Source organism: Rhodococcoides fascians A25f, assembly GCF_000760935.2.
Lineage (GTDB): Bacteria > Actinomycetota > Actinomycetes > Mycobacteriales > Mycobacteriaceae > Rhodococcoides.
This window is the reverse complement of record NZ_CP049744.1, coordinates 4,712,851-4,943,536: the sequence shown is the minus strand read 5'-3', so window position 1 is coordinate 4,943,536 and position 230,686 is coordinate 4,712,851. Positions and strand designations below refer to the sequence as shown.

Sequence of the window (230,686 nt, the reverse complement as noted above, 5' to 3'; positions counted from 1 at the left end):
CGGCGGCCAGGCCGCAACCGACGCCGAACGCCGCGAATAGTGAGCTGATTCCCAGCAACAATTGGTCGTTCAGGATCGCGTACAGACCGCGATACAGAGAGAGACCTGGCAGCAACGGCGTGATCCCGGCAACGGCGACGATCAACGGCGGAATGAGCGCACGACGGGCAAGCAGACCACCCGCGAACCCGACGACGACAGCGGCGATGGCCGACGCGATGATCGGACCCACATTGAGCGTCTGCGACAGCAGGTAGACGAGGGAGCCTGCGAAGCCGCCCATGAAAGCAGCCGTCAACGCACGTCGCTCGGCGTAGCAGGCAAGTGCATAGAACAACGACGCTGCTGCGCCTGCGAGCACCTTCGTGGGAACCTGCAGGATGTCCGGTGGCGCCAGATTGCTGATCTGAGGCAGATCGCTACCGATCAACGCCGCAATCCGCAGTGACGTCGCGACACCGGCAATGATCCCGCCGGTCATCATCAACACCTCGAAGAACCTCGCCGACGCCGTGATCGGGGCACCGGTGATCGCATCTTGCACCGAGCCGACCAGAGAGAGTCCCGACAGCAACACCACCACACCGGCCGCGATGATCTGCGACGGCGAAATGCTGATGTTCAGCTGATCCTGAAAGTTGTACAGCGTGATCGCCGGTGTCGCGGCCACGAAGCCGCCGACCACTTGCTGAAAGAAGAACGGCAGCCCCGCACGGTTGAGGACTCGTCCGATGCGGTCGATCACCATCGTCGTCAGGAAGCTGACCACGGCCACCAGAGGGCCACCGCCGAGCAGCACACTGATGGCCGCGGCCATACCGGACCAGGCGAGGGTCGCGATCCAGCGGTTGTAGGGGTGCGGGGCCTTGGTGATGTCGTCGAGTCGGTCGAGAGCCACGCTGGGCGGGACCATCTTGACGCGGACCGCGCGAATGAGACGGTCGACCTCGGCCAGCCGCGTGAAGTCCATCGAGCGGTAATGCACGATGCGCATCGTCGACGCCGGAGGACGCGTCGGGCCGCGATGGGCGCTCAGAGTGATCGAGTTGTACGTGACGTCGACATCGCACCGCGCAAGGCCGTACGTCGCCGCAATGAACTGCACTTGCGTCGCAGTGTCCACCGCCGAAGTGCCCGAGGCCAACAACACCTCGCCGACGCGAACCGCGAGGTCCAGAACCTCCGCGACCGACGCATCGTCGGTCAGATCGATCGGGCGTAGGGGTGACGGCGCTGCGGTCGGCGTATCGATGGTGGCCCGACGCTCACCGGTGAGACGGCTCAGCGAAGCCGTCAGGTCTTGCAGGAAAGTCATGACCGTCTTTACACGTTGCTGGGGTGATCCACCGACAAGGTACCTGTTGACACTGAGCGTCCGATGAACGGATATGCTTGCCTCGCTTCACTGCCTCCTTAGCTCAGCGGTAGAGCACTCGCCTTGTAAGCGAGCGGTCAACGGTTCAATCCCGTTAGGAGGCTCCACTGAAAAAGGGTTCTGAACTGGCTTTTTGAGTTACTAGTAATGAGATTCATTGCCGATTAGGCGAGCTCAGTGTCACAGAATGTCACAAGTGCCGCAGAACTCGCCGGAACAGCGCCCGGTGAGACCGCCTGCTCCTATGTGGACGGTTGCGGACAAACGCCGGTCAACGCGCATCGTCGGGTGGCTCGTCGCGACGCCGGACGAGTGACTGCAAAGTGTCGGCTGCGCCCAGTAGCGCATGGTTCTGGGAATGGACGTAGGTGCGCATTGTGAATGCGTTGTCCGAGTGCCCGAGCCATGCCGAGATGACGGCAATCGGCACACCCTGAAGGTGCAGCAGAGTCCCACACGTGTGGCGGGCGTCGTGGAGGCGGATGTCGGACACCTTGCTGTTGGTGCATAGCCTGCGCCAATAGTCGCTGACCGTATCGGGATGAAAAGGTCGCCCAACAGCGTCGGACACGACGTAGGTGCCGGGGCCGACGTAGGTCGAGCTCTTTCGTTCCACACCCTGCAATCGGTGTGCAGTTTCGAGTGCGGATTTTAGGGCTGGTGTGAGGGGAAGCGTGCGCTTGGACTTTTCTGTCTTCGGAGGGCCCTCTACGACACGTCCATTGACCGAGACTCGCGTGTTGTTGATTGTCAGGCTGCCGGCGTGAAGATCGACATCGTTCCATCGAAGCCCGCACAGCTCACCGCGTCGGAGGCCGCTCAGCGCAAGCAGCCAAGCGTGGCCGTTTCGATCGCACGCCGATGCTTCCAGGAGGCGTTGCACTTCGTCCTCCGTGAATGTCTGCATCTCGACGTGCGCACGGGGCGCGCGGTCGACGAGCGCGGCAACGTCTCGTACCAATCGCCCTTCTCGCATCAGCCCGGTGAGGACTGCGCTTACAAGGTTGAGCATCGGATTGATCGAAGTGGCCTTCCACGGACGTCGCAGTTGGCCATCGGGCTTGACCGAGCTGCCGGCCAACAGATCGTTCACCAGAGCGTCCATGTGACCTTTGGTCAACTTCTGCACCGCTAGCGCGCCGTAAGTATCGCGCAGCGGTTGAAGGGCATGGGTGTACGCGGCTTTAGTGGACTCTCGTACGCGTCGTCCGGCAAGCCACTCAGCGCAAGCCTCCTCGACCGTGGTGGTCGAGGAGGGAACGAATGTCCCCTTCGAGACTTCCTCGAGCACCTTGGATAGGGCTGCGCGAGCGTCCTTCTCCGTAAGAAATCGACGACGCAACTGCGTTCGCTTCGACGCCCGGGTGCCGGTGGCGTCGGCACCACCAGCGTCGACGGTCATTTGATACCGCAACTCGGTACTGCCTGTAGACCGATTGGTGACGTAGATCTTCTTGATCTGTGGCGGCAGTTGCTGCCTAGCCATCCTCTTCGTCCTGCGTGTTCATGCCCAGTTCGGTCATCCGTCTAAAGAGCTCTTCCGAACGCCGTCGAGCATCCTCGTACAGATATTGCATCGACTCGATGTGCTCAGCTGATTCATTCTTGGAAAGGCCGTTTCGGAGCTGCACCCGAGCACGCCGCATCGCCTTCAACGCATCAAGCCATTCACGAGTGATCCCAACGCGATCGTTCTTCGGGTCGAAGGTGTCACGTACCCACATTTCGAAAGGAGCGTCGGATTCCTCCTCGGTCCACTCGGAGCTCGGCCGCATCAGCCCAGCCTCCCCGCTGAACCAGCGGAGGGCATCGTGAGACTCCTGCTGGAGCCCTGGGAGTACTTCGACTCTTCCCTTGGGGAGGTCCGGATAGACCAGTTGTGCTGGTGAGACACCCAGTGCCGCAGCCAAAATCAAGAGTTCCGAGACGTCCAAGCTCTTCTTGCGTCCGGTCTCCAAATCCGCGACTACAGATCGCGAGATCCCCCACCCGAAGTCAACCGTCCTGTCGGCAAGCTTTGCTGCGGACAGAGCGGAGTGGTCTTTACCTCGAAGTCGGCGCACTTCCGAGGCGACCCGGGCAACGATCGATTCCGCCCACGACTGCGTCATGGTTACGCAGTCTAGCGGAGAATGCCTCCCCGTTGTGGGATGGCTACGTACTTGTTACTCTGTGGTGGAACCACGTGGACTGACCAGAAATGTCCTGCAGAATGTGGCTCTACTACACAATTCAGTGGAGGTGCTGAAGATGCCCAGACGGTTGTTGTCTGTCCCGGAGGCTATGGCTTGCACGGGACTTGGACGTTCCAACTTCTTCAACAAGATCGCGTCCGGAGAAATCCGGAGCGTGAAGGTCGGCAAGCGCCGGCTGATCCCGGATACGGCCATCGATGAGTACATCGAAGGTCTCGAGGCACAATCCGACGCCAGCTCAGGCGTCGCGTGAGGCCGAGAGCCAACTGTCCCTCAGGAAACTGAAACGCCCCCGGAAAATCTCAGTGTTACCAGCACCGAGGCCGAGGGCGTCGAAACCACAACCCGTGAGGAAGGAGTTCCGCCACCGATCATAGAGCGTCTTGATAAGTCATTCAAGACATTTCGCCGAGCCACCGTTCTCCGCCCTCGATTTACGTCAGGGGCCGAGCGGGCGGTGACGCATGTTTCGACCCGCGACAGCGCGGTCGAGTTCTTTCTGCTCGCGCCGCACAGGCCTTGGCTACGGAACTTCCTAGCAAGGCCTGATGTGCCGCAGCAGCGTCGTTTTCTGGCAGAGCCCGACGTAACACCAGCCTGCAGCCGGCCTGTGCACCCTTTGTAAATCCTCGGAGACCGGCCCCGAGGCACCATCAGCTCGACTGATCATCGAACCGGTGGCGATACCGATTAGCCGCGCGCCCACCGAGGCGCGGGGCTATCCGGGCGTGGAGCGGACAACGTGGGTGCGGAAATTGGCTCAGGGGCCATGGGGGGTCCGGAGGGAACGAACGAAGTCCCTTGTCTTTCATACGTCACCACTATGGAGGTACCAGTTGAGCTCTCGACCCATCTGCAATGCTGACATGACCAAGTTGTCCGGCATGACGAACCGTCATTCAGGCCTCGATCTTTCAGTCCACGCCGCTCGCTTACTCATATCCGTTGTGCACGTCGATTCCATGAAGATCCAAACTAAGCAACATATTTGGCTACTTCAGCTCAAGCGCGGCAGTTCGCCGGTGCAGGCCGCTCCCGCTAGCGGTGCGGCGGCGTTCCGCAAAACTGACGTACCTGAATTACCCGCAAAGAGTGCCTCAGATGACTCGCTGGCGACGGGCGTCATACGTCCTGCGGTGGTTACACCTCCATTGCCCACAAAGGATGCGAGTCGCGCTTGGGATGTGTTCGTAGTAAACGCTTCTCATACACCTGTGGCATGCATTTCGCCTATGGCACGCGACTCGCGTTTCGTGCCCCTTACCTGCAATACATCCAACACTTCTACAGGGTGCGACTCATCCGTCGGTTCCAAGGCGTGCATGACATCCCATACCCGCAATGCCGCCAGTTCGTCCCATTCATCCATGGAAAGTGAGACCCACCATGCCCGCTGACATCTTTGCGTTCTGCAACCAGAAGGGCGGCGTGGGTAAGACCACCACCGTCTTTCACCTCGCCTACGCCGTCGCCCAAGCAGGGAAGCGAGCACTCGTAATCGACGTGGATCCGCAAGGCAACGCCAGCACAGTCCTGACCAAGACCGAGTTAGAGAGCGATGAGGTCGGTGTTGCGGACGTTCTCGCCGAATCATCGAACGCGACCATCGCCGATGCTGTTGTCCCCACCATCTGGCCTGGCGTAGACCTAGTACCCACGTCCCCGGGAAACGAGTCCCTGGCCTATGTCCGCGATCAATTGGTCGTCGCCGGTGCCGGCCGAGAACGGCGGCTTCGCGACGCAATCGACGTCGTACGAGGCGTGTACGACGTGGTCCTCATCGATTGCCCACCTAGCCTCGATCTGCTGACTATCAACGCCCTTGTTGCAGCGCGCGCCGCCGTAGTCGTGACTCAGTCCGCGCTGTTCTCAGCCAATGGACTCGCGCGATTGCTGCGCACCATCGATGCAGTCAAGCGCAGCTACAACCCGGACCTCGCCATGCTCGGTGCGATCGTCAACCTTCACGAGATCGCGACGATCAGCGGTCGAGAACAATTGATCGAGATCGCCGCGAGCATCAACATCCTCGGTGACGCCGTTCCCAAGCGGGTTGTCATCAAAGACTCGATGGAGGCCCAAACCAGCCTGGTCGACTGGGGGACAACACAATCTCGCAGCCTGTCGACGATTTATCGCGACACCCTTGCGCTGCTCACCAAGGGACATCTGTAATGGCCCGGCCCGAACGCATGAAGAGCGCACTCGCCGGATCGAGCCCGGTCGATCCGCCGGAGGACTCGCGGCAGCCCCACGACACTGTTTCGTCGGCCGAGACCGTTGCGCAACCGTCACCGGACAACGCTAAACAGAAGCGTTCGTACTACCTGTACCAGTCCACCGTCGACGATCTGCTCAACGCTGCCGAAGCGTTGTCCGCAACCCCCGGCGCTCCGCGGGGCCCGTCGGATCTCGTCAATGCGGCAATCGAAGACTACTTGGAGTTGTTGCGCAACAGATTCAACGACGGTGCGCCGTTCCCACAACGAACGGGTCCGCTCGCACGAGGACCGAGAATCCGATGAGCCGATCACACTCCGCGGCAACCCCGTTGACAACGAAGCCGTCAGACGTCGTTGCGATCCATCCAGCGATCTTGCAGTGGGCCCTCGCAACGGCCGTTGCGCTGACAGTTGGCATTGCCGGGGCGTCCTTCTGGCTCAGTTTCGCTGTGTTGCGTGATCTCGCGGTGATGGCTGGGATAGGTCCCGGCGAGGCGTGGGTGATTCCAGTCGTGTTAGACGGCGCAATTGTCTCGACAACAGTGACAGCCATTGCGCTGTCGAATCACACGGACAACCGCACGATCAAGGGCCGTCGCTTCGTCGTCACGATCTTGCGTGTCGCCGCATCGGCGTCGATTGCGGGTAACTCGTACCACGCAGTGTTGAGTGCGACCTTGCTTCCAGCCGTAGTCTCGGCGGGTATTGCCACCATTGCACCTATTGCGCTCCTTGCGATGACCGAAGTGCTGGCCGTCATACTTCGTGCGCCCCGCGGAGCCGTCAGAGTGGAATTCGCTCCAAGTGCTGCCACAGAGGAGCCGGACTGGACAGACACCGAGTTCAGCCAAGAAGGCCCCAGCCCGGGCCGGGACGAATCCGAAGGCGAAGACGGCACGCGGGGAGGACACGTCGAGACGGCGAACTCGCCTCGACTGCAAGTCGACGACCTCACACCGGAAGTTGCGGAAACAGCGCGGCTCCGACACGCCCACCGCGAATGGTCGTGGGCACGAATCGGTAGAGAAACGGACGGCTCCGTTGCATCGACCGCGATGCGCCGATATCGGAAGTGGGAAGAAGTCACCGCAGGGATCGTCGATGGCCACCAGGACGGGCAATCCAGGTTTGATGACAAGCCAGCCAGCGAGCGTGACCGCATGTCCGCAGGATAGAAGTGCTACCGCGACATCGAGCCTGGTTGCTTTCCGTCGCTCCCGCGCAATCACCCCAGGCTGTTGATGGCTCTGAGGTGGTCGCGCCCTGATGGCTCAGTCTGCCTTGAGGCGCGCGCTGCCCTGGGACCACCTCCGGCGGTCTCCGGATTGAGCTCCGCTGCGCTCCGCACAGCAGAAAGAACAATTTCCTTCGCACATCTGGCTCCGATCGAGCATGCAACACCCTGACCCGTCTTACCCAACCCTGACTCCGCGTTGCTCCGGCTCGATGGGCTCCGAAAACTTTTCAAAGCGCCTGCGGCTGAAAACTTTCCGGATCAGGGCCAGGACGCCGGTCCAGTGCGCCGCCTTCTCTCCTTCGAGCCAGATGACGGCGAAAGAAATTGGCAGAGCGAAAGGGCCGGGGGAGCCGGTCACGCAACAGAAAGAGAGCCCGACATGCCGCAGAATACTTCCAGCACAGGACGACGGACCACCGCCGCACACAACGCCCGGACCACCGGAATCGTCACCCACACAACCGTCCTGGTCTCCGGACCCCAACAGGCCACTATCACCGCTACCTCCGCAGCCACCGACGAAGCGCAGATGATCGTCGCACTAGGTCACGTCATGATGACCTTCCGAAGCGCCCAAACAGTATCCGCAGTCATCACCGGATTTGCCACCGTCCGGGCCGCACTCGCCGGAGCCGACGGACAAGCCCCCCACCCCGCCCAACCAGGCGCAGAATTCGGGGCCGCCGCGATCTCTGTCCTGTGGCTCGACAGCCCCGAACACACCGCAGTGCCGCACCACCGCTACAGCTCCGAACAACGTCGCACGATCCACTGGGTAGACCTGCACATGGGACCTGTCACCTGGCGTATCACCGACCGCATCGGGTACGACACCCTGATGGCCGAACTCCGACGCGTTCACCGCGCTGCCGTCGGAGTATTTCTCGACGGCAGCCGCTACCGCCGCGACCCCGCCAAACTCCTCGATGTCTTTGACGACGTCTAATACCACACGTTCGGTCCCAACCCCGGGGCCGAACGTCGTTTATCCACAGGCTGACTCGACACGACAGTTGTCCACATCCTCGTTCGATCGGTGTCCGCAGCGAACGCTTTGTTACGGACCTCGTGTGACGCTCGATTAGAAGCAGCTGGCCGGCACGAGCGACAAGGAACCAACGATGATCACATGGACAGTCACCACACACCCTGAGGACAACCCGGAAATTCTGACCGCGACCGGAGCAGAACCCAATCTCCAGGCTGCGAAACGCGCCGCCGCCGATGCCGTCCGTATCGCCCTCCTCGATGCGCGCGAGCACGCATCGTCCGACAACGGCAGCCCGCCGTCCTACCTCGTCACACTCGACGGAACCTGTGCCCTCATCGTCGGACTCGGAAGCTGCAGGCCCGAGAACTACAACGCCGTCCTCGACAGCCTCGAGCAGTTCGACGGCTCTGCGCCACCGAACCTTCTCTACATCTGATCCGGATTTCTACGATGACGATGAACTCTGCAGGACCGAGCAAGGCACCACCGGAATACCGAATCCAGTTCTCCCGCACCTGACCCCGCAAAAAGAAACGAGGCGAACAGATGACCCCGTTGAGAGCAGTCGAACCCGCCGACGACGATCACGCTGATCTGACGGACCATCCGGAGACGGCGCCGGAAGCACTGACGATCTGCGCAATGATGTGGTTGCAGGACACCGACGAGGCCGCCCGCATCGCAGCGACATTGCGGGCTAACGATTTTTATGATCCCGTCTATCGCGAGCTGTACGGCATCGTGCAGGAGCTGATCACCGACAATCTCCCACACGACCCCGCGAGTGTTCTGGGCGTCCTCGTCCGGTCGGGTGCCAGCGGACACCGCGGTGCACGGCTGCGTCGAACACTGACCGACGTCACCGCAGGGAACGCATGCGGAGCATCGGCGACCGACTACGCCGGCATGGTCCTGTCGGAAAGTTACCGACGTAGTTTTTTCGACGCTGGGATCAGAATTCAGCAGCTCGCCGAGGAAGCGCCGGAAGAATTTCTGTTCGACCAGCTCGTCGAAATTGGAAGGGCGCAACGTGAAGCGACGAACCGCCTGAACGCCTTCCGCAGAGGCAGCGCACAGTGACGGCGCGGGGAGAGACAGAGTCGGGCGATGAGGCGCGTCGAGCTGCCCTCGCTTCTGTCCGGTTGGCCGCCGCAGATGTCGCGCATCTCGATAGAGACGAACTCGAGGACCTCGCTGTCGGTTGTGAGATCCATGATGCTCTGTCCGACGGCAACACGCTCAGTGAGGTTGCGCGGTCCATCGGGTACACCGAGGCCGTCGCCTCAGACCTTCTGGGCAAGTTCCGAGAGCGCCGCGAGAGTCTCGCGGCGCGCAACCAAATTCCTCTGTTCTGAGCAAGATTCAACGCACACCTCGCATTGCCGCCGTGACCCGAAAAGGCCGACACCATGAACTTCATCCGCATCGACACCGACCGAGGGACCCTCTACGGGCCATCCTTCGCCGAGACGCTGACACACTTCTTCGGACAGAACCAGCACGTCGAGTGGGAATGCCACCAGCTGACCGCTGGATACTCCGGTGGGCGGTGCACAGTGTCGACTGCAATCCGAGTGAATCACCGTGGACAGTGGATTGTCGCAGCAAGGTCCTTCGGCACCCGCACAGTCGATGCAATCCCGGCGTGCGCAATGCACTTCGGATCGAGTTTCGCTACCGCACCGTTCGATGCACCCAAGATGCCTCGCTGGGTGTACGAGTGGGCGTATGACCTGTTGGTCTGAATTCACGGTATATATCGACCCGGTGCAGATCGAAAGCGAACTTACTCCAGCGCTTCTGCGTTGACGCGGAGCGCTTCCGCGCACTGAACAACGTTCGGCCCAACGCCACAAGCCCGCCGCGGGACGAAACTTCGACGAGATGTCAGAAGGTGCTGCGCAGCGCGCCGCATTCGAACCCACCACACGGAAGGAACTCGGCCCGTGCCAGCACAAGCCTGGATCACCCTCATAGTCGGCGTCTTCGCCGTCGTCGGCGTCGCCGGAACCGTCAACCAACGCACCCGAGCGGACAACCGCTCCCAATCCTGGCAACGAATCACCTGGTGCCTCGAACGCACCGTTAGCGACAACCCCGACGAAGTTGCGCTCGGCTGGACAGTGTTCGGCACCGTCGCCGCAACTCCCTTCATCGCCAAGACCGACCGTCGCACACTCCGAGCAATTGCCGACCGAGATATTTCGCCCAGCAGCGACGACCTGGCGGAAACCGACGACAACAGCGACAATGGACCTACAACACACCGCGAGGAGCGCCCATGACCACCACCGAACCACGCCGGGCCTGGACCCCCGAGCAACGCCGGAAGGTCCGCGCCGCAGCCGCAGGAGCCTCGATCAAGCTCCGCGAGTACGACAACGATCCAGTCCCGCAGTGGCTACGCGACGTCGCCGCAGGCAAAGACATTAAGCCGCCGACTGACTGAACACCCCATCAATCCGACAAGGCCCGCCCCCAACCAAAGGACGGGCCTTCGTCATTTCGCGAACGTCGGGAATCGATGCCGTCGACTACGCAGAACGAGTGGCCGCCATGCGGGCGGCAGGTGAATCGAACTCCACTGCGCTCCCTCGTGCCACAGCCCGGACAGCAGAGAGAACATAAAGCCGCCGCTCGCGTCGCCGCAGGCGGCTCGCCGCCTGTCAGTGTGCGGCGTTGTAGGCCTCTTCGATGTCGGCCGGGATGCGGCCGCGTTCGCTGATCTCGTAGCCCTGGTCGAATGCCCACTGCCGAATCGCCCGCGTCTGCTCCGGATCACGCTTGGTTGATCCGCCGGCCGCTGTAGCGGCAGACGCGGCAGCGGCGGAGGGCTTGCGCTTGCGGCCACCGACCCGTGTCGCGTGCCCGACGTAGTAGTCGAGCTTCTTGTGAAACTCGTTCGCATTTTTCGCTTTCAGATCGATCGAGTACTCGACGCCGTTGATCGCGAATTCGATCGTCTCGCCGGACTCGTCGTCGATGACCGAACCGTCGATATCGTCCACCAATTGGGTTGTCACTCGTTTGGCCACAGCCGAAAAATCTTTCATCGACACATTCGCTATGCGCAACCGCATTCTTATCTATGAGCGTAACCAGCACCGACATCCGCGCTCTTCAGCGACACGGCCGTTCGCTACCGCACCGTTCCACGCACCTGCGTTGCTTCGCTGGGTGTGCGACTGAACGGATGTCCTTCTGAGCTGACACGCACGCCGCAGCTCGACCGTAGAACAACAAAAGCGCATGAGCACAGTCGCGCTACGACGCTGAAATGGCGCGGAGCCGTGAAGACGGGTCGAGCAACAGGCAGACCCCGCCGCAAGCTAGCCACATGATGCAGCTTCGACGACCCTTTGGAAGGTGGTGCGCAACGCGCCGATGGCAACAGCAACGACTACGGCAAACATGATCGAAGCAACAACCACGCCGATGCGAAACACGCCGCCGGCGATGACTCCCGTTGCACGCAGGGGAGCGAACCGCCAACCTGACTCGGACTTTCCAGCTCGCCACAGCGCTCCTACGACGATCAAGCCGACGGCAACAAGTGCGATCACGATCGTGCACCTCCTATCGCAAGCCGGATCCCACACCGAGCCAGCCATATAAATACTTCGCCGTAACCATGTGCAGTGGGCGTGCGTTCTCATTGTGTTCTCGAAATATCGTTGTGTTGCACTGAGTCAGAGCCCTCGATGTGTGCGGTCGTGAAGCCTGCGGCGCTAGCTTCGCTCATATGTCAGGCGATGCTGCGCGCGCCCTCTCCATCCGCGCCTGCGTCTCCTTCTGTCGAAGGCTCTGCAGATGAAGTTGATGCGGAATCCCCAGGGCTCTCCAAATGTTCTTCTGTGCTACTCGTGTCACCCGCGTCATTCTCTGCAGCCGAACCGATATCGGGCCTGGCGGTCGAACGTGCCGACATCGTCGATTTGACCAATCGCGTCGCTTCCGGCACCGAAAGATCCACCAGCGCAGCGATGCTGGCGTATGTTTCACCGCGTTTCTTGAGCTCGGCCAGTGCTCTTGCGCGTCTCTCATACGCCGCGTCGAGTTTGGTTTCCGCGTCCCGCCGCAACCGCTCGATCCTCGTGGTCACATCGTCGTTGATTTTTTGTTCGTCGCGGGTGGCATCGAAATACGAGATCAAATCCTGCTCCTGATTCTTCAAACGCAACTGTGCGTCCGACAATCGCTGCGCATTCGCCCGCCGAGCCCGTTCCCGAGCGCTGATCGGTCCACCGTTTGAGGGAGTCATACGGGACAGGCTACCGCCGACATGCCGGCCGGCGGAAGAGTGCTACGCACCCACGGTCGCCCTGATTGATCTGTCCTGCTTCAACTTTCGTCCCTCACCGTCCATGCACGTTCTAGTTCGTCCGAAATCTAGATACTATCGACTTCAGATTTCCTGTGTCTCTTCGCGAAATGAAAAACCAAACGTCACACACCTCTTGCACTATTAGTGTCCATGGGCGGAATCTGCGTACTATCGCGACTGTGCCGCGCGATTTAGAAGCAGATTTCGAGGGAGATCGACTCGTGAGATCTCGCCGCACACAACCTCGTCGGCGGCGGTGCCCGCGATGATGACCGTCCACGCGCTGCACGCGGGCGACGGCTACACCTACCTCACCCGCGAGGTCGCCAGCGCCGATATCCGCCTCGAACGCGGCCAAGATCTCACCGACTACTACGCCGCCGAAGGCACCGAACCGGGCATCTGGGGAGGACGGGCCTCGGCCGAGCTGGGGGTGTCCGGGTACGTCCGCGAGGACCAGATGAAGGCGCTGTTCGGTGAAGGCCTGCACCCCGAAGCCCAGGCGCTGATCGAGGCCGCAGTCCTCGACGGTACGAAGGCGAACGCGGCGATCGAGAGCGTGCGACTCGGCCGCAAGTTCGCGAGCTTCCGCAACGAGGTGCCGCTGATGAAACGTATCCGCGCCGAGATCGATAACGACCGCGCCGCCGGCGGAAAGCCGCTCACCGCCGAGCAGTGCCAGCAGATCCGCTACCGCGTCGGAGCCGACGAGTTCCACCGCGAAGTCGGCCGGTCACCGGCCAGTGAAGCCGAGCTCGTCCGCTACATCGCCTCGCAGCAGCGCCGCGAACGTCAACCCGTCGCCGGCTACGACTGCGTGCTGACTCCGCAGAAGTCGGTGTCCGTTCTCTGGGGGCTGGGTGACGACGACACCCGTGTCGCGATCGAGCGCGCACACAGCGCCGCGGTGAGCGATGCCATCGGCTGGGTTGAGGACAACGCCTCTTACACTCGCGTCGGGAAAGCCGGTGTGGGACAGATCGAATCGACCGGCCTGATGTACACCCGGTTCGATCACCGCGACAACCGTAACGGTGACCCGAACCTGCACACCCACGTCGCGATCTCCACCAAAGTGCAAGGCATCGACGGCAAATGGCGCAGCCTCGACGGCCGCGTGCTGCACAAGCTCGCCGTCGCCGCATCCGAGCGCTACAACACCCTCATCGAGGAGTACGTCACCCGCGAGCTCGGCACCGTATTCGCCGACCGACCCGGCACCGGAACCAACAAACGCGCCGTCCGCGAAATCGAGGGCATCCCCACCGCACTGCTCAGCGAGTTCTCCCGCCGCGACGCCATCGAGTCACGCCTGGAAAAGCTCGTCTCCGACTACCGCAAGACCCACGGCAAAGACCCCTCGACCGCGATGCAGATGCGCCTCGCCGACCAAGCGACCCTGGAAACCCGCAACGAGAAAGCACCACCGAAATCGCTCGGTGCCCAACGCGCGGAATGGCGCAAACGCGCGCTCGACGTCGTCGGCCGCCGCGCCCTGAACTCAGCACTGAAATCGAGCACCGGGAACACGATCAGCGTCACCGACGCCGCCTCGATCGACCACCGCGAGATCGCCCGCACCGCAGTCGCACGCATCGCACAGCAACGCTCGAGCTGGAACCGCTGGCACATCCAAGCCGAAGTCCAACGACAACTGCGGCCGCTGGTGTTCGCGACCGCGGCCGAGCGTGACGCGGTCGCCGAGAAGGTCACCGAAGCCGCGCTCGGCGCAGAGTCCATCCGGTTGACCCGGCAGGTCGACGCGACACCCAAGGCGCTGCAACGCAGCGACGGGGAGTCGATCCTGACCGTGCACGGCAACGAGACCTACACCAGCGCAGCGATCCTCGCCGCCGAACACCGCCTCGTCGGTGCCGCCCACACCCCGACCGCGGTCATGGCACCTGCCCACGCCTACACCGCAGCCCTCGCCGCGCACACCCAACTCAAAGGCTGGGACCTCGGCGCGGACAAGAAAGCACTCGTCGAACATTTTCTCTTCTCCGGTGCTCTCTTGGCTGCCGGCGTCGGACCGGCCGGAACCGGCAAGACCACCGCCATGCGCGTCGTCGTCGATGCGTGGCGCAGTGCCGGATACGACGTGATCGCCCTCGGACCGTCCGCGAAAGCCGCCGACGTCCTGGGCACCGAACTGGGTGTCACCGGCCGCACCATCGCCGACGTTCTCACCCGCTACGAGAACGAACTCGACACCGGCATCACCCCGGGCGCGATGATCCTCGTCGACGAAGCAGGCATGGCCTCGACACACAATCTGGACCGGCTGACCTACATCGCCGCCGAGCACGGCGCAGTGGTCCGGCTACTCGGTGACCCGCAGCAGCTCGCCGCCGTCGACACGGGCGGTGCACTGCGGCTGGTCGCTCGATCGAGCGCGGCACCGGAACTGGTCGACGTCCACCGCTTCCGCGACAAAGAGGAAGCCGAGATCTCGCTGCGACTGCGCGACGGTGATACCTCCGTCGCGGCCTGGTACGCCGCGAAAGACCGGGTGCAGCACGGCATGGCGGACGACCTCGCCGAAAAGGTCTTCACCGCCTGGGCGGAGACCTCGGAGACCGAGACGACGTCGCTGATGATCGCCAGCAGCAACCACGCCGTCCGCGACCTCAACGACCGGGCCCGCACTGATCGACTCGCCAAGGGACTGGTCAAGAAGGGCGGCAACGATCTGTCCGACGGACTGCGCGCCAGCGCCGGGGACCGCATCGTCACCCGCCGCAACGACACCAGCTTGCGGGTGACCGGCACACGTGGGGAACGGGTCCGCAACGGCGACTTGTGGACGGTCAAGACCGCGCACCGCGACGGATCGCTGACCGTGCGCCACCTCGAACACGGCGGGAGCATCCGCCTGCCGGCCGAGTACGTCACAGAGCACTGCGAGCTCGGTTACGCGGCCACTATCCACCGGTCGCAAGGGATGACCGTCGACCAGGTCCACGTCCTCGTCGACGACACCATGAACCGGCAAGCCCTCTACGTCGCCCTCACTCGTGGCCGTGATGGAAACCAGCTGTACGTGCCCATCGACCGGATCGTCGACCCGCACCTGATCCACGTGCACCCGGACAAGAAGATCGCCGACGAAGTCGTGCGGACCATCATCGGCCGCGACGGCTCGGACGTCTCGGCGACCGAACAGCAACGCGACGCAGCCGTCGCACACCGCAAGCTCGACTACAACGTCGGCGGATACGAGTACGCGGGCGAACTCATCGACGCGCACCGCATCGAAGCGATCGTCCGCGAGAACATGGGGCCGGAACTGGCGAACACGATGATCACCGAAGCCGAATGGGACACCTTCGTCCACCAGTACCGCCGCGCCGAGCAGCTCGGCCTCGACGCAGCCCCCACCCTCGCCGCCGCACGCTCACAGCGCGAACTCGCCAGCGCCGACTCCGTCTCCGCCGTGATGCACTGGCGACTCGAAAAGCACATCGAGAACGGCGCAGACGAGATGCACGCCTGGGCGCAGAGCATCGAACCGACGCTGCGGACCCAGTTCGGTGAGCACGCCGAGAACATCCTCGCCGACGACGGGGCGTGGCCCGACCTCGTCGCCCATCTGCGCAATGCCGAACGCGCCGGCAAAGACCCCCACGCCGCGATCGTGGAACTGCGGCGCGGTGTCACCGACCCCGACTCGAGCGCAGCGGATCTGCTCGACGACGCCGAACGACGCTGGCCCCTCGGCCGAGAATCACGCGACCACAGTGCCCCGAGCTGGGTGCTGCCGCCGATGCAGGACCGCGAAGGAATCGACCCCGAACTCGTCGCCTGGACTCGCCGCCGATACACCGAGATCGCTGAACGCACCCGCGAGCTCGGCCAGCACGCCGTCGACGAACAACCCGCCTGGACCCGCCACCTCGGCGAGGTGCCCGACTCCGGCGGTGCCCGATTGCGCTGGCAGATCACCGCCGGGCAGGTCGGGGCCTACCGGGAACAATTCGGCATCGACACCGACCGCACGCTCATCGGAGACCGACCCGAACACGGCGAAGCGGCCCGCGCGTGGGATCAGGTCAACGCCCGCATCAAGACAGTCACCACACCCGCGTCGGTGCCCGCACACGCAGGCCCCGGACAGCAGACGACGCCGGCTCCGCAACCTGCGACGCCCGATCCGATCGTCGACACGGACCGGGCGCGGCGAGAGGCCGCCGAGCATCGTGCAGCCGAACAACTACGCCTCGCCGAACAACGTAAAGCCGAACGCCGCGAACAACTACGCCAACAGCAAGCCCGGCGCCCTGGACCTAACCGGCGACCCGGACTGTAAGTCATCGACGATGATCAGGACCTCGAGCCTGTTATGTGCACTGGGGGTCGATCGAGTCGACCACAGCTTGTCCTTCATCGATCGTCATCGACCCATCGACACATATGCGATCCGTCGGTCCTTGGCGGAGCACTATAGGCGTGTAGGCGTTTCCAACGTCATGTTCTACGACGGTCTGGGTGTCTGGCCCGTCCTTCTCGTCCGCTCTATAAGTGGTGACGGAGATCGTGTTGCCCGATCCCTGGCCGTCGAGTCGCTCGGCTTTCCCCCACACGGCGTTGCAGGACGGTGAGTACACCGCTACGAGCGTGAACTGGTCACTGGTTGTTGGAAGGTTCGCTCTGACCGCGTCCGCGATGCATCCGGCTTCGATCGGATCATGACCGGTTGTTACCGCCGGACCACTCGCCGTCTCGTGTCCCCGGAACAGTGAATAGTTGATCGCGGTAGTCGCAGCCGCCGTAACGATCACAGTGGTGCAGATGATGACGCAGTCTCGGATCCACCGTGTTCGCCGGATAGGACTGTTCGGTGGAGAAGGTAAGGCTGCTGGGGCTGGCGAGGGGTCTAGTTCGGCCTTGATGTTGTCGCGCCACGCAACGAATTTTTTGACTTGTGTGGCGTCGTCGCCGGTGACCGCAGCCACGTACGACGCAACTGCGGTCGCTGTCGGCAAGGTTAAGCACAGCTGGACATTGCTCATCGTCGAGCGGCTACATGGCTTGTAGCCAAGCGACTTCGCTCGATGTGCGAGCGCGTCGATGCCCCGTCTCGATTCGTTCAGCTCGACCAGGGCTGCTCGGAAGGGGGCGAGAAGCTTCTCCGCGCTATCGACGGTGTCGTTCCCCTCCTCATCCGAACGCGCATCCGGCAATAAACCACTCGCTTTGTTCGCCGTCGATTCGGTCATGGCCCCCCCTTGCATGTGCATCACGCTCCGCAGCGTGAGTCTTGTCGTCCAGTATTCCAATCCAGGCTCTGGACCAGTGTGGATGGACACAGATGCTGGTTCTGTCGATGTAGCCGACTCCCGCTGTCGGTGAGCCCCTGACATGAAACGGAGCCCCAGATGATCTCTTCGCATTCGGTTCTTGACTACGACCGTCCTGCCCCCGTGGCACTACCGAGGCAACCTATTCACGTGCGATGGGTGCGTGCGACGTTCGCTTTTCTTGCGGTGATGGGGGCGACGTTTGCACTCGTGTTCGCCGGACCGGTACCGGCGGAAGCCGCTGATACGGGAGGAGTTGCGAACCCGGCTACTGCCTGTCCGAACGCTCAAAACGTCAAATCCAAGGACATCCTCGATCGACGGGGTGCGGTCATTGGTCGGATTGACCTGAGGTGGGCGTACTCCTGCAGTGGGAACTGGGCAAGGACAACCTCGTACATGGGGAAACTGTCACAGATCGAGTCCCGAGCAGCCCGCGGCGACTGGCTGAGCGGCCCAGGCAGCGCATACTCCGTCGACTACAACGTCAGTCAAAACTGGACGTATTACATCAGCCTCCGCCCCTCCGATCCCGCCTGCGCGAAGGGGAGACTCTTCTACAACGGCTACTGGCAGGAAGCGACGGTCTGCTCGGATCGATAGAGACCGACGATTCGACACTTGTCACCTGGGAAGCACCTGGGTGGCAAGTGTTGCGTTTCTGCGTATGGCCGAAGAGTCGGTGAGAACGGGCTCGCGCGGCCCGACCAGCGGCCGACTATGCAGGATTTATCTCACGCCCACTTATGTCGACCTTTCTCCCTCGCAGCCATGGCGTAACTGGTTCTGTCCGGACAGGAGAAGCTCGGGAGTGGCTTCAGGGGCCCGCGGCGCAGGCTGGGTCGTAAACCCCTACGTCAGGATGGTGGTGGTTGCAGTCTGCGCGACTGCAACCACCGGCTGACCTCCTTCCTGTTGTTGACTTTTCTGAAAGCTCCGGTAAAGTTATCTACTGAGGTAGCACTCAGAGATAACTCAATACATCAGAAGCAGTTCAAAACCAGATGAATGGCTTCACGCAAGATCGTTTGGGCGATCAGGCGGAAAGCGAAATTTCGAACGCGTTTGTTGCGCGTCTGAGTTTCAACGTTCATGAAGTTGTCTCCTTTCTGCAGTACGAGCCCGAAGCGTCAGCCGCTTCGGGCATGACTCGTCTGCACCTACATCATACCACACGGTGGCAAAGGCCGTTGTCGGGGCTGGTCGGCCGTCCAAAACCGCTCCTAGCTCACGTTCCTTTCCTCGCCCAGCGCCTGGTCCCGGTATCGGTTGACCTTTCTCCGCACTGATTCGCCTTGTTTCAGAGGAGCACCGCACTCGGTCGCGGCATCTGCCCACGTACGTGCCCCACTTGCTTTTGCCGCGAGGATGGCCTGCTCCATCGGGTCGAGCTTGCTGAGGATCCACACCAGTGTCGGGTCGCTGAACTCGGCCTCGAACGGATCTCGATCTGCCTGTGCCGGCACCAGATCCTTGAATGTCACGCCGTTCGGGTCTCGGCCTATGGTTGCGTCGAGCCTCACGACCTTGAAGTGATTGAGCTGTGACTCGGTGATGGGGCGTTGGATGCTCCGATGACGCTTCTGCAGACTTCCGATGGTGGAGATCACCTGGTCGGGGGTGACGTCCAGCCAGTCGTCGTCGAGAAGCGCAGCTGCGACGGCATCCTGACCCTCTTTCGTCGGCTTGACGCGCAACCAGGTCTCCATGAAGCGCACCAGCGGCTCCGCTTCACCGTGAAGAACAGCCTCTCGAGCAGCGAGCGCAGCATGGAGCCCAAACCGCGCCGCCCGATGGCCGAAGTCACCCAGAACCTTCCAGACGTCGAGCAGTGACGAGACCCTCGCGCTGAGGGTGTCGGCGATCGGAAAGATCTGGAGCGAGGAGAAGTCGCTCCACTGGCCGAGCACCCCCGCGACGCTCGTGATCGCACTCAACGCACCCAGGTCGATCCTCGGTACAGCCAAGTCGAGACCGAGGTCGAGCTTGGGGATCGAGACGGAGAGATTGGGTAACTCGATGGGCGGAATCAGGTTGATCTTGGGTGCGATGTTGTCGAGGAAGTTGGTCGCGGGGATCGTGGGGATCGAGACGGGGAGATTGGGTAACTCGATGGGCGGAATCAGGTTGATCTTGGGTGCGATGTTGTCGAAGAAATTAATCTTGGGTGCGATGTTGTCGAAGAGGTTGAGCTTGGGTGCGATGTTGTCGAAGAAGTTCATCTTGGGGATTGAGGCGGCGAAGTCAGGCATCTCGATGCGTGGGGCAAGCCCCCCGAGGTCCACGCGGCTGGCTGATTTGTGGGTCCCGGTGGCTGGGACCGGCCGAGTAGAGGCCGGACCAGCGACGGGTGCTCCTGGGCCCGCCTTCGCTGCGTCAGCAGTCTCGGCTGCATCGCGGGCTTGCTTCGCGTAGGTCGGCAAGTTCTTCCGCACGTGCGCGAGCTGCATGGCGGCACCAGGGCCGAATTTGCGCTCGACCTCGTACATGGAGAGCGAACGGGTCGTCTTCTCGGGCTGAGTCGTGTCGTCTGAGTCAGACATAGGTGGGGCCTTCCGTCGTTTCGATTGTGTCCTCACCTACTAGCTGCGCCAACAACCAGAAACGACAAATACTTCGGTGTGAGCTACATCACTCTTCCGCAACTGGCATGAAGCTCTGGAATTGTCCCGGACATCGGCCGGCGTCCGGGCGGGGAACGTCCGGCCGATGCCCAGGTTCGGCGGTCCTGCTCTCTTCGGTGGCCGCGAGGGCCGTATCCGGGCGGGATGTACGGCGTCGCGGCCACTCTCGAGCTTTACAGGCCCGCAGCTCAGGGAGTGGAAATGACGGTCAGGTGGAAGGAACCCAGGCACCCATGCGGGCATCGAAGGTCCATTCCATGCCCTCGAAGCTCACGGGGCTGTCGGGGTCGGCGGGGTCGATCGGCTCGGCGAGACCGGAGTCGATGGCCATGTCCATGTCGTCGGCCGGGATGGTGCGCACTCCCTCGGCCGCGGTGACGTCGACGACCGGCGCAGGCGGTGCCGGTTCGGGGCGGGCGGCGACGTCGGCGTCGACGAACTCCTCGATGCCGGCGAGCGTGGCCGACGGCAACGGCCGGTGTGCGCACCGATCGTGAGTGCAACTGTCGAAGTCCGAGATGTCGCGGATGCGCGCCATGAGCGGCCGGAACCACTGGGTGTGCCAGGCGGTGAGGTCGTCCCGGTACTCGTCACCGCGATAGTAGGCATCGGTCCACGCCGCCATCAGGGCGCTCAGTTCCTCGACGACGGGATCGTGGCGGTACCAGCACGGCGGGATCTTGGTGCCGAGCTCGTAGCGCTCCCGCAGCCAGGTGGTCCAGTCGATCAGTTCAGTCCACAGGGCCCGAGCCTGTTCGGCGTCGAGGTAGCGCCAGGTGAACCGTGACGGCACCAATTCTTCTTGCTCGGCCCCCGGTGCGGTCACGACAGTGTCGTCCCGTCACTGACCTTGTCGAGCACTACCGCGCCGGACCGGAGCCCGGCACGAGGCGCGGTGCCCGTCGCCACGATCTCGTCGAACACCTTCTGCGATTGCAGCACCGCGGCGCGTGATTCCTTCTCGTCCCACACTGTCGGCAGGTGCACCAGGATCGGCGGCGCGGTGCGGTAGATCAGCAGCCCTTGGTCAGGGTCCATCTGGCGGATCTGCGCCGGCGACATCACCGGTACCTCTCGCAGCGTCGGGCCGGACTGGGCGTTGCCGGAGGGCTGCCACTCGTACCGGTCGCCGAGCATCTTCGAGATCGCCTGCAGTTCGTCGCCTTTGAGGCCGGGCAGGATCAGGCGGGCGGGGGAGTTGTCGGCGAACATCTTGCCGGCGACCGCGCCCCAGCGGAGCTTGTTCTGCTCTTCGTTGTGGGCGTAGGCGTGGATGGTGATGCCTCGGCCGCCCGAGTCCGACATCAGATCCGGTAGGCCCGGGATCGGGGCGACGTTGTTGACTTCGTCGAGTTCGAACCGGATCGGGGGATCGAATCGGCCACCGGGCAGGGTCTGCGAGTGGCGATCGGCGAGGTAGTGCACTTCGCTGGCGAGGGCCGCGATGAACGGTGCCGCCGAGTTGTCTTTGCCTTTCGACACCAGATACAGCGTGTCCCCGTCGGATCGAATGAACTCGTCGATGTCGAACGACTCGCGCATCGGCACATCGACCGCCTTGAGCAGTGCGGGGGAGGCGAGCGGGGCGAGGAGTCTGCTGGCCGCTCCGATCATGTCGTCGGAGGAGTCCGATCCGGAGTCGAGGATCTGGCCGAGTTCGGCTTCCCAGCCGGGCATCGTCCGCATGAGGATTTCGCGTGGTTCGCGGCCTTTGCGGGAGTTCACCCACACGCGCAGCGTGGCAAGATCCGCACCACTGATCGCGGCCGCGTGCAGGTAGCAGCGCAGCAGCACTACTGCTTTGTCCTCCCAGTAGCCGCCGTTCTTGGTGTCTCCCATCGGCATTGCCGACACCAAGCTCTGTGCGCGGCGGATCGCCACGTCCGGATCCTGGCATCCGGAGAGGATCGACCAGCGGATCGGGTCGGGCCACCCGGTTTTGTTGTCCGGATCGAAGATCGACACTCGCCCGAGCGCGGCGCGGTGCTCGTACGTCGACGAGATCAGGTCCACTTTCGTCGAGGTCACGAGCAGGGTGCCGGGTGCGTCCATGCAGCGCTGATACGCCACGCGCCAGGTCTTACCCGAGCCGGTGACGCCTTCGACGAGCATGCAGTCGTTCTGCTTGATGTAGACGACCTTGTCGGGGTCGACCATGTTGCGGCCCAATGCGATCGCGACCTCGCTCGCGTCCAGTTTCGATGCCCGCGTGCCCTTCAACGAGGAACGGGTGGCGACGGCGGCTTTGCGGACACTCTTCTCGTCGATACCTGCCCGGACGAGCTCGCGTCGACCGGCGAATCCACGTTGCGCCTGACCGCGGTGGTGCTGCCAGTCGTCGATCTCGGAGCTGATCCACAGTGCGACAGCGGTATACAGCGCACCGAGTACCAGAATGCACACCCAGGTCACCCACGCCGGGCCCGGCTGCGCGGTCGCCGGCCACGCGGCCGCGGGGTCCGACGGGTTCGTGACCAACCCGCGGAAGATCGACAACAGCTCACCGAGGCTGGTGGGCATCGCGATCACCTTGCCCGAGACCAGCGAGGAGACCATGCCGCCGCCGGCGACAGCGAAGACCAGACCCACGATCAGAGCGGCACCGACCCAGACCTCGGATGGAACGAACGGCTCACTGGGTCTACGGGGAGGGGATTGCATCGCACTCATCGAACTGTCCTGTCGTCGGTGGAAGGGACATGGCGGGAATAGCTTTCGAGCACGTGCAGCTCGGCGGCGAGACCGACAGCGCAGTCCGCGTCGGCCACCGGGTCGAGGGCGGCGAGGTTGGCTCGAAGTCGGGTGATCCGGATGTACCGGGCCACCGCGGCGGCGTCGGTATCGGAGATCGGGGCGGGATGGGTGATCTCGAACCGCCCCTGGTCGGGCAGGTACGTCACGGTGGCCGGGGTCCGTCGACCACTGCGCTCGGTGATCGAGCGGGCGAGGTCGTGCGCGAGGCGGTGCGCGAGGTCCGGTGCCCACTGTCCGAGCAGCAGTGTCGAGTTCGGCAGTGGATCGGGCCGAGTCGAGAGCACACGCACGTCGACGCCGGTTGTCACAATCACACGGCTATCGGGGCCGAGGTCGCTCCGCCATTGGATCGGCAGGGCGGCCTCGTCGCCGGCGGCAAAAAGGTAGGCCGGTGCCGGTATCCGCGCTGTGCGGACGCCGGCGCTGTAGGCCGGGACGGCGGCGAGGGCGCAGGCGATCTCGCCGGCGGTGCCGGACACACAGACGTCGTCGTGCCCGTCGACAGTGATGGTGACAGTGACGGGGACGGCGGGGCGACCGGCGTCGAGGGCGGCGGCCTCGCGGGCGGCGGCGTGGCTGACGGCGAATCGTGCTGCGGCGGAGGACGTTGCGAACCGGCCCCTGGTGCTCGAGCGGGTGTCGTCGTACCCGATCGGGGCCGGCGAGCTCACGTGGACGTCGATGGTGCGGGAACGCCGGGCCGCTGACGGTGAGGGCGGTGAGGTGCTCATGCGGGCGTGACTCCTTTGACGGCGGCGTCGGTGTCGGTGAGGGCGATCTCTTGCGGGGAGCGGACGTGTTCCATCAGGATCGGGTCGGCCGAGCCGATCTTGACCAGGCATTCGCCCTGGCCCAGGCCCATGATGATGTCGATGGACCCGGGCGGGAGGTGATACATCTCGGCTGTCTCGCGGGCGTCGTCGAAGCGTTCCTGCGCGAACAGGAACACGATTCCCGCTTCCTGCATGAGCGCCCGGGCGGGGGAATCGTGGGACATGTCGGAGGGGTGATGGAAGGCCGAGACGGTCGACAGGCCCAGTCCGCGGGAGAGTTTCATGTTCGAACGGAACACCGCGCCGGTCGATCCTTCGGCGACGTGCCAGCCTTCCTCGACGATGAGGATGGTCTGCTTGGACACCGACGAGCGTGCCGCGAGCAGGTTCGCCAGCCAGGTGTTGATCACGGTCATCACCACCCGCAGCGCAGGCCCTTCGGTCGGCAGCGCGGAGACGTCGAAGTGCGCGAAGGGGTACTCGAGCGCGGCGCGGACCTCCGGGGAGGTTTCTGCGTCGACGAGACCTTTGAGGTCCCGGTCGACCAGACGCAGCAGGGCCAGGCCCGGTTCGTAGCCCCATTCGAGGGAGCGCTCGGACCAGCGGTCACCGAAGTACGTGCCGTCGGCGGTGGAGGGTTCGACGAGGCGGCGGGCGAGATCCTCGAGCACCGGTGCGCGACCGGTGGCGGCGGCGTCGGCGTTGACCAGCTCCAACGCGCGGCCGACGGCGCTTTTCTCCGGGGTGGTCAGCGGGCGTTCCATCGTGTCGGCGAGGACGGCGAGCACGAGGGCTTCCTGACCGGCTGGGGTGACACCGTCGAGGCCGCCGGCGTGTTCACCGCCGGTGGTGATCGCCGGGTCGAGCAGGTTCAGTCTGGCGCCGCCGCCACCGGTTTTGAACCGGACCGATTCCACCTCGAGGGTGCGGGCGAAGATGGAGTACTCGCCTTCGCTGCCCTGGCGTTTCTTGTCGATGACCACCACCTGTCGGCCGAAGATGATCTGCCGCCACAGAAATGCGGTCTTGATCATCGAGGACTTGCCCTTGCCGATGTCCCCGACGACGCAGACGTTGATGTTGGAGATGTCGGTGCCGTAGAGCTCGAACGGATCGGTGATCACCAGATCCTGGGAGATCCGGTTCAGGCCGGTCACCGCTCCCTGGTGGCGCGCACTGCGGCGGCTGATGGCCAGGTTCAGCGCTTCGGACTGCCTGGTGGTGCTCCACGCGCCTTCGGAGCGGGGTTCGTACCAGCCGTAGCGGTCTAGGAGCGCGAACCGCCGAGGTGGCTTACGGCGGGCAATCCGCTTCGGGACCGCCTGCGCGGCCTCAAGGACGGCGTCGACGTCGCCGAGTCGTTCGCGATCGCCGCCGAGCAACCGCGGGCGTACCGGTTGCTCGGTCGCGGCCGGTCGGGTGGACGGACGACGGGTGGTGTGTTGCGGCATCGAAATCTCCTGGGCTACTTGGTGTAGCGCGTCACGGCGAGACCGCGAGCGAAGGGCAGGGTGGTGAACAGGGCGACGTCGTGCGTGTCGTCCTGCCAGGTGATGGTTTTGATTGCCGATTCGTCGGCGGCTTCCTCCACGCGCATGCAGGCCCGCTCGAGGTCGTCTTCGTCGCGGCCCGTGACCGCGACCGCGAGGGAGTAGATGGTGCCGTGATGGCCCGAGCCCGGCATCAGATCGGTGCGTCGACGCCCGGACGCGGTGGCCATCACTTCGGCCGAGCCGTCGCCGGTGATGCCTTTGCGTGCGGCACTTTCCTGCGAGGCCCGGTCCTGGGTGAAGTCCTGACTGGCCGCTTCCCGGGCGACGGCGTCGGGCACGAAATCGACTCGGACACTGACTGTTCGGATCGTCGGTGAGGGCGGGTTCTCGTCGTCGCCGATGTCGGGGGCGACACCGGTCAGCAGCGGCGCGAGCCACAGCGGGCCCAGCGGAATGGGTTCGATGCTCGCCGGCGGGAGGAACCCGACACGGGTGTGCCAGCGCCGCGACACCACCACCGAGTCCTGGCCACCGACGTAGGAGGGCCAGCAGTTCGACCACCGCGCCCCTTGGTGGCGATCGAGTGGGTTCGACGGGTCGACGAACGCGCGGATCAACGCGCAGGTGCGCTGCTCACCGAGGACCTGGACACGGCCCATGCCGGCGGCGACGAGTTTGCTCACCGCACGCATCGTCTCGTCGCGGATCACCTGGGCGACACCGCCTTCGAATCGGGCACCTTTCCCACCTGCAGCCCGCGCGGCTTCGGCCTCGAACTGGTCGGTCTGGGGGAACTTGAGCACCACGTACGCCCGGTGCTCTTCCGAGTGCGGCCGGATGGTGTCGATGAGGTCGCCGTAGGACTCCACCGGTGCCCGCAGACGCATGTCGCCGAGCTTTTCGACCTCCCGCTCGACCCAGTCCTCGTGCATGGTCAGATCCGCGGGAATGGAGCGGTGGATCAGCTGCACTCCGCGGATGAGCGAGGTCTTGCGGGCCATCGAGGCGCTGAACAGACCGAACTTCTCCGATGTCGTCGCCCAGGCCGCGTCGGTGCGCAGCCCCCCTGCCAGGCCCTGCACGGACAGTACGACCGTGTAATAGGCCCGCTCGCCGGGGTTCGCGGTGCGGACGATGAACATCTCGTCCAGGCCGGTGCCGGCGACGTCGAGCGGGGCGGTCCGCCCGAGCGGCACCGGATACTCCCAGCCGGGGTCGAGATCGGCTACCCCGTAGGCAGGGTCGTCGGTGTTGCGATAGACGTGCTCCCCGCGCCGCATCCGCGACCAGTTCCGCAACCGGTGCATCTGCCGCGCCGCCAGGGAAACGTCTCCGAATTCGTATGTCGAGGCGAACACCCCGACGTAGAACACGGCCACGAGCCCGACGGTCATCGCGCCGCCACCGGCCGCGAAGTAGTACACGACGCCGATGATCAGAGCCGCGGTCCAGGTGATGAGCACCGGTGCCGAGATCCCGGTCATGCCGCGGCGCGCGATCTCACCGCCCAGGATGGAGGTTCTCTGCTCGCTGTCGTGCTCGACGGTCTCGGTCGACATCGCTTACCTGCCTTCGGCTTCGGACGGAGCGGACTCGGCACTGGATTTGGCTTTGTTCATCGCCGCCGCTGCGGACTGCGCGGCGATCGGCACCGCCGCTGCCCCGGCCGAGGCGACCGTCGCGGCCGATCCCGTCGCGAGCTTTCCGCCGAGTCGGCCGGCCATTCCCATGGTCGAGCGCTTCGATGTCGACGTCCCGCCCTTGTCGGTGCCGCCGCTGTGGGCGGTCCCGGTTGTGTGGCCGGGGGTGGAGTTGTTCGTCGGGGTCGAATGCGCGGATCGGGTGGCCTTGTCGACGCCGTCGCCGGAGCGGGTCGAGCGCGGTGTGACGGTCGAGCCGCCTCCGCCACCTCCGCCGCTGCGGCTGCGGAACAGTGCCGAGCTGCCCACGCCTCCGATCACACCACCGGCGACGGAGCCACCACCGCGGCCGAATCCTTCGGAGTCGGCCTTGGTCGGCAGGATCGGTGCCCATGCGAGCATCGCCCACGGTGCCAGGCCGACGACGACCATCGAGGCCCCGACGAGCACCAGAGCCCCGAGCGAGGTCAGGTCTCCCGAGCCGCCGCCGCCCGAGAGCAGAGCGTTGTTGGCCCCGGCGAGCACGATCGCGATGAGCAGGAACAGCATCGGCTTGCTGAGCACGATGCCGACGAACGTGAACAGTGGCCGCAGCGCTTTGGTTCGCCACGTCGGGTGCACCCACATGCCGTAGCCGATTCCGGCGACGCACGCGGTCAGCGGAAGCCCGATCTGGTGCATGAGCAGACCGAGGTAGACCGACATCGCGCCGAGCAGCAGGATGCCGAAGAAGACCAGGCCGACGATCGAGCCGCCGACGACGGTGTCCTTGTTCAGCGTGCCCATCGTGGCGTAGATGTTCTGCACCATCTCGGTGATCGTGAATCCGCTGAAACTGGCGATGCCCTCGGTGAGCACCGTCGCGAACTCGATCACCAGTTGAGCCAGGGCCAGGGAGAACAGCATCATCACCACCCCGGCGGGCATGTAGCCGAAGACGTTGGCCACCAGCTCCGATGGTGAGCCCTTGTGCCGTGATCGCATGATCGCCAGCAGTACCGCCAGCGACATGACCATGATTCCCAGACCTGTCGATCCGGCGTAATAGGTCACGAACCACTGCTGGGTGGGATCGAAGTCGCCGGTCGAGGTGAGCCCACGCAGCACGGCGTCGGTGAGGGAGAGTGCCCCGCTCTTGGTGGCGTTTACCCAGTCGTCGATGACGGTGGTCGGATCGGTGACGAAGTCGACGACGTCGTTCGCTGCCCCCGAGATCCAGGAGAATGCCTGCAGGTAGGCCTTGCCAAGCTTGTACTGCGGGGTGGCCGCGATGACCTTGCCGAGGGTTTCCTCGAGGCGCTCGGTGAACGACGTGTTCTTGTCGATCCAGTTCGCGGTGCCGGCGAACAATCGCCCGATCGACAGATTCCAGTCCTGGCAGCGGCTGGCATCTGCCCGTTCGGCTTTCGAGCAGTCGACGAAGAAGGCGTGCATGCAGTACTGGTCGCCCGAACCCTGTGAGCACGGGTCCGACCAGGCGGCGTCGGGCACCTTGTCGGCACCGGGCAGCGCTTTGATCGCGGTCAGCGAGTCCGCGTCCGGGCTCTGCGCCCAGGCGAAGCCCCACGTGCCCCATTCCTTGGTGCCCCACCGAGCGAGGTCCTCGGCGCAGGTTCCGGTTGGCGGGTGAAAACTGGTGTCCCCGGCCGGGAATACGGTCGGTAGAGCGTCGGCGGGTGGTTCGGTCCCGTCGGCGACGGCCTCACGGGTGATCTCGGCCGTGGCCTGGGCCTGCGGGTCGCCGCCGACCGCGCTCGCACCGTCGAGCATGACGGCTTTGTTCTCGTCCGATGCGGTCCAGTACAGGAGCCGGTTTTCGTTCGTGAGTGCTTGGGAGATATAGGTTCCCAGGTCGCCGCCGTGGTCTCGGCAGTCCCCTGCGAACCAGGGCCCGCTCCGAAATTCCTCGGTACCGCCGATGAATTTCTTGAGATCGTCCGGGAAGTGCGCGGGCAGCCTCGATGCCGGTTGCTGGGCGGTGACCGCACCCGGTGCGGGAGCGGGAACGGCGGAAGGCTGGGCGAGCGCAACAGCGGATGACCCGAACAGAGCCACCAGTGCGGCAGTGACCGCGATGAGAACGAGACGGCGAATCATGTTCTCTCCTAGTCGATGTAGAAGGTGTAGTACCCGGCGGTCAGTTGACCGCCGAGCGTGGAATCAGCGGCCGGGTAAGAGGCGTCTTCCGGCCGCGGGCCCTGGCGGTAGGACCAGTCCTTGGCCTTCCAGTCCCCGTCCTGCCAGACCAACGAGATGTCGGTGGTCGCCCACAGAGTGCTCACAGCGACGGTGCCGGTGTTGTTGATGTCGGACTGGGTGGTGGTCATCGACCACACCGAGATCTGCGCGGCGTCGGCAGCGAACGAGGACACGTGCACCGCGGCCGGCAGGGTGTTCATCACGTCGCTGCTCTCGTCGCGGTTGCTGCCGAGTTCGATCTCGCGGGCCAGTTCGGGGCCGGGGTCGGCGGCGATCATCGTCGAGCGGACATCGTTCATGTCGATGCGGCCCTGGCTGGCCTGATCGAACGCCTGCAGCACGTTCACCGCGGCCGTCGATGCGCCTTGGGTGTCGCGGGTGTAGCCGCTGGGGACACCGTTGTTCACCGTCGTGGGTCCGTGTACTGCGCGGATGGCATCGCTGCCGCCGGTCTCGTCGGAACCGCCCGACAGACCGACGACGATCACCGAGACGACGGCGAGGATCGCCAGGGCGACGGCCCCGAGAATGATCCAGCGTTTGGACCCGGACTTGCTGTCGGAGTGCTGATCACCGGAGACGGTGCCGGTGTTGGGGGAGCTGGGGGGTTCGGAGCCGACATTGCGGTAGTCGATGGCCATGATGAGTGCTCGTTTCTGCGGACGGTGCCGCGTCGGGGCAAAGAAAATGGAGGGTAGAGCCGGGTCGGCTACGCGCCGGGCTGGACGAGAAGCAGGACTGCGCCGACGATCGGCGAGACAGCGGCGACACCGCCCAAGATGATGAGGGAGAGCTTGAGATCCTCGCCCGCTTCGCTCAGATCGCTGGACATGTTGCGCTTGCGGGCCTTCCTGGAGGCGAGGAACGAGGTCAGTACCCAGAGGCCAGCGAGGGCGATGCTGGCTCCCCAGATCGCCGCGAGCAGGCGCTTCCACGTCTGGTTCAGGGCGGGCCCGAACAAGCCGATGTCCGGGTTGACCCCGTCGTACGGGTTGACCGCCTGTGCGGCGGCGACTCCGCCGGCCAGGACGGTCAGCGCGGCAGTGATAGCGAGGACGCCGAGGACGCGGCGTGCTCGGTGCGGTGTACGGGTGGTGGGGGTGGTGACGGATTCTGTGTCCATCGGGGGTTCCTTTCCGAAACGGGTTGTTCTGCAGTGAAAGCACACGAACGAGGTAGTGGCTATTTGTCTTGAATGCGGCTCACCTCCCAGCCGCCGGACCCGCGCCGCAGGATCATCGCGACGACCCTCTCGCTCACCGGTGCCCCGTCGATGCGTTGTGTGACGCGGTAGGACCGGTAGGCCGTCGAATCGATCCGCGGGGGAACGGGTTCGTCGTCGGCGACGAAGTCAGGGGTCAGGACCGCGCCGCCTGCGGCCCAGGCCAGCCACTGCGCGCCGGGGCTCGATTGCGCTGTAGTGGAGGTGATCTCACGCGCGTACTCGGAGGTGAGCAGCGGCGCGGTGCGGGCGGCGGCATCGTTGGGTCCGGCGTCGACGGCGGTGTTCCAGGTGAACCAGACCGTCAACGCCGCGGTGGCCACCGAGTCCGGGTCCTGCCGGTCCACCCCTGCCGCGAGGTCGGGCAGCACAGTCGCAGCCGGCGGCGGGGTGCGGGTGGGATCGCTGCCGCTCGGCGGGGGCGTACCCGGTGTCCACTGCTGCGCCGGAATCGACGGGACCTCGCTGCCGTTGTTGGTGCTTTCACCACCGCAGGCAGTGAGAACCGTTGCAGCGATGAGCAATCCGGTCAGGGCGGTGCGGGTGGTTCTCATCCGAATCTCCGTGCTGTCAGGCCGCTCGCGGGCGGGGTCCAGTCCGATACCTTCACGACGTCGCCGGACTGCGGTGCCTCGACGACCTTGTTTCCGCCGAGCCAGATGAAGATGTGGCCCGAGTGTGGTTGGATGATGTCGCCGGGAGCGAGCTCGCCGGGGGTGGCGATGACGCGGCCGCGGCTGTCGGCGATCTGCGCCGAGTCCTGGTGGGGGAGCACGATCGCGCCGCCGGAGGCTTGTGCGACGGCGTAGAGGACCAGGCCGGAGCAGTCGAAGCCGACCTTGTCGAAGTCGCCGATCATGTCCGCGCGGCCGCCGCCGTCGCTGACCCCGCGGGTGGGTCCGTTGCGGTCGCCTCCGCCCCAGGCGTAGGTGGTGCCGAGCCAGCGCATCGCCGCCGCGACGACGTTCTGACCGAACGGGCCACCGGGGACGATGCCCGGTGTGGCCTGGGGGACGGCGACGGAGAACGCCTCTGCTGCCCGTCGGGGAATCTTCGCGACGTAGTCGAGGGTTTCGGCGTTCTGGCACACCCGGCCCTGCGAGAGGGTCGCACCGGGCCCGCAGTTGTACATCGACAGGTACAGCTCGGTCAGGTCGCCGCTGAGCTTGCCGGCGGCGAGCGAGTCCTTGGCGATGCCCGCCAGCTCGCAGTCGTAGGCGGCTTGGCTCATCACCGCGTCGGCGATGCTGCGGGTGTCCTTGCGGCCGTCTCCGTCTCCGTCGACGCCTTTCGCGGCCCAGGTGGCGGGCATGAACTGCGCCGGTCCGTCCGCGCCCGATCCTGCGTTGTGGGCGTCGACGTCGAAGCCGCCCTCTTGTTCGAGCTGCGCGGCGACGACCGGGGCAGTGACCTCGGGGCACACGGTGCCGGCTTTGACGATCCACGGCTCGAAATCAGCGGGCACCGATCCCGGTCGCAGTCCGGTCGATCCGGCCGGGACTCCGCAGCCGGGTTTGATCGCGGCGGCGAGTTTGACCGACCGGCTCGATACGCCCTGCGCCGCAGCACCGGTGGTCGGGGTCGCGGCGGAGGTGGCGGCGAGGACGTCCGCGGTGGCGGTCGGGGCGGTGGCACCGGCGGCTGCGAGCCAGGCGACGGGATCGACCGGGCTCGATCCGGATGCGAGACGGGTGCCGGGCCAGACCTCGAAGTGCAGGTGCGGCCCGGTGGACTGTCCGGCGTTGCCGACGGCGCCGATCGGGTCACCGGCTTTGACGGTCTGGCCCGCGGTGACCCCGACGCCGTCGTCGTTCATGTGGCCGTAGACCGTCGAGAGCGACTGGCCGTCGACGGTGGTGTCGATGATGATCCAGTTGCCGAACCCGCTGGCGTGTTCGGCCTTGACGACCGTGCCGTCGGTGGCCGCGTAGATCGGGGTTCCGATCGGGGCGGAGTAGTCCTGGCCCTGGTGTCCTTCGGCTTCGCCGGTGACCGGGTTCGTGCGGGCACCGAAACCGCTCGTGGCCTGATAGGTGCCTTCACGCAGCGGCATCACCACTGTTCCCGAGTGCGGAGCCACCACGGCCGCGCCGGCCGGCAGGCACGTGCCTTCGTCGACCGGGGGCGTGCGATCGCCCGAGAGGACACCGAACATGCCGATCGCAGCAATGGCGGCGATCAGCAACAGGCTCAGTGCGCCGGCACTGCCCTTGCTGCCCTGCTGTGATGCTGCCATTGGTGCATGTCCTCACGAATCGACAAGATGATCAGTGCCCGCCCGGACACCTGTGGTGGTACGCGTAATTCGGTTGTGTTGCTGTAGTTTTCGGCTGCTCTGCGTCATGTCCGCCCGGCTGGAGAGCCTGCTCGGTGGCCGCCGGTCAGCCCCCGATCTTCTGGGTGAAGAAGTCGATGAGCCATTGCAGGGCGCTGCGGCCGGTGGAGTCGACCTTGAAGTCGCCGTAGGACTGGTGCGCACCGGAGGCGAAGAACGTCGCGGCGTCGATACCGGCACCGACCAGCTCCGCGGCATCGCCGGCACTCGGCGACGAGGCCAGTGAGACGAGACTGCCTGCCAGACCGGCGAAATCGCCGGTGGAGGCTTGCTGGCCGATCGCTGCGGACTGTCCGGTGACCTGGGTCTGTGATCCGAGTTGGTCGGGGCTGGTCTTGGAGGATCCGGCGAGCACTCCGACCGCGACCGAGGCGAGGTCGAGCCCGATGGGCAGCAGCTCGGCGGTGGCCGCGAGGTTGCCGGTTTCGAGGATCTTCCACGCGACTTCCTGAATCGCGCCGACATCGTTGGCCAGGCGGATCACGTCGACGTTGCCGAGCAAGCTCAACACCAGGGAGGCAATCTGCGCCGAGCCGCTGGGGTCGGGGATCATCGCCACCAACGCCGCCAAGGTATGCAGGTCCACGCCAGCGGCCACCTTCACGATCGGCGCGAACTGGTTGTTGAGATCACCGGCGATCTTGTGCGATCCCGCGACATCGAGAGCAGCGACCTTCTGCGGCAACGCGATCAGGTTGTCGACGATGCCTTGGTAGTCCAGGCTCGTGAAGCCGGTCGCGACGTTGACGACCTGGTTGACCACCGTCTTCGGCTTGAGCAGCGAAAGCACCTGCGTTGCCGAGGTCAGCGCATCCGGGGACACGGACTGCAACGGTGCGACCTGCCCGCTCAGGGTCGACGCGGTGCCGGCAAGGCCCGCGGTGGTGCCGGTGCCGCCCAGCACCGACGACGCGGTGTCGGCGATCGACGTCGCTGTGCTCAGGACTGCGGGAATGTCGATCTGGTCCAGCGCGTCGAGCACCGTCGAGGTCTTCGCCTCCGGTGATCCTTCCGGTGCGGTGTCGAGAGTCGAGCGGATTCCGGGATTCGCGGCGATCACCGACTGCACATCGGCGACCGGTTCGAGGGTATTGAGCAACGATGTCGCCGAGGCCCCGACGCTGGCGACCTGCGACTGAGTGCGGTTGGTTCCCACCGAGTCGGGCAGGGTGGCCACCCGCTCCCCGAGAATGGATGCGGTGTTCGCCGCACCGGCCAGATCGACGCGGGAGAAGTCCGAGACCAGCGACGACGAGAAATCGCTGACCCCTCCGGCCTGTGTCGGCGTCGCGCCCGGCTGCGTCCCGGCACCGGTCACACCGCCCTGCGCGGTCGTCGACGCCACTGCGGAACTCGACGCGGCCGGGGCTGACCCGGTTCCGCCCTGTCCGCCGGTGGCGGCCGGGTCGACGGGCTTGTTCGCCAGGACCTTGCCCAGGCCCGCGAGCAGACCGTCCTTGCCGGCGTTCGTCGAGCAGTACAGGTCCGTGGGATTGCAGAGCTGCTTGACCACCGGGGCCAAGGAACCGAAGCCTTCGGGCCGGACCCCGCCGATGCCCTGACCGTCGACCTTCGGCCCGACGACGGTGCCGCCGGCGGTGCCCTGGTGCGGATCGGCGACCAGACCGACTCCGAGAATCCGGGCCGCGGGAACGACGCCGCGTCCGTTACCGATCTCGGCGGCGACGTCGCCAGCGGCGTCCGCGCCTTGGGAGTAGCCCGAGAGCAGGAACTTCGACGTCGCGCACGCGGAGGTGAGGATGTTGTTGATGGCGCTCTTGCCGGTTTCCTTGCTGTCGGCGTAGGTGCGGCCCTTATCGAACGCCGACGCCGCGTACGCCGGGTAGTAGACCTCGATGTCGTTGCCGTACTTCTGCTTCAGCGCGTTACCGACGGTGGCGAGCATCCCGACCGGGGTGGTGGGATTCGCAGCGACATTGGTCTCCCACGTACCCGGGGCCATGATCGCGACGTACTTCGCGCACGAGGTCGCCGCCGTCGCTGCCGGTGCGGCGTGTGCGGGGACGGTGCCCGCGGCCAGGACCACCGCGGAGACGACGACGGTCAGCGCCGACAGTGTCCGGCGTTGTCGTCGCCGCGGGGTGGTGAGCGTTCTCTGGCCGGTCATGGTGTTCTCCTCGTGTGCTCGAGCGGGGTGGGGGACGGGTCAGGCTCCGCGACGGTCGCGGCTGCGCCGCTCCCACTGCGAGAGCTGTGGGGGTGGTGCGCTGTCGGGCTGGCGGTACACCGGCTGCGGGGAATACGGATCGGTGAACTGATAGGCCGCGCCGGCTCGCGCGGCGGCGACGTTGTCGGCGACCAGGGCGGTGACATTGGTGTAGGCCTCGATCGTGGCGGGCGGGAGGTCCTTGTAGACGATCCGATCGCCGCGGGCGAGCGCTGATTCGTACGGGGCCTGAATGAAATTGCCCTCCTGGACACCGAGATTGCGCAGATCCTCGAAGACCGCCGACGCCAACTGCGGGTTGGAATCGGGCGTCGCACAGGTCACGACGATCGTCGACGCCAACAGGTGCCCGTAGCCGCGGGCGATGATGCCCTCGAGCATTTGATAGACCTGCCGGGCGATGTCGAGGCGTAGCGGGAGCGGAACGACCAGGGCATCGGAATGCTGCACGGCCCACTGCCAGCTCTCGGCCAAGGGATTGGCGGCGGTGTCGATGACGATCAGGTCCCGGTGTCGGCGTAGCACTGCCATCACCGCGGCGCATTCGTCCCACCCCAGGTTGCGCTCACGGTCGGCCGAATTGTCCGCAGCGAGAATGTCTTCCATCGTCGGTTGACGCCGCAGGAACGCGTTGAGCGATCCCGATACCGCCGACGAGGAGGCCAGTTCATGGGCGTGGTCGAGCAGGTCCCACACCGTGAGCTCCGGATCGGTGGTGCGGGCGGCTCGATCGCCGAGACTGCCGAGTGACTCGCTGGCGTCGAAGACAGTCACCCCGTGGCCACGGTGCTTACCGAACGTCGAACCGAGCAGCACCGATGTCGGAGTTTTGCCCGCTCCGCCTTTGGGATTGATGACGGAGACCACCGAGCATCCGGGAAGGGGTTGTTGCACAACGCGAATCGACTGACGCAGTCTGACTTCCGCCGATGTGGGCTTGGGCTTGAGATGAGTTCCCAGAGCGGCGTTGATCCGGCCCCTCAGCCCTGCTTCGGCGGGCTCGGCGGTCGGGTCTTCTTCCTGGCGGTCGAACAGTCGAGCTCGGTAGAACGCTGAGGGGTCGACGTCGGGTGTCTCGACCGCTGCCAATGCGTCCTGCCCGACCCCGTACGGGTCCGGTGCGGTGTCGTCGGCCGACTCTTCTGCAGGCTGTTCGTCCGGTTCGGATTCGGGTCGGCGCAGGCGCTGAGCGCGGAGGTTGACGGTGTCCTCGGCTTCGTACCCCGCGACGGGGTTGTCGACGTCTGGGCGGCGTGGGTGTTGCTCGGCCATCAGCCGACCTCCGCTTGATCGTCGACGAGCAGATCGGAGAGCCGGATGGCCTGCCACGGACGGTGACCGGGATCCTCGCACCACACGGTGGCCGGGTTCTCGTCGTCGATCTCGAGGCGTTCGAGGTGCACTCCGTATCGCGCGGCGAGAGCGGCGAGCCGCGTGCCGTCGAGGTGCGGGTTGGAGATATGCAGAATCAGCCGGATCGCGGGAGCGTCGAGCTCCTCGCGTAGCTTGCCGGCGAGAAAGGCTGCCTTGCCTGCCGCCGAGTCGTCGGCCGAGGTCTGATCGCCCTGCCGAAAGACCGCGTCCTTGGCGTGAAATGTTCCGTACCAGGCTGTTTCGTCACCGTCTCCGACCACTGCGAAGCTGCCGCGCTCATCGCCTGCGGCGTAGAGCTCGACCAGCGGTGCGGCCGACGCAGCGGAGGCGACCGCGTCGGTGACCTGCTCGGCCTCGCTGGCGCGCAATCCGTCGTAGTCCAGGTCGAGCTGCTTGTAGAGCTCTCGTTTGATCTTCTGCCACATCGACCAGTCGGTCAGCCCGGACTTTTCGGCCCATGCGCGGATCTCGCTCGCGGTCGACGCCTCGAGGGTCTCGCGTGCCTGTCGTACTGCGGTGGCGGCCTCGGCCCATTCGCTCGCTGCATCGCTCATGTCCTGGCGTTCCTTTCGTGGTGGCTGTTCGCCGCGGTGCTGCGGCGATCTCGCGCTGTGGCGGCGGTGGGTGATCACGCTTGCTCGATGGCGGCAATGACGTAGCGACCGTCGACCTGGTCGGTGGTGATCCGTTGGCGGTACTGCGTTCCAGGCCCGTTCGGGCCGCTCTCGGTGAGGGTGAGGGTGTAGGAACCGGTGCGCGCCGGGTCGATGTCGAGGCAGTAGGTGGTGCCGACAGGGACGGTGGCGATACCTGCGTCGAGGTTGGCTTCGACGGAGAACGGGGCACTCGCCGGGGCGTTCGGTGACACCAGAGCGTGCGCGGCCGCGCCCGATCGCTGGACGTAGTAGGCGTGCTCGAACGCCGCGATGACCCCAGGGCCGCTGTTCTGATCACCGGCCGGCATCGAGCAATCCGGCCCGGCCGCAACAGTTGTCGGCGCTACGGAGGAAGAGATAACCGTATCGGTGGCTGTCGTGTCCGGCTCGGAGTCACCACCGCTGAACAACACAGCGGCGGCGACGGCCATGAACATGACAGCAGCCCCGGCTGCCGCGACCGCGCGTCGGCGCGATCGCGGCACACGGGGCGAGCTCGACGGCACCCCTGATCGGGCTGGGCCGGTGGCACTGGCAATCGGAGATGTCGTCGAACGGCGGATCATCTGGATGTGTCCTTCCTGGCTGGTTCAACTAGCTGGCTGTAGGGCGAATCAGGCGGGTGCGAACGCCGCCTGCAAGCCGCCGAGAGCGGCAGTGGCCTGATCGACCAGAGGAGCTGCAGCCGACTGCACCGTCTCGACGGTCTGAGCCACCTGCGGCTGTTCGAGGGCCTTCGAGGTGAAGCCCTGCACTGCCGAGGCCGCCGGTGCGGTCCACACCGACGCATCGTCGACGGCTTTGTCGACGATCGGAGCCGCGTTCTGGACTGCGGTGTCGGCCGCCGCGAGAACCTGGCGGCCGTTCGGGTCGGCAGCGAGAGTGTCGCGAACCTGCCCGACAGGGCCGGGGAGATCGACTGTCGCGGCCGGCGGAATCGCCGGGACGCTGTCGGCGGCCGGAGGAACAAACGCCGGGGCGGGGGCCGGCTCTTCGATGATTTGCTGCTCGCCGCCGAGAATGGAGGCACCGAGGATGCCGCCGATGACAGCGCCTGCACCGGTCAGGCCCAGCACGATCGGTGCCGACAGGGCTGCGCCGACGCCTGCTCCCGCGAGTGCTGCCGCTCCGGGGATGAAGACCCAACCCACTGGTCCTCCCCAGATGACAGCACCGGTGCCTGTAGTGGCGGCGACACCGAGGCCGCCGCCGATAGCGGCTGCGGTTCCGGTGATCACCGCCGCCGGCACCACAGATGCCGCGAGACCGACAGCGCCACCGGTTATGACACCGGTCGCGGTGCCTGCGGCGATGCGATCGGCGCGAGGAGCATCGGCGAACCCGTTGTCCACGAGCCAGTTCCCGCCGTCGGCCTGGAGCGCGGCCACGGTGTTGTTGAACTTCTTCACCTGGTTGCGGTCGACCAGGTTCGGGTCGTACGGCACCAGTTCTCCGCCGACTAGGACGTAGCCCTCAGGTGCGTCGATCGGGGCGATGACCTTGCGCTGCACGGTCGGGACCGGCGGAGGCGGAGCTGACTGCAATGCGGGTGGTGCTTGGGCCGGTTCGGCCTGCGGCGGGGGAGCGGGCTCGTAGTAGCTGTTTTGGTACGAGGACTGCTGATTACCCGACTGATAGTCGTCGAAGCTGCGCCACTGAGTTTCCTGCACCCGCTGAGACGGTGGGATGAAGAACTCGCGCTCCTGAGTCGGGGCAGGCGGCGGGGTGGCCGGTACCGTCTGCGGTGTGCTCGTGACCCCCGGTTGTGATCCCTGAGGACTGGTCACTCCCGGCTGCGATGGTGCAGCCTGAGCAGGAGCGGCCTGCATAGTCAGGCCGGCGATCGTCACCGCGGCCACGGCGGGCAGCGATTTGATCACCCGCCCTCGCTTCTTGGATGAGCGGTGGTGTCCGGTGTCCTGTGGTGCTGGCATTGGTGTCGATCCCTTCCTGGTGCGACCCGGTGATCGGGTCGTGCTGGTGAATGCGATTGCGGAGCAACCGTTCTGGCGACAATTGGTTTTAGGTAAGTCGGTCGAGAGAAGTGGATGGGTGCATGCGATCCATAGGTTTTGGGCCAGTCGCACGCACCCATCACGTGCTAGAGGCTCAGCGCCAGCCGAAGACCACCGACCAGAACCACGGCTGCTGGAAAATCCACATCGGGTATCGGAATCCTTTCTGTGCGAACGGGTGTGAGTCCGAGGGGTGATGTCCCGGCGGGGCCGCGCAGCGCTGAACATGATGAAATGCGCTCACTGCGCGACCCTCGCGCCGGTCCACCGGTCGAGCTACAGGGCGCGGGGGAGCTCCTGTAGCTCACGAGTGGGACTATCAGCGAAAGCCCACCCGAGTCGGGTTGCAGTCCGGACTGTCAGGTCTAGGGCTTACGGGTAGGAATTGACCGCTCATTGCACGATGTGGATGGACCCCACTCGGCTAGCAGGGCTCCGTCGTCACCGATGTATTGGTGGCGACCGGAATGCCCTTGCTCGAGCGAGCAGGCAGTCAAGTCGCCGTGTGTCCGATTTACGACGATTGACGCGCAGAACTGTTTCTGCGCGAGGAAATTTGGCATCATCGCGTCCCGTGCGGCACTCACCTTGATTCGCCCCCGTAACCCCGGCGAAAGCGGCGATGTCGGGCGGATACACCTGCCGTCGCACCTCGTCCGTAACGGCCCAACGCTGAACTTCGGCGACGATAAATGCTGATGTCAGCCGTCGACGGCAACTGTGATGCGGCAAGGGCGAAACACGCGAACATGTAGAACTCCCGACAGGAAAGATCGGACGGAACCTGTGAACAGACCGACCTGACGTCCCGCGCTACAAGCAGTGCCGAGATCGACAAGCACCGAGGAATCCCTTTTGGGCGCGCATCAGGACTGTAGAACAGGTTAGGTGCACCGCGCAATCGGTTCTGCTTCGTGAAACTCGAATCGAATGGATGCATAGTCGCAACAGTAACGCGCAACTATAAAACGCACAAGAGTTCGAGGCTGCGGTGGATCGAGCAAGATGGGACTGTCTTGAAGGTTCGACAGGGAGTTGGGGACAGTGCCGCGAAGCGGAGTTCGTGGGTTTCGCGCCGACCGGTTGCGTGAGCTGCGGGTACGTGCGGGGTTCAGCGCTGACGACCTTGCGGCCAAGGTGGGCGCGACCAGGCAAGCAGTATCGACCTGGGAAACGGGGCGCTCAACGCCACCGCCTGCGACGCTTGGCCGAATTGCGAACGCCCTGCACACGTCCGTAGCGGCGCTGGTTCCGATCCCGGAGTCTCAGCTCAAATTGTCCGACCTGAGGGTGCATGCGGCGCTGTCCCAGGGCGACGCTGCGCAGCTGCTCGGGATGTCGACTACCGTTCTCGCCGACATCGAGCGTGGGCGAAAGTCCGAGACCGAGGAGCGCATCGAGTCGTTCGCCGAAACGTATGGTGTGTCGACTCGAACAGTGGCAGCTGCGTGGAGTCGAACTCGCGATGCCCGCACGACACGCGCACAATCCCTGTAAAGGACGCAACTAAAAAACGCACTTGTTGCGTAAGCGCCTCGGCCGCTTGCGGTCCGTAACAGTCTCTGTGAGTCCGTGGGGATCCGCCAGTTTATTTACTCCTCGCACAACTCGGTCAGAGTGACGAGTGCGGCCGTGGTGTGCTGATCGAGTGAAACTAGAACGGCATCGACTGTCATCGGCTTCCAGTCGCCATCAAGAGTTCTGAACCGAAGCACGCCGTTAGTGCGTTCGCGTGCGAGTGCGTTCGACATTTGCTTCGCAATTGTTATGTCGTCCGGATGAATCGCCGGTACAGGTTCGCCAGGAAGGTTTTCCCAGCAGATATTCGGTGCAGGTTCGGAGTTGTACCAGCGAAGTAAGCTCAGATTTCTAAGGTTGACCAGTGCGCGGTACTCGCCCTCCTTTGTGGAAGCCTCCAGAACGCGATGCTCGAGAATCGTGGGTGGGGGAGCGATATTGATTTCACCTGCGGGGCCGATGTCGTGGGTGATACCCCGCAGGATGACTTCGGTGCCCGAAATCCCGTCTTCGGCAATCATTCGGCACGAGAAGTGCGCGGCCCGAAGTTCACCGTCGTCCCGCCTCACTGTCCAGACCGCTTGGTGAGTGGTGCCCGGCGCTGATTGCACGATCTTGGCCATCGCTTCGCTCTCGTCACGGTTGGTGACCAGTCGGGTGAAGGCTCCCGCGAGTGCACGCTGGGTTTCGCGCTCGTCTGGAGGAACGCGGTAAAGGTCGAGGAGATCGCCGCTCCCGCTTGCCGTGCTTTTCGTGAGGTTGAAATGCCACGCCCCGGCGGCGTCTCGCGCAGGCGGAGTCTCTTCGCGCTGGCCGAGCCACACCCACGCACCATGTGTGCGACCCGCGAAGGTTCGCAGTGGTTCGGCCAGTACCCGCCTGAAGCGGTCTTTGCACAGCCGATCCACTCGGGCTCCTGTTGAAAGCGCCTCCGCTACCGCGGCCACTGCCTCGTTGCGGCTGGCGGAGCTGCGGAGAACATTACGAGGTGGGACAAAGGATTTCGGCGAAGACCCAACTCCGATCACGGACGGCTCTGCGTCTCCGAACGTCTCTATCAGGATCCAGCTATTCGACATAGTTGACCGACCCCCGCAGGTCTGGTGAGTGAATTATCTATTGGTGATGGCTAGTCAAAGCCGCCGCAGTGCTTGGAGCGCAGGCAGCAGATGTTGATAATGAGAGCCGAGTAGGCGCGTGGTTACGTCGATGAGGCGGGCGTCATATCCGACTGTCACCTGCGACTTACCCTTCCACGCACCCGCGATGATCTTCTGGGCAGCCACTTCAGGGGCGGTTCGGGCTACGCGGGTGTCGAAAAAATTCGCCGTTCGCGCGCGATCAACGCCGGGTGCCGCCCGTGCCGTCCGTGCGATCGGCGTTTTGAGGCCACCAGGGATCACGCACGTCGCACGCGCGGTTCGTGACGTCAGGCGCAGTTCTTGGCTTAGGGCCTCGGTGAAGCCCCGAACAGCAAATTTAGAGGAGTTGTAAGCCGAGTAGCCGGGTGCGGACATGACACCAAATGCGGACGACACGTTGATGATTCGACCTCGACGTGACTTCAGAATGTCTGGAAGGAAGGCGCGAGAGCTATTCACCACACTCTCGAAGTTGGTTGCCATGACGAGATCGAAGTCAGCTGGGGGAGTTTCGATGACGTCACCGCTGTATAGAACGCCCGCGACGTTGAAGATCGCATCGAGACCGCCAAGAACTCTACGTGATGAAGCGGCCCATGAATTGATTTCGGTCCGGTCGGCGACGTCGACTTGAGTCGCGTGTGCGACTGCGGTCTTAGCGACACATTGGGACTGTGTGTCCAGTAGTGCATCGTAGTTGTTGTCCGCGAGCACAAGTGACCAGTCCTGGCTTGCAAGCTGCAACGCGATTTCGCGGCCGACTCCAGAACCTGCGCCGGTGACCGCTGCTCTCCATTCCCCTGGCATCTAACCGCGCCTCCCACACCTCGCTGCCCTTGGTAACTAGGCACAGTAACGAACAGCTGACAGCCGCGCTAGCAACCAGCTGGTCTGTATTCCGGTTTGTATCTATTGGTGCGTATGTGTTCGTACGGAGGTGCTCGAACATGCGGTGAACCGTCGGTGTGAATATGACTTTTCGGGCTGAAATTCTCGCCACCGCATCCTGCCCGACGGTCGGTGTTGAGCACCGTAGAAAAGTAGATCCGATTTCCCGCGGTAAATTGCATTTTCCGCACCATCTCCGCTGAAACACCAGCTCAGCACAGTTTTGCTCTGCAAAGTTGTCGGCGACCTACGATACGCTGCCAGTATGGACTTTCGACCGTGCCGAACGCCTGCGGTGGCCACCCTTGTCGGCACTGCCGAAGCTGGCAGGCCGGTCGCTGTCGAGCCGGAGATCCCGCCCGCCGTCGCCAAGCGAATCGCAAGCGCTGTGCAGTCCTCCCGGTCCGAGGGGACACGCAAGACGTATGCGGCTGCGTGGAGACGCTTCGCCAGCTGGTGCGCCGCAAATGGTCACGTGACGCTTCCGGCACACCCGATTACCGTCGCCGCCTACCTCGTCGACGCTGCCGACACCCGCACCGAAGCAGGGGAGCGGGCCTACGCTGTCGCCACCTTCGGCACGTGGATTGCCGCGATCAACCACCAGCACCGCACCACGGGCCATCTCTCTCCGTCCGCGCATGAGCTGGTCTCCGCCACGTTGTCGGGGATCCGGCGCGAGTACGCCGCCGCGGGGGACCGACTGCGCCAACCGCGGGATCCGCTGCTGGCCGACGACATCAAGCTTCTTGTCTTGACGGCGCGGGAGCGATGTCGGGGCTGGGCGGACGAAGTCCTCGAACGCCGTGACTCCGCAATCCTGCTGATGGGGTTCGCGGGTGCCTTTCGCCGCGGCGAACTCTCCGAGCTGGTGTGTGGGGACGTTACCGTGCACCGGCACGACGGCCTACATGTGCGGTTGCGGAAATCCAAGACCGACCAAGAGGGCAGGGGAGTAGTTAAAGCCCTGCCATACACAGGCAATCACGAGACCTGCCCACCGTGCGCCTATGTCCGCTGGGTGCAGGTCGTCGCCGCGTTCGATGTCGGCGGCCGCCCCGCCGTCATTCGGCTACTACGGAAACAGGAACTGTTCGACGCGCACGTGTGTCGTGGGGGAGTGCCACGCACCGCAACCCGGGTACCGTTGTTCCGGGCCGTCGCGAAGAACGGAAACCTTGCCTCAACACCGCTGTCCGGGGCAGCGATCCACCAGACCATCCGACGCCGCGCCGAACACGCGGGCTACGACCCCACTGCCCTAGCCAAGCTCGGAGGGCACTCTCTCCGAGCCGGCTTCGTCACCCAAGGAACCCGAAACGGTGCCGACGGATCCGCTATCGCGCGCCAAACGGGCCATGCCAGCCTGGACTCGGTCGAGGTCTACCGGCGTGAGCACGCGCCCCTCGTGGGCAACGCCGTCACGGATATTGGTCTCTGACATCATGAGCGATCGAATTGCACTGAGGTGCACACTAGTTAACGAGAAAACCGTCCTGCAGCCGTCGCAGATTCGGACGAACTTCAGACGTCAATAGTGTGCGCCGGGCCGTAACGCAGTAGGTCGTAGAAACAGATCGCTTTCACCAAGTCAGTGCTGGGTTTCCCGTCTGACCCTAAGCACTGACTCCACGAGTCGTCTAGGAATGACCTCAGTTCTTCCACGTCAATTTTGGCCTGCGGCAGACATAAAAGTAACCGCAGGGTATCTTCTCGATCCAGCGATTCTTTCATTTCCGTGAAAGATACAAATGAACTTGCCCGGCTGTGAAAGAGTTTCTGCGAGCTTGCATTGACACTGTAGCGGCGAGGATCTTGTGCCTTTTCAACAACTTTTGGCGGGAGCTCTTTCGGTTTTCTGATGTTGCCATCAACATCTAAATAACCAGCACCCCTCAAACATTTAAACATCGGAAAATAACCAGGATTTTGCAGCAATTGGATAAAAGTCATGGCAACAACAGATGAGTAGTCCAGATCGCTGCTCACGTTGATGCAGTCCCGACATATTTCCACGCGTGAAACTCCCAGATAGCCGCGCTGCTGGACATTCGCCATCGCGCCAACGCCAACGTAGATGGAGCTGTGGTCGGCCACTCCCATGAGATCGTCCACATGCAACATTTTGGCCTGCGAACTAGGATCTAGAATGATTCTGTATAGCCTCTCCTGCACCTGCCTTATAATGTGCTTCGGCAAACTGCTGGGCACCTTCTTTATTGCGCGGAAAACTGGTGCGAAATCGGAGGTCTGGATAAGCTGTATGGGGATGCCAGTGGACCCGATTACCTGCACCGACGGGCTCATGGCTGCGACACCAGGGGTTTTGTCCCAAGACACAAAGATCAGCTTGTCTCGTAGCGTATCGCGAACACGCTCTTCGGTGAGACAGTTTTGAAGGCTACGCAATATACTTTGAACGTTTCGGTCCCCAAGGCTGTACCCTAAGAAAATGATCGGATGTTCCGCAAAAAGAGTGAGCAGTTTAGCAATTAGATACTCATTCCTCTTGTTAAACTCGTCGTAGTCGGATTTCGTTAGCACAATTGAATTTGGACTGCTGAGGCTGCCGTGTATTTTATAAATCTCCGCAACGCCAGCAGTCTCGGCCGCAATCAATTCGTTCTGGCTTGAATAAACTACGAAATTGGAGAATATTTCCTCAAGAAAAAAATCGTAGTTCGTGGTAATTACCAAATCGATATTGTCAGCGCAATCTTTCAACAGGCGCATCTCGTCGACCATCTTTGGGTCAGTGGTTATCTTGTAGCTGTTCTCTACCAGCTCTCTAGCTCTTATCTTTACTGCGCTCTGGCTATTCACGAGATCGTTTATATTTTTGTCACGCCATGCTTTTAATTCAGGAGTCCATGTTTTGGAATGCAGCTCTGAGGCCAGCATCTCGGCTATGTCTTCTGGATCTGTACCTACGTGCGTTTGATAGTATTGGAGTGGCCACCCCGACTGGGCGCTAAGTTGTTCCAACAAAGTGTTCCAGGTCGGTGTTCCTGCGTACCGCTGAGACACACCGGAGCCGACAAATAGAATTGGGCCAGAAGAGAATTTCTTCAAGTGATCGGATAGCTGGTCTTCAATGGTCACGCGTACCTCACCTTTACTGTCGTTAGTATCCAAGCTTAAACCCAGCTGCTCGGCACCGGAATCTGCCACAAATTATTCGTTCAGCTGAATGACCCCTGCCGGTCTGCGAAGCTACGACAGTTACCTGCTCTGCCCGAGGTTTGACTTGACTCAGTCGTGCACGCGTATGACACCAAAACTGACGCGACTCTAAATCTGGAGCGAACCCAGCAACACAACACCGAAACGTAACAGGTAGGCGCAAGCGTCGAGAGCCTTGAACGGCGCGGTAGTGCAGACTGGACCTACCCGGTGGTCGAGGCCCTCGCACCGGCCGGTTCGCACGCAACAGGCGGGGACCGAACTCGGCGGTGCTCGCCATGGTCTACACGGTCCGCGTTCGTTCACGAGCCGCCCCTACGCATTAGGCTGATTCAGCCTTACATGAGGTGGGTTCTTATTGTTCGGCCTACCGTGTACTTGTGTGATGCAGGAACCGATACTCCGTGCAGGAGGGCTAGGCGCGTGGTCGAAGCGAACCCAGAGTGGATGAACTACCAGCTGGAGGTCTCCCGGTTTTTCGCTGACCTGGGCATGGAGGCGCTGGTCGATCAAACAGTCCAGGGCGTCAGAACTTCGCACGACATCGATGTCCTCGTGCGGGGCAGTTTCGTGGGTTTCGACATCACCTGGGTCGTCGAGTGTAAGGCGTGGCAGTCACGGATTCCTAAAGAAAAGGTCCTCGCTTTAAGGCAGATAGTTGATGACGTGGGCGCTGATCGTGGCTTCGTAATGGCCGAATCCGGCTACCAGTCTGGTGCCTTGGAGGCGGCGCTGGTCTCCAACGTCACCTTGACGTCGATCGCGGATCTCACCGAACGGCTCCACTATGACCTGGCCATGACTAAGCTGATGAAACTGGAGCACCGAGCTGATGAGGCTAGGGAACGGTACTGGGCCCTAAAAAAGTACGTGCGAATTGACGCGGGTCTGCGACCCGAGGTCGGGGAAAGTGGCTACTCCGGGACAAACATCATCGCCAGCGTGGATCAAGCTCTGCGCGACATTCGTCTACGTGGGTTCCCAGTCATAGTCGACCCCGTGATGGCCACCTTGGCTTCACACGGCAGCCGTTACTCGCCGGGTTCCGAAGCGCAGGGCACGACCTTTAGCACTCCGGAGGAACTCTTCAAATTCCTCGACAGCGAGTTGTCTGAGCTCGAAGCAAGACTGGACCGTGCTCATCAGGGCGGTTCGGCTCCTCCAGCATCCTCCCCGGCGTAATTCGACGCGGATCAGCGGATTCCTTGTGGTCGTCAACAAAGGATGACGATGCGGTAACTGTGGTCAGCGTGCCGACCCCCGCCGCGTGAGTTCATGACGGCTGTTGCCCCGGCGTCGCCGACGGCCTCCGGGACTGTTCGGCAAGGCTGGCACGGCGAGGACGCAGCACCCGGCCAGCCAGTACGTACACACCGGCAGTCGAGGTCACCACCGCGCCTTCTCGTATACCGGAAACGGCGGCGACAGTGGCGAACAATGCGAGCACCCCAAGGCCGTCGAGTACCACCGCCGCCACTGGCACGTCGAGCAGGATCGGCTCGGCCCGAGCATCAAAAACTTCACCCGGTTCATGCCGCGGCAATACCGCAGACTGTCCCGGCGCGCCACCGGGTGCAGCTGGTTGGGCTCGGTCACGCTCCCGCGGTGCCGCGCCGCGGAGCTTCGTTGTCGGCCGCGATGTCGCTGTCGGCGGCGAAGACCAGTCGGCCGTCGTCGAGGGCGACTGCCCACCGCCGGGGCAGCGCCCATTCCCTGCCCGCTGCGGCGGAGTCCAGGATGCCGATAGTCGCGTAGTCCTCGACGAGGACACCCGCTGCGTCGGGTGTACGCAGTTGGACTCTGTCACCAACGGCGTGGGCCGCCGGTGTGAGATGTCCCGATTCGCTCATGTCGGTAGTGAAACAGACGCCCAGCACCGACGCCGTGGCGGTACCGGTTCACACGCATCACCGCCGACTGCGGTCGCCCGGCATGGACGACGCGAGAGGACAGTCGGTGGCTGCGGGTAGCGTCGCGGCATGTCGTCGCGACGGAGCGCTCAGCCCACGGCGTATCGCTACGAATGGGCGTTGTTCGCCGACTGGTGCGCCGCCGCCGAGGTAAGCCCGATGCCGGCCAGCCCGGCGGTACTGGCCGAGTTCCTCGGGGACAACCCCGCGGGCGATGCGGTGCAGCTGCGGCGGGTCTCGGCTGTCAATCGAGCCCATCTCGATGCGGGGTATCCGCAACCGGGGCGGGTGACGTCGCTGCGGCTCGCGCTCGACTCGGCACGAGCAGAGCGCATCGGTCGGCGAGCCGTACAGTATTCGGCTCTCGCAGCCGCGTTGCCGAATGTCGGGTCGACGGAGACGTTGTTCGGTCGCCGCGACGCGCTCTTGTTGCTCCTCGCCGGGACGGGCCTGTCCTACAGGGCAATAGCCGGACTCGACCGCTCCGACATCGCGACCGATGGAAGCAGTCTGTGGATCGGCGGTCACCATCGCATCCGGATCGATCCTGGGGAAAGGCGGAGGTGACGCCGACCGAACTGTGGGAACGCTGGCGCTCGATCCTGCGGTTCTCCGACCGCTACCCGTCCACGACGCTGATCGCCGAACACCTGCGAGACAACACCTTTCCCGATATGAACGGGTGGCCGGACCGCCCGGGTCCGGTCGCGGTACCCATCGACCGGTGGGGCCACATGCCGCTGCCCGCCGCCGCGATGACCGCCGCCGAGGTCGGGGCAGTTGTCCACGCCCATCGCACGGGCACCCCGCCGCAACACACCCCGCGCCGCCGGATGCCGCGACCGGACCAGCTCCGCCAGCGCGACCGCCCGACGCCCGCCGAGCAAGAACCGTCGTTCGTCGAGCTCGGCTCCGAGTACTACCGCACCGGAACCGCCGCCCGCCGCCGCGCCCACCAAGCCCTCGCCTGCGTCCCCGACCTCGTCGACGACGTCGAAGACCGCATCGAAGCGCTGCTGCAGCGCACCCTCGACCTACTCGACGAGGGAAGCGATGCATGACGTCCGTCGGCGTTAGCAACAACTGATCGTCAAGATGTCCTGTCGTTTCACCTGACGTAAAACCGGGTTATCGGTTCCTGACGAGATCGAGCCGACGTATACGACGTTATCGGTCCACATCTATGCGGCGGAGCTAGAGCTAGACCTGACATCGTGTCGAATACCGGGAGCACGTCGGTGCGTTCTTCGGCTCACGCTGACCGGGGGTGCGGTGCGCATTGCTCAACTACTTATATCGAGTATTTTCATGCGGTTGTACAAGGTAGATCGGCTGACGCCCAGATTGATCGCTGCCTGCGTGCGATTTCCCTGGGCCGCCGCAATGGCTGTTGCAATCGCCTCTCGTTCCGCTTCGTGACGAGGCGACAGGGGCCGGTATGTGTGGCGGTACGAACAGGGAAGGTCCGATAGCGACACCTCGCCTGTCGAATGTTGTGCCACCACCTCGACCAGTCGACGCAACTCGGCCATATTGCCCGGCCATGGCTGACTTGCAAGCGCGCGAAGCGACGCTGGTGCGAACCTGACATTGTTCCCGTTCGCAGATTCGTGCAGCATTCGCATCGCTATCCGAGGAATTTCATCCCTCCGTTCGCGTAACGGCGTAATCGTTTCCTGGCGACCGATCAGTGGTATGAGAGCGCCTTTGATGTCGTCCCAGCGCCGCCCGGGAACACAGGTCATAACAACACTTCGTCCGGGTCTATCAAGACGACCTGCCAAGCTTGCAATATCGGATTCGTTCAGCAGATGCACGTTTTCGAGAAGTACTGAGATGTGATTGGGTTTGCGGAATGCGGCCTCCATACGTCGTCGAAAGTGGCGGTGTGAATCAGAGTCGACGCCATCGAGCACCAAAAACTCACTGTCGTTCAGCAATTCACGCGCGCGTGCTGTCCTACCCGATCCGTGCTCACCGCTGAGAAGAGCGGGCCACATGTCATCTGTGAGAGTGGTCGCGGACTCGAGTCCGTTCGATTCCATCGGCGCCGTCAAAGCCACGACAACGCCGGACGCGCCTTCTATGACATTCCATTTCAGCTTGACCGATGTGCCATTTCCCAGCGTGAGGGTTTCGGGCATCGTCTTGCCTCGGAGAACATCGTCGGCCTGCGCTCTGAGGGCGATGTGGTCTTCGACGTGCAGCATGTCTAGAGCTGCAGGTGTCGCCATGATCGAGTTGTTGCCCAACGCGATACGAGCAGCTACGCCTTGAAGACGCGGCGACGAGAACGCGGCAGCGAGCGCGCGCTCGTTCCTTGGGCTGGCAACCAACAACTGCTCCGCGATATCACCGACAACTCGTCGAGCCAACGCACGAAAAAGCGGATTGTCGGCTCCCCTGTGGTAACAGATGTCGAGGACACCGACCGTGCGGCGGGTCACCGGATGATGAATCGGCTCGCCGTGGCAACTGAAGTTCTTGAACTGCTCATGGAAGTGCTCATCGCCCAGCACCGACACGCATCGCTGCACCTCCAGCGGGGTACCGATTGCATTCGTGCCGGCGTTGTCCTCGCCGAACCGCGCGCCGCGGACAGCGCCGAGCGCGGCCATCCAGTCCCGGACCGAGTTTTCAGCAGCGCGCACATCGGTAATGCGTGCATCACTGTCCGCGAGCAGCACTCCCGCCCCAACATCGGCGAGATCGCTCGACAACGCCAAGAGCACCGGACCGGCTGCAGCCGCGAGAGAACCCCCTTCGAACCCCTCACTGAAGTCGAGAAGCGGTGGGTTGCTGGGGTTGACACCGTTGAGTCGGGACCGAAGCCACGACGACGCGATCTCGGGGCGCCGCGGATCGGGCTGTGTTGCTCGACCGGTCACCACCCTCACTGCTCAGCCGCCTCGTCGCTGGTCACAGAGTCGAACCTACCACCCGGGGCGCTCAGGTTCCTACCAATGGTCAGACCTAATTGTCCAGAAAGTTGGACGGTCAGTCAGATCGTTTACTTCTTAGAGTTGTGTCATCTGGATCACACCCGAAGACGACCTCGACGGGTGCAACATTGAGGAGGCCCATGCGAATCACAGCGGCTGTAGTACGCGAGCCTGAAACACCGTTTCAGATCGAAGAACTCGACCTGGACGACCCCCGTCCCGGCGAGGTTCGCGTTCGCGTGCATTCTGTCGGTATCTGCCACACGGACATCGGGGTTCAACGACAGTGGTTGCCGGTACCGCTCCCGCTCGTGCTGGGTCACGAAGGGAGCGGTGAGATCGACGCCGTCGGTGACGGCGTCACCAGGTTCGCGGTCGGAGACAAGGTCGTCGTCACATTCGACGCATGCGGTATCTGCATCACTTGTCGTCAGGGCCTACCTGCGTACTGCATCGAGTTCACCATGAGAAACGTCAGTGGAGGTCGCCTCGACGGAACGAGCGCTATCTCCACGGTTTCCGGCGACCGAGTAAACGGAAACTTCTTCGCGCAATCGACATTTGCCTCCTACGCGATCGCGAACGAACGCAACATCGTGAAAGTCCCAGAAGACGTCGATCTCAGCCTGTTGGGTCCCCTCGGCTGTGGGATCCAGACCGGCGCCGGAACAGTGATGAACAAGTTGCGACCGCAAGCAGGGTCCAGCCTGGTCGTATTCGGTGTCGGTGCTGTTGGCCTGTCCGCGGTCATGGCCGCTCGCGTTGTGGGTTGCGAATCGGTGATCGCTGTGGACTTGGTCGATGAACGTCTGGATGTGGCACGCGAGGTCGGGGCCACCCACACTTTGAGGGGCGACGCGGACGATCTCGTCGACGCGATCCGCGAGATCACAGGCATGGGGGCCGACTTCGCTGTCGACACGACGGCATCCACCGCAGTCGTGCGCACCGCGGTCAGCGCGCTCGCCCCCGCCGGAACGTGCGCGGTGTTGGGGTTCGGCAAGGCAGGTACAGAAGTACGCGTCGACATGCTCGAATTGCTGATGGCCGGTAAAACCATCGTAGGAGTGACCGAGGGTAACTCGCGTCCCCACGAATTCATTCCCCGCCTCATCGAGTTGTACCGCCAGGGGCGGTTCCCGATCGATCGGTTGGTGAAAAAGTACTCATTCCAAGAAATCAATCAGGCGGTCGAGGATTTGGAAACCGGCGTCGCGATCAAGCCGGTTCTCGTTTTCTGACAGAGATTCATATTTGCACTGAAAGGGAAAATAGATGACTTCCACGTCGACCATTTCCACAAACGAAGTCGGGAAACCGGTGTCACGAGAAACTCTCGAGCGCCTTGTCCGCGACCAGCGCGCCGCCTTTCGAAAGGAAGGCACTCCGTCGGCCGAGGTACGGATCAATCGGATCGACCGTCTGCTTCTGGCGATTGTTGAGCACATCGATGAGATCGCGGAAAGTCTGAATGCAGAATACGGCTCCCGGCCCACAGCCCTGACGAAGGCGTTGGACACGTTGCCGTTCGTCGGTGCTGCACAAGAGCTTCGCGATGGTATCGCCGAGTGGATGAAGCCTCAGGACGTTTCGGGCGGTTACGTTGTTCCGCAACCCCTCGGCGTCGTCGGTGTGATCGGCGCATGGAACTTCCCCCTCGAATTGACGATCCACCCCGCAATCGACGCGCTCGCTGCTGGAAACCGGGTCATCATCAAGTTCCCCGACTTTCATCCTCGTACCGGTGCGGTTCTTGCAGCTGCCGTGGCGGAGCGTCTGAGTCCCGATGAGGTTGCCGTCGTGGTCGGCGACATATCGACAGCGGAGCATTTCTCGCAATTGCAACTCGACCACATCGTGTTCACCGGATCGCCGGCGATCGGCAAGAAGGTCGCCGAGGCTGCGGCTCGAAACCTCGTTCCCACGACTTTGGAACTCGGGGGGAAAAACCCGGTGGTGGTGTCGGAGTCGGCGGATCTCGACCTCGCCGCCCACCGCATTGCCGGATCAAGGTTGTTGAACTCAGGGCAGGTCTGTCTGTGCCCCGATTACGTGTTCGTCCCGCAGAAAGACGAGGAAGTCTTCGTACAGAAGCTCGGAAGTGAAATTCGTGCGCTCTTTCCGGACCCGAGCAGCACCGCCGGTCTCGTGTCGATCGTAAACCAGCGTAATTATGCTCGTATCGAAGGCCTGGTCGACGACGCTGTGGAGAAGGGCGCCGAACGGGTGGCCATCCCAGGCGAATCGGATCAGCAAGGTGAACCCTCCGGGGACCGCCTGCTGACCCCCACAATCCTCCGTAACGTACCGGCGGACGCAGCGATATCGACCGAAGAGGTGTTCGGGCCGGTCATCTCGATCTACAGCTACGCTCATGTCGACGAAGCGATCGACTACATCAACTCACATCCGTCGCCGCTGGGTGCCTACTGGTACGGCGAACAAGACGCCCAGTTCGACCGGTTCTTGGAGTTCACGCGCAGCGGCGGCATCACTGTCAATGACGGTATTGCACACGCGTTCTTACCTGGGACGCCGTTTGGAGGGGTTGGCAACTCGGGATCTGGTGCGTACCACGGTCGAGCAGGGTTCGACCGTTTGAGTCACATGAGAACCGTTGCGGTCGCTGAAGGCGAGTTGGGTCTGACGGATGGACTTGTCGGTGCCTCGTTGGCTACCGAAGGTTTCGCACAGGCAATCGACGCGAACATCCAGGCCGCGCTCGACGACCTGAAAGCGCGCGTGCGCGAGTAGGACTTTCCTGAGCTGATTGCCACGGGTCCGCGCGTTGTGGACCCGTGGCAATCATCTGTTCCAGCTCGTTGTCCGGCCTAACTCGATCGACTCCATCCGTCAGAGAGGACTGCGCAGCAATGCGTCCTGGGCGACGTTGCGTACTGGGGATTTCAGAGCAAGCAAAGACTTCACCAAAAGCGGCATGTCCATAGCGGAAAGTCTCGAATCAGATGCACAGATTCGCGAGGTTCTCGAACGCCTCGTACTCGGGCAAACATCGCCGACCGTTCCAATTGTGCTGTTGCAGAACGTGAACGACGACGTGGTTCCGACGTACCAAACCCGAGAGCTGCTTACGAAGTGGTGCAGCAAGGGTGCCGAGGCGAGCTACTCGGATGAGATTGACGCCCCGCCGTTGCTGCCGCAGTTGGGCGTGGTCGATCACTTCTTCGGTTTGCTGGCCGCATCACGTCCCTCCATCAGCTGGCTGGAGCAGCGGTTCCTCGACGGTTCGGCGCAGATCGACAGCTCGGGCGATGCTCCGTATCTCGCAGCACCGCACCATACCGTAATTCGCTTTCGGTCAGACCATATGATGTCATGGCTCGTGACGAGAGCAGAGGCGATCCGACGTGAGGGAGTGACGGTGCACGAACTGATAGAAGGCGTCGGGACTGCTCTGCGGACACTTGTTGCCGGCGTAGCGCTCCTGCTCATGTTGTGCGCGCTGGCCGTGGGTTTGACCGTCTCAGTGCTCTGCGGACTGTTCGCGCCCGTCAGAAGCTGAGTACTGACCGGTCGACGAACACGAGGGCCGGGCCTCGGACGACCACACCTATTGGAGGAGACGGTTCACATGAGCGGGATTGTTATCGTTGCCGGGGCACGCACCCCGATCGGTAAGTTGGCGGGTGCGCTCGCTTCGCTGAGTGCGGTCGACCTCGGAGCACACGCCATCTCCAACGCCCTGGCGCGAGCGGATGTGAGTGCGGAATCGGTAGACGCTGTGATCATGGGAAATGTGGTTCAGGCCGGTGTCGGACCCAATCCGGCACGTAAGGCAGCAGTTGCCGCGGGACTGCCACTGACCACGACCGCGATCACGATCAACAACCTGTGCTTGTCCGGGTTGCAGGCAATCATCGAGGCTGGCCGTCTGATCAGCTGCGGAGACGCGGAGATCGTGGTTGCAGGCGGTATGGAATCGATGACCAATGCCCCATATCTCGCCAAGGGTGCACGGACTGGATTTCGGTACGGTGCGGCGAGTCTCGACGATGCGCTCGATTCGGATGCCTTGATTTGCGCTTTCGACAAGGTGTCGATGGGTGAGGCGACCGAGAGCTATGTCCGTGAAGCTGGTGTGGCTCGTCAAGCGCAGGACGAATTCGCCGCGCGGTCACACGCTCTGGCCGCAGCCGCCACTGCGAGCGGCACCTTCGCCGGCGAGATAGCGCCTGTGGAGATCGCTGGGCGTCGAGGATCTTCGACCATGACCGTCGACGAGGGTATTCGTGAAGGCACCACAGCGGACAGCCTCGGCAAGCTCCGCCCGGCTTTCCGACAGGACGGGTCCATCACTGCCGGATCGGCATCGCAGCTGTCCGACGGGGCCGCTGCGGTCGTGCTGATGACCGAGGCCAGAGCCCGCGAACTCGGACTCGACTGGCTGGCGACCCTCGGGGCGTCCGCCTTCGTCGCGGGTCCGGACACTTCGTTGTTGTATCAGCCAGCTGCGGCCATTTCCGCTGCCCTGATGAAGGATGGGGTGACACAGGTCGTTGACCTGGATCTGATCGAAATCAACGAGGCGTTCGCTGGAGTGGCACTTGCGTCGATCGAGCGGCTCGGTTTGGACCCGTCCAGAGTCAACATCAACGGCGGGGCAGTCGCATTGGGGCATCCTGTCGGTATGTCCGGTGCGCGGCTGGCCTTGTCTCTCGCGCACTCGTTGAAGCGTGCCGGTGGCGGTATCGGCGCAGCGGCTCTGTGCGGCGGCGGCGGCCAAGGCAATGCCCTGTTGATCAAGGCTTGAGTGCAGAAAGCCGGAAGCGCTGGCCGGATTTGGTCGTACCATTTACTTTGTAGAGTGCCGGCTCATGATCGGCGTTCCCGAGGACAGGATGATGCATATGGCAGGCTTGTGGTTCGACGAACTGACTGTCGGACAGACCTTCGAACACGCAATCAGACGAACGGTGACCGAAACCGACAACGTCCTCTTCACCGCGATGACCCACAACCCCGCGCAGCTCCATCTCGACGAGGAGTACATGCGTGGCACCGACTACGGCCAGCGTATCGTCAACAGCGCTTTCACCCTGGGGTTGATGGTGGGAATCTCGGTGGGAGATACCACTCTCGGAACGGCCGTCGCCAACCTCGGGTGGGACGAAGTAAGGTTTCCAGCACCCGTGTTTCATGGCGACACTCTCCATGTCACCACCGAGGTCATCGAGCTGCGTGACTCGAAATCTCGGCCCGATCAAGGGATTGTCGTTTTTCTCCACCGTGCTTTCAACCAACGTGACGAGTTGGTGGCGTCGTGCAAACGGGCGGGTCTGCAGCGTAAGAAGCCGGAGTGAGCGCGCCATTACGGTCCTTCCTCTTCGTACCAGGCGACAGCGAGAAAAAGTTGTCCAAAGGCGCAGACAGCAGAGCAGATGCCCTGATCCTGGACCTCGAGGACGCGGTCAGCGAGAATCGCAAACCGGTAGCACGCGAACTGGTGCATCAATTTCTTCGTGACCATCAGGGGCGAGCGCAGGGTCCGCAGCTGTGGGTACGTATGAATCCCGTCGATACCGCCCATGCGTTGTTGGACCTCGCAGCGGTGGTGCACTCGAACCCGGCGGGGATCATGATCCCCAAGATCGACAGTCCAGCCGAGGTACTCAGAGTTCACCACTACCTCGACGCACTCGAAGCAGCGAGCGGCTTACCACAGGGACAGATACAGGTTCTTCCCGTCGTGACGGAGACCCCGACAGCCCCTTTCCGACTCGGCGACTTCGCCGAGGCCGCGCTGCCCCGGCTCTTCGGAATGACATGGGGTGCTGAGGATCTGAGTGCTGCACTCGGTGCCTCCAAGAATACCGGACCGGACGGCGGCTGGGCATTCACCTACCAGATGGTGCGGTCGATGACATTGATGGCCGCACGGGCAGCCGGCGTCGAGGCGGTGGAGACTCTTTTCGTCGATGTCCGCGACTCGGAGGGGCTCGCGGAGTCTTCACGTCACGCCCGCGCAGAAGGATTCAGTGGCAGGATTGCGATACATCCAGCACAGGTCGATGTCATCAACGATGCATTCACACCGTCGGCCGCGGAGGTCGACCACGCGCACCGCGTCATCGAGGCGTTCACCGGAGACGTAGGAACCGTTTCTTTGGATGGAAAGATGCTCGACGCGCCCCATCTCGCGCAGGCGCGACGCGTGCTGGCCCTCGCAGCAGCTGCGGATCCCCGACCTGAAGGGATCTCGTAGCAGTGGCCGAGCGTTCCTGCACACACAGCCGCGTAGCCACCGAATGGCGGCACTGTTCGGTCTTCCCACCCGGACAAGATGGCGGGCATAGACAATTGTCTGCGGCCAACCGGACAGACGGCAGACATACATCTTCATCCCGCGGCGGTCCGAGTGAGCGTCCTGGTGGTCGAGGGCGAGTTGGCCGAGCATCTCGAAGTAGGAGCACTGACCGTGGTTGAAACATCGGACGAACGTCTCGGCGACGAAATGTGCGTATTCGTAGCTCCCAGGCACGGGCAGGATGCTTCGAACGTGCGATATCTCCGGACGTGCCCGACCGATAGAGGAGGGGCAGTGCAGAAGGCACCGGAGCGGGTCGTTGAAGTGGATGAGGTACCGGCGACGGCGACCGGAGCGATTCGAGAGCTTGTACTGCGCAAACTTTGGGCCGAAAAGTTCAGTGCGGGAATCCCTGTGAGCGCGCGTTGACGTCGGAGACATCCGCGGTCGGTCGCGGCTTCGTGACCGGTGACATCGAACGTGCTCTGTACATCCGGCCCGTCAGCCTCTCGCAGGAGCACGCTCAGTTGGAGATGGCGTCGGGATCGTGGTTGACCGATCCCGTAGTCGGTGTGTGTCGGGCTGCGCTCGGTGTCGTCCTGGACGACGTGACGGGATACATCGTCGTGTCCGGGGTTTCTGCTGAGTCGTGGCCTGTGAGTCTCGGTATCCGCATGGACTTCCTTCGTGACCCGCCAGTGGATGGAACACCGATCACGGTGACCGGCGACATCGTCGCCCGTGACGGCACCAGCGGAACGACGCAGGGTTCCGCTCGCGACTCGTGCGGTTCCCTTCTTGCGTTGGTGACCCAACGATCGCACGTGGTGGAGCGGAGATTGGCGGCGCGGGATTCGCCGCTGCGTTCGGACTTGCTCGAAGGGGATCCCTCACTACGCTCCCGTCTCGAGATCACCACTCCCTCCCCCGACCGTCTCGTGATGGGACAAACCCCGTATGCAGCCAACGTGATGGGTATCGTTCACGGTGGAGTTCTTGTGTGCGGATCCGAATTTGCGGCAATGAACGCGCTCGGAGCGCGCGGCGAACTGCGTACTACGAGCGTCGACATCGCGTACGTGCGGCCGGCCGACGCCCTCCGCGCGACGACCTTTAGGTCAGAGGTGGTCCACCGCGGTCGTTCTCAGGCCATTGTTCGGGTCGTCTCCGAGAATGCTGTCGGTAAACCGTGTTCCATTGCAACGGTGACCGTCCAGCCCGCAGTGCGAAACGAGCAGTAAGGAACGTCGCGTATTACACGGGCAGGCTATGGCTGCGGCGTTCGGGTCGCTCTGATGCGCAGCGAATTGGCGTGAGCCCGGCCAAGTGGCTGCGCGAGTACCTGCGTGCACACGGATGCAGCGTTGGCCTTGGCAATACCGCACCGACGCACTCTGCATCGGGCCGCGGTGTACGTCCTTTGTCCGCACACCGCGGGCCGGCAGAATCGTGTCGGGAACGAATTGGGCTGCTGTGGTGTCCAGTGGGCGCTATTGCGATCGAACGTCTAACGCGGCGGTCGAGATTCGCGTGTGCGCCCGACCGGAAGCCACGACTCGGTCACCTACCGCGGCCTGCACAGTCAGCTCCGCTGTGTGGTTGTCGGAATCGACCGCGGAGACCGAGCCGGTAAGCCGGACGAGGTCACCGATCGCCAGCGGCGACGCGAAACGCACCGAATATGCCAGCAAGTGTTCCACGTGGACAGTATCGGCGATCCACGCCGCCAGGAGTCCGGCTTGCAGTTGACCCATCGCAATCACTCCTGGCAACCCTGCGGCCCGCGCGTACTCGTCGTCATGGTGCAGCGGATTGAAATCGCCACCGGCACCGGCGAAGCGCACGATATCGGTCTGCGTTATCGGTCCGATCGTTCGGCCGCCGAGAGTGTCTCCCGCGGACAGACGCTTCGGTTTGCGGTTCAACTCTTTCCCCGTTCGATCAAGACTTCTCTTTGAATGATCACAGCCTGACCGGACGAGTCTGCCCACGTCGTCTCCAGTGTCACCAAGCGCATACTGCCGCCCCGCTTGCCTTCCCGTGTGGTGTCGTCGACGACACGCCGAGTGCCGGTCACTGTGTCGCCGGCCAGCAACGGACGCAGATATTTCCATTCGACGCTGCCGACGACGACGCGTTCGATCGCCAGTCCGAGAGCACGTACGAACTCCTTCTGATCACGCTGATGTCCCGCCACGACCACGTGCGTGGGCGTTGCGGGTAGGCGGTCGAAGCCGGCACGTGACGCCGCAGTGGCGTCCGTGTGGACGGCGTCGGTCGTACGAGTGGCCCGGGCGAACTCGCGGATCTTTCCGGCTTCCACGTCTAGCGTGACGGAGTCGAGAACCCGACCACCACCGAAATCCGGTTCCATCTGTTTGCCCCTGTCTTTTTTGGTCAGACCTATTGTACCTTTAGACCGAGACGACTTTCGGAGGTTCCATGGATCTAACAGACTCCGCCGCCGAGGCAGAGTTTCGGTCGACGGTTCGACGGTGGTTGGCCGACGCGGTGAAGACCGTCCCTCGGCAGGCATCGCAGCGCCTCGAGGACCAGCGCGCCTCGTGGTCGGTGTGGCAGCGCATGTTGTTCGACGCCGGTTTTGCTGGTCTGTCGTGGCCTGTCGAGTACGGCGGCGCCGGAGCGGACGCAAAGATCAAGGCCATTTTCAACGAGGAGACCGATCGGGCCGGCGCGCCGGAGCGACTCAACATCATCGGCGAAGACTTTGCAGGGCCCACCATCTCGGCGTTCGGCAGCGAGGAACAGAAGAAGCGCTACCTGCAACCGATTCTCACCGGCGATGAAGTGTGGTGCCAGCTGTTCTCCGAACCCGAGTCGGGGTCGGACTTGGCATCGCTGCGAACCAAGGCGACGAAGGTCGACGGCGGGTGGCGGATCCAGGGTCAGAAGATCTGGACGTCTCGTGCACAGATCGCAGACAATGCAATTCTGTTGGCTCGCACCGGCGGAGGCGAGAGACATCGCGGAATCACATACTTTCTTCTGCCGATGTCGAGTGAAGGCATCACCGTGCGGCCACTCGCTCACATGCTCGGAGAAGCCGAATTCAACGAGGTATTCCTCGACGATGTCGTCGTCCCCGACTCCGCCGTGGTCGGTGAGGTAGACGGCGGGTGGAAGGTAGCGATGGGAACGCTGGCTTTCGAGAGGGTGGGCATCGCCACCGGCCGAGTGAACACCACGCGCGCCGTCGTCGATCTGATCGAACAGGCGCAACGAACCGTGGGACAGCACGATGAGCCGATGACGTCGAAATCCGAGGTACGTCAGAAAATTGCGGATCTCTATGGGCGAGCTTTGACGCATTACCTCATCGGCCAACGTGTGATCACCGGCGCGGCAACCGGTGAACCCCCAGGACCGGTCGCGTCGATAGGCAAACTGTATTTCTGCCCACTAGTCGAAGACATTGCCGACTTCGGACTCGAACTTTCCGATTTCGGGGGTCAACTGGCCCTGTCGGATACGACCGATCAGGAAAACTCGGACCAGCAGCGTTGGCTCCGCCTCGCCTATCAGGCGCGCGGGACTGCCATCGCCGGGGGATCGACCTTCATTCAACGCAACATTGCCGCCGAGCGTGTGCTCGGCATGCCACGAAGCTGAAAGAGAGCCCCATGAGCGACTACGTGTGGACACCTGACGCGGACCGTATCGACAGCGCGAACGTCACGAGGTTGGCACGTGCGCACGGAATCGAACACATCGACGACCTGAGGTCCCGATCGGTGGCCGATACCGCGTGGTACTGGAACGCAGCCATCGATGATCTCGGCATTCCGTTCGCCACACCGTACGAAACAGTCGTGGACCTGTCCGCCGGCGCCGCGTTTCCGGAATGGTTCACCGGAAGCACGTTCAACGTCGTCGATGCATGCATTCACCGGTGGATCGGCGACGGCGCCGACCGAACTGCTGTGGTGCACGAGGCAGAAGACGGAACGGTACGGACCTTGACCTATGGCGAGCTTGCCGAGCAGGTGGGACGGCTGGCATCCGGGCTACGAGATCTGGGCGTGAGTCCCGGCGAGACGGTGGCTCTCTACATGCCCATGATCCCGGAAGCTGTGGTCGCCTGCTACGCAATCGCGGGTATCGGCGCGGTCCTCGTACCGCTGTTCTCAGGGTTCGCGGCACCTGCGATCGCCGCACGGTTGAACGACGCAGACGTGAAGGTGGTCGTGGTCGCAGACGGCACGATTCGGCGCGGCAAGATCGTCGACATGGCCGCAGAGATGGGCAGAGCTCTGAACGATGTGCCGTCCGTCCATTCGGTGATCACGGTCGACAACGTAGGACGTGGAACAGATTTCAGCGGCGCGGCGGTGACGATCGCAGAGTGGAACACACTGACCGACCCCTCCCGACCCTCCTTCGAATTTCAGCCGTTCCCATCCATGCAGACCCTGATGCTCGGGTACACATCGGGGACCACCGGAAAGCCCAAGGGAGCGGTACACACTCACGCCGGATTCACCGTCAAAGTCGCTTCCGAGGTCGCCTACTCCTTCGACGTCGGAGTCGGGGACGTCTTCTGCTGGATCACCGACATGGGTTGGATCATGGGACCTCTGGCGGCATTCGGCACTCACGCGAACGGGGCAACGCTCGCCTTGTACGAAGGGTCGCCGGACAGTCCGGACGAGTTCAGGTTGTGGGATCTGGTTGCGCGGCACCGTATCTCGATGCTTGGGGTGTCGCCGACACTGATACGGGCCCTCAAAGGCGCCGCAGTGTCGGACATCGTCACACGTGATCTGTCGAGTGTGCGCACGCTCGGTTCGACCGGCGAACCCTGGGATCCCGACTCCTACGACTGGCTGGCCGCCGAAGTCTTCGGTGGCCGTGTCCCGGTCATCAATTTCTCGGGCGGAACCGAGGTGGGCGGGTCGTTCCTTGCCCCCTACCCGGTGGAACCGATCCCCAGCTGCTCACTGGGTGGGCCGTCACTCGGCATGGATGTAGACGTGGTCGACGACGAGGGAGAACCGTTGCGTGGCAGCATCGGCGAACTGGTGTGCCGTCAGCCCTGGCCCGCTATGACGCGCGGGGTGTGGCGGGACCGTGAACGGTACCTCGAAGCGTATTGGTCGACCTTCGACGGCATGTGGTGCCACGGCGACTATGCCCTCGTCGATCACGCCGGCCGTTGGTTCATCCTCGGCCGCTCCGACGACGTCATGAATGTCGCCGGCAAACGACTCGCACCCGCCGAGGTCGAATCGGTACTCACGACGCACCCTGCCGTCGCAGAGGCGGCGGCGGTGGGTGTTCCGGATGCCAAGAAGGGCGAGAGTGTATGGGCCTTCTGGGTGCCCCGCGCCGGGGTGAGCACCGAGGGCGTTTCCGACGAACTGCGCGCCCTCGTCGCCGCCGGTGTCGGTAAACCGTTCGCTCCGTCGAGAGTGTTCGCTGTCGCAGCACTACCGAAGACCCGATCCGCGAAGATCATGCGCCGCGCAGTGCGAGCGGCTGCAATCGGAACCGATCCGGGTGACCTGTCGAGCGCCGAGAACCCCGATGCAGTCGACGCCATTCGCAACGTCGTGCACTCCGCGTCGGTGAAGTGAGGAGATCTGATGCATTGGGAACTGTCGGACGAGCAAGAAATGTTCTCGAAGTCGCTGCGGGAGTGGACTGCAGCCAAGTACGGCACGGCCACCGTTCGTCAGCTGCAGTCGGACGGAGACGCTGCGACCTTCACCGCGAGCCTTGTCGAAGAAGGCTGGTGGGGCGTCGGGTACTCGGAGGAGTCCGGTGGACAGGGTGGCGGCGTCCTCGAGCTGGCGCTGGCGTCGCGCGAGTTCGGCCGATCCGCAGTTCCGAGTTCTGCCTGGCTCGGCGCAGCGATTGCGGCGCCTCTGCTCACCGAGGAGGAGCTCTCGCAACAGCTTTCCGGTGAGGTCACCTTCGCGGTGGCCGTGCGCGCGGACCGGGTGCCGAACTGGACTCCGGCACCGGGTCCGGTGGCGCATGTCCTCGGAGCTGCCGAAGCAGACGTGTTCTTGGTGCCGACGTCCTCCGGCAATGACGGAAGGGTCGGATTCGCACGAATCAACGCGTCCGCCGCGACGCTGCACGCGGACGATCTCCTCGACCGGTCACGATCGACATCAGCGGTGGAATTCTCGACCGATGCGGCGGCCGCCGCATCGGTCGTCGACACAGATCCGTCCGCCGCGCAGAGGGCATCGAACATCGCCGCGGTTCTGGTCGCCGCGGATGCATTGGGGTGCGCGGAGAAAATGTTGGAACTGTCGGTGCAGTACAGCCTTCAACGCAAGCAGTTCGGACAGCTGATCGGCTCGTTCCAGGCCGTCAAACACGCAGCCGCGCAAATGCTCGTCACGGTCGAGGCATCGTATTCGACCGCGCTCTACGCCGGCGCGGCGATCGACACCGGTCTGATCGACGCCTCGGCTGTGGCCGCGGTGGCGAAGGCTCAAGTGACCGGAAGTGTGGCGGACGTTGCAGATACCGCGCTGACAGTGCACGGCGCTATCGGATACACCTGGGAACACGACCTGCAGCTGTTCTACAAGCGCGCGAAACTCGACCGCACTCTGTTCGGGTCGCCTCCGGTCTGGAACGAACTCATTGCGACCTGGCTGCTGGACGGGAGCTAGACGGATGCACCGCAGCCGTTGTGTATTTGGTCAGTCCATTGATATGGTTAGATCAACCGATTTTGGAGGACCGACGTGGATTTCACGCTGACAGACGATCAGAGCACCATCCGTGACGCAGTCAGAGAGCTCGCGGGCAAGTTCGACGACCAGTACTGGTCGGACAAGGATTCGAACCACGAATTCCCGACGGAGTTCTACGATGCGTTCGCCTCCGGCGGTTGGTTGGGCATCACCACTCCAGAGGAGTACGGCGGCCACGGATTCGGCATCACCGAGGCGTCGATCCTCCTCGAAGAGGTCGCGGCATCCGGCGCCGGAATGAACGGGGCCAGCTCGATGCATCTGTCGATTTTCGGCATGCACCCGGTCATCGTGCACGGCAGCGACGAGATGAAGCGGAAGACACTGCCACGCATCGTCAACGGTGACCTGCACGTATGTTTCGGTGTGACCGAGCCCGGTGCAGGCCTGGACACCACCCGAATCACCACCTTCGCCAAGCGCGACGGTGACAAGTACGTCGTGAACGGTCGCAAAGTGTGGATCTCCAAAGCAATGGAGTCCGAGAAGATTCTCCTGCTGACCCGCACCGCCAAGTTCGACGAGTCCGCCCGTAAGACCGACGGAATGACACTGTTCCTGACCGATCTGGACCGCAACAAGGTCGACATCCGCCCGATCAAGAAAATGGGCCGCAACGCGATCACCTCGAACGAGTTGTTCATCGACGGTTTGGAGATTCCCGTCGAAGACCGCATCGGCGAGGAAGGTCAAGGTTTCAAATACATTCTCGACGGACTCAACCCCGAGCGCATGCTCGTCGCGGCTGAGGCACTTGGAATCGGCCGCGCGGCATTACGAGCCGGCGTGAAGTACGGCAACGAACGCGAAGTGTTCGGCCGCCAGATCGGCAAGAACCAAGGTATCCAATTCCCGTTGGCCGATTCGTTGGCTCGACTGGACGCCGCCGAGTTGATCCTCCGCAAAGCCACATGGCTCTACGACAACGGCTTACCGTGCGCCAAGGAGGCCAACATGGCCAAGTATCTGTGTGCCGACGCCGGATTCGACGCGGCCGACCGAGCCCTACAGACGCACGGCGGCATGGGCTACTCCGAGGAATACAACGTCTCGCGTTACTTCCGCGAAGCACGCCTCACACGCATCGCACCCATCAGCCAGGAGATGATCCTGAACTACCTCGGATCGCACGTCCTCGGCCTCCCGAGGAGCTACTGATGGCACTCGCGTCATCCACCGTGCCCGACAGCCTGAGAATCTTCGGGCTCCGTGGTCGCACCGCGTTGATCACCGGCGCGGGAGGGGGAGTCGGTGAAGCAATAGCTCGGGCGTTCGCCGCAGCCGGTGCAGCCGTACTGGTCACCGACATCGACCTCGAAGCGGCCACGCGCGTCAGCGACGGCATCGTCGGGGCCGGCGGGGTCGCGGAGCCGTTCCGACTCGATGTGTGCGACGGCGACAACGCCCGTGACGCGGTGACAGCAGCGACCCGGCTGGGCGACGGCCGACTGCACATCCTCGTCAACAATGCGGGCGTCGTAGCACCCGCAATGTTCCCCAACATGGACGAAGCTAAGTTCCGCAGAGTCCTCGATACCCATGTCATGGGTGCGTACCACTGCACTCACGCAGCGCTACGCTTCCTCCCCGAGGACGGCACCGGCCGCGTCATCAACGTGACATCGGCCGCCGGCCTCACCGGCACCATCGGCCAAGCCAACTACGGAGCGGCAAAAGCGGCCATCGTGGGCTTGACCATGTCCCTCGCACGCGAGCTCGCCAAGCGGTCCATCACGGTCAACGCCGTCGCGCCACTCGCAGCGACGGCGATGACCGAGAACATTCGGAGCAACGAGAAGTTGGCCGCCAAGACTCTGGCTCGAATACCATTGGGACGGTGGGCTTTTCCGGACGAGATTGCTCCTACGTTCGTGTTTCTCGCCTCCGACGCGGCGGCGTACATCACCGGTCAGGTACTCCCGGTCGACGGTGGAACGGTGATCTGACCATGGCATCGAAGATTTCTGGACCCTTCACTTCGGCGGGCCGCGAGGTGGTCATCGCCGAGGCCGTACGCACGCCCATCGGGCGGTCACATCCCGAGAAGGGCTGGTTCCGAGACACCCATCCCAATGCGATGTTGGCAGCCTGTTATCAGGACCTCGTTGCTCGATCGGGGATCGACCCAGCGATGGTCGAGGACCTGATCATCGGGTGCACCGCACCGTTCGGCGAGCAATCGCGCAACATCGGACGTAACGCGTGGCTGCAGGCCGGATTTCCTGCCGAGGTGCCCGCGACGACGCTCGATCGTCGTTGCGGATCCGCGCAGACCGCCGTGAACTTCGCAGCATCTTTGGTTGCGTCCGGAGTGCACGACGTGGTGATCGCCGGTGGAGTCGAGCACATGGGGCACGTCCCCATGAATTCACCGGGCAAGATCTCCGAACTCTACGGCGACCCATGGCCTGCCGAACTGCGCGAGCGGTACGACTTCGTCACCCAGGGCGAGAGCGCCGAGCTGATCGCCGATCGGTGGAACATCTCGCGCACGGAAATGGACGAGTTCGCTGTCCGTTCCCACACCCTTGCCTCGGCTGCGGTCGCCGCCGGTCGGTTCGACGACGAGATGGTCGAGATGGTGCTCGACGGCGAGCGCCGCACGAGCGACCAGACCATCCGGCCGTCCACGACACTCGAGACGCTGTCCGCACTCAATCCGGTCTTCCGACCGGACGGGGGACGCATCACGGCGGGCACGTCCAGCCCTATCTGCGACAGTGCAGCAGCAGTCCTGCTCTGCACACGCGAGGCCGCCGAACGCTACGGCCTCCGCATCCGGGCGCGCGTCGCGGACCAGACCACAGTCGGTGTCGACCCGATCATCATGCTGACGGGTCCCATCCCGGCCACGCACAAGATCTTGAACCGAAATCGTTTGTCGATCCACGACATCGATCTCTTCGAAGTCAACGAGGCATTCTCGTCAGTGGTGTTGGCATGGCAGCGTGAACTCGAGCCCGACGAAGAACGCGTCAATGTGAACGGCGGTGCGCTCGCACTCGGGCATGCCGTCGGAGCGACAGGCGCCCGCTTGGTAGCCACAATTCTTTCCGAGATGGAGCGCCGCGACTCACATCTGGGTCTGGTCACCATGTGTTGCGGCGGCGGTCTCGGAACTGGCACACTCCTCGAACGCGAGAGCTGATGGACGGTTTCAGCGAATGGCTTCGCCCTGGCATGGGGGTGTGGTGGGGCCAGGCAGCGGCGGAGCCGCGACCACTCGTCGACATGCTGCTCGCCCGCGAGCCCGACCTCGGCCCCTTGCGGCTGTTCAGCGGGCTCAGCTGGAACGATCAGATCGCGCAGGCGGTGTCGGTCGCCGATACCGTGGTCTCCTACGGTGGGCTGGGTGCCCTTCGCGCACTCGAGAAGGAGAATCGACTCGAAGTCGTCCCGTGCCACTATTCGGCATTTCCGCGGATGTTCGCCGAAGGCTGGTTCCCGCGCGACATCGGATTGCTTCAAGTAGCGCCGCCAGGTTCCGACGGTCTGTGCTCGCTCGGGATCGGTGTGGACTACATGGCCGACGCACTCGAACACACACCACTGCTGTTCGCTGAAATCAACGAACAAATGCCGGACGTGCCGGGCTCACCGCGTATCCCGTTGTCCAGGTTCGCATCTACAGTGTCCACGGATCGACCGCTACAGGATGAACCGAGCCGCGCACCGAGTGATCTCGAACGTTCCATCGCGCGCCATGTCGCGTCGATAATCGACGACGGTGCCACCGTTCAGGTCGGCGTGGGTACGGCAGGTGCAGCCGTGTTCGACGCACTGTCCGATCACCGGGACCTGGGCGTGCACACAGGGATGGTCACTGACGGCGTCCTCGCCCTCATTGACAAGGGCGTCGTTACCGGCGCACGCAAAGAGATCGATCCCGGACTGGCTGTCGCCGGCACCGCACTCGGATCCTCCGCCCTTTACAGCCGTGCGTCCGAGGTGCCGATGTCGTTTCGGCCGACCAGCTACACGCATTCGCCGCGCGTCCTTTCGCAATTGCCCTCCCTGGTCGCCGTCAACTTCGCGATCGAGGTCGACCTGACCGGACAAGTAGGTGCGGAGCTAAGCCGTGGCTCCTACCTCGGTGCCGTCGGGGGACAGGTCGACTTTGCTCGCGCCGCGTCCTTGACCGGTACCCGTTCCATCGTCGCCCTTCGATCGACGATGCGAGGGCGGTCCTCGATCAAGTTCGAGTTGGACGAGGGCGTGGTCAGCACCGCACGCGCCGACGTCGACTGTGTGGTCACCGAACACGGTGTCGCACACCTGCGCGGCCAGAGCTTGACCGAACGCATGCGTCGGCTGATCGCCGTCGCAGCCCCCGAGTTTCGAGACGACCTCGCTCGCGCCGCAAACGTTGCAGCATGAGCACCGAACCCCGACAGAAGGAAGATCGATGAGTAACCGAGTCGCACTTGTCACCGGCGGAGCCCAAGGAATCGGAGAGGGCATCTCGCGCCGCCTCGCTGCCGACGGGTTCCGCGTGGCGATCGCCGATCTGAACCTCGAGGCCGCCGAACGCACCGCACAGCAAATCGTCGCCGACGGCGGAGAAGCAGTCGCGGTTCCTGTCGACATCACCGACACCGCGTCGGTGCGCGCTGCCATCGAACGGATCGGTCAGGAACTCGGCCCGATCGAAGTCGTGGTCAACAACGCCGGCTGGGACGACTTCATGAAGTTCGTCGACACCAACGAGGATTTCTGGAACAAGATCCTCGACATCAACTTCAAGGGCGCGCTGCGGGTCAATCACGCAGTAGTGCCGGGCATGATCGAACGCGGCTTCGGTCGCGTGATCAATATCGGTTCCGACGCCGGCCGCGTGGGATCCTCACTCGAAGCGGTCTACTCAGGCGCGAAGGGCGGAATCATCGCGTTCACCAAGACACTTGCACGAGAGGTCGCAACCAAGGGTGTCACCGCGAATACCGTCTGCCCCGGGCCTACGGACACGCCGGCACTGCGCAAGTTCGCCGACAGCTCGGGTCAGGATGCGGACAAGGTGATAGGCGGGATGACCCGGTCCGTGCCGATGAAACGGTTGGCCGTCGCCGCTGACATCGCTGCCGCGGTAGCCTTCTTCGCATCGGATGACACCGGGTACATCACCGGCCAGACGTTGTCCGTGAGTGGCGGATTGACGATGGCGTGAAAGCCGACTGGACCGTCCTCGAGCGTTACGACGATGTCGAGTACGCGCGCACACCCGACGGAGTCGCCAAAATCACCATCTGCCGGCCGGAAGTGCACAACGCGTTCCGCCCGCAGACCCTTGTGGAGATCTCCAGCGCATTGACCCTGGCACGTGAGGACCCTTCAATCGGCGTCATCGTGCTCACAGGGCAGGGGGACAACGCCTTCTGCTCCGGCGGCGATCAGCGTGTGCGCGGTGACACCGGCTACCTGACAGATCCCGACCGGCCCGATCAGGTCGGCCGCTTCCACGTCACCGATCTGCAAGTGCAGATCCGCAGACTCCCCAAACCTGTGGTGGCCATGGTCGCCGGGTACGCAATTGGCGGCGGCCATGTCTTGCAGATCGTCTGCGATCTGACTGTGGCGGCCGACAACGCCCGACTCGGGCAGGTGGGCCCACGCGTGGGCTCGTTCGACGGGGGATTCGGCGCTGGTTTGCTCGCCAACATGGTGGGTGCCCGCAAAGCCAAGGAAATCTGGTTTCTGTGTCGGCAATACGACGCACACGAAGCGCTGGAGATGGGCCTTGTCAATACCGTTGTGCCACTGGGTGAATTGGAGTCCGAGACGCTGGCATGGTCTCGCCGGATGCTCGAGCTCTCACCCATGGCGCTGCGAATGATGAAAGCCAGTTTCCACGCGGCCGAAGACGGGCTGGCCGGCATCCAGCAGCTCGCACACGACACGAACCTGCTTTTCTACGCCTCCGAGGAAGCGAAAGAGGGCCGCGAAGCGTTCAAAGAAAAAAGACCACCGGATTTCGGTCGATTCCCACGGCGCGCTTGAGGCGAGGAATACAGACGGTGACTACATTCGGCATCAACGCCACCGGTGTCGGCCGCGGGCCGCAACGGTTCGAGACCATGGTCGAGACGGCCCGCGAAGCAGAAGCGATCGGGTGCACGAACGTGTGGGTCAGCGAGTTGTACAGCCGCTCGGCCACAATCCCCATGGCGGCGCTGGCCGGCGGCACCGACACGATCGGGATCGGTTCCAACATCGCCTACGGCGTCGGCCGCAGTCCGCTGATCTGGGCGGCCGAGGCACGCGATCTCGACGAAATGTCGAACGGCCGTATGACTCTGGGCTTGGGCAACGGGACAAAGAAGATGATGGAGGCGTGGCACGGCGTCGACGGGAGCGCGCCCGCCCTCCGCATGGCCGAACTGCTGACGGTCCTGAAGGCGCTGTGGCACCTGCACGAAGGCCCGGTACATCATGACGGACGCTTCTATCACGTCCACGTCTCACCGACTGCTGGTGTCCCGGAGCCGGTCAGGCCCGAAATCCCGATGTGGATCGCAGGGGTGAACCCGTTGATGGTCAGAACCGCAGGAGAGCACGCCGACGGGTTGGTGGGGCACCCGATGTACACGGCGGACTACGTCCGCGGCCCGGTGGCAGAGGACATCGCTGGCGGTGCCGCCCGCGCAGGCCGCGACCCAGGGAAGGTCACGATCATGGGCATCAAGATGTGCTCGATCGACGAGGATCTGGATGTGGCGAGGCGGCAAGCCGCGTATGCGATCGGGCAGTACGCCGCGTCACGGGTGTACGACCGGCTGTTCGAGTTACACGGGTGGAGCGCCGCCCAGGGCCGCATTCGCGAGGCGGCACGCATCGGTGACGACGAGGCGCTGGTCGACGCGGTGACCGACGACATGATCGAAAAAATTACCATCACGTGCCGGCCGGACGACTTCACACGGCGCTTGGCCGAGCTTCCGAACGACGTCGCCGATCACATCACACTGATCGCACCGCCGTGGGGACTGACGGCCCAACAGACCGCATACACCAATGCAGCCGTGTTACAAGGACTACGGTCCCATCTTGAAGCGGCAGAAGCTCAGGATCCGCGCAGGTCGATTTCGGTACGTTCCTCCACCTGAACCACGGCCTCGGCGTACCCGTGCACGTGCTTGCTCATTCTGCGCACCGCTGCTGCGGAATCACCGGCTCTGATCGCATCTGTGATCGACTTGTGCGCCCGGAATGTAGTCGCACGCACAGCATCGTCGACGAACGCCTTGTTCTCGGTCGAGCTGTAGATCGCTTTGGAGAGCGCACTCATGAATCCGGTCAGCAGTTCGTTGTGACTGGCCGTTGCTACCCCCACGTGCCAATCGACGTTCGCGCGCAAGAACGCCTCGAGCGGCAGGTCGGGATCGCCGACCACCTTGTTCGCCGCGTCGAGGCCGGCTAAGTCCTCGTCGGTCCGGTACTTGGCCGCGAGGCTTGCACACGCGGGTTCGATCGCTTCGCGGGTTTCGAGAAGGGCCGTCAGCCGCAGCTGTTGACCCCGTATCAACAAGCTGACGGAGCTGGCGACCGAGTCTCCACCTGGTTGCTGTACGAACGCTCCACCCGAGCGGCCGGTCTTGATGACGACCAACCCTTGCACCTCGAGGATCCTGAGGGCCTCGCGGACCGTAGTGCGACTCATTCGGGTTTGGGTGACCAGCTCGCGCTCAGGTGGCAGCGCGGTTCCCGACGGGTATTCACCACGGAGAATACGTTCACGCAGATCGTTGGCCAGGACATCCGACGCCTTCGGAACCGTCATCGGCTGCAACTGGACGCGATGGCGTGCAACTGTGTTTGTGGACGGTTGCGCCATGGACACCTGCTTTCCGTTTATGGTCGTACCTAATTTAACAGCAACCGCCCCGGTCGCACGATGTCGCCACGGTCATAGACGTCCGATTTTGGACTGACCATATAATTGGTTGACTATTAATCGTTGTCAACGATATTGTGTGGGGGCAGCGACCCCGCATGCGCTACGCGAGACTGAGTGAGGAATTCATGGCGGATCTCGCCGACGAAGTGGTCACCTGGCACCCGGTGAAACCCGGAATCACCCTGGTCACCCTGCAACGACCTCCGGCAAATGCGTTGGGATTGTCGCTGCTCGAAGGATTGCACCTCGCCATGGACGCCGCCGAGAAGGCGGGTGATGTGAAGATCATGATCATTGCATCGGCCATACCAGGGTTCTTCGCTGCAGGTGCCGACATCAAGCATCTGAAAACGATCGACGCAGCGTCGTTCACCGCGTACGGCGATAAGATGCGGGAGGTGAACGATCGCCTGGCCGCCGCTCCATGGGTATCGATCGCCGCCGTCGACGGTCTCGCCCTCGGCGGTGGGCTGGAGTTGGCGATGGCGTGCACGCTGCGCGTGGCCGGACCGAGCGCCAAGTTCGGCCTACCCGAGGTCAAGATCGGGCTGATTCCTGGTGCCGGTGGGACACAACGGCTCCCGCAGTTGGTGGGCCGCGGCCGAGCGCTCGACATCATGCTGACCGCCCGGCAGCTGCGCACACCGGAGGCGCTATCGATCGGCCTCGTCGAACGCGTGACCGATGGTGACGTCGTCGAGGGCGCTCTGGCGTTCGCCGCGGAATTGCGCGGTGGTTCCCTGCCTGCTCAACTCGCGGTGATCCGCACTGTGAACGCAGCCTTCGACGTCCCCCTGACGGAGGGCGCCAGCTATGAAATCGCGCAGGAACAGTCGTTGTTCGAAGAAGGTGAGGCCGCCGAGGGAATCACGGCGTTCGTCGAGAAACGGCGCCCTGATTTTCGCTGACCCTCGACTCAGCTGCTTTTGATCATGTGCGAGACGTCTCGCACCATCGCCCGGTAGACGTAAGCCGCGTGGAGCGAGATGTCTGTCGGATCGAGCGTGGTCGCCGCTACGTCCGCACTCCGCCTTCTAGGGCTTGTCGCTGCACGGTTGTCAGAGCAGTCCGGTACATGTCCCGCTGTCGGTCGATCCACCATCTTCAAATGTTTTGGACCGACCTGGTCCTGGCGATGCCCGTTTTCCTTGACCGCACCGGGCCTCGGGGGCTCGTCGGACGGTGAAGGTTCCGCGGCAGGCGAGCATCCGACCACCGCCCAGCGCAGTTCCGTGTGCCCGAACGTGTCGGATGAAACGAACGCCGTCGGTTCCCGAGCTCGTAGAGAGCGTCCAGGCGCACCTGCGTAGGCTGTCGGCGAATCGGGTGCCAACTGACGAAACCGCGTTCGTGCCGGTTCCGCGCTTCTCAAAAGACACGCTAGCCGTGTCGAGTAAAAGCGTCGGCGTTGTTCGGCACTTCTGGTCCGTGCCAGCGAGATGTCCTTCGAGTGCACCGCAGCCCTAGCCACCGCGGGATCGGAACACGAACGCCGACGTCGGTCCATGCCCACATGTTCTGACTCGGCGATGGGGCATCACTCGGAAGCCCCGCGTCGTCGACGATTCGGCGATCCCGGACGGGAAGCGGGAGGTGTGACACGGCGCGAGGGTTCGCATCCGTGAGGGGGTCAGAGGCCGATGGTTTTCGCGATGATTTCGCGTTGAATTTCGTTGCTACCGCCGTAGATCGGAGGAGCCAGGGCTCTCCGCACCTGACCTTCCATGCCGTACTCACGCGCATACCCGTACCCGCCCATCATTTGCATGGCCTCCAGGGCGGTGTTCTTGGCGACCTCCGTGCAGCGCATCTTCGCCATTGCGCTCTCTCTGGACAGGTCATCCTCCAAGCCGCTGTCGATGCTGCGCGCGACGTCGTACACGAACACCCTGGCGATATCGATATCGGTGGCGATGTCGGCCATGCGATGACGGAGGGCCTGGAAACTGGCAATCGGGCGACCGAATTGTTCTCGTCCACGGGCGTACACCACTAGGTCGTCGAGGGCCCGCTGAGCGCCGCCGATACTCATCGCTGCAATGATGAGACGCTCGATGCTCAGTCCTCGCATCAACTGTTTCCACGCCCCAAGGGGTGCGCCGACAACGGCCGACGTTGGAACCGACACGTCTGTGAAGAACACATCGTTGCAGGTGTGCGGCTCCATCGTCTCGATGGCTCGGATGGTCAATCCAGGTGCGTCTGTCGGCACCATGAGAAGCGTAAGCCCCTCATGGCTCTTCCCGGATGCGTCCTCACGGGTGAGCACCAGAACATGCTCTGCCACATGGGCGGCCGATATCCAGGTCTTCTGCCCGTTGATCAGGTACCGGTCACCATCACGCCGCGCACTCACCCGAACCCCGGCCAGATCCGACCCCGCGCCCGGCTCGCTGAGCGCAATGGCTTCCAGCCGGCCCGACACCAGGTTGGTCACCACCGTATTCTTCTGTTCGTCCGAGCCCCACCGAAGGTAAGTTTGCGCTGCGGTGAGGCCTGTCGCGTATCCGGTGATCGGCGCCAACCCGCGTGACGCCTCTTCCAGAAAGAGGCATTCATCGACGAATCCTGCTCCACCGCCGCCGAATTCATCGGGCAAAGACACACCGAGCCAGCCATTGTGCGCCATGTCCGACAGAACCTTGACACTGTTGGACAAGGTCCCGCCGTCGGTGACAGCGTCACGCTGCGCCACGCTCGCCAGCTCGCGCCGGCAGTAGGTTCGCACCGCCACCGCGAAGTCTCGCTGCTCGGGCGAGAACTGCATCTATTTTCCTCGGTAGGGACTGAAGTCCGGCTTGCGCTTTTCGTTGAATGCAGTAATGCCCTCGCGGGCTTCCGGGGTTTCGCCGAAGATTTCGAGTGTCGAGTACGCCATGGATCCGATGCTGACGAAATGTTCGGTGTCGGTGTTCATCGACTGTTTGAGGACCTTGAGTGAGGTCGGGGAGAAGTCGAGCATCTGATCGGCCCAGGCACGTACCTCGGACTTCAGATCAGCCGCTGGGACAACCTTGTTCACAAGACCCCAATCGAGCGCTTCGTCTGCGGACAGTCGCCGCAGCATGAACCAGATCTCGCGTGCGCGCTTCTCGCCGACAACGCGAGCGAGATATCCGGAACCGAGACCCGCGTCGAACGATCCGACACGGGGGCCGTTCTGGCCGAACTGCGCGGTGTCGGCCGCGATCGTGAGGTCGCAGAGAACGTGCAGAACGTGGCCACCGCCGATAGCCAGTCCGTTGACCGCGGCGATGACCGGCTTCGGAGCGTCGCGGATCACCCGGTGAAGTGCTTCCACCTCGAACAAACCGCTGGCGGAGGGCCCATAGTCGCCCGTCTCCATACGTTGTTTCTGGTCGCCGCCTGCGCAGAACGCCTTGTCACCGGCGCCCGTCAGCGCGATGACGCCTACCTCGCTGCTCGCCCAGGCCCGCTTGAACGCGAGAACCAGTTCGTCGACGGTTTGCGCACGAAACGCGTTGTACCGCTCGGGGCGGTTGATGGTGATCCAGGCAAGACCGTTGTCGACCTCATAAGTGATGTCGGTGAATTCAGCCATCAGACTCCGATGTCCTTTCGGTTGAGGGGCGGGACCGCCTCCAAGAATTATGGTCTTTGGACTGACCATTTGCGTAACAGTAGCCTGAGACGTCCATTCGCGGCAAGAGCCGACGAGCGTTCGAGATCGAACGGTCGAGCGACTATCAGCACTCCGGACCACAGACCGGCCATCTCATATGCATGGTTGTGGCGTCAGCAATACGACTGTGCCACAGCAGTTATTGGGTACATCGACAGGTGGACCGACACTCCGGCGGTGACACCTGGGCAGCGCTGGGATACGCACTTCCGAGGCATCCATCTCGCGCTGCCCGTCACGAAGGCGACCGAAGTGATGTCGCCACTCTCGGAGTCACGACTGGGCCTGCTGCTCTCAATTTGCGTGGCGCGCCATGGTCGGCCGGAACCAGGAGGCCCTGCTGCGACAGTTCATGGCGGGTCGCGCGCGGCACGAGAAGGGCTGATGCAACGCCGCGGGTAATTCCGTCGTCGCCGCGACCACACCCGCCTGCGGCAGTAGGTCGTGCAATCGTCGATCGTGTGCACGTAGTTCGCTGCTAGTACCCCCTACACAACGGCATCAGCCGTTCGGGGCGTAGCGCTGCGGTGTACGCCCCGAACGTCTGGAATCGACACGGCGGAGGACAACGCCGGATCAGAAGGCCGAAATGCCGCCATTGACACTGATGGATTGACCTGTCAGCCGTGCGGCAGCGGGTCCGCCGAGAAAGACGATCAGTGCCGCTAAGTCCTCGGGTACCGCTACTCCGAGGTGTGCCTGGGCGCTCGCTTTCTGGAACAACGACCTGCTGAAGCCGTCGCTGAGAACGTTTTGTGCCGTTGCAGTGCCCTCGACGAGTGAGGGCGTCACGCAGTTGACTCGCACGCCGTTGCGCTTCGCTTCGACAGCTGTGACTCGCGTGAACATCGCGATCGCGGCCATCGCGGCGCCCAGCACGCTTTCGCCAGGGGTCGGAACCTTCGCAGCGTCGGAGGCAATGTTGACGATACTTCCTCCGTTCTGCGCCTGCATCAGCGGAAGAACCGTTCGGGTGGCGAGCATGGGGGGGAGCGCCTGGCCCACGAGAATGCCCTCGATGCTGCTCGCCTCGGTCCGATGGAGCAGATCGGGCTTGTACGCGGTGGTGGTCGAATTGACCAGAACGTCTATCGAGCCCAGCGTCTTGTGTGCCTGTTCGACTGCGGTCTCGACCGACGACTGGTTGCCTGCGTCGGCGCCGACGAACGTGACCTGTATGTCAGGGTGCTGATCGAGCACGTGTTGCACCGCGTCCGCACCGCGGTCCGCATTCCTGCCGACGAGGCAGATCCGCTGAACACCGGCGGCGGCGAACCCTAGCGCGGAGGCCAGCCCGATGCCGGCGGTCCCACCGACGAGGAGAACACCCGAGTCCGGGTAACTACGTACAAGAGCGGGTTGAGACATTAGAACCTCCGGATACAGGCAACATATGACGTTTACGTCGCTGACGTTGTTCGCACTGTAGATCATTGCGGATGGAACCAATGGCAACCTATGGGGTTCGTACCTCGAAATCCCGGCCAGCACGTCGAGCTGCAGGCTTCAGGACGTGGTGGGTCAACGACCCCCTGCTGCGCCGAAAGCCACCATCCGACATCCGCACGTACTACATTTTAGGATTCTTGCAACCATATTAGTATCAAGAAGTATCGTCCTGACGACGTCGACAGACCTTTCCGATTCAGTATGTATAGCTAGTCACAGCAACGGTATTGGCTTCTACGGGTGTGCCGGGGGTCCAGCGCGTCTCCGCCGTAATTGGTCGTTGCTTATAAATGGTCCAATCATTTATAGTGTGAGGTGAGACATAGCAGGCCGCGGCGATGACGTCGCGGCGATGCTGCCGGGACAAGTAAGTTGGAGTAACGATGTCGCTCAGCACGTCCTTCTGGCCTGCGGTACCGAGCGCAGGCGTCCGGGAGATCACTCTTCCCGGCTTACTGCGAGAAGCCGCGAACGCAGTTCCGGACAGAGTGGCCTTGGTCGACGCAGTGCCGAATCCGGACCACAGGCGAGAGTGGACGTACGCGGAACTGTTGACGTCCACCGAGCAGTTCGCTCGCGCGCTACTGCAAGATTTTCGACCGGGCGACCGTATCGCGATCTTCGCTGCAAACAGTGCGGACTGGGTGGTCCTGCAACAGGCCGTGGCCATGGCCGGAATGATCGTGGTGGCGGCCAATCCGGCGTACCGTCGCGACGAGCTGAAGTACGTCCTGGAGCAGTCCGGAGCCACTGCAGTGTTCTATCAACGTGAATATCGTGGGTCCGACCTCCGTGCCATTGTCGAGGGAGCATGCTCGGACGTCCCCAACGTGCAGGCCACCTACGCAGACGATGAATGGCAGAAGTTCGCGTCTCGGGGTGAGGCATCGACGTCGCTGCCGGAGGTGGCACCGACCGACGCCGTTCAAGTGCAGTACACCTCGGGAACAACAGGATTTCCGAAGGGGGCGCTCCTGCATCACAAGGGCATCGTCAACGAGGCCACGTTCGTCTTCGAACGCGCGGGAATGAAAGACGGCGGCGTATGCATCAACGCGATGCCTATGTATCACATCGGCGGGGGAGCGGTCACCGAGCTGGGCACCATGTCCGCTCACGGAACGTATGTGGTGCTTCCTGGGTTCGACCCAGCGGGGGTGCTCGAGGCCTACGAGACCTACCGAGGAACACACGGCCTCCTCGTTCCGACGATGTTGATCGCGCTACTCGACCACCCCGACAATTCGACGAGGGACCTGTCGAGTATGCAAACGGTGATGTCCGGTGCGGCCACCGTGCCGGAAACGTTGGTGCGACGTGCCACCGCGCAGTGGGACTGCAATTTCTCGATCCTGTTCGGACAAACGGAAATGCACGGAGTCATCAGCCAGACAAGTGTCGACGACACACCCGAGGACCAAGCGACCACAGTCGGTCAACCGCTCCCGGAACTCGAGGTGAAACTGGTCGACCCCGCAAGTAGCGACATCGTTCCCATCGGCACTCCAGGCGAAATCTGCTGCCGCGGTTACCAAACGATGTTGTCCTACTACGACATGCCCAGCGCCACCGAAGCAACCATCGATGCCGACGGCTGGCTGCACATGGGCGACCTCGCTGTCATGGACGAGCGCGGCTTCCTCAAGATCACCGGCCGGCTCAAGGATATGATCATCAGAGGTGGTGTCAACATCTCGCCCCGTGAGGTCGAGGAAATGCTGTTCGAGCATCCAGACATCAACGACGTGATAGTCATCGGCGTACCCGACGACTACTGGGGTGAACAAATCTGCGCGGTCATCAAGACATCGAACCCCGCTGCGCGTCCCGACCCGGCCACGCTCAAAGCCTGGTGCAAAGAACGCATTTCGGCGCACAAGATTCCCTCGCTGTGGCACTTCGCCGACGAATTCCCCATGACACCGACAGGCAAGATCCAGAAGTTCAAAGTGCGTGACCAAGTAGTCGATGGCGAGATTGTTCCGACCTCGGTGAGCACAGCTTCCCCGCTCAGTTCCTGACAGGTTTCCCGATCGTCTCGTGTCGTGAACGGATTCGACACGCAGAACTAGCGAGAGAGGTCCACTGTGCAAGCTTGGCAACTGATCGGAGCTAACGCACCGCTCACTCTCAACGACGTCGAGCCGCCGACGGCCGGAGCGGACCAGGTCGTGGTCGATGTCAAAGCCGCTGGCATCTGCCATTCCGACGTCGGGTACCTCGACGGAACGCTGACACATTATCTTGCTTTCACGCCGATCACCCTGGGCCACGAAATAGCCGGCACCATCTCCAGTGTCGGGGAGGGAGTCGTGGACTTCTCGGTGGGTCAGCGGGTTGCCGCTGCAGCGCGCCCCGGCGGACCCGGAACGCGAACCGATGGAGGTTTCGCACACCAGGTCATGGTTCCGGCGAAGCTGTTGGCGGCGCTGCCCGACGCTGTTTCCTGGGAGCAAGCGGCGCCGGCAGCAGACGCCGGAACAGCCTCGCTACGCGCTCTCAGAGTCGGAGGTGTCGAAGCAGGAACCAAGCTCGGCATCATCGGGGCCGGCGGCCTTGGGCACCTGGCCATACAAATGGCGAGGGTGATAGGCGCCGATGTATATGTAGCCGAAACCAACGAGCAAGTGCGTCACTCTGTAGCCGCACTCGACGGAGTGCGCGTCTCTACTTCAATCCTGGGTTTCGCAGACGCCAAACTCGACGTCGTAGTCGACTTTGCCGGGTTCGGCACCACCACTGCCGAGGCTATCGATACCATCGGTTTCAACGGGACCATCGTCCAAGTCGGACTAGGGCGGAAACATGCAACCATATCCGTGCAAGCCATGGTCGAGAAGAAGCTTCACTTCGTCGGGTCTCCGGGAGGCAAAACGGAAGACTTGGTCGACGTCTTGGCCATGATGGCCGCCGGAACGATAAAATCCAACGTAACGACGATCGGTTTCGGCGAAATCGGTGATGCCATAACGCGATTGCAGCGCGGCGAGCTGTTGGGCAGGGCAGTAGCGCTGCTCGATCAGCCCGCGCATTTCACGAGCTCGCGGACCGCGCCATAAGTAATGAAATTGCGATCCGGTTCTGCCCCAACCCCCACTGCCGAGGTGGGTACCCGGTTGGACCGAAGACATCCTCCCTTCGCTGCGTCTCCCAACCCGCCGACAAGTACCCCACTAGATGAGAACAGCCGAATTCCGCGCTCATCGGTTACCGTCGACCGGCAGTTCGCAATCTGACGCAGCAAGTCGGGGCGGGGCCCTAGTCAAAGCTTGCCTTGACGGGGGCTGAGACAACGAGCACGTAGACCCAGAAGGGACGTCGTCCGTGGCGACAGAACCGTGTACCCCCGCAGCCAAGCGACGCCCCCCGGACCGTAAGCAACGCATTCTGGCCACCGCCACCACCCAGTTCGCGAGACTCGGATTCGCTCAGGTACCCATGGTTGCCGTCGCATCTGAGATCGGCATTACAGCCACCGCACTTTACAGGCACTATCGGGGCAAACAAGACTTGCTCGCAGCTATCTTGAACGGCACGCTCATCGAACTAGAACATGTGGTCGAGAACCCGGACAGCACCCTCGACGACGTCGTCCAGACCATCGCGCAGATCAGCACGGCCAATCGTGATTTCGGGGTCCTGTGGGCGCGCGATCGCCCGGCTCTGCCCAACTTCGAGCGAGAGCAGTTGACTACCAGAATGCGGGTCATATGTGTGCGGCTCCGCGATCGCATCAAGGACGCGTACCCATCTGCCGACCCGATGCTCTCTGCTGAGGCGATACTGGCAATGATCTTTACCCCGCCCGGGCATGCGGCCGAATTCGAGTCGACCAAGCTCACCACAGAAGTGCTCACCGATCTCGCAGCTCTGATACTCACCTCGATCCCAGTCACTGTCGATGTGCAACCGAGCCGTCCACCTCGGGTTGGATCTCGGTATGCACCGCACGTGTCAGTGACCAGACGCGAAGCCATACTCACTGCGGCAACACGGCTTTTCGCTCGACATGGTTACGCAGCAGTCGGCCTGAAAGACATCGGGGCGGCCGCGCACATTACCGGATCGGCAATCTATCGCCACTTCGGTAGCAAGATCGAAATACTCGACACAATCATGTCGCGCGGCACGGAAGCACTGTCGCTGTCTCTAAGCCACGCACTCGACGAAGCCGATGATGCCGACGACGCCCTCCGACGAGTCATCGACAGCTACTCCCACTTCATGCTCGAAAATCCCGCCGCGTTGGCCGTAATGGTGACAGAAGTCGTCCACCTACCCGAGCCACTACGCGAAATCTATACGCGTCACCAGCGCAACTTCATCGATGAGTGGGTGCATCTCGTCCAGCAGATCCATCCGCATATGCCTGTGATCGAAGGTCGCTGCCGAGTACATGCCGCCATCGCCATAATCAACGGACTCACCCGAGACGCGGAGCGCAGTGCACCGCACATGCTGCCCAGCATCTCACAACTGGCTTGCGCACTGCTCATCCTTTCACCCTCACCCGTCGGGGGAACGATCGCGTAGAAGTGGTACTCCTAGTGAGCTCACGGTTCTACGCACATGCTTCAACTCGCGGATCACTGCCGCACAGTAGTATCGATCGTCAGAGGTCAAGCGAAGCATCCGCACGCGGGACTGCCCTCGTTTACCCCGCGTGTACCGATACCGCTGCCACCACCGATTCTGCAGTTCCATCCGGATCTGCAGAATCGTCGATGACCGACACTCTGTGTGCGTCGTTACGCCTCTGGCTTTCAGTAGCTACCAGGTCGATGAACACGCCGGAGGAATACTTCTGCATGGTCTGCAGCACAAGATCACTGACGACTCCGCCGTCGGCTCGAAGACAGTTGACGACTATGTCGGGATCGCCGAGTGATCCGCTGAGCTCTGAGAGCATTCGGCTGGCCTCCGACTCGGAGGAAAGGTCGCCGGCGGCAGAGAGTGACCATATCCCCGACGCCAATTCGAACACCGATTTCGCAGCGGCACTACCGGCATCGGCGTCGCGACTGATCAGCCCGATTCGTTGTGTTCCGGCGCGGACGAGGTGGCGGGCGATGAGCAACCCGATTCCACTGTCCCCACCGATGATGACAACGGTAGAATCGGACACGTCTATAGTGGTCATGACAGGCCTCGCAAGGTCAACGGGACAACGTGGTTGTGATCGCCGGCGGTGCCGTCACATCCTGCGCACTGCGGAACGATACCTGCGGCCCGAGCGGCCAGCTGCTCCTTCGCTGCCGAATCCCGCAGTTCGGCAGTTTCACGAAAGCCTCGGTAGTCGTCGGCCGCCAATAGTGCGGCACCGTACGCCCCTGCGATTTGGGGTTGATCGAGCAACTCGATGGGATGCCGCAGTGCCTTCTCTATGTAATGGCGAGCAGCTGCGTTCTGGGCGACGCCGCCCGTCATGACGGTGGGGGTTGCTTTTCCGACCTGTGCAACAAGGCCGAGGGTCCTGGCGGCGACAGCTTTGTGGACGGACGCAGCAATGTCGGATTTCTCTTGCCCCTGTGCCAGCAGCGATATGACCTCGGTCTCGGCGAAGGTGGCGCACATGCTGCTGACCTCGAGTCCGTCCGCGCCGGACAGCGCTAGTGCGCCGACCTCGCTGACATCGACCTCGAGCGCGCGGGCGAGTACGTCGAAGAAGCGTCCGGTTCCACTGGCGCAACGATCGTTCATCGCGAAGCGGTCGACCAGACCGTCGGAGTCTACGGCGATGGCCTTGCTGTCCTGCCCGCCGATGTCGATCACCAGTCGCACGCCCGGGCTCAGTGCGGCAGCGCCGCGGGCGTGGCACGTGATTTCGGTGAAGGAGCGATCTGCGCCGGGCACGAGTTTGCGTCCATAGCCGGTACTGATAGTGCGTCGAATATCTTCTTGGGAAACACCGGCCGAGTCGAGAGCGAATCCCATAGCTCGAATCACTGCGTCGCGGCTCACGGCCCCCATCTGCACGACGGACGAACCGACGAGAGCGCCGCTGGAGTCGACGACGGCGGCTTTCGCCGTCGTCGAGCCCAGGTCGACGCCCATCACGTACCAATTCATCGAAGTCAGATCTTCATCCGCTGTACGTCGATGGCTTCCAACATTGCTTCGAGGCGACTGTCGAACATCTCGTCGTTGTAGAAAGACGCGTCTGCGACGTCGCCTTCGAAGACGAACGACTTGACACCGCGTTCACGCTCGGCGGCTTTGGCGAGCATGGACTGGGGGTTGGTCATTGCCCGGCAGGTACGGGTGGAGTGGAAGGCGATGCCGTCGATGGCATATTCGTCGATACGACGCAGCAGCAGTTCCTCCAAATTCTTCAAACCGTGGTTCAGCGGGCACAGCAGGTAATGCTGGGCCATGCCGCGTAGCGGATTGTCGACGTCGATGAGTTGTGGTTCCTGCCAGAAGGATTCGTGGGTGTAGCGTCCGGCCACAACGGCAACGTCGTATTCGGCGAACTTGCGGGTGAGGAAGCCGAGCTTGTTCCAGTTCATGATCCCGTCGAAGTACAGGCGGTACTTCTCGTTCGCGACACCGGAGATGCCGTCCACTATGCGCTGCTGGATTTCCGCTTTCACGCCGGCAAAGTAGTCGACGAGTGCTTGGTTGCCGGGCAGAAAGTTGATGGGGGCGATACTTGCGACCCAGTCCCAATACGTTGCGGGGGTCGGTGCCATCGTGCACAGTTGCATTGCCTCGAGCCGAAGCTCCGATGCCTTCTTGATGTAGGACATGCTTTCACTCAATACGTCCCAGTCGAACGGTCGTCCGGTCTGGTGTTCGAGGAAGCCGACCAACTCGCGCAACTGGCCTTCGGCGTACGTGCTGACTTCGTTCCATTCTTCACCACGCATGTAGCCAGCATCAGGCTTGTTTCCCCACAACATCGGCAGCGAGACGTTGAAGATCGGCAGCTTGCGGTCGAAGACGCGATAGGTCATCGCATCCCACTGCTGTCCGGTACTGCAACCCGCGTAACCGTTGACGAAAAAATCCGGTGCCGGCAGCTTGGCGGCCAGTTCCTGCTGATCCACCAATCCGACCACGCCGGTTTGACGTTCGCTGACCGTCTGCTGCGTCAGCACGGCGCAACCGAGGTGGGTCCGGGCGTAGGAACACAGTTCGCCGATGTAGCCGTACTCCGCACCGGCCGCCTGCGCGGGTTCCTCGAGGTGCTGCGCCGCGAGTCGGGCAGCGAAGGCCTCGCCGTGGCACCATTCGAGTCCAGCCGCCTGAAATAATGGATTCATGGCAGCACCGTTGTACCAGACCACATGCTTGCCGCGTTCCTTCGCGGTGAATATATTCTCCCAGTAGTCTGCGGTCATCTTGCCGCCAAGCCTGGTGCTCTTGAGACGATTGGTCTTGTCCTGCTGCGGGATTGCGGTGGTCATTGTGAACTCCTAGTGACGTTTCAGGCCGGAACAGGCGTGGGCTGACGGCGGATTCGCTCGACAAACGTTTCCATCCTGGTGCGCATGGTCTCGACCGGCATGCCTTCGTGCTCGGTCTCGATCAGCAGCAACGGAACTCCGTGGGACTCGAGCGCTTTGCGCAGTTCCGGGTAGTACAGCATGTGCGGTTCGCAGAACTTGGCCATCAACACGATCACACCGACCGAGCGGCTGGCCTCGAGCGAGTTGAGCAGGTAGGTGTCCCAGTCGACCTTGTTGGTCACCCGAGTGGGGCACGGGGCGTTGATGTTTCGTTCCATATACCACGATGACAATGCGATGAGCGGGTCGCCGGTCTCGGGAACGTCTGTGGAGATGTACCGGAATCCGGTGTAAAGGTCGTCGTCGACGACGAGCCCACCGGATTCCTCGATGACGTCGAGGATCTCCGGCTTGGGTGCATGGCAGAAGTGGCCTGAAAGGTGCAGACGGACAACATTTTCCGGCGCTTCGTCGTGTACGACCAATGCGTCGATGAGCCCTAGCAATATCGCGGTGTGCTCTTCGACGTCCATCACCATCGACGACTTGACGAGTAATTGCATCTCGCTCGCGGTGATCCGGACACGACCGGAACGACGCAGGTCGTAGAGATGCCGAAGGAGTTGCCGGTTCTTGTTGAACACCTTGATGCTGTTCGTCAGGTCCTCGGGCGAGAAACTGTTGCCGACGACAGTCTCTATCTCGGCTTTGAGATCTCCGATTCTGCTGTCGACGCGGGGCTTGGACCACGCGTCGTCCATGGAGCTAGTGAACTGTGCGAAGTGCACAGGCTTCTCCGGACGCACGTACCGAATAGCGTCGACCGCTCCCAAGAGCTGTACGCAATGATCGGCGGCGACGAAACCGTCGAAAATATCCAGTTCACCGATCGCAGCTTGATCGGCAACGCTTCGGGTGTAACCGCAATAGAACTCGGCGAGCATGCTCCGGCCCTCAGTGATGGGCGTTTTGCTTTCTTGGATGATGACCGGCAAGGCTCCGGCCGCGTGCACGATCTCCGATGGGAAGTTCATAGGAAACGAACCGATCACCGGCCGCTGCCGTGTTGCTTTCCAACTCTGTGCATACGAGACCGGATCGTCTGCAGCAGTTTGTAGCGTGGCCATGAGGGGTGCGTGAAGTTCGCTCACATCGTGTCCTTCGACTTGCTTATGGAACGCACCGAAACGGCGCTGCCCAAAATATTACATCTGAGTCCACTCAATGTCTACAAATGTATTACGCAAGGCGAGTCGTTACGATGATCAATCGAAGGGAGTGACCGTCAACCAGTGGGCGTGAGCGGCGGGAGTCCACTCCGCCCGTAGGTCCTGCAGTCGTTTGACGGCTCCTAGGCCGGCCCAATCCGGCAACAGAGCGGCCGGCAGATGGGGATCCATGTACGGCGTATGGCGCAGCGCGTCGACCAGCTCGAGGTGCGCCATCAGCGCTTCCTCGCCGGAAAGAATCCCTTTCTCGTCGAACCTGCTCAGAAGCTCGTCGTACGACTGCGCGACTTCGTCGAGATCCCATGATCGCTCCACCAAGTCGTCCTCCGATATGCCGGCGGAGGCGGGGGATCCGATAAACGACATGGTGTTCGGCGACAGTCCGAGCGACTCGATCACCGCGGCGGCCTCGGCCAAACGTTCGACGTGCGGAGTGACCCACACTCCCGGGCTGGGGTTACCGAAACCGGCCCATCGAAATGCCGCGTACAGCTTCTTTCGTACGGCTCGGTGCGATTCCGGAATAGGTGCGATGACGACGAGCCACTTGCCGTCCCAGCGACCGGCCGCCGCGACGTCGGGGAATACACGGCTGACGCCCTCGACGAAGAGTCGGTGTGCCTGCTCGGTGAGAATCCACTTGGTCTCGCGGCCGTCCCGTTCGGCGGTAAGCAAGCCCGATGCGCCGGCCCGCGCGATCGCCTGCCTACTGGCGGGCTCCCCGAAACCGAGGCCCATCAAGGCATAAAGGAGCGCAGCGGTCCGCACGGGCCGCCGATACGGCGCAACGAGCTCACCAAGCACTGAAACGAGCACCGAACGAGCGCTTCCGAGGGTGCCTACCTTCGCTGTCACGTCCGTCATGATACTTCGCGAATCTCAGCTTACTGCTGGGCTGAGTGCAGGTAGGGACGCGACGAGTCCTCTCAGAATATCTGCGGCCTCGGCTGCCATCCGCGGTACGAAGTCGGCGATGTCAATGATGTCGTTGATCGCTGCGGCGACCTGGCCGGTGAGGACAAGGCCGTCGACGACATCGCCGTCCGTTTGTGCGCGCTGCATCGATTCAATCTTCCAGCGTGTCAGCTCGACCGCATCGGCGACCTCGCCCGACGGCGCATCCAAATGCCTCGAAAGTTTCTGCGATGCGGCGTTTTTCAATCCTCGGCACGGGCCGTACACCCCGTCGAACGCTACATCGTCGCCTTCTTTGGCGTCGAGCAAAGCTTGAATATAGGCAGGGTGCCAATCGGAATTTGCGGTGCTAGTGATGAACCGCGTTCCCATCGCCACTCCGTCCGCCCCCATCGCCAGGGCCGCTGCGAGGCCGCGCGCATCGCGGGCACCCCCGGTCAGCAGCACTGGAACATCCACTGCTTCCGTGACGTTGGGGATCAACACGTAGGAGTGGACGGCCGCGCTTGGGGCATGACCTCCCATTTCGAAACCGGCAGCGATAACGACGTCGACGCCGGCCTCGGCTGCTTTGATCGCCTGACGGGTCGAGCCGACTTTGTGCTGATGAATCATCCCAGCGTCCCTGATCATCGAGATGTAGGACCCGGGAAAGCCAGCGGAGGTGGTCATGACCGTCAGCTTCCGGGCGAGCGATGCGTCCGCCTCACGAGCTGCCAAAACCGTACGAATATAGACATCTGTGAAGGGAAGCACAACGCCGTTCCCATCTACACCGACCGGAATGTTGACAGCGAAAGGCCCGCGGGTCAGGGCAGCACATTCCTCGATGTGCTCTCGAAAGGTACGCGCACCAGCATCGAGATCGGTGGGCATGCCCGGCATCGAGACCGTGCCCAGCCCGCCCGCGTTGGACACGGCGGCCGCAAGCTTCGGCGTCCGGAAGGGGCCGAGGCCTTCCTGCACTATCGGATGGTCGATGCCGACGAGCTGGGTGTAGCGGTTCCTGATGGGTTGCATGAGAACTCCATACTTCGCGTATTGATACATTTACAGTAAGTCAGTATCTATGTATGTAAAGAGTACCGCAATGGTGTCTCACGTGGCCCGTGTCGGACACAGCGCTGTTGCAACTGTTTTCGGCGCGGTTCGGCTTGGCCCTCCTCTTCAGTCTGACCATGATGTCGGGTCTCTCATCAACAGGTCACCTGGGCGAAGGCTTCGAGCCGATCCCTCTCGGTGCGCAGTGGGAGGGGCAGCGCCAGCAGCAGCTTTCCGGGAGTGCGTCGGCGTGGGTTGCCGACACCAACCGCTATTCCTATAGTATAGCGTCCAACTATTGGACGACCATGTGAATGATTGGAGCAGCGTTGCGTCTAGGTGCACGATTTCCCGAACGGCCGGTGAACCTCCCTGCGCCGGAGGCCGCATTGTGGGATTGGCAACTTGATGCACGTTGCCGCAATGCCAGTCCCGCCACATTCTTTGGCACCTCGGACTTCGAACCCTTCGAACACGAGGGCGTCGCAGCCGCAAAAACCATCTGCATGGCTTGCCCGGTCCGCAAACAGTGCCTTACGCACGCTCTCACGGCCGGTGAGCCGTTCGGAGTATGGGGCGGAATGACCGAACGTGAACGAAGGCAACGTAAGTGGTTCACATTTGACGTCTAAAAGGTGGACGACAAGCGTCATCGACAGGGACCGCTCTACCGAAACTGCGTCGGTACTGCGACATATGACGTACTACCACTGCTTGCGCACCGTGTACACAAACGACTGCCGGACATCGATCTTGAGCTACGCGGCGAGCTGTTGACACCGCAGCTGTTCGGCGGGCTCTGCGCAGGCGTCTAAGACCTGGTGCTGGTTAGACCTCTTGTGCTCGATCGCGACTCGAATGACAGATTGCGCGAGGGCGTAAAAGAACAAAGAAAATGAAGTGCCTCAGAACGGACAAAACCGAAAGCGATGCGAGTGATGAGTCGGATCTTGGTGTTCATCGATTCGACGAGTCCGTTGGACAAGCCGTGTTCGATTGCGGCATGGATCTGTTCGCGGTGGGTGCCGACACGGTGCGGAAGCGTGACGAAGGATTCGATTCGGCTGCGTCGTGCCCACTGGACCCATCGTTCGAGTGCTTCGACATCCTGGTCGGATGGGAGCTTGAAGACCGTCCATAGGCCTCTTTGACCAGGTAAGCACGGTAGACCCGAGGATCGGTAGATGCGATCCAGCGGAGCTTCACGCGTTGAAGGGTCCGTGAGATCTTCTGGGTTCTTCCACAGCGCGTACCGGGAACGGAGCAACGCTCGGGCGGAACCGATGGAGACGGTGGAGCGCCGGCCATTGATCCACCCGTGTGATCGAGTGTGGCCCACGCGGCGTGCGTCGGTCCATGCCTGGCGGCGTATCGCATCGAGTGCCTCTGTGGCCCAACCGACTACGTGATGGGCGGAGTCTCCGGCGAGGAACACTCGACCATCCTGCCAATGCTCGGCGACCACTTCCCGGAAGTTGTAGACCGGACGGCGCAGGATCTCGACATCGTCGGGGCCCACCCAGGGCTTCAACAGCTCCCATACCCGCTCTTCGGTGAAGTCCTCCGGCTTCTCGCCGGGCAACAGTGTCCACTCCCACCGGTGGTGGTGAGCACCGAGCTGGAACAGACATCCCGGCCGCTCAGGGTCGGCGAACTGACCGTTGTCGAACTCGAAGTTGAGCTTGTGCTTCTCGCGGCAGTCGACGACGAGCTGGTTGTAGTCGCAGTTGCCGACCCAGGTCTTGATCCCTAGGCGCTCGCGGATGGAGCTGTTAGCGCCGTCCGCGGCGATGAGGTACTTCGCCCGCACCTGAGTCTGCTCGCCGCTCTTGCGGTGCTCGAGGGTGATGGTCACCCCGTCGTCGTCCTGCTCGAAGCCCACGGCCTTGGTGCCCATGGTGATGTCGACGTTGCCGGTTTCGGTGACTGCCCGGTGCATCGCGAGCTCGAGGTAGTTCTGGTAGAAGATCCAATGGCCACGGTGACCGTGGGGGCCGACCTGCGACCAGTCCATGCGCAGCAGCAGCTCGCCGTCGAAAGCCTTGGTGCGCATGTCGTACATGTCCCACGGCACCGCGTCGGACTTGAATTCTTCGTCGATGCCGATCTTCTGCAGCGTGCGGACGATCTCGTCGTCCATGTGGCCGGCGCGGGAGAGGCCGTACAGGGTCTCGTAGGCCTCGAACGCGGCAACGGAATGCCCTGCCTGCCCGAGCTGGGCACTGGGCATCTGCCCGACGGGTCCGAAACCGATGACTACAACGTCGTAGTTCTTCATCGCTGGTGGGTCCTTTCGAGTACTTCTGTCTGCCGCCGGTGGGGCGGGGTGCATCTGTGCGGTGTTCCGGTCTGGCCTCGACCGTCGGCGCGGCCGCAGGCTGTTCGCGGCCGGACAACCCGGTGAGCTACTCGATCGGACCCTTGCGCTTTGTTTCAGCAGCTCAAGCCTTTATCGTCCGTCTAGCGGACAGTGGTCCGTTCGTGTAGGTTCAAGAATGCCTTCCAAGATTCGATGTGTCAAGCGTCATACGCGTGTAGGAGCGTTGTGCAGCGCACAGCCGTATCGGCATCCGCGCGACGAACTTCATCGGCGACCGGCTACAACTGAAGGTGCTGCACCAACGACATGAGAGAAGAGGCAGTTCAGTGGCTGAACGCGGACAGGGACCGGACTTCATCGAAGCGCTGGCCCGAGGGCTGCACGTGCTCCGGATCTTCTCGGCCGATAAGCCGGTGATGTCGTTGACCGAGGTCGCCGCTGGTGCCGAGCTGGCACGGCCGACAGCCCGGCGGATACTGCTCACGCTCGAAGAGCTCGGCTACGTCAGATCCGGCCACGCCGGCTACACCCTGACCCCGCGGGTGCTCGAACTCGGAATGGCGTACATCGGTGCCCTCAACCTCTGGGACATGGCCAGACCCCACCTCGAAGAATTGGTGGCCTTCACCGGCGAATCGTCTTCGATGGCTCAGCTCGACGGCTCCGACATCGTGTATGTCGCCCGCGTGGCGGTGCCCAAGCTCATCTCGCTTCGAGTCGACATCGGAACCCGATTTCCCGCGATGGTGACCTCCCAAGGGCGGGCCCTTCTCTCGGCGATGGACCGGGGTTCGGTACACGAGCGCCTGTCCGAGCCAACCCGCTCAGGGCTCGCTGCGAAAGTGTTCACGACCGAGCAGATCGACGAGATACTCGACGAAACAGCGCAGCGCGGTTGGGCGCTGGCCGATCAGGATCTGGCACCGGGCGTCCGCTCGATCGCGGTACCGGTACACGACGGCCGTGGAGTCGCACGCGCAGCCATGAACATCACCGTCCACGCCGCAGAAACCAGCGTCGGCACTCTCGAGGAGACCTACCTACCGAAGCTTCTGTCTGCTGCCGCCCAGACATCAGCCGACTGGAGCGCATGGCAGAACCGCCCGATCGAACCCGCGCCCCGCGGCACGTCGATCGACCCACAATCGCGTCCCTGAGGTTGCATGGCCTCCTTGCGGATTCAGCGAACTTCGGCGAAGTCTGTCGACGCCAGCCTCGATGTCCGGCCCGGATGGATGCCTGGCTTGGAGCTGCGGCGGCTGGTATCGCGGTCTCTGCCTATGGTCGCGATGATGCCGTCGTGATGGGTGTCAGTGCGGCCCGGTTGCACGGGGCGATTCCGCGGGCGTTAGCGACTGCTGTGGTGGCTGTCCCGACGCGCCACGATCCGATTCGGTTGGCGGATCGTGAGGCGGTGATTCGGTTCGTCGTTCGCGACATGGCACGTCTGGATGCGGACGCATCGATACCGAGTTGGGTGCGGTGCTGGTGACTACTGCGAAGCAGACGGTGTTTGATCTGGCGATGTGTCCGGGGCTCGGTGACGCCTAGGGTGAGGCGCGGCCCGCTGTGGAGCAGTTGAATCGGAAGTGCGACCGAGGCGTTTTGGCGGAGATCGCTGGGGCTCAGAAGATGACAACGACTGTATTGCGGCTGCAGGCTCGGTTGGGGCAAAAGTAGTGAATCTCGACGAGCTAGCCTCGGTGGCAACGCAATTCGGTGTCACGCGTGCACAGGTCGACCGGGGTCATCTCATCTCTCACCTGCTTGACTATCTGGGTGCGCACTTCGCGGATCAGGTTGTATTCATCGGCAACTGCTTCCCTATCATCCTGTCAGCGATGATGATGACGATGATGAGTTGTATGGGTGCAGGACTCGAATATCACTTCTAGTCGGCGAGGAAAGTCTCTAGGGCCCTTTGGTGATCTGGTGGTTTCAGTGTAACGCGCGGTAAACGGTTCTGAACTCTTCAAGCTCTGCGACCCGTACAGCAACTTCGACCCAAGTCTCTTCGAGGTCGTTGTCTGTCAGCGTTCGCAGTGTTCGCGCTGCGTCGACGGATTTTGGAGACTCGACACCCCGAGGAGTTGCGGACAAGATGCAAGATGTGATTGTTGCAAGGCTCTTAAATGCCGAGTATTCGGCAAGATCTGCCGCCCACCAATTTAATGGTCGGTCATTTTCTATGGCTTTCCTGAGCTGCTGAAACGCCTGCCGTGTCGCAGCTAAGGCGCTGACCTCATCGGCGGTCAGAGACCGCTCGGCGGACACCTTCACCAGTAATGACTCGATGTTTCCATCAATCTGCGCGGCGCGGTTTTGGCATTGCCAAACAAGATCGTTGTTCTTCTGGCCTCTTAGCGACCCTGAATGCAACGAGTCCCATGACTTCCACGTCGAGAAGAAATCACCGTACAAACGGTGAAACTCGTTAACGGCTTGTAAATCAAACTCGCGTAGCTTCTTGATTCTGTCCCACCTATCTGTGATTCGGGCCGTCACAAACCATCCTGCGATCAAGGTTAGGCAAGCCGTTGCAGGAGCGACGATGAAAGGCGCGATCGCAGTGATGGTCACACCAGCACTGTATAGGTCGCGAAACCCTGGTTGCCGGTGTGGCGGGTCTGTCGCAGGCATCCGGCTGCATCGACAGCGCGACTTGGAACTGGCCTGTTTCGATGTAGGCCGCCCGCTAAGTTCGTGCTGTCGCCATTGGGACTGAATAGGGGAGCCCGGTCCGCAAACTCCGGCGGTTCTAACCGGTCTCCCAGCTCCAGCCCGGCAACGTCTCCAGTTTGGCTGATCGCTCGGCTTTGATGTTCTCCCGCCCACGCCACTGCTCCCGGACCCACGCGCCTAGTTTGACGCCCTTTTCCACGTGGTCATCCGGGGGCTTGATGTGACCTTCACGCGCTACGTATTGCTCGAGCATCTCGAATTTTTGGTTCCAGATGTGATCGCTTTTTGTGCCCCAGAACCAACCGGGTATGGCTTCCAACTGAGCTTGTCTGTCAGAGTCGAGTCTTGTGTGTTCGCGTCGACGGAGCCTGGCCCATTGACCGATCTTCAGACCGTCCTCGACGAAGTCGACAGGAACGCTCGTATGGCCTTCCCTTCGTGCGTAAGACCGCAGCAGCTCGAGGTGTTGCGTCCATGAGTCGTCGAGGGTGTTCCAGCTCCAGCCAGGAACGGCCTCCAAGCGCTGGCGTCGGTCCTCGGTCATCTTGGCCCAATTGCCCCGTTGCTCTCCGACCCAACCGCCCAGATTGACCCCGTCGGCAATGTGGCCGCGCGAGACCCGCGTGTGTCCGTGCTGTTCCGCGTAAGAGACCAGCGCGGCGTACGCACGATCCCAAGCATCCGTGTACGGGTCCCACGACCATCCTGGAACCGCTTCCAGGTGCTCCCGACGTTCCTGAACAATGCTGGCGCGGTTATTCCTTTGTGCTAGAACCCAACCGCCGAGTTGCACGCCGTCTTCCTTGAATCCCTGCGGTACTAGCGCATGGCCCTCCCGCCGTTGATACTGCCTGAGCAGTTCGAGCTTCTGCTGCCACATCGCGGCTCGCGAATCCCACACCCAACCGGGCAGCGATTGTAGGCGATCTAGATCGCTCGCAGACAGATTTCTCTGATTGCCTCGTTGGACGGTGACCCACTTACCGAGCCGAAAGCCGTTCTCCACGTGCGTGTTAGGAACGCGAGCATGGCCTTCTCGCGCGACGAAGGCCGTAAGAAATTTGTAGCCGCGGTCCCACTTCTCGGCCTGTGGTGCCCACGACCATCCCGGCAGTGCCTCGAGGAGTCGGACCCGCTCCGACGATAAGTCGTCGCGGTTGGTGCGCTGCGCGGCCACCCACTGCCCCAGTCTGACACCGTCCTCTACCAGCCGCGGCGACGGCTGAGCGCGGCCCATTCGTGCGGCAAACGCCTTCAGTGCTTGGTAGTTCCGCGCCCAGGTGTCCTCGCGGGTATCCCACACCCAACCAGCGAGCGCTTCGAGTTCCCGTGTCCTTTCCTCTGACAACCGACCACGCTTGTGCAGACCACGCTGAGTCGCGACCCAGCTCCGGAGGTTCGAGTCGCCGACCGCGTAGGGAAATGGAACGTCGGCGTGACCATGTTCGGCTACGAACTGCTCCATGAGTTGGATCCACGTACTCCATTGATCTGCCAGTACGTCCCATGCCCACCCGGGAAGTCGATCCAGCGCGGACCGCCTGTCATCGCTGAGGGTCTTGTTGGTCAGCGCGATCCTTTGGACGCTTGCCCATTGCCCGAGTGCGTATCCGTCGACGACGTAGTCGACGGCCACTCTTGAGGTGCCCTTGTCTGCGGCGTATTGCTCCAGCATCCCGTACCAGAAATGCCAGGGGGCACTAGTCTTCTCGATCAAACGAACATCGAACGCGTCGACGAATGCCTTCCCGACGGTGTGCGCCACGTCCAGGTGGATCTTGTCCGGAATGCGTGCGCGCCCACCTGTGCGGCCGAGTTCACGGCGCATTTCGTCGATCTGCTGCGCCATCTGTTCGTCGTGAGAGCGCAGAGCAATAACGACACGCCAGACAGACTTGAACGATGAATCTTTGAGCGCGGTTTCGGGATCTGCGGCGGTGTCGATGAATACGGGAATGACAATGGTTCCGACGGTTTTGTTCTCGGCCAGCCGAATTGCCCGCCCGACGGCCTGAACGATGTCTACCTCCGAGCCCCTCGGGTCGATAAAGGCGATGCCGTCGAGGGTGGGGACGTCGACACCCTCGCCGAGACACCGCGCGTTCGTCAGCAAGCCGCGCTCGTCGTCATCGAGGTGGCGAAGACGTTGAAGGCGGACGTGTCGCTCACCGGAAGACATTTCACCGGAAGCGAACCCGGTCCACAATGCTCCCGGCGGCCGCTGCTCTTCAGGCATCCATTCGAGGATCTCGGGCATTTCGGCGGCAAATCGCCTGGCGCGGAGCACACGGGAGTGGAAGCTGATCACGCGGCGAAGGTCGTATTTTCGCATCGCTTTCGCAAGTCCGATCTGGCTGGCCAGGGTTCGCGCGTCGGTGCTCTGTTCCTCTCGCCGGACCAGAACGCCGTTGGTCGCCCACTCACGAAATGTCGAGTTGTCGACCCCGACGACAGTGACTTGGTAATCAGTGAGTAGTCCGCGTCGAATGGCTTCTCCGAAACTCAGACGGTGGAACACCTCCCCGAATTTCGTGGCGTCGTCCATCGACGCGACTTCCATCTCCGAGCCACGCGCCGCCGTCAGCACCCGTCCGGTGTAGTAGCGCGGTGTCGCCGTCATGAACAGCCGCCGGCGGGCTGCGATGGCGTTCGAGTCGAGAATCGTTGCGAATACGGTCGATTCGTCGCCCGCGACACGGTGACTCTCGTCCGCGATGGCCAGGTCGAAATGCGGGACTTGTCCGAGGGTGAATGCTTTCGCGATCTGCGGCGAGGACTGATACGTCGAAAACACCACACGTGGTCCACTGCGTTGAAGGAACTCGGCGATCTCGGCGGGGTCGTTCTGGACTGGGAGGCACAGTTCGCTGGTGGACGTCAAGGCTGCGTCGTCCTGGGTGACGGTTTCATCGGAGCAGACTGGTAGCGCCTCGAACGGTTCGGTCGCGTTCGTCCTCCATACCGCCATCGTCTGCTTCAACAGGGACAAGGACGGCAACAGAACCAATGTTCGCTGCGCGTGAAGTTCTTGCTTGATGAACAGAGACGTGAGTGTCTTTCCTGTACCGCACGCCATGACGAGCTGACCACGATCGGCGTTCTGGAAGCCGTCCACGACGTTGTCGACCGCTTCGGTCTGGTGATCGCGCGGTAGGGCCGGCTGCGGTGATGGGATGGGATGTAGGAGGTCCGGGGACTCCGCCCAGTCGATGTCGGCAGTTTGGAGGTACGCAAGGCCGATCAAGCCAACCGGTTTCTCCTGGGCGTCGATAGTTCTCCGCGCGACGTGGTGTATCCGGTCAGTGGTTGCGATGAGGAGGCGATAGTGGAACCGCCTCCTGGACGACTCGGACAGGAACTTGTCGACGTCGTTCTTTGTGACGGCGCGATCTGAGGCATATGCCTTCGCCTGTACCGCCCAGAGTTTTCCTTCGTTGTCTTCGACCACGAGGTCGATACCGGAGTCGCTGCCCCATCTGTGCTCCCAGTCGTCCCAGAGCCAGACATTGCGAACGGTTTGTCGGTAGTACGCGTCGTTCTCGACGTACCACTTGCAGATGCGTTCGAACTGCCTGCCCCGGATGTGGTTGTCCTTGGAGAGGTTGCCGTACAGGGTGGCGAATGTGCCCATCCTGGAGACGTTAACCGTCCTTGCCGACAGGCTCGTTTCCTTCACGGGTTTGACCCGAAGCTAGAGCTCGCGATCAGGCGCGCACCTGCGCCTATACGAACCCACTTTGGCGCACGTGAGCAAGTCCGGTGGGCGTGACAGCTTTGTAGGTGTGTCGCAGGAATCGCAGCGAACAGTGGACGGCCGCAAGTACGAGCGCCCGCGCCATGAAAGCCAATGCCGAAGTAGTATTTTACGACTAAGCCGCGCTCCGCGGCATCGTCTCCGCACGCATGCACGCATGCACGCACGGATCGTGATCGATCGCGACCGGAGTCGTCATTCATGTGTCGGTTGCGTTTTATTCGCGGCCAGGACCACGATTCGCAGGGCGATGTGGATGAGTACCGCGGCGACACCGGAGTCGACGTTTTTCACGTAGCCGTGTGCGAGAAGGTTTCGGGTATTCCAGCCGGCTGGGTGATTGCATATGGCGTTGAACATCCGACGATCGTCTTCGGGGACGTCGTACTCGGTGCAGAAAAGGTTCAACATGACTCCCAGGCCGACGTATTGGCCTGGCGACTGTCCCTGTTGCAGTCGATATATGCCTTGGTCGGCGGCAAGTACTGCAGTGCGGAGCATTGACTCGATCACTGGGGTTGTGGTGTACGCGGCCGCTTCCGGGTCGCCCGACCAGAAGCGAAACAGTGCGCGGCACAACCGAGTCGAGGTGTCGCTGGTCATCGCGGGACCAATGTTGAGCACATGGTGCAGGTTCTCGGCCGGCGGCGTGCCGAAGCGGTGGACGATCTCATGGAGCGCGGCGGCGAAGATTGGTGCCCAATGACCGAGGAGCTGGGTTTCCCACTTCACCATGTCCATGTCGAGACGTTCCGCGTCGGTCGTTGGGGCCCAGAGTGGCAAACCCTCTGGAGTCTGCAGTTGAGTCGAGAATAGGGCGGTCAGAGGAGCGAGGGCGTATTGCTCTCGGACGCGGCGCTCGGTGGTGGCGATGGGTCCAGTGACTGTGGTGAACGATGCGAACGCCGACAGCGCCTCCGACCAGTTTGCTGAGGGTTCGTCGGGCGCATCTCCGGCTTCGGCGGTCGGTCTCGTCGATGTGTCGGTGCCGAGAACTGCGTCGACGCACGAGTCCCACTCTTCCTGGAACTGACGCGACGATGCGGTGAGGTGCATCATTTCCAGGTCGAGCTCTCGGACCTGTTGGAGGCGGACGGTGGCTTCGTTGCGAAGCGCTGGGTCATTTGAGCGCTCTGCCAGTTCGACCGCCTGGTGGAGGCGGGTGGCTTTCATGATGTTGTTGGTTTCGCTGTCCGCCCGGTCGAGGAAGGTGTGGACTCGGCGTCGCCAGATTTCGGCGCGCTCCGAAGGTGACGTGGCGGATTCGAGGGCGAGGTTGAGGATGCGGTCTCGTTGAGTCGGGTCGGGCCACTTCTTCTCGGCTGTGGCCAACAAGCGCGTAGTGGTTCCCGGACTGCCTTCTCCAGTGAGCGTGATCAGCGCGCCGACCACGGACCCGAACGGTGGATCGTCCTGTCCGAGGAGCCGCTCGACGAGGACGCAGACCTGGTCGATGGACGTACTCAATGTTGTGTCGTCGTTGATAGCCCGACTGAGCCGGATAGCAGCCCGGCAATCCGCAACGGCGTCGTAGTTGCGCGCTTCTAGTGCGGACGCGTCGATGTAGGCGGCGATTGCGGCACGCGCGTGGTTGAGTCTGTCCCCGCTGCCGACCTGGAAGAGCAAGTGGTGAAGTCGTGCTCGGGTCGGGGCGTGCTGGACGAGTCCTGCGAGACCTCTCCACGTGGCAACGATGGTTGAGTCCACTGACCTGGTGTCGGGTGGGTTGGTGCTGTCGGGTCCGCGGAACTCGGGGAGCAATCGAACGCGTTCGCTTCCCGACGACCTATCGAAATCAAGTTGGTACCGCAGCGACCGCCATGCAGCGCGGTGCTCCAAGGTGAGGTGGTTGCCGCTGTCGGTGTCATCGCTCTCATCGTCGACCATACGGTGGTCGACGAAGACATCACGAGCAGCGGCGTATCGGCGGTACTCAGAATCGTGTTCCGCCACGCTATCGAGGGCGTCCGCCGCTTGATGAAGCTTCTCGTCGTCGGGTTTGGATGACTCCTCTGATTCAGCATTCAGCTGGTTAACTTTTCGATCCTCGCCAGGATCGGGCGGGTGGGGATCTGTGACCATGACAGACAGTGTGCAGGCGGGGCCCGACAAAATCTTCGACGCAATGCCGTGCTGACGAATCGCCATCGGTAGTTGCGTGCGGGGTGCGGTCGCTGATGCCTTGCTCTTCGGTGTCACGAGCGTGTCACATGTCGGGACTTACGACGGTGGATTCGGGTGGTGCTGGTTGGACGATTGACGCAGGTCAGAGTATCTGTGATGGTTCCATGCGGACGTATCTGGTTGTCTCGCAACATACTTGTAAGCGAGCGGTCAACGGTTCAATCCCGTTAGGAGGCTCCGACCACTCCGATCCCGGTGCCGGGCTCGGAGTTTTTCTTACCTACTTCGCGTCGAATCAGCTCCTCGGTTCCGGATATCCGACGCCGATCGGAGTCAGGTATCCGAAGGTGAGGAGTCGATTGACTCGATCGGTCGAATCGACGCCCGTCGCAGTGATCCCCGCCCTGCCTGCGAGGTGTCGATTTCGGTTAGGGGCGTGAATCTGGGGATCGGTATCGGCTCGTGTTGACTTGGGTCTGCTGCATCGAGTGGCGAAACCTGCCGGATCTCAGTGGACGAGTCATCGAACTCGGCGGGCTGCGTTGCTATTCGACCGCACCCGATCTTGCGCTGGGGATTCTGACGTGTAAACCTGGCTCCCCATGTCGAGTGCGTTGGCCCGGGGACTGCCTCCGGTTCAGCTGAAGCTGAATTGTGAGCGTCGTCGGGTCTGGTTCGAGAGTCCGCTGTCGTAGGGCATCATGAGTTGATGAGCGATCTCGAGTACCTCGCCACTTTGCTTGCTGGACTGGATGCTGAGATTGCACGCGTCTCTGCTGCCGAATCGGGCTCCGACGAGCAGTCGTCTGCCGTCGATGACGCCGTCGATGCCGTCTTGCGGTTGCGCTCGAAGGTCAAGGCCGGTTACCCCGGCAAGAAGGCTTACTACATCGCAGTGTCGACCGATCCGAAAGGAATCAGGGTCGAGGGAATTGCAGCCCTGCAGGGCAAACGCGCCCACGAACTGGTGCGAGACGGCGGTTGGATGCACGCAGATTCCACCACTGTGCTCGACCTTCTCGATGACGATCAGATCAGTCGGTACGGAGCCGTCGCGGGACGCGGCGTGGCGCAGACGTTTCGAGATTCGCGTGAATATCTCTCAGCGGCACTAGGTCTCGCCGAAAAGTAGACAGCGGCGGCAGTGCAGGGGCCCGGATTGTCGGACGCGACTTTCATGTACACGACCTGGGCCTGCGTCAGCCGGTCTTGTCCGTGGGGGTGATCGAGGCCATCTCGGCGGCGAATTCCGTAGCCATGGCGCGGGAGAGTGCCTGCGCCGCCGACAGCGGACGGACCATCACGGTGAAGTCGTCGATCAGGCCGTCGGAATCGAGGTGCAGGATGTCGCAGCCGTGCACGGTGACGTCGTCGATGCGGGCCTCGAAGAACATGACGTGGTCGCGGCCGCCGATGTCGTCGACGGTTCGGACGTAGTGGAAGTCGCGGAACACGCGTGTGACGGCGCGTAGTATCGCCGCGGTCGTCTGCTTGCCGTGGTACGGCTTGAAGGCGACGGGGGAGCTGAAGACGACGTCGTCAGCAAGGGTGGAGGCCATGGCGTCGTGGTCGTTCGCCTCTACGGCTTCTCGGAACAGCTGCACGCGTCATCTCCTTCAGTCAGGCCAGGACCGGGACTGCCCACGATCCGGTTGTTATCCGCGAACCATACACAACTTTGCGACTAGTGACGGGGTTATGTCGCGCTCATCTACGATCAGCGCGGGCGTCGAGTACTTCGAGGACGCGGGCACCCCAGCGGAGCGATTCCTCCTCGAACATTCGTCCTCGCATCAGGGTGAGGTAGGGGCCGATGCGATCAGCGGTCGCCAGAAAGTCGGTCTCGGTGCGTCCGTCGAGCAGGCGGTGCGCCATCCGGTCGTACCTGGCCAGCTTGTCGCGCGAGAGCTGCATTCGTTCGCGGATCGCGGCGGTCATAGGCTCGATGTCGCCGGCCTCCAGTGCGTGGACTGCGACCAGGTGCTCGTCACGAATAGCAGGAAGTTTCGATTGCCTGTGACTGACCTGGCGCAGCGCCGCACGGCCTTTGTCGGTCAGGCTGAACAGTTTCTTGTTGGGCCGACCGTCCTGCTCGACCAGCTTCGCCGAGATCACGTCGTCCCGATCCATTCGATCGAGCTCGCGATAGAGCTGTTGGGGAGTGGCGGTCCAGAAGTTGGCGACAGTGGCATCGAACGCCTTGGACAGGTCGTAGCCCGACAGCTCCCCGTCGACCAGTGCGGCGAGCACGGCATCACGTAGCGACATGATTCGGCACAGTACCCGCGGCCCACTCCACATAGTACTTTCATATACAACTTGTTGTATATTATGCTCGATGGAGGAGCGGTGGACGTGGTGAACGAAAAGGACCAGTTGCGTTACGTGGCCCTCGGCGACAGCCAGACGGAGGGGCTGAACGATGGCGACGAGGAAACGGGCTTTCGTGGCTGGGCCGATCGGCTCGCCGAGCACATGGCCGAGAGCGAAAACGGGGTTGCCTATGCCAACCTCGCGGTGCGTGGTCGCAAAGCCGCGCAGGTCAGGGCCGAGCAGTTGCCCGCTGCATTGGCGTTGAGACCGAGCGTTGCGTCCGTTGCTGCCGGCGTCAACGACATCTTGCGACCGAATTTCGATGCTCGCACCGTGGCAGGTGAACTGGGCGCGATGTTCGGCGCGCTGCGGTCCGCCGACTGCACCGTCATCACCATGACGTTTCCCCGTCTCGCTCACCCGGTCCCCGGTCGGGCGGTCATTGCGAAGCGTATGACCGAGCTGAACTCCGAGATTCGCGGGGCTGCAGAGGAATTCGGAGTCGTATTGATCGACCTCGAGCGGCACGATGTGGCATCGGACCCGCGGCTGTGGAGCTGGGACCGTCTGCATCTCAACGAGACCGGACATGCGCGGCTCGCCGCAGCTGCCGCCTATGCACTGGACCTGCCGGGTGCCACGGACGCGTGGAATCTCCCTCTGGCACCGCTCACACGCCCGCGTCTGGTCTCCCGAGTTCGTGCCGACCTCACCTGGGCCGGCATGTTTCTCGCGCCGTGGTTGACTCGCCGAGTCCGTAGACGTTCCTCGGGCGACAGTCGGACGGCCAAACGACCGGAGCTGACCTCGATGCTCGGGTAGAACTTCGACTGGAGCCTGATCGAAGTTACGGTGACCCGGGCGCTCTGTCGGTCCGATTCGAAGCGGCCGACTGTTTGGCCTTGTACAGAGCGGTGTCGGCCTGGGTCAGCATCTCTTCGAGGGTGCTGGCTCCAGTGTTGTGCGCGACGCCGATGCTGATCGACACGGAGACATGTCCGTCGACGACGTCGATCGGCGGGGACGTCGCAATGACCATCTCGCGCTCGATGTCCGCGGCGGATCGAGTTCGGCCGAGCAGGGTGCCGTCGAAGATGGCCGCGACGAACTCGTCTCCGCCGATTCTTCCGAACACGGTGCCGGAGTCGCAGACCGCAACCAGCCGCGCGGCCGTTGTGCGTAGAACTTCGTCTCCAACCAAGTGGCCGTACGTATCGTTGATGGCCTTGAAGTCATCGAGATCGATGAACATCACTGCCGCTGGAGCAGCTGTCTCCGCAGTTGTTCGCTCGATTCGTTCGAGCAAGGCGGCGCGATTGAGCACGCCGGTGAGATCGTCGACCCGCGACTTGACCAGGAGTTCGCGATACGCCTCGAGCAGACTGCCGGTTGTGGCCGCAAAATCGGTGACGTCTCGGAAGCTGATCGCAACGACACCGTCGATATAGTTTGCAGTCACCTCCAGCGTCCTGTCCGGAATGAAGAGGGCTTGCACCACCCTGGTGACCTCGCCGCGAGTGGCTACCGCGGCACGGTGCAGATCGTCGAAGTAGGACCCTCTCGTCACCGGCAGTGCCTCGTGGATGTGCCGTCCGACCACCTCCGTTCGGCTGACGCCCAGATGGCGCTCGGTCTGATTGTTGATGTACCGCAGCACCATCGCTTCGTCGACGATGGCGAATCCGAGCGAGACACAATCGAGGATCCGACTCCACCGCACGTCCGGCATGAGGTCTACGTGCAGTCCCGTCGGTGGCTCGACAAGCGAGACGACCCCGGTGAGCACCGATGGCGAACCGTCGGGGGCATGTTCGATGGACACACTCCGGGTTAGTATGTGCCGTATGTTGCTGCCGCGGTCGATGATTCGATAGATGCGCTCTGCCCCGATGGACGCGCACGCATCACCGTAGAGGGCTCGGAGCACAGCGGTATCGTCCGGATGTACGCGACTGCGCCAGATGTCGAGGGCGGGCCGATCGTCGTGACCGACGTCGAATATCGCGGCTGCGCGCGTATCCCACTCCAGGTATGAAGTGCCGATATGAAAGCGGGTGATCCCGATGGACGCCGCGTGCGGTGCCATGTCCGAGACGAGTGGTTCCCCGCCGAACGGCGAGTGTGGGGTGTCGACCATACGACTCCGTCCCTCGACCGACCCTGTTCCTATCGAGTGTGTACCAATGGACCGATTCACGTCATGGAATCGGGGGTTCTGTCGGTTTCAGGGTTTTGTCGAGGGATATATGTCAGAACTTCGGCACGATGTTGCCGGTCGCCCACTCGAGACTGAGTGGAGACGGGAATGCAATCGACTGAGCCTCCGTCGGAGAGAGTGGAACGTAGTTCCCGCGCGCGATTGCGGACAGGGATGCGATACCCGGGAGCGTTCGGAAAGCGTCGAGATCGGCTGGTTGTCCCGTCGCGATCACGAGATCGGCGTCGTTGTCTGCCAGGTATTCGTAGGTGATCTGTGCTCGCCCCGGAATGGAGCTGGTCGGCAGCCCGGTCGCGTAGTCGGTGGGCCGCATGCCGAGCGAGTCGAGAAATTGCGCACCGGCGTCGTCGGTCGAATTGACCACGTAGACACTGCCGTTGGCGGGGCCGACGAAGAACGTGAACGTCTTACCGGTCAGCTCGGGGTTGGCCTCTGCCGCAGCGGAGATCGTCGAGTCGGTCTCCGCGATCACCCGCTCACCGTCGTCGCTGCGCCCGAGCGCGGCCGCGATCGACCTGGTGGCGTCCTCCCACGTTTCTGCCGAGGGTGTGCTGTCGTAGTGCACAACAGGCGCTATCGCCGACAGCTGTTCGTAGCGGGTGTCGAGTCCGAATGCCTTCGTCCCGACGATCAGGTCTGGTTCGTAGGCGAGCACGTCTTCGATCGACAGGTCGGCATTGGCTCCTTGGAGGAACGCTGGGGCATCTTGATCGCCCAGCTCGGCCTCGGCCCACGGTTGGAACCCCGACGCGGCGGTTGCTCGGGCGGTGGCCACCGGCGTCACTCCCAGCGACAGCAGAATGTCGGCGTCGGTCCACGACAGCGCGACCACACGGGTGGGCTCCGAGCCGACCACGGACGAACCGAGTGCCCCCTCGATCGTGACCGGGAACTCGGCAGACGTGTTCGCGCCCGTCGGTGGTACGGGGTCGGGTGACTCGCTCGACGAGCAACCGGACAGAGATAGGACGACAACCGCGGCCAGGGCACCGAAAAACCTACGCATAACGGACGATTGTAGGGGCCGAGGTCTTAGAGTAGGGCAGTGGCGATCAGGTCGTGCAGTGTCCAGGACCTCCCCGCGATTTTGTCCACCGCGGTGCCGGAAACAGCAAGGGTGTAGTCGCCGCCGAAGTGCATCACGTCCACGGCGTTTGCCGCGGTCGATCGAAAGCGCGGCAGCATTCTGCTCGAGTTGCGCCGCGGTGGCAAGCTTGGCTGCGGCTATCGATATGCCAGTGCGCGTCGCATCCAGCCGTACACCCTCTGGTCGTTGAGGAGCGTGAAATGGTGTGCGCTGTTGATCGCCAGACCATCGTCCGGCCGAAGTCCTATGTCACGCAGCTTGTTTCGTCCTCCGGCGCTGTCGGTGCGAACGAGGCCGTCGCCCACGAATATCCCGACGGGGTGTCGCGGGTTTCCTGTGATGACGGCGGAGGCGTGATGATGCCGCACCCCGTCCGGAACCGAGATGTCCGCGGCCGCTCCGACGTCGAATCCGTCGGCGTAGCTCGCATGTCCCTCGTCTGCGTTGATCGATCCGTGAATCAGGTCGCGGACTCCAGCGCTTCGACGCGCCAACAGGTTCGCGAACGGACGGGTCTCGGGCGCGAGCGCCAGCGCAGCGGTGGCGACGTGAACGCCGCGCGCAAGCGGCGCACCCAGATGTGGTGTCCCCAGCGTGAATACGTCCGTCAACAGCTCCACCCATCGGCGGCCACTCTCGGCGGCATGGTGAGCGGCGCTGCGTGAGACCAACCCGCCCATGGAGTGTCCGACCAAAGTGATTCGGTGAACCCTGACCGGCCACGCCGTGACGAGCTGTTCCAGCAAGTCCGACAGGTCGGCGCCGTTCTTTGCTATTCGACGTCCGGTGTTGTAGCGCAAGAAGATCGAGGTGGTTCCGGCTTCGGAGTCCAGCCGCTCCCCGTACGTGGGTCGCCCACCGAGCCGCCATGCCGATTCGGTCTCGACGAGTCCGTGCAGGAACATCACGAGGTGCGCTCCCGCGTCGGGAAACGCCGTGGCCAGAGCGCGGTATTTCGGAACTACCGGGCGACCGTCGACACGTATCGACATCGGGTAGGCAAGGACCCGAGAACTGCGCTCCATGTCGTCGCCGATGAGACCGTGCAGGACAGCGATGGTCTGAGCGCCGCGGGTGGTGTGCGAGGGTGACGGCCGCGAATCGTCCTCGGTGACCTCGTCGCCGGTCACGTCGGAACTGCCGGTCAGCGCACCGACTACCTTGGCTGCGCCGGTGCAGGCGGCCACGATGCTCGCGTAGGTGCCGGCGGAAATGGCATCGTGCATCAGCTGTGTCGGCAAGACAGCCGGCCCTGCGCCGAGTTTCACGGCGGCAAATGTGCGTCGTGCAACAGCCGAGTGAACTGCACGCACTCCACCCGCGGCCGACGCCAACTCGCGAAGGGTGAGCTCGGCGAGTTCACCCAACTCCTGTGTGCGCTGAGTTTTCTTCCCCACCGAATCCAGTGTACGTGTGTCCACTGGATCCGTCAGGGCTGCGATGGCTGCGGTTTCCCACGTCACCGTCGCTCGAAATACTCGTGGACCTGGCGTACCGACATCGCTCCTTCACCGACTGCGGATGCGACTCGCTTCACCGAGCCGCTGCGGACGTCGCCCGCGGCGAACAGGCCGGGTCGGCTCGTTTCGAGCGTCCCGCACAGCGCTGCTCCGATCTGCAGGGCACCGTCTCCGCGAGCGAGAGCTGCGTCCGTACCGGTGACGACGAACCCGTGTTCGTCGAGTGCGATGGCGTCGGCAAGCCACCCCGTGTAGGGCATCGCTCCGATGAACACGAACAGGGCGTGCGCCCTGATCGTGGCCTGTTCGCCCGTGCGGTTGTTCTCGACTACGACTTCCTCGAGGTATTTCTTGCCGCGGACCGCGCGAACTTCGGTGTGGCGGTGCACGGTCACGTGCGGGTTGTGCTCGATCTGGTCGACGAGGTAACGGGACATGCTCTTTCCGAGATCGTCATTGCGGATGAGCAAGTGGACGTCCGAAACATGTTCGGCGAGAAACACTGTCGCCTGGCCTGCGGAGTTACCGCCGCCGACGATGGCCACCGGGTCGGTCCCGCACATGCGGGCTTCCTGATGAGTGGCGGCGTAGTACACACTCGTGCCTTCCAGTTCCGCGATACCGGGAACGGTCAACTTGCGGTACCGCGCGCCGGTGGCGAGCACGATGGACCGGCCGCGAACCGTGCCGCCGTCAGAGAGCCGGAGCACGTGGTACCCGGCTTCGGACGTCAATCCGGTCACCTCTGCCGAGACCAGGATGCGGGCACCGAACTTGTCGGCCTGGATCACAGCCCGCTCGGCCAATTCGGATCCGGAGATTCCGGCCGGGAATCCCAGATAGTTCTCGATTCGGGAGGAGGTGCTGGCCTGTCCCCCTGCGGCGATCGTCTCCAGTGTCACCGTGTTCAACCCGTCCGAGGCTCCGTATACGGATGCGGCCAGTCCGGCCGGTCCTGCACCCACGACGACCAGATCGAACACGTCCTGGGCCGCGTTCGGCACGGAAAGTCCGACGATGCGTGCGAGCTCTGTGTTCGTCGGATTGCGCAGTACCTTCTCGCCGTGCCAGATGACGACGGGAACGTCTTCGGGGGCGATGTCCAGGCTGCGCAACAGCTGCTCCGCCCGCTCGTCCCGCTCGAGATCGATCCATCTGTGGGGCAATCGATTTCGCATTGCGAACTCTCGAAGCCGCAACGTGTCCGGTGAATAGCAGGACCCGATGATCCGGAACCCCGAGCCGAGCCCGATCAGCAGGTGCCGACGCAGGAGGTAGGCCCGCAGGATCAGATCGCTCAGCACTGGATCGTGGGCAACCAGTTCGCGTACCCGCTCGGCGGGAGTGACGAGCAGCTCGCCGTCTTCGATCGCTTCGGCGGTGTAGAACGCCACCTGACCTTCGAGCAGTCCGAGCTCGCCCAAGAAGCGGCCGGGTCCGTGCACGCGCAGTATCCGACGTTCACCGTCCCGGTCACCCTCGTCGAGAACGGCGACCTTGCCGGACAGAACGACGAAGAAGTCGTTGCTGGGCGCACCCTCGCGTATCAGCACCTCTCCGGTACGAACCGATCGACGCGTGCCACCGACCTCGAGCACTGCGACCTGATCGTCCGTCAGCCGCGGGAACGCGCCGTGCTCGTCCGTGGTCTCGTCGACGACCGCTGGTCCGGCGTCCTCAGACGAAATTTCGGTCGACATAACACCACCTCCAATCTTCTCCGGGTTCCATCGACCGAACGATCGGATGGCCGAGGACATGTGCGTGCGCGCTCGCGTGTTTTCCCGGCGAGGAGTCGCAACACCCGACGTGTCCGCACGTCAGGCACAGCCTCAGGTGCACCCACGGGGTGCCGAGACGGAGGCATTCTTCGCAGCCCTGCGGGGTTCTGGGCACCACGGACCGGATTGCGTTCACGTGCGGGTCCATTTGCACGAACGTCATGATGTCGCCTCCTTGTCTGCATTCTTCGAGAGCGCTCGATCGAGCCATGCGCGTAGCTGGGGTACCGGGGCTGCACCGGCCTGCCGAGCGAGGACCTCACCTCGATCCATCACCAGCAGGGTCGGCACGGCGCGGACGGTGAATCGTTCGGACGTCAGGGGCGCGGCATCCACGTCGACCTTGACCAGCTTGATCCGCCCTGCTCGTTCTACGGCGAGCTGTTCGAGCGCCGGGCTGACCATGCGGCACGGTCCGCACCAGGTCGCCCAGAGATCGACGAGTACGGGCACCGTCGGTTGTTCGGCGACCTCCGCGAAGTCCTCGTCCCGTGCTGCGGCGATCCACGGCAGCGGCTCGTGGCAGTTCCCGCACCGGGGTGTCCCGTCCGCTGCGGCAGGCACCCTGTTGACCTTGCCGCAGTGCGCGCATTTCACCTTCTCCGATTCCATGGCGACATCTCCTCTCAGGCCGCCGCGACGGCGGGTTCCGCATACGCGACGACGAGTTCTCCGTCGACCACCGTGACGGCGATGGTGCCGCCTGGTTCGATGTCCCCTCGCAGTAGCGCGCGACCGATCCTGGTCTCGACCTCGTGGGCGATGTATCGACGCAGTGGCCGTGCACCGTAGACCGGGTCGAATCCGCGTTCGGCGATGAGCCTGCGCGCGTCCGGGGTGATGTCCAGGTCGATCCTGCGCTCCGACAACCGGTTCCGAAGATCGGCGAGCTGCAACCCGACGATGTGCTCGATCTGGGGCAGGGTGAGTGGGGTGAACAGCACGATGTCGTCGACCCGGTTCAGGAACTCGGGACGGAAATGCCCACGCAGTTCCGCGAAAACCCGCTCGCGGGCGTTCGGCTCGATCTCGCCGTCGGGTGTGACTCCTTCGAGGAGATGCTGGGAGCCGATGTTGGAGGTCATGATGATGACTGTGTTCCTGAAATCGACCTGCCTGCCTTGTGAATCGGTGATCCGGCCGTCGTCGAGCACTTGTAGCAGGGTATTGAAGACATCTGCGTGCGCCTTCTCGATCTCGTCGAAAAGCACTACGGAGTAGGGCTTTCGGCGCACCGCCTCGGTGAGCTGCCCGCCCTCGTCGTAACCGACGTATCCGGGAGGTGCCCCGATGAGCCGGCTCACCGTGTGCCGCTCCTGGTACTCGCTCATGTCCAGGCGCACCATGTTGTCTTCGCTGTCGAAGAGAGCACCGGCCAGTGTTTTTGCGAGCTCGGTCTTTCCCACGCCCGTCGGACCCAGAAAGATGAACGACCCGATCGGCCGGCGTGGATCACGGATGCCGGACCTCGCCCGGATCACCGCGTCCGCGACCAGCTGCACCGCCTCGTCCTGGCCTACGACCCTCTCGTGCAGAATCTCGTCGAGCTGCAACAACTTCTGCCGCTCGCCTTCCTGCAGCCGAGCGACCGGGATCGAAGTCCACGCAGCCACGATTTCCGCGATCTCGTCCTCGGTGACCACTTCGCGCAACAACGGGCTCCGGCCTTGTCTGGTGGCCAGTTGCTCTTCTGCCGACTCGAGCCTGCGTTCGAGCTGGACGATCTCGCCGTAGCGCAACTCGGCGGCCCGATTGAGGTCGTAGGCGCGCTCCGCCTCCTCGGCCTCGTGGCGCAAGCGCTCGAGCTCGCTCCGAAGCTCTTGCACCCGGCGGATCGCCTGTCGCTCCGCCTCCCACTGAGCGTGCCGGGCATCGGCCTCGGCCCGCAGGTCGGCCAGCTCCTTGCGCAGCTCGTCGAGGCGCGCCTTGCTCGCTCCGTCGGTCTCTTTGGACAGCGCGGCATCTTCGATCTCCAGCCGGGTCACCTTCCGGGTGAGTTCGTCGAGTTCGGCCGGCATCGAATCGATTTCGGTGCGCAACCGAGCGCACGCCTCGTCGACCAGATCGATGGCCTTGTCCGGGAGAAAGCGGTCGGTGATGTAGCGGTGCGAGAGGGTGACGGCAGCGACGAGAGCGCCGTCCTGAATCTTCACGCCGTGAAACACCTCGAGGCGTTCGCGGAGTCCGCGCAGGATCGAGATTGCATCCTCGGCGCTCGGCTCGTCGACGAGGACGGTCTGGAACCGTCTCTCCAGTGCCGCATCGGATTCGATGTGCTTGCGATACTCGTCGAGCGTGGTGGCACCGATCATGTGCAGCTCGCCTCGGGCGAGCATCGGCTTGAGCATGTTGCCGGCGTCGAGGGACCCCTCACCGCCTGCTGATCCGGCACCGACCACGGTATGCAACTCGTCGACGAACAACAGAATCCGCCCGTCGGCTGCCTTCACCTCGGCCAGTACCGCCTGCAGACGCTCCTCGAATTCCCCGCGGTACTTCGCACCGGCCACCAGGGAACCCATGTCGAGTGAGAAGATCGTTCTGTCGCGCAGGCCTTCCGGAACGTCGCCGCGGACGATCCGCTGGGCAAGGCCCTCGACGATCGCGGTCTTCCCGACGCCTGGATCGCCGATGAGAACCGGATTGTTCTTGGTCTTGCGGCTCAGGATCTGCGTGACCCTGCGGATCTCGGCGTCTCGTCCGATCACCGGATCGAGTTTGCCGGCCCGCCCCTCGGCGACGAGGTCGCGTCCGTACTTCTCCAGCGCGTCGTACGCACCTTCCGGGCTGGCCGAGGTGACGCGTTGATTGCCGCGCACCTTCGTCAGCGCTGTGAGGAAGGAGTCCCTGGTGATTCCATGACGGGCGAGTACTCGCCCTGCCGCAGTGGCCGAACCCTCTTCGGCTAGGCCCATCAGGAGATGCTCCACCGACACGTAGGAATCCTTGAGCCGCTTCGCCTCTCGCTCGGCGGCGTCGAGGAGCACGGACAAGCGTCGGGTGATCGTCACCTGACCGGTCGCGGCACCGGGGCCGCTGACCTTGGGCCTTCGCGAGAGTTCACCTTCCAGATCGGATTGCAGGGCATCGACCTCGGCACCGGCCTGCTCGAGCAATCGGGGCACCAACCCATCCTGCTGACCGACCAACGCGAGCAGTAGGTGCTCTCCGTCGACCTCGGTGTGACCCATTCTGGTCGCAAGGCTCTGGGCCTCCTGCAGCGCTTCGCGCGACTTCTCGGTCAGGTTGCTGATGTCCATGTGGTTGTCCTCCTTCTGCGGGAAGATGCTTCGAGTGTCTCGATTCGTTCCAGCAGGTCGAGCACGAGCCCGATTGCCGAGTAGTTCAGGCCGAGACCGGTCCGCAGTCGTCGAATGCGGGCAGCATGGGCCACTTCGGTTGGCGCGAAGAACATTTCGCCGTCTACGACGCGGTCGACGTCGAGCAGACCGAGGGCCACGAGCTTCCGTGCGATTTCCGGATGCAGCCCGGTACGTTCGGCGAAGGCGTCGGTCGACAATTCGGTGCGACGAACCAGTACGTACCGGACCACCGGGTTCGGGTCGCTCATGTCTTTGTCCTCGGATCGAAGTTCGATTCTGCGGCCAACTGCTCGAACAGTGTGCGTTCGCGTGTTGTCGGTTTCGACGGCACCATCACCTTGATCTCTGCGTACAGGTTGCCGTTGGTGCCGCGTGGATTCGGCATTCCTTCGCCGCGCAGGCGCAGCTTCCTACCCGTCGACGAGCCCGGAGCCACTTTGACTTTCGCCTCGCCACCCGGGGTGGTGACGGCGACGGTCGCCCCCAGGACCGCCTCCCAAGGCGATACCGGGAGGTCGACGTGAATGTCTCGGCCCTGTACTCGGAACCGGGAATGTGGCTCGATCCGTACCACGAGGTACAGATCCCCTGGCGGCGCGCCGCCGTTGCTCCGTCCGCCTTGCCCGGCCAACCGAATTCGCTGGCCGTCCACGACCCCGGCCGGAATGTCGACGTCGTACTGCCGTCCGTCCAGTCCGAGCGTGCGTGTGCCGCCCCGGTACGCCTCCTCGACCGTCAAGGCCAGTTCCGCTTCCTGATCGGCACCGGGAATCGGCCCGTACCCGCCACCGCCGCCGAACATCTGCCCGAAGAGGTCGTCGAGATCGACGCCACCGTCGCCACCGGAACCGAAGTGCACGCGTCTGCTCCCGCGGTCGTATCCTCCGCCGCTGTTCCCGCCACCGCCGTACCCACTCGAGTTGGTGCGGGTCCGTTCGTCGTAATCCTCGGGGACACGCCGAAAGTCGGCACCGAACCGGTCGTAGCGTTTCCGGGTGTCCGGGTCGGACAACACCTGGTATGCCTCGTTCATCTCCTTGAACGTGTCTTCCGCAGTGGGGTCCTTGCTCACGTCGGGGTGATACTTGCGAGCCAGCTTGCGGTAGGCCTGCTGGATCTCGTCGGTGGTCGCACCCCGCGGGACTCCGAGCGATTCGTAGTGGTCACGCGCCATCGGTGCTCACCCCTCGGGGCGGCTGACGACCACCGACGCCGGCCGCAGTTGCCGTCCGGCCTCTCCGTAACCCGGACGGACGACGTCGATCACGGTCCCGGACGGAAGGTCGGGCCGGACCACCACGCTGACCACTTCGTGCAATTGTGGGGAGAACGGAACTCCGACCTCGTCGTGACGCTCGAAACCGAACCGTGACAGCACCTGCACCGCCTGATCGCGGATCGCCTTGACGCCGTCGACAACGGTCTGCGAATCGCTGTCCGCATGTGCCAACGCAAGTTCCAGATTGTCCAGTACCGGCAGCCACGCCGCGGACACTCTCGTCACCTCCGCGGCCCGTTCTCGCTCCAGGTCCTTGGCATACCGCTTGCGCAAGTTGTCCAGATCGGCAAGGGCTCTGCGCCAGCGGTCGTCGAGTCGAGCCTCCTCGGCGCTCGTGGCGGCGTGATGCGGTACCGTCTCGGTTCGATCTCCTTCCGTGGCGTCGGCCGCTGGTTCGGGTGTCGAATGATCTGCAGCCCTTTCCATCTCGTGCCTCAACTTCGATCGAATTCGGCGTCGATCACGTCGTCGTCATCGGTCGAGGCCGCGTCCGCACCACCGACCTGACGTCCGTCACCGCCGTCCTGTACCGGCACGAGCCCGTAGAGGAGCTGTTGGAGCTCGGAGGCGAGTGGTTGTACATCTGCAGGCGAAGCGCCGTCCTTCACGGCCTTTCTGGCATCGGCGATCAGCATCTCGGCCCGTGCCCTGTCGTGCGGTGGCGCGCTGTCGCCGAGTTCGGCGAGTCGCCGTTCCACCTGATACGCAACGGAATCGAGTTCGTTGCGCGCGTCGACAGCTTTGCGCAGCGCCTCGTCATCGCCCCGATTCCGTTCGGCCTCGGCCAGCATGCGTTCGACCTCGCTCGGGTCCAGATTGCTCTGCTCACTGATCGTGATGCTCTGTTCCTTGCCGGTGTCCTTGTCCCTGGCCGTGACATTGAGGATGCCGTTGGCGTCGATATCGAACGTGACCTCGACCTGGGCGTCGCCGCGCGGTGCGGGCCGGATGTCTTCCAGACGGAAACGTCCGAGCGAACGGTTGTCGGCGGCCCGCTCGCGTTCGCCCTGCAGCACAACGACATCCACGGCGGACTGCTCGTCCTCCGCGGTGGAGAACACTTCGCTGCGGCGGGCCGGGATGGTCGTGTTGCGCTCGATGATCTTGGTCATCACCCCGCCCTGTGTCTCGACGCCGAGAGACAGCGGGGTGACGTCGAGCAGCAGCACGTCGGAGACCTCGCCTTTGAGCACGCCGGCTTGAACCGCCGCGCCGAGAGCCACGACTTCGTCCGGATTGACGCCCATGTGGGGGTCCTTGCCGCCGGTGAGCCGGCGAACCAGGGCTTGCACCGCCGGGATGCGCGTCGAACCACCGACCAGAATCACTTCGTCTATGTCGTTGGCGGTGACCTTGGCATCACTCATTGCCTGTTTAACCGGGTCGAGGCAGCGCTCCACGAGATCCGCCGTCAGATCCTCGAACTTCGATCGCATGACGGTGGTCGTGAGGTGCTTGGGACCGTCCGAATCGGCGGTGACGAACGGCAGGTTGACCTGGGCCTGGGTCACCGAGGACAACTCGACCTTGGCCTTCTCTGCGGCCTCGAAAAGGCGCTGCAACGCCTGTGCGTCCTTGCGCAGATCGATGTTCTCCACCTGCTGGAAGTCGTCGGCGAGGTAGTCCACCAGGCGTCGATCGAAGTCGTCCCCGCCCAGGTGAGAGTCGCCGGCCGTCGACCGAACCTCGACGACACCTTCGCCGACGTCGAGCAAGCTCACATCGAAGGTGCCGCCGCCGAGGTCGAAGACCAGTACGGTTTCGTGGACCTGCTTGTCCATGCCGTACGCCAGCGCCGCAGCGGTCGGCTCGTTGATGATCCGCAGGACTTCGAGGCCCGCGATGCGGCCGGCGTCCTTGGTGGCGTTGCGCTGCGCGTCGTTGAAGTACGCCGGAACTGTGATGACTGCTTCCTTGACCTTCTCGCCGAGAAACTTGCTCGCGTCGTCGACGAGCTTGCGCAGTACGAGGGCACTGATCTCCTCCGGCGCATACTTCTTGCCCCGCACATCGATTCGGGCCTCGCCGTTGTCACCGGCCACGATGTCGAAGCTGACCGCTCTTGCCTCATCGGAGATCTCGTCGTAGTGGCGTCCGATGAAGCGTTTCGCCGAGTAGATCGTGCCCTTCGGATTCAAGATCGCCTGCCGTCGGGCAAGCTGACCCACCAGCCGTTCTCCGCTCTCGGTGAAGGCCACCACCGACGGCGTCGTCCGCGCTCCCTCGATATTGGAGATCACCACCGGCTCGCCGCCTTGCCAGCTGGCGATGACGGAGTTGGTGGTGCCCAGGTCTATACCCACAGCTGTCGCCATGACTCGTTCCTTTCGATCGGTCCGGCCGGTGAGCATGTGGACGGCGTCGTCCGTTACCCCGACATCGGCGAAGACTTGGTAGTGAGGTGGTTGTACTGGCTGGTACGAGTCGAGATCGACTCGCCTGTCGGGCAGCGCAGGTCGAGAAGGTAGCCGGCAGGACGCAGTGCCGAAATGACTTCTTGAGAACGAATCAAGCTGATAGACAGCACTATTCGACGCGGCGACGAGGGTCAGCGCCCTGAACTCCTTGGTCGCGATCGTCGTCGTCGGCGAGTGTCGGTCGTTCGATATTTCTGTATCCGTGCGGAATTCGATCGACCTGTCAGTCGATCGAGTAGATCGTGATCTTCGAGCCGATACGCGGTGTGGGCGGTTCGCAGCAGCACACCGAACTGAACAGTAACCCAAAACGTTGGCACATCAACATGTTTCGCGAGGCAGCCGAAATTCGGCCGGCGCTGCACCTGGCGTGTCTATTCCCTCTACCGGTCGAGTCTCCTCTCTCGGCTGCGAGATTACTAGGGGCAAAACCAAATTCGCTCTTGCTCGGACTGCAGGCCCTTCCCTTTGCCGGTCCGAGGTGTGATGCTTGGCCGTGTCCACCACCTCGAACAGGAGAATCGTCATGGTCACCAAGGCACTACTGGTCCGACTCGAAGCCAAGCCCGGCAAGGAAGATGCAGTCGAGGAGTTTCTCCGGTCGGCCCAACCGCTCGTCGAACAGGAGCCCGGCACCCGACCCTGGTTGGCGGTACGGTTCGGCCCATCGACGTTCGGCATCGTCGATGCTTTCCCGGACGACGCCGCCCGTGAAACGCATCTCAACGGACCGGTCGGCCAGGCTCTCGGCGAACGGGCGGACGAACTCTTCGCCTCGCCGCCCGAAATAAGCTACCTCGATGTACTCGCCGAGAAGCTCTGACCTGGACTGCACACTTCGCTCACCTGCGAGCCCGACTGTCGTCCTGAATTGTTGGCCCGCTTCGGTTGTCCGCCCGGGTGTGCGCCGACAACATGTCCACGCTGAGTGAGATCGGTTGTTCCTGTTGCATTCCGGTGATTCTGGGAGGTGCGTATCGTTCGTCGATCGGTTCGCGGACTCCGGCGCTGTGACGCGCCGATAGGGGTGGGCACGACCGGGTCTCGGCGCGAGTACCGTCGGCTCAGTCTCGGCGGCCGACCACAGGGTTCAGTTCGGAGGCCGCGAGGCCGCCGGGCTCGACACCGGGAAGGAATTCGCGCCACGTTCCGCTGATCAGCGTCGGCGACTCCACGACTCGAGCCCCGTCGGCGAAGTAGGTGGTGGCCAGCGCTCGGCGAGGCTGAGTGGTCAGGTTGGGCCCCGCGGTGTGGAAGCACAGCGCGGAGTGGAACGACACGTCGCCCACTGCGAACGGCTCCGACTGCACCGCGACGTCACGCTCGACGAAGCGCTGCGCGACGGCCTCGTCGTACGACGTGCCGACCTTGTCGAACTCCAAGTCCGCAACCTCGTCCAGCACCTTTCGGCCGCGAGCGAACGACAGCGGACCCATTCGGCCGGGGATCGCCGACATCGGCATCCATGCAGTGACCGCCTGGGTGGTCTGCAGCGGAAAATGCTCCGCGTCGTGGTGCCACGGTGTGCGTCCGCAACCGGGTTCCTTGGACAGCGCGTTGTCGTGATAGAGCCGAACGGCCGGTTCGTCGAGCAAAGCCGCGGCCACACCCCCGATTCGGGGAGACAGCGCCACGGCGCGCATCAGGTCGTCATGGAGCCACATCTGTTCCAACGCGGTGAATCGGCCTGCGACGTCGTCGCCGTGCTCGGCTCGCAGCAGCTCCTCGAGGCGCTCCGCGAGGCGACGTACGACGGCCGGCGAGAACACAGCGGGCAGCCGCACGAAGGCTTCTCGCGCGAAGGACTCGACGGCAGCAGGGTCGAGGTTGTACGGCTCGGCAAGCTCACGTTCGACCTGCGCGTCCGTCGCCGCCTCGACGTCCGGTAGACCGGGACCGTCGACCAGCTCGGTCGGCATCGTGTCGTTGGCGGCCAGCGTGACGTACCAGTCCCACCAGTCCTGATCGTCACCTGCCCAGTCCTGATCGATACCGCCGTCGCGATTCTGTTCTGGGAGAAGCTCATTGGTCATCGGGTTCAGAGCCACAACAGGGCCGCCTCGTGCGAGAAGGTGTAGGAACCGGACGCGTCGCGACAGGAGGCAAGGTAGTCACCCAACACCGGTGCCGCCTCCATCTCCTCCAGTGACACGGAGTCGTCGAAGGCGCAGCGCTGCAGAAAGCCCTCGGCGACAAGGCGATCGGATGTCGAGGTTGTGTAGGTGACGCGTTGGTCGCGCACGTCCGCACCGGCGCGTATCAGCGCGTCGCGCACCTGCTCGGCCGTTGTGTACGGCGTCGCTTCGCGGACGCCTGCGCGGAAGGCGTCGTAGAACGCGATGTAGTGGGACGCTTCGGTGGCTTGCGCGACGAGTCCGAGACCGCCGGGGGCCAGCGCAGCCACGAACCGCTCGGCGGCGGCGTCGAGCTCGGCCGGAGGAAGTGCGTAGAGGGCGTGGGTGGCCCATACGACGTCGTAGCCGGTGTGGTCGGCGGGCAGGTCCTGCAGCGTCATCACCAGGTCGTGTCGAGCCACGAACGGCGCACCGAGCGACCCACGCGCCTCGGCGACAGAGAACGCAGACGGGTCGAGCAGGTCGTAGGCCACCTCGGGTACCGCGGACAGATCGGTGTATCGGCGCAATGCGGTCGGGAACTTGCCGCTGCCGCAGGCTACGTCGAGCAACGACCAGCCGTCGTGCGAGTGGGCGGCGAGCAGTGCGGGCCAGTCGGCGGCCAGGGCCAGCTGGTGGTAGTCCTCGGTGGCCAGGGCATAGAACGCCTCCATGCCCGTGCGACCGGCTTCGCTCCAATGCTCGAGACTGCGTTCGGCTGTGTCTCCGCTGCTCATGCCACTCCTCCTGGAAGCCGACCGCTCAGCACCGGGTGGGTGCGTCATGATGGACTCACTGTGACCTCCAACATAGCTCCGAATCTGCCGACCGACATCGCGGCCGTCCTTCTCGACGGTGTGCGAGCGGCGCGGCGTGGTGCTCCGGCCTTGGCCGGCCTCGAGCCCGAGTCCTACGCACGCGAGCATGCCGACTTCGAGCGCCTCTCCGACCAGCGCGGCCTGATCGCCGAGCACTTCGCCGACCGGCTGGCAGCGATCGGGGACGGACCGGTCTCGGTGCTGTCGGTGGGTTGCGGTGACGGCTCGCTGGACGCCCGGCTCGCCGCGGGGCTGATACAGGGGGTACCCGGCCGACCGGTGCGGTACGTCGGCGTCGACCCCTGGGTCGGAAGCGCGGAGCGCTTCGCCGCCACAATGTCCGCGCTCGAGGCGGACGAGCTCAGCTCCGACTCGTACGTCGCGTCGTTCGGTGACTCCGCGGTGGCCGAAACCTTCGATGTCGTGATGTTCGTGCACTCGATGTATTACGTCCCCGACCTGGGCGCGACGCTGCGTGCCGCGCTCCGCTTGTTGCGACCCGGCGGCGAGCTCTGGGTGGCCATTGCGCCGACGGCTGCACTCAACGCGTTGGTCGGCGTTCTCGCCCCGCCGCTGCAGGGCCACCGACAGTGGTTCAGCGCAGACGTCGAGAGTGCCTTCGTCGACGCCGGGATCTTTCTCGACGACGTGGTCGCTCTGGACGCGCAGATCGACCTCTCTTCCGCGAGCGACGAGGTGCTCGACTTCTCCGTACAGGCCCGGCTGACGCCAGATCTGCGCGGGCCGGTACGGGCCTACCTGGATGCGGTTTCGGTGCCCGGTTCCGATGGCAGGCCCCGGGTGCCACATCCGGTCGACGTGTTCGCCGCGACGCGTCGATGAGAGGGCCCGCCAGATCGACCCGAGCATGCCCGGCAACGCAGCATGGTGGAATCGGCGGTCACGTCCACGGCAGGTGAGAACGGTTGTTCCAGTAGCGCTCTGGATTCTCTGCGCTGTTCAGGCCGGCCGCCACGATCAGCTCGCGGTCGACGGAGAGTGCGGCAACATTCTGCTCGAGTTGGGTAACGGTGGCCGCGCCGGACAGCACCACATCGGCCCACGGTTGCGCGAGTGCGATCGCCAGCGCGAGTGCATCGCGGCCGATGCCGGCCGAATCCGCGACCCGGCCGAGTGCTGAATCTTCGGCCACGAGTCGGCCATTGGCCATTGCTTCTTTGACGACGACGAACCAGCCGGCGTCGTGTGCGCGTGCCAGTGCGGGACCGGCAGACGGCTCGAGTGGGTTCCACGTCGACTGCACCGAGCTGAAGACCCCTGTCTCGAGCGCTGCGTGGACGACGTCGGCTTGGTGTGGCCCGCTCGTGCTGATGCCGATTCGGGTACCGCTGTCTGCCACGGCCCGTAGGTCGTCGAGCAGTGCACCGTCGCTCAGGGCCGGACTGTCCGGGGTGACGCTGTGGATCAAGTAATGGTCGGGCGCACCGCCGAGTTCGTGGAGGGTCTGCGGCCACTGCTCGGCCAAGCGGGCAACCGAGTGTTCCTTCACCTCGTGAATCTCGGCTCCCTGCTGGAAATCGGCGACGTAGGCGTATCCCCACTTGGAGCCGATCACGAGGTCGGCGCGCCGATTCGGCTGTCGAGACAACCAGCTGCCGAGGAACCGTTCGGCCAACCCGTAGGAGCGCGCGACGTCGAAGTGTCGAACTCCGCGGTCCCAAGCCGCGTCCAGTACCGCGTGGCACAGCTGCTCGAGGGCGGCCGGATCGAAACGTCCCTCTATCGAAGCCGAGTGCCCCACCGTCAGGTACTCGGGGCGTCCGAGTGCGGCAAGGCCTAGACCGAGTTGCGTCATGTCGTCAGTACTTTCGTTGTGTCCTAGCGGTGAAGGTGCACAAGATCCACGGATATGGATACCAGCATGCATGTCGACCGAAGTCTCGATGCGGCTCGACACACATCGGACAGCGCCGGAGATATCGAGACCACATGTTGCGAGCCAGAAGTTCTCGGCTGAGACTGGGACGTCGGGCAGCCAGGCGCGTGGTCTCGAGAGGCCGAGCGTGCAGAACGACTACGTAGGAGAGAACTCGTGACCGGTTTCGAAGACAAGCCTTTGATCAAGGAGATTCGACTTGCACGCGCACGTGCCGGATTCAGTTGGGCCGGCTTGGCCGAGGCCATCGACATGCCGGTGGCATGGACGGTGTCGGCACTGTACGGCCAGCATCCGCTGAGCGTCGCTCAGGCCGATATTCTCGCAGAGAAGTTGAACATGCCCGAAGGCTCGTTGTTCGAGCTGACCCTGGCCCCCTATCGCGGGTCGCTCGATATCTCTTCGGACCCCACGGTCTACCGATTCCACGAGGCGCTGGAGGTGTACGGCCCGGCGCTCAAAGAACTGATCGCCGAGGAGTTCGGCGACGGCATCATGAGTGCCATCAACTTCACGATAAACATCGAACGTCGCCCGCACGATGACGGAGATCGCGTCGTGGTGACGTTCGACGGGAAGTTCCTCGACTATCGATGGACCGAGTAAACCTGGCGTACTGCGGAACTCGGCCGTCTGTCGTTCGGCCCGTCTTTTCTGGTTCCTAGCTCGATCCGTTCCCGGTCCCGTCGCTGCGTCGGAGAAGTTCCAACACCAGATCTGCTGCAGCGCGCATACCCTCTGTTGTCGGATGGAACGACCCGGCGAGAAGTCCGTTGGGTCGGAAGCCGTGAACCCAGGGTTGTGCGGCACCGGTACCGTGGCCGGACTCGAAGGACGACGCGGACACGATCTCTGCCCCGGTCTTCGCTCCGGCGGCGAGGTAGATGTCCGACAACGTCGCCGAGACGTTGCGGGCGAACGCAATCTCCTCGGCGGTGAGAGGAACGGTGTCGCTGGGAACAGTGGTGTCGTCAACGATCGGGACGTAGTCGACCATCACAACCCGCGCGTGTGGTGCACGCCGTCGTACCTCGTCGATGATCCTGACGACGGAGTCTGTGGTGTCCGATACGAGACCGTCGGTGATGTCCTTCTTGGACAGCACCTTTCGGAACAACCATCCCGCAGGACGGCCGTACCAGCGGTGCGCTACCCGGTTCGCCGCAGCACACCCGAGCAGTGCGCCGAGATAGCCCAGATCGTTTCCACCGACGGTGATCGTCACGAGATCGGTGGAGGTTCGGACTGCGTCGATCTGTGGGGCGAACCGCGTCGTCGAGACTCGTTGCTTCTTCTCGAGGATCGTGGCCGTGGTGGCCCCCGACACCGTTGCATCCGTGAGCGCGGCACCCAGGTCCTCGGCGACGAGGTGTGCGTAGTTTCTCCCGGACCGCATCGCCTTGTCGTCGACCACCGGTTCGATTCCGGGCCCGGCAGCGAACGAGCTGCCCAAGGCGACCATGTCGGAGTACGTGCGTGTGCGCGGCACGCGAGGGGATGTATCCACCGCTTCACTGTGGCCGATACCACGGCCTGCGTCCAGCCGCCTCGAGCACACCTTCTCGATCACCGAAGCTGATTCGGCAGCGGGGCAACGGATGTCACGCAGTGGGATCGACGAAGATATCGAAAGAGATGGGTTCTTCCTCGATGATCGAGACCTCGCCGCGGCATCCTGAGCCCTCGGTCATCCGCCGATGCGACGTGTGCGCCGGGGAGGTTGCCTCGAGTAGGCGAGGAGGCGTTCACGGAGTGCCGGTTCGAGATGCTCGGTGCTCGGGCTTGTCAGTTGCTCGGCAAGCCGCCGCCGGTATTCGGCCATGTGGAGCCCGAACTCCAATCTTCGGCTACATATTGACACGGAGGCGTTCCTAGTTGATGGTGAACTGAGAACGGTGCCGTTCCTGTTTGGTGCCGATGACGGAATGCGGAGGAAAAGTCATGGCGTCGAGCGCAGCACTGATGTCTCGGAAGTGGGTGACGGGCCGGGCGGTCGGCCGCCGGATCGAGGAACTCGACCCGGTTGTCGGAAACGAGGAAGCCACCCATCTCAGCCTCGAAGTCCGCTACGGGGATGCCATTTTCGCTCATGCCGCATACACGGTCGCCTTCGCCCGACAGGTGGCGATTCCGTCGATCGCGCGAATTCTGTACCGGACCGGTACCGGCGACATGATGCACGACGTGCGCCGACGCAACGACGACACGCTGCTCTTCTTCGGAGAGATGCTCCATCACGGCCACTCGAGCGAATACGGCCGATCGTTCATCGACCGGATGGAGCAGATCCACTCACGATTCGGCATCACCGACGACGACAAGCTGTACACGCTGGGATCGCTGGCTTTCGAGCCGGATCGTATCGTCGAACACCTCGGATTGAATGTCTTCACCGACAACGAGCGCGAGGCGCGCTTTCACTTCTGGCGTCAGGTCGGCGAATACATGGGACTCGACGCTCCGCAGACGCGGGAAGGGTTCTTGCGCTGGACCTTCGACTACGAGGCCCGTTACGAGCACACCGACGGGGCACGCAAGATCGTCGATCAACTGTTCCTCGATTGGCAGGAGCGGTGGTTCCCCGGTCATACGAAGCGTTTCTCCGACGGCATTCTGCTGTCGGTGTTGACCGAGGATCTTCGTGCGGTACATCGATTGCCCGACCCGTCCCGGACCTATCGGCGTGTCGTGCCGCCCGCGATCGGTGCTTACCTCGCTTTCCAGGGTGCGCGGCCGCACCGGCCCCATCGATCCTGGTCCGATCACTTCGGAACGCGTCATCCCAAGCCGCTGGACATTCCGACGCTCGGCCACCGCAAGGCCGTCGCACGCAGCATACGTCCGACAGGAGAAAACCGTTGAGCAGCAATGATATCGGCTTGCCGCTGACGGTGTGCGAGGCGTTTCAGCGGACAAGGAAGATCGATCCCGATGCGGTGGCGTTCCGTACTCCGGGCGACGCTGTTGCGGTGACGTGGGCTCAGTACGACTCGCGGGTACACGCTGTGGCCTCGGGGCTGCATGCTCTCGGTGTGCGCCGGGGTGACGTCGTCGCGCTGATGATGCGCAATCGGCCCGATTTTGCACTCGCGGACACTGCCGCAATGCATGTGGGTGCCACGACGCTGTCGGTCTACAACACCTCCTCGCCTGCGCAGCTGGCATACGTGCTCGGGCATTCCGGTGCCCGAATCATGTTGTGCGATAGCGCGATGGTGTCCACGGTCGTGGCCAGCGGAGCTCAGCTCGATCAGATCGTGTCGATGGACGGCGACGTCGCGGGCGCGGACCTGACCTTCGAGGAGTTGGAAGCGAAGCAGTCCGCTGCGTTCGATTTCGAAAGCAGTTGGAGAGCCTCGAGACCGGATGACACGCTCACGCTCGTCTACACCTCGGGCACCACGGGAGATCCCAAAGCCGTGGAGATCTCGCACGCGAACGTCCTGGCTGCGGCCCACGGTCTGAACGAGGTGGTGCCGATCGTATTCGGCGACCGAATCACCTCGTTCATGCCCGCAGCGCACATCGCAGACCGGGTGTCGAGTCTGTACTGGATGGCGATCCTCGGAATGCAGGTCACGTACGTCGAGGACGCAAAGGCGATTCTGCCTGCGTTGATCGACACGCGGCCCACGGTGTGGTTCGCGGTTCCTCGGGTGTGGGAGAAGTTCCGTGCGGCACTCGAAGCCAAGGTCGATGCGATATCGGACGACAGTGTTCGGGAAACAACGCGTCGTGCAATCGAATTGGGGCGTCTGCGCTCGCGTGCCCAGCTCGGCGGCCCCGAGTTGTCCGCCGAGGACGCCGCCGAGTGGCGTGCGTTGGACGGTCAGGTGTTGTCCCAGCTGCGTGCCGCCATCGGACTGAATCAGGCGCGTGCGTCGATCTGTGGTTCTGCCCCGATATCACCCGCCACCCTCGAGTTCTTCCTGGCCATCGGCATCACCGTCGTCGAGGTGTGGGGAATGACGGAAACCACCGGGATCGGCACGATGAACCCGCCGGGAGCCATTCGGCTGGGCACGGTCGGACGAGTGTTTCCAGGTAACGAGATTTCGGTGGCCGAGGACGGTGAGCTTCTCGTTCGAGGGCCGGTCTGTTTCGGTGGCTACCGGCATGCGCCGGAACTCACTGTGGCGGCCATCGACGGTGACGGATGGGTTCGTACCGGTGACATCGCGACCGTCGACGCCGACGGGTACGTACGCATCGTCGATCGTAAGAAGGAAATTCTGATCAACGCTGCGGGTAAGAACATGTCGCCGGCGAACATCGAGAACGCAGTGAAGGCCGCGTGTCCGCTGATCGCCACGGTCGCCGTCATCGGCGATGCGAGACCGTTCAACGTGGCTCTGGTGACCTTGGATCCCGACGCCGCCGTCGCGCTGGCCAAGCGCCTCGGGATCGACGACGCGTCAGCCGATTCTCTGGCCTGGGACGAACGTATTCGGACGGTGGTGGACGAGGGGATCGCGGCTGCCAATGACACTCTCTCGCGGGTAGAGCAGATCAAACGCCACCGCATACTGGATTCGGTCTGGGAGGCGGGCGGTGACGAGCTCACTCCGACACTGAAGCTGCGGCGCAAGCCGATCTCGGAGAAGTACGCAGTCGAGATCGACGAGCTGTACTCCTCGGGCGCGGTGCACACCCTGGACAGCGCGGGAGAGCGAATGAGATCGACACCGATGTCGGCGAGATAGAAGTCCTGAACTTGTTTCGGTCAACAATCCCGCGAAGGACCTACTCGGTGCAGGAGCCGCCAACGTCCGGCGACTCCGCCGACGTGAGGGACTGCGCCTCGTCGAACAGGACGTTCCTATCGGCTAGTGGACGGAGGGTGTCGCCTTACTCGATAGTGGTCTGATGGACACGTTGAACCCCGATGTACCGGATGACGTCTTCGAGGACGTGTTGAAGCAGATCTCGCAGTTCGTTCGGTCGCGTGTCGTGCCGCGTGAACTCGAGATCATGAACACCGATTCGATTCCCGACGATCTGCGGAAGCAGTCGGCGGAGATGGGCCTGTTCGGCTACGCGCTTCCGCAAGAGTGGGGCGGGCTCGGTCTCAATCTGATTCAGGACGTCGAGTTCGCGATGGAGCTCGGTTACACCTCGTTGTCGTTGCGATCGATGTTCGGTACCAACAACGGGATCGCCGGGCAGGTGCTCGTGGGCTTCGGTACCGAGGAGCAGAAGGCGAAATGGTTGCCCGGCATGGCAACCGGCGACATCGTCGCCTCCTTCGCGCTGACCGAGGACGGGGCCGGATCCAATCCGGCGGGCCTGAAGACGACGGCGAAGGTCGACGGCACTGGGTGGGTCATCAACGGCAGCAAGCGATACATCACCAACGCGCCGATCGCGAACATGTTCGTCGTGTTCGCCAAACTGGACCCGAAACCGGAGCGCGGCAACGGTATTGCGGTATTCCTGGTTCCCGCCGACACCGCGGGAATCGAGGTGGGCGTCAAGGACGCGAAGATGGGCCAGCAGGGCTCCGGCACGGCCGATGTGAACTTCACGGACGTCCGCGTCGAGGCCGACGCGTTGGTCGGCGGCACCGGCGATATCGGCTACAAGGCGGCGATGACGTCTCTGGCGCGGGGGCGGGTGCACATTGCTGCGCTGGCCGTCGGTCAGGCGCAGCGGGCATTGGACGAATCGGTGTCGTATGCCGCGGCGTCCACGCAGGGCGGAGAGCCGATCGGGAACTTCCAGTTGGTGCAAGCCATGATCGCCGATCAGCAGGTCGGAGTCATGGCAGGCCGGGCGATGGTGCGTGAGGCCGCGAGGGCGTGGGTGCAGGAGACCGATCGCCGAATCGCGCCGTCCGCGGTGAAGCTGTTCTGCACCGAGATGGTCGGCAAGGTCGCCGATCTGGCCGTCCAGATCCACGGCGGTGCCGGATACATGCGTGAGGTCCCGGTCGAACGCATCTATCGGGACGTGCGATTGCTCCGGTTGTACGAGGGGACAAGTGAGATCCAGCGGTTGATCGTCGGCGGCGGCCTGATCAGGGCCGAACAGAAACGCAACTCGTGAACGCATCAGGCGAAGGTCTTCCTGGCATGTCCTTCAGGATGCTTCGCTCCGACCACGTCGGATTCTCCGTCGGCTCCCTCGATGACGCCCTTCGGTTCTGGATCGACGGTCTCGGAGCGACCCTCGAACGCACCGGTGAGATGGGTGGAGAGTTTCTCGGAGAGGTCACGGGAGCCCAAGGAGCCGCAGTTCGGATGGCCGTGGTTTCCGTTGCGGGTCAGACGATCGAGCTGTTGCAATACCGCAACGTGGAGGGGGAGCCGGGGACGTCGCGACCCTACGATCCGGGTTTCGCCCATCTTGCTTTCGAGGTCGACAACATCGATGCGGTCCTGACACGTATCGCGGAGTTCGGGTGGAGGGCGCAGGGAAGTCCACAACCGATTGCCGGCGGTACCAAGGTGGGCACCCGAGTCATGTACGCAGTAGGCCCGGACGGCGAGACCATCGAATTCATGGAGCCGCCGCAGTGACGACGAGGCCGGGTTGCGCAGAAGTCATGTACCGCAGAAAGTTCGAAAACCGGCACTGAAGTTCTCGGGCGCAGGCAGGGCGTAGTCCGACCGGTCGTCGCGTCGATCGAACGGCGACGTGACGACGTCGAGCAGGCGCTCGAAAGGTTCGAGATCGCCCTCGGTCGCGGAAGTCAGGGCAGTGTCGACCAGATGGTTGCGGGGAATGTATGCCGGGTTGACGCGATCCATGCCGTCGGCGACAGATGAAAGGCCTTGTCCCCGTGCCGAAACCGCATTGCGCCAACGCTCGAGCCAATTTCCGGACGCATCGGGTGGAACGAGCGACTCGAACGGAGCCGTGTTCCAGCGCAGATTCTCGGCGAGGGCGCGGAACGTCAGGGTCCAGTCGGCACGGTGATCGGTGAGCAACCGGTGCAGGTCGTCGACGAGTGCCGCGTCCACGCCATCGTCTGCCAGGCCGAGCTTGCGGGCCATCGCCGCAGAGTAGTGCTGTCGGTAGCGATCCCCGTACGTGTCGAGGACTGCAGTGAGAGCCGTGATGGCGTCGTCGGGAGTCGTATTCACCAGCGGCAGTAGCGTTTCGCCGAATCGGGCCAGATTCCACCCGAGCACCGCAGGTTGATTGCCGTAGGCGTAGCGTCCGCCGTGGTCGATGGAGCTGAACACCGTCGCCGGATCGTAGGCGTCCAGAAAGGCGCACGGACCGTAGTCGATGGTCTCGCCGGAGATGGTCGTGTTGTCGGTGTTCATGACGCCGTGCACGAATCCGACCGACATCCACTGGGCTACGAGGGACGCCTGAGCGTCCACGACGGCTTCGAAGAAGGCGAGGTAGCGATCCTCGGCCGGAAGATCGACGAAGGCAGGGTAGTGGCGGGCGATCGCGTAGTCCGCGAGCGTCTGCGCGAGCCCCTCGCGCCGGGCGGCGAACTCGAAGGTGCCCACCCGGAGATGGCTCGACGCCACCCGAGCGAGCACTGCGCCGGGTTGCGGTCCTCCTTCTCGCAGTACCTGCTCACCGGTCGTGACGACGGCGAGTGAACGCGTGGTGGGAATGTTCAATGCGCGCATGGCCTCGCTGATCAGGTATTCGCGCAGCATCGCTCCCATTACCGCGCGCCCGTCACCGCCACGCGAGAACGGTGTGGCACCGGACCCTTTGAGATGCAGATCGACTCGATGGCCCCGATCGTCGCGAAGCTCACCGAGTAGCAGCGCTCGACCGTCGCCCAGCAGGGGCTGGAAGTTGCCGAACTGGTGACCCGCATAGGCCATCGCCACGGTGGCGGTCTCGGCAGGCGGAATGGACCCGGACAGCACGCCCGCCCCGTCCGGAGTGCGCAGCGACGCGGGGTCGAGTGCGAGTGACCGGGCCAGGCCGTCGTTGAGGATCAGCACCCGCGGGTCCGGTGCGGGGGTGCCCTGCCACGGCACCGTGACGCCGGGAACCTCGTCGGCCAAGGTGGTCTCGAACCCGAACGGAGGCAGGTTCGTGGTCGCGACTGCGGGGTCGTTCGAGGATCCACTCATGGTTCAAGGTTAGCGACGAACCACCTCGGACCGTGCCGCCGCATCGAATCGGATGTGGACTCGCCCGTCATCGACCGACACCCTCGCTCGCACCTCGTAGACCTCGGCGATCAAGTCCTCGGTCAGCACGTCCGCAGGTGTACCGCCTGCGACCACTTTCCCGTCTTTGAGTACCAGCACCTCGTCGCAGAACATCGCTGCAAGGTTCAGGTCGTGGAGGGCGACGATGCTGGTGATCGGCAGGCGCGCGACAAGCGCCAGCAGCTCGAGCTGGTGATGGATGTCGAGGTGGTTGGTCGGTTCGTCCAGCAACATCTCGCGGGGCTGCTGGGCGAGGGCGCGGGCGATGTGTGCCCGCTGCTGCTCGCCGCCGGACAGTGTGCGCCACAATCGATCTGCCTTGTCGCTGAGCCCGGTCTGCGCCAGCGCATCGTCCACTGCGTCGTCGTCCAGGTCGCTTCCACCGAACGGTCCGCGGTGCGGAATTCGGCCGAGTCGCACGACGTCACGGACCGTCACATCGATGTCCGTGTGGGCATGCTGACCGACGACTGCGACGGCGCGGGCGATGTGTTTGCGTTTGAGCGAACCGAGTTCGGCACCGTCGAGCTCGACGACACCAGAGGTGGGTGTCGCGGCCCCGGACAGCAGATGCAGCAGCGAGGACTTGCCGGAACCGTTGGGGCCCAACAGGCCCACCATGCGGCCGGGCCGTGGATGCACGGTCACGCCGTCGACCACCAGGACTCCGCCGCGCTTCCACGACACGTTCGACGCATGGAGTGTCATCGAATTCCTCTCCTGCGAGCCATGATCGCGATGAAGGCCGGGACGCCGACCAATGCCGTTCCGACTCCTACCGGAAGTGGGGTAGGAGCGAACGCGACTCGGGACACGGCGTCGACCCACACCATGAAGACGGCACCGATGATTGCTGTGGCCGGTACGAGTCGACTGTGGTTGGGTCCCACAAGTAGTCGCGCGGCGTGCGGGAGGATCAGCCCGACGAATCCGATCGCGCCGGCGACGCTGACCAACGTCGCGGTGATCAGGGCGGTACCGACGAGCAGCGCCATGCGCACTTTCGCGACATCGAAGCCGAGCGAGGACGCGACGGAGTCACCGAACGCGAACGCGTCGAGCACATACGCGTAGTAGCAACAGACCACTGCTCCGATGGCGGCCACGGTCACACACAGCACGACGTCGTCCCATCGCACTCCCTCGAACGATCCGAGGAGCCAGAACATCACGCCGCGGGTCTCGTCGGAGTCCGCGAACGCGAAGATCACGAAAGATGTGAGCGCCGAGAACAATTGAGTGGTCGCGACACCGGCGAGGATGACGCGGTCGTTTCCGCTGCCGGACATTCGGGCGAGGAACAACACCAGGCCGAACGCGACGAGTGCGCCGATGAACGCCCCGCCGGACAGGCCGAGGGCGGCTCCTCCGACGCCGAGAACGCCGACCACAACTGCCCCGGTCGAGGCTCCGGAGGACACCCCGAGCACGAACGGATCCGCCAGCGGATTGCGCAGAAGCGACTGCATGATGACGCCGCAGATCCCGAGCCCGACGCCACTGGCCGCAGCGACGAGTGCTCGGGGAAGCCGCTCCTCCCAAATGATCGCGTTCTTCGACACCTTGACCGGCACATCGGTGACGCCGAGATGGTTCAGCACCACATCGCGAACGTTGACCAGCGAAATGTTCGCCGGGCCGAGCGTGATGGCGACGAGAACCGACACCACGCACATCACGATTCCAGCGACCGCCGCCAGAACCCACCGCCACAGATGACGGGAAGCAGGCGAGCGATCGGCTGAAGGGCGGCGGACAGCGGTGGTGATCAGGACGACAATCCCAGGTCGCGCAGTCCGGCCGACACCTTCTCGACTCCGTCGACGGCCCGGATCGACGGGTTCATCTCCGCGCCGTGCAGCGAGATGTAGCGCTTGTCGCGGACGGCGGCCATCGTGCTGGTGACGGGGTCGGATTCGAGGAAAGCGATCTTGTCCGCTAGCAGGTCACCGGGAAAACGATTGCGTGCGAGGTCGCCGAGTACGAGCACCGTCGGATCCCGATCCACCATGGTTTCCCAGCCGACGGCAGGCCAGTCGTCGTCGGTATCGGCGAACACGTTAGACATACCGACCGTGCGTGCGAGCAGATCTGCCGATCCCCGTCCACCTGCGATGTACGGGCTCTTGGTGTCTGCGAACCAGAAGGCCACGGAAACATCGGCATTCGCGGTTCGCGCGGTGGCGTCGGCCATGCGGGTCTTCAGTTCTTCGACAAATTCGGCCCCGCGCTCGTTGACGTCGAAGATCGCCGCGAGTTCGGTGATCTCCTGGTACAGCGAATCCGTGGTCAGCGGCGTCGTTCGGGTGTTGCCGCCGTTGACGCTGCGACCGGCGTCGCAGTCCGTCGGTGAAAGATAGGTTGCTGCACCGGTTTCGCTGAACCGTGAGCGTTCTGCAACGCCGCCCTGCTCGAAATGGCGTCCGAACGATGCGGTGACGAAATCGGGTTCGGTGTCGAGAACGACTTCGTAGGTGGGCGCGTTGTCGGCGAGTCGGGGGACCGAGGCGTTCGCCTCGGCCAAATTCTCCCGCACAGGATCTGTCCAAGAAGCGGTGCCGACCATCCGATCCTGCACGCCGAGCGAGAGAAGGATTTCGGTGGAATTCTGATCGAGTGACACCACCCGCTGTGGGGCGGAGGCGAAGGTCACCGACTCCCCACAGTTCTCGATCGTCAGTGGATAGGACGTCCCACCCGCAGTGGTGTCGGAGATCGCGTCGGGCACCTCTTCGGATGCCCCGCAGGCGACGAGTGATCCGACCATGGCAACCGCGGCGGCGAGGGTCCCGGCGCGGCGACGAACGTTGAGCACGTGAAGATGTCCTTCGGTTTCAGACAGCAACGAGCCGCCGGGGATTGCCCGACGGCGGTACGCGGCGAGGTGCGTATGAGCACAGGCTAACCTTTGGCTTACATCGACGGAAATCGTCGATGGAATCGGGTCCTGAACAGCGTGATGCGCGGCATACTCGTCGTATGGCCGACTTCAACCAGATGATCATCGACGAGTTCCGCAGCAACGGCGGACATGTGTCCACGGCGGGCTTCGGCGATGCGCTCGTCGTTCTGCACTCCATCGGTGCCAAGAGCGGCGAGGTTCGGTTGAACCCCTTGATGGCGATCCCGGAGGACGGAAGCTGGCTGATCGTCGGGTCGGCCGCGGGCTCGCCCAAACACCCTGCCTGGGTGCACAACCTGCGTGCACACCCCGCCATCGACGTCGAGATTCCCGGAGACGGTGCCGTCGAGACCGTCGCCGTGACCGTGTCGGAAATCCCAGACGACGAGTGGGACACGAACTGGCAGAAATTCTTGGACGCGTCCGAGGGCTTCGCGAAGTACGTCGAGACAGCCGAAGGGCGACGGTTTCCGATCTTCCGGCTGACTCCCGCCTGACCGGTCGATGCCTGGCTAGTGTCGGAGCATGACCGCTCCTGACGCATCGAATCTGCACCCCATTCCCGGGCAGCCGCGGGTGGTGCTGTTGAAACCGCTGGTGTCCAGCCCGCTCATCGACATCGGCGAGTACACGTACTACGACGATCCGGAGTTCGCCGAGCAATTCGCGACCCGAAACGTGCTGCATCACTACGGACCCGATCGATTGGTGATCGGGAAGTTCTGCGCTTTGGCCACCGGAGTCACGTTCATCATGAACGGGGCGAACCACCGAATGAGCGGTGTGTCCACGTATCCCTTTCCCATCATGGGTGGTGCCTGGGCCGAGCACTCGGATTTGGTGTCCGATCTGCCGTCGCGGGGAGACACCGTGGTGGGCAACGACGTCTGGATCGGCGGCAACGTCACCGTGATGCCGGGGGTGCGGATCGGGAACGGGGCAGTGATCTCCACCGAAGCCGTTGTCACCAAGGATGTTCCGGACTACGCCGTCGTCGGTGGTAATCCCGCCCGTGTGCTCCGAGAACGGTTCACAGCGGACGAGATTCGAACTCTGCTGGACATCGCCTGGTGGAACTGGCCCATCGACTCGATCACCGAACACATCCGCACGATCTCCGATGGGTCGGTGGCCGACCTCGCTGCGGTGGCAGCGCGATTCGACTGAGTGGGAGTCGACTACCCGACGCGATTTCTACACCACTGCATGTGAATTCGAGCCGACCAGGGCGGGTGTGCGACGGGTGTCGACGCTCGGGCGCTGATCCTGCACGCGCGCGGCCATGGCAATGCCGACCTCGCTGATTTCGACACCGAGCTCCTCGCGAGTTCTGGAATCCGACTCGTACACAAATGTTGTCGATCCGACTGTCGCCCCGCAGTATTCGACGATGCCGCGCTCGATCTGCGTGCGGAACGCGTCGTGCACGCGATGGCGTTCGAAGCTCTCGGCGTCGTCGCCAGCGATAACTACCAGGTGGACGGTGAGTCGGTCCAGCTTCTTGACGAGCTCGACTCCCGGGTTGTACTCGTACGCCCATCCGCTGACGAAGACCCGATCGATCCACCCTTTCAGCAGGGCGGGCATCGACCACCAGTACATCGGGAAGGCGAGAATGAGATGGTCGGCCCGGTCGATTCGTTCCTGTTCGGCGATGACGTCAGCGGGGGTGGTGCCGTTGCCGCGGAACAGGTTCTGATCTGCGATGGCAAAGCGGGGGTCGAAGTTCTCCGCAGCGAGGTCGGCCGTCTCGACAGCTCCGCCAGTGGTGCGGATCGCGTCCGAAATGGATCTGGCGACGGAGTGGGTGAGAGAGTCGGGATCGGAATGGGAGACTACGACAAGAGCGGTCATGGCTGGTCCTTTCGTTGAAGCAACGGCTATGTACCAAGAGTAGGTTACTGTTCGTATATAGCGCAAGGAGGTCCGCGATGGCACGCACGAGACTGTCCCGATCGGACAGGTACGACCAACTCGTCGAGGTCTCGTGGGCTCTCGTCCGGGCAGAGGGGGCCGACGCCCTGACGCTGGGCCGGCTCGCCGAACACGCCGGCGTCGCAAAGCCGGTGGTGTACAGCCATTTCGGCTCACGTGCGGAGCTCTTGGCGGCATTGTTCACGGAATTCGACGACCGACAGGCAGCGATGCTCGAGGCTTCTCTCGACACAGCGCCCGCGACGTTGGACGGACGCGCGAGCGCTATTGCCAATTCGTACGTGGGCTGCACGTTGGCCCAGGGGCGTGAACTGACAGGAGTGCTTGCCGCGCTGGAAGGTTCACCCGAACTCGAACAGGTCAAGCGCGCTGCCGAGAGGGCGTACTCCGATCGTTGCCGGGCTATTCTCGAGCCGTTCGGAAGCGGTGGTATCTCGACGCCCGCGATCACCGCGATCTTCGGTGCTGCGGACGCATTGTCACACGCGGCAGTTTCGGGCTCGCTCACTCCCGAGGAAGCGGTCGGGGAGCTGTCCGAGTTGATCGTCGCAATTGCCGGTAAGGCCTGACGCGGCAGGCTGGATGGGAGTGTGAATCGGGCCGCATCTACTGCGTCGTCGGCGCGTTCATGATGGGGAACCGGTTACGCAACGCATCGAGCTGGCGATGCAACTCGTACAGGGCCCGCCTCTGGGTGTGCGCTTCCTCGCTGTGCCACACCTGACTGCGGGAATCTCCGACCCGGGACGCTTTGCGGGCACAGTGCTCGGACTCCTCCACGCGAGTCGAGGTCGACGCGATCTCGGCAACCAGCATGTCGGCAAACACCCGCGCCTGTGCCTCGTCCGAGCTCTCCACTATGCGTCTCCACTCTGCATCGGCGCTGGAGTACTCAAGAGTTCGAGTACCGAAGATCAGGATAACCAATCGTAAACATACCGATTGCTCGGATGTGAGATTGTGGCCATCGTTCTGCTGGAACGGACTGCACTGTGGCCTCGATCGAGTACCGTCCACACGCCGGGGTTCGAGGCAGGTAAGTGTGCCGCCGAGGTCGGCGGGGGATCTTGATCGAGGGGCGCGAGATGATCGATGAGCAGATGACGTTCGAGGTGGACGGCACCGAGGTGTCCGCCGTGCTGACCTTGCCCGCGGGTGAGAGCGTCGAGCTCTGGCCAGCAGTGTTCACCGCCCCGGGATTTGCCGGAGTCAAAGAAATGCTGATTCCGGACTACAGTCGAGAACTCGCTGCAGGCGGCGTCGCCTCGCTCGCGTTCGACTACCCCGGGTTCGGAGCGAGCGCCGGGCCCGTGCGGCAGCACATCGATCTGCCCCAGCAACTTCGTGCTTTCCACGCTGCGCTCGATGTGCTGATCGCCGACCCACGCATCGATTCCGAAAGAATCGGGGTGTGGGGAACGAGTATGTCCGGAGGGCACGCAATCGCCGTCGCCGCCGCGGACCCACGAGTGAAGGCGGTAGCAGCGATCATCCCCTTCATTTGCCTCACTCCTACGGGCAATCTGGAGCTCGCGCCGGTCATTGTGCGAGACGCACTTCGTCGACTGATCCGTAGGCCGGGTCTGACCATCCCTGCTGCGGGACGGCCGGGTGAGGTCGCCGCGATGAACTCGGACGGAGCGTACGAATGGGCAGAGGGCATGGCGCGCGGCGCGGAGAACTACCGCAACGAGGTGACCGTTGCCTCGCTACCGGCGATGTTGCGGTGGTCGACGCGTAAGGCCGCGGGCCGTCTCGCCGTGCCGGTCCTGGCGGTTCTGGCGGAATCCGACACCATCACTCCGCCCACGAGAGTGCGTAAGGCACTCGCCGACGTCGAGAGCGTCGAATACGTGTCCTATCCAGAATCGCATTTCGAGCTGTTCACCGATCACGCCGACGCAGTTCGTCAGGCGACGGTGCAGTGGTTGATCGAACATCTGGTGACGTGATGCTTCGGTCCACGCAGGTGAAGCTCGGTTGATCGCACAGTGCGATTCGGCCGCGCGTTTGGAGCAACTCACGAGTACTACGCGGTGTAGTCGATAGTAGGATCCCATCCATGTCTGCCACCGATGGATTCGCGCCCTTGCGCGGGGCATCCGTGGGCACTCTGTCCGCGCTGGTCACAGCAGCTGCGCACACGTTCGGTGGCGGGATGTTCCCCTCGGACGCGGCGGTAGTGCTGCTGGTGCTCGTCTGTGCGGCGGTCGGATATGCGACATCGGCGGTACCGAGCACGGTGGCACCCCGGGCCCAGCTGCTGGTCGTTCTGGCTACGGCGCAGGCGATCGGGCACCTGTTGCTCACGGCCGTCGACGGTCACCATCACGGATCGATGCTCACCCAGCAGATGCTTGCCGCGCACGCCGTCGCCGTCCTGGCAGGCGCACTCGCCATTCGCGGAGCCGAGCTCGGAATCCGGCGTGCAGTCACCTCGCTGCGCAGGGCATTGCCTTTGTTGACGGCGCTCGTCGTCGACGACAATCGCATCGCCCCGCCGCTCCCGGTGTATCGGATCCCGGGATCGACGCTACTGCTCGACCTCTCGGGCTGCGGGAACCGCGGACCACCGGCTCGTACTGCCTGAGCACAACCCGAACGTGTCACCCGCCCTGCGCGTCAGGCGTCGGGTGATGGGTTGTTGCCGCATTCGATCCTGTACCTCGCACTGTCGTGGATTCGCGCCGTCTGCGCACGGCTCGATCCGTCGTGCGATGCCACCTCGCGTATATATGCGCGCCCACTCATGCCTTCACGAAACGAGTCCTCGTGTCCACACCGGAAATGGAACGCGTCGCCGATCCTTCCCCGCCCACCCGTCCGACCAGCCCTCGCAGCTGGCGTCCGCTGATCCTGCGGCTGCACTTCTACGCGGGCATCCTCATCGCGCCGTTCATCCTGATCGCCACCATCAGCGGCGGGCTGTACGCCGTCGCGCCGACCATCGAACAACTCATGTATCGGGACTACCTGCACGTCGACGACACCGGCCCGGCCGCGCCGGTGTCGGATCAGATACGAGCAGCGCAAGCCGAACGACCCGACCTCACCGTCGCCGCCGTGCGGCCCGCCGCCGACTCGGGCGACACCACCCGCGTGCTGTTCACCGACCCCACCCTCGGTGAATCGAAGCGCCTGGCCGTCTTCGTCGATCCCGCCACCGCGACGTCCGTGGGCGAACTGACGGTCTACGGCTCCTCCAGCGCCTTACCCGTGCGCACCTGGATCTCCGAACTGCATCGCCATCTGCACCTGGGAGAGCCGGGTCGCCTCTACAGCGAACTCGCGGCGTCGTGGTTGTGGGTGATCGCGCTCGGCGGCCTCTACCTGTGGTTCGAGCGCTATCGACGAAACCGAGACAAGGCAAGATTGCTCACCTTCGATCGTAAGTCGAAGGGCCGCAACCGGTCCTTGAACTGGCATGGCGTAGCCGGTATCTGGATAGCCGTCGGTCTGATCTTCCTGTCCGCCACCGGACTCACGTGGTCCACCTACGCGGGCGAGAACGTCACCGAACTGCGATCGGCACTGAGCTGGACCACACCCGCAGTCACCACGACCATCGGATCTGCCGGCGCGGCGACAATGGGGGATCACTCCGGCCACGGTGGGCACTCGATGGACATGTCGGCCGACGCGTCGATGACCGAAAACAACGTCGGGCGTATCGATTCGGTTCTCGACACTGCGAAGGCCAACGGAATCGACGGAGCGGTGGAGGCATCGATCCCGGCGTCGGAAGACGTGGCGTTCGTCGTCGCCGAAACCCGTCAGCCCTGGGTGATGTCGAACAACTCCATCTCGATCGACGGCAGCACCGGCACGGTGATCGACACCCAGTACTTCTCGGACTGGCCCCTCGCGGCCAAGCTGTCGGCGTGGGGTATTCAGTTGCACATGGGGACGCTGTTCGGCGTGGCCAATCAGCTTGCCCTGCTTGCCCTTGCGATCGCACTGGCATCGGTCATCGTCCGCGGCTACATGATGTGGTGGAAACGCCGCCCCACCAAAGCAACCGGTCTCACCGCTGGACGGCCGCCGTTGCGTGGCGGTATTCGACGCATCTCACCGATGTCCGTCGTCGTACTGTCGGTCGTCGCGGTTGCTGTCGGCTGGTTCGTCCCGCTCCTCGGGCTGAGTCTGGTGGCCTTCCTGGTGGTCGACGTCGTACTCGGCTCGGTACATCGCGCGCGCACCAGAGCCGCCAACTCCGCTGCCTCCCAACATGAAAGTGAACTCGCCTGACGCACCTGAGTGTTCACGATCGTCGCCGATTCGCGGGATTCCGCCGATGGCGTTCGATCCTGAACAACCAGGTGCGGTCCCTCTGCTTCAGAACGCTGTCGCCAAGGCGACGCCGAGTGCGGTCAACGTGTCGACGAACTCGGCTTCGGTGAATGTCAGAGTGCCGCGCAGCCACCGGTCGAGAAGTTCGGTCGTGCCGGCGACCATCAGTACGGTGGCTGCTTCCGCGCGTGGGTCTCCGGGATCTGCGTCGAGTACTTCTCGCATCAGTAGCGGGGTGAACCTGTCGACCATCTGTCGGCGTCGGGCATCGAGTGCGGGGTTGGCCGATGCCGCGGTGTACAGCAGGGAGGCCCGTGGATCGGCGGTGAGAGCGCGTACCAGGGCCGCGGCGGTGTGTGCGACGCGGTCCTCCGCCGATCCATGTTTCTGCTCGAGCTCGTTCAGCGCGGTTCCCACGGTATCGATGACGTCGTCGAGGGCGGAGACGAGGATGGCGTCGCGATCTCCGAAGCTCTCGTAGAAGTAGCGCTTGGAAAGGCCGGCGCGGGTGCAGATGTCGTCGACCGTGACGGTGGAGACACCGGACTCCGCTACGGCGTCGATGCACGCCTCGAGCAGCTTTTCACGCCGTTCACGTCGGCGTTCGTCGGCGGCGACGCCTCGGTACGGACGGACGACGGGCGGCATGACTACATTTTGACACGAAGATGTGCTCAGTTGTGCGCGGTGAGCCGAGAACGGGAGTCCGGCCGCTGCACCGGCGTCAGAGCGTTGTCGACGCTCGACAGCGCCAGGCCCATGCTGGTGGTCATTCCTATGCCGGTGGTGACGGTGACGATGTGCACGCGATCGACGGGTTCTTCGAGCAGAAACTCCGAACCCGGTGCCGAGCAGTACGTGCCCTGCCACCGTTCGGTGACGTCGACGCGGTCGACTCCGAACAGTGACTTCGCTTCCGTGAGCAGCACCTCGAACCCCTCCTCGCTTTGAAACGGGGACGTGGTGATCTCGCGAACATGTGTGTCACCCAACAGAATCGACCCATCGGGCTGCGGGGTGTACATCTGGTGCAGATCGAGTTCGACGTAGTCGGGGTGGTCGGCCTGCAGGCGAGCGGCGACGTCTGCGACAGCGGGAAGGTTCTCGAAGCCCGAGTACCGGAGCAGCGACCAGCCGGTGAACAGCGGAGAGGGGAGTGGTGCGCGCACAGGGAGGGTCGCGCGCATCATGTGCAGACGGCATCGCACCAGTCCGCCGCGTTCCGCATACTCGGGGAACAGTCGATCGATGTCGTGGTTGACGGTGACGAACGTGGTGCCTGCGTGCAGGTCGCCGCGCGAGGTGTGGACGATGCCCGGAGCAAACGACGTTGCAGCGGTGCGCCAGTGGAAGTCCACCCCGCAGTCGGCGAGCCAGCGCGCGATGGCCGGCGCGGCGGTGCGGGGGTCCACCTGCACGTCGATCGGCATGTACAGGCCACCCACCACATCGGTGTCGGCAATCGGGAGCCGGTCCAGCACCTCGCGTCGGTCCAACAACACCGTGTGGTCGGGGCCGCGCAACTCGGCGAACTGCTCGAGTACTGCGAACTCGTCCTCGTGGCGGGCAACGCAGTGTGTTCCCGATTCCGCAGCCCAGAAGCCGGCTGTGCGGGCCAGCTCGAGCCAGTGACTGCGACCGGCCCTGGCGTACTCCAGCGCGTCACCGGATTGCGCTGTGATGCAGGCGTGTCCGAAGTTCTGTACCGACGCGCCCGCGACCCGGTCCGCATGATCGACCACTGCTACGGTCAGGCCACGTCGGTGAGCGTGGTACGCGTGGGCGAGGCCGACGATCCCGGCCCCGACGATCACGACGTCGTATTTCGTGGTCATATCAGGCATCCATGACAGCGGTGAAGGTCATCCGGTCTCCGCGATAGAGCGAACGTCTGTGCTCGATGGGAATACCGTCGGTGTCGTAGGAGACGCGGCCGAGCAGGAACATCGGTGTTCTCGTGTCTACGGTGAGGAGTGCGGCTTCTCGGGCGTCGGGGAGGACGGTTTCGATGGTATCGACGACACGTCCGAAGGTGATTCCTCGCGTACGCAATTCGGCATACAGAGACGTTCGGTGATCGAAGCTGTCCTGCAGCCCTGGAATTCGGTACGCGGGAATGCGAGTTGTTTCCAGGCCCACTCGGACGTCGCCGGTGGTGAAGACGCGCTCGAGTTGCACCACCTCTGCACCGACGTCGATTCCGAGCAGATCCGCGAGAGTGTCATCGGCGCGGAACGTATCCCAGCCCACCAGGATTCGGGTTGCGCTCATGCCTTTCTCGCGCGCTGCCTCGGTGTACGAGCCGATGGCGAGCGGCAGTACGACCTTGGGCTCGGCCACCACCGTCGCGCGCCCACGACGCTCGATTCGACCGGCTACCAACAGTTCTCGGATTGCCTGGCGCAGCGTCTCGCGGGAGACGTCGTATCGATCGGCGAGATCACGTTCCGAAGGAAAAGCGTCGCCTGCGGACATGCCGTCGAGCATCGCATCGAGACTTCCGCGCACGATCTGGTGCTTGAGCACCCGGGGTTCGGTGGTCACAACCATGATCCGACCATAGCATCAATTGGTCTAGACCTAATTGTTGCGCGACGTTCATGACTCGTTCACCCGAGTTCCACGCAATGGTCTATACCAAACGGCAGTCTCTTCCCCATGCCGAACTCCACCACCTCGAACACCAGCATCGACATCGAACTCGTCGTCCTCGACATGGCAGGAACGACCGTCACCGACGACGGCCTCGTACTCGATGCATTCGACGCCGCGGCGACGGCCGTCGGACTGGCGACAGACGGACCCGAACGTGACGACGCCCGACGCTACGTACTCGACACCATGGGGCAGTCGAAGATCGAGGTGTTCCGGGCATTGTTCGGATCCGAGGATCGCGCCCAGGCCGCCAACCGGGAATTCGAGTCTGCCTACGACGCCCGCATCGACGACGGCATCGCGCCCGTTCCGGGTGCAGCCCAGGCCATCACGAAGCTTCGTGAATCCGGCATCAGTGTCGTGCTGACAACAGGGTTCTCGGCACCGACACAGAAGCGCATCATCGACACACTCGGCTGGCAGGATTTGCCCGACGCCTTCCTCGCGCCCGGTGATGCCGGTCGTGGCCGGCCGCACCCCGATCTCGTCCTGTCTGCTGCGTTGCGCGCCGAGGTCAGTGACATCGCTGCCGTCGCCGTCGTCGGCGACACCTCGAGCGACATCTTGTCCGGTCGCCGCGCCGGCGCATCCGTTCTCGTCGGTGTGCTCAGCGGAGCTCACTCCGAGGACCTTCTGCGCGAGGCGGGCGCGACCCACGTGCTCGAGAGCGTCGCCGATCTTCCCCCCATCGTTCTGCCGTGAACACTCACTCGACCCAACCTCACCGAACGGAAATCATTGCCATGAACACCACCTCTCGCCGTCGTGCCGTGACCGCCGCGGCCGTACTGTCTGCTGCGGCTCTCGTCGCTGCCGGGTGCTCCAGTTCGTCCGAGGGGGCCACCACCGAGCAAGGGTTTCCCGAAACCATCACGCTCGCTGCGATTCCCGCCGAGAACTCGACCGATCTGAAGGCCAGCTACGACCCGGTGATCACACGATTGGAGAAGGAGACCGGTGCGAAGGTCGAGTTCATCCAGGCCTCCGACTATGCCGGCGTGGTCGAGGGCCTCATCGCAGGCAACGTCGACATCGCATTCTTCGGCCCGTTCGCCTACGTCGTAGCCGGCATCAACGGGGCCGAGATGACGCCGCTGGGAGCCGTCGTCCAGGACGAGGGTGGCAAGCCCGGCTATCAGTCCTACGGGATCGCCCGGTCCGACAATGCATCGGTGAACGGTCTTGCCGATTACGCAGGCAAGAATGTCTGCTTCGTCGACCCTAGTTCGACATCCGGATTCCTCTATCCGACAGCAGGATTGATCGAGGACAACGTGATCGCCTCGGGTTCGGAGACCGACATCTCGGCCGCCATGACCCCGATCTATGCCGGCGGGCACGATGCATCGGTGCTTGCTGTGAAGGCGGGCGATTGCGACGCCGGATTTGCGTTCGACACCATGGTCGACCGGACGATGATCGACAACGGCGAGATTGCACCCGGCGAGCTGAAGACCGTCTGGAAGTCCGATACGATCGCCGGTTCGCTCTTCGCCGCCAACGACGATCTGGGTGCCGACGCCATCGCGAAGCTTCAGGACGTGTTCAGCGAAGGTATGAACTCGGATGCCTTCGTCGCCGACGGCATCTGCGCCGAAGAATGCCGCATCACCGACGAGGATGCCTGGGGCGTCGTACCCGCACAGGACAGCGACTACGACGGTGTGCGCAACGTCTGCGAGATCACCGGCTCCGAGAAGTGCAAGGGCTGACGATGTCCACTTCCTTGGACAGGGCCGACGTGGTCGTCAGCGTCCGCAATGTCACCAAGACGTTCGGGTCGACCACCGCGCTTGCGGACGTCAACCTCGATGTGCACCGCAGTGAAATGCTGGTGCTGCTCGGGCTTTCGGGCTCCGGCAAGTCGACGCTACTGCGATGCATCAACGGTCTGCATCCCATCACCTCGGGCAGTGTCACCGCACTCGACATTCGCGTCGATCTGGCCAACCGCCGCCGGGTGCGCGAGCTACGCCGAGATGTCGGCTTCATCTTTCAACACTTCAATCTCGTCGGTCGGTTGAGTTGCCTCGAGAACGTACTCGTGGGAGGCATCGGCCGCCTGTCGATTCCGCGCTACGGAGCACTCACCTACCCGAAGGTGATGCGAGAAGAGGCTCGGGCCTGTCTCGACCGAGTCGGATTGGCGGACTTCGCCGAACGCCGCGCCGACACTCTTTCGGGCGGGCAGCAGCAACGGGTGGCGATCGCACGCACCCTGATGCAGCGACCGCGGATCGTGCTCGCGGACGAACCCGTTGCCTCCCTCGACCCCGAGAACGCGGGCGTGGTCATGGAACTGTTGCAGCGGGTGTGCAGCGAGGAGAAGCTGACGGTGGTGTGCACACTGCATCAGGTCGATCTCGCGCTCGGTTGGGCGCACCGACTCGTGGGTCTCCGAGACGGTCGGGTGGTGCTCGATCGCCCGGCAGCAGGGCTCGAGCGCGAGGACATCATGCCGATCTATCAGCGGATAGCCCCCGACGCCGGGAACATCTCTGCGGTGGCACCGACGTGACCGTCACCTTCGAACCGAAGCCCACGAACGCTGCAGTACAGAACGATCCGCGGCGACGTCGATGGCTGTTCCCGGCGCTGGGCGTCGTCGCGCTCGTTGTCACGGTGCTCTCGGCGGGGTACATCGACTTTGCGCCGACCACGTTGCTCGACGGTCTCGACGACGTCGGCAACCTTGTCGAGCGGATGCTGCCGCCTCGCGTCGACGACACCGGCCGGATCGTCTCACTTGCGGTCGAGACGTTGCTCATGGCGGTGCTCGGTACCGTGCTTGCGGCGATCGTCTCGGTTCCGTTGGCCTTTCTCGCCGCGCGGAACACCTCACCACATCCGATGCTGCACAGTGTCGCTCGTGCGATCATCACCTTCTGCCGGGCGATGCCGGACTTGCTGTTCGCGGTGCTGTTCGTCAGGGCGCTGGGAATCGGGGTGCTGCCCGGCATCCTCGCCCTCGCGCTGCACTCGATCGGCATGCTCGGCAAACTGTTCGCCGATGCCATCGAGGAGACCGACGTGGGACCGCGCGAGGCACTGCGCGCCGCCGGGGCGGGCTACTTTCGAGAGATGATCAATGCGGTTGTACCGCAGGTCGTTCCGGCATGGATCGGAGCGTTCGTCTACCGGATCGACATCAACCTACGCATGTCGGTGGTCCTCGGCTTCGTCGGGGCAGGCGGTATCGGCTTCGCACTGCAGGACGCCCTGCGTGGTTTGATCTACCCGCGTGCTCTCGGAATTGTGCTGGTGATCCTGGTGATCATCGCGGCAATGGAGTTGGCGGCCATGGCTCTTCGCCGCATGCTGCTGGTTCCGTCCGCGGCCGGTCCGCAGCGCGATCGACTGATGCGGATCGGAGCGTCGGCGGTGCTCGTCGTCGCGGTGGTGTCGTCGTTCGTGGTGCTCGAATTGGATCCGCGGTCGCTGCTGACGTGGATCGGGCCGTCGGTCGAAGTGTTCGGAAGAATGATCCCACCGGACTTCTCGTCCCTGGGATCGGACCTGCTCGACGCCGCCGTCCAGACCATCGCCATCGGTGTTGTGGCCACCGCAATCGGGATCGTGTTGTCGATACCCATCGGAGTCCTGGCCGCGCGCAACGCAACTCCGCATCCCGTGGTGTATTGGTGCGCGAGGTCCTGGATTCTGTTGGTGCGGGCTGTTCCCGAGCTGATTCTCGCGGTGGTGTTCGTCGCGGCGCTCGGACTCGGCCCGGTGGCGGGAACCTGCGCACTGGCCATCGGATCTGTCGGGTTCCTCGGCAAGCTCGTCGCCGACGCGATCGAGGAGATCGATCCCGGCCCCCTCGAGGCCGTCGCGTCGGTCGGTGGCGGGTGGTGGAATCGGACGTTGAGTGCTGTTGTTCCACAGGCTATTCCGGCGATGGTCGGGTCGAGTCTGTATCTGCTCGACGTGAACATCCGTACCTCCACCATCCTGGGGATCGTCGGTGCCGGCGGTATCGGCTTCCTGCTCTTCGAGTCGATTCGTACTCTGAACTTCGACGTCGCCGGTGCGATCGTTCTCGTCATCTTCGTCGTCGTGTACATCGTGGAAAGGATCTCCGGATGGATCAGGTCACTGTTGGTCTGACACAGGCCGCCGTATGGACGGGGAGTGGGATCGATCTGTGGGACATCGAGATTCCCACACTCGAATCGGGTGACCTGCTGGTCCGCATCGATTTTGCGACTGTGTGCGGGAGCGATCTGCACACGGTGTCGGGACGCAGGACCGGTGCGTGCCCGTCGGTACTCGGGCACGAGGCCGTCGGCCACGTGGTAATCGTCGGCGATGTGACATCCCCTGCGGAGGTGGGTGATCGAATCGTGTGGTCGGTCACCGTGCCGTGCGGCCGGTGCAGCCGATGCGACAAAGGTTTCACGGCCAAATGCTCGGCCGTGCGCAAGGTAGGGCACGAATCTGCCGAAGGGGCATGGGTTCTCAGTGGCTCCTACGCCCAGCACATCGTGCTTCCTCGCGGCACTGCAGTGGCTCGTGTGCCCGAGACCATGCCCGACGCCGTCGCCGCACCGGCTGCGTGTGCGACGGCCACGGTCATGGCGGCTCTCGACGCGGCGGGTGCTCTTGACGGACGACGGGTGCTGATCGTCGGCGCCGGAATGCTGGGCATCACTGCTGCGGCAGCGGCCACCGAGCGAGGTGCGACGGTCCGCGTGCTCGATCGAGACCCCGAACGGCAGGACAGAGCCCGTGAATTCGGAGCCTGCGAGGACGATGGTGCACCGACAGATGTGGCCATCGACTTCTCCGGTTCTTCGCCCGCTGTACAGGCTGCGCTGGGCAGACTCGATGTCGGCGGCCGCCTGGTGCTCGCCGGTTCCGTTGCGCCGGGTCCACCGATCACCGTGGATCCCGAAACAGTGGTCCGAAACTGGCTGACGGTCACCGGCGTCCACAACTACGAACCGCGGCATCTCGATCAGGCCGTTGCGTTCCTGCACGACACCGGCGCGAAGTATCCGTGGGAAGCCCTCGTCGAGGCTCCGGTTCCGTTGACGGAACTCGCATCGGTGTTGCGGCCGACGCCGTCGGGCATCCTTCGATCCTCGGTTACGCCGTAGCGGAGCGCAGGATTGCATATCCGGAAGTAGGGATACACCACAGGCATGCCCGAAGGTGACACCGTGTTCGCGCTGGCCGCGAGGCTGCGTCGAGCCTTGGACGGCACCACCTTACGGGCCGGCAGATTGAACGTGCCGGCACATGCGGTGGAGAATCTGGCCGGGCGAACCGTCGTCGCGCATCGAACCCATGGGAAGCATCTGTTCACCGATTTCGATGACGGCACAACGCTGCATACACACCTGCGGATGAGCGGTTCGTGGACGGTGGTGCGGGCCGGTCGATCGATTCCTCAGCGTGTGCGTCCGGACGTTCGCGTGCAGTTGGCCGTGGCCGACGGGCCCACTGCCTACGGAATTCTGTTGCCGGTGGTGGACTACGGCTTCACACCCGACATGAATGCCCTGGTTGCGCATCTGGGTCCGGACCCTCTGCAGCCGACGTTCGATACCGACACGGCGGTAGCCAACGTGGTTGCTGAGGCGGATCGGCCGATCATCGCGACTCTGCTCGATCAGAAGGTGATAGCAGGGCCCGGCAATCTATGGGCGAACGAACTGTGTTTCCTACGCGGAGTGTGGCCGTGGACTCGATCGAGTGACGTGGATGCCGAGAAATTGGTCGCGCTGCTCGAGCGGGCGATGCGTCACTCCGCGACCGTTCCGGGAGCGATGCAGGTCACGACCGGCGACACACGACGAGGACGCTCGCACTGGGTCGCTGGACGAGCAGGCAAGCCGTGTCTGCGATGTGGGACGCTCGTTCGCGTGGTCGCTGAGGTCCCTGGTGACCCCGATCGGCGTCGAACATGGTGGTGTCCGAGGTGCCAACCGGAGCATTAGCGACGAGCGGTCGATCGCTGTTGGCTCAACGACATAACCGCCCGCGGGTACCGCGTGTTGTGAGCCGGTACCACCCACAGGCTTCCTCGTACGCGGAAATCGAAACCTGGGGCCGGTCAGAAGGTCGAGTTGGGCGGGTGATCGGTCTCGACGAGATCGCGAGCCACCCTGTGCAACGGCAGGTTCTGTTGTTGCGACAGCTTCGCCAGCAGCTCGAAGGCCTGCACCGCGTCGAGATCGTAGCGTTCCATGATCATCCCTTTGGCCTGGCCGATGATGTCGCGGCTGGCCAAGCCGGCACGGAACTGTTCGTTGTCGCGGGCACCGAGCATCGCGATCGCGGCGTGGGCGGCGAGCGCCTCACCGATCTCGACGGCATCGGCGTCGAAAGCCCCGGGTTCGTCGCTGTAGAAGACCAACGCGCCGAGGTCATCGGCATTGCTGTAGAGCTGAAATGCGGCCAGTGACTTGAAACCTTCGCCGACGGCAAGGACGGCGAATTCCGGCCATCGCGGTTCGGACGTGAGGTCGTCGGACACGACGACGTCGAAATGACGGACCTCGGTGGGAATCGGGCCCTCGTCGAGCTCGTACTGGAGTCGGCACAGCTCCTCGGCAACAGGATCGGTGGATGCCACGACGGTTCGCTCACCCTTGCTCACCGTCGTGACGCAACCGACGGTCGCTCCTGGGATGAGCCGAATCGCAGTACGCAGAATTTCGCTGATCGTCTCGGGCATCGAACGACGGGTATCGCGTAGGGACCGCGCGAACTCGGCGAGCGACGATGTATGGGACGTACTGGCAGGGTGTCTATCGGTCGACTGTTGCGACATTCACACTGTCCTCTCGCATGGGACCTCTGCCGTCGTTCACCGGACAGATTCATGAACATGCGCCGTCTGCTGGACGCCCTGCCGGCTGCTACAGCCGGTCCTGTGCATTTTATACGGGTGCACAGCAGAGGGGACCGCCGATCGTGCGATCGACGGTCCCCTCTGCGGAACGACTTACTTGAAGGTGTCCTTGATGTTCTCGCCGACCTTCTTCACGCCTGCCGAACCCTGATCCTTCTTGCCCTCTGCCTCGAGGTCCTTGTTGTTCGTGGCGTCGCCCACAACTTCCTTGGCCTTGCCGATGGCGTCTTCTGCTGCGTTCTTGGCCTTGTCGATGAAGCTCATGTGAGTTCCTTTCCTCGTCCTGGGTTGGTACTGGTTACTTAGTCGAGGGCGGCCGTCCGAAGCGCACGTGTGCGTGAAGAGATCTAGGTCACACGTGCCGTCGACGTTTCCGCGACGTCGGCTGTGGATACATTCGACCGATGATGGTCGCGAAAGTGGACAGTTATCAGCGCAAACACCCGTCGGCGGGTTTTCCGCTGGCAGTGCTGTACAAATTTCTCGACGACCGAGGCGGCTATCTCGCGGCTCTGATCGCGTACTACTCGTTCCTCTCGCTGTTTCCACTACTGCTGCTGTTCACCACGGTGTTGGGGATCGTGCTGGCCGGCGATCCGGAACTGCAGACCCGAATCATCGATTCGGCGATGAGCCAAATCCCCGTGATCGGTGATCAACTCGGTCAACCCGATCGCCTGAGCGGCGGAACCACCGCCATCGTCATCGGCGTCGTCGGGTCGTTGTACGGCGGACTCGGAGTCTCCTTGGCTGCCCAGTACGCGATGAACACCGCGTGGTCGGTGCCCCGAAACGAGCAACCCGATCCGATCAAGGGACGTCTGCGCGGGCTGTTGCTTCTGAGCACCGTCGGCACGGCAATCATCGGGTTGACCGTCCTCAACGGAGTCGCGTCCTCGGGTGTGTTCGGGTTCGCGGGCGGTGCGTTGGCACTGATCGGTGCGGTGATCGTCAACGTCATGGTCTTCACAGCAGCGTTTCGCATCGGAACCGCACGTGCACTGACTGTTCGCGAGGTGCTGCCCGGTGCGACGATCGCCGCCGTGATCTGGCAGGCGCTGCAATCCTTCGGTGGAATCTACATTCGCTACGTCGTCGGCAATGCCAGCGCCGCCAACGGAATCTTCGCGATCGTCCTCGGTCTGCTGGGCTTTCTGTACGTCGCATCGGTGCTGATCGTGCTGTGCATCGAAATCAATGCCGTGCGAGTCGATCACCTGCACCCCCGAGCGCTGCTTACGCCCTTCACCGACAACGTCGAACTCACCGAAGGGGACAAGAACTCCTATACCGGTCAGGCAGAAGCGCAGCGTAACAAGGGATTCCAGGACATCACGGTCACCTACGACGAGCCGAATTCGGTTGTGGGCGAGGACTCGTCGGAGACGCGGGCCGACTGATCTGCGTGGGCTGATCTGCGTGGGCTGGTCGGCGGGGGCTGATCGACTGCGCAAACGCGCGCGCATTCGTCAGATGCGAGCGGAATAGCGAGGCGATCGGGCACTATTTCGCGCGCAGATGGCAAAGGCGCGCGCGTTTGCGAGATCTGGGGGGCGAGGGCTGATCGGCGAGGACCAAACGCCGACTCGAGTGACCCCCGTCACGAACCGGTCAGCCGGTCGGTCAGAAAAGACTCCGAGTTTGTTTCGCGAAAGCGCATGCGCAAGCGCTTGTATGCGCCTTAGGCTCCTGCAATCGAGCGACGCGACCGCGTGGCTAGGGGACAAGGGAGTCCACATGTTCAATCACCGTCGGAAGTCTGCGCTGACGATCGGGACCGTGCTCATGGCCGGTTCACTCGTCTTCGGCCTGACCGCATGCAGCAGCTCGGACTCGGACAGCGTCAAGGTCGGGCTCATCACCAAGACGGATTCCAATCCGTACTTCGTGAAGCTGCGCGAGGCCGCTCAGGCGCAGGCAGATTCCAGTGGTGCCGAGTTGGTGGCTCTGGCCGGTGCATTCGACGGTGACAACGAAGGACAGGTCGCAGCCATCGAGAACCTGGTGGGACAGGGCGTGAAGGGAATTCTGATCACTCCGAACTCCTCGACCGGAGTGCTGGACGCGATCAAGAAGGCTCGTGACGCCGGCGTCGTCGTCATCGCCCTCGACACTGCCACCGACCCCGAGGACGCGGTGGACGCCACGTTCGCGACCGACAACAAGGCGGCAGGCGTCAGCCAGGGCGAATGGGTCAAGGGCACGCTCGGAACCACTGCACCCCAGGTCATCATGCTCGACGGCACCGCAGGCGGCACTGTCGATACGTTCCGTCACGACGGCTTCCTCGAAGGAATGGGCCTGACCGACGGCTCGTCGGAGATCGTCGGCCAGGAGAACACCAACGGCGACCAGACCAAGGCGCAGACCGCCATGGAGAACCTGCTGCAGCGTGCGCCCGGCGTCAACGCGCTCTACACGATCAACGAGCCCGCCGCGGCTGGTGCGTACCAGGCAATTCAGTCCGCCGGCCGCGCCGATCAGATCACCATCGGCTCCATCGACGGTAGTTGCACCGGCATCGCGAACGTCAAGTCCGGCATCATCGGCGCAACGGTGCTGCAGTTCCCGGCGAAGATGGCCGAGCAGGGCGTCGACGCGGTCGTGAAGTTCGCTCAGGACGGCACCAAGCCCAGTGGATTCAACGACACCGGTTCGCAGCTCGTCACCGACAAGCCGGTAGCCGGCATCGAATCCCAGGACACCGCGTGGGGCGAAGCGAATTGCTGGGGCTGATCGCGACGTACCGGCGAACACAGGGATCTGATTCGTGAGTACCGATACCGCTGCGCCTCCCAAGGCACCGAGCCGGTTCAACGTGGGCACGATCCTGCGTGAACCGCTGCTCGGGCCACTGGCCGCACTCGTCATTGCCATCATCGTGTTCAGCTCGATTTCGAGCTCGTTCCTCAACCCGCAGAACGTCTCTCTGATTCTGCAGCAGTCTGTGGTCGTCGGCATTCTCGCCGTCGGCCAGACCCTGATCATCCTCACGTCCGGTATCGATCTGTCGATCGGTGCGGTCGCGGTGATGGGAACCATCGTGATGGCACAGTCGGCCGGGGCGAACGGACCGGTCGTCGCGTTGGGTTCGACGCTCGCCGTGTGCGTTGCGTTCGGCGCGATCAACGGCGGATTGGTGACGGTACTGAGACTGCCACCGTTCATCGTCACGCTCGGCACGTTCACGGCGATCCAAGCGGCCACCAGACTGCTGGCCGGATCCGAGACCTATCAGGTGCCGAGCGGACCGCTGACATTTCTCGGCACCTCGTTCAAGATCGGTACCTTCTCGACCACCTACGGCGTGGTGGTGATGCTGCTGGTGTACGCCGTGATGTGGTACGCCCTGTCCCAAACATCCTGGGGTAGGCATATTTACGCTGTCGGCGGGAGTCCGCAGGCCTCGGATCGATCCGGCATCAAGTCCGGTCGCGTGCTGTTCTCGGTGTACATCGTCACGGGTGTCATTGCGGCGATCGCGGCATGGGCAGCACTCGGTCGGATCCCCAACGCCGACCCGAATGCGTATCAGAACGCCAACCTCGAAACGATCACCGCGGTCGTCATCGGTGGAACCAGCCTGTTCGGTGGCCGCGGCACCGTCATCGGGACTCTCGTCGGAACTCTGATCGTCGGTGTGCTGCGCAACGGGCTCACCCAGGCCGGCGTCGACAGCCTGTATCAGAACATCGCGACCGGCATTCTCGTCATCGTCGCGGTGGCCGTCGATCAATTCGCACGTAGGAGGTCACAGTGAATGCCCCCCTCGCTCTGGAAGCGCGTGGTCTGGTCAAGACCTACGGCAGCGTGACGGCCATCAACGGTGCAGATTTCGAGTTGCGGGCCGGCGAGGTGTTGGCGGTGATCGGCGACAACGGTGCCGGAAAGTCCAGTCTCATCAAAGCTCTGGCCGGAGCTGTCATTCCGGATTCAGGTGAGATTCTGATGAACGGATCGCCGGTGTCGTTCAAGAACACGCGTGACGCGCGAGCGGCCGGCATCGAGACGGTCTATCAGGACCTGGCCGTCATTCCGGCGCTCGACATCGCCTCGAACGTCTATCTGGGACGCGAGATCAAGCGTAAGGGCATCAGCGGCAGCCTCTTTCGGCGTCTGGACATGCCGAGGATGCGGGAGGAGTCGTCGAAGCATCTGCAGGATCTGAAGATCGGTATCAAGTCGGTCAATCAGGCAGTCGAGACCCTCTCCGGTGGTCAGCGTCAGGGCGTGGCAGTTGCCCGGGCAGCGGCGTTCGGACGCGGAGTGATCATCATGGACGAGCCGACGGCCGCGCTCGGCGTGCGGGAATCGGGCATGGTGATCGATCTGATCCGAACCATTCGTGACCGCGGCATACCGGTGGTGCTCATCAGCCACGACATGCCGCACGTGTTCGAGGTTGCCGATCGGATTCACATTCACCGCCTCGGCAAGCGCGCCGGCGTCGTCGATCCGAAGAATCGCACCATGTCCGAGGTCGTTGCGCTGATGACCGGTGCGGAGGAGCCGACCGACGATGAACGCGCAGGCGTCTGAAAGGGACGCTCCGGTAGGAGTTTTCGTCGGACTGGCCACACTCGACGTCATCCATCGAGTGTCGGCCGCTCCGGCACCGAACGAGAAGATCACGTCCAGTGCGCAGTTCGTCGCGGCGGGAGGGCCGGCCGCCAACGCGGCCGTCACCTTCGCCGCGCTCGGCGGCACGGCCGTGCTCGTCACCGCACTCGGCGACGACCCGGTGGCCGAGCTGGTCAAAGCCGATATGGCTGCGTTCGGCGTCCGAGTGCTCGACGCGGCCCTGGGCACCAGCAGGTCGGTGCCCGTCTCGGCCGTGACGGTGATCGAGTCGACCGGTGAGCGGTCGGTCGTCTCGGCGGACGCCGTGCATTCCGAAGTTTCACCGCCCGAGGATCTCGAGACGGTAGTGGCCGGTGCCGATGTCGTCCTCGTCGACGGGCATCACCCCTTGATCGCCCGCGCCGCCGCGGAACATGCGGCGGCGCGGGTTACCACCCTGGTCGTAGACGCCGGTCGGTGGAAGCCGGTGATGAGCGAGCTGATCCCGCATGCCACGGACATGGTGTGCTCGGCGGACTTTCGCGCCCCCGGCACTTCCGACACGGCTACCACTGCAGCGGCACTCGTCGGAGCGGGCGTGCATACCGTCGTCACCACCCACGGCAGCGAGCCCGTCGAATGGTGGACCGAGGGGTCGTCCGGCTCGGTCGATGTGGAGCCGGTGACAGCGGTCGACACAGTGGGTGCCGGAGATGCTTTCCACGGCGCATATGCCTACTACTCGACGCAGTCGGGCTCTCTGGCCGAGCGCATCGACAGGTCGGCTCGCGTTGCGGCACTGCGCTGTTCGGTGGTCGGACCCCGAGCATGGCTACACGAACTTCCGCTGACACACTTCACTACCGACGGACTCGAAAGCGACAACGGTGAGCACTGATCAGGACGTACAGAGAGCGACCCTCGGCGAGCTCGTGGAGCTGGCCGGGCGACTCGCCGTCGCCGGAGAACGGCGCATACTCGGCCTGACCGGCGCGCCCGGTGCCGGAAAGTCCACGGTGGCGCAGCAACTCGTCGATGCGCTCGGGCCGGAGCGCGCAGTGCTGGTTCCGATGGACGGGTTCCACCTGGCCAACGAGGTGTTGATCGACCTGGGCCGGCTCGACCGCAAAGGTGCACACGACACGTTCGACGACGGTGGATACGCGCGACTGATCGCGGCGATTCACGACCAGCGACCCGGTGACCCCATCGTGTACGCACCGAGGTTCAGGCGCGAGATCGAGGAGTCGATCGGGTCGGCCGTTCCGGTTCCGTCGACTGTTCCGTTGGTGGTCACCGAAGGCAACTATCTGCTGATGGAGTCCGACGCGTGGCCTGCTGCGCGGTCGATGATCGACGAGGTCTGGTTTCTGGCTCCGCACACACGGGTTCGGCACGAGCGCCTGGTAGCTCGGCACGAGGCATACGGAAAGTCGCACGAGGATGCGGAGTTCTGGGCACTGGGCTCGGACGAACGCAATGCGGAACTGATCGGGTCGACCGCAGGCCGCGCCGATCGAATCCTGCGTCTGACATGACGGTTTCGCGGACCAGACAGCGCTGGGCCGATTGACGTGCCCACGATGGACGATGTCGCCCGCATCGCCGGAGTGTCGGTGTCGACTGTCTCGCATGTTCTCAACGGCACCCGTAACGTCAACCCGACCACCCGCCAACGCGTCGACGCGGCAATTGTCGAGATCGGCTACCGACGCAACGTTGTTGCCCGCTCACTCGCCGCGGGTCGGACCAATACTGTAGGGCTCTCGATCGCCGCCTTGACCAATCCCTATTTCGGCAGCCTCGTACACGCCGTCGAGCAACGACTGTCCGAGGCCGGATACGTGTTGATTCTCGGTGATTCCCACGACGAGCCGTTGTCCGAGCGGCGAGTGACCGATTCCCTGCTGGACCGTCAGGTCGACGGGATGATCCTCGCTCCCGCAGCAGGATCGGAGTCGAAGACCATTCCGGAGATCGTGCGTAGTGGTACCCCTCTGGTGTTGATCGACCGGATGCTCGATCTTCCCTGCGATCAGGTGGGACCGGAGAACGAGGCCTCGGCCTACGAGCTCACCGCCCACCTCCTCGATGCAGGCCATCGTCGCATCGCGATCGTCCGCGGAATCGAAGGAATCTCCTCCACGAACGAACGGTTCGACGGTTATGCCCGCGCGCTCGCCGATCGGGGAGTCGACCTCGATCCAGGACTGATTCTCGATGGTAGGTCCAACGTCGAGGTGGCCGAGATGCATGTACGCGCACTGATGTCGAGCTCGAACCGGCCTTCGGCACTGGTGTCGATGAACAACTCGATGACTATCGGTTCACTCAAAGCCGTTCGTGCCCTTGGCTTGTCGATTCCGCACGATCTTGCGTTCGTATGCTACGACGATTTCGAATGGTCCGATCTGTTCGAGCCTCGCCTGACAGCCGCAGCTCAGGACGTACAGACGATAGGAAGAACCGCAGCCGACCTGTTGCTGAATCGAATCGAGGGGCGGGACGAGAAGCCTCGGTCGATCCGAGTGCCGACCACGTTCAACCATCGCAATTCCTGCGGCTGCGCCGCGACCTCGGCCGGAATACCGGCCGCACCCGAAAGATAGGACAGCTCATGCCCATTGCCAGTCCGGATCAGTACGCGGCCATGCTCGACCGTGCGAAGGAGGGCGGGTTCGCCTACCCGTCGATCAATGTCACCGGCTCGCAGACGCTCAATGCAGCGCTGCAGGGCTTCGCCGAGGCAGAGAGCGATGGCATCATCCAGGTGTCGGTCGGCACCGCGCTGTACCTCTCCGGCAACGCCGTGCAGAACCGTTTCGCCGGTTCCAAGGCGCTCGCCCAGTACGCCCACGAAGTGGCGCAACACTATTCGATCTCGGTTGCGCTGCACACCGATCACTGCCCCGCCGAGAATCTGGACGACTGGGTTCGGCCACTGCTGGCCGACGCCATCGACCGACGCGGACGCGGACTCGACCCGCTGTACCAATCGCACATGTGGGACGGTTCGGCGGTGCCGCTCGACGAGAACCTGCGTGTCGCTCGAGAATTGCTCGATCTGTCGGTGGAGGCGAACACGATCCTCGAAATCGAAGTGGGCGTCATCGGCGGCGAGGAGGACGGCGTCTCACACGAGATCAACGAACAGTTGTACTCGACTGTCGACGATGCTCGGGCCACGATCGCCGCGCTCGGTGCAGGGGAGCGCGGTCGATACATGACTGCTCTGACCTTCGGCAACGTGCACGGCGTCTACAACCCTGACTCGGTGCATCTCCGCCCAGAAATTCTCGCCGAGATCCAGGCCGTCGTCGGAGCCGAGACCGGTAAGGACAACCCGTTCGATCTGGTGTTCCACGGTGGATCGGGATCCAGTGCAGAAGACATCGCCTCCGCGGTGGCGAGCGGGGTGATCAAGATGAACATCGACACCGACACCCAATACGCCTTCACCCGGTCCATCGCAGGGCACATGTTGAGCAAGTACGACCAGGTCCTCAAGGTCGACGGCGAGTACGGCAACAAGAAGGCCTACGACCCCCGATCGTGGGGCAAGCCGGCCGAGACGGCGATGGCGGCGAGAGTGGTGGAGGCTACGCAGATGCTCGGCTCGGCAGGCCGCACGATGCGCTGAGAAAATTTTCTTCTCGAACGTGTCGAATTCTGCGGACCGGTTACGTCCCAGGGTCGAATGCAGAAAGAATGGCTGCATCCGACGCTAGGAGACATCATGGCCAAGTACCTCATGCTCAAGCATTACCGCGGAGCCCCCGAGCCTGCCGACTGGATCCCGATGGACCGGTGGACCCCGGCCGAAGTGCACGACCACATTCAGTTCATGCGAGATTTCGCCGCCGAGCTCGAGAAGACCGGCGAGTTCGTCGACGCGCAGGCTCTGGCCCCCGAGGGAACGTGGGTGCGCTCGGACGGCGAAGGGAAACCTCCGGTCACCGACGGTCCGTTCGCGGAGACCAAGGACCTCATCGCAGGCTGGATGGTGATCGACGTCGACTCCTACGATCGCGCGCTCGAGCTGGCCGGGCAGCTGTCGGCAGCGCCCGGTGCCGGTGGGAAGCCGATCGACGAGTGGCTCGAGCTACGTCCGTTCATGGAGGCTCCTCCCACGATCGCCGACTGACGATCATCATGGATCCTGGAGTGCTGCGGGCACTGACGCCCGCGGTGATCGGCGTCCTCGTCCACCGCGGAGCGGACTTCGCGTCGGCCGAGGACGCCGTGCAGGAGGCGTTGGTGCAGGCGACCTCGACCTGGGCACTCTCGACCGGGGCAGGTGACGCGCCGACCGACCCGAAGGGCTGGCTCGTCACCGTCGCCTGGCGAAAATTTCTCGATGGACAGCGCTCGGAGAAGGCGCGTCGAGATCGGGAAGACCGACTGGCGGCACAGCCGGAACCGGAGAGCGTGGGGGGCGTCGACGACACGCTGCAGTTGTTCTTCCTGTGTGCGCATCCTGCGCTGACTCCGGCGGCAGCGGTGGCACTGACCCTGCGCGCCGTCGGCGGACTGACGACACGGCAGATCGCGCAGGCGTATCTGGTGCCGGAGAAGACCATGGCGCAGCGGATCAGCCGAGCAAAACGTGCGGTGCGTGATGTGCGATTCGATGCGCCGGGCGACCTGAGCACGGTACGACGGGTGTTGTATCTCGTGTTCAACGAGGGGTACACCGGAGATGTCGACCTCGCGGCGGAGGCCATCCGGTTGACTCGGCAGCTGTCGACGCTGTCCGACGACGAGGAAACGGCGGGTCTACTGGCGCTGATGGTGCTGCACCACGCGCGCCGTTCGGCGCGAACCGGATCCGACGGTCAACTCGTACCTTTGGCTGAACAGGACCGATCCCGTTGGGACACAGCACTGATCGCCGAGGGCGTGCAGATTCTGCAGACGGCGCTGGCCCGAGATCGGTTGGGTGAGTTCCAGGCCCAGGCGGCGATCGCTGCCCTGCACGCCGACGCGATGCGGGTGGAGGAGACCGACTGGGTGCAGATCGTCGAGTGGTACGACGAGTTGCTCGCCCTCACCGACAGCCCCGTCGTGCAGCTCAACCGCGCGGTGGCCGTCGGGGAAGCCGATGGACCCGCCGCCGGGCTCGCGGCGCTGGCCGAGGTCGATTCCACGGTCCCGAGGCACACAGCGGCGGCCGCGCATCTGCACGAGAAGGCGGGAGACCTCACGCAGGCCGCGCAGTTGTACGCCCGCGCAGCGCAGTCGGCTCCCTCGCTGGCCGAGCGTGACCACCTGACTCTGCAGGCCGCACGGATTCGTGCTGTGACTCCGTGACGGCGTCGAGCAAGCGTACGAACCGATCGGTTTCGTAATCTGATCGTTAGCGGTAGAAAGCGGAATCCGTGCGACCCTCGTATGGTGCTGATGTTGCCAGTGGGACTGAAGAGAAAGAAGCGAACTCGATCCGCCGCGGTGGTGACGGTCGCCGTGCTGGGATCGATGCTGCTGGCCGGAACGTCGGCCCAGGCCCTGCCGGGCAACTCGGGATCGGCCGACGCAGCGGCGGGAGCCGTCGGGATCCATCAGGTGTCGGCCACCCGTGCAGTGCTGAACGTGTTCTCCCCGTCCATGAATCGCGTCGTCTCCAACGAGATTCTGCATTCGCCGGAGGGCGGACCTGCCCCGAGCCTGATCCTGCTCAACGGTGCACTCGGCAACGAAGACGGTGTGGGTTGGCTCAACAACTCCGGCGTCGAACAGTTCTTTCTCGACAAGAACGTCACGGTCGTCGCGCCCATCGGAGGTCGCTTCAGCTTCTATACCGATTGGCAGACACCCGATCCGGTACTGGGCAGCAACATGTGGCAGACCTACCTGACTCGCGAACTGCCCGCAGCCGTCGACGCCGCCTATGGGTCCAACGGTCGACGCGGTGTGGCAGGACTGTCGATGAGCGGTGGGCCCGCACTGGATCTGGCGATCCAGGCCCCGGATGTGTTCGACGCCGCCGCGTCGTTCAGTGGATGCCCGGCACCATCGAATCCGCTTGCCACCGCGGGTATCTCGGCGATGATAGCCGGCGGTCTCAACAACCCGTTCAACATGTGGGGGCTGCCGGGAAGCCAGGGCTGGCGCGACCACGATCCGTCGCTCAACGTCGAACGACTGCGCGGAACGGCGGTGTACGTCAGCTCGTCTCGCGGACTTCCCGGACCGGTGGACCGGATCCCCGAGGGTGCGATTCCACCGTTCGGTGGAATGGCGGTCGAGGCGATGGTGAACTACTGCACGTCCATCTTCGTCGACGCACTGCGCCGGGCCGATGTTCCGGCCACGGTCTCCATGCGCGACGAGGGTGCACACACATGGCCGCTGTTCGAGGATCAGCTACGCGAAGCCTGGTTCACCACGCTGGCACCGGCTCTGGGAACCAGGTGATTGCGCAGAGACTCTCGCGGGTACCCGTCGATGGACATCACCGACGAAGGGACCACCCGAACATGGCGAAAGACGACTTGCACAAGGGCGACAAGGTCGAATGGCAGACCCACGGAACCACTACCGAGGGAACGGTGGTGGAGAAGATCACCTCCGAGACCGAAGCCGCAGGCAGAACCGTGAAGGCCTCGAAGGACGTGCCTCAATACCGGGTCGAGAGCGACAAGTCGGGCAAGGATGCCGTACACAAGCCGGAGTCGCTCGACAAGAAGAACTGAGCGACCACGAGGCGCAAACGCGCGCGCGTTTGCGGATCTCGATGGCGCAGCGCAGTTCTCAGGCCTGGGGCACCGATCGATCTGCGCCCCAACTTCGTTCGATGTAGCCGCGTATCCGATCGATGTCCTCGGCGGGGATTCTCTCCGGTTCGCCGTTCTCGAGCGGATCGGTATGAAAGATGTACAAGCGTGAGGCGAACTGGTCGAACGGCAGCGAACCTTCGCCTGCGCGTTCGCCGTTGCCCGCCGTTCCCACCACGACGCCGTCTCCCCAGTCCTGCCCGCTGTCGTTGTTCGGGTTGAAGAAATAGACCCGCATGACGCCGTCGGGGTCGGTGGTCACGCGCAGGATGGTGATGGCGTGCCACCCCACATACCGTGCAGCACTGTCGGTTACGGCCACACCGGCGGGCTGCGGATGAATCAGCGGCTGATGCCCGTTGTACTCGGGGTGATACGCCGCGTAGAACTGCCGCAGGAATGCGTCCAGGTCGACGATGTTTCCGGTGGCCACGTCGACGTCGATGTGGAACTCGCGAGCCGACCACCACCCGTGGAACTCCGGGTTGACCCAGCGGTGCGGATCGCCGGGGCGATCGGCGCAGCGCCTGACCATCTCGGCGTAGATGCGGTCGAGGTGCGGAACCAGCAGCAGTGACACCGGATCGAGATCCACCGGGTCCGATGTGGCGACTCCACTGGCGCTCTCGGTCGACGAGATCGATTGCCCCTCGAAGTGCATGACTATTTCCTCGTCACGCGCCGCCCACACCACCATCTGCAGGAGGTAGTCGGGATCGTTGTAGGCCCACATCGACAGTGCCCGCGCCGACTGGCACGTCGGGTTGTCGCCCTGACCGACGCCGAGCGGTTGCCCGAGCATCGACAACAGTCCACCCAGCAAGCGAGACTCCGGTGCCGGGACCGGCCCGAACGTGGTGTTCAGCTTGTCCTGCACTGCGGGCGCGAGTTTCAGCGACATCTGCCGCCACAACGACGGCACGATCGGCGGTTGATGCAGAATTCCGCGATCGAGCAGCAATGCCAATCCGTAGAGGCACTGCGCGGTCTCGGGGTACACCGTCTCCTCGATGAGGCGATGGACCAGTTCCGGGTAGCGCGTCAGACACGTGCGACCGGTATCGGACAGGCCCAACGCCTCGGGGAGAACGTACGAGTAGTGATCGGTGAGGTACTGCGTCAGCGTCGCGTGGTACGGCGAGACGAGTCCGGTGTCGTGCATCGCTCGCGCGAATCCGCGGGCCTCGAACTGCAGCGCTTCGACGTCCATCGCCTCGAGCCGCGACCGATACACCTCCACGCCCGGATCCTCTCGGCACGCATCGGTGGTGCCGAACAGGGCCGTGATCAACCGGTCCAGGCCTTGCCCCGAGGTGCCGAGGTCGACGGTCGGGTCGTCGCGATAGATCGCGATGCGGGTGACCATATCCTTGATGGTGTCCACCTGAATCGGGCGCTGCCGCAGGATCCGCCAGATTTCCTCGACCAACTCGTCGAGCACGCTGTCGTACCCGATCTGCCCGGCCACGTACCCGAACAGATCACGGATCAGATGCGCGGTGCGACCGAGGCGAACTCGCTCCGACTCGGACGGAGGTGTGAACAGAACGTCGAGATTGACCGCGAGGACCTGAGAAAGGAACCGACGGGCATCCTCGGCGGTGACCGCAGAATGCTCGTACTCGCCCGCAACGATCGCGACCATCCGCAGTTCGCTGGTCGCCTCGAGCACGAAGGTGTCGTCGTTGCCGCTGCGCAGGCTGGGCCCCACGAATCCTGGAACGAGAATGTCCGGCTGCGCCCAATCGGTGCCCGCGAAGAGCCCCGCATTCTCGAGCACCTCGGCGCGCTCACGAATTGCGTGACAACCACCGGACTGCAACAGAACTCGATGCAGCGCATCGAGAACCCGTCGCACCTTGGTGTTCTTACTGAACTCGGGTGCACCGGCCAACGCCTCGGTGGCGTGGTCGAGTTGGGCCAGTCTCGACGTCAGAGCCTTGTCGACCGGAGCCTTGTCGACCGGTGGAGAGTCGGTCATCGTCTGCGTCGTGGGTTCGTGGTCGTTGCCGAGTTGTTGCCTCACACGTAGAAGTCCAGTTCTTCCTGATGTTTCAGCAAGTCACGCATGACATAGGTGTCTTCGCCGAAGAAGTACAGCAGTCCCCAGTGGGTGCCGAACGCTGTTCTCTTGGTGACGGTTTCCTCGACGGGTGCCGACAGATCGTTGGTCTCGTAGTAATCGTGCCCGGACGTCTCCTCCGGAATTTCCAGATGGCTGACGACGCGTCGTCGTGGATAGACGCCGAAGCATCCGGCCACGCCGGTCGCATCGACGACCTCGCGCGGGAAGAAGGCGTCGATCTCCTCCTCGGTGGTCTTCGGGTCGAACGCCAACGCCAAGCCCTGATAGGCGTTGAAGCCGTACGCCCGCTCCAGTAGCTCGAACACCTTGAAACCCGGTGGGCGATAGGCGACCTCACCGAAGTACATCTCGCCGTCGCTGGTCACGAAGTACTCGGGATGAATGAATCCGAACTCGATGTCGAAGGCCTTGATCAGCTTCTCGATCTGCACGGTGATCTGCTCGCGGTACTTCTCCAACTCCGGTGTCGCAGGAACGAATACGGAGTAACCGAGCGTGACGTACTCGGAGATGTTGAGAAACTTGATCTTGCCGTTGTGAATCCACGCCTCGACGGCGAACTCCCACCCGTCGAGGTGGGATTCCATCAGCACCGGAAACTCTTCTTCCGGGATGGAGTCGACCTCGTCGGGAGTGCGAATGACGCGGTGGCCCAGGCATCCTGCTTTGTCGAACGCCTTGAGGTGAATGGGGTCGTTCGGGTCGCCGTCGAGCTTGAGCAGTGTCTGATTGACTCGGCGGAGGAATCGGATGACGTCCTCGCGGTCGTGTGCTTCCTCGAAGATGCCGACGCGAATGCCGCCCAACTGTGCCCGACGCTTCATCAGCGCCTTGTCGCGCAGCAACATGGCTTGACCGAACAGTCGAGGGTTACCCAACAGCACCGAGTTGATGGCACCGGCCCACTCGACCGTCTCCTCGTAGAGGGGGATCGCGACGTCCACACCTTTGCTCTGCAGCGTCTCGGCGATCTCGAGCGAGCGATCGTTGAGTCGCTCGAAGTTCCACGGTAGGTACGGAATGTCGTGCTCGGTGCAGTACGCCTCGGCCCACTCCGGGGCGACGACGACGTAGCGCCGATCGAACTTGTCCAGTGCTTCCACCGCGGCCAAACTCCACCCCAGCAGGGCCACGAAACCCTTGTTCGGGTCTTTCTCCAGCCTGTCTGGCTGAGCCATGAAGTTCCTTTCCCTGGATGATTCATCGGTCGAGGTCCTTCGCTCCACCGTACAGAGGCAGTATCGGCCGGTCGGCACCCCCGTATGCGACTGTCGATCGGGAATGCGGCGGACCGAGGCGTTCGGTACCGGCCACGATCGACAGATTTCCGCCGATCGTGCACGATCGTGAGCAACCAGGTGCGGTTCGCGCCATCGAGGAACGAGGAGCACGAGATGACGGTCGACAAAACCGGTGCCGAGGTCGAGATCGCGCAGCAGGCAGATCGTTTCACCGTCTCGATCGACGGCACACAGGTCGGCTTCACCGAGTTCGTCGACGACGAGGATGCGCGACGCATCTTCTTCCACACCGAGGTCGACGCGGCGTACGGCGGACGTGGTCTGGCAACGATTCTCGTGCATCAGGCACTCGACGCCACCCGGGCGGACTCCAAACGCATCGTCCCGATCTGTCCCTTGGTGGAGGCGTTCGTGGGCAAGCACTCGGAATTCGACGACATCGTCGAGCAGCCCACCGACGAGATTCGGCAGTGGCTGGCTGACCAGCAGGGCTGACGGCGGGAATACCGTCGGGCCCCGGTAGGTTGAGCTCGATCAGTAGTTGCAGAGTCAACTACCCTGCCGAAAGGGAAGCCATGCCCGCAGTGACGGTCGACAACATCCTCGCGTTGCCCCGCATCCCCGTGCCCGACGCCACCGCCGTACCCAGGCCGGTCCGGTCCGTCACGACGGCCCCGACGGGGTACGAAGGCGAGGGTTTTCCGGTTCGCCGCGCATTTGCCGGACTGGACATGTCGTCCCTCGACCCGTTCATCCACATGGATCAGATGGGCGAGGTGAACTACGCGCCCGGTGAACCGAAGGGCACGCCGTGGCATCCGCACCGCGGATTCGAGACCGTCACGTACATGATCGACGGAATCATGGAGCACAAGGATTCTCACGGTGGCGGCGGCATCATCAGTGGCGGCGACACCCAATGGATGACGGCGGGTGGGGGAATTCTGCACATCGAGGCCCCGCCGGAGCATCTGGTGCTGTCCGGCGGGCTGTTTCACGGCGTTCAGCTCTGGGTCAATCTGCCGCGGGAGAACAAGATGGCGCACCCGCGCTATCAGGACATCACCGGTAGCAAGGTGGCCTTGGCATCGAGTCCCGACGGCGGTGCGCTGGTTCGTGTCATTGCGGGCGACATCGCGGGTCTGCAGGGGCCGGGTTCGACGTACACTCCGATTGCGCTCTCGCACAGCACGATCGCACCGGGCGCGGCGCTGACGTTGCCGTGGGAACGCGAATTCAATGCACTCGTCTACGTTCTCGCGGGCGAGGGCACAGTGGGTGCGGAGAAGCGTCCGATCGGGATGGGGCAGACGGCGTTGTTCGGCCGCGGCGACACGATCGAGATGTCCGCGTCAGCGGTGGGGGAGTCGCTGGAGGTGTTCGTTCTCGGTGGCAAGCCGATTCGGGAACCCGTTGCGATGGCGGGCCCGTTCGTCATGAACACCAAGTCCGAGGTGCTGCAGGCGTTCGAGGACTACCAGGCCGGCCGGCTCGGCGTGCCCACCCGATGATCACCTCGGCCGTGCAACGATCTGCTGCATGACCGACGCCGAGCCCCGTATTCGTAGAACCCGGTTGTACCGCCGGTTGGTGACCCGTGCGGACGGTCCCCTCGAGCCCGCACGGGCAGCCAGGAGGCTCTCGGCCTACGTCTACGGAAACATCCTCATCCTCGCGGCGGTCGCGGCGTCGACGCCCGGCTCGATCGAGCACGGAACAGCTGCGGTCCTGGTTCTGGCTACGGCAGGGACGACGTTCCTGGCGCACGTGTTCGCCGATTTCGTGGCCAGTAGTCAAATACCCGAGGCGCACGGAAATGCCACCGACGAGCAACGCAAGTTCAAGGCCGTCGAGGAACTACGTGATGCCGTCCCGATCCTGAGTTCCGGCACCGTCCCCGCGCTGATGCTTGCCCTCGGGTGGTTGTCGGTGATTCCGGCACAGTGGTCGGAACTGCTGGCCGGCGGTGTCATCGTGGTGCGCATCGCCACGATTCAGATGGTCACGGAGCGAATTCGCGGCAATCCGTTGACCTTCCGTGCTCTTCTCGGTGGGCTGGCCACCGCTACAGTCGCTGCGCTGATCGTGTTGGCCAAGGTGTTTCTGGGGCACTAGCTCCCGAACTCTGCGTACAGCTCCGGTAGGAAGCCGGCGAGGTGGTTCATCTCCTGCCCGCAGTGCAGCATCAGATCTCGGGCCAGATCGAGCCCGAGGACGAGGTCGGTCGGATCCACCGACGCTCCCCGGCGGACGGCGCACGCAGCCTGCTTCACGTCCGGTACGTGCAACCCGCGCAGGTTCAGGTGGAAGCGGCTGCGCATCTCGGCACCACCGTCGACGGGTCTGACCTGATGGGCCAGCCATCCCAGGTCCACCGGTGCGATGGAGCTTCCCACTCGACCGAAAACGATCGTCTGATCCGAGGGAACGTCGAAGCCGTGCGCAATCGGGTCACGAAAACCGATGCCGAGTTGCTGCAGTTTCGGCCCGACGTACTCGTCCACGAAGGTCGTGTTGCCGACGTACTTGGCCTTGTCGGGTATGTCGAGTGCCGTTCGATCCTCCGCGAGAGCGGCGTACAGGTGGGCATCGGGATGCCACAGCTTGTAGCGAGCGGCTTCGGTGGAATGCCATCCGAACCACCAGTCCCACATCGCCGCTGTCACCCGAGGCATCACCGTGCGTACCGCCACGAACGTCACCCCGTCGGCTCTCTGCCCGTATCCGGTCTCGACCCTGGAATACCCGGTGGGAGCGAGATCGGTTGTGATCGAGTCGAATCCGGGTACCGCGTCGGGTGAGAGCGGGGGGCCTGCGTAGGTATCGGCCACCACGGTCGGTGCCGGAGTCGTGTGCTCTGCCATGTAGTGGGCGTACGGCCGGTCTCGGTCGGTGTCGCGGTAGCCCTGGTAACGCTCACCGCATTCGTCTGCAGACCCCACCGTCGGTGCCGCGGCCGCCCTCGAGGCAGTCCCGAGGACGGTTGCGGTCACGGCTACTGCCGCCCCCACGACGACCTGACGCCGTGTCGGTTTCCTGTTCATTTATCCCCCATGCTCAACTTCTGTTGAGAGTAAGTCGCGGGCTCAGGGCATGTCAACGACCAGTCAGTACACTGCCCGGTATGAGTCCTGCCACTCCCAAGGACGACGCATCCAGAGTGCGGCGGCGCGACGAGATCGCAACAGCGGCGATCGACGTGCTGGCCACCAAAGGCTTTCGTGGGCTGACGCATCGCGCGGTGGACGAAGCAGCAGGCCTCGGCCCGGGCTCGGTCAACTATCACGCGCCCACCAGAAGTCGATTGCTGCACTTGGCGCTGGGGCAACTGTTCGCCCGCGACTTCGAGATTGCCGGGGCTACGTTCGGCAGTCTGGTCGACGTCAAACCACTGACCGTGGACGTGGTGGTGACCCGAATCGTGGATTTCATCCAAGCAATGACGACGGGCGACGCCGCCAAGCGGGTGATTGCGCGAGCCATCATGCTCGGCGAGGCTCAGCACGATCGCGAGGTGCGCGAGTTGTTCGATACTCAGCGCGGCGCATTCGTCACGTTCGCCCAGTGGATCGTTGCGTCACTGGACTCAGAGGACCCACATGCGGAAGCCGAGACACTCGTCGTGATGATCGAGGGCTTGATTCAGCGCCAGGTGCTCATCGGATCACGCCTGCCCCGGTCGCTGGTGGAGCAGATGCTGAGAACGATCGTCGGATCGTCACCGCTGATTGCGGAATAGCGCCGCACGCGTCATCAGCCCAGCAGTGACTTTCGCTCGGTGTGGGTGAACGTGAAGATCGTCGCGCCGAAGCTGATCAGTGCGGTGAGAAGCAGGACCTGCGGCCCGGTGATGACGACGCCGATGAATGCACCGACCATCCCGCCCAGTGCGAACGACCCGAGAAGGGCTGTGTAGCACAGCCAGTCGTAATGCGTCCCACCCCCGAACAGATGCCGCTCGATACCTTGACCGAGTTTGACCAACGTTCCGGTGACGTAACTGAGCGGAATGTACGTCTCTTCCTTCTTCGTGAATGCGGTGTTGAGAGCGCCGAGTGCGAAGGCCACCAGCAGAATCGGGTAGAAGTTCACGTTTGCGGACGACCAACCGGAGATGGCGATATCGATCGTCCCGGCTGCGGCGAGTGCGATGGTGGTCAGCACAGTCGCCCCGTGCGGATGGTTCGACCAGTAGCGCCTCCTGCAGATCGACGAGATCACCACGCCCGCGAGAAACGACCCCATCAGGGCCAGTGCAGCCCACGGCGAAGCGCCTGGTGCAACCTCTTTGCCCTCCGGGTGTCCGAAGTGGCCGACGACAGCGCGTTCGGTGTTGCCGGTCATGAAGGTCACGAAATAACCGGCGGAGTGCAAGAACGCCACTGCCCCCACCATCCCCGCGAGTCCGGAAAGAATCCAGGACAGGCGAGCTTCGGCGCCGACGGCTGTTTCGCGGCTGATCGACAGAGGGGAAGTCATGACTCGATTCTCCGGGCGTGAGGTGAACCAGCAACTCTTTGAGTCGTCGGTCACATAACCGACGTGTTCTCCGCATTCGCGATCATTCCGCGGTGCATCACCCTGTTTCCGACTACCCCGCTGTGGTCGGCCCGATGCATCACACATCGGTTGTCCCACATCACCAGATCGCCAGGAGCCCACGCGTGCTGCACCACGTTGTCCGCTCGAGTGGAGTGCTCGAACAGGTACCGGATGGTCTCGCGCGTGTCCTCGGAGTTCAATCCGCTGATCGCGACGCATCGGGCGGGTGCCGAGAGCGCGAGTGCAGTGCGGCCGGACACCGGATGTACTGCGAACAAAGGATGCTCGGCAGAGGAATCGCTGTCCGACGCCACCCCGGTCACCCGATGCGTCACCGTACGCCCCGCCAGGTTCTCTTTCGCTGCCGCAGGCAGCGTCTCGTACGCCGAGTACTGGTCGCTGAACTGTGTGCTGCCGCCGGCTGTCGGTACGCACACAGCTCGTAATGCCGTGTACGCGGGGGGATTCGGCACGTACGTCGTATCGACGTGGAACGTCGACTTCGGCGGCGTGGTGCGGCCGATGTTGCTGACGACATTCAGGTCGGGAAATCCCGGGACCGGAGTCTCACCCTCGGTGAACATGAGATCACCGAACCGGCGAAGGAACTCGATGAAGCGTCGGTCGTCCATCGGTTGGTCACGCAGGATCAGTACACCGTATTCGGCCAGCTGCGTTCGCATGTCGTCGACCGAAGCCGAGTCCAGATCCAGACTGCGAATCTCCATTCCCAGCGTCATGATGCCAACTCCTTCACCGACAGTTCCCGGAGCGAGTGCGCGAACAGGCGGTCGATCGTGATGTCCGCTGCCGCGGCCATCACCGCAAGCACACTCGAGGGTGAGTACGAGCAGTAGAGACCGGCTTCGAGGAACCAGGGTTCCCCGTCGGGATCGATGCGGAAATCGAACAGCCCGTAGTGCCGGCAGCCGAGCGCTCGATAGCACGATCGTGCTGCCGCCCAGACCTTCTCGGTGATCGGATCAGAGGTGTCGACTATCCACGCTTTGGTCTGCTGTTTCGCGACCAGGTACAGATCCCCGTCCGCGGTCCGATTCAACTTGTCGGCACTCGTGCGCACGGAGTCGACGGCGTACTCCTCCAGGGGAAGACACACCAGCTCGCCGTCCACCGCGATGATGCCGCAGCGAACCTCGCGTCCTAGCGGGATGTACGATTCCACCAGTGCGGCCGACGAATACGCCAGCGCGTCGCGGATTGCGGAGGCCACAGAGTCGTTGTCCTCGACGAGCGTGACTCCCATCGAGTTGTCCGAGTCGACGGGCTTGACTACGACGGGTAATTCGAGATCGACTGTGCCGCCACTGCGTACCACCACGCCGGCCGGGACGGCGACTCCGGCAGCAGCGACGACGGCACGGGCCAGCGCTTTGTCCGCCGTCATGGCCATGACATCCGGGGTGTTGCCCACGTACGGGACATCCATGAGATCGAACAGGCTGCGGTAGGTCGTCATGCCGGGCAGGCAGAACATCTGCGGCACCATGACGTCGAAGTGCCACGCAGACATGACTTCCACCGCCTGAGCCAAGGACATCTGCGGTGCCGCAGCCACAGTGGCGGAGTCGATCCCGCCGGGAAAGCTCCACAGCCCACCCGGGGAGACGAAAGCCACCTCGAGTTCGTACGCGGGATCGTCTCCGAGCGCGTCGAGGAAGCCCCCCGCGTACACCCGAGACAGATCGCAGTGGAACTCGTCCACCGAAGATCCGACGAGTACCAGGACCGACAGTGCCATCAGTCGCCTCCGTTCTCCACGAGCTTGCCGATGTTGAAGTCGATACGAGACCAGCCGCGACGCGCCGCGAGATTGCGCAACAGCAGGGATGGAATCTGTAGGTGATGCACCAGCAGGTACGGCAGCGGGTCCCAGCCGGTCAGGATTGCGTCCTTGCCGCGAAAAATGGTGCGGAGACGAGGTGCTCGATTGCCCTCGGTGAGCAGACGCCACAGCTCGTGGTAGATCCAGTACGTCGGCCGGGCCGTCGGACGCGGCACGATCATCGGATGATCGTCGTCGAGGTACGCCGCGGCCAGATCGGGATGGTCGTAGAACATCGTGATGGCCGAATGGGTGCGCGGGTTGCATTCGATGGCGTAGACCCGGCCGTCGGCAGCGGACTCGATGAAGTCGAACGACAGCTGCCCGGTGGTATCGAGCGAGGAGACGAATGTGTGTACCCAGCTGAGGATTTCGGGCTTGTCGATCATGTCGTAGTTGACCTGGAAGGCAGACGACACGCAGCAGCCGTACACCTGAAGGCGACCTTCGCGCACCGTGCCGTGTGTGCAGTACTCCTGTCCGGCGATGAATTCCTGCAGGATCCACGGGTCGTCCTCGGTGATGTGCAGGCTCCGGGCGAACGAGGAGTTGCGCTCGGGCGTGTGCGCCGACAACCGCGTCAGATCCATTCGGCCGACCGGGTTGTACGAGATTCGCTTGAGGATGTACTCACGACCCGGCGCAAACTCGAACTCGTCGATCTGGGCGGGGTCGGTGATGCGTCGGAAGTCGGGAACACGCAGTCCCAATGACGCTGCGTGCTCGGAGAATCGGGACTTGTCGTCCACCATTCGCACGACGTCCGCGTCGCCGTGGATCACCTCGCAGTGCGCATCGAGGAGCGTACGTGCGTCCGCGTCGTGAATGCTCGCGGCCGGGCTTGCGACGGGCACGAAGACGTCGACCCCTTCGCGGCGAACGATGTCCAGCAGGGCCTCCGCGTATCCCGGATCACCCGGATCGGGAATGCAATGGAAGCGATCGACAGCGCGAGAAAAACGATGTCCGGTCCAGCGGTACTTCGCCGACTCCACCAGGATCACCCGATGCCCGGCGAGATGGAAGGATCGGGCGAGTTGCAGGGCCTTGGTCATCTTTCCGCCACTGATCAGAATCGTTCTGGGTGAACGGGTTCGATGGGTGGCGGGCCGGGTACCGCGCAGCGCCGCCACCCCCACCACCGCAAGATCGAGCGGAAGGGTGGCCGTGAGGCCGATCAGTGCTGCAACGGTGCGGATCATGTGCGCCGGATCAGCGTCACGCCGTCGCGCAGAGGAATCAGAACCTGTTCCACGCGAGGGTCGTCGGCGACGTAGTCGTTGAATTCGGCGATAGCCCGGCCGTTCTCGCTCGGCTGTGCAGCGTAGGGCTGCCCCTGCAGCAAAGTGTTGTCGACGGCGATCACGGCACCGTCGGAGAGCAGATCGCTCTCGAGCAGATACTCCACGTAGGCGCGATATCCGGTCTTGTCGGCGTCGATGAACACCAGGTCGAACGTCCCGTCCAGTCCGCGCAAGGTGTCGAGCGCAGGACCCACCTGCACCGTGATGGCAGATCCTGCAGTCGATTCCGCGAAGCAGGACTGCGCGAACTCGGCCACGTACGGATCCACCTCGCAGGCGACGACCTCGCCGCCTGCGGGCAGCGCCTCGGCCATCGCCAGCGCCGAGTAACCGGTGAACATGCCGATCTCGAGCACCCGCGTCGCCCGGGTCATGTGTACGAGGAACGCCAGGAAGCGTCCCTCCACATGGCCGGAGAGCATTTCCATCTCCAGGGGGCCGGAACCGGAGACCACGTCACGTGATCTCCAGTCCGCAGAGCGGGTCCGCGACGCCAACGTGGCCAGTGCCGCAGATTCGGAGGTGGTGCAGGTGTCGAGATACGGGTCGAGTCCCGCCGCGAGATCGCGGGCCCGATGCACACGGGTGGTCAGCTCGTCGGTCACCCCGGCGTCGAGTAGCGCGGCAATCTCGCCGAGCTCGCGGGCCAGGATTGTCGTCGGGGTGACCGGTCGCGGCTGCGCAGTCACGGCGTCGGTGCGGTGAACATGTCGAGGCCTTCGCCGGCGCGTGGAAAGTCGAGGCAGATCTTCTTGTGCAAGGTCAGCACATCGGCCAGCTCGTTCGCGTCCAGGTCGTTGAGGAAACGGCAGGTGCCGATCGGGTCGGGTACTGCGGCGCGCAGAATTCCGTCACGGGTCTTGAGGATCGATGCCGTTGCCTCCGAGAGCAACTCGGGTGTCAGGTAGGGGCTGTCGAGCGCCAGTCCGATGCTGCTCATGACGCCCAGCACTCGATCACGGTCGGCACTGGACAGATGGCCTCTCTGTTCGGCGACAGTCGTCGAAAGTGCCATGTCGATATTGATGGCATGACCGTGGAAGAACGGAGCGGGCGGCGTCAGCTCGAGCGTCGGGCTCCACGTGTGGCCGAAGGCGATGACGCGATCGAGGTCGATCTCGTGCAGGTTGGGAGCCTCGAGCTCGAGCATCGTCGCAATGGCCGAGTACGTCAAACGATCTGCCACCGAACGCAATTCGGGTGTCCCGTCGAGGTGGCCGAAGCGAGTACGCAGCAGTTCCGGGCCGTACTGCTCCAGCAACTCGAAGATTTCCAGGTTGCCGACGACGGAGATCTTGATCAGCTCCGCCATCCCGTTGCGCACCTGGTCCTCGGGCAGCGTGCCGAGGAACGAGAAGTCGAGAAGCACCTTCTGTGATGCGTGGTACGCACCGAGCCGGTTCTTGTGCTTGCCGTAGTTCACGGCAACCTTGATCGACACGCTCGCGTCGATCAGGCCGATCAACGTGGTCGGAATGCGGATGTACGGGGTGTTGCGTCGGTAGCTGGCGCATGCGAAACCTGCTACGTCCGTGGTCAATCCACCACCGACCACCAGGACCGGCTCGGTGCGGACCAGGCCGAAGGCGTCGAATTCACCGACGATGCGCTCGAAGGTCTCCAGCGACTTCGCGGTTTCCCTGATCTGTACCGGGACCACCGTCAGCGCGATGTCGTGATGATCGAAGTACGCGCGGATTCGGTCCCCGTAGATCTCGTGGACCGACTCGTCGACGACCATCAGCGCGCGTCCGTACGGACGGTAGCTGTCGGCCAATTCGGTGTTCTCGAGGGCGAAGACACCGTCGACGTAAATCAGGTCGTACTCGATGCGCTCGTATCCCTCGACGCGAAACGACCTGTCCCCGGCAACTACCTGGGCCTGAAGATTGCTCACAATTACTCCTGGGGTGGATGAAGGGTCAGGCCGAGATCAGAGCGCGCACGCGCTCGGGATCGAGTGCATCGACGGTGTCGGTGCCCGAGCCGAACTCGGTGCCTGCAGTGTTCTCGTTCGGGAATGCGACGCACGTGATGCCTGCGGCTGCTGCCGCCGCCGCGCCGCCGGCGTTGTCCTCGATGGCCACACTGTCGGATGCGTTCTCGCCCAACGTCTTCAAAGCGAACTCGTAGGACGCGGGATCGGGCTTGCCTGCGTCCACCGAGGATGCGTCGACGATGACGTCGAAGGAGTCGGCGGTGAGCTCCGGGCTCAGGGCCGCCAGTAATGCATCGATGTTGTCGCGGGACGTGGTGGTCACGAAGCCCACCTTGATGCCGTTCGCCTTGGCGGAGTCGATCGTATCGGCAACGCCGGGACGCGTTTTCACGTCGGATTCGCCGATCAACCGTTGGAAGATCTCCGATTTGGTGGCGTGCACTGCGGCCGCGTCGACCTCGGTGCCCGTATCGGACGCGTATTCGCTGATCCGGTCGGCACCACCGTTCGACCCGAGCATGGAACGGTAGTCCTCACGAGACCAGTTCCAGTTCAGATCATGGGCTGCGAAGGCCTCGTTGAACGAGCGACGTTGCAGTTCGGATGTGTCGACGAGCGTGCTGATCGAGCCGAACAGAATTGCGGACATGGGTGCCTTTCGGAGCGAGAGACGTTGTACCAGTCAATGTCTCGGCATGCGCGATGGGTGAGTTGGTTCGGGGGGTATGCCCCATCGGCACCGAACGGGAAACCTTCGAATTTCTACGGTGTGGCGGGCGGTCCGTGCCGATGGACGGGTGCGGCTAGCACCGTGGGTGTGGAGCGTCCACGCAGCGTCACGGAGCCACCTGTTTTCCAGTGCTTCCTCTCACCCGCGGTTGCGTGATCGAGCACGACCGACGACGTGAGCACATCGGTGTTCGGGTCGTCTTTCGCGAGATCGGTGAGCCGGGCCGCTTGATTGACGGTGTCGCCGATGACGGTGTACTCGAAGCGGGATTCGGCTCCGATGTTGCCTGCGATGACCGGCCCGTACGTCACGCCGATGCCGATTTCGAAGCCGCCGTCGGAGGCGAGGGCGACGGCCAGGGTGCGTGCGGTGCGCAGTGCCGCCGTGGCGGGATCGGGGTGATCGACCGGAGCGCCGAAGATCAGCAATGCGGCATCGCCCTCGAACTTGTTGACGAAGCCGCCGTTACGTTCGCCGTGCTCGACCACCACTGCGAAGAACCGATTGAGAATATCGACCACTGCCTCCGCGGACTCTCGCTCGGCCATCGCCGTCGAACCCACCAGGTCGATGAACAGCACGGCGACCGTCCTGTTCTCGCCGCCGAGGCGTGGAGCACTCGCCAATGCCCGCTGCGCCACGTCGTGGCCCACGTGCCTGCCGAACAGAGAACGCAGTCGCTCGCGCTCGTCGAGACCGACCACCATCTTGTTGAACCCGTTCTGCAAACGGCCGATCTCGGAAGCGTCGTAGACGTCGACGCGGGTGTCCGTCGCCCCTGCTTCGACGCGTTGCATGGCGGAGCTGACCTGCTGTAGCGGGTCCGATACGGAGCGTCCGACCAGAAACATGCCGCCGAATCCGACGACCAGGGCGATAGCGGACAGCGACACCATCGCGGGAGACAGGTCGACCTCGGGTGGGATGACGGTGTCGATCAATCTGCCGAGCCCGATGAGACCGAGACCCAGAATGGGGATGGCCGTGCTCAATACCCAGATGAGGACGACACGCAGCTTGACGCCGAGCGCGACCGTGTCGGTGACCTCACTGACGTCCATCACCGCGGCGGTGACCGGCCTGAGCGTTCGTTCGGCAACCAGATAGCCCAACGAGCAGGTCGCCAACCCGCCGAAGCTGACCGCGATGGCGACGATGATCGACAACGCTGCGCCTGCCGACGCATTGACCGCCACGAACACGGCGACGCCAAGGGCCCACAGCAGAACGTGGACACCGAGCTGACGCAGCGGCAGTCGCACGATGGCGATCGCGGTGTCCTCCGACGGCGTACCGCCGGTATGCAGCCACAGCACGAGCGGCTCGGCGACGCGGAGTCCGAGCACGATTCCGATGCCGATTGCGACCGGCAGATACACGAAGAACGCCAGGTAGTTCCGGTCGGAAAGGATCTCCTCCGAGCCAACGGGCAACGGCAGGATGAACCGCGCCAACACGAACACGATGACCGCCCCGATGGCATTGGCCGACACCATTCCCGCCGCGTAGAGCCGCATCGGGGTGCGGTCGAGGGCGGCGCGTAGAGCTGCGGTCACCGGTGAATCTCCGTTCTGTGGTTGCTCGAACTCCCGGGGCCCGAAAAAAGAATCGGGGCGATTCCGCACGAGTGACTATCTGTGTCGGCAAGTACCTGGTAATCTCCGTAACAGCTAACCACTCCTGTTCGACGATGAAAGGAACGACGGCGATGACCAGCACACTCTCCAGGAACGACGTTCTCGAGCCCGAGGATGTTTCGGCGCGTTTGCTCGATTCAGCCGCCCAGCTCTCGTACGACCCGGCCGAGGAGGTCGACTGGGAGGCCGATCTCGATCCCTCCCTCTACGGCCTCAATCCGGAGTGGAGCACCCTCTACGGCACGAAGTTGTGGGACGAGATGAGCGAGGAGCAGCGCATCACGCTTACTCGCCACGAGGTCTGCTCGATCATGAGCACCGGCATCTGGTTCGAGATGATCCTGCAGCAGATGGTTCTGCGCGATCAGTACTGCAAGGACTCCTCGAACTCGGACTTCCAGTTCGCGCTCACCGAGATCGCCGACGAATGCCGTCACTCGATCATGTTCGCCCGCGCCTGCCAGAAGATGGGTATCAAGGCGTACCTGCCGCGTCGATCGAGCATCGAGCTCGGCCGTGGCTTCAAGGCTCTCGCATCGGCGGAGGTGGCCTACGGCGGCATTCTCGTCGCCGAAGAAGTTCTCGATGTCATGCAGCGTGACTGGATGCGCGGCGAGAACGTGTTGCCGCTCGTGCGCACCACCAGCAAGATCCACGTCGTCGAGGAATCGCGACACATGACCTTCGCGCGCGCACAGATGCGTGAAGACATCGAGGGGAAGAGCCCGGCTCGCCGTAAGGCCAGCGCGTTGGTCGTCGCGATCGCTGCCCGCCTGATCGTGTCGAACATGGTCAACAAGGAGGTCTACGCAGCTGCGGGCCTCGATGTCGACCGCGCCGTGAAAGAAGCGAAGAACAACGCTCATCACCACACGATGATGCGCACCTCGAGCGAGCATCTGATGGCATTTCTCCTCGACTGCGGTTTGGTCACCAAGCCGGCCGAGATGATCTACCGTCGTCTGCACATGCTCTGACCACTCTTTTCGAGGCCGTGAAGGACATCTGAGAAACCCATGCCGTTCGCGATCACGCAGAACTGTTGCAACGACGCATCCTGCCTGTCGGTGTGCCCGGTCAACTGCATTCATCCCACGCCCGACGAGCCGGATTTCGGTAAGACCGAGCTGCTCTACATCGATCCGCGCTCGTGCATCGACTGCGGGGCCTGCGCGGACGCGTGCCCGGTGGACGCGATCACGCGCGTGTCCCGCTTGACGCCGGATCAGCAGATCTACGCCGACATCAATGCCGACTACTACCGCGACAAGCCTGCAGTAGCGGAGTGGGGTGAGCCCAAATTTCCGGTGTCGACGGTCAACGAACTGCCGCCGGTCAGCATCGCCATCGTCGGGACCGGACCGGCCGCCTGCTACACGGCGCAAGCCCTGTTGCGGGTGCCGGGCACCAGGATCACGTTCTACGACCGATTGCACACCGCGGGTGGTCTCGCGCGCTACGGCGTCGCTCCCGATCACCTCGGCACCCGCCGCATCAGTGAGCACTTCCGGGGGATCTTCGCGCATCCTCGGGTCACGATGAAGCTCGGCGTCGAGGTCGGTAAGGACGTCGATCACGTGGAGTTGGCTCGAAAGTTCGACTCCGTCGTTTATGCCGTCGGTGCCGACAAGGACCGAGCGCTCGACATCCCCGGTATCGATCTCGACAATTCCGTCAGTGCACGCACCCTGGTCGGCTGGTACACCGGGCATCCCGACGTCCCCGCCGACGCGATCGACCTCACCGGCGTCGAGCGGGTGACCGTCATCGGAAACGGGAACGTCGCACTCGATGCAGCGCGCATCCTCACCGCAGACCCGGACCGGCTCGACGGTACCGAGATCGCTCCGCATGCACTGGCCGAATTGCGTCGACACCGCGTCACCGAGGTCGTTGTTCTCGCGCGCCGTGGCCCCGAGTTCGCGGCATTCACGCGTTCCGAGTGCAAGGCGTTGGTCGATCGACCGGACGTCGACGTGGTGGTGGCAGGACCGGACGGAATTGTCGACGCTATCGATCGATTGCCGCTGTCTGCCTCGGCGTCGGCGCTGGCCGGGGCCGAGCGCGTCGATCTCGGCTCGCGACCAGGAGTGGAGCCTGCGGAACGACCCGGAAACAACGTAGGGCGTCGCATCGTCTTCGCGTTCGGGCGGGCACCATCCGCCCTGCACGGAAACGGCTCGGTGGAGTCCGTCGAGGTGGGGGTGGGTGAACACGCGGTCACTCTGTCGACGGAGCTGGTTCTGCTCGCGATCGGTTATCGCGGAACTCCGTCGCCGGGCGTCCCGTTCGACGACATCACCGGCACCATTCGCAACGACGGCGGACGGATCACCGCTGCCGACGGCACTCCGGTTCCGGGCAGCTATGTGGTCGGATGGGCCAAACGGGGTGCCACGGGCGGCATCGGCGACAACAAGATCGACGCAGAGGAAACGGCCGAGGCCTTGCTCGCGGACGTCCCGACACGAGGCCCGGCTCGTCCGCTCGGTTGGTACGGCAAAGTGAGCGCCGCTCTCGGTGATCGAGTCTCGCGAGCGCGCTGACCGGCGGTAACTCCGTGTTCTGTTCACTTTGTGTAGCAGTCTGATTCGAGTCTGCGCGATTCGTACGCACGGCGAGCTTCTCGGAGTTACCGTTGAGTATGGCTGAACGGGGGGCCAAGCCCCAGGTTTCTTTTGTAAGACGGACGATGCTGCGCGCAGTCCGATCGTTGTTCAATCCGCTCCGGCCTGACGACTACCTGTCGATGATCAATCCGCTGTGGACCACTCGCGAACTTCGGGGGAAGGTCGAGCGGGTGGTTCCCGAGGGGTCGGAGGCCGTCTCGGTGTACATCCGTCCGGGTTTCGAGTGGCAGGGCCACACGCCCGGGCAGTACGTCCGACTCGGAGTACTCATCGACGGTCGGTACCACTGGCGCGCGTACTCGCTGACATCCGATCCCGACCCTGTCGACGGTCTCGTCAGCGTCAGCCCCAAGCTGGTGCCGTCGGGCACGGTCTCGCCGTATCTGGTGGGCACCATCAGGACCGGCGATATCGTGCGCCTCAGCGAGGTGGAGGGTGAATTCACTCTGCCGAGTCCGGTTCCGGACAAGATGGTGTTCATCAGCGCCGGCAGTGGCATCACGCCGATCATCAGCATGTTGCGCGCCCTCGACCATCACGACCAGGTCCGTGACGTAGTTGTGGTGCACTCGGTGCACAACCGTGAACAGTTGATGTTCGCGGACACGCTGGAGGAATTGGAAGCCAAGCACGACGGGCTGACGGTGAAGCTACGCATCACCAGCGACGAAGGTCGGATGAAGGCGTCGGAACTGGACGAACTGGTCCCGGATTGGCGTGAGCGGGAGTCGTTCTGCTCCGGTCCGGGCGAACATCTGGACGATCTGCGCTCGTACTGGAAGGACCAGGGAGAGTCGGATCGATTCCATTACGAAAGTTTTCAGCCGGTCATCGGCGGCGGAGACGACGCTGGTGAGGGCGGCACCGTCAAGTTCCTCAACAGCAAGAAGGACGTCGAATGCGACGGTGCCACAACGATTCTCGCCGCGGGTGAGGAAGCCGGACTGGATCTGACGTACGGCTGCCGAATCGGCATCTGCCACACATGCGTAGGTACCCTGAAGAAGGGGCGTTTACGTGACCTACGTAACGGGGATATCTCCGAACCTACGGGGCAAGCGGTTCGGATCTGTGTCAACACCGCTGAGGGCGACATCGAAATCGAACTCTGATCTTCCATTCGAACAGGGGAATGTATGTCTATCGACGAAACCACCAGGCGCGTCACCGACACCGATGAGCCGGTGAACCCGCTGGCGCACCTGAGCGACGAGACGATCGCCGAACTCGCCAAGGAGTTCGACGCCATTCACGACGAGGTGTACGCCAGCCTCGGTGACAAGGACCGGAAGTACATCACCTCGGTGATCGCAGCCCAACGTCAGCTGCTGGTCGCAGGCCGCGTGCTGTTGCTCGGTTCCACCAGCAAGCCCGCGTGGCTGGCCGGTACCGCATGCCTCGGAATCGCAAAGATTCTCGAGAACATGGAGATCGGCCACAACGTCATGCACGGCCAGTGGGACTGGATGAACGATCCGGAAATCCACTCGTCGGTGTGGGACTGGGATACCGCGTCCACCGCCAACTCGTGGAAGCACTCGCACAACTACGTGCACCACACGTACACGAACATTCGCGGCAAGGACAAGGATCTCGGTTACGAGATCATGCGTATCGACCCACGTCAGAAGTGGAGTCCCGTCTACCTGGCCCAGCCGTTCTACAACGTTCTGCTGATGGCCTTCTTCGAGTGGGGCGTCGCTCTGCACGACCTTGACATCGAAGCAATTCGCCGCGGTGAGAAGCCGGTCAAGGAACTCGTCGAGGACCTCAAGGGCATCGGCGTCAAGGCACGCAAGCAGTTCGTCAAGGACTACGTGGGCTGGCCGCTGATCAGCGCAGGTGCATTCGCGTTGGCGCAACTGGCGTCGGGCGGTCGTGTGCCGGAGAGCAAGAGGTCTCGGCTGGCGTCCAAGCTGCGTGGGTCGGCTCGGTTCGGCAAGAATCGTAGGACCGCGGCGCTGCTGGACAGTCGGCTCAGCGGTGTCGAGAGCACGTTCCTCTCGACGGTGGCCGCCAACTTCACCGCCAACATCATCCGCAACGTCTGGTCGAACGCAATCATCTTCTGCGGTCACTTCCCGGATCAGGCCTACACCTTCAGCCAGGAAGAGGTCGAGAACGAGACCCGCGGCGGATGGTACGTCCGTCAGTTGGTCGGAGCCGCGAACATCGACGGCGGACCACTGTTCCACCTGATGAGCGGCAACCTGAGCTACCAGGTGGAACACCACCTGTACCCGGATATGCCCAGTACTCGGTACTCGGACGTCGCGCCGAAGATCAAGGACATCTGCGAGCGCTACGAATTGCCCTACAACACCGGACCGTTCTTCCAGCAGTGGGGCATGGTCCAGCGGACCATCGCGCGATTGGCCTTCCCGGGTGGCAAGGTTCGGCCGAAGCCGGGCCCCTACCGTCCCGAGGAGAGCTGGCGTCGGAAGTTCGCCGAGGGTGCCACCAAGGACAGCGAGGCCGCCAAGACTCGCGGTCGCGTGCCGGCAGAGCATCCTGCGGCGGGACCGGAGCACAACTCCGGTGGGGTCGATGTTCAGCCGCCGCCCCGTGGCGACGACTGAGTTTCGTCCGTAGAGAGCTGATAAAGACCGCGGCCACCCGATTACCGGGTGGCCGCGGTTCTTCGATGTTGGCGGTCGGGTCGTGGGCCCTCACGCCATGTCGACATCCTTGGTCTCGATCAATCGCTTGGTGCAGACCAGACTCAGCACCGACAGCAGAGCCAGCATCACGCCGATCGAGATGCTGCCGAACGCGGCCGTGAGCGGTGCGGCAAGCATCGGCGGAATCGCGCCACCGAGAACTCCGGCGAGATTGTAACCCAAACCTGCTCCGGTATAACGGAATCGAGTCTGGAACAGTTCCGGGAGGAGTGCGCCGGTCGGTCCGTATGCAACGCCGAAGATCGCGAGCGTCACGCACATACCGATCACGAACGCTTCCGGTGAGCCCGTGTCGAGCAACGGGAACAGCGCTATCGACCACGGCACCGCGACGATGCACGCCGCCATGATCACGCGCCGCCGCCCGACGCGATCGGAGTAGGTCGCCGAGAGCGCGATCGCGACCCCGAAGATCACCGCAGCGCCTATCCCGGTGACCAACACGAACGGACGGTCGAACCCGAGGGTCTTGGTGCCGTAGCTCGTCAGGTACGCGGTCCCCATGTAGAAGAATGCGAAGAGTGACGCCAATGCACCTGCAGCGGTGATGATTTCGCGCTTCTGGATACGCCACGCGTCGAATATCGGCAGCTTGGTCGGTGCCGATGTCGCCGGAGCTTGCTCCTCGGCGAGCTTGTTGGCCCGAAAGACCGGGGTTTCCTCGATGGCCAACCGCATGTAGAGGCCGATGAGTACCAGGACGGCGCTGAGCAGGAACGGGATTCGCCAACCGTAGTTCAGAAACGTGTCGTTGGTATCGCCCAGTAGCAGTCCCGTCGCCAGGAACGTCGCGCTCGAGAAGATGAAGGCGGCCGATGGTCCCAGTTGGGGGAACATCGCATAGAAGCCGCGCTTGCCCGGCGGTGCGTACTCGGCCGTCAGCAATGTCGCGCCGGCCCATTCACCGCCGACGGCAAACCCTTGCCCGAACCGGAGCAGCACCAAGATGATCGGAGCAGCCACGCCGATCGTTTCGGCACCGGGCAGCAGGCCGATGGCGAACGTGGATACCCCCATCAGCAGCAGCGTCGAGATCAACGTCTTCTTGCGACCGATGCGGTCGCCGAAGTGTCCGAACAGCACGGCACCGACGGGCCTGGCGATGAACGCGACTGCGAACGTCGCGAACGAGGCCACGGTGCCGGCCGTATTGCCGAGCGCTGGGAAGAAGATGGTCGGGAAAACCAATGCGGCAGCGGTTCCATAGATGAAGAAGTCATAGAACTCGATCGTCGTACCGATTCCACTGGCGACAGCGACCCGTCTGACACTGGTCTTGGACTGCACCGCCGGTCTGGTCGGCGTCGAGACACCCGGATCTCCGGGCGAGACAGCGGTCATGGTTCCTCCGTTTTGTCGGGTATCGGGCGAATGTGCGATACCGAATGCGACGAACGGTAGTGATCCGGGTCACCCGCGGAATACCCCCGGATGGGGGGGAACGGCGACCACCTCTCTCCGACCTACTGCCAGTGGGCAGTCTCGACGGCGGCGCGGTAAGTGTTCTCGAGGAAGGCGAGCAGCAGCGCATCGGGGTCCTCGGCGGTGCGCACGGCCTCGTAGGGGAGGACGTACTCGCCGAGATCGCGATCGAAGTACGCGGGAGCAGTGACGGCCGGATGGCTGTCGTAGCCGTCCGGATTCGGGTAGGCGTAGGCGTAGAACGCGCCCTCCGCTGCCCCGCCCGGCCAGAAGCCGGCGCTCGAGACCTCGTCGCTGTAGGCCTCGTGCATCACCCAGTCCGGACAGTTGGGAACACCACCGGGATGCTGTGGGGCAGACCTACCCGAGAAGCGCGTGACGGCGAGATCGAAAGCGCCCCAGAAGAAATGGACGGGGCTGGACTTGCCGCGAAAGTCGGCGCGAAACTCGGAGAACACGCGATGTGCGCTGACGAGGGCACGCCAGAACCTCTCCATCGCCTCCGAGTCGTAGGAGGCGTGTTCGACGTCCTCCGCGAACGGGGTGGCGTGCGGCAGTTCGACAGGCTTTCCCACGATCGTCGCGTCGACCCCGAGTTGCGTGAGCAGGTCGGTGTATTCGGCGAAGAAGTCTGCGACGGTGCGGGGTTCGAGCTTCATGGTCCGGCTCTGACCATCGGTGGTGGCCAGTACCAGTCGGTGGGCGAGGAAGTCGAAACGAATTTCGAGCCCGCGGTCGCCTAGTGGGATCAGCGATGTCGTCAGTCCGGATGCATCGACGTACAGCGCGACTCCCCACCAATGGTTGAGTGCCGGCGACAGTGCCATTCGGGTCTTGCCGACGATCTGGGTCCATAGATGCACCGTGTCGCGAGTGTCGGACCAGCTCTCGATCGGAAGTTCCGGCCACGCGTCGTACGAAGTTGTCATGCGTCGATGATGCACACACAGCCGGGGAGAAGGCCATAGATGTGCTACCTCAGGCGAGCCTCAGGATTCGCCGGTACCGTCTGATCCCAGGGGCGAGGCGCGTGTGGCAGCGGTCAGGGAAGAAGAGGTGATCGGCATGTCCACAGACCACAACCGGGATGTGTTCGACAATGCTCGGGTGGCCGCGGCCTATGAGGAGTACGCCGGCCCCACCGATGGATTTCTCGACCGTGGGGAAGCGGCGGCGCTGGTTGCTGCGGCCTCGGTTGCGCGCGGAACACCGGTGCTGGACGTCGGCGTCGGCAGCGGGCGAACCACGGCTCTGCTCCGACTCGTGAGCGATCGCTATGTAGCGATCGATTACGCGCCCAACATGATCGATGCGTTCCGTCGAAATTTCCCGGACCTGCAGGCGCATGTGGCCGATGCGCGCAGTCTGACGGCTTTCGTCGACGGCCAGTTCGGCCTGATCGTGTTCAGTAACAACGGAATAGACACCGTCACCCACCAGGAGCGGGGCCGCGTACTCGCAGAATTCTGTCGCCTACTGGCCGATCCCGGAGTGTTGGTGTTCTCCACCCTCAACCGCAACGGACCGTCGTTCGGAGAGAAGCCGTTTCAACTGAGCAGGCCTACGCAGCGATTCAGTTTCTCGCCGAAACGGGCAGTGACGGCAATCGGGCGGAGGCTGCTCGATCCTGCCGGTGTCGTTCGCAGCGTCCGTGATTGGTGGTCGGCCAGATCCCGCGTCGACGATCGTGGATCCTGGGCCGTCGCTCCGCTCGCTGCACACGATTTCGCGCCGTTCATGCACTTCACCACTTTGTCGGATGTGCGGGCGCTGGTGTCGGGTGCCGGTTTCACGATCGTGGAGATCTTCGCCGACGACGGTTCGATCGTGGCGGCCGATACCGAGACGAGCTCGGCCGACAACTTCACGATCGTCGCGCGCAAGTAAACGGTCAGCTCAGCCGCTCGAGCGCCTCGGTCATCTTCTCCACGGTGTCCGGCGCGACCTTCGCCTCGAAACCCGCCTTCAGGAACGGACCGGCAACCTTTGCGGCACCGTTGAACTCGACCTGCGCGTGGTAGTCGATCCGAGTCGATCCGTCACCTTCTGCCGTCAGCGTGATGTCGTCGACGCTGGTGGCGGTCTTGTTCTCGCCTTCGAGCACGATGTGATCAGGCTCGTCCGTGACCAGGGTGTAGGTCAACTCCGTGGTGATACCGAACAGCTTCGAGACGTTGTGCCACTGCGTTCCGACGGCGACCGGCCCGTCCGAAATCTGTGTGCAGCTCTGGGTTCCGGGATCCCACGACGGCGCATTGGAAAAGTCGCGAAGAAATGCGGCCGCCTTCTCGATCGGAACAGCGGCGGTGAAGGTGCGGGTGACATCGACCATGAGAGTTCTTTCCTGTCGTTGGAGATCAGTCTTCGAGCGGGACGCCGAGGTGGTCGGCAAGCCGGCGCATGGTGCCGACGATCTGGTCCTCGGTCACCCGCGGAAACCCGGCCATCTTGCGGAACTCCGGGTCGGTGACGCGCGACCAGTCGTACACCTGCGTCAGCGCTGTCCGGTCGTCGGCGACCTCCTCGAGCTCCCAGGACCACCGCGTGCCACGAGGTTCCATGCCCTGGCGATTGGGAATCCAACCGATGCGTCGGTCCTGCTCGAACACGAACAAGGTGTTCTCCATGACGTACTCGCCCAGTTCCGGCTGGTACATATCCATCGCGAAGGTGTCGCCCACCGCGCGCAGAGGCGTCGGGTCGATCGCGCCGCGCAGCATCTCCGAGCCGTCGACCGCGGCCTGGACCTCGGGATTGGCGAGCGCAGTGAACACGGAGGCGGGGGGAGCGTCGATCACGCGCCGGACGGTCAACTCGTCGGTCATGGACACGCCTTTCAGTTGTTTATGCCGGCTACGGAGTTACCCCCGTCTGCGGGGAAAGAAACTCCGATCGCCGTTTTTGCCTCCCCGTCGGTTTTGCATCGCAGTGGACACAACGACGAAACACGACCGCCACGTCGCATTCGTACAGTCGCCGGGTCGGACTCCGCAAAATCCAGCTGTGGAGCAGCACCTTGTCAAGGGGTAGCCATGAGTGGAAATACCGTACGCCTGCAGGCGATCAAAGACGTCGAGGCGTATGTGCCGCCTGCGGTCAGCTTCGTCGGAGACGAGAAGCCGGGCGAGATCTTCGGTGAGAACGTCTTCAGCAAGGTCGTGATGCAGAAGCGTCTGCCCAAATCGGTCTTCAAGTCCGTGATGGCGACGATCGACAAGGGCAAGAAGCTCGATCCCATGGTCGCCGACGCGGTGGCGTCGGCGATGAAGGACTGGGCCCTCGAGAAGGGTGCGACGCACTACGCGCACGTCTTCTACCCGCTCACCGGGTTGACGGCCGAGAAGCACGACAGCTTCTTCGACCCCGTCGGTGACGGCAGTGCGCTCGCCGAATTCGCGGGCAAGACGCTGATCCAGGGCGAGCCCGACGCGTCGAGCTTCCCCAACGGCGGTCTGCGCAACACGTTCGAGGCTCGTGGGTACACCGGCTGGGACGTCACCAGCCCGGCGTACGTCCTCGAGAACCCGAACGGCAACACCCTGTGCATCCCGACGGTGTTCGTCTCGATGACCGGTGAGGCCCTCGACCACAAGACGCCGTTGCTGCGTTCGCAGCAGGCGATGGGCGGACATGCCGAGCGCATCCTGAAGCTGTTCGGACACGAGAACATCGAGAACATCGTCTCGTTCTGTGGTCCTGAGCAGGAGTACTTCCTCGTCGACCGGCACTTCTTCCTGGCCCGTCCCGACCTGCTCAATGCGGGTCGCACCCTGTTCGGATCGAAGCCGCCCAAGGGCCAGGAATTCGACGACCACTACTTCGGAGCCATCCCCGAGCGCGTACTCGGCTTCATGATGGACACCGAGCGTGAGCTGTTCAAGCTCGGTATCCCGGCCAAGACCCGGCACAACGAAGTCGCCCCCGGACAGTTCGAGATCGCGCCGATGTTCGAGCGCGGCAACATCGCAGCCGATCACCAGCAGCTGTTGATGACGACGTTCAAGACGATCGCCAAGAAGCACGGTATGGAGTGTCTGTTCCACGAGAAGCCGTTCGAGGGCGTCAACGGCTCGGGCAAGCACGTCAACTTCTCGCTCGGCAACTCCGAGCTCGGATCGCTGCTCGTTCCCGGCGACAACCCGCACGACAACGCGCAGTTCCTGGTCTTCTGCGCCGCCGTCATTCGCGCGGTACACAAGTACGGTGGTCTGCTGCGCGCCTCGGTGGCGTCGGCGACCAACGATCACCGTCTCGGGGCCAACGAGGCTCCGCCCGCGATCATCTCGATCTTCCTCGGTGATCAGTTGGCCGACGTGTTCGATCAGATCGCCAAGGGTGCAGCCACGTCCTCGAAGGGCAAGGGCACCATGATGATCGGTGCCGACACCCTGCCCGTGCTGCCCACCGATCCCGGCGACCGCAACCGCACGAGCCCGTTCGCGTTCACCGGCAACAGGTTCGAGTTCCGCGCTCCCGGCTCGATGCAGACCGTCAACGGTCCGATGGTCACGATCAACACGATCATGGCCGAGGCGCTGGACTACATGGCGACCAACCTCGAAACTGCCGTCGCCGACGGCACCGACTTCGACACCGCCGTGCAGAACCTGCTGACGGAGATCATCACCGAACACGGGGCAGTGGTGTTCAACGGTGATGGTTACTCGGACAACTGGCAGGTCGAGGCCGAGGCGCGCGGACTACCGAACCTGCGCACCACCCTCGACGCATTGCCGGAGTTGATCTCCGAGTCGGCAATGGAACTGTTCGAGAAGTACAAGGTGTTCAACCATCGAGAGATGCACTCGCGCTACGAGATCGGGCTCGAGCAGTACGCGCTGACGGTGTTCGTCGAAGCGCGGTTGACGCTGGAAATGGGCCAGACGTCCATCCTGCCCGCGGCGGTGCGCTACCAGACCGAACTGGCGCAGAACGTCAGCGCTCTCAAGGGTGCAGGCGTCGACGACGTGGACATGACTGAGCTGCAAGCAGTCTCGGCTCCACTGTCGGAGCTGCGCGCAGCATTGGCGACATTGAAGGGCGCGCTGGAAGCCGACCCGGGTGGCGAAGCTCTGGCCGAGGCCGTGCATGCCAAGGACGAACTGCTGCCCGCCATGGCTGCCGTCCGTTCTGCGTCAGACACACTCGAAGCAATGGTGGCCGACGATCTCTGGCCGCTGCCGACGTATCAGGAGATGCTGTACATCCTCTGAGTGCGCAACGCAGGAGTGGAGCCTGCGGAACGACCGGATGGGGCAGGAGTGGAGCCTGCGGAACGACCGGATGGGGCAGGAGTGGAGCCTGCGGAACGACCGGATGGGGCAGGAGTGGAGCCTGCGGAACGACCGGATAAGCAGTGGTGTGGCTGAGTGCCGTGTGTGGCACTCAGCCACACCACTGTTGTTTTCGGGGTGAGCAATATCTCGAGGCGGAATAGCTCGGTGGACCTTTCGGGTTCGGAGTGAGCAGTGGCAAAGACTGTGCACGCACTCGTGAGGAGAGAGATCCATGAAGTTGTTTTCCCCGTTGGCGCTCGGTGACCTGAAGCTCGACAACCGGTTGGTGATGGCTCCGCTGACGCGGGTGCGTTCCGGAAAGGACGGCGTGCCGGGCCCGCTGGTGGTCGAGCACTACAAGCAACGCGCATCCCTGGGCCTCATCGTCAGTGAAGGCACCTACCCGAGCCACGCGGGCCAGGGCTTCCCAGGTCAGCCCGGTCTGGTGACGGACGAGCAGATCGAGGGTTGGCGCAATGTTGCCGACGCAGTGCACGCCGACGGCGGACTGATCGTCGCTCAGGTGATGCACGCGGGTCGGGTGACCCACGAGGCGACGACGGGTGGCCGCGAGGTCGTCGGGCCCAGCGCTGTTGCGATCGAGGGAGAGACTCACACGTACGAGGGCAAGAAGGCGTACCCCACCCCGCGTGCGCTGCGCGAGGACGAGCTGCCCTCGGTGATCGCCGATTTCGTCCAGGCGTCGAAGAACGCGATTGCCGCCGGGATGGACGGCGTCGAAATTCACGGTGCCAACGGCTACCTGTTGCACGAATTCCTTTCGCCCGCCTCGAACCAGCGGGACGACGCATACGGCGGCTCGCCGGAGAACCGGGCGCGGTTCGTGGCCGAGGTGGTCGAGGCAGTGGTCGCCGCCCTGGGCGCAGGCAAGGTGGGAATTCGTATCTCACCCGAGCACAACATTCAGGATGCCCTCGAGACGGACGCCGACGACGTGCGTGCCACCTACCGCGCGTTGGTGGATCGAATCGCACCGTTGGGTCTGGCGTATCTCAGTGTGCTGCACAAAGATCCGGCCGGTGAGCTGGTTCAGGATCTGCGGCAGGCGTTCGGCGGATCCGTGCTGGTCAACAGCGGCTTCGGTGAGATCACCAACCGCGACGAGGCTCTTTCGCTCCTGGACAACGGCATCGGTGATGCCGTCGTCGTCGGCCGTCCGGCGATCGCCAACCCCGATCTTGCCTACCGCTGGCGCGAGGATCTGCCGTTGAACGAGCCGGACCCGAGCACTTTCTACACCGATGGTGCCAAGGGCTACACGGACTACCCCGCCCTTCAGCACTGAGAGTGCCTGCGGCAGTGGTGCGGTTGAGTGCCTTCTGGGGCGCTCAACCACACCACTGCGCGGAGCGCACTAGAAGTCCGCGGTCTTGCGGGCCCTGATCTTGCTGACGATCGAGAACACCACGGCGATGATCATCAGGGCGTAGAGCACGATGGTGATGCCGCTGCTGACGAGGATCGACGGGTCGCCCTCGCTGACGGCCAGTGCGCGTCGAAGCGATTCCTCGGCAAGCGGGCCGAGGATCACGGCGATCAGCACCGGTGCGAGCGGAATCTCGTAGCGCCGCATCATGAATCCGACGATGCCGAGCCCGAGCATGAACATCAGGTCCACGATCGACGCACTCGACGCGTAGACGCCGAGGGCGGCGAACACCGAGATGCCGGCGTAGAGGTAGTTCTTCGGGATCTTCAGCAGTTGGGCCCACAACGGTGCGAACGGCAGGTTGAGGATCAGCAACACGATCATCGCCAGGAAGAGGCTGGCCAGTAGGGCCCAGACGATATCGCCGCTGCGCTCGAACAGGAGCGGTCCGGGTTGCATACCGTACTGCTGGAACGCTGCGAGCATGATCGCCGCCGTGGCGGACGTCGGTAGACCCAACGCCAGCAATGCGCCCATGGCCGTTCCGGCCGTGGAGTTTCCGGCCGCCTCGGGTCCTGCCACGCCACGAATGGCACCCTTGCCGAACATCGGCTTCTCGCGTTTACGATCGAGCCGACGCTCGGTGCCGTAGGCCAGGAAGCTCGGCACCTCGGCGCCGCCCGCTGGTATGACGCCGAACGGCACGCCGAATGCCGTCCCGCGCAGCCAGGCCGGGAGTGCTTCGCGGAACTCCGCCTTGCTCAGCCACGGTCGTCCCTGCGACTTGATCAACGACCGATCCTCGGGCCGCCCGATCTTCGACGCGATGTGGATGACCTCACCGAGGGCGAGCATCGCCACGGTGATGACGACGATGTGGATGCCGTCGAACAGGGCCGGCACCTCGAAGGTGAATCGTGAAGCGCCCGAGGGTCCGTCGATACCGATCACCGCGAGGGTGAGGCCGATGAGCAGGGCGGTCAGACCCTTGAGAGCGGAGTCCGAGACCACCGCCGAGGTGGCGATGAACGCGAACACCGCGAGTGCGAGATATTCGGCGGGTCCGAAGTTGGTCGCCAGCGCCGCAAGCGTCGGGGCGAAGAACACGACCAGGGTCGTGGCGATCATGCCACCGATGAACGACGCGATGGCCGAGGTCGCCAAAGCCTGTGGGGCGCGGCCGTTCTTGGCCATTCGGTGTCCCTCGAACGTACCGGCGATGGCGGTGCTGTTGCCGGGGGTGTTCATCAGGATGCCCGAGATGGAATCGCCGAACAGGCCGCCGAAATATACTCCGGCGAACATGATCAGGGCAGCGGTGGGGTCGAGAGTGAAGGTGACCGGCAGCAGCAGGGCCACCGCCATGGCAGAGCCGAGACCGGGCAGGACGCCCACAGCAGTGCCGAGCAACGCGCCGACGAATACCCACACCAGGTTCATCGGAGTCAGCGCGGTGCCGAACCCGTCGAGAAGATTACTCAATGAATCCATCGGAAATTCAGCTCCGTCAGAAGATCTGGGCGAGAACGCCGCCGGGCAAGGTCAGGCCGAGGCCCGCGGAGAATACGATCTGGACGGTGCTCGAAACCAGCAGTGCGACTGCCGCGTCGAAGACGTAACGGCGACCACCCAACCCGATCGAGACGCCCCAGAACAGCAACGCTCCGGCGAGAACCCAGCCGAGCGGGTCGAGCAGGGCGATGAACAAGGCCACCGATCCGACGGTGATCGACAGGGTGCGCCAATTGCTCACGGTGCCGGTGTGCGGCTTACCGTCGGCGTCGACTCCGCGGTCGATCACGTCGGGCTTGACCATCAGTTGGATGGTGATCAACAGTGCGACCACGAAGCAGCCGCCTGCAACGATGGCCGGAAAGACCTGCGGGCCAGGTGAGGTGGCGGTCGGCGGAACCTCCATCGTGACGGTTCCGTAGACCAGGAACACTCCCAGTGCGACGAGCAGCGCTGGAACGATCAATCCGCTACGGCCCGTCCAGAAAGATCGGGACGTGCCGGTGTCGGTGGTCGTTGTTGTTGTCATACCAGCCCCAACTCTTCGAGAATTCCGGTGATGCGTGCCTGTTCGACGTCGAGGAACTCTCCGAACTCGTCTCCCGTCACGACCGATTCCTTCCACCGGTTGCGTTCGACGGCCGTTGCCCACTGCTCGGTCTCGACCATCTCGGTGACGATGTCGACGAGCGTCTGTCGGTCCTCGTCCGAGATTCCCGGGGGTGCAACGATTCCGCGCCAGTTGACGAGGTCAACGTTGTAGCCCTGTTCGATGAACGTGTCCACGTCGAATCCCTCGAGCGGCTCGGGTGCAGCCACTGCGAGTGCACGCACGTTGCCTGCCTCGATCTGGTCGCGGAAGTCGTTGAACCCGCTGACCGCAACGCCGACGGTGTTCGACAGCAGCGAGGTCAGGACCTCGCCGCCGCCGGAGTAGGCGATGTAATTGATTGCGGCCGGATCGATGTCGGCTTCCTGGGCCAATTGGCCCGCCACGATGTGGTCGATACCGCCGAGCGACCCGCCGCCGATCGGCAGGCCACCGGGGTTCGCTCGCCAGGCCTCGATCATGTCCTCGAGATTCTGGATCGGCGAGTCCTTCGGGACGACGAACACCTCGAAGTCCTCGGCGAGTTTGGCGATCGGAACGGTGTCGGCCAGAGTCGTCTCGGAGTTGTTGATCGCAATGCCGCCCAGCATCACGGTGCCGGTGATCATCACGGTGGTGGGCTGACCGCTGAGGTTCTCGAGCTGGCTCAGACCGATGGTGCCGCCGGCACCGGGGACGTTTACGACCTGGGCGTTGTTGACGATGCCATCGCTGCGCAGCGCTTGCTGCGACTCGCGGGCGACCAGATCCCAGCCGCCGCCCGCGGCAGCCGGAGCGATCAGTGTCAGTTTGGCTCGGGCATCGGAGCCGCTGGCACTGCGAGCGGCATCGATACCCGCCACGGTCACCGCTCCCACCACCGCCAGGGCACCGACTGTTCGAAGCAATGTGGGCGGTATCGCCATCAGAGACCTTTCGTGTGGTGTGTCACAGCGTCAGGTTAGATACAGTTTGTCCGATTAGTCCAGTTCACAACATTGAGGGCAATCCTCGGTGGATTCGAGCAACGGGAGAGACCGTGTCTTCAGCGAGCACAGCGGTAGCAAGCGCAGTGGCAGTAGCGATGAGCAACACACCCGAGGGGCACGAAGCGCTGCGACGCGGTGCTGCCGAGGCCGAGCTGCGTGGGGCGCAACTGATCGTGTTGTCCGTGGTGGACCGCGATTCCGTGTCGGCGGAGGACCGAAGTGCGGCGCAGGCCGAGGTGGAGCGGACGCTGCCGGGAGCATCGACGACCGTGCGCGTCGAGCCGGACGGCGGCGACCCGGCCGGCGCACTGGTCGATCTCGTTGCCGATGTCGGCGCGGGGATGGTCGTCATCGGGTCCAAGCGTCGATCCGCCGTGGGTAAATTCTTGATGGGAAGCACCGTGCAGCGCGTGTTGCTGGACTGCCCGGTTCCCGTCCTCGTCGTGAAGGCGCCGTGACCCGGTAGTATCGGACAAACTTCACACACACGACCCAGAGGAATCATGGACAGCGATAAACCCGGGCCGGACACGGCTCCCCGCACCACAGCTACTACGTGCGAGGCGGTGTCCGGCGAATGAGCGTTCTGCTCACTCTTCTACTCGGCCTGCTCGTCGTTTTTCTCATCACCGTCGCAACCGGCTACTTCGTAGCTCAGGAATTCGCGTACATGACCGTCGACCGGTCCCGGCTCAAGGCGCGTGCCGAGGCCGGTGACGCCGTCGCAGCTCGTACGTTGACCGTCACCAAGCGCACATCGTTCATGCTCTCGGGTGCGCAGCTGGGCATCACCGTCACCGGCCTGCTGGTCGGCTACGTCGCCGAACCGCTGATCGGTCAGTCGTTCGGCGCGATACTGGGCGGCGTCGGTGTTCCGACGGCAGTCGGTGTCGGACTGGGGGCCGTTCTGGCGATCACCTTCGCGACGTTCGTGCAGATGCTCTTCGGCGAACTCTTCCCGAAGAACTTCGCCATCGCTCGCCCGGAGCCGGTGGCCCGATGGCTCTCGCTCTCGACGACCATCTACCTCAAGCTCTTCGGCTGGTTGATCACCATTTTCGATCAGTCGTCGAATTTGCTGCTCAAGGCGCTGAAGATCGAACCCGTGCACGACGTGGAGCATTCGGCGAATCCGCGCGACCTCGAGCACATCGTCTCGGATTCCCGCGAAACCGGCGACCTGCCCGAGGAACTGTCGACTCTTCTCGATCGCATTCTCGACTTCCCGACGCGCACCGTCGAACATGCGATGATTCCGCGTTCACGAGCTGCAACCGTGCGCGACACCGACACCCTCGGTGAGGTGAAAGCGCTGATGGGACAGGAGCATTCCCGGTATCCGGTGCTCGACGAGGACGACGGAATCGTCGGCGTCGTGCACCTGCACGACGTGCTGGCCTCCTCGGAGCCCGATGCGACTCCGATCTCCGGACTTACCCGCGATGCATTGATTCTGCCCGAACTGCAGAGCCTGCCCGACGCGATGCGCGAGCTGCGGGCGACTCGGAACCAATTGGCCTGTGTCATCGACGAATACGGCGGCCTCACCGGCGTCATCACCATCGAGGACCTGGCCGAGGAACTCGTCGGTGAAATCACCGACGAGCACGACGACGGCGTACTCGACCCGAGCCCGGTCAGCGCCGACGACGGCAGCTGGACGATGGCGGGGGAGGTGCACGTCGACGAGGTAGAACGCGCGATCGGGGTGGATCTGCCCGACGGTGACTACGAAACGATCGCCGGATTCGCCATCGCGCACCATGGTTCGCTGCCCGACGTCGGTACCCGCATAGAGGTGGATCTCCCGCCGGACAACGCGGATCTGGCCAACGACGACGAGACGCCGATTCGTTTCGTCACGATCGAGGTGCAGGAGATCGACAGTCACGTGCCGTCACTACTGACCCTCACCATCGACGAGCGGGCAACCGAGCACGACGAGAATTCGGCCGAGTCCGACATTGCAGGTGCACACCGATGAGCAACCTCTGGGTCTTTCTGGCCGTCACCATCGGTCTCATCGCTGCGAGCGCCTTCTTCGTCGCGGTCGAGTTCGCTCTACTCGCGGCCAAGCGGCATCGCCTCGAAGATGCTGCACCGAACTCGCGATCCGCTCGGGCCGCGCTGCGCAGCTCCTCGGAGCTGACGGTGCTGCTCGCCGGCTCGCAGCTCGGTATCACTGTGTGCACCCTCGCCCTCGGTGCGACGACCAAACCGGCGGTGCACTACTGGCTCACACCGCTGTTCGAGGGCATCGGCCTGCCGTATTGGTTCGCCGACGTGCTGGGATTCGTCCTCGCGCTGATCGTCGTCACGTTCCTACACTTGGTTGTCGGCGAGATGGCCCCCAAGTCGTGGGCGATCGCGCATCCGGAGAAGTCGGCCACGATGCTCGCGCTTCCCATGCGTGGATTCATGTTCGTCACTCGGCCCGCGCTCACGATTTTGAACAACATGGCCAACTGGTGCCTGCGCAAGGTCGGCGTGGAGCCGGCCGACCAGGTGGGGTCCGGGCAGAACGCAGACGATCTCCGCCAGCTCGTCGAGCACTCGGTGAACGTCGGTGCACTCGACGCCAGCTACCAGGCTCAAATTTCGGGAGCGTTGGAACTGCAGGATCTCACCGTCGGCGATCTGGTTGCCGGGAGCGGCACGCCGACCTCGGTGTCGTCGTCGGCCTCGATCGACGACGTGCGGGAGGCGTCCCGGATCAGTGGACATCTGCGCATCCTCGTCAGCGACGAGGACGTGGTGAAAGGTGTTGTACACGTGCGGGACACGTTGACCGAACCTGCGAATCTTTCCGAGATCACGCGACCTGCGTACACCCTGGAGTCCACCACTCCGGTGTACGTGGCGCTCGCGTCGATGCGCGAGACCCGGCACCATCTGGCGCTGGTGGTGGATGCTTCGGTCGGGGTGGGTGACACCGCGCGGACGATCGGCGTGGTGACACTGTCCGATGTGCTGACGCGGCTTCTGCCCGAACCCGTCTGATTCGATTCCGGCATTCGAACGAGTCATCCCCGACCGGCCTACACGGCCGATCGGGGACGACTTGTCTATACGTCGTGTCCGAAGCGAATCAGACCGGGGCGACGACCAGCAGGTGTGCCCAGTACGACGCGACGTCGTGGCCGAGTTGGGGGAGCAGCACGTCGTAGAGCAGGTAGGACATCATTGCCGTCGAACTCCTTGTTCAGCGGGTCGTTGCCGACTCGCATACCGAGACTTGTAGGTCATTGAGACTGTAGATGACCCGGCCTTCGGTGGCATCCATATCGCCTACTCGCGTGCGTTGCTCGGAACGTGTCAGCCGATGCAGCCCTGAAGCGTGGTGAAGCTGCCCGCGATTCCGGCACCGTTGCACACTGCGCCCTCGGGGGTGAGCGTGATGGTCGAGCCCGGTGCGGCCACTGCGATGGAGAGTCCGAGACCGGCGGCGGTGTTCTGCGCGACCGCCCCGGGGCCGAAGGCGATCGCCGCAGGCGCGCCGCCGAAACTGCCGTTGCTGACGGCAGTTCCGCCGTTCAGACCGAGCGCCAGAGCCGCCGCATTGTTCATTGCCTCCGCCGACCCCCAGCCCTCGAGGCCGAATCCTGCGGCCGCACTGGCGCCGTCTGCGGAGCTGTCGCACTGTGATCCTCCGACGAGCGCAGCGATGTCGGCACCTCCTGGCGCTGTGGTGCAGGCGACCGGTGCTGCCGATGCCGTGCCGGGCACCAGGGCTGCGAAGGTACAGGCGAATCCGAATGCTGCCGCTCCGCCGAGAATTCTCTTGGTGTGGAACATGGTGAATGCCTCCCGAGATCGATGCGTCGGCACCGGTGCGCCGAGCGTGATGGTCGCTGGGCCGGTGTTGCTGGGACCCGACTCCCTGACGTCGAGTCTCGACCCACCCGAGCGCGGTGCGGGTTCGTCGACATCTCGAAAACGTCTCGGTAGGGTAACGCCGAGACAACGCGACGTGCAGCGCGGTCTCTACCTACGATTGCCTCATGATCGGACGCATCGACGAGGTCGTTTTCGACTGCACGGAGCCGGCGTTGCTGGCACAGTTCTGGGCCGACATACTCGGTGGTCGGCCTGCCATGCGCGACGACTCGTGGCATTTCGTCGATGTCCCAGGGTTCACTCGGCTGGCGTTTCAGCGAGTTCCCGAGGGAAAGTCCGGCAAGAACCGGCTTCATCTCGACGTCGACGTACCCAGCATCGACAGGGCCGTCGAGGAGGCGGTAGCGCTGGGCGCGACAGTGCTCGGCGACCGGCACTCCGACGCGGCCGGATCCTTTCAGGTGCTCCTCGACCCCGAGGGCAACGAGTGGTGCCTGGTGACTCCGCCCAGCTGATCAGCGAGCGTCGTGCTGGGTGCGTGATTCGAGGACGAGCGGCATGTTGCCCTCGATGAGTTCGATGAGGTCGCTCAAGCGGGTGCCGACGTCGCGCCCCAGCGGGGTGAGGCTGTACTCCACCTTGGGTGGGATGGTCCCCTGCACCGTCCGTACCACGAGTCCGTCACGCTCCAGCGTCTGCAAGGTCTGCGACAGCATGCGTTCACTGACGCCGTCGACGCGTCGGCGCAATGCGTTGAAGCGATAGTCGCCTTCGGTGAGTGCCGCCAGGGCCAGGACTCCCCACCTGCTCGTGGCGTTCTGCAGAGTCTGTCGCGACGCGCAGTCCCGCGCGAAGACGGACGCTTCGAGGGATTCGGCGGCATCGGGCATATGGCAATGCTAGCGCATGCTGAAACATCAGCGATTACGATCGCAGTTGCACTGCACGAAAAGTAAGTGCATGATGAGGTGGAACTTGAAACCTCAACCCCGAGACACGCAGGAGTCGGCATGACCACAGCAGTAACCGGAGCAACGGGCAACCTCGGCGGACTCGTCGTCGACGCACTCATCACACGCGGCGTCGCACCCGGCGATATCGTTGCCGTCGTCCGTAACGCAGACAAGGCCGCGCAGCTGGCCGAACGCGGCGTCGTGATTCGGGTTGCCGACTACAGCGACACTGCCGCTCTGACATCTGCATTCGCAGGCGTGGACAAGGTGCTGCTGATTTCGGGATCCGAGGTCGGACAGCGAATTGCGCAGCACAACAACGTGATCGACGCTGCAGAGGCGGCCGGGGTGAGCCTGATCGCGTACACCAGCTTGCTCGCCGCCGACACGTCAGGAGTGAGCCTGGCCCCCGAACACAAGGCGACCGAGGAGCGACTCACCGCGTCGGCGATCCCCGCGGTCTTCCTGCGCAACGGTTGGTACTGGGAGAACTACCTCGGCTCGCTCGCCCAGACCGTCGAGGGTGGGGTTCTGCTCGGCGCAGCGGGGAACGGCAAGATCGCGGCAGCATCGCGCGCGGACTATGCCGACGCGGCTGCCGCGGTGCTGACCATGGACGATCAGGGCGGCAAGATCTACGAGCTCGGCGGCGACGAGCATCTGACCTACGCCGATCTGGCCGCTGTCATCGGTGATGTTTCCGGCAAGCCGGTGGTCTACAAGGATGTGCCGGAGTCCGAGTACGCCGCAATTCTCGAGGGTGCCGGTCTGCCCGATTTTGTGGCGACCATGCTCGCCAGTGCCGACGCCGGCATCTCGCGAGGCGAACTCGATACCGACTCCGGTGACATGCAGGCCCTTATCGGTCGAGCATCCACTCCGGTGGCCGAGGTGCTCCGCGCCGCGATGTGATGGATGTGCCGGGGACTGCGCCGCTACTTGTAGCGTGGGCGCGGTGAATCAGACGAAGACCCGCACCCTGTTCCTGGCCGCCTCCGCATCGCTCGTTCTCCTGACGGGTGCGTGCAGTTCGGATACGGACAGCTCGTCCCCGGCGTCGACGACGTCCGCCTCTGCGTCCGCCTCGGCCGAGGCAGCATCGGCCGGCACATGCCCCACGGCAGCCCCCGACTCGGCCGCAACCCCCGAGTGGACGCTGGCCGGGGATACCGGCAGCATCGCCGTCGTCGGATCCACGGACACCGCGGCACCCGCGGTCACGGTCGAGGCCCCGTTCAGCGTCGCCGAGACACAGGTGAAGACACTGACGGTCGGTGACGGTCCGGTCGTCGCGGACGACGCCGAGGTATCCGTGTGCTACCTGGGCGTCAACGGACGCGACGGATCGACGTTCGACAGCAGCTACGAGCGCGGCGCACCGGTCGATTTCCCGCTGAACGGTGTGGTGGCGGGCTTCCAGAAGGCAATCGCCGGGCAGACCGTCGGCTCGACGGTCGCCGTGGCGGTCACGTCGGCCGACGGTTACCCGAGCGGCCAGCCGGCGGCCGGAATCGAGCCGGGAGACAGCTTGATCTTCGCGATCGCGATCCTGTCCGCGAGCTGAGTGCGGCTTCGCCCCCCCTCGTGCGCGTTTTGCGTAGCTCTGACTACGCAAAACGCGCACGAGGGGGCGAAGCTCCGCCGCACTACACGGTCGAGAGCTGCTGAATCGTGGTCGCGCCGCCCGGGGTGGGGGTCGTGGTGATGAAGTTCGAGTCGTACCCCAGCGATTCGACGACGCTGCGGATCTCGCGGAACTGCTCGACGCTGACGTCGGGCGTGCGCTTGAGCACGAATCCGGACGTGCGGGTGGGGCTTCCGACGAACGCCCACGAGTAGTCGTCGGCGATGTAGGCCACGATGTAGTTGGTCGGCCCCTCCTGGCTTTCCTGCGTGGGTACTCCCGGGAAGCTCACGTGCAGTTGGGCTTTGGTGACCGTGTCGTTGACCCGAGCGTTGCCGACGATGCGGTTTTCCTGGCCCGTCCAGGTGGTGCAGGTGTTCTCGACGCGAATGTTGGATTCGTCGATCATCTGGTAGTTCGCCTGGGTGTCGCGGGCGCAGATCAGGTTGAACGGCTGCGGCACCGCGGCAACCTGGTTCCAGGTGCCCAGGTAACGCTCGACATCGAGTGACGGGATCGGAGCCAATGGCTCGAGGCCGACCGATCCGAGAGGGCCGACCGGTTGCGCCTGCGCCGGGGCCGCGGCGAGCAGGGCACCTGCGGCCACTACTCCGGCAATTGCGGTGCGGCCCAGTGCGGTACGGATATTCATCAATTCGCTCCTTGTGTTGCGGTTGTGGTTGCGATCTCGCTGGAATCGATTCTGTTCGGCCACCAGATTCTCGGGCCGATGAGGGTGAACAGGGCGGGGATGACGACGGTGCGCACCACGAAGGTATCGAGCAGAATGCCGAGACCGACGATGATGCCCAGTTGGGTGAGTGTGATGAGCGGCAGGACGCCGAGTACGCAGAAGACCGCTGCCAGAACGATTCCCGCGCTGGTGATGACACCACCGGTGGCCGACACTGCCCGTACGATGGCAGCCCTTGTACCGTGCCGCGGCGTTTCCTCGCGGGTGCGCGTGACGAGGAAGATCGTGTAGTCCACTCCCAGGGCAACGAGGAACAGGAACGCGAACAGCGGGGTGTTGTCGTCGAGCGCGGGGAACCCGAAGATGTGCAGGCTCACCCAGCTGCCGATACCGATGGCGGCCACTGCGCTCAATACCGTTGTCGCGACCAGGATCAGCGGTGCAACAACCGCTCGAAGCAGTATCAGAAGTACGGCGAGCACCACCGCGAGGATCGCGGGAATGACCACGAGACGGTCACGAGCTGCGGCGTCGGTGGTGTCGAGTGCCTTGGCGTCGCTGCCACCGACCTGCGCTCCGTCCACTCCGGAGAGTGCGGAGCGGAGACTTTCGATCACGGTGAAGGAATTTTCGGACGCGGGAGCCGCATCGGTGACCACCGACAGGCGGGTCAGTCCGGTACCGGAATCTGCGACGCGATCGACCGAGACGACTCCATCGATGCCCTCCACGATGCCGATGACCTCATCGATGCTCGAGGTGGGCGCGAGAATCGTCGTCGGATCGGCCGAGCCGGCCGGAAAGTGTTGCGAGAGAGTGTCGAATCCTTCGACGGATTCGGCGGTGACACGGAACTGCTCGGTCTGCGAGAGGCCGATCTGAGTGCCGAACAGTGCCGCACAGCACGCCAGTAGCGCGACGATGGTGACCGAGGCCGTTGCCACCGGCTGTCGCGAGACACCTGCTGCGATCGAATGCCACACGCCCTCGGTGGTGGTGTCTCGATCCGATTGCTTGGGGACGAACGGCCAGAACAGCTTCGGGCCGCACAGCGCCAGCAGTGGCGGCAGCACGAACAGGACGAACACCGCTGCGACGACGAGTCCGGCTGCGGCCAGCGCTCCCAGGCTGCGGGTGCTCGGCAGGATTGCGAGGAGCAAAGTCAGCAGTGCCAGTACGACGGTGGCATTGCTGGCGATGATGGCGGGCCCGGCCTGCCGGACGGCCTGGTGAAGGGCGAGGCGGTGGTCGGACTCGCGACGCAATTCCTCGCGGTAGCGAGAGATCAACAGCAGCGCATAGTTCGTTCCGGCACCGAACACCAGCACGCTGGTGATTCCCGAGGTCGAACCGTCGAACGAGAGACCGGTGACCTCGGCCAGGGCAGTGCCGACGGTAGTGGCGAACCGGTCTGCAAAACCGATGACCAACAGCGGCACCAACCACAGGATGGGTGACCGGTACGTGACGATCAGAAGGACTGCCACCACGAGCGCGGTGACCGCGAGCAAGGTGAAGTTGGCTCCGGAGAACGAGTTCGCAATGTCGGCACCGAAAGCGGGGCCGCCGGTGACCTGAGCGCGCAGGTCCGGTGCGAGGCCGTCGGTCGCGGCGGACCGCAACTCGGTGATCAGTTCGTTCAGCGTGAAGCCCGACAGCTCGGAATCGACCTGGACGAGAGCGATCGCGGCCTTGCCGTCGGGTGCCACGATCGGAGGGGGTCCCGGCGCGTCGGGCACCGAACGGTCGACGGCCAGCAACCTGTTCTTTGCAGCGGCGGCGGCCTCGATATCGGCCGGGGTCAGGTCTGTGCCGTCGGTCCGGCTCAGAACCAGGATCACAGGGGCGGTGTCGGAGTCCGGAAACTCGGCCAGAAGCTGGTCCACCTGGTAGGACTCGGCAGAGGTCGGCAGCGAATTGGGTGACTGACCGGCCGAATCGTTGCTTCCGACGAGCCCCATCACGGCGGCCGAAAGAATGAGGATCGCGAGTGCAATTGCCCATGATCGACGGTGCGTCACCGCCGCGGCGATGCGGTCCCACGCGGCGTTGTTCTCGGTTCGTGTGCTGTCCACGCTCAAAACAATCTCATTTACTTAGATATTAAGCAACTGAATCTGTTGCGGGCAGTAGTCTGACGTTGACCGCAGCGAAGGAGTTACCACCGACATGACCGACCGAAACCACCTCGAATCCGCAATATCTGCGGATCTCCGAGCGCTTTCTTCGGTCTCCGAGCAGATCGGTCAGGTTTTCGGGGCCCTACACAGCCTGCGGCCCAACGACTTTCGTGCCCTGCTGCATGTGATGGTCGCGGACGTGGAGGGCGCGCCGCTCACTGCAGGTGAACTCGGCACGATGTTGGGGCTCTCTTCTGCGGCCATGACCTATCTCGTCGAGCGCATGATCGCTTCGGGTCACATACGACGCGAATCGGATGCATCCGACAGACGCAAAGTGATTCTGCGGTACGACGAGCACGGGATGGAGGTCGCTCGCGGCTTCTTCGGACCCCTGGGAATGCGGACCAGCGCCGCACTGGCAGACCTTCCCGATGCCGATCTGGCCGCCGCGCATCGGGTGTTCGAATCGCTCATCGGTGCCATGCGTGAACACCACGCCGACCTGGGTAACAGCAGTCGAGCGTAGGGCGCGTGCCCGGGTGCGATGTTCGAACCGCTGGTGGGCGGCCTGCTCGAGCCGATGCTGGACTCCGAGCCTGCGAGTGCCGTAAGGTTGGCCGAGGTTGAGCTAACAGCCGGTCACGGGGAAACGCAGCGAAGTCGGCGTCCGGGTCAGGCATTATTCTGCTCCCGCTGCGTCAATCGGTTTCCCCCTCAGTTCGACCGATCGATGGGATCTGCCATGAGTGTTGAATCTTCAGGCAACAAAGTTCGAACCACCCCGGTGACTGTCGCGGAGAAGTCCGTGTCCGTCGCAGCAACCGGAGCAATCTTCACCGCGCACGACGGCCCCGACGGCTCACTCGTCGTCGCCGTCCACGGCGACATCGACATGCGCAGCGCGCCGATGTTCTCCGATTTCGTCTGCAGCCGCGTGTCCAGCAAACGGCACGTCACCCTCGACCTGTCCGATGTCGGTTTCTTCGGCATCGCAGGTCTCACAGTTTTCGATGCAGTCCGCGAGTACACGGCCGGCATCGGTGCATCATGGTCGATCGTCGCAGGACGTTCGGTCTCGCGTTTGCTCCAGGTCGCAGACCTCGAGGCCACTGTCCCGACGTCTCGTCCTTCGAGCGACTAGAAGTACTCCGGCGATAATCGCCGCGACAAGAGGTGGGCAGCTCCTGTATAGGGGCTGCCCACTGTTGGTTCTGCCCTCGATTACACAACCTCGACTCACAGAACCTCGATTCACAGAACGGACGACCCTGACCGACGGCGTGGCCGAGGCGCAGGATCGTCCGAATGTGTTTCAGCCCAAACGAACTAGTCTTTGGTTCCATCGGAGTCGCTGAAGAACGCCCACTCGCCGTCGTGCTCCACTTCCAGTCGCCAGCCCAACTCTTCGTTGTCTGCGCGGCTGTCCTTGAACCAGGAATGCGCATCCTCGGAACTTGAGATGTCCTTGGTGTCGACGACGGTTCCGTGCGGATCGATAACTCTGTAGTTTGCCATGACGTCGGGATGCCCCGATGTCGCGCAACCTAATCCACGTCGGCACGCCGAGGGGAAGCGGCGGTCGGCTGCTGGAATCCGCAAACGCGCGCGCGTTCGTCGAAGGCGCGCGAAATCGCCTCGAAAACGATGAGATTCTGCGCGCATCTGGCAACCGCGCGCGCGTTTGCGAGAATCGAGTACTTCGGTGAACCCTCTACTTGCGCGAGAGAAGCGATCGCGCGAAGAACATCAGGTTGGCGGGGCGCTCGGCCAACCTGCGCATGAAGTAGCCGTACCACTGCTCTCCGTACGGCACGTACACCCGAACGTGTCGATCGGCGTCGACGAGCCGCCGCTGTTCCTGATCGCGGATGCCGTAGAGCATTTGGAACTCGAAGTCCTCGGACGACCTCCCCGCGGCCGCCGCGAATGTCTCGGCCGCCTCGATCATTTCCGGGTCGTGCGAAGCGACCATCGGATAGCCGCGACCGTCCATCAGGATCTTCAGGCACCGGAGGTAGGAGTCGGACACCTCCCGTGCACCCTGAAACGCGACCGACGACGGTTCGTTGTACGCCCCCTTGCAGAGTCGTATCCGTGATCTCGGTCCGGACAATTCCGCGCAGTCCGCTTCGGTTCGCCTCAGGTACGCCTGCAGCACCGTGCCCAGATCGGGAAAGTCGACGCGGAGCTCACGCACGATCGACAGTGTCGAATCGGTGGTCGTGTGGTCCTCGGCATCGACCGTCACCCGTACCCCGGCCGCAGCGGCAGCCGTGCAGATCGTCCTGGCGTTCTCCAGCGCCAGGGTCCGATCGATTCCTTGACCGAGAGCCGAGAGTTTGAGTGAGACCTCCAGCGCGTTGGTGTTGCTCCGCCGAGACGAAAAGCGCTCTATCAGAGACAGATACGACTCGACGGTGGCGCTCGCCTGAGCTCGGTCGGTGGTGTCCTCACCGAGATAGTCCACGGACACGAACCGACCCGAGTCCAGCAGGGTGTCGACAGCGGTGACGGCCGCGGGCTCCGATTCCCCGGCCACGAAGCGGTCGACGAGAGCGCGAGTGGCACGCATTCGCGTCACCGTCGCCTGCAGTTTGGGCGATCGAGCGGCCGCCAGCAGCGCCGGCCGGAGGGGATTGTTCAGCAGGGTGGTCATCGCGTGCCCTCGCCTTCCTGATGTGGGTAGCCGTGGGTGGTCGGCGGGACGAACGTTTCCTTCACGGTGCGGGCAGAGGTCCAGCGCAGCAGGTTCTGCGGTGAACCGGCTTTGTCGTTCGTTCCCGACGCTCGGGCTCCGCCGAACGGTTGCTGGCCCACCACTGCGCCGGTCGGCTTGTCGTTGACGTAGAAGTTTCCGGCTGCGAATCGTAGTGCGGTATGGGCCTGTTCGACGGCAGTGCGGTCGGTGGCGATGACCGCACCGGTCAGCGCGTACTTGGATCCGGTGTCGACGGCGCGCAGTGTGTCGGCGTAGGCGTCGGGCTTGCTGTCGTCGTAGACGTGCACGGCCAGGATGGGCCCGAAGTACTCGGTGGTGAAGGCCTCGTCGGTCGGGTCGTCGCCGAGGAGAACGGTGGGGGAGACGAAGTAGCCCTCGGAATCGTCGCAGGTTCCGCCGGCGGCGATGGTCAGGCTGGGCACGGATTTCGCTCGATCGAGTGCAGCTGCGTTGCGGTCGAACGCCTTTCGGTCGATGACGGCTCCGCCGTAGTTCGACAGGTCGGTCACGTCGCCGTACTTCAGCGCCGACACCTGCTCGATGAACGTCTCGCCCATCGCAGCCCACACAGATTTCGGAACGAAGGCCCGGGAAGCGGCCGAGCACTTCTGTCCCTGGAAATCGAAGGCACCACGAATCATGGCCGTGGTCAACACTTCCGGATCGGCGGAGCTGTGCGCGACGATGAAGTCCTTGCCGCCGGTCTCGCCGACCAGCCGGGGGTACGTGTGGTAGTTCGAGATGTTGTTTCCCACCTCGCGCCACAGCGTCTGGAACGTCGCGGTGGATCCGGTGAAGTGGATGCCCGCGAGTCGTGGATCGGCAAGGGCCACTTCGGACACCATCGGTCCGTCGCCGAGGACCAGGTTGATCACACCCGGTGGCAAGCCGGCCGCTTCGAGGAGCTGCAGCGTCAGGTATGCGGCCACGGCCTGGGTGGGGGAGGGCTTCCACAGCACGGTATTGCCCATCAGCGCAGGCGCGGTGGGCAGGTTGCCCGCAATGGCGGTGAAATTGAACGGGGTGATGGCATAGACGAAGCCCTCGAGCGGACGGTATTCGACGCGATTCCACACTCCCGGTGCCGATACCGGCTGCTCGGCAAGTATCTGCCGGGCGAAGGTCACGTTGAATCGCCAGAAGTCGATCAGCTCGCACGGTGCGTCGATCTCGGCCTGATAGGCCGACTTGGACTGGCCGAGCATCGTTGCAGCAGCGATCCTTTCGCGCCAGGGCCCGGACAGTAGATCCGCTGCTCGTAGGAAGACGGCGGCGCGCTCGTCGAACGGGAGATCGCGCCACATCGGGGCCGCAGCAGTCGCGGCATCGATGGCGTCGCGAACATCCTGGTGGCCGGCACCGGCGAAGCTGCCGATGATCGACGCATGCCGGTGGGGCTCGACGACATTTTCGACAGTGCCGTCGGCGACGCGGTGGACGCCGCCGATGACCTGGTGGATCTCGACGGGCGATGTCCTGAGCTCGGTCAGGCGGGTTCGTAGGCGGGCACGTTCGGCGCTCCCCGGCGCGTAGGTGTTGACCGGCTCGTTGGTGGGGGTGGGAACTGATGTGACGGCGTCCATGGCTGCTCCTCGTCTTTGCTGTGTGGTGGCCATTGAAGTCCGATTCGGGGGCCGTTCAATCAGCTCATCGGCCAAAGAATCCGTGGTCTACTTGTCCGTATGGCCAATGCCGTTTCTCTACGATCGCTACTGACATCTCTGCACAGCGCTGTTGTGGAACTCGTGGTCGCGCCCGTAGGGATCGACATGACGGTCGAGTCCGTTGCGTTGCTCGACGCCGACGACCTACGCCTGCCGCCGGGGGCGTCCGCCGATGTGACGTTGCTGGTGGGGGTGACCGAGGCCGACGTGGTGCGGTGGATCGACGATCTTGCTCTGCGTGCCGCGGCCGACAGACCGCGTGCGGTGTTGACCAAGGTGGCCGACTCGGCTGCACTGACCCATGGTGCGCGCGAGACCGGTATCGCCTTGGTTGCCGTACACCGACAGACACGCTGGGAGCTGCTGCTGTCGATGACGCGGGGAGTTCTCGACCAGGTGCGGACGCACAGTCCGGACGACGGGACCTTCGGAGCCGACACCGATCTGTACGAACTTGCGCAGACGGTGGCGTCGCTGACGAAGGGCATGGTGAGTATCGAGGACGAGCGCTCACACGTGTTGGCGTACTCGGCATCGGACGACGCAGCCGACGAGTTGAGAACGCTGTCGATCCTCGGGCGCGAAGGCCCGGCCGACTACTTGCGGGGGCTGCACGAGCGTGGTGTGTTCGATCGTCTTCGGCGCACCGACGACGTCATCGACGTACCGGCCGATCACGAACTCGGAATTCGACGACGCCTCGCGGTGGGGATACGCCGAATATCCGGTAGCCCGACAACTCTCGGAACCATCTGGGTGCAGGAGGGTGCCATTCCGCTCGCCGACGAGGCCGACGGTGTGCTCCGGGGAGCTTCGGCTGTCGCGGCACGTTTGATCACTCGCATCGCGAACGCCCCGACCAACGAGACCCTGCAGATCCAACGACTGCTCGGGGCCAGAGGGGGCGGAGTGGACGTCCCGTCGCTGGCATCCGCGCTGTCGATTCCCGCCACCGGATCGTCGGCGGTCGTGGGATTCGCGTCGTGCGGAGAATTCGACATCGGCGCACTGGCCCCGGCGATCAGGCTGCACGCCAGCGCCTTTCGACGTGATTCTCTGGTCACCATCATCGGCGAGAGAATCTACGCACTGTTTCCCGGGGTGGCGTCGGGCACGGGGATTTCGGGGTGGGCCGCCGATGCCGTGGGCCGAATCGAGAGGCGAACCTCGCTGGCTCTGCGCGCGGCGGTGGCGGCCCCCATTGCCGACCTCGAAAGTGTGGCCGTCGCCAGATTCGAGGTGGATCGGGTGCTCGACGGCACCACCGGCGAGGTTCGCGTCACCACGCTGGAGGAATCGAGAACCTCGGTGCTGCTGGGAGAAATTCTCGAACTGATCGGCAATCACGACCAACTCCGTGACCCGCGTATTGCCGAGCTCGACCGATACGACGCATCCAACGACTCCCGGATGCGCGAGAGCCTGGAGACGTACCTGACGTGCTTCGGTGACGTTCGGTCCGCGGCCGATCGCTTGCATGTCCACCCGAATACCCTGCGCTACCGCATTCGCCGCGTCGAGCAGATCCTGGAACTCGATCTGACCGATTCCGATGCGCGTCTGTTGGTGGAAATACAGCTCCGTATGTGAGCGAGAGGATAGGGAGTGAGCCTGCGGGACAACGGGTTCCGCTCAAGGGCGGATGGAAGTCGGGAACCCGGTCCACTGTAGTTGTCGTGGCAGGTGGCTCATATCGTTGAACATGACGACGCTCGGCGGTAGTCCTGTCCGGTATTCGATGACGGTCAGTGCGGTGTTTGCGCTGTCGATGCCGAGCCACCGAACGCGCGGCGCGTCGAGAGCGTGCCGGATGAACCACGCAATCGGGTACGCGTGGGTGACGAGCAGCTCGTGGGTGTCGTTCCTCGGCTCGGCTGAATCGGGCGTCGCGGCGAAGCGCCTGATCATGTGATCGGCTGTGTCGGCACCGCTCAGTGCGTCGTCGGCGTCCCAGCCGTCGAAGAACGGAATCCACGACGGGGGTGTCTCGTTCGGTGTTGGCACATAGGGGACGTTGTCGATCAGTTCGTCGGATTCGATGACGGGGGTGTGAGACCGGCGGTGTCTCACGATCTCATGTGCTGTGTCCACTGCGCGTGGCAGTGGGGAATGCCAGACGACGTCGAGCGGGATGTGTCCGAGGCGCTCACCGAGGAGGCCGGCTTGTTCGCGACCGACATCGGTGAGTCTTCCGAAGGCGTCGGCGTCTCCGTGACGAGCCAAGTACACGTATCGAGTTGTCATGTGGTGGTGATCGTTCCTTCCTGCCCGTCGATACGGACGATCTTGTTGTCGCGCAATCGATCCGTTGCGTTCGCAACTCCGAGGACCGCTGGAATTCGTAGTTCACGGGCGACGATCGCGGCATGGGACAGTACGCCCCCGGTTTCGGTCACAACGCCCTTGGCCGCTCGCAGCAGGGGCGTCCAGGCGGGATCGGTGTAAGGGCACACCAGGATGTCGCCGCGACGTACTCGGCCGAAATCGCTTGGGCCACGGATAATTCGTGCGGTTCCCGTCGCGTGTCCGCCGCTACCCGGTGTACCGATGAGAATTGTGGAGGAATCGAATCGTCCATCGGCAGTGGCGGTATGGGGCATTGTGTGGTGGCTCGGTAGAGCAGCTGTGATCGGCCTGGCTTGCAGAATCCAGATTCGACCTTCTGCGATGGACCATTCGATGTCCTGCGGTCCGCCGAGACTGGCAGCGATCTCTCCTCCGAGCTCGGCGAGCCGTACCGCGGCCCGGTCGTCGAGTGTCGACCTGGTGCGGTCCGAAGGCGCGACGTCGCTGGTGAACACTGTGTTCTGGCGGCGATCCATTCGGGTCCGCTTGTCCGCGACGACCGAGGCGGTGGTCCCGTCATCACCGATGCTGTACCGGTCGGGGGTGACAGTTCCGCCGACGACCGAAAGACCGAGTCCCCACGCTGCTTCGATCTCGGTGTCTCCGCCCGGTGTCGACGGGGTGAACATGACCCCCGAGATGTCGGCGTCGACGAGCCGCTGAACGATGACCGCCATTGCGCCCTGCTGGGGCGAGGCAGACTGAATTCGAGATAGATTCTCGCGGTAGCCGACGGCACGCTCGGAATGCAAAGACGTCCAGCAGGACTGCACCGCGTTCATGATCGAGTCGATGCCCTGAACCCCCAGGACGCTGTCGTGCTGGCCCGCAGCCGATGCTGCCGAACCGTCCTCGCTGTCGGCCGATGAGCGCACCGCCAGCGGAGCATCGCCGAATCCTTCGAGCCAGTCGGCGATGTCGTTGCGCAACGACATCGTCACTCCGGGGCGATCGCCTGTCGCTGCCCGGTACGTATGGAACGGAACCACAACGCCATCCGGCACAGGATAATTCGCCCGAAGAAGGATTCCCAGCGCATGGGCTTTTCCTCCGCAGCTCGAGAACGTTGCGTCTCCGAGTTTCACGAGCATCTCGACTACCCTTCAACCGACTGGCTTCAACAAAATGTTGACAGCTTTGTCCCGATATTGCAGGCTTCGACCATGGAACGCAAGCGTGAAGTCGCGACATCGTCGAATCGAACGCACCTGGATGCCGAGCGCGAACAGCAGGCAACCCAGCATCTTCTGGGCCTCGGTGCGGGCGATCTGGACGCCCGCCCGTGGCGTCCTGCGCCTGCTCCGCCGACTGCGGTCGACCTCGCGCACTTCGCTCTGTGGCGTTCGGCCGAGCTCGCTCCGGACGCCCTCGTCAGCGCCCTGAACCTTCTGCCCGCCGCCCGCGCGGAAGTCGAAGGTCTCGAATCAGGTCTGCTGTTCGCTGCCCGCAGCGCCGGTCTGACGTGGGCGCACATCGCAGAAGCAATGGGATTCAACTCGAAGCAAGCATGCCAGCAGCACTACACGCGACTCACTGCACGCGACGCTGCCGATTCATGACTGCCACTTCGTCTCCCGAGCTTCTGGTCTTGCATTCTGTTCGCATACTCGGGTTCGCCGACACCCCTGTGATTGCACATCGTTTCGGGGTCGACACCGCGCAGGCGGAAGAACTCCTTCTCGACGCGCAGGCGTGCGGATGGATCCAACGCGGCGAGTTCGCGGACGTGCGTGGTTGGTCTCTCACGGAATTGGGTAGGACCGTGAACGAACACCAACTTCGCGAGGAGCGCGAGGCGACGGGCCGGACCGACGTGGTGCGGAGCGTCTATCGGAGCTTCTTGCCGCTGAACGAACGGCTGTTGCGTGCATGTACCGATTGGCAATTGCGGCCCACGGACACGAACAGGCTCACCGTCAACGACCACAGTGACCGGGTGTGGGATCAGAGGATCCTCGACGAGTTGGCGTCCATCGGCGATGCCCTGAGTCCGCTTGTCGACCAACTGAGTTCGGCTTTCGCACGATTCGCCGGCTACGACAGTCGATTCGGTGCTGCATCGAGACTCGCGCGCGCTGGGGAACACAATTGGGTCGACCGTACCGACGTCGACTCCTGCCACAAGGTCTGGTTCGAGCTACACGAAGACCTCATCGCGACACTCGGGATAGATCGCCGATCGGAATCAGGTATCGACGACAGTCAGTGATTCGTAGGGGCATGTGGGGGACCGGTGCTGGACCTGATCACCAGGCTCGGCTCGATGCTCGAGCGTCGGGTGCTTCGGTTCCCGGTATCGATCTGGTTCAGCAGGATTTCGACGCTTCGGACGCCCACCTCGCTGAATTCCTGGCGGATCGTCGTCAGCGGAGGGGAGAAGAATTCCGCGTCGGGAACGTCGTCGAATCCGATGATGCTGACGTCCTGCGGTACTCGTTTGCCCTGTACCTCGAGTGCCCGAAGTATCCCGAGGGCCATGGCGTCGTTGCCGGCGAACACTGCGGTCACGCCTGCGGTTCTGGCCAGATCGCTTCCGGCGGAGAACCCCGATCTCGCAGTCCAGTCGCCGCTGAGGGTGGGAGGCGGTTCGATGCCGGCATCCTCGTGGGCCAGCCGCCATCCGGTCACGCGGTCGGTGGCCTCGTACCACCCGAGCGGTCCTGCAACGTGCCACACCGCACTGTGCCCGAGGCCGAGCAGATGTGCGGTGGCAGCCCGCGCTCCGGCGATCTGATCGACCGAGACCACGGCCAGATCGCCTGCGGGAGAACCTTCGACGGCCACCAGCGGAAGTTCGCGGGCCAGCTCGGCGATGTCGCCGCCATCGGTTCTCAGTGGTGCGATGACGACGACGCCGTCCACGCCTTGCTTCTGCAACCGGCGGACGCAGGTGATGATCGCCGACTCGTCGAACGACGTGGGAACGCCGACCACGACGGAGTAGCCTGCCTGTCTCGCTGCGGATTCGATGCTGTAGAGCGTCGACACCGGACCGTAGAGAGCATTACCGGTTCCGACGATGCCGATGGTGCTGCTACGGCCGGTGACCAGAGCGCGGGCGGCAGGGTTGGGGCGATAGCCGAGCTCCGAGATCGCTTGATGCACCCTGGTTCTCGTTGCCTCGGTCACGTTGGGGTGACCGTTGATGACGCGAGAGACGGTCTGATGGGACACCCCGGCGAGCCGGGCGACATCGGTCATGGCCGGTCCGCGGGTCGGTGTCATCTTTCTGCAGCTCCTCTTGCGTCGTCGAGGACAATCACAGCATGTCCGGTCCCGCACCGCTCGAGACCGTACCGCTCACGTCGTCTTCGTCATCGACGCTGACGTCGGCGGTGCGGTCTCTCCCGGTTGGCCGGGGGAGAACATCTCGGCCGGCACGGGCACGCCCAGATAACTGGTGGGTGACTTGGCCAAGTCTCCCTTACCGCCCTTACCGCTCGCTGCGCGACGCTTGGTCCAGATGTCGAACGCCACAGCGGCCAGCAGAACCAGGCCCTTGACCAATTGCACTCGCTCGCTGGGTGAGCCGATGAGCGACATTCCACTGTTGATGACGGCGATGATCAGCCCGCCGGTGAGCGCGCCGACGATGCGGCCCACGCCGCCCTGCACTGCTGCGCCGCCGATGAATGCTGCCGCGATGGCGTCGAGCTCGAAGCCGTTGCCTGCGGTGGGGCCCGCCTGATTGAGGCGACCGGCGAAGATGATTCCGGCCAGGGCCGACAGCACACCCATGTTGACGAAGATCCAGAAGGTCACCGGCTTGACCTTGATGCCGGACAGCGACGCGGCATGGATGTTTCCGCCGATGGCGTAGACGTGCCGACCGAAGACCGTCTTGCCTGCGAGGGTGGAGTACCCCATCACCAGCACGGCCAGGAGGATGAGTACGTACGGGAGGTTCTTGAACCGAGCCAACTGCACCGCGATGGCGAGTACGAGAGCGGCGGCGAACGTCATCTTGATCAGGAACAGCGGCATCGCGTCCACGGTCTGGCCGTACTTCTGCCGACCCGTTCGAGAACGCCACTGGCTGAACACGATTCCAGCGACCGCGAGGATCGCGACGAGCAACGTGAAGATGTCTGCCCCACCCAGTGGTCCCAGTCCCACATTGCCCATGAAACCGGGCAGAAAGCCGTTCGACAAGGTGCGCACCGGTCCGGGGAACGGCCCGATGCCCTGGTTGCCGAGAACGATGAGTGTGACCGCGCGGAAGACGAGCATGCCTGCGAGGGTGACGATGAACGCAGGAATGCCGAAGTATGCGACCCAATAGCCCTGCCATGCACCGATCAAGCCGCCGACGATCAACGTGATCAGCACTGCCAGTGGCCACGGCACGTTCTGTTGAACCATGAGGACACCGGCAATGGCACCGGTGGCCGCCACGACCGATCCGACGGACAGGTCGATATGGCCGGCGATGATGATGACCACCATGCCGATGGCCAGGATGAGAATGTACGAATTCTGCACCACCATGTTGCTGATGTTCTGCGGCACCAGAAGCTGACCGCCCGTCAGTACGGTGAACAGCACGATGATCAGCGCGAAGGCGATGAAGATTCCGCTCTGGCGAAGGTTGCGCGTGAGCAACCCCCGCACGGTCGACAACTGATTCATCGAAGTACTCCTGTTCCACGGGTCATGAGATGCATGAGCGATTCCTGGGTCGCGTCCTCGCGAGTGACCTCACCGGTGATGTGGCCTGCGGACAGTGCGTAGATCCGATCGCACAGCCCGAGCAGTTCGGGGAGCTCGGAGGAGATCACCAGCACCGCCTTGCCGGCATCGGCGAGATCGTTGATGATCGAATAGATTTCGAATTTTGCGCCGACGTCGATTCCTCGCGTCGGTTCGTCGAGAATGAGCACATCCGGATCGCTGAAGATCCATTTGCTCAGCACGACTTTCTGCTGATTACCACCGGAGAGTTTGCCGACCACGGCGGAGACGTTCGGTGCCTTGATGTTCATGCTCTTACGGAAGCCCTCGGCGACTTTGAACTCCTGGTTGTCGTCGACGAAGCCTCCCGTCACCAGTTTGTCCAGCGCCGCGGTGGAAATGTTGCGTTTGATGTCGTCGATCAGATTGAGGCCGTACCGTTTTCGGTCCTCGGTGGCGTAGGCGATGCCGTGACGGATGGCATCGTTGACCGATTTGACGTGTATTTCCTTGCCGTACTTGTACAGCCGACCAGAGATGTCGATACCGTAGCTCCGGCCGAAGACGCTCATGGCCAACTCGGTGCGGCCGGCACCCATCAACCCGGCAAGACCGACGATCTCACCTCGCCGCAGCGTGAGGTTCGCCTTGTCGACGACGGTTCGGCCCTGCTGGGTCGGACTGTGCACGGTCCAGTCCTCGATGCGCAGAACTTCCTCTCCCACAGTCGATTCGTGAGGGGGAAACCGGTGCTCGAGATCGCGGCCGACCATGAGCGAGATGATGCGATCCTCGGTGACATCCGGGTCTCGCATATCCAGCGTCTTGATGGTCCGGCCGTCACGGATGATCGTGGTTCGGTCGGCAACGGCCGCGATCTCGTTGAGCTTGTGCGAGATGATCACGCACGTGATGCCCTCGTCTCGGAGACCACGGAGAAGGTCGAGGAGATGAGCCGAATCGGAATCGTTCAGTGCCGCAGTGGGTTCGTCGAGAATCAGCAGGGTCACGTCCTTGGACAATGCCTTGGCGATCTCGACGAGCTGCTGCTTGCCGACACCGAGGTCACTCACGACGCTGACGGGGTTTTCCCGCAGCCCTACCCTCTTCAGTAGGGCTGCGGCCTCGGAATTGGTTCGGTTCCAGTCGATGAACCCGCGCTTCGACCGCTCGTTGCCGAGAAAGATGTTCTCGGCGATCGAGAGATGCGGACTCAGTGCGAGTTCCTGATGGATGATGACGATGCCCTCGGCTTCGCTGCTTCGGATGTCGGAGAACTCGCACGCCCGACCGTCGAACACGATGTCGCCGTCGAACGTGTCGTGTGGGTACACACCCGACAACACCTTCATGAGCGTCGACTTGCCTGCTCCGTTCTCACCGCAGATCGCGTGGATTTCGCCGCGATTCACCGAGAGAGTGACATCCTGTAGCGCCTTGACACCGGGAAAGGTCTTGGTGATGCCGCGCATCTCCAAAATCGGGCTCGTCATCGCCGAACTCACTTCAACTGATCCTCGGTGTAGTAGCCACCCTCGACGAGCAGCTTCTCGTAGTTGTCCTTGTAGACGATCTCGGGCTGCAGCAGGTACGCGGGAACGACCTTGTCACCGTTGTCGTAATCGGTGGTGTTGTTGGTCTCGGGAGTCTGACCGTTGAGCATCGCCTGAGCCATCTGGATCGTGACCTCGGCCAGTTGACGGGTGTCCTTGTAGATCGTCGAGTACTGCTCGTCGGCGATGATGGACTTCACGGACGGCACCTCGGCGTCCTGCCCGGTGACGATCGGGTAGGGCTGACCTGCCGTGCCGTATCCGTTGCTCTTGAGTGCGGAGAGGATGCCGATGGACAGGCCGTCGTACGGCGAGAGCACGCCCTGAACCTTCTGGCCCGAGGAATACGTCTTGGTGAGCAGATCCTCCATGCGCTTCTGGGCGGTGGCCGGATCCCAGCGCAGTGTTGCAGCCGTCTCGAAATCGGACTCGCCACTGCCGATCTTCAGAGTTCCCTTGTCCAGGTACGGCTTCAGGGTTTCCATGGCACCGTCGAAGAAGAAGGTGGCGTTGTTGTCGTCCGGCGAACCGGCGAAGACCTCGATGTTCAACGGGCCTGCGGGCGCGTCGGCCTTGTCGGTGCCGTCCTCGTTCTTCAGACCGAGACCGACGAGAAGCGACGTGGCCTGATCGACGCCGACCTTGTAGTTGTCGAACGTCGCGTAGTAGTCGACATTGGGCGAGTTACGAATGAGGCGGTCGTAGGCGATGACGCCGATGCCGTTGTCCTTGGCTTCCTGCAGCTGGGTGGTGATGGCAGTGCCGTCCACGGAGGCCACGATGAGAAGCTTTGCGCCCTGGGTGATCTGGTTCTCGATCTGATTCACCTGAGTGGGAATGTCGTTCTCGGCGTACTGCAGATCGACCTTGTAGCCCTGACCCTCGAGTGCACTCTTGAGGTTGTCGCCGTCGGCGATCCATCGAGCCGAGGACTTCGTCGGCATCGTGACGCCGATCAGGGCTCCGGCGGTGCTGCCGCCTTCGGCCGGAGCCTCGTCTGCGGTCTTGGTGCTCGACCCGCACGCGCCGAGCGTGAGGGTGAGTGCCACCGCAGCCGCGGCCATGGATAGGTGTCGAAACTTCATCGTTTCTCCCTGCGTTGTGGAGTAGACCGTGAAGCGGGGCCGTCGGGGTGTCCCGTGTGGTTCGCATCACATCAAAACGAAAGTGTGAGCGATAACATCGGCATTGTCAAAGATTTCTTTTTTGCACCCGCGTGAGCGGTGTGAGCGCTAACATCCGATGCCTCGAAGAATGGCGGGAGCACCCGTCGAACAGGTCAGTGCAGTTCGTGCACCGACTGCTTGCCGCTCTTGAGCCAGCGCCCCGGCAACCGGCCGACGAGCTCGCCGAGCGGGTGCACCGCCGCCGACAGGATCTCGACGGAATCCTGCAGGATGTCGATCGAGATGCTCATGCGCTCGATGTTGGGAGCCACGGACGTCAATGTCTCGGAGAGCTTGACCAGTTGGTCGAGTGGGCCGCCCTTGGCCGTCAATCTCTCGATCGGACCGTCCTCGGCGAGCAGCGTCTCGAGGATGCCGTCTTCGGCAATGGCGCGCTCGATCAGGCCGTCCTGACGTGTGAGCACCTCGAGGGGACCGTCCGTGGCCGTCAGTCGTTCGAGCGGACCGTTGGTGGCGGTGATGCGATCGAGCAGACCGCCTTCGGCCAGCAGTCGTTCGAGGGGCCCGTCCTCGGCCAGCAGGCGATCCAGGGGTCCGCCGGGAGCGAGAATGCGTTCGACGGGTCCGCCCGGAGACAACAGGCGCTCGAGGGTGCCGTCCTCGGACGTGAGGCGATCGACGACGCCACCCTGGGCGAGCAGGCGATCCAGTGGCCCGCCTTCCTTGAGGGCATTGCCCAGGGCGCGGTCGTCGGAGGTGAGCTGACCGAGCTGGGCGAGCAGTTGCATCGTGCCGCCGCGCGGATTGGCGAGCGAGGCCACTCCTGCGGTGCCGGACGCGCCGGTGGCCAGCGCCATTCGGGTGGTTGCCAGCGCGACCTCGGCGACGCCGATCGCCTGTTCGGCAATGGCAATTCCGGCGCGCGCGGGCAGTGTGATCGCAGACACCCAGTTCATCGTTTTACTGTAACTGCTCGTAGCTCGGAAAATCAGTGAAGAACCTTCAGTCCCACGACACATCCGACGATGCCGACCAGAAGCGCGACCTTGAGCAGTGATGCAGCTTCTTCGCCGGTGATCATGGCGTAGGTGACGGTGAGGGTGGCACCGATTCCTACCCAGACGGCGTAGGCGGTTCCGGTGGGCAACGACCGCATCGCGATTGCGAGACCGATCATGCTGAGCACCACCGCGACCCCGAAGACGGCGGACGGTCCGAGTTTGGTGAAGCCCTCGGACTTGCCGAGCGCGGTTGCCCAGATCGCTTCGAGAACACCGGAGACGACGAGAATGAGCCAAGCCATGAGAAATCACTCCTTGCACCGTCTTGTCGCTGTTCGGGTACGGTGCGCTCGTCCGATTGTCGGAAGTGACTTGTACGATCGTACCAATTCTGACGGGTGATGGCCACGAAATGGCGGTCGGTGCCGGCGTGCGCACGTCCTCTCACAGGAACCTCACAGCGAGAGTCCAGCGAACGAGCAGCATCTCGCGCAAAGATGGACACCGTGAGCGAGACACCCGAGGCCCGAGTACTGATCGTCGACGACGAACCGACCATCGTCGAACTGCTGTCGGTCAGTCTGAGGTTTCAGGGATTCGAGGTGGCGACGGCGTCGTCCGGTCCCGAAGCCCTCGACAAGGCGCGTAACTTTCGGCCCGAGGCTCTCGTTCTCGACGTGATGATGCCCGGCATGGACGGGTTCGGTCTGTTGCGCCGACTGCGCGCCGACGGAATCGATGCGCCCGCGCTGTTCTTGACGGCACGCGATTCGGTGGACGACAAGGTGACCGGGCTGACCCTCGGTGCGGACGACTACGTCACCAAGCCGTTCTCGCTCGAGGAGGTCGTGGCACGACTCCGGGTGATCCTGCGCCGGTCGGGCAAGAGCGAGGATGCGCAGCCGTCGCGAGTTGCGTTCGCAGACATCGAACTCGACGACGACACCCACGAGGTATGGAAGGCGGGGGAACCGGTATCCCTCTCGCCCACCGAGTTCACGCTGTTGCGGTACTTCATGGTCAACGCGGGAACCGTGCTCAGCAAGCCGCGGATTCTCGATCACGTGTGGCACTACGACTTCGGTGGTGAAGTGGGAGTGGTGGAGTCGTACGTGTCGTATCTACGTCGCAAGGTCGACACCGGAGACACCCGCTTGATCCACACACTGCGGGGAGTCGGCTACGTCATGCGCCAGCCGCGGTGACGGGCATTCGAGCTCGGATTCGGAATCTGCCGCTGCGCTTCACTCTGGTCGCAGCGTTGCTGCTCCTGGTCGGACTGGGTCTGCTGGCGTCGGGTGTGGCGGTGACCTCGTCGCTCGAGACGTCGCTGATGCGTCGCCTGGATCAGCAACTGGTCGAAGCGTCCCAGGGGTGGGCGAAACCGGGCGGAGAACGCCCGCCGTTTCCGATCGACGAACCCAGCCCGAATCGACCGCCGACGAACTTCTTCGTGCGTTCCGTGGCGACCGACGGTACCGTCCGCGGCCCGATCAACGATGTGGCCGAAAGTGTTCCGGACCTCTCGGGTGCGCCGTCGGCAACCCCGGAGACCGTCGGTTCCGAGGGCGACCCGTCGAAGGAGTGGCGGGTGATCACGGTGACCAACAGCGAGGGTTCCACCACCGTGGGAATGTCGCTCAGCGCCAACCAGCAGACTGTCAGCAGGCTTGTGGTGCTTCAGTTCTATATCGGCGCGGCCGTGTTGCTGGCTCTCGCCGTGATCGCCTATTTCGTGGTGCGGCGCAGCCTTCGTCCACTGCGTGAGGTGGAGACGACTGCCGCCGCCATCGCTGCCGGAGACCTGCATCGCCGGGTCCCCGAGTGGAGTGAGAAGACCGAGGTGGGCCGATTGTCGGCCGCCCTGAACGGGATGCTCTCTCAGATTCAGCGCGCCTTCGCGGCGACCGCGGCCTCGGAGGAGGCGGCGCGTGCGTCCGAGGACCGGATGCGCCGATTCGTCGCCGATGCCAGCCACGAGTTGCGCACTCCGCTGACGACGATTCGCGGGTTCGCCGAGTTGTACCGACAGGGCGCGATGAGCGACATCTCGTTGTTGATGACGCGTATCGAAGGTGAGTCGGCGCGCATGGGCCTGCTCGTCGAAGACCTGTTGATGCTCGCCCGCCTCGACGCCCAGCGGCCCCTCGACATGCGCCGCGTGGACGTATTGACCATCGCAGCCGATGCCGTGCACGACGCCAAGGCGGTATCTCCCGCGCGGGACATCTCGCTGAAGGTGTTGGCGGGGCCGGGAATACCCGAGGTCGACGGCGACGACGCACGGCTGCGTCAGGTGCTCGCGAACCTCGTCGGAAACGCGGTCCGCCACACCCCCGAATCGGCGTCGATCACCGTGTGCGTGGGGACGACTCGGTCGTCGGTACTACTCGAGGTCGAGGACACCGGGCCCGGTCTGGCCGAGGACGAGGCCGCGCACGTCTTCGAACGCTTCTATCGAGCCGACTCGTCGCGGACGCGCGAGAGCGGCGGCAGCGGGCTCGGACTGTCGATCGTCGCGGCCTTGGTGGCCGCGCACAACGGTACCGTCTCGGTGCGGAGCACTCCCGGAACGGGCGCGAGCTTTCGCGTCGAATTACCGAGGCCGACAGGCTGATTCCTCGGCTTCGCGAGATGGCTCCTCGTTCGATCGTGCCTTCCTGCGCTCGGCGAGTTTGGTGTACGCCGCGGCGGCGAGTGGTGCAGCAACGAGCATCGACACCAGGCGGATCACCTGTACGCACGCGACGAAGGTGACATCCGACCCCGTGGTCGCGGACACGGCGAGCACCGCCGCCAGACCGCCGGGTGTGGTCGCGAGATACCCGGTCAGCATGCTGACTCCGGTGATCGCGGACAGCGCCCAGCCGAACAGTGCGCAGACAACCCCGATCGACACGACCAGCAGTGCAGCCCACGGAAAGATCCGTCCGATGGCGCGCAGGCTCGCGACGGTGAAGGCAAGGCCCGCTTGCCATCCGATGACGATGAATGCGACCGGCAACAGCACTGCGGGCACCGAGATGTCGACGGGCCACCCGAGTAGTTCGCAGGCACCCGCGACGATCAGTGGCCCCAGGGTGGCGGGCGCGGGCAGTCGGATCAGCCGCGCGAGCACGATGCCGATGACGACGGCACCGATCAGAAAGGCCGTGCCGACGAACCACGGGGTCGTCGACTGCTCCTGGGTTCCTGCCCCGCCGTCGGTGTCGGTATGGAAGGCGAAGGTGACGATCAGGGGCATCGTGACGACCACGAGTGCGACGCGGAGGTACTGGACCACCGCGACGATCCGCTCGTCACCGCCGAGTTCGCGGGCAATGGACACCAGGCCCGTTGCACCACCGGCAATCAGGGACAGCGCCCCGGTGACGGGGTCGACGTCGCGGTGCAGTGCCAGCAGTGCGCCGCAACCGGCGCTGACGACGAGCGTCCCCGCGCCGACGAGAACGGCGGGAATCCAGTTCTCGCCCAACGCCCCGAGCGTGTCGGTGTCGAGCATCAGGCCGATGGTCACCGCCAGCGTGCCCTGCGCTGCCATGGATGCGGGCCGGGGCACTGCAGCAGGGCCCAGGCCGGTCAGAGCGAAAACCACGGCGACGACGAGAGCGGCGAACAGCGACGGTGCCGTCAGGCCCAGGGCTTCGAAAAGGGCCCAGCCCCCGACGGATACGGCTGCGAGGCCGATCCATCGGAGGCTGTGCCCGAGTATTCGCCTCATCCGTTTCGGAGCACTCACGCTCCGGACTTGACCAGCAGGACAGGAACCGGGATCTCGAGCAGCAGACGCTGAATCGTCTGTCCCATCAGGAACTTTCCGACCGCCGAGCGGTGGCGAGAACCGACGACCAGGATCTCGGACTTCTGCTCCTCCACCAGTGTCAGCAGGGTGTTGACGGCGTCGGGATCGGGCCTGCCCACTGCCACGGTCCAGGACACGGAGTCGGCGTTCTCGATGTCGGTGAGGGCCGTCTCCACTGCGGTGGAGACCGCAGCAGTTTCGGCTGCCTCGGCGGACGGCTCGGCCGATCCCGACAGTGCATGCAGGACGACGAGGTCCGTCTCCCGGATGCGTGCTTCTCGAACTGCGGCCGCCAGTGCTGCGCGGCCCTCGGGTGAATTGTTGTGCAGTACGCCAACAGTCATGACGGTTTCTCTTTCAGGAAGGTGGGGGTGGGGGATCAGCCGAAGGGGATCTGGCCGAGAACGATGCCGACGGCCAGCATGGCGAGGGAGACGACCACCGCTCGCCACAGCACCTTCTTGTGGTGATCGGCCAACGACACTCCGGCGAGGGTGACCAGCAGCAGGATGGCCGGAACCAGCGGACTCTGCAGGTGGACGGGCTGGCCGGTGATCGAGGCACGTGCCATCTCGACCGGGTCGATGCCGTACTTGCTCGCGGTCTCGGTGAGGACCGGCAGAATGCCGAAGTAGAAGGCGTCGTTGGTCATGAAGAACGTCAGCGGGATGCTCAGGATTCCGGTGATGACGGCCAGGTACGGGCCCATGCCGGACGGGATGACGTTGAGCAGCCACTCGGCCATGGCCTCGACCATGCCGGTGCCCTGGAAGACGCCGGTGAGGATTGCCGCGGCGAGCACCATGGCGACCACCGAGACGATGGAGGACGAGTGCCGTGCGATCGCGTCGCCCTGCTCCTTGACCTTGGGGAAGTTGACCGTCAGGGCGATGGAGGCAGCGATCATGAACAGAACCGGAATCGGCAGGATGTCCATGACGAGGATGACGAGGAGGATGACCGTCAGAGCAGCGTTGAACCACAGCAGCTTCGGGCGCAGGGTGTCGCGATTGGGATCGAGGCCGTCGAAGAACTGACCCGATTCACCCTCGTCCGATCCACCGGTTCCTGCTCCGCCGCCGCCCTTGCCGCCCTTGCGAAGACTTCCGCCGCCGGAGGCGACCAGCTCGGGCTCGTAGATCAGCTTGCCGATGCGGCGACGCTCCATGATTCCCAAGTGCACGGCGAACAGCAGCACGATGATCAGGCCGACGATCATGGACGGAACCATCGGGACGAAGACGTCGGAGGGTGAGATTCCGAGAGCGGATGCGGCGCGAACCGTCGGGCCACCCCACGGGATGATGTTCATCGTGCCGTTGGCGAGGCCGGCGACGACGGTCAGAATCACCGGACTGACACCGAGTTTGAGGTACAGCGGTAGGAGCGCGGAGGTGACGATGATGAATGTCGTCGAGCCGTCACCGTCGAGCGAGACAACCATGGCCAGGATGGCCGTTCCGACAACCAGTTTCATCGGGTCGTTGCGCACGAGGCGCAGGATGCCGCGCACCAGTGGGTCGAACAGTCCGACGTCGATCATGATTCCGAAGAAGATGATGGCGAAGAACAGCAGGGCCGCGGTGGGGGCCAGGGACTTGATGCCGTCGGTGATCATGTCACCGATGCCGAGTCCGGCACCGGCCAGCAGGCCGAAGATGACGGGAACGAGGGTGAGCGCGACGACGGGCGTGGCTCTCTTGGTCAAGATCAAGAACATGAAGGCGGCTACCATGAGGAAGCCGAGTATCACCAACATCGTGCACTCCTTCTCGAGATGTGTGAGGTGGGTCCGGTTGGACTACGTGTTGTGACTGAAGTTACGTAACCGGCATCACATGTTCGCTGTTGTGCGCACTACCCGCGCAAGCAACGTAAAGAGCCTTTTGCGCATTGTGCTCGAGCAGCTGGCGCTCTAGCCTTGGCACGTGCGATTGAGGACTCAAGTGCTGTTGCTGCAGGCCGCGTTGGTTGCGGTGGCGCTGGCAGTGGCCTTCGGGGTGTTCGCGATCAGCAGCGGTGAGCAGGCGAGTGAGGAGTACGGCGAGCGGGCACTTGCGGTCGCGCGGACAGTGGCCTCGGATCCGGAAGTCCGCTCGCTCGTCGAGCAGTTCTCGGCTGCGGACACCGCAGGTACCGATGCTGCGCCGGCCGGGGTGTTGGCCGGCGGCGCGCTGCAACGGGCGGGCGAAAGTGCTCGGGAACGCACCGATGCGCTGTTCGTGGTGATCACCGACGATCGGGGCCTGCGCCTGGCGCACCCCGATCCGACCGTCCTGGGGCAACGGGTGAGCACCGATCCGTCGGGTGCGTTGGCCGGCAACGAGGTGGTCGAGCAGGAGCGCGGCACGCTGGGTGACTCCGTTCGCGCCAAAGTTCCTGTGCTGGCGCTCGGCTCGACCGACGTGGTGATCGGCGAAGTGAGTGTCGGCATCTCCACGACGGCAGTGCGCACCGAACTCGTGAAAGATCTGATCAACGGCGCGCTGGTGACCGGAGCGGTGCTGCTGTTGGGTGTGCTCGGCTCGATCCTGTTGGCGCGCAGATGGAAGCGGCTGACCCTCGGGCTCGAACCCGAAGAACTGGCCGAGCTCGTACGCGAGCAGGAGGCGGTGCTGCACGGCATCGGCGAAGGCGTGGTGGCCATCGACCCCGAGGGTGTCGTCACGGTGGTCAACGACGAGGCGCGCACGCTGCTCTCGATCGACGGCAAGCCCGGGATGCGTGTCGAGGACATCGGCCTGACGCCCAGATTGCTCGAGGTCATCGAATCGCCGACGGCGGAACCGGTACTGGCGGCCGTGAACGAGGTCGTGGTGATCGCAGCTGCTCGAAAGGTGCTGCGCGACAATCGAGATCTCGGTACGGTGCTGACCGTGCGCGACCGAACCGATGTGGAGGCGCTGACCCGTCAGCTCGACGCGGTGCAGTCGATGTCTGCCGTGCTGCGCGCGCAACGGCACGAGTTCGCGAACCGAATGCATCTGGTCAGTGGACTGCTGCACGAGGGCCATCCGGACCGCGCGTCCGAGTACATCGACGAGATTCTGGGTGTTGGACCGAGATCGGAAGCAGTCGAGGGAATAGATGCCGTGTCCGATGCGTATCTGCGTTCCTTCCTCACCGCCAAGGCGGCGCACGCCCGCGAGAGTGGTGTGCGCCTGGTGCTGGGGGAGAACACCTGGGTCGGCGGCGAACTGGTCGGACCGGTGGATGTCACCACCGTGCTCGGCAATCTGATCGACAATGCGATCGATGCGGCCCGGCTCGGGGCACGTCGACCTGCCGAGGTGGAAGTGGAACTGGTGCAGGAAGATTCGACCCTGCATATCGTGGTCGTCGATTCGGGTGACGGTGTCTCGTTGACACCCGAGCAGGTGTTCGTCGAGGGCGTCTCGACCAAATCGACAGCGGATACCCCCGGTGGTCGAGGTGTGGGACTGGCATTGAGCAGACAGATCGCGCGTACCCGTGGCGGCGATGTGACATTGGCCGATATCGGTGGGCAGATCACGGCAGACAACGACCGTGGCGGCGCGGTGTTCATCGCCACGATTGCCGGCGCACTACTTATTCAGGAAGAGACACAATGAGAGTTCTTGTCGTCGACGACGACTTCAGGGTTGCAGATCTGCATGCGGCACTGGTGAATTCGCTCGACAACTACGAGGTGGCCGCGGTGGCGACCAGTATCGCCCAGGCGCGTGAGCTGTTGACGGCACAGTCGTTCGACCTCGCTCTGGTCGACGTGTACCTGCCCGACGGGTCCGGTATCGACCTGGTCCGCGAACTCCCGTGCGACGCAGTGGTGCTCTCGGCCGCGGCGGATCAGCAGACGGTCCGCTCGGCGATGACCGCGGGCGCGTGGACGTATCTGATCAAACCGTTCCCGCGCTCGGCGCTGGTCGACCGTCTCACCGGATACCTGAATTACCGCGGCGCGCTGGATCGTTCGGAAGAACTGACCCAGGCGGACATCGACGGAGGGCTCGACGCCCTGCGCCCTCGTGCTGCGGCACCGTTGCCGACCTCGCAGTCGGTCACCCGTGATCTGGTGCTCGACGCGGTGCGCGGTACGGCCGAGCCGATGTCGGCCGGCGAAGTCGCTGCCGCAATCGGGATTTCGCGAGCGACCGCGCAGCGCTATCTGGCCACCCTGGTCTCCAAAGGACGGTTGCGGATGCAGCTGCGCTACGGGTCGACCGGGAGGCCGGAGCAGGAGTACTCGTCAGCGCCGGGTGCGTGAGAACGCCACCACCACGGCCCCGAGAACCGAAATCGCGGCAGTCACCAACGCTGCTGTGTTCCAGCCCGTCGTCAATGCCGCTGCGCTGTGATTGCTTATCGATTGGGTCATTCCGCGGGCTCCACTCCCGGCCGGAACAGCCACCACCGCAACCACGGTGACTCCGATAGCGGATCCGACGTAGCGCGCGGTGTTGTTGGCTCCGCTGCCCATTCCGCCGCGGCCGGCGGGGACGCTTGCGACCGCCTCGCGACCGAGAGCGGCATTGAGTACCCCGCTGGCAATACCCGCTACGAGCAGTCCGGGAAGCAATCGGGGCCAGGATGCGTTGTCGGACAACCCCGACACCATCACCATTCCTATCGCTACGCCCACCAAACCGACCGCGAGTTGTGTCCGACCGCTCACCGATGCGGGGAGCCTGCGGGCCAACAGAGCGGTGACTACCGACGTCCCGGACCACCCGAACAGCAGCAGGGCCGCCCCGAGAGCATCGATTCCCAGTGCGGTGCCGACGAATCCGGGCATGTACGACATCAGCGCGATGATTCCGCCGCCGGTGGCGAGGGCTGCGACCGTCGCTGCGAGAAAGGGCGGGTGCCGGAAGAGGGTGAGATCCAGCATCGCCGTCGCACTGCGTAATTCGAGGAATGTGAAGGCGGCCAGCAGTAGTGCGGCGAGGACGAAGAGAACGATGGGAGTGACGGCCGTCCAGCCCTGCCTGCCCTCCACCAACGCGGCCAGCAGCGAGGCTATGCCGGTTGCCAACAGCAGTGCGCCGACCGGATCGAGCCCGCGCGGGGCGTCGGACCTGGATTCTTCGACGAGTAGGTGCGCGGCGACGGCGAGTGCGACCGTGGCGACCGTGAGAACCACATAGGCCTCGCGCCAGCTCGCCCAGCGATCGAGTAGGGCGGCCAGCAACGGGCCGAGAGCAATGCCTGCACCGACGCTCGCGCCCCAGACTCCGCTCGCTTTTGCGCGCACGGGCCCGGCGGGGTGAGTGTGGGCGATGATGCCCAGGCTCGATGCGATGACCGCGGCACCGCCGAGGCCTTGAAGGATGCGGGCCAGTACGAAGATCACCGTGTTCGGAGACACGGCACTGATCAGCGTGCCGACGGCCAATACCGCGGCACCGAGTGCGAAGGTGCGGCGACGGCCGAAGTCGTCGGCGACAGTCCCGGTGGTGAGCAGTGCGGCGGCAAGACCGATGCTCATCGAGCTCAGGATCCAGGTACGCCCCGCTGCGTCGGACATCAGATCTGCCGCGGTGCTGTTGATCGTCGCAAGCGGGGCGGTGAACGCCATCAGGGTCAGCAGGGTGCCGAGGGCTGCGATGGCGAGTGCTCGGGTGCTGTTCTTCGTGCCGGTGGGCGAAAGTGCACTGTCGGTCATTGTCGTCCTTTTGGTCTGGTGATCGAACTGTAAACGCCCAACTTGGTTCGGTCAACAGACTGTACGATTGCCTCATGGCACTCGGAATCGACTACGCCCGCCAGGACTGTTCCCTGGCCCGTGCACTGGAACTGGTCGGCGAGCGCTGGACCATGCTCATCGTGCGCGACTGTTTCTTCGGCGTCCGACGCTTCGGCGATTTCCAGGTCCACCTCGACATTTCCAAGGCGGTTCTCGCCCGACGCCTCGGCGCGCTGGTCGACGCGGGGCTGCTCGAACGGCAAGCCCGAGCCCTCGAAGGCGGACACGACGACTACGTCCCGACGGCCGCCCTCGAGCGACTGTGGCCTGCCGTCTTCGCCCTGAGCTACTGGGGTGAGGAACAGACCGCGAAACCCGCAGGGAGGCGTCGACGATTTCTGCACGCGGACTGCGGAACCGACCTCGGGCAACTGGGTATGTGCCCCGAATGCGGGGTGGCACCCGAGCCCCGCGACATCGACACCGACATCGGGCCCGGGTACGACCCCGACACGCGATCCGACGAGGTGTCGATGCAGCTGCGGACGCGTCGACGCTTGCTCACGCCTCTGCGGTGAGCGAGATGCGTCAGTTCGGGACGTGGGCCTCGTGGCCGAGGTTGCGCAACGCCGCTCGCAGCTTGTGTGCGGCCTCGTCCTGAGATTCGGCCGACGGATTCGGGTCGGCGCCGGAGATGTCGAAGTTGCCCATGTCGTAGGCCGGGAACACATGCAGGTGCAGGTGCGGTACTTCGAGCCCGGCGATGAGTAGGCCCGCGCGGGGAGCGTCGAACGCGGTCCTGACGGCCTGACCGATGATCTGCGCGACGGCCGTGATCTTGGCGAACGCGGCACCGTCGACGTCCTGCCACTGGTCGATCTCCGCACGCGGAACCACCAGTGTGTGGCCCTGTGTGACCGGCGCAATCGTCAGAAACGCGACCACGTCTTCGTCCTGCCAGACGAAACGTCCCGGAATCTCGCCGGCGATGATCTTGCTGAAAATGGAAGCCATGGGAACAGGATGCACTACCGGGTTCGGGTGGGTAGAGCTCCGCTCCTGCATCTCCCAGCCAATTGCCAGGTCCATCGCAGGGCGATGCAAGGTCCGGGCTCGATTCTGGTCAACATGACAACGAATTCCCTCGCACGAGCAGCAGGCCAGCGGCCCGGCTCGAACGCCACTGCCACTCTCGAGGTGGTCATTCCGGTCTACAACGAAGAAGCCGATCTCGAACAGTGCATTCGTCGTCTGCACGAGCACCTCGAGGACCGAATCCCGTTCCGGTCCTCGATCACGATCGCCGACAATGCCAGCACCGACGGAACGCTCGCCGTCGCGCATCGACTCGCCGACGAGATCGACGGAGTCCAGGTTCATCATCTGGACGAGAAGGGACGCGGCCGGGCACTCAAAGCCGTGTGGCTGGCTTCCGACGCCGACGTCGTGGCCTACATGGACGTCGATCTCTCGACCGACCTCAACGCCCTGATGCCGCTCATCGCACCACTGATGTCCGGTCACTCGGACCTCGCCATCGGGTCGCGGCTGAACCGATCGTCTCGGGTGGTCCGCGGGGCCAAGCGTGAATTCATCTCGCGCAGTTACAATCTCATTCTGCGCACCTCGCTGCGCGCGCGCTTCTCGGACGCGCAGTGCGGCTTCAAGGCCATGCGTACCGATGTCGCGCAGAAGTTGCTCCCGCTGGTCGAAGACACCGGCTGGTTCTTCGACACCGAATTGCTGGTCATCGCAGAAAAAGTGGGCCTGCGTATTCACGAGGTGCCCGTCGACTGGGTCGACGACCCGAACAGCAGCGTCAACATCGTCGACACCGCCGTCAAGGACCTGCAGGGGTGCTGGCGCGTCGGCCGCGCCCTTGCCACCGGAGTGCTGCCTGTCGCCGAACTACGTCGAAGCCTGGGACGGGAGCCGCTCGTGCCCGGTGTACCGCACGGAATGATCAGCCAGATGGTGCGATTCGGCATCATCGGCGTCGCCAGTACCGTCGCCTATGCACTGCTGTACCTCATGCTGCACTCGTTGATCGGCGCACAGGCAGCGAACTTCTTCGGGCTGCTGATCACCGCGGTGCTCAACACCGCGGCCAACCGTGCGTTCACCTTCGGGGTCCGCGGATCGGACGGTGCGGGCAAGCATCAACTGCAAGGACTGGCGATCTTCGGCTTCGCTCTCCTCGTCACCAGCGGATCGCTTGCGGTGCTGCACGCCTGGGTTCCCGATGTGTCACGGCACGTCGAACTCGCCGTCCTGATCGTCGCCAATCTCGTTGCCACGGTCTGCCGATTCGTCGCACTGCGGTGGGTCTTCCGTAGCTCGTTGGACGCAGGCTCGGAGTCCGTGCGTTCGGAGAAGAGCCTGTGACGACGACGATCGAGCGGCCGTCCGCGGCCGAATCGTCCGCCCCCGCGGCCACCCCGCGATGGGAACTGATCGGGCTGGTGGCACTGCTTTTCGGCACCGGCGTTGCCTATATTTGGGGACTCGGTGCCTCGGGTTGGGCCAACTCCTTCTATTCGGCCGCGATTCAGGCGGGTTCGGTGTCGTGGAAGACCTTCTTCTTCGGGTCCTCCGACGCCGCGAACTCGATCACCGTCGACAAGCCGCCGATGTCGCTGTGGTTGATGTCGTTGTCGGTGCGCATCTTCGGGCTCAACACGTGGGCGATGCTGGTGCCGCAGGCTCTCCTCGGGGTCGCCTCGGTGGCACTGCTCCGCGCCACCGTCAAGAGACGCTTCGGCGGAGCGGCCGGTCTGCTCGCAGGCTTGGTGCTGGCCGTGACTCCGGTTGCCGCACTGATGTTCCGTTTCAACAATCCCGACGCGCTGCTCGTGCTGCTGATGATCGCATCGGTCTGGGCGCTGCTGCGAGGCGTCGAGACCGGAAAGACCAAGTGGCTGTTGATCACCGGCATGTTCGTCGGATTCGGATTTCTCACCAAGCAGCTCCAGGTGATGCTTGTCGTGCCGCCGCTGGCGTTGACCTACCTGATCGCCGGGCCGCCGAAGTTCCTCACCCGATTGCTGCAACTGTTCGGTGCACTGGGCGCGATGATCGTCTCGGCCGGATGGTGGATTCTGATCGTGGAATTCTGGCCGGCGTCGTCCCGGCCGTGGGTCGGCGGTTCGCAGAACAATTCGATTCTCGAACTCACGCTCGGCTACAACGGATTCGGCCGTCTCAGTGGTGACGAGACCGGAAGTGTCACCCCCGGCCGCGGCGGTATGGGCGGCGACATGGCCGGTGGAATGGCTGGGGGCATGCCCGGCGGAATCTGGGGAGAAACCGGCATCTTCCGCATGTTCGACGCCTCCCAGGGCGGCCAGATCGCCTGGCTCATCCCGGCCGCGCTGATTCTGCTGGTTGTGGGACTCGTGTTGCGCGGCAGAACACCTCGTACCGACGGGCAACGCGCGTCGCTGATCGTGTGGGGTTCCTGGCTGCTCGTCACCGGGCTGACATTCAGCTTCATGGCCGGAATCTTCCACGCGTACTACACCGTTGCGCTCGCACCCGCCGTTGCCGCGCTGATCGGCATCGGCAGCGTCCTGCTGTGGCGGCGACGCGATACGTATTGGGTTCGCGTCGCGATGGCCGTCGCGGTGGCGTCGACCGTGGCGATGGCGTGGGTGTTGCTGCGTCGCAGTGAGAGTTTCGTGCCGTGGTTGAAGTGGGCGATTCTCGTCGTCGGACTTCTGGCGGCCGTGGCGCTGCTCGTTCCCGCGCTGACCCGAGGCAGGCTGGCGGCGGCGTCGATCCTGGCGGTGATGTTCGCCGGACTCGCCGGTCCGACGGCCTACGCGGTCGACACCGTCGATACTCCACATACCGGAGCCATCGTCTCGGCCGGTCCAAACACCGGTATGCGCGGATTCGGCGGAATGGGTGACGGCCCGGGCGGGAGGGGCGGCATGCAGCTGCCGCCGGGTGTTCAGTTGCCTGCGGGCTTGCAGCTTCCTGCGGGATTCCCGGGTCAGGCCGGCGCTCCTGGCCAGGTGCCCGGCGACGGCGGGTCCGAGATGGGCGGTATGGCTCGGGGTATGGGCGGCGGTATGGGTGGTCTGCTCGAAGGCAGTGCACCTACCGCGGCGATCACCGAGATGCTCGAGCAGGACGCCGACTCGTACACCTGGGTGGCAGCGGCCATCGGAGCCAACACCGCGGCCGGCTATCAACTGGCCACCGAGGATCCGGTCATGCCCGTCGGCGGATTCAACGGCACCGACCCCTCGCCGACTCTCGCCCAGTTCCAGCAGTACGTCGCCGATGGACAGATCCACTACTTCATCGGAGGCGGCGGTATGCCGGGAATGGCCTCGGGTACCTCGGCCGAGATCTCGGCGTGGGTCACCGAGAACTTCACCGCGACCACGGTCGACAACGTGACGTTCTACGACCTCACGCAGTAACACCGAACCATCACGAAAGAGCCCCGCACCCTGACAGGTGCGGGGCGCTTTCGCGTCGAGCAGATAGTCTGATGCACTGTGCGCGTACTAGTCATAGGTTCCGGTGCTCGTGAGCACGCCCTCCTACTTGCGTTGAAGGCCGATCCGTCGGTCGAGAAGCTCTTCGTGGCTCCCGGCAACGCAGGCACCGCGAAGCTCGCCGAGCAGCACGCGGTCGATGTGGCCTCCGGCGAGGCGGTGACCGCGCTGGCGAAGAAACTCGACGCCGATCTCGTGGTCATCGGACCCGAGGTGCCCTTGGTTCTCGGGGTCGCCGACGCGCTCCGCGAGGCAGGCATCGCCGCGTTCGGCCCCTCCGCCGACGCCGCGCGCATCGAGGGGTCCAAGGCGTTCGCCAAGGACGTGATGGCTGCAGCCGGTGTCCGCACCGCGCACAGCGAAATAGTCGACTCGCCCGCTTTGCTGGATGCAGCTCTCGACCGCTTCGGTCCGCACTGGGTGGTCAAGGACGACGGTCTGGCCGCGGGCAAAGGCGTCGTCGTCACCACCGATCGCCTCATCGCCCGCGATCACGCTGCCGAGCTCCTCGAGAACGGTCACCCGGTGCTGCTGGAATCGTTCCTCGACGGACCCGAGGTCTCCCTCTTCTGCCTCGTCGACGGCGAGAGCGTGGTGCCGCTGCTGCCCGCGCAGGACCACAAGCGCGTCGGCGACGGAGACACCGGGCCCAACACCGGCGGCATGGGTGCGTACACCCCGTTGCCGTGGTTGCCCGAGGGCGCGGTGGAGCAGATCGTGCGCGATGTGGTGAAACCCGTTGCCGCCGAGATGGTGAAGCGCGGCGTACCGTTCTCCGGCCTGCTGTACGCCGGCCTGGCGATGGGAGCCGACGGCCCGGCCGTCGTCGAATTCAACTGCCGCTTCGGTGATCCCGAGACCCAGGCGGTGCTGGCGTTGCTCGATTCACCTCTCGGTGAGGTGCTGAACGCGACGGCAACCGGCACTCTCGCGTCGTTGCCGCCGCTGCGCTGGAAGGACGGAGCAGCCGTCACCGTCGTCATCGCCGCCGAGAACTATCCCGGTCGCCCCCGGATCGGTGACGAGATCCTCGGCTCCGACGGCGCTGGCGTCCTGCACGCGGGCACTGCGACCAAGGACGGAGTTGTGGTCTCTGCGGGCGGACGCGTGTTGAGCGTGGTCGGCACCGGATTCGACCTCACCGCCGCCCGCGACGACGCATACTCCCGAATTGCGGGAATCCGCTTGCCGGGCAGTCACTTCCGCACCGACATCGGACTGGCGGCAGTGGAGGGTCGCATCTCGCTGTAGGTGCGCTGAGTGTCCACAATTTCGCCTACCACACGCTTTCCCGTGTGCCGGCCGAAAAGTGGACACTCACGTCAGTTGTCCACAGGTAGCAGCGTTGTCCACATTTCTCGAATCGCTCACCCACACGTGGATTTCCGACGCCAGGCTGTAGTCCATGGGGGTTTACACGAGGCAGCAGCTGCTGGACACCGGTGTCAGCGAGGGCGCAATCGCATATCGGACGAGAGTCGGCACACTGACCCGGCTGCTTCCGAGCATCTACTGCACCGGCGAATCGACGTACCGTGACCGTTGCGTCGCCGCCACGCTCTGGCAACCGCACGCAGTGCTCAGCCATCTCACTGCGGCGTGGTGGTGGAACCTGCTGGAGCACGAACCCGATCACGTGGACATCACAATGCCTCGCGCGTCGAGAACACGCGGTCCGAAGTGGCTGCGGGCGTACCGACGCAGTCTCGCCGAGTCGAGCTTCGCGGACGGTCTGCCGGTGGTGACCATCGAGCAGTCCATCGTCGACGTCGCTGTGTTGCTGCCCCGGCCGGAGCTGGAACAGTTCTTCGACTCCGCACTGAGCCGCGCGGTGAGCTGGCGCGGGGTGGCGAGGCAATGCGAGAAGTCGGCCGGGATGGCCGGCATCACCGAAGTGAGAAGGCAGCTGCGACTGTGTTGTCCGCGCACACTGTCCGAACCGGAACGCATGGTGGCCCGGGCGCTCACGGCGGCGGGCTTCTTTCTCGAGATCAACGCGGAGGTAGGGCCCTACTACGCGGATCTGATGGACCGCCGCGCACGGGTGATCGTCGAAATCGATGGACGTGAATTCCACAGTGCGCCAGGTGTGTTCACCAACGACCGCGTGCGCCAGAATGCACTGCAACTCGACGGATGGCTGGTGTTGCGCTATTCGGCGGCGATGGTGCTGACCGACTTGGACTATGTGGTGCGGCAGATCGTCGACACAGTGCGGCGTCGCCGGAAGGCACTGACGTGAGTGTCCACAATTTGTGCACTCGGACGGGATCCCGTGCCTGGGACAAAATAGTGGACACTCACCGCGCCTGGCTCGGCCGACAGCGCTCACCGTCCACAATTTCGGCTCTCAGGCGGGATCCCGTGCCTGCGACGAAATAGTGGACACTCAGTGCACCTACGCCGAGCGAATCGACGTCGGTAGGGTCGAAACAATGCACAGTGAATCGCAGCGATCGAAGGTCGAGCCGTTTCATGTGATGGATGTGTTCGCGGCAGCAGCCGAGCGGGCACGTACTCACGGTGATGTTCTCTCGCTCGCCGCAGGTCAGCCCTCCACCCGAGCACCCCGGCCCGTGTTGCGCGCCACCCGGGAGGCCCTGGACGCGCATCTGCTCGGGTACACCGAGACGCTCGGGATTCTGCCGCTGCGCCAGGCAATCGCCGAGTACCACAGTGCGCGGTACGGCATCACCGTCGACGCCGACGACGTGGTGATCACCACCGGGTCGTCGGGCGCGTTCACGTTGCTGTTCCTCGCTGCGTTCGACGCGGGCGACACCGTTGTCATGGCCAGGCCGGGCTACCCGGCGTATCGAAACACATTGGCGGCGTTGGGCTGTCGCGTGGTCGAACTGGACTGCGTGGAAGAGACGCGGTTCCAGCCGACCGTCGCGATGCTCGAGGAACTGCCCGAGCCGCCCGCGGGGCTCATCATCGCGAGCCCGGCCAACCCCACCGGCACGATCATCGACCCCGACGAGCTGGCCGCGATCGCTCGCTGGTGCGACGAGCACGGAACTCTGCTGATCTCGGACGAGATCTACCACGGCATCTCGTACGGCGATGCGCAGACGGCGAGCGCCTGGGAGACGTCGAAGGAATCCGTCGCCATCGGATCGGTGTCGAAGTACTTCTCGATGACCGGCTGGCGGCTGGGTTGGATGCTGCTGCCGGCCCGATTGCGCAGAGCCGTCGAACGATTGGCGTAACATGACGGTGTGCCCACCGGCGATCTCTCAGGTTGCCGCCATCGCCGCATTCACCGAGGAGTCCCGCATCGAGTTGGATTCTCACGTCGAGCGCTACGCCGTCAACCGCCGAATTCTGCTCGACGGTCTGCCGGCCATGGGCATCACCGACCTCGCGCCTGCCGACGGTGCCTTCTACGTGTACGCCGACATTGCGCATCTCACCGATGACTCGCGGAGTTGGTGCGCGCGAGTGCTGTCCGAAACCGGGGTCGCACTGGCACCGGGCGTCGATTTCGACACCGTACGCGGAAACCACACCGTGCGATTCTCGTTCGCCGGCACCACCGTCGACGTCGAGGACGCGTTGGAGCGCCTTCGGGTCGTGATCGAGGTGCCTTGGGGTCGTTCCGCAGGCTCCACTCCTGCCTCGTAGCAGGCCAAGAGTCCCGTTCACATGCGGCGCAGCCGCTCCAGTACCTCGTCGATGTCTTCGGAGTCGACGTCTCGGTGGGTCACGAAGCGCACCTTGCCTGCGACGGTCACAGCGGCGATACCCAGGCCGGCGAGCTCGGTCACCTTCTGC

The 230,686-nt window shown here is 63.7% G+C and carries 218 protein-coding genes, 1 tRNA gene, 2 pseudogenes and 1 riboswitch (2 of these 222 running past the window's edge); of the genes and pseudogenes, 110 read left to right on the top strand and 111 right to left on the bottom strand.

Translation table 11 applies throughout. The features are described 5' to 3' along the window. On the bottom strand, positions 1–1,315 hold the 5' portion of the coding sequence (locus BH93_RS23165; protein WP_032376227.1) for a threonine/serine ThrE exporter family protein. Its footprint begins 149 nt before the window's first position; 1,315 of the gene's 1,464 nt are visible here — the first part of the coding sequence; it begins with the start codon at positions 1,313–1,315; the stop codon falls past the left edge of the window. 92 nt (positions 1,316–1,407) lie between these two features. On the opposite strand from BH93_RS23165, the gene BH93_RS23160 reads away from it, so the two are divergent. Further along, a tRNA-Thr gene (locus tag BH93_RS23160) sits at positions 1,408–1,482 on the top strand. Positions 1,483–1,646: 164 nt separating this feature from the next. Here the strand turns inward: BH93_RS23160 and BH93_RS23155 are convergent. After that, on the bottom strand, positions 1,647–2,861 hold the full coding sequence (locus BH93_RS23155; protein ID WP_037172820.1) for a tyrosine-type recombinase/integrase: 1,215 nt from the start codon (positions 2,859–2,861) through the stop codon (positions 1,647–1,649). Then, positions 2,854–3,486 carry a helix-turn-helix domain-containing protein gene (locus tag BH93_RS23150; protein WP_037172817.1) on the bottom strand — a complete coding sequence of 211 codons (633 nt, stop codon included), beginning with the start codon at positions 3,484–3,486 and terminating at the stop codon, positions 2,854–2,856. Before BH93_RS23150 ends, BH93_RS23155 begins: the two co-directional genes overlap by 8 nt. Before the next feature lie 139 nt (positions 3,487–3,625). Between BH93_RS23150 and BH93_RS23145 the strand changes: the two genes are divergently transcribed. From BH93_RS23145 to BH93_RS23095, 11 genes are all read left to right on the top strand, one after another. Beyond that, a complete protein-coding gene (locus BH93_RS23145) occupies positions 3,626–3,823 on the top strand; it encodes a helix-turn-helix transcriptional regulator (RefSeq protein WP_008709982.1) in 198 nt (65 codons plus the stop codon). A gap of 1,133 nt (positions 3,824–4,956) precedes the next feature. After that, positions 4,957–5,745: a ParA family protein gene (locus tag BH93_RS23140; protein ID WP_037172816.1), complete on the top strand. Its 789-nt coding sequence runs from the start codon at positions 4,957–4,959 to the stop codon at positions 5,743–5,745. Then, positions 5,745–6,095 (top strand): hypothetical protein, encoded by a 351-nt coding sequence (locus tag BH93_RS23135; protein WP_037172814.1) that lies wholly within the window; start codon positions 5,745–5,747, stop codon positions 6,093–6,095. The genes BH93_RS23140 and BH93_RS23135 overlap by 1 nt, the downstream gene beginning before the upstream one ends. Beyond that, positions 6,092–6,967, top strand: coding sequence for a DUF2637 domain-containing protein (locus BH93_RS23130; protein WP_052064965.1), 876 nt, complete (start codon positions 6,092–6,094; stop codon positions 6,965–6,967). Before BH93_RS23135 ends, BH93_RS23130 begins: the two co-directional genes overlap by 4 nt. A gap of 441 nt (positions 6,968–7,408) precedes the next feature. Next, positions 7,409–7,975 carry a hypothetical protein gene (locus BH93_RS23125; protein ID WP_037172809.1) on the top strand — a complete coding sequence of 189 codons (567 nt, stop codon included), beginning with the start codon at positions 7,409–7,411 and terminating at the stop codon, positions 7,973–7,975. A gap of 175 nt (positions 7,976–8,150) precedes the next feature. After that, positions 8,151–8,456, top strand: coding sequence for a hypothetical protein (locus tag BH93_RS23120; RefSeq protein ID WP_037172806.1), 306 nt, complete (start codon positions 8,151–8,153; stop codon positions 8,454–8,456). A gap of 110 nt (positions 8,457–8,566) precedes the next feature. After that, a complete protein-coding gene (locus BH93_RS23115) occupies positions 8,567–9,100 on the top strand; it encodes a DnaB-like helicase N-terminal domain-containing protein (protein WP_037172804.1) in 534 nt (177 codons plus the stop codon). Next, on the top strand, positions 9,097–9,375 hold the full coding sequence (locus tag BH93_RS23110) for a hypothetical protein (RefSeq protein WP_037172801.1): 279 nt from the start codon (positions 9,097–9,099) through the stop codon (positions 9,373–9,375). Before BH93_RS23115 ends, BH93_RS23110 begins: the two co-directional genes overlap by 4 nt. 54 nt (positions 9,376–9,429) lie before the next feature. Then, a complete protein-coding gene (locus BH93_RS23105; protein ID WP_037172800.1) occupies positions 9,430–9,765 on the top strand; it encodes a hypothetical protein in 336 nt (111 codons plus the stop codon). 201 nt (positions 9,766–9,966) lie between these two features. Further along, the gene (locus BH93_RS23100) at positions 9,967–10,305 is read left to right on the top strand and encodes a hypothetical protein (protein WP_052064964.1); all 339 of its coding nucleotides are present in this window, start codon (positions 9,967–9,969) and stop codon (positions 10,303–10,305) included. Then, positions 10,302–10,469 carry a hypothetical protein gene (locus tag BH93_RS23095; protein WP_155290904.1) on the top strand — a complete coding sequence of 56 codons (168 nt, stop codon included), beginning with the start codon at positions 10,302–10,304 and terminating at the stop codon, positions 10,467–10,469. The genes BH93_RS23100 and BH93_RS23095 overlap by 4 nt, the downstream gene beginning before the upstream one ends. Before the next feature lie 217 nt (positions 10,470–10,686). On the opposite strand, the gene BH93_RS23090 is transcribed toward BH93_RS23095, so the two are convergent. From BH93_RS23090 to BH93_RS23080, 3 genes are all read right to left on the bottom strand, one after another. After that, the gene (locus tag BH93_RS23090) at positions 10,687–11,073 is read right to left on the bottom strand and encodes a histone-like nucleoid-structuring protein Lsr2 (protein WP_371832077.1); all 387 of its coding nucleotides are present in this window, start codon (positions 11,071–11,073) and stop codon (positions 10,687–10,689) included. Positions 11,074–11,349: 276 nt separating this feature from the next. Next, positions 11,350–11,583: a hypothetical protein gene (locus BH93_RS23085; RefSeq protein WP_037172798.1), complete on the bottom strand. Its 234-nt coding sequence runs from the start codon at positions 11,581–11,583 to the stop codon at positions 11,350–11,352. A gap of 182 nt (positions 11,584–11,765) precedes the next feature. After that, positions 11,766–12,281, bottom strand: coding sequence for a hypothetical protein (locus BH93_RS23080; protein ID WP_037172795.1), 516 nt, complete (start codon positions 12,279–12,281; stop codon positions 11,766–11,768). Between the two features lie 328 nt (positions 12,282–12,609). On the opposite strand from BH93_RS23080, the gene mobF reads away from it, so the two are divergent. Then, positions 12,610–16,653, top strand: coding sequence for a MobF family relaxase (gene mobF, locus BH93_RS23075; RefSeq protein ID WP_037172793.1), 4,044 nt, complete (start codon positions 12,610–12,612; stop codon positions 16,651–16,653). A gap of 31 nt (positions 16,654–16,684) precedes the next feature. Here mobF and BH93_RS23070 read toward each other — a convergent pair whose 3' ends face one another. Beyond that, the gene (locus BH93_RS23070) at positions 16,685–17,563 is read right to left on the bottom strand and encodes a DUF2690 domain-containing protein (protein WP_165712824.1); all 879 of its coding nucleotides are present in this window, start codon (positions 17,561–17,563) and stop codon (positions 16,685–16,687) included. Between the two features lie 480 nt (positions 17,564–18,043). On the opposite strand from BH93_RS23070, the gene BH93_RS23065 reads away from it, so the two are divergent. Further along, the gene (locus BH93_RS23065) at positions 18,044–18,247 is read left to right on the top strand and encodes a hypothetical protein (RefSeq protein ID WP_155290903.1); all 204 of its coding nucleotides are present in this window, start codon (positions 18,044–18,046) and stop codon (positions 18,245–18,247) included. Positions 18,248–18,867: 620 nt separating this feature from the next. Here the strand turns inward: BH93_RS23065 and BH93_RS23060 are convergent. The 16 genes from BH93_RS23060 to BH93_RS22985 form a co-directional block, all read right to left on the bottom strand. Then, positions 18,868–20,187, bottom strand: a complete 1,320-nt coding sequence (locus BH93_RS23060; protein WP_037172785.1) for a hypothetical protein — start codon at positions 20,185–20,187, stop codon at positions 18,868–18,870. Between the two features lie 289 nt (positions 20,188–20,476). Then, complete coding sequence (locus tag BH93_RS23055) at positions 20,477–21,094, bottom strand: DUF4913 domain-containing protein (RefSeq protein ID WP_037172784.1); 618 nt, start codon at positions 21,092–21,094, stop codon at positions 20,477–20,479. Then, positions 21,091–22,938 carry a type IV secretory system conjugative DNA transfer family protein gene (locus tag BH93_RS23050; protein ID WP_037172780.1) on the bottom strand — a complete coding sequence of 616 codons (1,848 nt, stop codon included), beginning with the start codon at positions 22,936–22,938 and terminating at the stop codon, positions 21,091–21,093. The genes BH93_RS23055 and BH93_RS23050 overlap by 4 nt, the downstream gene beginning before the upstream one ends. Beyond that, positions 22,935–23,753: a hypothetical protein gene (locus BH93_RS23045; RefSeq protein WP_080738971.1), complete on the bottom strand. Its 819-nt coding sequence runs from the start codon at positions 23,751–23,753 to the stop codon at positions 22,935–22,937. Before BH93_RS23045 ends, BH93_RS23050 begins: the two co-directional genes overlap by 4 nt. Next, entirely contained in the window at positions 23,750–25,246 is a 1,497-nt protein-coding gene (locus BH93_RS23040) for an ATP-binding protein (RefSeq protein WP_037172774.1), read from the bottom strand. Before BH93_RS23040 ends, BH93_RS23045 begins: the two co-directional genes overlap by 4 nt. A gap of 14 nt (positions 25,247–25,260) precedes the next feature. Beyond that, entirely contained in the window at positions 25,261–26,847 is a 1,587-nt protein-coding gene (locus BH93_RS23035) for an SCO6880 family protein (protein WP_052064962.1), read from the bottom strand. Positions 26,848–26,850: 3 nt separating this feature from the next. Continuing rightward, the gene (locus tag BH93_RS23030) at positions 26,851–29,025 is read right to left on the bottom strand and encodes a hypothetical protein (RefSeq protein ID WP_037172769.1); all 2,175 of its coding nucleotides are present in this window, start codon (positions 29,023–29,025) and stop codon (positions 26,851–26,853) included. A gap of 8 nt (positions 29,026–29,033) precedes the next feature. Continuing rightward, complete coding sequence (locus BH93_RS23025) at positions 29,034–29,768, bottom strand: hypothetical protein (protein ID WP_037172765.1); 735 nt, start codon at positions 29,766–29,768, stop codon at positions 29,034–29,036. 68 nt (positions 29,769–29,836) lie between these two features. Continuing rightward, on the bottom strand, positions 29,837–30,250 hold the full coding sequence (locus BH93_RS23020; protein WP_037172763.1) for a hypothetical protein: 414 nt from the start codon (positions 30,248–30,250) through the stop codon (positions 29,837–29,839). A 59-nt stretch (positions 30,251–30,309) separates the two neighbouring features. Continuing rightward, positions 30,310–30,903 carry a hypothetical protein gene (locus BH93_RS23015; RefSeq protein ID WP_037172762.1) on the bottom strand — a complete coding sequence of 198 codons (594 nt, stop codon included), beginning with the start codon at positions 30,901–30,903 and terminating at the stop codon, positions 30,310–30,312. Then, positions 30,900–32,585 carry a peptidoglycan DD-metalloendopeptidase family protein gene (locus BH93_RS28155; protein WP_037172761.1) on the bottom strand — a complete coding sequence of 562 codons (1,686 nt, stop codon included), beginning with the start codon at positions 32,583–32,585 and terminating at the stop codon, positions 30,900–30,902. Before BH93_RS28155 ends, BH93_RS23015 begins: the two co-directional genes overlap by 4 nt. A gap of 145 nt (positions 32,586–32,730) precedes the next feature. Next, positions 32,731–34,812 (bottom strand): cutinase family protein, encoded by a 2,082-nt coding sequence (locus BH93_RS23005; RefSeq protein ID WP_037172760.1) that lies wholly within the window; start codon positions 34,810–34,812, stop codon positions 32,731–32,733. 39 nt (positions 34,813–34,851) lie between these two features. Beyond that, entirely contained in the window at positions 34,852–36,144 is a 1,293-nt protein-coding gene (locus tag BH93_RS23000; RefSeq protein WP_037172756.1) for a MinD/ParA family ATP-binding protein, read from the bottom strand. Next, positions 36,144–36,800 (bottom strand): hypothetical protein, encoded by a 657-nt coding sequence (locus BH93_RS22995; RefSeq protein ID WP_037173374.1) that lies wholly within the window; start codon positions 36,798–36,800, stop codon positions 36,144–36,146. Before BH93_RS22995 ends, BH93_RS23000 begins: the two co-directional genes overlap by 1 nt. A 74-nt stretch (positions 36,801–36,874) precedes the next feature. Further along, complete coding sequence (locus BH93_RS22990; protein ID WP_242459042.1) at positions 36,875–37,468, bottom strand: hypothetical protein; 594 nt, start codon at positions 37,466–37,468, stop codon at positions 36,875–36,877. A gap of 48 nt (positions 37,469–37,516) precedes the next feature. After that, a complete protein-coding gene (locus BH93_RS22985; RefSeq protein ID WP_052064961.1) occupies positions 37,517–38,836 on the bottom strand; it encodes a hypothetical protein in 1,320 nt (439 codons plus the stop codon). 1,125 nt (positions 38,837–39,961) lie between these two features. Here BH93_RS22985 and BH93_RS22980 point away from each other — a divergent pair. Further along, the gene (locus tag BH93_RS22980) at positions 39,962–40,414 is read left to right on the top strand and encodes a helix-turn-helix transcriptional regulator (RefSeq protein WP_037172755.1); all 453 of its coding nucleotides are present in this window, start codon (positions 39,962–39,964) and stop codon (positions 40,412–40,414) included. Between the two features lie 95 nt (positions 40,415–40,509). On the opposite strand, the gene BH93_RS22975 is transcribed toward BH93_RS22980, so the two are convergent. Further along, complete coding sequence (locus BH93_RS22975) at positions 40,510–41,514, bottom strand: GAF domain-containing protein (RefSeq protein WP_037172754.1); 1,005 nt, start codon at positions 41,512–41,514, stop codon at positions 40,510–40,512. A 54-nt stretch (positions 41,515–41,568) separates the two neighbouring features. Beyond that, positions 41,569–42,384, bottom strand: coding sequence for an SDR family NAD(P)-dependent oxidoreductase (locus BH93_RS22970; RefSeq protein ID WP_037172752.1), 816 nt, complete (start codon positions 42,382–42,384; stop codon positions 41,569–41,571). A gap of 346 nt (positions 42,385–42,730) precedes the next feature. Between BH93_RS22970 and BH93_RS22965 the strand changes: the two genes are divergently transcribed. Continuing rightward, entirely contained in the window at positions 42,731–43,906 is a 1,176-nt protein-coding gene (locus BH93_RS22965) for a tyrosine-type recombinase/integrase (RefSeq protein ID WP_037172747.1), read from the top strand. Positions 43,907–43,989: 83 nt separating this feature from the next. Here BH93_RS22965 and BH93_RS22960 read toward each other — a convergent pair whose 3' ends face one another. Then, positions 43,990–45,567 carry an SIR2 family protein gene (locus BH93_RS22960; RefSeq protein ID WP_165712820.1) on the bottom strand — a complete coding sequence of 526 codons (1,578 nt, stop codon included), beginning with the start codon at positions 45,565–45,567 and terminating at the stop codon, positions 43,990–43,992. A gap of 504 nt (positions 45,568–46,071) precedes the next feature. Here BH93_RS22960 and BH93_RS22955 point away from each other — a divergent pair. After that, entirely contained in the window at positions 46,072–46,830 is a 759-nt protein-coding gene (locus BH93_RS22955; protein ID WP_165712817.1) for a restriction endonuclease, read from the top strand. Positions 46,831–47,240: 410 nt separating this feature from the next. Here the strand turns inward: BH93_RS22955 and BH93_RS22950 are convergent, their stop codons facing one another. After that, positions 47,241–47,498 carry a hypothetical protein gene (locus tag BH93_RS22950; RefSeq protein ID WP_037172744.1) on the bottom strand — a complete coding sequence of 86 codons (258 nt, stop codon included), beginning with the start codon at positions 47,496–47,498 and terminating at the stop codon, positions 47,241–47,243. Positions 47,499–47,627: 129 nt separating this feature from the next. Here BH93_RS22950 and BH93_RS28045 point away from each other — a divergent pair, with 129 nt between their 5' ends. Together BH93_RS28045 and BH93_RS28040 are read left to right on the top strand one after the other, a co-directional pair. Beyond that, positions 47,628–48,125: a hypothetical protein gene (locus BH93_RS28045; RefSeq protein ID WP_052064959.1), complete on the top strand. Its 498-nt coding sequence runs from the start codon at positions 47,628–47,630 to the stop codon at positions 48,123–48,125. After that, positions 48,122–48,619 (top strand): hypothetical protein, encoded by a 498-nt coding sequence (locus tag BH93_RS28040; protein ID WP_052064958.1) that lies wholly within the window; start codon positions 48,122–48,124, stop codon positions 48,617–48,619. Before BH93_RS28045 ends, BH93_RS28040 begins: the two co-directional genes overlap by 4 nt. Positions 48,620–48,841: 222 nt before the next feature. Here BH93_RS28040 and BH93_RS22940 read toward each other — a convergent pair whose 3' ends face one another. Then, positions 48,842–50,455: a helix-turn-helix domain-containing protein gene (locus tag BH93_RS22940; RefSeq protein WP_052064957.1), complete on the bottom strand. Its 1,614-nt coding sequence runs from the start codon at positions 50,453–50,455 to the stop codon at positions 48,842–48,844. Between the two features lie 185 nt (positions 50,456–50,640). Between BH93_RS22940 and BH93_RS22935 the strand changes: the two genes are divergently transcribed. The 8 genes from BH93_RS22935 (at position 50,641) to BH93_RS22900 (ending at position 58,006) form a co-directional block, all read left to right on the top strand. Further along, positions 50,641–51,741 (top strand): NAD(P)-dependent alcohol dehydrogenase, encoded by a 1,101-nt coding sequence (locus tag BH93_RS22935; RefSeq protein WP_037172743.1) that lies wholly within the window; start codon positions 50,641–50,643, stop codon positions 51,739–51,741. Between the two features lie 34 nt (positions 51,742–51,775). Continuing rightward, positions 51,776–53,254 (top strand): aldehyde dehydrogenase family protein, encoded by a 1,479-nt coding sequence (locus BH93_RS22930; RefSeq protein ID WP_080738968.1) that lies wholly within the window; start codon positions 51,776–51,778, stop codon positions 53,252–53,254. Positions 53,255–53,288: 34 nt separating this feature from the next. Then, entirely contained in the window at positions 53,289–54,023 is a 735-nt protein-coding gene (locus BH93_RS22925; protein ID WP_155290902.1) for a lipase family protein, read from the top strand. Between the two features lie 69 nt (positions 54,024–54,092). After that, positions 54,093–55,271, top strand: a complete 1,179-nt coding sequence (locus BH93_RS22920) for an acetyl-CoA C-acyltransferase (RefSeq protein ID WP_037172740.1) — start codon at positions 54,093–54,095, stop codon at positions 55,269–55,271. Positions 55,272–55,368: 97 nt separating this feature from the next. After that, positions 55,369–55,821, top strand: coding sequence for a MaoC family dehydratase (locus BH93_RS22915; RefSeq protein WP_037173368.1), 453 nt, complete (start codon positions 55,369–55,371; stop codon positions 55,819–55,821). Further along, positions 55,818–56,723 (top strand): HpcH/HpaI aldolase/citrate lyase family protein, encoded by a 906-nt coding sequence (locus BH93_RS22910; RefSeq protein ID WP_037172738.1) that lies wholly within the window; start codon positions 55,818–55,820, stop codon positions 56,721–56,723. The genes BH93_RS22915 and BH93_RS22910 overlap by 4 nt, the downstream gene beginning before the upstream one ends. Before the next feature lie 78 nt (positions 56,724–56,801). Next, positions 56,802–57,194: an AMP-binding enzyme gene (locus BH93_RS28315; protein WP_052064955.1), complete on the top strand. Its 393-nt coding sequence runs from the start codon at positions 56,802–56,804 to the stop codon at positions 57,192–57,194. Next, positions 57,191–58,006 (top strand): hypothetical protein, encoded by an 816-nt coding sequence (locus BH93_RS22900; RefSeq protein ID WP_037172736.1) that lies wholly within the window; start codon positions 57,191–57,193, stop codon positions 58,004–58,006. The genes BH93_RS28315 and BH93_RS22900 overlap by 4 nt, the downstream gene beginning before the upstream one ends. A 249-nt stretch (positions 58,007–58,255) precedes the next feature. On the opposite strand, the gene BH93_RS22895 is transcribed toward BH93_RS22900, so the two are convergent. After that, positions 58,256–58,690: a MaoC family dehydratase gene (locus BH93_RS22895; RefSeq protein WP_037172734.1), complete on the bottom strand. Its 435-nt coding sequence runs from the start codon at positions 58,688–58,690 to the stop codon at positions 58,256–58,258. Beyond that, the gene (locus tag BH93_RS22890; protein WP_037172732.1) at positions 58,687–59,139 is read right to left on the bottom strand and encodes an FAS1-like dehydratase domain-containing protein; all 453 of its coding nucleotides are present in this window, start codon (positions 59,137–59,139) and stop codon (positions 58,687–58,689) included. Before BH93_RS22890 ends, BH93_RS22895 begins: the two co-directional genes overlap by 4 nt. Before the next feature lie 68 nt (positions 59,140–59,207). Between BH93_RS22890 and BH93_RS22885 the strand changes: the two genes are divergently transcribed. The 10 genes from BH93_RS22885 (at position 59,208) to BH93_RS22840 (ending at position 70,599) form a co-directional block, all read left to right on the top strand. Next, positions 59,208–60,395, top strand: a complete 1,188-nt coding sequence (locus tag BH93_RS22885; RefSeq protein WP_037172730.1) for an acyl-CoA dehydrogenase family protein — start codon at positions 59,208–59,210, stop codon at positions 60,393–60,395. A gap of 11 nt (positions 60,396–60,406) precedes the next feature. Continuing rightward, positions 60,407–62,359 (top strand): AMP-binding protein, encoded by a 1,953-nt coding sequence (locus tag BH93_RS22880; RefSeq protein WP_037172729.1) that lies wholly within the window; start codon positions 60,407–60,409, stop codon positions 62,357–62,359. 9 nt (positions 62,360–62,368) lie between these two features. Continuing rightward, positions 62,369–63,415 (top strand): acyl-CoA dehydrogenase family protein, encoded by a 1,047-nt coding sequence (locus tag BH93_RS22875; RefSeq protein ID WP_037172728.1) that lies wholly within the window; start codon positions 62,369–62,371, stop codon positions 63,413–63,415. A 75-nt stretch (positions 63,416–63,490) separates the two neighbouring features. Further along, complete coding sequence (locus BH93_RS22870; RefSeq protein ID WP_037172727.1) at positions 63,491–64,657, top strand: acyl-CoA dehydrogenase family protein; 1,167 nt, start codon at positions 63,491–63,493, stop codon at positions 64,655–64,657. Further along, complete coding sequence (locus BH93_RS22865; protein ID WP_037172726.1) at positions 64,657–65,445, top strand: SDR family NAD(P)-dependent oxidoreductase; 789 nt, start codon at positions 64,657–64,659, stop codon at positions 65,443–65,445. Before BH93_RS22870 ends, BH93_RS22865 begins: the two co-directional genes overlap by 1 nt. A gap of 2 nt (positions 65,446–65,447) precedes the next feature. Continuing rightward, on the top strand, positions 65,448–66,647 hold the full coding sequence (locus tag BH93_RS22860; RefSeq protein WP_037172724.1) for a thiolase family protein: 1,200 nt from the start codon (positions 65,448–65,450) through the stop codon (positions 66,645–66,647). After that, the gene (locus BH93_RS22855; protein ID WP_037172722.1) at positions 66,647–67,876 is read left to right on the top strand and encodes an acetyl-CoA hydrolase/transferase family protein; all 1,230 of its coding nucleotides are present in this window, start codon (positions 66,647–66,649) and stop codon (positions 67,874–67,876) included. The genes BH93_RS22860 and BH93_RS22855 overlap by 1 nt, the downstream gene beginning before the upstream one ends. A gap of 28 nt (positions 67,877–67,904) precedes the next feature. After that, the gene (locus tag BH93_RS22850) at positions 67,905–68,663 is read left to right on the top strand and encodes an SDR family NAD(P)-dependent oxidoreductase (protein ID WP_037172721.1); all 759 of its coding nucleotides are present in this window, start codon (positions 67,905–67,907) and stop codon (positions 68,661–68,663) included. Beyond that, positions 68,660–69,493: a 1,4-dihydroxy-2-naphthoyl-CoA synthase gene (menB, locus tag BH93_RS22845; protein ID WP_037172715.1), complete on the top strand. Its 834-nt coding sequence runs from the start codon at positions 68,660–68,662 to the stop codon at positions 69,491–69,493. Before BH93_RS22850 ends, menB begins: the two co-directional genes overlap by 4 nt. Positions 69,494–69,510: 17 nt before the next feature. Beyond that, complete coding sequence (locus BH93_RS22840; protein ID WP_037172714.1) at positions 69,511–70,599, top strand: LLM class flavin-dependent oxidoreductase; 1,089 nt, start codon at positions 69,511–69,513, stop codon at positions 70,597–70,599. Here the strand turns inward: BH93_RS22840 and BH93_RS22835 are convergent. Next, entirely contained in the window at positions 70,557–71,273 is a 717-nt protein-coding gene (locus BH93_RS22835; protein WP_037173367.1) for a FadR/GntR family transcriptional regulator, read from the bottom strand. The two genes, BH93_RS22840 and BH93_RS22835, sit on opposite strands and share 43 nt — an antisense overlap. Positions 71,274–71,515: 242 nt before the next feature. Here BH93_RS22835 and BH93_RS22830 point away from each other — a divergent pair, with 242 nt between their 5' ends. After that, complete coding sequence (locus tag BH93_RS22830) at positions 71,516–72,298, top strand: enoyl-CoA hydratase/isomerase family protein (RefSeq protein ID WP_037173366.1); 783 nt, start codon at positions 71,516–71,518, stop codon at positions 72,296–72,298. Positions 72,299–73,020: 722 nt separating this feature from the next. On the opposite strand, the gene BH93_RS22825 is transcribed toward BH93_RS22830, so the two are convergent. The 3 genes from BH93_RS22825 to BH93_RS22815 all read right to left on the bottom strand — a co-directional run bounded on the left by BH93_RS22825 (position 73,021) and on the right by BH93_RS22815 (position 76,401). Further along, positions 73,021–74,157 (bottom strand): acyl-CoA dehydrogenase family protein, encoded by a 1,137-nt coding sequence (locus BH93_RS22825; protein ID WP_037172713.1) that lies wholly within the window; start codon positions 74,155–74,157, stop codon positions 73,021–73,023. Next, entirely contained in the window at positions 74,158–74,952 is a 795-nt protein-coding gene (locus BH93_RS22820; RefSeq protein ID WP_037172711.1) for an enoyl-CoA hydratase-related protein, read from the bottom strand. 657 nt (positions 74,953–75,609) lie between these two features. After that, a complete protein-coding gene (locus BH93_RS22815) occupies positions 75,610–76,401 on the bottom strand; it encodes an SDR family NAD(P)-dependent oxidoreductase (protein ID WP_037172708.1) in 792 nt (263 codons plus the stop codon). 464 nt (positions 76,402–76,865) lie between these two features. On the opposite strand from BH93_RS22815, the gene BH93_RS22810 reads away from it, so the two are divergent. The 3 genes from BH93_RS22810 to BH93_RS22800 all read left to right on the top strand — a co-directional run bounded on the left by BH93_RS22810 (position 76,866) and on the right by BH93_RS22800 (position 81,015). Beyond that, entirely contained in the window at positions 76,866–78,503 is a 1,638-nt protein-coding gene (locus BH93_RS22810) for an AMP-binding protein (RefSeq protein ID WP_037172707.1), read from the top strand. Positions 78,504–78,569: 66 nt separating this feature from the next. Next, on the top strand, positions 78,570–79,541 hold the full coding sequence (locus BH93_RS22805; RefSeq protein WP_037172706.1) for an alcohol dehydrogenase catalytic domain-containing protein: 972 nt from the start codon (positions 78,570–78,572) through the stop codon (positions 79,539–79,541). Positions 79,542–79,920: 379 nt separating this feature from the next. Continuing rightward, positions 79,921–81,015, top strand: coding sequence for a TetR/AcrR family transcriptional regulator (locus BH93_RS22800; RefSeq protein ID WP_242459041.1), 1,095 nt, complete (start codon positions 79,921–79,923; stop codon positions 81,013–81,015). Positions 81,016–81,136: 121 nt separating this feature from the next. Here BH93_RS22800 and BH93_RS22795 read toward each other — a convergent pair whose 3' ends face one another. The 6 genes from BH93_RS22795 to BH93_RS22770 all read right to left on the bottom strand — a co-directional run bounded on the left by BH93_RS22795 (position 81,137) and on the right by BH93_RS22770 (position 87,097). Then, positions 81,137–81,622 (bottom strand): SDR family NAD(P)-dependent oxidoreductase, encoded by a 486-nt coding sequence (locus tag BH93_RS22795; protein WP_080738966.1) that lies wholly within the window; start codon positions 81,620–81,622, stop codon positions 81,137–81,139. Then, positions 81,619–82,551, bottom strand: coding sequence for an acyl-CoA dehydratase activase (locus tag BH93_RS22790; RefSeq protein ID WP_037172704.1), 933 nt, complete (start codon positions 82,549–82,551; stop codon positions 81,619–81,621). Before BH93_RS22790 ends, BH93_RS22795 begins: the two co-directional genes overlap by 4 nt. A gap of 5 nt (positions 82,552–82,556) precedes the next feature. Next, entirely contained in the window at positions 82,557–83,891 is a 1,335-nt protein-coding gene (locus tag BH93_RS22785; protein WP_037172703.1) for a 2-hydroxyacyl-CoA dehydratase subunit D, read from the bottom strand. 20 nt (positions 83,892–83,911) lie between these two features. Next, positions 83,912–85,084, bottom strand: a complete 1,173-nt coding sequence (locus tag BH93_RS22780) for a 2-hydroxyacyl-CoA dehydratase subunit D (RefSeq protein ID WP_037172702.1) — start codon at positions 85,082–85,084, stop codon at positions 83,912–83,914. 114 nt (positions 85,085–85,198) lie between these two features. After that, complete coding sequence (locus tag BH93_RS22775; RefSeq protein ID WP_037172701.1) at positions 85,199–86,026, bottom strand: PaaX family transcriptional regulator; 828 nt, start codon at positions 86,024–86,026, stop codon at positions 85,199–85,201. 15 nt (positions 86,027–86,041) lie between these two features. Then, positions 86,042–87,097 carry an NAD(P)H-dependent flavin oxidoreductase gene (locus BH93_RS22770; protein ID WP_037172700.1) on the bottom strand — a complete coding sequence of 352 codons (1,056 nt, stop codon included), beginning with the start codon at positions 87,095–87,097 and terminating at the stop codon, positions 86,042–86,044. 89 nt (positions 87,098–87,186) lie between these two features. Between BH93_RS22770 and BH93_RS22765 the strand changes: the two genes are divergently transcribed. Both BH93_RS22765 and BH93_RS22760 read left to right on the top strand, forming a co-directional pair. Beyond that, positions 87,187–87,432, top strand: a complete 246-nt coding sequence (locus BH93_RS22765; RefSeq protein WP_037172692.1) for a hypothetical protein — start codon at positions 87,187–87,189, stop codon at positions 87,430–87,432. Next, positions 87,433–87,750 (top strand): WhiB family transcriptional regulator, encoded by a 318-nt coding sequence (locus tag BH93_RS22760; RefSeq protein WP_080738965.1) that lies wholly within the window; start codon positions 87,433–87,435, stop codon positions 87,748–87,750. It abuts the gene before it with no gap. Between the two features lie 179 nt (positions 87,751–87,929). Here BH93_RS22760 and BH93_RS22755 read toward each other — a convergent pair whose 3' ends face one another. Next, on the bottom strand, positions 87,930–89,396 hold the full coding sequence (locus tag BH93_RS22755) for an FAD-dependent monooxygenase (RefSeq protein WP_052064953.1): 1,467 nt from the start codon (positions 89,394–89,396) through the stop codon (positions 87,930–87,932). A gap of 368 nt (positions 89,397–89,764) precedes the next feature. Between BH93_RS22755 and BH93_RS22750 the strand changes: the two genes are divergently transcribed. Then, positions 89,765–90,595 carry an IclR family transcriptional regulator domain-containing protein gene (locus tag BH93_RS22750; RefSeq protein ID WP_032391833.1) on the top strand — a complete coding sequence of 277 codons (831 nt, stop codon included), beginning with the start codon at positions 89,765–89,767 and terminating at the stop codon, positions 90,593–90,595. 781 nt (positions 90,596–91,376) lie between these two features. Here BH93_RS22750 and BH93_RS22745 read toward each other — a convergent pair. The 3 genes from BH93_RS22745 to BH93_RS22735 all read right to left on the bottom strand — a co-directional run bounded on the left by BH93_RS22745 (position 91,377) and on the right by BH93_RS22735 (position 97,581). Further along, a complete protein-coding gene (locus BH93_RS22745; RefSeq protein ID WP_037172687.1) occupies positions 91,377–92,018 on the bottom strand; it encodes a hypothetical protein in 642 nt (213 codons plus the stop codon). Positions 92,019–92,196: 178 nt separating this feature from the next. Then, positions 92,197–95,751, bottom strand: a complete 3,555-nt coding sequence (locus BH93_RS22740) for a DEAD/DEAH box helicase (RefSeq protein WP_080738964.1) — start codon at positions 95,749–95,751, stop codon at positions 92,197–92,199. Positions 95,752–96,069: 318 nt separating this feature from the next. Beyond that, positions 96,070–97,581 carry a DUF4209 domain-containing protein gene (locus BH93_RS22735; protein ID WP_155290901.1) on the bottom strand — a complete coding sequence of 504 codons (1,512 nt, stop codon included), beginning with the start codon at positions 97,579–97,581 and terminating at the stop codon, positions 96,070–96,072. 138 nt (positions 97,582–97,719) lie between these two features. Here BH93_RS22735 and BH93_RS22730 point away from each other — a divergent pair, with 138 nt between their 5' ends. Beyond that, a complete protein-coding gene (locus tag BH93_RS22730) occupies positions 97,720–97,881 on the top strand; it encodes a hypothetical protein (RefSeq protein ID WP_155290900.1) in 162 nt (53 codons plus the stop codon). A gap of 826 nt (positions 97,882–98,707) precedes the next feature. Further along, positions 98,708–99,130 carry a hypothetical protein gene (locus tag BH93_RS22725; protein ID WP_037172685.1) on the top strand — a complete coding sequence of 141 codons (423 nt, stop codon included), beginning with the start codon at positions 98,708–98,710 and terminating at the stop codon, positions 99,128–99,130. 67 nt (positions 99,131–99,197) lie between these two features. Here BH93_RS22725 and BH93_RS22720 read toward each other — a convergent pair whose 3' ends face one another. Both BH93_RS22720 and BH93_RS22715 read right to left on the bottom strand, forming a co-directional pair. Further along, a complete protein-coding gene (locus tag BH93_RS22720) occupies positions 99,198–99,602 on the bottom strand; it encodes a nuclear transport factor 2 family protein (protein WP_080738963.1) in 405 nt (134 codons plus the stop codon). A gap of 103 nt (positions 99,603–99,705) precedes the next feature. Further along, positions 99,706–100,266: a PadR family transcriptional regulator gene (locus tag BH93_RS22715; RefSeq protein WP_037172683.1), complete on the bottom strand. Its 561-nt coding sequence runs from the start codon at positions 100,264–100,266 to the stop codon at positions 99,706–99,708. 90 nt (positions 100,267–100,356) lie between these two features. On the opposite strand from BH93_RS22715, the gene BH93_RS22710 reads away from it, so the two are divergent. Continuing rightward, positions 100,357–101,133 (top strand): SGNH/GDSL hydrolase family protein, encoded by a 777-nt coding sequence (locus tag BH93_RS22710; protein WP_037173361.1) that lies wholly within the window; start codon positions 100,357–100,359, stop codon positions 101,131–101,133. 25 nt (positions 101,134–101,158) lie between these two features. Here BH93_RS22710 and BH93_RS22705 read toward each other — a convergent pair whose 3' ends face one another. The 11 genes from BH93_RS22705 to dnaK form a co-directional block, all read right to left on the bottom strand. Then, positions 101,159–102,448: a GGDEF domain-containing protein gene (locus BH93_RS22705; protein ID WP_052064950.1), complete on the bottom strand. Its 1,290-nt coding sequence runs from the start codon at positions 102,446–102,448 to the stop codon at positions 101,159–101,161. Between the two features lie 112 nt (positions 102,449–102,560). Beyond that, positions 102,561–103,535: an iron-siderophore ABC transporter substrate-binding protein gene (locus BH93_RS22700; RefSeq protein ID WP_037172681.1), complete on the bottom strand. Its 975-nt coding sequence runs from the start codon at positions 103,533–103,535 to the stop codon at positions 102,561–102,563. A 218-nt stretch (positions 103,536–103,753) separates the two neighbouring features. Continuing rightward, the gene (locus BH93_RS22695; RefSeq protein ID WP_052065046.1) at positions 103,754–105,013 is read right to left on the bottom strand and encodes an esterase/lipase family protein; all 1,260 of its coding nucleotides are present in this window, start codon (positions 105,011–105,013) and stop codon (positions 103,754–103,756) included. A 62-nt stretch (positions 105,014–105,075) separates the two neighbouring features. Continuing rightward, positions 105,076–106,776, bottom strand: coding sequence for an FAD-dependent oxidoreductase (locus BH93_RS22690; RefSeq protein ID WP_037172676.1), 1,701 nt, complete (start codon positions 106,774–106,776; stop codon positions 105,076–105,078). Then, on the bottom strand, positions 106,754–107,020 hold the full coding sequence (locus BH93_RS22685; RefSeq protein ID WP_080738962.1) for a ubiquitin carboxyl-terminal hydrolase 14: 267 nt from the start codon (positions 107,018–107,020) through the stop codon (positions 106,754–106,756). Before BH93_RS22685 ends, BH93_RS22690 begins: the two co-directional genes overlap by 23 nt. After that, complete coding sequence (gene trxA / locus BH93_RS22680) at positions 107,017–107,469, bottom strand: thioredoxin (protein ID WP_037172675.1); 453 nt, start codon at positions 107,467–107,469, stop codon at positions 107,017–107,019. The genes BH93_RS22685 and trxA overlap by 4 nt, the downstream gene beginning before the upstream one ends. Positions 107,470–107,483: 14 nt before the next feature. Continuing rightward, positions 107,484–110,117 carry an ATP-dependent chaperone ClpB gene (gene clpB, locus BH93_RS22675; protein WP_037172674.1) on the bottom strand — a complete coding sequence of 878 codons (2,634 nt, stop codon included), beginning with the start codon at positions 110,115–110,117 and terminating at the stop codon, positions 107,484–107,486. After that, positions 110,099–110,428: a chaperone modulator CbpM gene (locus tag BH93_RS22670; RefSeq protein ID WP_037172672.1), complete on the bottom strand. Its 330-nt coding sequence runs from the start codon at positions 110,426–110,428 to the stop codon at positions 110,099–110,101. The genes clpB and BH93_RS22670 overlap by 19 nt, the downstream gene beginning before the upstream one ends. After that, positions 110,425–111,354, bottom strand: coding sequence for a DnaJ C-terminal domain-containing protein (locus tag BH93_RS22665; RefSeq protein ID WP_037172667.1), 930 nt, complete (start codon positions 111,352–111,354; stop codon positions 110,425–110,427). The genes BH93_RS22670 and BH93_RS22665 overlap by 4 nt, the downstream gene beginning before the upstream one ends. Positions 111,355–111,360: 6 nt before the next feature. Further along, complete coding sequence (locus tag BH93_RS22660; protein ID WP_037172666.1) at positions 111,361–111,885, bottom strand: nucleotide exchange factor GrpE; 525 nt, start codon at positions 111,883–111,885, stop codon at positions 111,361–111,363. 8 nt (positions 111,886–111,893) lie between these two features. Further along, positions 111,894–113,774: a molecular chaperone DnaK gene (gene dnaK / locus BH93_RS22655; RefSeq protein ID WP_032396347.1), complete on the bottom strand. Its 1,881-nt coding sequence runs from the start codon at positions 113,772–113,774 to the stop codon at positions 111,894–111,896. A 628-nt stretch (positions 113,775–114,402) separates the two neighbouring features. Here dnaK and BH93_RS22650 point away from each other — a divergent pair. Beyond that, on the top strand, positions 114,403–114,699 hold the full coding sequence (locus tag BH93_RS22650) for a putative quinol monooxygenase (RefSeq protein ID WP_032376247.1): 297 nt from the start codon (positions 114,403–114,405) through the stop codon (positions 114,697–114,699). 241 nt (positions 114,700–114,940) lie between these two features. On the opposite strand, the gene BH93_RS22645 is transcribed toward BH93_RS22650, so the two are convergent. Together BH93_RS22645 and BH93_RS22640 are read right to left on the bottom strand one after the other, a co-directional pair. Next, complete coding sequence (locus tag BH93_RS22645) at positions 114,941–115,909, bottom strand: phytanoyl-CoA dioxygenase family protein (protein WP_037173359.1); 969 nt, start codon at positions 115,907–115,909, stop codon at positions 114,941–114,943. A gap of 5 nt (positions 115,910–115,914) precedes the next feature. After that, on the bottom strand, positions 115,915–116,727 hold the full coding sequence (locus tag BH93_RS22640; protein ID WP_037172665.1) for a class I SAM-dependent methyltransferase: 813 nt from the start codon (positions 116,725–116,727) through the stop codon (positions 115,915–115,917). A 60-nt stretch (positions 116,728–116,787) separates the two neighbouring features. On the opposite strand from BH93_RS22640, the gene BH93_RS22635 reads away from it, so the two are divergent. Further along, positions 116,788–117,651: a class I SAM-dependent methyltransferase gene (locus tag BH93_RS22635; RefSeq protein ID WP_037172664.1), complete on the top strand. Its 864-nt coding sequence runs from the start codon at positions 116,788–116,790 to the stop codon at positions 117,649–117,651. A gap of 58 nt (positions 117,652–117,709) precedes the next feature. Here BH93_RS22635 and BH93_RS22630 read toward each other — a convergent pair whose 3' ends face one another. After that, entirely contained in the window at positions 117,710–118,624 is a 915-nt protein-coding gene (locus tag BH93_RS22630) for an aldo/keto reductase (RefSeq protein WP_032376250.1), read from the bottom strand. Positions 118,625–118,861: 237 nt separating this feature from the next. On the opposite strand from BH93_RS22630, the gene cynS reads away from it, so the two are divergent. Beyond that, complete coding sequence (gene cynS, locus BH93_RS22625; RefSeq protein WP_052064949.1) at positions 118,862–119,311, top strand: cyanase; 450 nt, start codon at positions 118,862–118,864, stop codon at positions 119,309–119,311. Between the two features lie 55 nt (positions 119,312–119,366). Here cynS and BH93_RS22620 read toward each other — a convergent pair whose 3' ends face one another. Next, positions 119,367–120,212, bottom strand: coding sequence for an SGNH/GDSL hydrolase family protein (locus BH93_RS22620; RefSeq protein ID WP_155290897.1), 846 nt, complete (start codon positions 120,210–120,212; stop codon positions 119,367–119,369). A gap of 434 nt (positions 120,213–120,646) precedes the next feature. Here BH93_RS22620 and BH93_RS22615 point away from each other — a divergent pair, with 434 nt between their 5' ends. From BH93_RS22615 to BH93_RS22600, 4 genes are all read left to right on the top strand, one after another. After that, on the top strand, positions 120,647–121,567 hold the full coding sequence (locus tag BH93_RS22615) for an oxygenase MpaB family protein (protein WP_052064947.1): 921 nt from the start codon (positions 120,647–120,649) through the stop codon (positions 121,565–121,567). Beyond that, positions 121,564–123,408 (top strand): AMP-dependent synthetase/ligase, encoded by a 1,845-nt coding sequence (locus BH93_RS22610; protein ID WP_242459039.1) that lies wholly within the window; start codon positions 121,564–121,566, stop codon positions 123,406–123,408. The genes BH93_RS22615 and BH93_RS22610 overlap by 4 nt, the downstream gene beginning before the upstream one ends. Before the next feature lie 163 nt (positions 123,409–123,571). Next, on the top strand, positions 123,572–124,750 hold the full coding sequence (locus BH93_RS22605; RefSeq protein WP_037172656.1) for an acyl-CoA dehydrogenase family protein: 1,179 nt from the start codon (positions 123,572–123,574) through the stop codon (positions 124,748–124,750). Positions 124,751–124,776: 26 nt separating this feature from the next. Beyond that, entirely contained in the window at positions 124,777–125,223 is a 447-nt protein-coding gene (locus BH93_RS22600; protein WP_197914468.1) for a VOC family protein, read from the top strand. A gap of 24 nt (positions 125,224–125,247) precedes the next feature. Here BH93_RS22600 and BH93_RS22595 read toward each other — a convergent pair whose 3' ends face one another. The 4 genes from BH93_RS22595 to BH93_RS22580 all read right to left on the bottom strand — a co-directional run bounded on the left by BH93_RS22595 (position 125,248) and on the right by BH93_RS22580 (position 129,604). Next, entirely contained in the window at positions 125,248–126,756 is a 1,509-nt protein-coding gene (locus BH93_RS22595) for a protein adenylyltransferase SelO (protein ID WP_037172653.1), read from the bottom strand. Between the two features lie 9 nt (positions 126,757–126,765). Then, positions 126,766–127,545, bottom strand: coding sequence for an ABC transporter ATP-binding protein (locus BH93_RS22590; RefSeq protein WP_037172651.1), 780 nt, complete (start codon positions 127,543–127,545; stop codon positions 126,766–126,768). Continuing rightward, a complete protein-coding gene (locus BH93_RS22585; RefSeq protein WP_165712811.1) occupies positions 127,542–128,513 on the bottom strand; it encodes a FecCD family ABC transporter permease in 972 nt (323 codons plus the stop codon). The genes BH93_RS22590 and BH93_RS22585 overlap by 4 nt, the downstream gene beginning before the upstream one ends. Before the next feature lie 92 nt (positions 128,514–128,605). Next, on the bottom strand, positions 128,606–129,604 hold the full coding sequence (locus tag BH93_RS22580) for an ABC transporter substrate-binding protein (protein WP_052065045.1): 999 nt from the start codon (positions 129,602–129,604) through the stop codon (positions 128,606–128,608). 212 nt (positions 129,605–129,816) lie between these two features. On the opposite strand from BH93_RS22580, the gene BH93_RS22575 reads away from it, so the two are divergent. Together BH93_RS22575 and BH93_RS22570 are read left to right on the top strand one after the other, a co-directional pair. Then, positions 129,817–130,236, top strand: a complete 420-nt coding sequence (locus BH93_RS22575) for a nitroreductase/quinone reductase family protein (protein WP_037172646.1) — start codon at positions 129,817–129,819, stop codon at positions 130,234–130,236. Positions 130,237–130,264: 28 nt separating this feature from the next. Next, complete coding sequence (locus BH93_RS22570) at positions 130,265–130,906, top strand: CatB-related O-acetyltransferase (RefSeq protein WP_037172645.1); 642 nt, start codon at positions 130,265–130,267, stop codon at positions 130,904–130,906. Between the two features lie 27 nt (positions 130,907–130,933). Here BH93_RS22570 and BH93_RS22565 read toward each other — a convergent pair whose 3' ends face one another. Continuing rightward, entirely contained in the window at positions 130,934–131,593 is a 660-nt protein-coding gene (locus tag BH93_RS22565; protein ID WP_052064946.1) for an NAD(P)H-dependent oxidoreductase, read from the bottom strand. A gap of 77 nt (positions 131,594–131,670) precedes the next feature. Here BH93_RS22565 and BH93_RS22560 point away from each other — a divergent pair, with 77 nt between their 5' ends. Continuing rightward, positions 131,671–132,243, top strand: a complete 573-nt coding sequence (locus BH93_RS22560) for a TetR/AcrR family transcriptional regulator (RefSeq protein ID WP_037172643.1) — start codon at positions 131,671–131,673, stop codon at positions 132,241–132,243. 37 nt (positions 132,244–132,280) lie between these two features. Here the strand turns inward: BH93_RS22560 and BH93_RS22555 are convergent, their stop codons facing one another. Next, positions 132,281–132,532, bottom strand: coding sequence for a hypothetical protein (locus BH93_RS22555; protein WP_155290896.1), 252 nt, complete (start codon positions 132,530–132,532; stop codon positions 132,281–132,283). A gap of 227 nt (positions 132,533–132,759) precedes the next feature. Between BH93_RS22555 and BH93_RS22550 the strand changes: the two genes are divergently transcribed. The 3 genes from BH93_RS22550 (at position 132,760) to BH93_RS22540 (ending at position 135,922) form a co-directional block, all read left to right on the top strand. Then, positions 132,760–133,626: an alpha/beta hydrolase gene (locus tag BH93_RS22550; protein WP_037172638.1), complete on the top strand. Its 867-nt coding sequence runs from the start codon at positions 132,760–132,762 to the stop codon at positions 133,624–133,626. Between the two features lie 110 nt (positions 133,627–133,736). Then, positions 133,737–134,264 carry a hypothetical protein gene (locus BH93_RS22545; protein WP_037172637.1) on the top strand — a complete coding sequence of 176 codons (528 nt, stop codon included), beginning with the start codon at positions 133,737–133,739 and terminating at the stop codon, positions 134,262–134,264. 182 nt (positions 134,265–134,446) lie between these two features. After that, positions 134,447–135,922, top strand: a complete 1,476-nt coding sequence (locus tag BH93_RS22540) for a PepSY-associated TM helix domain-containing protein (RefSeq protein WP_037173345.1) — start codon at positions 134,447–134,449, stop codon at positions 135,920–135,922. 87 nt (positions 135,923–136,009) lie between these two features. Here BH93_RS22540 and BH93_RS22535 read toward each other — a convergent pair whose 3' ends face one another. Genes BH93_RS22535 through BH93_RS22525 form a run of 3 tightly spaced genes read right to left on the bottom strand, consistent with a single transcriptional unit; the run spans position 136,010 to position 138,514 of the window. Beyond that, entirely contained in the window at positions 136,010–136,612 is a 603-nt protein-coding gene (locus BH93_RS22535; RefSeq protein ID WP_037172636.1) for a TetR/AcrR family transcriptional regulator, read from the bottom strand. A gap of 26 nt (positions 136,613–136,638) precedes the next feature. Then, positions 136,639–137,799 (bottom strand): TIGR03364 family FAD-dependent oxidoreductase, encoded by a 1,161-nt coding sequence (locus BH93_RS22530; protein WP_052064945.1) that lies wholly within the window; start codon positions 137,797–137,799, stop codon positions 136,639–136,641. A gap of 1 nt (position 137,800) precedes the next feature. After that, entirely contained in the window at positions 137,801–138,514 is a 714-nt protein-coding gene (locus BH93_RS22525; protein ID WP_197914466.1) for a GntR family transcriptional regulator, read from the bottom strand. 108 nt (positions 138,515–138,622) lie between these two features. On the opposite strand from BH93_RS22525, the gene BH93_RS22520 reads away from it, so the two are divergent. The 6 genes and pseudogenes from BH93_RS22520 (at position 138,623) to BH93_RS22495 (ending at position 144,561) form a co-directional block, all read left to right on the top strand. Beyond that, a complete protein-coding gene (locus tag BH93_RS22520; RefSeq protein ID WP_052064944.1) occupies positions 138,623–139,321 on the top strand; it encodes a phosphonatase-like hydrolase in 699 nt (232 codons plus the stop codon). Positions 139,322–139,362: 41 nt separating this feature from the next. Beyond that, positions 139,363–140,331, top strand: coding sequence for a phosphate/phosphite/phosphonate ABC transporter substrate-binding protein (locus BH93_RS22515; RefSeq protein ID WP_037173337.1), 969 nt, complete (start codon positions 139,363–139,365; stop codon positions 140,329–140,331). Between the two features lie 2 nt (positions 140,332–140,333). Further along, positions 140,334–141,137: a phosphonate ABC transporter ATP-binding protein gene (phnC, locus tag BH93_RS22510; RefSeq protein WP_037172635.1), complete on the top strand. Its 804-nt coding sequence runs from the start codon at positions 140,334–140,336 to the stop codon at positions 141,135–141,137. A 101-nt stretch (positions 141,138–141,238) separates the two neighbouring features. Beyond that, positions 141,239–142,726: pseudogene (phnE, locus tag BH93_RS22505) on the top strand (phosphonate ABC transporter, permease protein PhnE); the annotation flags it as partial. Then, entirely contained in the window at positions 142,702–143,718 is a 1,017-nt protein-coding gene (locus tag BH93_RS22500) for a zinc-binding dehydrogenase (protein ID WP_037172633.1), read from the top strand. The pseudogene phnE and the gene BH93_RS22500, both read left to right, overlap by 25 nt. A gap of 45 nt (positions 143,719–143,763) precedes the next feature. Next, a complete protein-coding gene (locus tag BH93_RS22495) occupies positions 143,764–144,561 on the top strand; it encodes a DNA-formamidopyrimidine glycosylase family protein (protein ID WP_037172632.1) in 798 nt (265 codons plus the stop codon). Between the two features lie 116 nt (positions 144,562–144,677). On the opposite strand, the gene BH93_RS22490 is transcribed toward BH93_RS22495, so the two are convergent. Both BH93_RS22490 and BH93_RS22485 read right to left on the bottom strand, forming a co-directional pair. Next, positions 144,678–145,301, bottom strand: a complete 624-nt coding sequence (locus BH93_RS22490) for a GAF and ANTAR domain-containing protein (RefSeq protein ID WP_242459038.1) — start codon at positions 145,299–145,301, stop codon at positions 144,678–144,680. A 270-nt stretch (positions 145,302–145,571) separates the two neighbouring features. Beyond that, the gene (locus BH93_RS22485; RefSeq protein WP_027495724.1) at positions 145,572–145,742 is read right to left on the bottom strand and encodes a CsbD family protein; all 171 of its coding nucleotides are present in this window, start codon (positions 145,740–145,742) and stop codon (positions 145,572–145,574) included. A gap of 140 nt (positions 145,743–145,882) precedes the next feature. Here BH93_RS22485 and BH93_RS22480 point away from each other — a divergent pair, with 140 nt between their 5' ends. The 12 genes from BH93_RS22480 to BH93_RS22425 all read left to right on the top strand — a co-directional run bounded on the left by BH93_RS22480 (position 145,883) and on the right by BH93_RS22425 (position 156,730). After that, positions 145,883–146,878 carry a YihY/virulence factor BrkB family protein gene (locus tag BH93_RS22480; protein ID WP_371832074.1) on the top strand — a complete coding sequence of 332 codons (996 nt, stop codon included), beginning with the start codon at positions 145,883–145,885 and terminating at the stop codon, positions 146,876–146,878. Positions 146,879–147,215: 337 nt separating this feature from the next. Then, positions 147,216–148,214 carry a substrate-binding domain-containing protein gene (locus BH93_RS22475; protein ID WP_037172627.1) on the top strand — a complete coding sequence of 333 codons (999 nt, stop codon included), beginning with the start codon at positions 147,216–147,218 and terminating at the stop codon, positions 148,212–148,214. A gap of 34 nt (positions 148,215–148,248) precedes the next feature. Further along, on the top strand, positions 148,249–149,238 hold the full coding sequence (locus tag BH93_RS22470; RefSeq protein WP_037172626.1) for an ABC transporter permease: 990 nt from the start codon (positions 148,249–148,251) through the stop codon (positions 149,236–149,238). Then, positions 149,235–150,017, top strand: coding sequence for an ATP-binding cassette domain-containing protein (locus BH93_RS22465; RefSeq protein ID WP_032376277.1), 783 nt, complete (start codon positions 149,235–149,237; stop codon positions 150,015–150,017). The genes BH93_RS22470 and BH93_RS22465 overlap by 4 nt, the downstream gene beginning before the upstream one ends. Continuing rightward, on the top strand, positions 149,998–150,936 hold the full coding sequence (locus BH93_RS22460; protein ID WP_037172624.1) for a PfkB family carbohydrate kinase: 939 nt from the start codon (positions 149,998–150,000) through the stop codon (positions 150,934–150,936). Before BH93_RS22465 ends, BH93_RS22460 begins: the two co-directional genes overlap by 20 nt. Beyond that, positions 150,926–151,576, top strand: coding sequence for a nucleoside/nucleotide kinase family protein (locus BH93_RS22455; RefSeq protein WP_037172623.1), 651 nt, complete (start codon positions 150,926–150,928; stop codon positions 151,574–151,576). The genes BH93_RS22460 and BH93_RS22455 overlap by 11 nt, the downstream gene beginning before the upstream one ends. A gap of 45 nt (positions 151,577–151,621) precedes the next feature. Next, positions 151,622–152,647: a LacI family DNA-binding transcriptional regulator gene (locus tag BH93_RS22450; RefSeq protein ID WP_242459037.1), complete on the top strand. Its 1,026-nt coding sequence runs from the start codon at positions 151,622–151,624 to the stop codon at positions 152,645–152,647. 8 nt (positions 152,648–152,655) lie between these two features. Beyond that, the gene (gene fbaA, locus BH93_RS22445; RefSeq protein ID WP_037172619.1) at positions 152,656–153,678 is read left to right on the top strand and encodes a class II fructose-bisphosphate aldolase; all 1,023 of its coding nucleotides are present in this window, start codon (positions 152,656–152,658) and stop codon (positions 153,676–153,678) included. 96 nt (positions 153,679–153,774) lie between these two features. Then, on the top strand, positions 153,775–154,182 hold the full coding sequence (locus BH93_RS22440; protein WP_037173333.1) for a YciI family protein: 408 nt from the start codon (positions 153,775–153,777) through the stop codon (positions 154,180–154,182). An 8-nt stretch (positions 154,183–154,190) separates the two neighbouring features. Further along, positions 154,191–155,348 (top strand): RNA polymerase sigma factor, encoded by a 1,158-nt coding sequence (locus BH93_RS22435; RefSeq protein ID WP_037172617.1) that lies wholly within the window; start codon positions 154,191–154,193, stop codon positions 155,346–155,348. A 99-nt stretch (positions 155,349–155,447) separates the two neighbouring features. Next, positions 155,448–156,452 (top strand): alpha/beta hydrolase, encoded by a 1,005-nt coding sequence (locus BH93_RS22430; protein ID WP_242459036.1) that lies wholly within the window; start codon positions 155,448–155,450, stop codon positions 156,450–156,452. A 62-nt stretch (positions 156,453–156,514) separates the two neighbouring features. Further along, on the top strand, positions 156,515–156,730 hold the full coding sequence (locus BH93_RS22425) for a DUF2945 domain-containing protein (RefSeq protein ID WP_037172615.1): 216 nt from the start codon (positions 156,515–156,517) through the stop codon (positions 156,728–156,730). Between the two features lie 58 nt (positions 156,731–156,788). On the opposite strand, the gene BH93_RS22420 is transcribed toward BH93_RS22425, so the two are convergent. Next, a complete protein-coding gene (locus tag BH93_RS22420; RefSeq protein WP_037172614.1) occupies positions 156,789–158,792 on the bottom strand; it encodes a hypothetical protein in 2,004 nt (667 codons plus the stop codon). Between the two features lie 41 nt (positions 158,793–158,833). Next, positions 158,834–160,075 carry an ATP-grasp domain-containing protein gene (locus tag BH93_RS22415; protein WP_037172613.1) on the bottom strand — a complete coding sequence of 414 codons (1,242 nt, stop codon included), beginning with the start codon at positions 160,073–160,075 and terminating at the stop codon, positions 158,834–158,836. 216 nt (positions 160,076–160,291) lie between these two features. On the opposite strand from BH93_RS22415, the gene BH93_RS22410 reads away from it, so the two are divergent. The 3 genes from BH93_RS22410 to BH93_RS22400 all read left to right on the top strand — a co-directional run bounded on the left by BH93_RS22410 (position 160,292) and on the right by BH93_RS22400 (position 162,253). Then, positions 160,292–160,633 (top strand): GNAT family N-acetyltransferase, encoded by a 342-nt coding sequence (locus BH93_RS22410; protein WP_037172612.1) that lies wholly within the window; start codon positions 160,292–160,294, stop codon positions 160,631–160,633. 80 nt (positions 160,634–160,713) lie between these two features. After that, complete coding sequence (locus tag BH93_RS22405) at positions 160,714–161,649, top strand: pirin family protein (protein WP_037172611.1); 936 nt, start codon at positions 160,714–160,716, stop codon at positions 161,647–161,649. 28 nt (positions 161,650–161,677) lie between these two features. Next, on the top strand, positions 161,678–162,253 hold the full coding sequence (locus tag BH93_RS22400) for a hypothetical protein (RefSeq protein ID WP_032405692.1): 576 nt from the start codon (positions 161,678–161,680) through the stop codon (positions 162,251–162,253). On the opposite strand, the gene BH93_RS22395 is transcribed toward BH93_RS22400, so the two are convergent. Beyond that, positions 162,250–163,182 (bottom strand): DAPG hydrolase family protein, encoded by a 933-nt coding sequence (locus BH93_RS22395; RefSeq protein WP_242459035.1) that lies wholly within the window; start codon positions 163,180–163,182, stop codon positions 162,250–162,252. The two genes, BH93_RS22400 and BH93_RS22395, sit on opposite strands and share 4 nt — an antisense overlap. Before the next feature lie 80 nt (positions 163,183–163,262). Between BH93_RS22395 and BH93_RS22390 the strand changes: the two genes are divergently transcribed. Then, entirely contained in the window at positions 163,263–163,877 is a 615-nt protein-coding gene (locus BH93_RS22390) for a TetR/AcrR family transcriptional regulator (RefSeq protein ID WP_052064943.1), read from the top strand. 14 nt (positions 163,878–163,891) lie between these two features. On the opposite strand, the gene BH93_RS22385 is transcribed toward BH93_RS22390, so the two are convergent. The 8 genes from BH93_RS22385 to BH93_RS22350 form a co-directional block, all read right to left on the bottom strand. Beyond that, complete coding sequence (locus BH93_RS22385) at positions 163,892–164,617, bottom strand: YoaK family protein (RefSeq protein WP_052064942.1); 726 nt, start codon at positions 164,615–164,617, stop codon at positions 163,892–163,894. 50 nt (positions 164,618–164,667) lie between these two features. Further along, entirely contained in the window at positions 164,668–165,420 is a 753-nt protein-coding gene (locus BH93_RS22380) for a TauD/TfdA dioxygenase family protein (RefSeq protein ID WP_037172609.1), read from the bottom strand. Beyond that, positions 165,417–166,439 (bottom strand): D-alanine--D-alanine ligase family protein, encoded by a 1,023-nt coding sequence (locus BH93_RS22375; protein ID WP_037172607.1) that lies wholly within the window; start codon positions 166,437–166,439, stop codon positions 165,417–165,419. Before BH93_RS22375 ends, BH93_RS22380 begins: the two co-directional genes overlap by 4 nt. Further along, the gene (locus BH93_RS22370; RefSeq protein WP_037172605.1) at positions 166,439–167,725 is read right to left on the bottom strand and encodes an ATP-grasp enzyme; all 1,287 of its coding nucleotides are present in this window, start codon (positions 167,723–167,725) and stop codon (positions 166,439–166,441) included. Before BH93_RS22370 ends, BH93_RS22375 begins: the two co-directional genes overlap by 1 nt. Beyond that, positions 167,722–168,516 carry an O-methyltransferase gene (locus BH93_RS22365; RefSeq protein WP_037154068.1) on the bottom strand — a complete coding sequence of 265 codons (795 nt, stop codon included), beginning with the start codon at positions 168,514–168,516 and terminating at the stop codon, positions 167,722–167,724. Before BH93_RS22365 ends, BH93_RS22370 begins: the two co-directional genes overlap by 4 nt. Then, positions 168,513–169,724: a sedoheptulose 7-phosphate cyclase gene (locus tag BH93_RS22360; protein WP_037172604.1), complete on the bottom strand. Its 1,212-nt coding sequence runs from the start codon at positions 169,722–169,724 to the stop codon at positions 168,513–168,515. Before BH93_RS22360 ends, BH93_RS22365 begins: the two co-directional genes overlap by 4 nt. Positions 169,725–169,749: 25 nt before the next feature. Then, positions 169,750–170,415, bottom strand: a complete 666-nt coding sequence (locus BH93_RS22355; RefSeq protein WP_037172603.1) for an HAD-IA family hydrolase — start codon at positions 170,413–170,415, stop codon at positions 169,750–169,752. 113 nt (positions 170,416–170,528) lie between these two features. Further along, positions 170,529–172,052, bottom strand: coding sequence for an adenylate/guanylate cyclase domain-containing protein (locus tag BH93_RS22350; protein WP_052064941.1), 1,524 nt, complete (start codon positions 172,050–172,052; stop codon positions 170,529–170,531). Between the two features lie 152 nt (positions 172,053–172,204). Between BH93_RS22350 and BH93_RS22345 the strand changes: the two genes are divergently transcribed. The 4 genes from BH93_RS22345 (at position 172,205) to BH93_RS22330 (ending at position 177,342) form a co-directional block, all read left to right on the top strand. Further along, on the top strand, positions 172,205–173,110 hold the full coding sequence (locus BH93_RS22345) for an AurF N-oxygenase family protein (RefSeq protein ID WP_032405699.1): 906 nt from the start codon (positions 172,205–172,207) through the stop codon (positions 173,108–173,110). Between the two features lie 39 nt (positions 173,111–173,149). Beyond that, entirely contained in the window at positions 173,150–174,679 is a 1,530-nt protein-coding gene (locus BH93_RS22340) for an FAD-dependent oxidoreductase (protein WP_037172601.1), read from the top strand. A 98-nt stretch (positions 174,680–174,777) separates the two neighbouring features. Continuing rightward, complete coding sequence (locus BH93_RS22335; RefSeq protein ID WP_037172600.1) at positions 174,778–175,875, top strand: ferredoxin reductase; 1,098 nt, start codon at positions 174,778–174,780, stop codon at positions 175,873–175,875. A gap of 24 nt (positions 175,876–175,899) precedes the next feature. Further along, complete coding sequence (locus tag BH93_RS22330; protein ID WP_037154059.1) at positions 175,900–177,342, top strand: fatty acid desaturase family protein; 1,443 nt, start codon at positions 175,900–175,902, stop codon at positions 177,340–177,342. A gap of 90 nt (positions 177,343–177,432) precedes the next feature. Here the strand turns inward: BH93_RS22330 and BH93_RS22325 are convergent, their stop codons facing one another. Both BH93_RS22325 and BH93_RS22320 read right to left on the bottom strand, forming a co-directional pair. Further along, the gene (locus BH93_RS22325) at positions 177,433–178,785 is read right to left on the bottom strand and encodes an MFS transporter (RefSeq protein WP_037172599.1); all 1,353 of its coding nucleotides are present in this window, start codon (positions 178,783–178,785) and stop codon (positions 177,433–177,435) included. 122 nt (positions 178,786–178,907) lie between these two features. Next, entirely contained in the window at positions 178,908–179,795 is an 888-nt protein-coding gene (locus BH93_RS22320; protein ID WP_032376299.1) for a DUF5996 family protein, read from the bottom strand. 136 nt (positions 179,796–179,931) lie between these two features. Here BH93_RS22320 and BH93_RS22315 point away from each other — a divergent pair, with 136 nt between their 5' ends. After that, positions 179,932–180,753, top strand: coding sequence for a class I SAM-dependent methyltransferase (locus BH93_RS22315; RefSeq protein WP_037173323.1), 822 nt, complete (start codon positions 179,932–179,934; stop codon positions 180,751–180,753). A 4-nt stretch (positions 180,754–180,757) separates the two neighbouring features. Here BH93_RS22315 and BH93_RS22310 read toward each other — a convergent pair whose 3' ends face one another. After that, on the bottom strand, positions 180,758–181,198 hold the full coding sequence (locus tag BH93_RS22310; protein WP_032405703.1) for an SRPBCC family protein: 441 nt from the start codon (positions 181,196–181,198) through the stop codon (positions 180,758–180,760). Positions 181,199–181,223: 25 nt separating this feature from the next. Beyond that, positions 181,224–181,691, bottom strand: a complete 468-nt coding sequence (locus tag BH93_RS22305; protein ID WP_032376301.1) for an SRPBCC domain-containing protein — start codon at positions 181,689–181,691, stop codon at positions 181,224–181,226. 207 nt (positions 181,692–181,898) lie between these two features. Here BH93_RS22305 and BH93_RS22300 point away from each other — a divergent pair, with 207 nt between their 5' ends. Together BH93_RS22300 and BH93_RS22295 are read left to right on the top strand one after the other, a co-directional pair. Next, complete coding sequence (locus BH93_RS22300; RefSeq protein ID WP_037172598.1) at positions 181,899–184,079, top strand: glutamine synthetase III family protein; 2,181 nt, start codon at positions 181,899–181,901, stop codon at positions 184,077–184,079. Positions 184,080–184,374: 295 nt separating this feature from the next. Beyond that, positions 184,375–185,448: an alkene reductase gene (locus BH93_RS22295; protein WP_032405705.1), complete on the top strand. Its 1,074-nt coding sequence runs from the start codon at positions 184,375–184,377 to the stop codon at positions 185,446–185,448. A gap of 69 nt (positions 185,449–185,517) precedes the next feature. On the opposite strand, the gene BH93_RS22290 is transcribed toward BH93_RS22295, so the two are convergent. Genes BH93_RS22290 through BH93_RS22280 form a run of 3 tightly spaced genes read right to left on the bottom strand, consistent with a single transcriptional unit; the run spans position 185,518 to position 188,559 of the window. Next, positions 185,518–187,023 (bottom strand): tripartite tricarboxylate transporter permease, encoded by a 1,506-nt coding sequence (locus BH93_RS22290; protein ID WP_037172597.1) that lies wholly within the window; start codon positions 187,021–187,023, stop codon positions 185,518–185,520. Between the two features lie 16 nt (positions 187,024–187,039). Beyond that, complete coding sequence (locus tag BH93_RS22285; protein WP_037172595.1) at positions 187,040–187,573, bottom strand: tripartite tricarboxylate transporter TctB family protein; 534 nt, start codon at positions 187,571–187,573, stop codon at positions 187,040–187,042. Then, complete coding sequence (locus BH93_RS22280) at positions 187,570–188,559, bottom strand: Bug family tripartite tricarboxylate transporter substrate binding protein (RefSeq protein ID WP_032376306.1); 990 nt, start codon at positions 188,557–188,559, stop codon at positions 187,570–187,572. Before BH93_RS22280 ends, BH93_RS22285 begins: the two co-directional genes overlap by 4 nt. Before the next feature lie 113 nt (positions 188,560–188,672). Here BH93_RS22280 and BH93_RS22275 point away from each other — a divergent pair, with 113 nt between their 5' ends. The 3 genes from BH93_RS22275 (at position 188,673) to BH93_RS22265 (ending at position 191,622) form a co-directional block, all read left to right on the top strand. Further along, positions 188,673–189,080 (top strand): universal stress protein, encoded by a 408-nt coding sequence (locus BH93_RS22275; RefSeq protein ID WP_230592726.1) that lies wholly within the window; start codon positions 188,673–188,675, stop codon positions 189,078–189,080. A gap of 119 nt (positions 189,081–189,199) precedes the next feature. Continuing rightward, complete coding sequence (locus BH93_RS22270; RefSeq protein WP_037172594.1) at positions 189,200–190,606, top strand: hemolysin family protein; 1,407 nt, start codon at positions 189,200–189,202, stop codon at positions 190,604–190,606. Then, positions 190,603–191,622 carry a hemolysin family protein gene (locus tag BH93_RS22265; protein WP_037172592.1) on the top strand — a complete coding sequence of 340 codons (1,020 nt, stop codon included), beginning with the start codon at positions 190,603–190,605 and terminating at the stop codon, positions 191,620–191,622. Before BH93_RS22270 ends, BH93_RS22265 begins: the two co-directional genes overlap by 4 nt. 315 nt (positions 191,623–191,937) lie before the next feature. On the opposite strand, the gene BH93_RS22260 is transcribed toward BH93_RS22265, so the two are convergent. After that, positions 191,938–192,417 carry a DUF6764 family protein gene (locus BH93_RS22260; protein WP_032405711.1) on the bottom strand — a complete coding sequence of 160 codons (480 nt, stop codon included), beginning with the start codon at positions 192,415–192,417 and terminating at the stop codon, positions 191,938–191,940. A 206-nt stretch (positions 192,418–192,623) separates the two neighbouring features. Here BH93_RS22260 and BH93_RS22255 point away from each other — a divergent pair, with 206 nt between their 5' ends. Beyond that, positions 192,624–192,974, top strand: a complete 351-nt coding sequence (locus BH93_RS22255; RefSeq protein WP_037172591.1) for a VOC family protein — start codon at positions 192,624–192,626, stop codon at positions 192,972–192,974. Here the strand turns inward: BH93_RS22255 and BH93_RS22250 are convergent, their stop codons facing one another. Next, a complete protein-coding gene (locus BH93_RS22250; protein WP_032405713.1) occupies positions 192,975–193,349 on the bottom strand; it encodes a winged helix-turn-helix transcriptional regulator in 375 nt (124 codons plus the stop codon). A gap of 120 nt (positions 193,350–193,469) precedes the next feature. On the opposite strand from BH93_RS22250, the gene BH93_RS22245 reads away from it, so the two are divergent. After that, positions 193,470–194,324: an SDR family oxidoreductase gene (locus BH93_RS22245; protein ID WP_037172590.1), complete on the top strand. Its 855-nt coding sequence runs from the start codon at positions 193,470–193,472 to the stop codon at positions 194,322–194,324. A gap of 34 nt (positions 194,325–194,358) precedes the next feature. Beyond that, positions 194,359–194,976: an FKBP-type peptidyl-prolyl cis-trans isomerase gene (locus BH93_RS22240; RefSeq protein WP_094702739.1), complete on the top strand. Its 618-nt coding sequence runs from the start codon at positions 194,359–194,361 to the stop codon at positions 194,974–194,976. Positions 194,977–195,058: 82 nt separating this feature from the next. On the opposite strand, the gene BH93_RS22235 is transcribed toward BH93_RS22240, so the two are convergent. Next, positions 195,059–195,688, bottom strand: coding sequence for a lipocalin family protein (locus tag BH93_RS22235; protein WP_052065044.1), 630 nt, complete (start codon positions 195,686–195,688; stop codon positions 195,059–195,061). Next, on the bottom strand, positions 195,688–197,751 hold the full coding sequence (locus BH93_RS22230) for an MMPL family transporter (RefSeq protein WP_242459253.1): 2,064 nt from the start codon (positions 197,749–197,751) through the stop codon (positions 195,688–195,690). The genes BH93_RS22235 and BH93_RS22230 overlap by 1 nt, the downstream gene beginning before the upstream one ends. 148 nt (positions 197,752–197,899) lie before the next feature. Between BH93_RS22230 and BH93_RS22225 the strand changes: the two genes are divergently transcribed. Then, positions 197,900–198,379, top strand: coding sequence for a MarR family winged helix-turn-helix transcriptional regulator (locus tag BH93_RS22225; RefSeq protein ID WP_037154039.1), 480 nt, complete (start codon positions 197,900–197,902; stop codon positions 198,377–198,379). Positions 198,380–198,595: 216 nt separating this feature from the next. Then, on the top strand, positions 198,596–198,994 hold the full coding sequence (locus BH93_RS22220) for an STAS domain-containing protein (RefSeq protein WP_052065043.1): 399 nt from the start codon (positions 198,596–198,598) through the stop codon (positions 198,992–198,994). A 185-nt stretch (positions 198,995–199,179) separates the two neighbouring features. Here BH93_RS22220 and BH93_RS22215 read toward each other — a convergent pair whose 3' ends face one another. The 3 genes from BH93_RS22215 to pruA all read right to left on the bottom strand — a co-directional run bounded on the left by BH93_RS22215 (position 199,180) and on the right by pruA (position 202,155). Continuing rightward, positions 199,180–199,368: a hypothetical protein gene (locus BH93_RS22215; RefSeq protein WP_037173318.1), complete on the bottom strand. Its 189-nt coding sequence runs from the start codon at positions 199,366–199,368 to the stop codon at positions 199,180–199,182. 196 nt (positions 199,369–199,564) lie between these two features. Continuing rightward, on the bottom strand, positions 199,565–200,509 hold the full coding sequence (locus tag BH93_RS22210; protein WP_037173316.1) for a proline dehydrogenase family protein: 945 nt from the start codon (positions 200,507–200,509) through the stop codon (positions 199,565–199,567). Beyond that, entirely contained in the window at positions 200,506–202,155 is a 1,650-nt protein-coding gene (gene pruA, locus BH93_RS22205; protein ID WP_037173315.1) for an L-glutamate gamma-semialdehyde dehydrogenase, read from the bottom strand. Before pruA ends, BH93_RS22210 begins: the two co-directional genes overlap by 4 nt. 186 nt (positions 202,156–202,341) lie before the next feature. Between pruA and BH93_RS22200 the strand changes: the two genes are divergently transcribed. Then, positions 202,342–203,826 (top strand): PucR family transcriptional regulator, encoded by a 1,485-nt coding sequence (locus BH93_RS22200; protein WP_242459034.1) that lies wholly within the window; start codon positions 202,342–202,344, stop codon positions 203,824–203,826. A gap of 42 nt (positions 203,827–203,868) precedes the next feature. On the opposite strand, the gene BH93_RS22195 is transcribed toward BH93_RS22200, so the two are convergent. Next, positions 203,869–204,480: a histidine phosphatase family protein gene (locus tag BH93_RS22195; RefSeq protein ID WP_037173310.1), complete on the bottom strand. Its 612-nt coding sequence runs from the start codon at positions 204,478–204,480 to the stop codon at positions 203,869–203,871. Continuing rightward, positions 204,477–205,673, bottom strand: a complete 1,197-nt coding sequence (locus tag BH93_RS22190; protein WP_037173309.1) for a PEP/pyruvate-binding domain-containing protein — start codon at positions 205,671–205,673, stop codon at positions 204,477–204,479. Before BH93_RS22190 ends, BH93_RS22195 begins: the two co-directional genes overlap by 4 nt. Positions 205,674–205,745: 72 nt before the next feature. Here BH93_RS22190 and BH93_RS22185 point away from each other — a divergent pair, with 72 nt between their 5' ends. Together BH93_RS22185 and BH93_RS22180 are read left to right on the top strand one after the other, a co-directional pair. Then, positions 205,746–206,141, top strand: a complete 396-nt coding sequence (locus BH93_RS22185) for a hypothetical protein (protein WP_037173307.1) — start codon at positions 205,746–205,748, stop codon at positions 206,139–206,141. Further along, positions 206,138–206,791, top strand: a complete 654-nt coding sequence (locus BH93_RS22180; RefSeq protein WP_037173306.1) for a hypothetical protein — start codon at positions 206,138–206,140, stop codon at positions 206,789–206,791. The genes BH93_RS22185 and BH93_RS22180 overlap by 4 nt, the downstream gene beginning before the upstream one ends. On the opposite strand, the gene BH93_RS22175 is transcribed toward BH93_RS22180, so the two are convergent. The 6 genes from BH93_RS22175 to BH93_RS22150 all read right to left on the bottom strand — a co-directional run bounded on the left by BH93_RS22175 (position 206,785) and on the right by BH93_RS22150 (position 213,236). Beyond that, positions 206,785–207,807, bottom strand: coding sequence for a LacI family DNA-binding transcriptional regulator (locus tag BH93_RS22175; RefSeq protein WP_037173304.1), 1,023 nt, complete (start codon positions 207,805–207,807; stop codon positions 206,785–206,787). The two genes, BH93_RS22180 and BH93_RS22175, sit on opposite strands and share 7 nt — an antisense overlap. Positions 207,808–207,882: 75 nt before the next feature. Beyond that, positions 207,883–209,211, bottom strand: a complete 1,329-nt coding sequence (gene mmsB, locus BH93_RS22170) for a multiple monosaccharide ABC transporter permease (protein ID WP_037173303.1) — start codon at positions 209,209–209,211, stop codon at positions 207,883–207,885. Continuing rightward, positions 209,208–210,746 (bottom strand): multiple monosaccharide ABC transporter ATP-binding protein, encoded by a 1,539-nt coding sequence (gene mmsA, locus BH93_RS22165; RefSeq protein ID WP_037173579.1) that lies wholly within the window; start codon positions 210,744–210,746, stop codon positions 209,208–209,210. Before mmsA ends, mmsB begins: the two co-directional genes overlap by 4 nt. 8 nt (positions 210,747–210,754) lie before the next feature. Continuing rightward, positions 210,755–211,891: a multiple monosaccharide ABC transporter substrate-binding protein gene (gene chvE, locus BH93_RS22160; RefSeq protein WP_032405722.1), complete on the bottom strand. Its 1,137-nt coding sequence runs from the start codon at positions 211,889–211,891 to the stop codon at positions 210,755–210,757. Positions 211,892–212,085: 194 nt separating this feature from the next. Continuing rightward, the gene (locus tag BH93_RS22155) at positions 212,086–212,889 is read right to left on the bottom strand and encodes a hypothetical protein (protein ID WP_032376325.1); all 804 of its coding nucleotides are present in this window, start codon (positions 212,887–212,889) and stop codon (positions 212,086–212,088) included. Positions 212,890–212,921: 32 nt separating this feature from the next. After that, positions 212,922–213,236, bottom strand: coding sequence for a DMT family transporter (locus BH93_RS22150; RefSeq protein WP_032376326.1), 315 nt, complete (start codon positions 213,234–213,236; stop codon positions 212,922–212,924). A 12-nt stretch (positions 213,237–213,248) separates the two neighbouring features. Beyond that, positions 213,249–213,311, bottom strand: a riboswitch (guanidine-III (ykkC-III) riboswitch). Positions 213,312–213,431: 120 nt separating this feature from the next. Between BH93_RS22150 and BH93_RS22145 the strand changes: the two genes are divergently transcribed. Together BH93_RS22145 and BH93_RS22140 are read left to right on the top strand one after the other, a co-directional pair. Beyond that, on the top strand, positions 213,432–214,139 hold the full coding sequence (locus BH93_RS22145) for a response regulator transcription factor (RefSeq protein ID WP_032376327.1): 708 nt from the start codon (positions 213,432–213,434) through the stop codon (positions 214,137–214,139). Continuing rightward, positions 214,136–215,551, top strand: a complete 1,416-nt coding sequence (locus BH93_RS22140; protein WP_277950833.1) for a sensor histidine kinase — start codon at positions 214,136–214,138, stop codon at positions 215,549–215,551. The genes BH93_RS22145 and BH93_RS22140 overlap by 4 nt, the downstream gene beginning before the upstream one ends. On the opposite strand, the gene BH93_RS22135 is transcribed toward BH93_RS22140, so the two are convergent. Genes BH93_RS22135 through BH93_RS22125 form a run of 3 tightly spaced genes read right to left on the bottom strand, consistent with a single transcriptional unit; the run spans position 215,531 to position 218,495 of the window. Further along, positions 215,531–216,655 carry an AbrB family transcriptional regulator gene (locus BH93_RS22135; RefSeq protein WP_052065042.1) on the bottom strand — a complete coding sequence of 375 codons (1,125 nt, stop codon included), beginning with the start codon at positions 216,653–216,655 and terminating at the stop codon, positions 215,531–215,533. The genes BH93_RS22140 and BH93_RS22135 overlap by 21 nt on opposite strands. Before the next feature lie 14 nt (positions 216,656–216,669). After that, positions 216,670–217,080, bottom strand: coding sequence for a universal stress protein (locus BH93_RS22130; protein WP_037173300.1), 411 nt, complete (start codon positions 217,078–217,080; stop codon positions 216,670–216,672). Between the two features lie 35 nt (positions 217,081–217,115). Beyond that, the gene (locus tag BH93_RS22125) at positions 217,116–218,495 is read right to left on the bottom strand and encodes a CitMHS family transporter (RefSeq protein ID WP_037173299.1); all 1,380 of its coding nucleotides are present in this window, start codon (positions 218,493–218,495) and stop codon (positions 217,116–217,118) included. Positions 218,496–218,664: 169 nt separating this feature from the next. Between BH93_RS22125 and BH93_RS22120 the strand changes: the two genes are divergently transcribed. Next, entirely contained in the window at positions 218,665–220,329 is a 1,665-nt protein-coding gene (locus BH93_RS22120; RefSeq protein ID WP_037173297.1) for a sensor histidine kinase, read from the top strand. Next, a complete protein-coding gene (locus BH93_RS22115) occupies positions 220,326–220,982 on the top strand; it encodes a response regulator (protein WP_032376332.1) in 657 nt (218 codons plus the stop codon). The genes BH93_RS22120 and BH93_RS22115 overlap by 4 nt, the downstream gene beginning before the upstream one ends. Here the strand turns inward: BH93_RS22115 and BH93_RS22110 are convergent. Continuing rightward, a complete protein-coding gene (locus BH93_RS22110; protein ID WP_037173295.1) occupies positions 220,965–222,380 on the bottom strand; it encodes an MFS transporter in 1,416 nt (471 codons plus the stop codon). The genes BH93_RS22115 and BH93_RS22110 overlap by 18 nt on opposite strands. Positions 222,381–222,454: 74 nt before the next feature. Here BH93_RS22110 and BH93_RS22105 point away from each other — a divergent pair, with 74 nt between their 5' ends. Then, on the top strand, positions 222,455–222,979 hold the full coding sequence (locus BH93_RS22105; RefSeq protein WP_037173294.1) for a winged helix-turn-helix transcriptional regulator: 525 nt from the start codon (positions 222,455–222,457) through the stop codon (positions 222,977–222,979). A 10-nt stretch (positions 222,980–222,989) separates the two neighbouring features. Here BH93_RS22105 and BH93_RS22100 read toward each other — a convergent pair whose 3' ends face one another. Then, positions 222,990–223,415, bottom strand: a complete 426-nt coding sequence (locus BH93_RS22100; protein WP_037173292.1) for an HIT family protein — start codon at positions 223,413–223,415, stop codon at positions 222,990–222,992. A gap of 114 nt (positions 223,416–223,529) precedes the next feature. Here BH93_RS22100 and BH93_RS22095 point away from each other — a divergent pair, with 114 nt between their 5' ends. The 5 genes and pseudogenes from BH93_RS22095 to BH93_RS22075 all read left to right on the top strand — a co-directional run bounded on the left by BH93_RS22095 (position 223,530) and on the right by BH93_RS22075 (position 230,536). Beyond that, a complete protein-coding gene (locus BH93_RS22095; protein WP_037173291.1) occupies positions 223,530–224,786 on the top strand; it encodes a bifunctional glycosyltransferase family 2/GtrA family protein in 1,257 nt (418 codons plus the stop codon). Beyond that, positions 224,783–226,831, top strand: coding sequence for a glycosyltransferase family 39 protein (locus tag BH93_RS22090; protein ID WP_037173289.1), 2,049 nt, complete (start codon positions 224,783–224,785; stop codon positions 226,829–226,831). Before BH93_RS22095 ends, BH93_RS22090 begins: the two co-directional genes overlap by 4 nt. A 78-nt stretch (positions 226,832–226,909) precedes the next feature. Continuing rightward, the gene (purD, locus tag BH93_RS22085) at positions 226,910–228,160 is read left to right on the top strand and encodes a phosphoribosylamine--glycine ligase (protein WP_037173287.1); all 1,251 of its coding nucleotides are present in this window, start codon (positions 226,910–226,912) and stop codon (positions 228,158–228,160) included. A gap of 154 nt (positions 228,161–228,314) precedes the next feature. After that, positions 228,315–229,151, top strand: coding sequence for a DUF559 domain-containing protein (locus tag BH93_RS22080; RefSeq protein WP_037173285.1), 837 nt, complete (start codon positions 228,315–228,317; stop codon positions 229,149–229,151). A 193-nt stretch (positions 229,152–229,344) separates the two neighbouring features. Continuing rightward, positions 229,345–230,536, top strand: a pseudogene (locus tag BH93_RS22075) (pyridoxal phosphate-dependent aminotransferase). Between the two features lie 17 nt (positions 230,537–230,553). On the opposite strand, the gene BH93_RS22070 reads toward BH93_RS22075, so the two are convergent. After that, positions 230,554–230,686 carry the end of a threonine aldolase family protein gene (locus tag BH93_RS22070; RefSeq protein WP_242459033.1) on the bottom strand. It continues 881 nt past the right edge of the window, so only the last 133 of its 1,014 coding nucleotides appear in the window; its start codon lies off the right edge, out of view; it ends in the stop codon at positions 230,554–230,556.

Bases quoted from the DNA above. Each gene is read 5' to 3' on its own strand.
- BH93_RS22865 (WP_037172726.1), top strand. From the start codon at position 64,657: ATGGCACTCGCGTCATCCACCGTGCCCGACAGCCTGAGAATCTTCGGG.
- BH93_RS22185 (WP_037173307.1), top strand. From the start codon at position 205,746: ATGGAACGCAAGCGTGAAGTCGCGACATCGTCGAATCGAACGCACCTG.
- BH93_RS22335 (WP_037172600.1), top strand. From the start codon at position 174,778: ATGGCTGAACGGGGGGCCAAGCCCCAGGTTTCTTTTGTAAGACGGACG.
- BH93_RS22535 (WP_037172636.1), bottom strand. From the start codon at position 136,612: ATGCCGCCCGTCGTCCGTCCGTACCGAGGCGTCGCCGCCGACGAACGC.
- BH93_RS22375 (WP_037172607.1), bottom strand. From the start codon at position 166,439: ATGGCACTGTCGGTCCTGGTACTCGTCGGATCTTCGGTGGACGAGTTC.
- BH93_RS22125 (WP_037173299.1), bottom strand. From the start codon at position 218,495: ATGTTGGTGATACTCGGCTTCCTCATGGTAGCCGCCTTCATGTTCTTG.
- BH93_RS22545 (WP_037172637.1), top strand. From the start codon at position 133,737: ATGTCTGCCACCGATGGATTCGCGCCCTTGCGCGGGGCATCCGTGGGC.
- BH93_RS22110 (WP_037173295.1), bottom strand. From the start codon at position 222,380: ATGACCGACAGTGCACTTTCGCCCACCGGCACGAAGAACAGCACCCGA.
- BH93_RS22355 (WP_037172603.1), bottom strand. From the start codon at position 170,415: ATGTCCGCAATTCTGTTCGGCTCGATCAGCACGCTCGTCGACACATCC.
- clpB (WP_037172674.1), bottom strand. From the start codon at position 110,117: ATGGACATCAGCAACCTGACCGAGAAGTCGCGCGAAGCGCTGCAGGAG.
- BH93_RS22515 (WP_037173337.1), top strand. From the start codon at position 139,363: ATGAACACCACCTCTCGCCGTCGTGCCGTGACCGCCGCGGCCGTACTG.
- BH93_RS22575 (WP_037172646.1), top strand. From the start codon at position 129,817: ATGGCCGACTTCAACCAGATGATCATCGACGAGTTCCGCAGCAACGGC.
- BH93_RS22860 (WP_037172724.1), top strand. From the start codon at position 65,448: ATGGCATCGAAGATTTCTGGACCCTTCACTTCGGCGGGCCGCGAGGTG.
- BH93_RS22325 (WP_037172599.1), bottom strand. From the start codon at position 178,785: ATGACCGCTGTCTCGCCCGGAGATCCGGGTGTCTCGACGCCGACCAGA.
- BH93_RS28315 (WP_052064955.1), top strand. From the start codon at position 56,802: ATGGCGGGCATAGACAATTGTCTGCGGCCAACCGGACAGACGGCAGAC.
- BH93_RS22725 (WP_037172685.1), top strand. From the start codon at position 98,708: ATGAGCGATCTCGAGTACCTCGCCACTTTGCTTGCTGGACTGGATGCT.
- BH93_RS23150 (WP_037172817.1), bottom strand. From the start codon at position 3,486: ATGACGCAGTCGTGGGCGGAATCGATCGTTGCCCGGGTCGCCTCGGAA.
- BH93_RS22280 (WP_032376306.1), bottom strand. From the start codon at position 188,559: ATGGCGATACCGCCCACATTGCTTCGAACAGTCGGTGCCCTGGCGGTG.
- BH93_RS22615 (WP_052064947.1), top strand. From the start codon at position 120,647: ATGGCGTCGAGCGCAGCACTGATGTCTCGGAAGTGGGTGACGGGCCGG.
- BH93_RS22930 (WP_080738968.1), top strand. From the start codon at position 51,776: ATGACTTCCACGTCGACCATTTCCACAAACGAAGTCGGGAAACCGGTG.
- BH93_RS22330 (WP_037154059.1), top strand. From the start codon at position 175,900: ATGTCTATCGACGAAACCACCAGGCGCGTCACCGACACCGATGAGCCG.
- BH93_RS22250 (WP_032405713.1), bottom strand. From the start codon at position 193,349: ATGCCCGATGCCGCCGAATCCCTCGAAGCGTCCGTCTTCGCGCGGGAC.
- trxA (WP_037172675.1), bottom strand. From the start codon at position 107,469: ATGGAATCGGAGAAGGTGAAATGCGCGCACTGCGGCAAGGTCAACAGG.
- BH93_RS22190 (WP_037173309.1), bottom strand. From the start codon at position 205,673: ATGCTCGTGAAACTCGGAGACGCAACGTTCTCGAGCTGCGGAGGAAAA.
- BH93_RS23125 (WP_037172809.1), top strand. From the start codon at position 7,409: ATGCCGCAGAATACTTCCAGCACAGGACGACGGACCACCGCCGCACAC.
- BH93_RS22500 (WP_037172633.1), top strand. From the start codon at position 142,702: ATGGATCAGGTCACTGTTGGTCTGACACAGGCCGCCGTATGGACGGGG.
- BH93_RS22485 (WP_027495724.1), bottom strand. From the start codon at position 145,742: ATGAGCTTCATCGACAAGGCCAAGAACGCAGCAGAAGACGCCATCGGC.
- BH93_RS22760 (WP_080738965.1), top strand. From the start codon at position 87,433: ATGATTGGAGCAGCGTTGCGTCTAGGTGCACGATTTCCCGAACGGCCG.
- BH93_RS22255 (WP_037172591.1), top strand. From the start codon at position 192,624: ATGATCGGACGCATCGACGAGGTCGTTTTCGACTGCACGGAGCCGGCG.
- BH93_RS23135 (WP_037172814.1), top strand. From the start codon at position 5,745: ATGGCCCGGCCCGAACGCATGAAGAGCGCACTCGCCGGATCGAGCCCG.
- BH93_RS22290 (WP_037172597.1), bottom strand. From the start codon at position 187,023: ATGGATTCATTGAGTAATCTTCTCGACGGGTTCGGCACCGCGCTGACT.
- BH93_RS22490 (WP_242459038.1), bottom strand. From the start codon at position 145,301: ATGCCCGAGACGATCAGCGAAATTCTGCGTACTGCGATTCGGCTCATC.
- BH93_RS23040 (WP_037172774.1), bottom strand. From the start codon at position 25,246: ATGCCGCAACACACCACCCGTCGTCCGTCCACCCGACCGGCCGCGACC.
- BH93_RS23020 (WP_037172763.1), bottom strand. From the start codon at position 30,250: ATGGACACAGAATCCGTCACCACCCCCACCACCCGTACACCGCACCGA.
- BH93_RS23105 (WP_037172800.1), top strand. From the start codon at position 9,430: ATGAACTTCATCCGCATCGACACCGACCGAGGGACCCTCTACGGGCCA.
- BH93_RS22260 (WP_032405711.1), bottom strand. From the start codon at position 192,417: ATGTTCCACACCAAGAGAATTCTCGGCGGAGCGGCAGCATTCGGATTC.
- BH93_RS22175 (WP_037173304.1), bottom strand. From the start codon at position 207,807: ATGACACCGACCCGCGGACCGGCCATGACCGATGTCGCCCGGCTCGCC.
- BH93_RS22775 (WP_037172701.1), bottom strand. From the start codon at position 86,026: ATGACGGACGTGACAGCGAAGGTAGGCACCCTCGGAAGCGCTCGTTCG.
- BH93_RS22300 (WP_037172598.1), top strand. From the start codon at position 181,899: ATGAGTGGAAATACCGTACGCCTGCAGGCGATCAAAGACGTCGAGGCG.
- BH93_RS22440 (WP_037173333.1), top strand. From the start codon at position 153,775: ATGGCCAAGTACCTCATGCTCAAGCATTACCGCGGAGCCCCCGAGCCT.
- BH93_RS22920 (WP_037172740.1), top strand. From the start codon at position 54,093: ATGAGCGGGATTGTTATCGTTGCCGGGGCACGCACCCCGATCGGTAAG.
- BH93_RS22115 (WP_032376332.1), top strand. From the start codon at position 220,326: ATGAGAGTTCTTGTCGTCGACGACGACTTCAGGGTTGCAGATCTGCAT.
- BH93_RS22285 (WP_037172595.1), bottom strand. From the start codon at position 187,573: ATGACAACAACAACGACCACCGACACCGGCACGTCCCGATCTTTCTGG.
- BH93_RS22155 (WP_032376325.1), bottom strand. From the start codon at position 212,889: ATGAACTGGGTGTCTGCGATCACACTGCCCGCGCGCGCCGGAATTGCC.
- BH93_RS22985 (WP_052064961.1), bottom strand. From the start codon at position 38,836: ATGCCAGCACCACAGGACACCGGACACCACCGCTCATCCAAGAAGCGA.
- BH93_RS22580 (WP_052065045.1), bottom strand. From the start codon at position 129,604: ATGGTCGGATCACTCGTCGCCTGCGGGGCATCCGAAGAGGTGCCCGAC.
- BH93_RS23120 (WP_037172806.1), top strand. From the start codon at position 8,151: ATGATCACATGGACAGTCACCACACACCCTGAGGACAACCCGGAAATT.
- BH93_RS22855 (WP_037172722.1), top strand. From the start codon at position 66,647: ATGGACGGTTTCAGCGAATGGCTTCGCCCTGGCATGGGGGTGTGGTGG.
- BH93_RS22095 (WP_037173291.1), top strand. From the start codon at position 223,530: ATGACAACGAATTCCCTCGCACGAGCAGCAGGCCAGCGGCCCGGCTCG.
- BH93_RS22310 (WP_032405703.1), bottom strand. From the start codon at position 181,198: ATGGTCGATGTCACCCGCACCTTCACCGCCGCTGTTCCGATCGAGAAG.
- pruA (WP_037173315.1), bottom strand. From the start codon at position 202,155: ATGGACGCCGTCACATCAGTTCCCACCCCCACCAACGAGCCGGTCAAC.
- BH93_RS22265 (WP_037172592.1), top strand. From the start codon at position 190,603: ATGAGCAACCTCTGGGTCTTTCTGGCCGTCACCATCGGTCTCATCGCT.
- BH93_RS23050 (WP_037172780.1), bottom strand. From the start codon at position 22,938: ATGAGTGCGATGCAATCCCCTCCCCGTAGACCCAGTGAGCCGTTCGTT.
- BH93_RS22800 (WP_242459041.1), top strand. From the start codon at position 79,921: ATGGTTGCCGTCGCATCTGAGATCGGCATTACAGCCACCGCACTTTAC.
- mmsA (WP_037173579.1), bottom strand. From the start codon at position 210,746: ATGACGAGCCCGATTTTGGAGATGCGCGGCATCACCAAGACCTTTCCC.
- BH93_RS23115 (WP_037172804.1), top strand. From the start codon at position 8,567: ATGACCCCGTTGAGAGCAGTCGAACCCGCCGACGACGATCACGCTGAT.
- dnaK (WP_032396347.1), bottom strand. From the start codon at position 113,774: ATGGCGACAGCTGTGGGTATAGACCTGGGCACCACCAACTCCGTCATC.
- BH93_RS22235 (WP_052065044.1), bottom strand. From the start codon at position 195,688: ATGAATATCCGTACCGCACTGGGCCGCACCGCAATTGCCGGAGTAGTG.
- BH93_RS22220 (WP_052065043.1), top strand. From the start codon at position 198,596: ATGAGTGTTGAATCTTCAGGCAACAAAGTTCGAACCACCCCGGTGACT.
- BH93_RS23140 (WP_037172816.1), top strand. From the start codon at position 4,957: ATGCCCGCTGACATCTTTGCGTTCTGCAACCAGAAGGGCGGCGTGGGT.
- BH93_RS22400 (WP_032405692.1), top strand. From the start codon at position 161,678: ATGACCGACGCCGAGCCCCGTATTCGTAGAACCCGGTTGTACCGCCGG.
- BH93_RS22415 (WP_037172613.1), bottom strand. From the start codon at position 160,075: ATGGCTCAGCCAGACAGGCTGGAGAAAGACCCGAACAAGGGTTTCGTG.
- BH93_RS22130 (WP_037173300.1), bottom strand. From the start codon at position 217,080: ATGACTGTTGGCGTACTGCACAACAATTCACCCGAGGGCCGCGCAGCA.
- BH93_RS22740 (WP_080738964.1), bottom strand. From the start codon at position 95,751: ATGGGCACATTCGCCACCCTGTACGGCAACCTCTCCAAGGACAACCAC.
- BH93_RS22315 (WP_037173323.1), top strand. From the start codon at position 179,932: ATGTCCACAGACCACAACCGGGATGTGTTCGACAATGCTCGGGTGGCC.
- BH93_RS22715 (WP_037172683.1), bottom strand. From the start codon at position 100,266: ATGTCGCTACGTGATGCCGTGCTCGCCGCACTGGTCGACGGGGAGCTG.
- phnC (WP_037172635.1), top strand. From the start codon at position 140,334: ATGTCCACTTCCTTGGACAGGGCCGACGTGGTCGTCAGCGTCCGCAAT.
- BH93_RS23155 (WP_037172820.1), bottom strand. From the start codon at position 2,861: ATGGCTAGGCAGCAACTGCCGCCACAGATCAAGAAGATCTACGTCACC.
- BH93_RS22835 (WP_037173367.1), bottom strand. From the start codon at position 71,273: ATGACGGTTCCGAAGGCGTCGGATGTCCTGGCCAACGATCTGCGTGAA.
- BH93_RS23090 (WP_371832077.1), bottom strand. From the start codon at position 11,073: ATGAAAGATTTTTCGGCTGTGGCCAAACGAGTGACAACCCAATTGGTG.
- BH93_RS22685 (WP_080738962.1), bottom strand. From the start codon at position 107,020: ATGACGTTCGTGCAAATGGACCCGCACGTGAACGCAATCCGGTCCGTG.
- BH93_RS22200 (WP_242459034.1), top strand. From the start codon at position 202,342: ATGACGGTCGAGTCCGTTGCGTTGCTCGACGCCGACGACCTACGCCTG.
- BH93_RS22105 (WP_037173294.1), top strand. From the start codon at position 222,455: ATGGCACTCGGAATCGACTACGCCCGCCAGGACTGTTCCCTGGCCCGT.
- BH93_RS22385 (WP_052064942.1), bottom strand. From the start codon at position 164,617: ATGACTTCCCCTCTGTCGATCAGCCGCGAAACAGCCGTCGGCGCCGAA.
- BH93_RS22590 (WP_037172651.1), bottom strand. From the start codon at position 127,545: ATGACACTCCATGCGTCGAACGTGTCGTGGAAGCGCGGCGGAGTCCTG.
- BH93_RS22145 (WP_032376327.1), top strand. From the start codon at position 213,432: ATGGACACCGTGAGCGAGACACCCGAGGCCCGAGTACTGATCGTCGAC.
- BH93_RS22450 (WP_242459037.1), top strand. From the start codon at position 151,622: ATGGACGATGTCGCCCGCATCGCCGGAGTGTCGGTGTCGACTGTCTCG.
- BH93_RS22820 (WP_037172711.1), bottom strand. From the start codon at position 74,952: ATGGCTGAATTCACCGACATCACTTATGAGGTCGACAACGGTCTTGCC.
- BH93_RS22915 (WP_037173368.1), top strand. From the start codon at position 55,369: ATGGCAGGCTTGTGGTTCGACGAACTGACTGTCGGACAGACCTTCGAA.
- BH93_RS22295 (WP_032405705.1), top strand. From the start codon at position 184,375: ATGAAGTTGTTTTCCCCGTTGGCGCTCGGTGACCTGAAGCTCGACAAC.
- BH93_RS23000 (WP_037172756.1), bottom strand. From the start codon at position 36,144: ATGGCCGAGCAACACCCACGCCGCCCAGACGTCGACAACCCCGTCGCG.
- BH93_RS22410 (WP_037172612.1), top strand. From the start codon at position 160,292: ATGACGGTCGACAAAACCGGTGCCGAGGTCGAGATCGCGCAGCAGGCA.
- BH93_RS22180 (WP_037173306.1), top strand. From the start codon at position 206,138: ATGACTGCCACTTCGTCTCCCGAGCTTCTGGTCTTGCATTCTGTTCGC.
- BH93_RS22880 (WP_037172729.1), top strand. From the start codon at position 60,407: ATGAGCGACTACGTGTGGACACCTGACGCGGACCGTATCGACAGCGCG.
- BH93_RS22390 (WP_052064943.1), top strand. From the start codon at position 163,263: ATGAGTCCTGCCACTCCCAAGGACGACGCATCCAGAGTGCGGCGGCGC.
- BH93_RS22435 (WP_037172617.1), top strand. From the start codon at position 154,191: ATGGATCCTGGAGTGCTGCGGGCACTGACGCCCGCGGTGATCGGCGTC.
- BH93_RS23025 (WP_037172765.1), bottom strand. From the start codon at position 29,768: ATGGCCATCGACTACCGCAATGTCGGCTCCGAACCCCCCAGCTCCCCC.
- BH93_RS22890 (WP_037172732.1), bottom strand. From the start codon at position 59,139: ATGGAACCGGATTTCGGTGGTGGTCGGGTTCTCGACTCCGTCACGCTA.
- BH93_RS22460 (WP_037172624.1), top strand. From the start codon at position 149,998: ATGAACGCGCAGGCGTCTGAAAGGGACGCTCCGGTAGGAGTTTTCGTC.
- BH93_RS22195 (WP_037173310.1), bottom strand. From the start codon at position 204,480: ATGACAACTCGATACGTGTACTTGGCTCGTCACGGAGACGCCGACGCC.
- BH93_RS23060 (WP_037172785.1), bottom strand. From the start codon at position 20,187: ATGTCTGACTCAGACGACACGACTCAGCCCGAGAAGACGACCCGTTCG.
- BH93_RS22810 (WP_037172707.1), top strand. From the start codon at position 76,866: ATGTCGCTCAGCACGTCCTTCTGGCCTGCGGTACCGAGCGCAGGCGTC.
- BH93_RS22950 (WP_037172744.1), bottom strand. From the start codon at position 47,498: ATGAGCGAATCGGGACATCTCACACCGGCGGCCCACGCCGTTGGTGAC.
- BH93_RS22785 (WP_037172703.1), bottom strand. From the start codon at position 83,891: ATGACCACCGCAATCCCGCAGCAGGACAAGACCAATCGTCTCAAGAGC.
- BH93_RS22975 (WP_037172754.1), bottom strand. From the start codon at position 41,514: ATGTCGAATAGCTGGATCCTGATAGAGACGTTCGGAGACGCAGAGCCG.
- BH93_RS22345 (WP_032405699.1), top strand. From the start codon at position 172,205: ATGACCAGCACACTCTCCAGGAACGACGTTCTCGAGCCCGAGGATGTT.
- BH93_RS22965 (WP_037172747.1), top strand. From the start codon at position 42,731: ATGGACTTTCGACCGTGCCGAACGCCTGCGGTGGCCACCCTTGTCGGC.
- BH93_RS22080 (WP_037173285.1), top strand. From the start codon at position 228,315: ATGGGGGTTTACACGAGGCAGCAGCTGCTGGACACCGGTGTCAGCGAG.
- BH93_RS22670 (WP_037172672.1), bottom strand. From the start codon at position 110,428: ATGAGCGACCCGAACCCGGTGGTCCGGTACGTACTGGTTCGTCGCACC.
- BH93_RS22475 (WP_037172627.1), top strand. From the start codon at position 147,216: ATGTTCAATCACCGTCGGAAGTCTGCGCTGACGATCGGGACCGTGCTC.
- BH93_RS22935 (WP_037172743.1), top strand. From the start codon at position 50,641: ATGCGAATCACAGCGGCTGTAGTACGCGAGCCTGAAACACCGTTTCAG.
- BH93_RS23030 (WP_037172769.1), bottom strand. From the start codon at position 29,025: ATGATTCGCCGTCTCGTTCTCATCGCGGTCACTGCCGCACTGGTGGCT.
- BH93_RS22560 (WP_037172643.1), top strand. From the start codon at position 131,671: ATGGCACGCACGAGACTGTCCCGATCGGACAGGTACGACCAACTCGTC.
- BH93_RS23045 (WP_080738971.1), bottom strand. From the start codon at position 23,753: ATGAGCACCTCACCGCCCTCACCGTCAGCGGCCCGGCGTTCCCGCACC.
- BH93_RS22815 (WP_037172708.1), bottom strand. From the start codon at position 76,401: ATGTCTCAACCCGCTCTTGTACGTAGTTACCCGGACTCGGGTGTTCTC.
- BH93_RS22380 (WP_037172609.1), bottom strand. From the start codon at position 165,420: ATGACGCTGGGAATGGAGATTCGCAGTCTGGATCTGGACTCGGCTTCG.
- mmsB (WP_037173303.1), bottom strand. From the start codon at position 209,211: ATGAATCAGTTGTCGACCGTGCGGGGGTTGCTCACGCGCAACCTTCGC.
- BH93_RS22645 (WP_037173359.1), bottom strand. From the start codon at position 115,909: ATGACCAATGAGCTTCTCCCAGAACAGAATCGCGACGGCGGTATCGAT.
- BH93_RS23015 (WP_037172762.1), bottom strand. From the start codon at position 30,903: ATGAGAACCACCCGCACCGCCCTGACCGGATTGCTCATCGCTGCAACG.
- BH93_RS22565 (WP_052064946.1), bottom strand. From the start codon at position 131,593: ATGACCGCTCTTGTCGTAGTCTCCCATTCCGATCCCGACTCTCTCACC.
- BH93_RS22995 (WP_037173374.1), bottom strand. From the start codon at position 36,800: ATGAGCGATGCAGCGAGCGAATGGGCCGAGGCCGCCACCGCAGTACGA.
- BH93_RS22305 (WP_032376301.1), bottom strand. From the start codon at position 181,691: ATGACCGACGAGTTGACCGTCCGGCGCGTGATCGACGCTCCCCCCGCC.
- BH93_RS22990 (WP_242459042.1), bottom strand. From the start codon at position 37,468: ATGATCCGCCGTTCGACGACATCTCCGATTGCCAGTGCCACCGGCCCA.
- BH93_RS22770 (WP_037172700.1), bottom strand. From the start codon at position 87,097: ATGCAACCCATCAGGAACCGCTACACCCAGCTCGTCGGCATCGACCAT.
- BH93_RS22135 (WP_052065042.1), bottom strand. From the start codon at position 216,655: ATGAGGCGAATACTCGGGCACAGCCTCCGATGGATCGGCCTCGCAGCC.
- fbaA (WP_037172619.1), top strand. From the start codon at position 152,656: ATGCCCATTGCCAGTCCGGATCAGTACGCGGCCATGCTCGACCGTGCG.
- BH93_RS23005 (WP_037172760.1), bottom strand. From the start codon at position 34,812: ATGACCGGCCAGAGAACGCTCACCACCCCGCGGCGACGACAACGCCGG.
- BH93_RS22520 (WP_052064944.1), top strand. From the start codon at position 138,623: ATGCCGAACTCCACCACCTCGAACACCAGCATCGACATCGAACTCGTC.
- BH93_RS23145 (WP_008709982.1), top strand. From the start codon at position 3,626: ATGCCCAGACGGTTGTTGTCTGTCCCGGAGGCTATGGCTTGCACGGGA.
- BH93_RS22705 (WP_052064950.1), bottom strand. From the start codon at position 102,448: ATGGTCGACACCCCACACTCGCCGTTCGGCGGGGAACCACTCGTCTCG.
- BH93_RS22650 (WP_032376247.1), top strand. From the start codon at position 114,403: ATGGTCACCAAGGCACTACTGGTCCGACTCGAAGCCAAGCCCGGCAAG.
- BH93_RS22640 (WP_037172665.1), bottom strand. From the start codon at position 116,727: ATGAGCAGCGGAGACACAGCCGAACGCAGTCTCGAGCATTGGAGCGAA.
- BH93_RS28155 (WP_037172761.1), bottom strand. From the start codon at position 32,585: ATGGCAGCATCACAGCAGGGCAGCAAGGGCAGTGCCGGCGCACTGAGC.
- BH93_RS22425 (WP_037172615.1), top strand. From the start codon at position 156,515: ATGGCGAAAGACGACTTGCACAAGGGCGACAAGGTCGAATGGCAGACC.
- BH93_RS22595 (WP_037172653.1), bottom strand. From the start codon at position 126,756: ATGAGTGGATCCTCGAACGACCCCGCAGTCGCGACCACGAACCTGCCT.
- BH93_RS22630 (WP_032376250.1), bottom strand. From the start codon at position 118,624: ATGACGCAACTCGGTCTAGGCCTTGCCGCACTCGGACGCCCCGAGTAC.
- BH93_RS22525 (WP_197914466.1), bottom strand. From the start codon at position 138,514: ATGGTTGTGACCACCGAACCCCGGGTGCTCAAGCACCAGATCGTGCGC.
- BH93_RS22395 (WP_242459035.1), bottom strand. From the start codon at position 163,182: ATGAACAGGAAACCGACACGGCGTCAGGTCGTCGTGGGGGCGGCAGTA.
- BH93_RS22585 (WP_165712811.1), bottom strand. From the start codon at position 128,513: ATGTGCGTGGTGTCGGTTCTCGTCGCCATCACGCTCGGCCCGGCGAAC.
- BH93_RS22150 (WP_032376326.1), bottom strand. From the start codon at position 213,236: ATGGCTTGGCTCATTCTCGTCGTCTCCGGTGTTCTCGAAGCGATCTGG.
- BH93_RS22480 (WP_371832074.1), top strand. From the start codon at position 145,883: ATGATGGTCGCGAAAGTGGACAGTTATCAGCGCAAACACCCGTCGGCG.
- BH93_RS22495 (WP_037172632.1), top strand. From the start codon at position 143,764: ATGCCCGAAGGTGACACCGTGTTCGCGCTGGCCGCGAGGCTGCGTCGA.
- BH93_RS23130 (WP_052064965.1), top strand. From the start codon at position 6,092: ATGAGCCGATCACACTCCGCGGCAACCCCGTTGACAACGAAGCCGTCA.
- BH93_RS22825 (WP_037172713.1), bottom strand. From the start codon at position 74,157: ATGCAGTTCTCGCCCGAGCAGCGAGACTTCGCGGTGGCGGTGCGAACC.
- BH93_RS22420 (WP_037172614.1), bottom strand. From the start codon at position 158,792: ATGACCGACTCTCCACCGGTCGACAAGGCTCCGGTCGACAAGGCTCTG.
- BH93_RS22605 (WP_037172656.1), top strand. From the start codon at position 123,572: ATGGACACGTTGAACCCCGATGTACCGGATGACGTCTTCGAGGACGTG.
- BH93_RS22970 (WP_037172752.1), bottom strand. From the start codon at position 42,384: ATGCCAGGGGAATGGAGAGCAGCGGTCACCGGCGCAGGTTCTGGAGTC.
- BH93_RS22100 (WP_037173292.1), bottom strand. From the start codon at position 223,415: ATGGCTTCCATTTTCAGCAAGATCATCGCCGGCGAGATTCCGGGACGT.
- BH93_RS22690 (WP_037172676.1), bottom strand. From the start codon at position 106,776: ATGTCGACCGAAATTTCGTCTGAGGACGCCGGACCAGCGGTCGTCGAC.
- BH93_RS22875 (WP_037172728.1), top strand. From the start codon at position 62,369: ATGCATTGGGAACTGTCGGACGAGCAAGAAATGTTCTCGAAGTCGCTG.
- BH93_RS22530 (WP_052064945.1), bottom strand. From the start codon at position 137,799: ATGACCACGAAATACGACGTCGTGATCGTCGGGGCCGGGATCGTCGGC.
- BH93_RS22225 (WP_037154039.1), top strand. From the start codon at position 197,900: ATGACCGACCGAAACCACCTCGAATCCGCAATATCTGCGGATCTCCGA.
- BH93_RS22665 (WP_037172667.1), bottom strand. From the start codon at position 111,354: ATGGCGCGTGACCACTACGAATCGCTCGGAGTCCCGCGGGGTGCGACC.
- BH93_RS22795 (WP_080738966.1), bottom strand. From the start codon at position 81,622: ATGACCACTATAGACGTGTCCGATTCTACCGTTGTCATCATCGGTGGG.
- BH93_RS22215 (WP_037173318.1), bottom strand. From the start codon at position 199,368: ATGGCAAACTACAGAGTTATCGATCCGCACGGAACCGTCGTCGACACC.
- BH93_RS22570 (WP_037172645.1), top strand. From the start codon at position 130,265: ATGACCGCTCCTGACGCATCGAATCTGCACCCCATTCCCGGGCAGCCG.
- chvE (WP_032405722.1), bottom strand. From the start codon at position 211,891: ATGAAGTTTCGACACCTATCCATGGCCGCGGCTGCGGTGGCACTCACC.
- BH93_RS23070 (WP_165712824.1), bottom strand. From the start codon at position 17,563: ATGACCGAATCGACGGCGAACAAAGCGAGTGGTTTATTGCCGGATGCG.
- BH93_RS22340 (WP_037172601.1), top strand. From the start codon at position 173,150: ATGCCGTTCGCGATCACGCAGAACTGTTGCAACGACGCATCCTGCCTG.
- BH93_RS22320 (WP_032376299.1), bottom strand. From the start codon at position 179,795: ATGACAACTTCGTACGACGCGTGGCCGGAACTTCCGATCGAGAGCTGG.
- BH93_RS22700 (WP_037172681.1), bottom strand. From the start codon at position 103,535: ATGCGTAGGTTTTTCGGTGCCCTGGCCGCGGTTGTCGTCCTATCTCTG.
- BH93_RS22600 (WP_197914468.1), top strand. From the start codon at position 124,777: ATGTCCTTCAGGATGCTTCGCTCCGACCACGTCGGATTCTCCGTCGGC.
- BH93_RS22755 (WP_052064953.1), bottom strand. From the start codon at position 89,396: ATGAAGAACTACGACGTTGTAGTCATCGGTTTCGGACCCGTCGGGCAG.
- BH93_RS23065 (WP_155290903.1), top strand. From the start codon at position 18,044: ATGGGGAAACTGTCACAGATCGAGTCCCGAGCAGCCCGCGGCGACTGG.
- mobF (WP_037172793.1), top strand. From the start codon at position 12,610: ATGATGACCGTCCACGCGCTGCACGCGGGCGACGGCTACACCTACCTC.
- BH93_RS22550 (WP_037172638.1), top strand. From the start codon at position 132,760: ATGATCGATGAGCAGATGACGTTCGAGGTGGACGGCACCGAGGTGTCC.
- BH93_RS23035 (WP_052064962.1), bottom strand. From the start codon at position 26,847: ATGTCGACCGAGACCGTCGAGCACGACAGCGAGCAGAGAACCTCCATC.
- BH93_RS23080 (WP_037172795.1), bottom strand. From the start codon at position 12,281: ATGACTCCCTCAAACGGTGGACCGATCAGCGCTCGGGAACGGGCTCGG.
- BH93_RS22210 (WP_037173316.1), bottom strand. From the start codon at position 200,509: ATGACCACCCTGCTGAACAATCCCCTCCGGCCGGCGCTGCTGGCGGCC.
- BH93_RS22405 (WP_037172611.1), top strand. From the start codon at position 160,714: ATGCCCGCAGTGACGGTCGACAACATCCTCGCGTTGCCCCGCATCCCC.
- BH93_RS22830 (WP_037173366.1), top strand. From the start codon at position 71,516: ATGGCGGATCTCGCCGACGAAGTGGTCACCTGGCACCCGGTGAAACCC.
- BH93_RS22660 (WP_037172666.1), bottom strand. From the start codon at position 111,885: ATGGAAAGGGCTGCAGATCATTCGACACCCGAACCAGCGGCCGACGCC.
- BH93_RS22270 (WP_037172594.1), top strand. From the start codon at position 189,200: ATGAGCGTTCTGCTCACTCTTCTACTCGGCCTGCTCGTCGTTTTTCTC.
- BH93_RS28045 (WP_052064959.1), top strand. From the start codon at position 47,628: ATGTCGTCGCGACGGAGCGCTCAGCCCACGGCGTATCGCTACGAATGG.
- BH93_RS22245 (WP_037172590.1), top strand. From the start codon at position 193,470: ATGACCACAGCAGTAACCGGAGCAACGGGCAACCTCGGCGGACTCGTC.
- BH93_RS22850 (WP_037172721.1), top strand. From the start codon at position 67,905: ATGAGTAACCGAGTCGCACTTGTCACCGGCGGAGCCCAAGGAATCGGA.
- BH93_RS22370 (WP_037172605.1), bottom strand. From the start codon at position 167,725: ATGATCCGCACCGTTGCAGCACTGATCGGCCTCACGGCCACCCTTCCG.
- BH93_RS22790 (WP_037172704.1), bottom strand. From the start codon at position 82,551: ATGAATTGGTACGTGATGGGCGTCGACCTGGGCTCGACGACGGCGAAA.
- BH93_RS22885 (WP_037172730.1), top strand. From the start codon at position 59,208: ATGGATCTAACAGACTCCGCCGCCGAGGCAGAGTTTCGGTCGACGGTT.
- BH93_RS23095 (WP_155290904.1), top strand. From the start codon at position 10,302: ATGACCACCACCGAACCACGCCGGGCCTGGACCCCCGAGCAACGCCGG.